The sequence below is a fragment of the Pantoea sp. SGAir0184 genome (genome assembly GCF_043544755.1).
In genome coordinates this window covers 56915-287600 of sequence record NZ_CP028051.1, presented here as the reverse complement: position 1 = coordinate 287600, position 230686 = coordinate 56915, and the positions used below count along the sequence as shown (strand labels likewise).

Genomic DNA, 230686 nt, shown 5'->3' with positions numbered 1-230686 from the left:
TTGTCGGATAAGCAGGTTGCGGATATTGCTGCCTGGCTGCGCCAGCGCTACGCGCCTGATGAACCGGTGTGGCAAGATCTGACTGAAAAGGTGGCGCAGGTACGCGCTAATCCCGGCAGCCACTGACCCAGTCAGGCGTGCTGCCGGTCAGCGGCTTGCATCGGATCGCGGCAGATCCGCGTCGCGGATCGTGCCCTGATGGGCCGGCAGAGTGATGAGAATAGCCGGGTCAAGCAGCGCGCGGGCACCGCTGTCGCCCTGCAGTTGAGCGAGCGCCGCGCCATAGTGCGCGGCAAAACCCACCGGGTGGCCCGGCTGGTTTTGCCAGCTGAGCCGCACCTGTGGCGCGCCCTGGCGCAGCGCCTGTGCCACACGCTGATGATCCTCCGCCCTCACCCATGCCATATCGCCCGGCAGTATCAGCCAGCCATGCCAGTGCGCGGTGGCCCGCACGCCAGCGGCAATGCTTTCACCGCTGCCGGCGCTGGCAATAGAGCAGCTCGCCACACCGCACTGCTGTGCCAGCTGCTGAAGGGGATGATCGTCCGGTCGGTGCACAAGCAGAAGCGGCAAACCGCTGCGCTGCGCCTGCTGCAGCGTCAGCTTCAGCAGCGGCTGAGGCACGCCATTATCATCAGGATACGGTGCCAGCAGTTTGTGCCCGGTACCGCCGGCCTGACGAAAACGGCTGCCAAGACCGGCAGCAAGGATGAGAATGCCTGGCGTCTGCATAAAAGATGGCTTCCGGAAATCGGGGCGCACAGTATCGCGCGCCCCGGTGTGGTTAGCGACGGTTTTTCCACACCGTCTGGATGTTACAGAACTCGTGAACACCGAAGCTGGAGAGTTCGCGGCCATAGCCGCTTTTCTTCACGCCACCGATAGCGACGCGCGGATCCGAGGCACCGTTGCCGTTGATAAACACCGCGCCGGTTTCCAGTTGCTCCGCCAGTTGCTGGGCCAGCGCTTCATTACCGCTCCACACGGTGGCGCTCAAGCCAAACTCGCTGTCATTTGCCAGCTGCAGCGCATGTTGCGCATCGCGAGCCACGCTGATCGCCGCAACCGGTCCAAAGATCTCCTGGCGAAAGGCCGTCATCGCTGGCGTGATGTCCGCGAGGATGGTCGGCGCATAATAGTTGCCAACTCCGTCGATCTTGTAGCCGCCCAGTACCAGACGAGCACCCTGCTGCAGTGTTTCCTGCACCTGATGATCCAGTTCATCGCGCAGGTCGTAGCGTGCCATTGGACCGATATAGGTCTCTTCCAGCAATGGATCGCCGACTTTCAGCGCCTGCACGGCTGCGCTGAAACGCGCCTCAAACGCGTCTGCGATGCTTTCTTCAATGATGAAGCGCTTGGCCGCCATACACACCTGTCCGCTGTTCTGGTAGCGTCCTGCGACCGCTGAGGCCACAGCTGCATCCAGATCGGCATCGGCCAGCACGATAAAAGGATCGGCGCCGCCCAGTTCCAGCACGGTTTTTTTCAATACCGCACCGGCCTGTGCCGCGATTGCGCCACCTGCGCGCACGCTGCCGGTAACCGCGATGGCCGCAACGCGTGGATCGTTGATAGCGGCAGAAACACCGTCGTTATCCACGTTGATCACGTTAAATGCGCGGCGCGGCAGATCGGTTGCGGCAAATAGCTCTTCCATCAGGTAAGCGCAGCCCATGACGCTCGGAGCGTGCTTCAGCAGGTAGGTGTTGCCAGCCAGCAGCATGCTGACCGCGCCGCGCAGCACCTGCCAGTAAGGAAAATTCCATGGCATCATCGCCAGGATCACACCGAGTGGACGGAAGGATTGCCATGCCTGCTGGTTTTCCACCAGCGTGGGCTGATCCGCCAGCATCGCCGGTCCGTGTTCAGCGTACCAGTCACACAGGCTGGCGCATTTCAGGACTTCGGCGCGCGCCTGGGCAATCGGCTTACCCATTTCCAGCGTAGCGAGCGTGGCCAGTTGATCCTGACGCTGGCGCAGCTGTTCACCCAGCTGACGCAGCACCTTTACGCGCTGTGCCATCTCTGTGTTACGCCACTGCGCAAAGGCGCTGGCGCTCTGCTGTAAAGCTGTTTCCAGTTCAGCGGCATTTTGCAGTGGATACGTACCAATGATTTCGCCGCTGGTGGGATTACGTGAAATAACGTGCTCAGTCATAAGATGCCTTCGTCAGATAATCGGGTTGATCAGATTGGGATCTACCTTACGCCAGCTATCAGGTGATGAAAAATGAATAGATGAGAGCAAGTTGTTCACCTGGAATGAATTGAGGGAGTGAACTGGCCTGAAGATTTTCAGTTTCTAGCGTCACATGAGGATTCGTCGACGTAAGCGAATTTTCTGCAGGTTACGCTTATCAGCGTGAGTCGTCTCAACGGGTTATTCACTTATACAGTGATTAGATCTTAAAGAAAGATCATAAAGAGATCTAAAAGAGATCCTAAGAGATCCCCGATCGCGGCAGGCCGCACCAGACAAGGGCTGAGAAGGTGATCGTGTTCACTATAATCAGTAAAGTGTCCACTATAGTCAGTACTTTATTCACTATAGACAGTAGAATGTTCACTATAAACAGTGTTAATGTTCACTGTAATCAGATACCGATCCTTTTCATCCACAGAATGAAGATCTCAGGCTATGGCAGATAAAGAGAGTGAAAACAAGGCGTTACTTGAACCTTTTCTGTCGGTGACAAAAAACAGCGGTGAAGTTATTCAGCTTCATCCCAATAAAAATAACACCGTACAACCGGTCGCGTTGATGCGCCTGGGTCTGTTTGTTCCTACCCTGAAGTCGACGGCTCGCGGCAAATCCGGCGCCATGGCTTCAACTGATGCCACCAAAGAACTCAAGAACCTGTCGCTGGTGAAAGCGGAAGGCTATGAAAAGATTACCATCACCGGCGCACGGCTGGATATGGATAATGATTTCAAAACCTGGGCCGGCATCATTCAGTCTTTCTCGCGTTATCCATCGAAGGGCGACACCGTCACGCTGCCGTTTATCGACTTCGTTAAGATGTGCGGTATTCCTTCAGCCAACTCGTCCGCAGCACTGCGTAAGCGTCTTGACGCCTCGCTGCGACGCATCGCGACCAATACCCTGTCGTTTGAAGGGAATGGTAAAGCCTACCACACGCATCTGGTGCAGTCGGCTTACTACGATCGTGAGAAAGATCTGGTGCGCATTCAGGCCGATCCTAAGCTGTTTGAGCTGTATAACTTCGACCACAAGGTGCTGTTGCAACTGCGGGCTATTTCGCGCCTCAAGCGTAAGGAGTCGGCGCAGGCGCTGTATACGTATCTGGAAAGTCTGCCGACTAACCCGGCGCCGATTTCACTGGCGCGCTTGCGGATGCGCCTCAATCTCGGTTCAAAAACCACCACGCAAAACCATGTGGTGCGACGCGCCATGGAGCAACTGAAAGAGATCGGCTACCTCGACTATTCCGAAGTGAAACGCGGCCGTTCGGTGTTTTTCATCATCCACAGTCGCACGCCGAAACTCGATGGAATCAGCAATCTCGAAAGTATCGATTCGCTGGAAGACCTCGATTTTGAAGACTGATTTCCCCCATTCACTGTAATCAGTAAGCCCTCCGCCCGCCGTGTCACTGAGCTGCAAAAGTGACACGGCAGCATTCTCCCCCGTTCACTGTAATCAGCACAGCCGCTGTTGTTCACTGTAATCGGTAACGTTCACTGCAATCAGTAAAGGCTGACGCTCTCGCTTTGCGCCCTGTATCGCTACGCTACCCGTTTTCGCAGTATATGCCGCCTGTAACGATAGTGGGTACTTACCAGGTGGGTATAAATCGTCTTTAAATCCCCGCCAGAGCCGCGGCTGGCTGTTTACAGTGAATGTTCTGTCTGCCAGGTGGTCTTGCTGACTATAGTGAATATCAGATGGCCTAACAGAGCTGATTATAGTGAACGCTGTTACCTAAGTTCATGATTAATAATATTAATAATAGTTAAACGGGTAAGTGCCCACTGTAATCAGTAATTATGCTGTGAAAACAACCAGTAAAAGTGACAGGGTTGGTCACGCCCACTGATTACAGTGAATGCCGGCCATGATTTACTGATTGTAGTGAACGCCGGCGGCCCTGTTCTTTGGCTGCGCTTACACCAATGCAACTGCTGATTACAGTGAACATCAAGAGTGCTTCTCCGCCTGCAGTGCAAAGGATGACGGAGTGATCTTTGGATGACGAATGCTGACTACAGTGAACACCATAGGTCATAAAGCGCAGCCGGTGGGTGCTGATTACAGTGAACGAGCCTGTGATGATCCGGCTTTACCAGATGGTATAGAGCGGTATCGGTTACTGATTGCAGTGAATGTTTTAATCCATCGCCCTTCCCTGCCCTGAACCTTCGATTATGATTACCCGCGCAGAAGCGAATCGCGTCTTTGCTGATTACAGTGAATGCTTTGCCGGGCAGCTCAATCACTGTGCAACCAGGTCGTTTTTAGTACTGATTACAGTGAATGTTGCTCAGTGAACAGCCGGATGTTGTTATTACCATTACCTGACAGCGATCACATTACTGATTACAGTAAACATTGACGAAAAGGGGGACGTGGTTTACTGACTACAGTGAATGGCAGGTGTGACGAGGTGCAGGCTTACTGATTACAGTGAATCTTATGCGGGCTGCTGACCGTTGGCTGGCAGGCGTTTACCGCGTTGCGGCCACTCATGACCACTGATACCACTGCTGCTATACGCATTGCTTTGTAGTGCCATACCGCAAACTATAGCAATGCTCTGCGCTAACGGTTTGTCCGACAGAACGGATGGCTGCAAAGCCCTAATCCGCCACGGCGACGTTAAGCTACGCAACGTTAACCAGAAGAACGACTACTGACTACAGTGAACGTTAGTCGTGTTGCGCTGCAAAACTCATGCGTTTACTGACTACAGTGAATCTTTCAACCGCTCCTTCCCTTCCCTGCCCTGCTCTGACGCGTTGTCTGGCTGACCCATAGGTTTACTGATTACAGTGAATCCTTGTTCAACGCTGCTGATTACAGTGAATGTTACGCTGAATACAGTGAACAGTGATCATTAACAACGTCGAATTGCTGATTACAGTGAACACCAGCAGCGCGACCTGAGGATTACTATGCGCAAACTGTGAGCGCAACCTTTCCATTTACCTGCAGGACACGACCACTGATTACAGTGAATGTCGCGCTTTCGCAGACGTAACGCCGATCACATTTTCACCAGTTGATTATCAATCAGACAATGCGACTTACTGAATGCAGTGAATCTCTGCATTAAGCCCCTCACGCAAAAGGCCTTTTTGTAACGCGAGCTGATGATGAACAGATGAGATAGATTTGCCTCATGTGCAGGATTTCGGTATAAAGTCATAAATCCTACATGTGTGGAGCAAGTATGGCTAACGATGAGAAGCAGGTTCTGAAAGTCGCTCAACGCTCAGAAAGAATGCTGATGAGCCTGACGGAGCAGATTCAGGCGCAAAAAGAAGAGTTGCACGAGAATACTTTTTACCAGGTTTATGCCAAAGCGGCGTTAGCCAAGTTGCCTAAGCTGACGCGCGCCAGTGTCGATTACGCGGTGAACGAGATGGAAGAAAACGGCTATCCGTTTGATAAGCGCGCGGCCGGTAGTTCTACCAAATACGCGATGTCGATCCAAAATATTATCGACATTTACCATCATCGCGGCGTCCCGAAATACCGCGATCGCCATCCTGAAGCGTTTACGCTGTTTGTCGGTAACCTGAAAGGCGGCGTGTCTAAAACCGTTTCCACGGTATCGCTGGCGCACGCGCTGCGCGCGCATCCGCACCTGCTGTTCGAAGATTTACGTATCCTGGTTATCGATCTCGATCCTCAGTCTTCGGCCACCATGTTCCTGAATCATGAACGTTCGGTCGGTTTGGTTGAAGCCACCGCAGCTCAGGCGATGCTGCAAAACGTCAGCCGTGAAGAGCTGAAAAGCGAATTTATTGTGCCGTCGATTATTCCAGGCGTTGACGTACTGCCTGCCTCTATCGATGACGCTTTCATTGCCTCACGCTGGGAAGAGCTGTGTGCGGAGCATCTGCCGCAGCAAAACGTGCATGCGGTGCTGTATGAAAACGTGGTGGCTAAGCTGAAAAAAGATTACGACTTCATCTTTATTGACAGCGGCCCACATCTGGATGCCTTCCTGAAAAACGCCATTGCCGCTTCCGATTTGCTGATGACGCCGGTGCCGCCGGCACAGGTTGATTTCCACTCCACGCTGAAGTATCTGACGCGCCTGCCCGAGCTTATCGACATCATCGAAGAGTCGGGAGCCACCTGCCGGTTGCAGGGTAACATTGGCTTTATGTCCAAGCTGTCGAATAAAGCGGACCACAAGATGTGTCACAGCCTGGCGAAAGAGATATTTGGCGGCGATATGCTAGATGCGGCGCTGCCTCGGCTGGATGGCTTTGAACGCTGCGGTGAATCGTTCGATACGGTTATCTCCGCTAATCCTTCCACTTATGTCGGCAGCAGCGAAGCCCTGAAAAACGCGCGTTCGGCGGCAGAAGACTTTGCCAAAGCCGTCTTTGATCGTATTGAATTTATCCGCCTGAACTGAGGTTATTATGAGCGCAAAAAGAATCACTATTGGCCGCACCTTCAGCCAGAGCCCGTTACAAAATGAACCCAGCGAGGATGGTCATTCCCAGACGTTTATCCTTTCCACCGGTAAACGCGCCCTGTTCACGCTGGAACACATCACGGCTAAAGAGATAGAAGAACGTACGTACGTGGTGATGGAAACCAACGGCCGTGACCAGTCCGGTCTCACGCCAGAGTCACTGCGCGATATCATCCGTACCATTAAACTGCAGCAGTTCTTCCCGGCCATCGGCGTGAAGCGTGGCGATCGGATTGAAATCCTCGATGGTTCGCGTCGTCGGGCGGCCGCGCTGCACTGTAAAACCGGGCTGGATGTGCTGGTTACCGACGTTGCCATCTCTGCCGAAGAAGCCCGTCGTCTGGCGCAGGATATCCAGACCGCGCGTGAGCATAATCTGCGTGAAGTCGGCATGCGTTTGATGTCACTGAAAGAAAGCGGTCTGTCGCAAAAAGAGATTGCGCAGAGTGAAGGGCTGTCTCAGGCAAAAGTGACTCGCGCGCTGCAGGCTGCCAGTGTGCCGCTGGAGCTGGTCACCCTGTTCCCGAACCATTCAGAGTTGACCTATCCTGACTACAAAACACTGCTGCAGGCCTACGAAAAACTGCAGGAAACCGGTCAGACGGTAGACGCTCTGATTGAAACCATCGGCATGGATGTGGACAGCGTCTGTGCGCGTGAAGGCCTGGCGGAAGATGAAGTCAAGAATGGCATCCTGCGGCTGGTCCGTAACGGTAGCCAGACGCTGGTGCAGGCGCCGGCAAAAGATAAAGTGGTGGCGACACCGTTGTGGACCTTCGCAGATAAAGACCGTTACGCCCGTAAGAAAATGCGCGGACGCATGTTTAGCTATGAGTTTAACCGCCAGTCCAGAGAGTTACAGGAAGAGCTGGATCGGGTTATCACCGAGACGCTGAATAAGTATCTCAATCAGTAGTAGCGCTTTACCTCCGATGACCAGCAATCTGTAGCAGCACAATCCCGTACAACCTGAACCGTGCCGCTACAGATTGTTACCTCACCCACCTGATTTCTCCCCCGTAATTTCATCCTTCGCCAGCCTGATTTCAGCGCTAAGCGCATGAAATCAAATCAACCTTAGCCGGAATTTCAGGCTGAAATCGCCAAGCCCTCAATATTATACGGTGAAACCGCGCCATCGCTGGTTGAAGCTTTGATGATGGCCAGCTTTGCTGCATGCGAAAGCAACAGTGAAAGCAGCAGGAGGAATCCTTAACCAAATCTGCCATAATCAGGCGATATTCGCCATGGCGATTTCACCTCTAACTGTTTGAAAACAGTGTTTTTATCAGCAGGATTTCAGGCTGAAATCGCCCGAATTTCACAGTAAACCCTCATGCTGCCGTGAGAAAAACGGGGATTTAGCCAGACGATATTCAATGTGTTATCCACAGAAAACGTGGATAACTTTTACTGTAGGCGCTATGCCATAAGCGCCGTCTGGCTGGGCGACTGCCACACCGCATCACGCACGCGCACCGGTTTATGAATCAAACCGAGCGCATAAAAGCGGTCAGCGATAGTTTGCTGTTCTTTGATGACGTGAAAAACCATGGCCCGGGTCTGGTGGCTGCGACGGGATAAGGCGCGTTCCACGGCTGCGAACTCCAGCCCCAGTTCCTGCGCCAGCATAGTGGCGGCCTCATGGCGATGATGATCAATAAAGGTCCCGGTTTGCTGCAGGCTCGTTACCAGCTGCTGCACGATATCGTCATGCTGCTGCACATAATCATGGCGCGCCAGATAAAACTGGTGGTTGCGCACCCGGCCTTCGCCCTTCTCCAGCACGCGCAAATCGGCGTTGCTTTCTGCGGCACTCAGCAGCGGATCCCACATCATCCAGGCATCAACGGCCAGATAATCGCTGGCTGTGAGCGGATATTTCGGCGGCGTGTACACCACTTTAATTTCATCCAGACCGATGCCGGCTTCCTCCAGCAGCTGCAACAGCAGCCAGTGAACATTCGATCCTTTATTGACCGAGATACGCTTTCCTCGCAAATCTGCCAGGCTGTGGATAGTACTGTCGCGTGGCACCACAATCCCGACGCTGCCCGGTGCCGGTGGCTCCCAGGCGATATAAGTCACGGTGTTACCGCTGGCCTGAGCGAAGATGGGCGGCACTTCACCGGTGGTACCAAAATCAATCTCATTATTCTGCAGCGCATACAACAGTTGCGGACCGGCAGGAAACTCGCTCCACACCACGCTGATACCCTGCTGATTGAAGCACTGTTCCAGCGTCTGGCGCGCTTTCAACACGCCAAGATTGCCAAATTTCTGATAGCCGATGCGCAACTCGCGTTCAGGGCGCGCGGCCCCACTAACGTGCGCGAAGGCCATGACGGCAGACTTGCGCCGCCCTTTTATAACGCCCATCTGTGCCAGATGCGTGCGCAGCGTGTGCCGGCTAATGCCCAGCAGCGTGGCGGCCTGCGTCTGATTGTTGTCCGCTATTTCCAGTGCGTTACTGATCAGACTCTGAATCACCCGATCAAACAGCTGTTGCGGTTCGCGTGTAATCTGCTGGCGCAGAAAACTATCCAGCGTCGAATCGTCTGTTTCGCTGTATCCACGTTCACTGTAACCTGCCAGCCGCAGCTGCGTCGGCGTCAATGTCTCATCGCGACTGAGCAGCACCGCATTGTGCAGCGTATTCTCCAGTTCACGAATATTGCCGGGCCAGCTGTAATCGCGCAGCGCTTCCAGCGCGTCAGGCGACAGGCGACGCGCCGGACGGCCAAGGCGGCGTGCGTACAGGGAGAGGAAATGCTGTGCCAGCAGCGGGATGTCCTCGCGACGCTGGCGCAGCGGTGGCAGGGGAACAACGGCGATGTTCAGGCGATAGAACAGATCTTCACGAAAACGCCGTTCGCGAATTGCCTGCGCCAGATCGACATGGGTTGCGGCGATAACGCGCACGTCTATTTTAATGGCCTTGCGCGAACCGACGCGCGTAATTTCACGCTCCTGAAGGACGCGTAGCAGTTTAACCTGCAGCGGCAGGCTCAGTTCGCCGATCTCATCCAGCAGCAGCGTGCCGCGCTGCGCCGCTTCAAACCAGCCAGGGTGCGCCTGAGTCGCGCCGGTGAAGGCACCTTTCTCATGTCCAAACAATTCAGCTTCTGCCAGACTTTCCGTCAGGGCGCCGCAGTTGACGGCCAGAAACGGGGCATGCCGGCGTGGACTGTGGTGATGCAGATACCGGGCGACCACTTCTTTGCCGGTGCCGGTTTCGCCCACAATCAGCACCGTGGCGTCGGTGGGTGCGAATTTATCCAGCAGCGACTGGAAAGCCAGCGATGCCGGGTCGACCAGGCGAGGTGAATCCGGTTGATTGTAAGGTGTCAGCATGAGATGGCTCCTGTAAAGGTCTGCCATCACGCTAAACCCGGCAAGTGGCAATGAACAGCAGGAAAAAAGCATAAGCAGTTGCATATGCAGCAAATGCTGTTGGCGTTGCGTTGCAATTGCAACAGATATTACGCGCTCTGATGACCTAACTGACTGAAAATGCACAATCTCTGTTTCGTTAAAAGCTGGCATGCTTTTCGCTTAAGCCTATATAACCAAATAGAAAGTTAAGAATGAACGTTTTCTCATAAAGTTATATAGGATAAGCATAATGGCCGATTCTGCGCACGAGAGCATAAATGTCTTCTGGTTCCTGCCGACGCACGGCGATGGCCGTTACCTGGGTACCACAGAAGGCGGACGCCCGGTTGATTTAGCCTATTTACAGCAGGTCGCGCTGGCCGCCGACAATCTGGGCTTTTACGGCGTCCTCATTCCGACAGGCAAAAGCTGTGAGGATTCCTGGCTGGTGGCTTCCGCGCTGGCACCCATGACGCGCCGGCTGCGCTATCTGGTCGCCGTACGGCCAGGGTTACAGCCACCCACGCTGGCAGCGCGCATGGCTACCACACTGGATCGTCTGTCGGAAGGCCGTCTGCTGATTAACGTGGTCACCGGCGGCGATCCGGTGGAGAACAAAGGCGACGGCATCTTCCTCAACCACAGTGAACGTTATGAAGTGACTCGCGAGTTTCTGGATGTGTATAGCCGGCTGATGCGTGGCGAAAAAGTGGATTATCAGGGCGAGCATATTCAGGTTGAAGGCGCTGAGGTGCTGTTTCCACCGGTGCAGGAAAACGGTCCACCGCTCTACTTTGGTGGCTCATCGGAGGCAGCGATCGACGTGGCGGCGCAGCAGATTGACACCTATCTCACCTGGGGTGAGCCACCGGCGCAGGTAGCAGAAAAACTGACGGTCGTGCGTGAGCGCGCTGAGTCACGCGGCCGGAAACTCGAGTACGGTATCCGCCTGCATGTGATTGTGCGTGAAACCGAAGAAGAAGCCAGAGCGGCGGCGGATAAACTGATTGCCCATCTGGATGACGACACTATCGCTCAGGCGCAGAAGATTTTTGCCCGCATGGATTCCGCCGGTCAGGCGCGCATGAGTGCGCTGCACAACGGTTCGCGCGATAATCTCTACATTGCGCCGAATCTGTGGGCAGGCGTCGGACTGGTGCGCGGCGGTGCCGGCACCGCGCTGGTGGGCAGCCCGCAGCAGGTCGCTGAACGCATCCGGGAATACCAGGCGCTCGGGGTGACTAACTTCATTCTTTCGGGCTATCCGCATCTGGAAGAGGCCCATCGCGTGGCTGAATTGCTGCTGCCGCTGTTACCGCTGGCCCACGGTCAGCAGCAGCGCGCCCGTACCATTAACACTGGCCCGTTTGGTGAAACCATCGGCGGCGATAAGCGCCCATCGGCGAAACAGACGAGCGCCAGCTGATGCAGGAGAAGGCGATGGCAGCAGCGCACATCATTATTGTCGGCGGGGGCTTCAGCGGCACAGCGCTGGCGATTCACCTTGCCCGCACGTCGCTCGCGCCGCTACTGATTACAGTGGTCGAACCGCGCGCCAGCCTTGGCGCCGGTGTTGCCTATTCCACGCCGGAACCGGCACACCGCATCAACGTGCCGGCTGCGCGTATGCAGCTCAGTGGAGAAGAGCAGGGCGCCTTTGATCGCTGGTATCGTCAGCAGCCGGAATGTTCACTGGACTCAGCAGCACACTGCGCCGATGGCGCGGTGTATCCGCAGCGTGCGCTGTTTGGTCGCTATCTGGCGCAGCAGTTTGCCGCCGCCGCTGAGGCGCATCCGCATGTCACTCTGCGTCACGTTCAGGCGCGTGCGCTGGCATGGGAAGGGCAACAACTGCTGTTGAGTAACGGTGAAACCCTGACTGGCGACATCCTGGCACTGGCCATCAGCCATCCACCGCCGTCGCTGCCACGCATGCTACAGCCGTTTGCCGACCATCCGGCGCTGATTGCCAACCCGTGGCAGCCAGGCGTGCTGGATAGCGTTGAGCCTGATGCATCGGTGGCGATTGTCGGCACCGGCCTGAGCATGGCTGACGTGGTGGCTTCGCTGGCGACGCGTCAGCATCAGGGGCCGCTGCTGGCGTTCTCACGGCGGGGACAACTGTCACGCGCCAATCTCAGCGGCGAATGGCCGGAGTGGACACTGGGCGCGCAACCTCAGCCCAGCGCGCGTCGCTGGCTGCGGCATATTCGTGATGAAGTCGCTCGCGCTGCCGCGCAGCAGCTGCCGTGGCAGCGTGTGCTTGATGAGGTGCGTGTGCAGGGGCAAGCCATCTGGCAGTCACTTCCGCTGCCTGAACAGCGACGCTTTGCGCGTCATCTGCGTTCATGGTGGGATGTGCATCGCTATCGCATTGCCCCGCAGGTCGCCGCCGTCATCGCCCGGCGACAGCAGCAGGGTAGCCTGCAGGTATTGGCCGCTCGCCTCGTGGCGATTCACGCTCACCCGCAGCAGCTGGAAATCACCCTGCGTCAGCGCGATGGCACCCGGCAAAACCATGTGCTGGATAAACTGATTGTCACGACCGGACCGGGACATGAAGCGCTGACGACCAGCCAGCCGCTGCTGCAATCGCTCAGTGAGCAGGGCCTGATCCGCGCCGATGCGCTCGGCTTCGGCATTGATGTGGATCACCACTCGCGCACCCTCAACCGGCACGGCCAGCCCAATGCACGCCTGTTTGTCGTGGGCCCGGCGGCGCGCGCCCGATTTGGCGAGCTGATGGGATTGCCGCAGGTGGCCGATCACGCGGCCGCCGTAGCGGATGAAATTCTTAAAGTATTGCCTGTCGCTCACGCTGAGCGATGTCCCCCTTCCGCCTCCTGAATACTCAACATCCTGAAAATTAACTGACGAACGCCGGGTCGCTGCACGATCACGGCCTCGCTATGGAGATTGCTATGCCATCGCAACGCGAAATACGCCTGAATGCCTTTGATATGAACTGTGTTGGTCACCAGTCGCCCGGACTTTGGGCCCATCCCCGTGACCGCTCATGGCAGTATAAAGATCTGGAATACTGGGTTGATTTGGCGCGCCTGCTCGAGCGCGGCAAGTTTGACGGCCTGTTCATTGCCGATGTGCTCGGCATTTACGATGTGCTGAACGGCAACGGTGACGCGGCGATACGCCAGGCCACTCAGGTGCCGGTGAACGATCCGCTGGCGTTGATTACGCCGATGGCGCTGGTCACAGAGCACCTTGGTTTCGGTTTAACCGCCTCGCTGTCGTTTGAGCATCCTTATCCGTTCGCGCGCCGTTTGTCGACGCTGGACCATCTGACCAAAGGCCGCATTGGCTGGAACATCGTTACCTCCTATCTGGAGAGCGGCGCGCGCAACATTGGTCATAAAGCGCAAACCGATCATGACAGCCGCTATGACTATGCCGATGAGTACCTGCAGGTGGTCTATAAACTGCTGGAAGGCAGTTGGGAGCAGGATGCGGTGCTGCGCGATCGTCAGCGTCGCATTTTCAGCGATCCCAGCAAAATCCATCCGATTAACCATCAGGGTACGTTCTTCAACGTACCGGGCATCCACCTGTGTGAACCCTCGCCGCAGCGCACGCCGGTGCTGTATCAGGCCGGTGCATCGAGCCGCGGCAAACAGTTTGCCGCTGAGCACGCAGAATGTGTGTTTGTCGCCGCGCCGTCCAAAGTGCTGTTGAAGAAAACCGTGGCCGACATCCGGCGTCGTGCAGCCGAAGCCGGTCGCGATCCGCGCAGTATTTTGATCTTTAACCTGCAGACGGTGATTGTCGGTGAAACCGATCGGGCGGCACAGGCGAAGTGGCAGGAGTATAAAAACTGGGTCAGCTACGAAGGCGCGCTGGCGCTGGTTTCTGGCTGGACCGGCATCGACTTTGGACAATATCAGCCGGACCAGGTGCTGAAATACCTGCACACCAACGCCATTCAGTCAGCGGTTGAAACTTTCTCTACTGCCGATCCCGATCGTCAATGGACGGTGAAAGCGCTGGCTGACTGGGTGGGTATCGGCGGTTTTGGCCCGCTGCTGGTAGGCAGTGCGGCAACGGTGGCGGATGAGCTGCAGAGCTGGGTAGAGGAGACCGACGTGGATGGTTTCAACCTGGCGTATGCGCTGACCCATGAAACCTTTGAGGATGTGGTCGAGCTGCTGATTCCGGAGCTGCAAAAACGCGGCGTTTACAAACAGGATTACGCCGCGGGCACGCTACGCGAGAAGCTGTTTGCCGCCGGGCCGCAGCTCAGTGCGCCGCATCCGGGTGCTGGCTATCGCGTACGCAGCGCGCAGCAGCAGGAGGTCATATGATCGAAATCGAGCGCCTGAGTAAACACTACCGTGCGCCGGACGGTCGCGTCACCGACGTGCTGAAAAACATCACGCTGCAGGTGCCGGAAGCCAGCATCACCGCGGTGGTCGGACCGAGCGGTGCCGGCAAATCTACCCTGGCGAAATGCATCAGCCTGCTGGAGCAGCCGAGCGGCGGCAGCATCCGGGTTAACGGCAGCGATTTATCCCGGCTGGATGGCGAAGCGCTGCGCCGCGCGCGTCGCGCTATCGGCACGGTATTTCAGTCTTCCGCGCTGCTGCAGCGTAAAAGTGCCTGGGAAAATATCGCGCTGCCGCTGCGCTATCTCGGCGTGGTCGAGCGCGATATCCGCGCCCGCGTCGGCGAGCTGCTGGAGAGTGTCGGGCTAAGCCACAAAGCCAGCGCCTTTCCCGCCCAGCTCTCCGGTGGGCAGCGGCAGCGCATTGGTATTGCCCGCGCGCTGGCGCTACGTCCCTCTGTACTGCTGGCCGACGAAGCCACCTCCGGCCTCGATCCGGAAGCGACGGTCACCATCCTTGAGCTGCTGAAAAAACTGCGTGACGACTACCGGCTGGCAATCGTGCTGATCACCCATGAGATGGATGCCGTACGTCAGGCGGCGGATGCGGTTGCCGAGATTCGCAATGGAGAGATAGTGCAGTATGGCACCGTCAGTGCGCTGCTGGCACAGCCGGACAGCGCGCTCGGCCAGCGGCTGCTGCCGCTGACGGCACAAGTCAGTGATGCCGGACTGGTGCTGCAGCTTAGCTACCGTACTGATGTCGCGGTGGCCAGCGACTGGATTTCGCGCATCAGCCAGCAGTTCGCTTTAAAAGTGGATCTGCTGGGTGCGCATGTCGAGCGGGTCAATGGCATCCAGGCCGGACGGTTGCAGGTGGGCATTCATTTTCAGCAGGAGCAGGTGCCGCTGGCACGGTTGCTGACGCAGCTGGAGCAGTATGGCCTGGCGGCCAGCGTTGCTGTCAACGTGCCGCCGTTACGGGAGGCGGTATGAGCGTATCCGTGATAAGCCAGGACACGCCCTGGCCTGAAATTCCGGCACTGATGTTGCCGGCGCTGGGTGAAACCGCGTTGATGGTCGGCATCGTGATGCTGTTTGTGGTGAGCCTCGGTGGCGTGGTTGGCGTGGTGCTGTTTAACACCTCGCCGCGCGGACTGTTTCCGCAGCGCGGTGTGCATCGGGTGCTGAGCTGGATCGTCAATATGGGGCGCTCGTTACCGTTTCTGGTGCTGATGGCGGCCATCATTCCGTTTACCTTCTGGCTCACCGGCACCACCATCGGCATTCCGGCGGCGGTGGTACCGATGATCGCCGCCGGGATTCCTTTCTTTGGCCGCCTGGTCGACAACGCATTACGCGAGCTGCCCGGAGAAGTTACCGCCGTGGGGCTGGTGTGCGGCGGTTCGCGCTGGCAGATCATCCGCTCCGCCCAGCTGAGTGAAGCGCTGCCGGCGATTGTCGCAGCCATCACGCTCAACCTGATCTCCATGATTGAGTACTCGGCCATCGCCGGCACCATTGGCGCTGGCGGCATTGGCTACCTGGCGGTGGTGTATGGCTATCAGCGGTTCGATAACCACATCATGATCGCCACCATCGTGGTGTTGATTGCACTGATTCAGACCATTCAATTTTTCGGCGACCGGCTGGTTGCGGCCTTGCGCCATCCTCAGGGGACATCGTTATGACAACACAAGAATTTGAGTTACGTAAAACACGCCGCTGGCCGTGGCTGCTGCTGATTATAGTGGTCATTTTGCTGGCCGTCGCTGGCTGGTTGTGGCGCAGCCAGCAGCCGCAGGCGGTGGTGTTTGGCACCACGCTGAAAGTGCATTATGAGCCGGCAATGGCCGGGGAACAGAAGCTGATTGACTATGTGGGTGAGCATATCGCGCCGGACTACGGCCTGAAGCTGGAGGCGGTCGGTGTGCAGGATCCGGTGCAGGCGGACCGTGCGGTAGCAGAAGGGCAGTATGCTGCGACGGTCTATCAGCATCAGTGGTGGCTGAAGCAGGTGGTCGATGCTAACGGCTTCCAGCTCACTTCCAGCCTGCCTCTGTTCCAGTGGGCCTTTGGTATTTACTCCGATCGCTACCACTCGGTGGCGGATCTGCCGCAGGGCGCAACCATTGTGGTGCCCGACGATGGGGCGAATCAGGGCCAGGCGCTCTGGCTGCTGGCGCGTCAGGGATTGATCACCCTCGATCCAACGGTAGAACCGCGCACCGCCAAACTGAAAAACATTGTCGGTAATCCGCACGGTTTCGTGTTCAAAGAGCTGGATCTGCTGACCATGCCGCGGGCGCTCAATTCGGTCGATGCGGCGATTGGTTATGTGTCGCAGTTTGACGCCGGTAAAGTCCCGCGTGACAAAGGTATTCTGTTCCCGCCCGCGCCGCGCACCTTTGCCTCGCAGCTGGTGATTGGTACGCCTTACCTGGAGCAGGAGAACATCGTCAAACTCAGGCAGGCTTTTGCCGATCCGCGCGTGCAGCAGTGGCTAAAAACCACCGATGACCCGCTGGTCAAAGGCGTACTGGTGCCGGTTTCTGCTGAATAACTTTACTGCCGAATACGCTACCCGGACCCGCATTGCGCGTCCGGGTTTTAGTGTTGGTGTCTTTGTTATCTTATTGATTATATTGTAATTAATAGCAAATATTGTTGCTTTGGTTCCCTGCATAAAGCGCTTATAACCACCTCACCTGCACAACAAAAACAGACGTGAGGCGTTATGAGTACTCTTCCTTTAGAAAACACCTTGCCGGCTTCGCAACCGGTACGTTCGGTCAGTGATGTGGCAAGGCTGATCAACACCCGCAGTAGCAAAAACAACTATGCGCGCATGATTGTGTTTCTCGCGTTGGGTGGCGTGTTCCTCGACGCCTACGACCTGACCACACTGTCGTACGGCATCGATGACGTGGTGCGCGAGTTCCAGCTATCGCCGTTCACCACCGGGCTGGTCACTTCATCCATCATGGTCGGCACCATCGTCGGCAACCTGATTGGTGGCTGGCTGACGGATAAGTACGGCCGCTATTCGGTGTTCATGGCCGACATGCTGTTTTTTGTCGTATCGGCGATTGCGGCGGGCTTAGCACCCAACGTCTGGGTGCTGATTGGCGCGCGCTTCCTGATGGGCATTGGCGTAGGCATCGATCTGCCGGTGGCGATGTCTTATCTGGCGGAATTTTCTAAATTTGCCGGCAAAGGCAACAAAGCCGCACGGCTCGCGGCCTGGTGCCCGATGTGGTATGCGGCTTCCACTGTGTGTTTCCTGCTGATTTTTGGCCTCTATTTTCTGCTGCCTAAAGATCATCTCGACTGGCTGTGGCGCGCCTCGCTGCTGTTTGGCGCGGTACCTGCGCTGTTGATCATCGCGGTGCGCAGTAAGTTCATGAATGAATCACCGTTGTGGGCCGCGAATCAGGGCGATCTGACCTCGGCGGTGCGTATCCTGCGTGATTCGTACGGTATTCATGCACACGAAGCAGAACCAGAAACGCCACCCGCGGCGGCGGCGCCGAAGGTGAGTTTTCGCGTACTGTTCCAGAAGCCGTGGCGTGAACGCACCATCGTTGCCGGCGTAATGAATATCTGTATTTCGTTTGAGTACACCGCCATCGCCTTCTTCCTGCCGTCGATACTGGCGCAATTTCTTGGTGCCGGTGTGTTCGAGACTATCTCAGCTTCGCTGGGGCTGAACGCGCTGTTTGCCTTTACCGGCGGGCTGCTGGGGATGCGCCTGGCGTGGAAATATCCGTCACGCCACGTGGCGATCGCTGGCTTTGCGCTGCAGTTTTTGGCGCTGGTAGCGCTGGCGTTGATTGGCCACCCGCAGGCGCTAGTGGGCATCGTATTCGCGGTGCTGATGCTCGGGCTGTGGCTGTTCGCTGAAGGCTTTGGCCCGGGCGCGCAGCTGATGGTCTATCCGGCGCTCTCGTATCCTACCTCGATTCGCGCGACCGGTGTCGGCTTTAGTCGTGCGCTGTCGGGCATCGGCAGTGCGCTGGCGCTGTTCATTCTGCCGATTCTGCAGGCGGCGCTCGGCACCAACATGTTCTGGGTGGTATCGCTGGCCGCCATCATTCCGATCTTTTTCCTGCTGGCGGTGCGTCACGAACCGACCCGCCACGACATCGACGATCTTTCCCCTCAGGAGTAAAACATGAGCATTCTCTCTACCGGTACTGACTATGACACGCTGGCGGCGCACTTCCGACCGCTGTTTGCCCGCATCGCGGCGGGCGCAGCGGAACGCGAGCGTACGCGTACCTTGCCTTATGAACCACTGCAGTGGCTGAAGGAGGCCGGCTTTGGCACGGTGCGTATTCCACAGCAAAAAGGTGGCTGGGGCGCCTCGCTGCCGCAGCTGTTTCAGCTGTTAATTGAGCTGGCGGAAGCGGATTCCAACCTGCCGCAGGCGCTGCGCGCGCACTTTGCGTTTGTCGAGGACCGGCTCAACCAGCCGGACAATGTGGAGCGCGATGCGTGGTTTCGCCGTTTTGTAGATGGCGAGTTGGTGGGCAGCGGCTGGACGGAGATTGGCAACGTCAGGCTGGGCGACGTGATCACCCGCGTCACGCCTGCCGCCAATGGCTGGACGCTGAATGGCGAGAAGTTTTACAGCACCGGTGCGCTGTTCGCCGACTGGATAGATGTTTACGCGCGTCGCGATGACAATCAGGGTGACGTGATCGCGCTGGTGAATACGCATCAGCCGGGCGTCACGCGTGAAGATGACTGGGACGGATTTGGCCAGCGCCTGACTGGCAGCGGCACGACGCGCTTCGAGCACGCGCATGTGGAGACGCAGCACGTATATGATTTTGCCACGCGCTTCCGTTATCAGACCGCGTATTACCAGCACGTGTTGCTGGCAACGCTGGCGGGCATTGCGCGCGCGGTGGCGCGGGACGGCGCGGCAGCCGTTGCCGCACGCAACCGCGTTTACAGTCACGGCAACGGAGCTGCCTCGCGGCAGGATGCGCAGGTGCTGCAGGTGGTAGGCGAGATCACCAGTCTGGCATTTGCCGTCGAAGCCACGGTGATTCGCGCAACCCATTCACTGCAATCAGCGTATGAAGCGCACGTCAGTGCCGATGAAGCGGCCATCGCCGCCATCAACAACCTGGCGGAAGCCGAGGCCGGACAGGCGCAGGTGATCGCCAGCGAGCTGGTGCCGCGTGCTGCCACTGAATTGTTTAATGCGCTTGGCGCGTCGGATACGCGCGTCAGCAAAGCGCTGGATCGTCACTGGCGCAATGCGCGCACCGTCTCGTCGCATAACCCGGTGATCTACAAAGCGCGCGACATCGGTGACTGGAAAGTCAACGGCACCCCGCCAACCGGCATCTGGCAAATCGGCAGGGGAGAGGGGTAACCAGCCTTGATGAGCAAACGGCGCCGTTTAATGGCGCAGAATCCGGCTGCGTCATGGAATTAGCACCTCATAAGCCGCAACCCGGCGGCTTAAGAGCGGTATTCAATAATATTGAAACCTTCATCAGCCGCTGGTGCTGAGAAATGACGGCTTATGATTTCAAACTGATCATCTGAAGCGGCAAAATCGTGGGTGCCGGCTGCGTTACGGGCACGTAATCGGCTCTTACACACCTCATCAGGGACGTTAAGGAAATGCAGGTGGTTAGCAGCACCTGATGCTTTAATGATACTCAGCATCCATTCACGACTGGCGGGTGTATTAGCCGGAAAATCCAGGACTACCGACATCCCCGCGTTAAGTAATGATACCAGATGCGGTTTCATGGCATATCTGAGCTTAGAAGAATACTGCAAGTAATCCGCGACCGAGTGCATTTCATCGGCATAGAGCGCTGCAAGCCAGCGATCTTCACTGATAATGATAGTGCGCGGTGCAGCGCCTAATTTTGCGCATAACGTAGATTTACCCGACGCAATTTTTCCACATAACAGGTGAAGCGTGGCTTTTTCAGGTGATGCGACATCGGTGGTGTTCATGGCTGACCTCACTGGTTGATTACCGGTAAGGCCCGCCTTACCGGCGGGAAAATGGCAAACGTTATCCCACCTGAACGTGCAAGGTGATAATAATGATTGCGGAAGACAGGGCTGAGCAAGTTTTCATCGTTTTAAACTAACAGGTTAAGTCTCAATAATCACCTGATGCTTTGCTTTAGCTGTGATGGCAGCGTGTTGTTGATAACGGAGTTCGCAGGGGTAGGGCCGTTTGGTGCCGGGAGCCGACACTGTGCAGGTGTCAGGCAGGTATATCAGGGACAGATTATCCCCGGATGGCTGGCTTAATATCTGTTAAAGATTTCACACCCACAGGCCGATAAAAACAGGAGCGACAGAAACGTAAGGAGATGCGCATGTATGGAAAACTGGTCATTACGGGAATAATAGTAACGTTGTTAAGTGGATGTTCGGCTGGGTTTAGGCCTTCTCTGGAAGACTATAAAGGTTCAGATTCAGCCAGGGTTCGTGCTGCATCTGAGGGCAATACAGCCCTGCAATTTTACGAAAAACAGCCGAGTGGCTGTTATAAAAAAGTTTTAGAGCGCCGGGTTACAGCTGGTCTGGCTATTCTCGGTATTCCTGTGTCAGGAAATAAAAAAATCGGAATGCCAGAATCAAGTAACAATAAGGGGGCTTTCATAAATGAATTTACGATCAAGCCGGGGCAACTGATAAGTATAATTCATTACTGGACTCAGCCGGGCTACTACCAAAATACAGAACGATCTGTCTCCACCAGATTCATTCCTCAGCCAAATCATGATTACGATATCGTCGTCACTGGCTCCGAATTTGGCGGGGATAGCGTATCGGTGAGAGATCTGGATCCAGGCGCTAAGATAGTTGGCTGGGAAGGTAATTACTGCCCCTCCGGTATATTTGATTAATTGCATGACGCTGGTCACCGTGTGTACGCTTAAGCCCACCCTGGAGTGGGCTTTTTCATGTGGTACTCAAACCAGGCAGAGGTTGAGGACAATAGCTGTTACGGGATTCAGCGCAAGGCTAAGTCAGCGTAGCGGTGTGGTGCGCCAGGGGTCTGGAAGAAGGCGGAGACAAAAGACGTTTAGCGAAACGGTGCTTACAATTCATAGAGTTACATAATATTAATACTCCCGGGTGACTTCATGCGCTGTTCTACACTTACACATTCAACCAAGCCGTTTGATTGAAAAAGCAGCATCACTGAGAGGGCGGCGACAGCAAAGCGTCACGCAGCCGCAGCCTTCATAACTGATCATGCACGTGAGGAGAACACCATGAAAGCAGTTGTCTATAACGGACCTTTTGACGTTTCAGTCAAAGAGGTTCCGGATCCCAAAATCGTTCGCCCTACCGATGTGCTTGTCCGTATTACCACCACCAATATCTGCGGTTCAGATCTGCATATGTACGAAGGACGCACCAGCTTCGAACAGGGTCGCATCTTTGGCCATGAAAATCTGGGGCAAGTCATTGAAATCGGCAGCGCGGTTGAGCGGGTCAAAGTTGGCGATTATGTCTGCCTGCCCTTTAATGTCGGCTGCGGATTCTGTGAAAATTGCGAGAAAGGGTTAACCGGCTACTGCCTGACGGCAAATCCGGGTACGGCCGGGGCCGCCTATGGCTTTGCTGAAATGGGCGAGTGGGATGGCGGCCAGGCGGAGTTACTGCGTGTGCCCTATGCTGACTTTAACTGTCTGGTGCTGCCGCCGGATGCGGTAGAAAAAGAGGAGGACTACGTTTTACTTTCCGACATCTTCCCCACCGGCTGGCATGCCACTGAACTGGCAGGATTGCGCCCCGGAGAAAATGTGGCGATTTATGGTGCAGGCCCGGTCGGCCTGATGGCGGCTCACTCGGCCATGATTAAAGGCGCATCGCAGGTGTTTGTGGTTGATACCCATCCGGACAGACTGGCGCTGGCCGAACAGCTGGGCGCAGTAGCGATCAATGGGGTGGGCGATGAGGCTGTAAACAAAATTCTCGAGTTAACCGACGGGCGCGGCACGGATTGCGGTTGTGAGTGTGTGGGGTATCAATGTTGCAATAAGCATGGCCACGAGGATAACTCTGCCACGCTTAACAGTCTTGTCGCGTCAACTAAGGCCACGGGCGGCATCGGTGCGGTCGGCGTTTTTGTTCCGCAGGATCCCGGAGGCGCGACCGACCTGGCCAAAGAGGGTAAAGTGCCATTCGATTTTGGGAATTTCTGGTTTAAAGGTCAGTCAATCAAGACCGGTCAGTGTAATGTCAAAGCGTACAACCGCCAGCTCGCAAGGCTTATCCATCAGGGCAGAGCCAATCCGGCGCAGATCATCTCGCATCGTCTCGCTCTGGCAGATGCTGCCGAAGGCTATAAGCATTTTGATGATCGTGACAATGGCTGGACGAAAGTTATTCTGAAACCCTGAAAGCCAGGTAACTCAGAAGAGCTAAGACACATTCAGGCGGTGGGAAGAGGGAGAACGAAAACTGCCTGTCTGTGGCTGGCTATCTCTTGCATGACCACATTAATGACATATCAGCGTAAATCCGGCAGAGATTTGCCCACTGCTCATCCAGTTTGATGCACATGCGCAGCATCTCTTTCGCAAGGCACGAAGCCGCACAAAGATCACCTGACACAACAGGGCGATATCAAGCTTCGAGGCATTTTGGCCATCGTCTGACAACATTCCTCCTCAGCTAAAGTTATTTATCAGGCATGAAAGAGATAACGGATTATTCAACTTTGTAATAACCAAATTTTTTTAATTATCATTTTTATAATTCGCAAATATCCGCGATGAGCGAGAAGGGAACACAACATTTAAGTAATAATCGTGCGAGGGAGCCAAACGCCTGGTATTATAGCCATATAAATGATCATGACGGAGAAAAGGCTAATGAAAATTACACTTAAAAAAGAAAATGGAACATCCGAAACACAGGATGTTGCGTCTTTGATTATCACATTAAGTAATGGTGAAACTGTTGAAATTAGTGACGAAAGCCAGCAGCGTCCGTCACATCTTTCGGAAGGAATTACGGTGTGGGGAGGAAGCATGCCGAAAGAAGGCGCCTCCATTGACGACCTCAGGGCTTCAACGCGATCATTAGGTATTTATCCCCTGGCCGCTAATTTGATTCACCTTTTCCCACTCAGTAAATAGCCGCTAAATACAGCAGTATGTGAGTTTCGTCTGGGGGCATTTGAGTCGGATAATCGTAAACATCGGCTTTTGCCATAGAACGAATTGACGAACAGACCGATGTCCGCTTTGAGCGAAAAGCGGACATCATCCGTTTGGTTTGCAAGCAATTCGGGAAACAGGTTGTTTGCGTATACATGACTTTGCCGGCGATCTCTTTTAGCCGGGCTTGCAGTCTGTGGTTAGTTGAACACACCGTTAATCACGGCGGTCACAACTGCTGTGCTCAACGCAATAAGCACTAAATCATCTCCAACCGCGCGCCACTCGTAGCCGGGTAGTAAGGCAGCGCATTTATCATGGATGCTGGCAAATTTTTCTTAGCAATACCCGGTGGCAATGCTTTCCCACGCGCCACTTTCTTAGCGATTCCCGGTGGCAGAGATTGATAGCCTACCAAACCATAGTTGACGGCGAGCGCTCGTGCCTGAGAGAAGCTGATATCAGATTGAACATGATCGGGGTGCCGGGCGTTCTTGCGATGTCCATGTTCGTTTTTCGACGATGCGTAACCCTGCTCTTTATTTCCGTGCGCGCCATTATTACCGTGATTGCCATTGCCATTGCCATTGCCATTGCCATTGCCATTGCCATTGCCATTGCCATTGCCAGGGTTTGCATAAGCCGGTGCAACAAAAACGGCGAAACCAATCAACAGAGCAAAGGTTGTTTTGAGCGTGCGTTGCGTGAGCATGACTGATGTCCTTAATAGTATGTGTTGCCTGATTGAAATATAGAACGAGGCGGCAATCTTAACCATCACCTCATTTCTGAAATATCAGTAATGTAATAAGCCGGACATGTCTGGGACTCACTCTGAACGCGGGCATTCCACTGCTTAGCCTCTGAATCCAGGGGGGTACCTGCCGGCTCGTGACTATTGAGAGAAATGTCCGCTCGTCGCGCAAAGCGGACATTGACGCTTCGAATCAACTTAGAGACGAATCAGGACAACCGTTAAGTCGCCCTGAAAAGGGGGCTAAAGCGGTAAAACGGTTTCCACGGTGTGCTGAAAAACGTATGGATCTGAAAGTAACTCAAATTGTTCGTCATCCGGATACGTCACTGCCACGTGATAGTTTTCTCCCGCGAAGGTCTTTACTGACTGCAGATCCTTCCAGTAAGTTGCCAGAAAGAAATGCTCCCAGTCACCCTGTGTTTCTCTGCGCACATAAGCGCCTATATTCCCGGCAATGCTTCGTGAATGTTCCACACCTGTCTTCTCAAGGTGTTTCGCAAAATCTTCAGCGTGTTTAAGCGGAACACAACCGTGCCAGGTTCTTACAATCATTCGCCTTTCCTCTTAATGTGGCAAGGAGGTAACCCTATCATCGCAATCCACTTAACGGTGTAATTTCTGAAGGACGAGTTGTTTAATACAAAATAAATTTATGACGACCGAAGCCTATTTACTCTTACCTGTATGTCCGTTTTTCGCTCATCGAGGCATTCGTCGGTGGGGAAGTCCGCTCCGTGCCGGCCCGTTATTTCTGTAGTCTGGCTGCGGCTTTCAGCGTCGCCTGCCGCCGCTTTTCAATAAATGGCGCAACCTGTTGCTGAGCTTTTTTCAGCTGTTCTTCAGATGCGGAGCGGGGCGAGCCACAGTCAAAGGGCGGGGCAGGGTCATATTCCATATGCAGCTGAATGTTTTGCGCGATATCCGGTCCGAACATCTCTGATACGACGCTGAGGGCAAAATCGATACCTGAAGTCACACCGGCGCCCGTTATACGGTTGCGGTCGCGTACAACACGCTCATTTACTGGCTCTGCGCCCAATAGCGCCAGCTGATCCAGCGAAGCCCAGTGCGTCGTCGCTTTATATCCCTCAAGAAGCCCGGCCGCGCCCAGCACAAGCGATCCGGTGCATACTGACGTTACCAGCTTCGCCTGTTTACTTTTAGCCCGGATAAACGACAGGACTTCTTCATCCTCCATCAGGTTTATCTGCCCCGGCCCGCCGGGAATACATATTATATCCAGCGCGGGACACGCGTCGAACGTGGTGGTTGGCTGAATCGCCATCCCCCGGTCTGACACCACAAGGTCCAGATTTTTCCAGATGAGATGCACTTTCGTGTCTGGTGCCCGCGCAAAGACTTCAAACGGACCGGTCAGGTCAAGCTGCGTAAGCGCAGGGAACAGCAGCAGACCGATGGATGTAGATGCAGAATCACGCATAAATAATGCCTTCATTGTGTGCCAGCAGCCGACATCGCTGCGGTAAGTTATGAATCACTGCAACAGACGATGCAGAGAAACCGCCATCAGCAATAGTGGCATATTTCCCCAGCATCAATGAGTTTGTTTTATTCGCGAAAAATACTCGTGTTTGAATGACGGCGACAAGCCAAATGTCCATAAGCCTGAATGGCCGCGCTGGCATCGTCGCCATCCAGTGAAAGCATAATCACCCAATCGGAATCTCATCTATGTCAGTATAAATTTTTAACCCGCGTTCTCTGCCAATCCGTATATCGTTATCGGCGCCGTGCGACGCGCCCGGCATACGTAAGATCGCGTCGCAATGTTGAATAAGCCGATGTGCAACCGGATAAAGATAAGCCTCACTGATTTCATCACCGATTGCCTTTGAACCTGCGGCGGCGGCAAGAGGTAATGCCAGCCATTCTCCAATCACCGGCGTATGCCCTCTGTGATAAACCTGCAGAGCGGCTTCATCTAATTTTTGTATATTGGCGTGAATTAAGGCCGGGTCTCCTTCGGTGCCGCTGCGCACAGGGCCGGCAATCAGGATCAGCATGGTATTGGCTCCTCAAAATGGACATTCATGGCAACGTATTGCAGTAACATGATGGTTTTCGCATCCATAATCTCCCCGCTGCGAATTGCGCTCAGGGCCTGAGTCAAAGGCCATTCCAGTACTTCAATATCCTCGCCCTCATCGGCAAGGCCACCGCCTTTGCTCTGGCGATCGTCATCAGCATATTCGGCGATAAAGAAATAGAGTTTCTCGGTAACCGAACCCGGACTCATAAAGGCTTCCATGACTTTTTCAATATGCTGCACCCGGTAACCGGTTTCTTCTTCTGCCTCCGCGACAATGCGGGTTTCCGGCGAAGCGTTATCGAGCAGCCCGGCAGCCGCTTCAATCAAAAAACCTTGGTGACCATTAATGAAAACCGGCAAGCGAAACTGGCGGGTCAGCACCACGCTGCGCTTTTGGCGATTATAGAGAAGCACGACGGCACCATTACCGCGGTCATACGCTTCACGTTGCTGCTTCTGCCACGAGCCGTCACGGCGCTGCAATTCAAAGGTGTATTTTTTCAGGGTGTACCAGTTGTCGGACAACAGCTGCTCACGGATATTGCGTATTTTCTGCTGCATAGCTTGCCTCCTGAAGATGACAAAACAGACGCTATCATGCATAATCGTGCAAATTCAAGAAAAAACGTGAGCGGGTAATTATGCTATCAAGCCAGCGAAAACAACAGATTCTGAAGATTCTGGCGGCTGAAAATCAGGTGATGTCAGGTGAGCTCAGTCAGCGTTTCGGCATATCCGAGGACTCAATACGCCGCGATTTGCGCGAGCTGGCCGCTGAAGGACTGTTACAGCGCGTGCACGGCGGCGCGCTGCCGGTGTCAGCCGCGCTGGCATCCTTCGAAAAACGCAAAAACGTGCAAATGAGTTCCAAGCAGTGTGTGGCGCAAAAGGCGGTGAAGCTGATTCAACCCGGTCAGGTAGTGATTATTGACGGCGGAACCACCACCGCAGAACTGGTGCAGTTGCTGCCAGCAGACCTGGCTTTCACGGCGATCACCCACAGCCCCGGTATTGCGGTTGCGCTGGTGGATTTTCCGCGGGTAGAAGTGATAACCCTGGGCGGGCTGCTCTATCGCCACTCGGTGGTCGCGGTGGGATCGGCTGTCCATGAGGCGGCTGCGCGTATTAATGCTGATCTGTTTTTCATGGGCGTTACCGGCGTGCATAAAACCGCCGGCCTCACGACCGGCAACTATGAAGAGGCCGGCATAAAGCGCGCGCTGGCGGGGAGAGCCGCCGAGACCGTTGTCATGGTGTCAAAAGAGAAACTCAATTCCGCCTCCGCCTTCGCGATTGGGGATCTGGATCTGGCCAGTGCGCTGATTGTCGATGGCGAACCTGATAAAGAGCTGCGCATGGCTTTAAAGCAGAAGCATGTCTCGCTGTTGTAGTGTTCTACGCTGCCTTTTTGACGCATCTGCGAAACAGATCGGTTCGTGATTGTGCATGACCTGCATGGCAAAGCTGTGAATGTCCGTGACCTGCCCCAAAAGATTGATACACCGCGTTGTCAGTAATATCCGCAGATCGCTCAAAGCTGAAACTCACCAGAGCCAACGCCGTTTTGGCTCTTGCCAGGCCCCCTGCCAAAGGTCAAAACGCTTGAGTTGTTCAAGTTTGTGTAGAACGACATCTTCACCTACGGATGAGAGAGTTCGCTCTGGAATTGAAATGCCGAAAAGGCCTTCAGCAATAGCGAATATTTCACAACCTGATGTCAGTGAGCCCAAAGATTTTTCTATCTTCTTAAGATCAGCTTTTACAATTAACTGAAGTCCCATCAGAATTTAAACTCCACAATTGCTACCTGCTCGAATGCTTCTTTAATCTGGGCCAGGACCAGGTCGGAGATCGATTGTCCTCTGATATCATAGACGACCCGACAAGTTTGAATGTGCGATGGAAGTTGCGATAGTCCATAGGATATTCTGGCAATATTATACGCAATACTGAGTTTTATTGATTCCGGAGATGCCAGGCTGTGGCTGGCTACAAGTATAAACTCTCCATGAACTTCATTAATAAAATCCGGGACGAACATTACACCTCCCTTTTATTACCTTCACCGATTTCTATCAATTGAATGTCTTTACGTCAGAATTTATCATAACAGTTATCCTTCTCAAAAATCGATGTACGTTCTTAGCTCATAGTGGACTTAACATTATGTAGTCAAAAGATGTAACCATGCATCAAGGCTGTCGTTTTAACCTTTTCCATTGCTCGAGAGTCAGAGTGAACATCAGGTTAGCCGGTGGGTCCTCAGGATTGTCTATCCTTTGGTTAAACAACAGACCTGCTTTTTCAAGAACGCGGCGAGAGGCGATATGATTTTCGCGTGTAACTCCGACAATTTCAGGAAGTTTTAGCTCGTCGAATGCATATATTAAAGCGCGACAGGCAAGCTCGGTTGCATAACCTTTCCCCCATGATTCTGGTTCAAACCGGTAGCCCAAATTATTCGTTTGTCGGCCATTGAACTGACTGACAAATACACCTCCAAAGCCAATGATCCTTTCTGGATCCGCCTTTTCAGAAACAGCCCAGTCGTCAAACCCATAACGCTCACGATCTGCGGTTCGCTGCAGGATAACATTACGACTATGCTCAATGTCCCGATGTGGACCCCTCGGGTTAAACGCGTGAGTTCTGATGTCACCGTAAATGCCAAACTGAATCGCCACGGCTTTAACAGACACCTCGGAGTCATTTAAGATGGCTTAAAGAGAGGTGCCCATGAGCGGTAAGCGTTATCCCGAAGAGTTTAAAATCGAAGCAGTCAAACAGGTTGTTGATCGCGGTCATTCTGTTTCCAGCGTTGCAACACGTCTCGATATCACCACCCACAGTCTTTACGCCTGGATAAAGAAGTACGGCCCGGACTCATCCACTAATAAAGAACAGTCAGATGCTCAGGCCGAGATCCGCCGACTCCAGAAAGAGCTGAAGCGGGTTACCGACGAGAGAGACATACTAAAAAAAGCCGCGGCGTACTTCGCAAAACTGTCCGACTGAGGTACGCCTTTATCCGCGACAACCGCCGTTGCTGGCCTGTTCGTTTGCTCTGTCGGGTTCTGGACGTCCATCCGAGTGGATTTTATGTCTGGCTTCAGCAGCCACATTCACAGCGTCACCAGGCAGACCAGATGCTGACCGGGCAGATCAAACAGTTCTGGCTTGCGTCTGGCTGCGTCTATGGTTATCGCAAGATCCATCTGGACCTGCGGGATAGCGGGCAGCAGTGCGGAGTGAACCGGGTCTGGCGGCTGATGAAGCGTGCCGGTATAAAAGCTCAGGTTGGGTACCGTAGCCCACGGGCACGTAAAGGCGAAGCCAGCATCGTGGTACCGAACAGGCTCCAGCGGCAGTTCAATCCGGACTCACCAGATGAGCGTTGGGTGACGGACATAACCTACATCCGAACTCACGAAGGCTGGCTGTATCTGGCCGTGGTGGTTGACCTGTTCTCCCGGAAAGTTGTCGGCTGGTCAATGCAACCCCGCATGACAAAAGAGATTGTCCTGAACGCATTATTAATGGCGGTGTGGAGGCGTAATCCTCAAAAACAGGTACTGGTTCATTCTGATCAGGGCAGTCAATACACGAGCCATGAGTGGCAATCGTTCCTGAAATCACACGGTCTGGAAGGCAGCATGAGTCGTCGCGGTAACTGTCACGACAACGCGGTTGCGGAAAGCTTTTTCCAGCTACTGAAACGCGAACGGATTAAGGAAAAGATCTACGGAACACGGGAAGAAGCCCGCAGTGATATTTTTGATTACATCGAAATGTTTTATAACAGTAAGCGTCGGCATGGCTCGAGCGATCAGATGCCACCAACTGAATACGAAAACAAATATTATCAACGGCTCGAAAGTGTCTAGATTATCCGTGGCGATTCAAACAGCGCATCCAGATCGGACATTACTACTGGTCTGTAAAGCAGCCTTTCTGACTCCCAGTACATTACTCTCTTCATTCCATGTAAGTGATTTGTTTAAACACATTAATATGTGAGACATAGGCTGAGAAGCATTTCTTTGAAACCTTTCAGCACTGATATCAAAAGCTGTCTACCCGGTTTCTCTGTAGGGACCGTATGATGCGGTTGCTGACGTCCGCTTTGTGCCAGAAGCGGACGTTTTCAGCCAGTCCTGCCAGCTATCTTGTGCTCATAGCAAGTTTAGCCGCGAAGCATAAAAATAAGCCCCCTGTTGCTCTGTCCATCATCTGGACAACGCGATTTTTCTTCAAAATAGCTGACGCAAAATGCGTGCTTAAAATGAGTGTGACTGACCATATAGTCCCAATCGCCACGTGGATGCTGACCAGGATAAAAGTCCATATCAAAGGAGAGTGACCGGCAGGTATGAACTGCGGCAAAAAGGAGACATAGAAAATGCCCATTTTAGGGTTTAGCACATTTCCCAACATTCCTCTGATAAACCAGTTCCCCTGAAAACCATTGTCATCATCGCCATCACTGAAAGATGATCGGGGACGTATCAGCAGTTGTAAACCCAGCCAGCTCAGGTAGACCGCGCCACAAACTTTAAGCACCGTATAAGCCATTTCTGAAACCACCAGAAGTGCACCAAGGCCTAATGCGACCAACGCCCCCCATAAAAAACAGCCAGCATCAATGCCAAGCGCAGCGTGAAAAGCCTTTTTGCCGCCCTCTGCACAAGCAGTGCGCAAAATAAGTGCCGTATCAAGGCCGGGGGTCAGGGTAAGTAACAATGCTGCGAGAGAGAATGCGAAGAGAGAATCGTTAACAGTCATTTTCTTTGTCCGAAAGAGCAGATGTTAATCATTTAGTTCCCTGTAATCAATCTAACAAATATCAGTTTTAAGTGTCCGCTTTTCGCTCATAGCGGACCATGCTCCGCGTCTGTCCGCTTTGTGCCAGAAGCGGACTTTGCAAACATCACTGTTTCAATAAGCAGATAACGGGCTATGCCATGTGGACTTCATTGACTGTGCTCCATCAACTCTAGCGTCTGACCATCAGGGCTTTGTAAATATATTACTCTGGTTCCCTTCATGGGGCCTGACAACACTGTCTGAGGTTTACCCGGCGTCTTCCAGCCATAGTCCGATGCTTTGCTCAACAGTGTATCAAGATCTTCAACTGTAAAAGCAAGGTGAGCGTAGCCTGGGATATAAGGTGCTGAAGGTTCTGCTGGCTGCTCTATATTACTATATTGTAGTAATTCAATTTTGATACCAGCCAGTTCAAGCAAAGCCATCCGTACATCAGCTCCCCTTGCACCTGTGACTTCATCGATTATGGGTCCAGACATTTTTCCTTCGCGTATTAATTCACCTCCAAGGATATGAGTCCAGAAGAACACGGAGTCTTCAATGTTTTTAACTGAAAAACCAACGTGATTAACACTTAAGATCATTCGATTACCTGCTGAGTTTCGAAAGTTGACCATTCAACTATATGATAAGCCTGCTTTATTGCTACACACTATATGCGATGGGATTTTTTCCAGGAAAAAGCATTACTGAAATCGGTTTAACTATGCATTTATGATGGATACACAGCATCAGATGGATAGAAACCAGCTCCCGTTGATAAATAAGCAACCATGCTATAAGCCTTAATGCCGTTCAGTTAAGTCCCAAATTCACTTACCGCACATTTCGTAGCGGCGCGATTAATCGCGCCTACTAATAGCAGCACCGTGCCCATCAATGCTTCGCGCAATAAATTGCGCCGCTACAAAAATGTGCCTGCTGTTTACTCTCAATTGATAAGCATTATGCTATAAGCCTGCATTTTTTGTCGATAATAGCTGATGACCGCTTCGCGCTCATAGCAGACATGGACTTGTGCTAAGTCCTCTGTAGGCTAAAAGCGGACATTATTATTGATGGCCGCCGATAAAATGCTGACCTTTTGCCTGATCTTACAGCACTTCCACCACTTCAAATTCTTCAGCAATCAACTCCATATCTTCTGAAAAATGACCTTCACGGCTAAAAAAGCGCTGGTGTTCTTTCTGCCAGAATTCAAGACTTAAATCGCCTTCACCTTCTTTGCGGGCAAACTCTTCTGTAACATCACAAAAACGCACCAGCCGCAGTGAAATCAATCTGATCACACAGACCGGGGTATTCTGACCATCAAGAATAATGTTATAGCTCCCAATCTTCGGAGCAGACTCCTCCTGCTGGTAAGCGGTAAACGATCCGCAGGAAGCTGTTTTGATGCCTTTTTTTACCAGTTCCGCCAGCTTGCTGGCCAGTTCCGCACTGTCACCCATTTGCCAGGCATCTGCGCCAGGATACTTCTTTTTTATTTCCTCAACCGCAAACATGAAAATTCCCTCAATCGTCGGTGAATGAAAAGTTTCATCGTTTATAGCATGAACTGTACCGGTATTAAGAATCAGGCTGATCGTCGCATATTGTGGTTCACTTTTTGCCCAACGCGGACACTTACGTAAATCCAGACGACAGGAGGCTAAGGACTAATCTGCAAACCTGCGCGAGCCAACGACACACAGGATCACGCCGAGCGTTATGAGAATCATCATCGGGCTTACCGTTTCAGACAGTAACGTTGCTGAAAGTCCGAGACCAAAGAATGGCTGCAGCAACTGTAATTGTCCCACAGCGGCGATGCCGCCCGCAGCCAGTCCCCTGTACCAGAAAATGAAACCAATCAGCATACTGAACAGCGATACATATCCCAGTGAAAGCCACGCCTGCAGGCTTATTTCGCCTATGTTCTCAGGCAAGGTCTCCAGGGTGGCAACAAGCATCAGCGGCAGGGAAATAATCAGTGCCCAGCAGATAACCTGCCATCCACCCAATTCACGCGAAAGCTTCGCACCTTCGGCATAGCCGAGGCCACACACAATCACGGAAGCCAGCATCAGAAGATCGCCGGTTACTGATACAGAACCTTTCTGGAGTAGGGCAAATCCCATCACCAGCAGGCTGCCGGCGACTGAAAAAATCCAGAAAGCCAGCCTGGGCCTTTCGCCTCCTCTGACAACGCCGAAAATAGCCGTCGCCATGGGTAGCAGACCGAGGAAGACAATAGAGTGAGCCGAGGTAACGTGCTGCAGCGCCATGGCTGTCAGAAGAGGAAAACCAACCACTACACCTGCAGCAACGACAACCAGAGAAATCAGCTGATGCCGCTGAGGACGAGCCTGACTAAAAAAGAGAATCAGCATAATGGCCAGTACACCGGCAATTGAAGCGCGTGAAAAAGTCAGAAAAAAGGGATCCATTTCCCGCACGGCTATGCGTGTTGCGGGCAAAGAGCCACTGAAGATGATCACGCCGGTCAGCCCGTTCAGCCAACCTGATTTCAGGCCAGAATGTGTATTTTTTACCCTGGTAACTGTCACAACAGACCTCATTAAGTTCGATAAATGATTTAACAGATAACGTTGACAGCCCCCATGCTAAGTACCAGCATCTATGACAATCAAATAATTGTCATAGATACAATTCATGAAAGCTCGATACAAAGTCATCTTGGATGAATTCGCTTCCGCGATACGAACAGGAGGGCTCCTGCCGGGCGCCCGCCTGCCTACCCACAGAGCGCTGTCGGCTGAAAAGCACGTGTCACTGGCAACGGCTACCCGCGTTTACGCTGAGCTGGAAGCCATGGGGCTGGTGAGCGGAGAAACCGGAAGAGGAACATTTGTCAGGGAAATTTCGCTGCCCGCCGGGCTGGGTCTGGATCAGTACGCAGTGGCGTCTGACGTGCTCGATCTGAACTTCAACTATCCTACGCTACCGGACCAGGCGGAACGGTTACGCCAGGCAATGCGACAGCTGGCCACATCTGGCGATCTGGCTTCACTGTTGCGTTACCAGCCGCACGCTGGCAGGCAAAGTGACAGGGAGACAATCGCGTTATGGCTCAATGCCTCCGGCATGACCGCGTCTGCTGATGAGGTTTTGATTGTAAATGGCGCGCAGCACGGTCTTAGCGTTGCTGTTATGGGGCTGCTGAAACCCGGGGATGTGGTGGCTGTAGATGCTCTGACCTATCCTGGCTTCAAAGCCCTGGCCAGCCTCTATCATCTGGAACTGGTGGCGATACCCACTGATGCCAGTGGACCGGACCTGGCGGCATTCAGGCAAATCTGCCAACGCCGGCGCCTGCGCGCGGTGTATACCATGCCAACACTGCATAACCCGCTTGGCTGGGTTATGAATGATGCCCAGCGCAGGGAGCTGGCCCGGATTGCCAGAACGTTCGATCTTCTTATCATCGAAGACGCGGCCTATGCATTTCTTGTCCGTCGTCCACCGCCGCCGCTTGCCACTTATGCGCCCGAAAGAACCGTTTATGTTACCGGTTTTGCTAAAAGTGTTGCTACTGGACTGCGCGTCGGTGCCGTGGTGTGTCCCGCTGAAATGCGAATCGCCCTGGAGCGAGCCATCAGGGCAATGACCTGGAATACTCCCTCCCTCATGGTTTCGATTGTCTGCGACTGGATTAAAGATGGCACACTTAAACGCTTTGAGGCGCTGAAAAGACGGGACGCGCGTCACCGGCAGGCGCTGGCGCGCAAAATACTTGTTAACAGTGAATGGGTAAGCCATGCCAACGCTTACTTTATCTGGTTATCACTGCCTCAGGAAGTGAGGGCTGACAGGCTTGTCCATCGATTGATGCAGCAAAATATCTCTGTTTCCACAGCAGAGCCCTTCAGCACCTCAAACTGTGTGCCGCATGCTATTCGTCTGGCTCTTGGCTCAGTCACGATGAGTCAGCTGAGCGAGGCCCTGGCGAAAATTAAAGAGGCTATTGAGTATGAGATTGATCTTTGAGCGCTGTCCGCTCCTCGCTCATAAGGAATTATAGCTGCGTGCATGTCCGAACTGCCTCTGGTGCGGAGGTGGTTTCATCGTGCCCGGGCATCTGTACAGGCAGTGCAAAACCTCTTCGCCTGCTCCCGTGACGCTGTTCACAATCCGTGCAATTTAAAAGACATCGCGGTGACTTTGCAGTCATAAAACCCGTTGCGGAGTGTTTTAAATGTATCATTATTGTTAATTAATAGATCTTTTAATGTTGTAAAATGGCAGCAGAAGCTATCATAAAGCTCAAAATCGTGCCACAATCTTCTCTAAATTAACCATTATTTAACATATATTATTATAAAATTTAACATTTTTGGGCTTTTCTCACATTTCCTTCACATCTGCGCGAAAACCTATGTACCGGTAAGTTAATCTCTGAGCGTGAATTAAATAGCAACCGCCTGTTCCCTAATATCAGAACCTCATCAGAAAGGTACCAAAATGAAATTTAACCTCGCATTAGTCAGTGCATGTGTGGTTTCAGCGTGCATGTTATTCACAACACCCTCATTCGCTGCCAAACCTTACGATATCGCCGTGGTGGCCAAAGTTACCGGTATTCCGTGGTTCACCCGCATGGAAGTCGGCGTAAAAGAAGCCGCGCAGAAACTGGATGTCAACGCCTATCAGGTTGGCGCCTCGACGCCCGATCCGGCGCAGCAGGTCAAGGTGATTGAAGATCTGATTGCCAAAAAAGTTGACGCCATCATTGTGGTGCCAAACGATGCCAAAGTACTGGAGCCGGTACTGAAAAAAGCGCGCGACCAGGGCATCGTGGTATTAACCCATGAATCGCCGGACCAGCAAATTGGTCAGTGGGATGTCGAAACCATCGACAGCCAGAAATATGCGGAAGCCAATATGGACGAGCTGGCAAAAGATATGGGTGGCAAAGGCGGTTATGCCATTTATGTCGGCTCTTTGACCGTGCCATTACATAATGCGTGGGCCAATGCGGCGATCAAATATCAGAAAGAAAAATACCCGGACATGCATGAAGTCACGTCACGCCTGCCGGTGGCAGAAAATATTGATAAATCATACTCCACCACGCTGGATTTAATGAAAACCTATCCTGATCTGAAAGGGATTATCGGCTTCGGCTCGCTCGGTCCGATCGGTGCCGGTCAGGCGGTTCAGCAGAAGCGCGCGAAAAATAAGATCGCGGTTGTCGGTATCGCTATGCCGGCTCAGGCTGCGCCATATCTGATGCGCGGTGACATCAAAAAAGTCCTGCTGTGGGATCCAAAAGATGCCGGTTACGCTCTGGTTTCGGTTGCCGATCAGCTGCTGCAGGGTAAAGAAGTCACTAAAGACCTGAGCATTGAAGGTCTGGGCAAAGCCGACGTCGATATGGATAAGAAAGTGATTCGCTTTAATAAAATTCTCGAAGTAACGCCAGAGAATGCGAAATCACTTGGCTTCTGATCAGAATGTTTAACACCTTAATTTAACGGAGATAGTTTATCTCCAGCGCCACACCAGGCAAATAGAAACAGATACGGCGTTGTATGTTGTGCTGTATCTGAACTTCTACTCAGAGATTGAAAACATATACCCTGAATAATTCGCGTCAGGCGCGGCGAAAGTCAGTGAAATTCGATGAGATATAAATAAATGATTCGGATAAGCGAGCATCGCCAACACCCGGCTGGAAATAGGATGGGCAGGCTTAAGGATCTATGATGAATACGCTCAGCACGTCCCCCGCCAATGCTGAGGCCTTTATCAGCCTCGAAAAAATCAGTAAAAAGTTCCCCGGCGTATTAGCACTGGATAATGTCAGCCTGACGCTGAATAAAGGTGAGGTGCATTGTCTGGCCGGGCAGAATGGCTGCGGCAAAAGCACCATAATTAAAGTCATTTCCGGGGTTTATCAACCGGAAAAGGGCGCGGCCATTACGCTGGACGGAAAACTTTTTCATACCCTGACGCCACAGCTGTCTTCTTATTACGGCATTCAGGTTATTTATCAGGATTTGTCGTTATTTCCCAATCTGTCAGTCGCCGAAAATATCGTTATTCACCGCTATTTACCGGGCGGTGATTTCTGGGTACATCGCGAGTCAATGCGCAAAAAAGCACTGGCGGCGATGCAACGGGTCGGCGTTGCTCTGGATCCGGATCGTAAAGTTGAAAAGCTGTCGATCGCCGACCGCCAGTTAGTGGCAATATGCCGTGCCATCGCTGCTGACGCCAGCCTGGTGATTATGGATGAACCGACGGCGTCACTGACCCGCAGCGAGGTGAATGGTTTGCTGCGGGTGGTGAATGAACTCAAAGCCGCCGGTATCTGCGTGGTGTTCGTCAGTCACCGTCTCGATGAAGTGATGGAAGTGGCCGATCGTATCAGCGTGATGCGCGACGGCAAACTGGTCGGCACCTATCCGGCCAGTGAACTCGACAGCCATGAACTGGCGTTCCTGATGACCGGGCAGCGCTTCACCTATAGCCATCTACCGCACCGGGCGCCGGCCGATGTGACGCCACTGCTGGAAATCAGCCAGCTGAGCCGCAAAGGGCAGTATCAGAATATTTCGCTGTCGCTGCGCCAGGGAGAAATTACGTCGATTATCGGCCTGCTCGGTTCGGGCCGCACGGAACTCTGTCTGAGCCTGTTTGGCATGAGCCAGCCGGACAGCGGAGAGATCCGCATTAACGGCAAGGTGGTGAAATTCCACTCTAACCGCGACGCCATTCGTCACGGCATCGCCTATGTGTCGGAAGACCGGCTGACGCAGGGGCTCATCATGGATCAATCCATTTATGACAACACGCTGGTATCAATTTTCGACAAGCTGCATACCGGCGCCGGATTGATGGATCACCGCAAAGCCGCGGCGGTGGTTAAAGATCTGATCCGTGACCTGAACATTAAAGTTCCGGACAGCAGTTTACCGGTTAAAACGCTCTCCGGCGGTAATGCACAACGTATCGCCATCGCCAAATGGGTGGCGACGCGGCCCCATATCCTGATCCTCGATTCACCAACGGTAGGGGTGGATATTGCCAATAAAGAAGGCATTTACCGCATTGCCCGCGATCTGGCGGAATCCGGCATGGCGGTGCTGATGATTTGCGATGAAATCCCGGAAGCGTATTACAACAGCCATCGCGTGCTGGTAATGCGCAAAGGCGAACTGGTAGCGGAGTTCGCGCCGCACCAGAGCAGCGAAGCGCAGATTGCGGAGGTAATTAATGGGTAACAAATTGCTATCGAAACTGTTTACCCAGCACGAATTCTGGCTGGGATTACTGGTGCTGCTGCTGGTGGTGGGTCTGAGCGCCAGCAGCAGTGAATTTATGACGCTGGGTAACCTGACTGACGTCGCCACCAGCTATGCCATTCTGGGCATTCTGGCCTGTGGTCTGTTTGTGGTGCTGATAGCCGGCGGCATCGACATCTCCTTTCCCGCCGTCACCTCCATCGGTCAGTACGTGATGGCGAGCTACATCATTCATCACGGTGGCAGCTTTCCGCTGGCGTTTGCCATGTCGATGGGGATCGGGTTGCTGCTCGGCCTGGTCAACGGTTTTCTGGTGTACTGGCTGCGCGTGCCGGCCATCATTATCACCATCGCGACGCTCAACCTGTTTTACGGTTTGCTGGTGTATCTGACTAACGGTACCTGGTTGTACGGTTTCCCCGACTGGTTTATGAACGGGATCAGCTGGTTCTCCTTCACCGCCGCCGACGGTTACGACTATGGCCTGACCCTGCCGCTGCTTTGCCTGCTGGGGGTGATCATCGTTACCGGCGTCCTGATGAATCGCACCCGCGTGGGCCGCCAGATTTACGCCATGGGCAGCAACCGTGACGCCGCATCGCGTCTCGGTCTGAACATCCTGCGACTGCATTTTTACGTTTACGGTTTTATGGGATTGCTGGCGGGTATTGCTGCCGTGGTACAGGCGCAAATTACCCAGTCGGTGGCACCTAATTCCCTGCTCGGTTATGAACTGACGGTGCTGGCGGCGGTGGTATTAGGCGGCACCAGCATGACCGGCGGGCGCGGCTCGCTAACCGGCACCATTCTGGGCGTGATGCTGCTGGCCTTCCTGCAAAATGGCATGACCCTGCTGAGCATTTCATCTTACTGGCATCAGGTGTTCAGCGGCGCGATCATTCTGGTCAGCATTAGCAGCACCGCGTGGAACGAAAAACGCAAACTGGCGAAGGGGATGTGACATGACGACGTTAAACCGATTCTTCCCCGGCGACCGCATCATCCGTTTGCAGTTGCTGATCATTGTGGCCGTTGCCGTGCTGTTCTCCTTTACGCTGGGTGGCCGTTTTTACAGCGTCGGCAATTTCCAGTCGATCTCCTCGCAGTTACCGATTCTGGGCATGCTGGCGCTGGGGATGGGCATTACCATGCTGACCGGCGGGATCAACCTTTCGATCATTGCCGGTGCCAACGCGTGTTCGCTGGTGATGGCGGCGATTCTGGTGGCGCATCCGAACCAGCCGGAATATGTCGCACTGGCGCTGCTTGCGGGTCTGGGTGTGGCGCTGGTGATTGGGGTGCTCAATGGCGCGCTGATCGCCTTTATCGGGGTTTCACCGATTCTGGCGACCCTCGGCACCATGACACTGATCGCCGGACTGAATATTCTGCTGACCAACGGCGCGGTCATTTCCGGCTTCCCGCCGGTAATTCAGTACCTCAGCAACGGCAGCCTGCTGGGTATCCCGGTCGCCCTGGTGTTATTCCTGCTGGTGGCGCTGCTGCTGTGGGTGTTTCTGGAACACACTACGCTCGGCCGCAGCTTGTATCTGATGGGGTCCAGCGAGCAGGCGACGCGGTTCAGTGGGGTCAACACGCATAAAGTCACCATCGCAGTATATGTGCTTTCTGCTCTGCTGGGGTGGGGCGCGGCACTGCTGATGATGTCCAAATTTAACTCGGCACAGGCTGGCTACGGCGACTCCTATTTGCTGGTGACCATTCTGGCCTCGGTGCTTGGCGGCATTAACCCTGACGGCGGTTTTGGCCGGGTGATCGGGCTGGTGCTGGCGCTCATCGTACTGCAAATGCTGGAAAGCGGCCTGAACCTGATGGGCGTCAGTAGTTACCTGACCATGGCGCTGTGGGGTTGTGTCCTGATCCTGTTTATCGCTCTGCAAAACAGAAAATCATAAGCGAAAGCTTTTCAAGAAAGGAAAGAACATGGCGAGTTATTTTATTGGCGTCGACGTAGGAACCGGCAGCGCCCGCGCGGGCGTCTTCGACATGACTGGCCGTATGCTCGGCCAGGCCAGCCGGGAGATCACGCTCTACCGCCCGAAAGCTGATTTTGTTGAGCAATCCTCTGATGAGATCTGGCAGTCCGTGTGTAACGCGATTAAAGACGTGGTCAGTCAGGCGGATATCAACCCGATTCAGGTGAAAGGCATCGGTTTTGACGCCACCTGTTCGCTGGTGGTGCTGGATAAAGAAGGCAAACCGCTGACCGTCAGCCCGACCGGGCGCAGCGAGCAGAACATTATTGTCTGGATGGATCACCGCGCGATCACGCAGGCAGAACGCATCAATGCCACCGGCCATCGCGTGCTGGAGTTTGTTGGCGGGATTATCTCGCCGGAAATGCAGACCCCCAAACTGCTGTGGCTGAAACAGCACATGCCGACCACCTGGAGCAACGTCGGACATCTGTTCGACCTGCCGGATTTTCTCACCTGGCGCGCCACCCAGGATACTACGCGATCGCTGTGCTCAACCGTCTGCAAATGGACCTATATCGGCCATGAAGACCGCTGGGATCCGAGCTATTTCCGCCAGATTGGCCTGGAGGATTTACTGGAAAACAACGCGGCAAAGATCGGCAGCGAAGTGAAAACCATGGGTGAGCCGCTGGGGCATGGCCTGACGCAGCGCGCTGCCGCAGAGATGGGGTTAATGGCGGGCACGGCGGTCAGCGTTTCGATTATTGATGCGCACGCCGGCAGCCTCGGTATTCTCGGTGCCAGCGGCGCATCTGGCGAATCAGCGGATTTTGACAACCGCATTGCGCTGATTGGCGGCACGTCCACGGCCCATATGGCGATGTCGCGCAGCGCGCGCTATATCGGCGGCATCTGGGGGCCGTACTATTCGGCGATTTTGCCGGATTACTGGCTGAACGAAGGCGGGCAATCTACCACCGGCGCGCTGATTGACCATGTGATTCAGTCGCATCCGTGTTATCAGGATCTGCTTAAGCAGGGTAAAGACAGCGGCAAAACCATCTATGAGGTACTCAACGGCATTCTGCGCAAGATGGCGGGTGAACCCGAGAATATTGCCTTCCTGACCAAAGACATTCATATGCTGCCGTATTTCCACGGCAACCGCTCACCGCGTGCCAATCCGACCCTGACCGGCACGCTGACTGGCCTGAAACTGTCACGCACACCGGAAGATATGGCGCTGCATTATCTCGCCACCATCCAGGCGCTGGCGCTTGGCACTCGCCACATTATTGAAACCATGAACCAGAGTGGTTACTGCATTGATACCATTATGGCCAGCGGGGGCGGCACCAAAAATCCCATCTTTGTACAGGAGCACTCCAACGCGACGGGCTGCGCGATGCTGTTGCCGGAAGAGAGTGAAGCCATGTTGCTCGGCAGCGCCATGATGGGCACCGTGGCGGCGGGCGCGTACGACTCTTTGCCCGAAGCGATGGCCGCCATGAGCCGCATCGGTAAGACCATCACGCCGCAGACCAACAAAATCAAAGAGTATTACGACCGTAAATACCGCGTATTCCATGAGATGTACCACGACAGCATGAAATACCGGCAGCTGATGCAGGGAAAAACTGAATAAATGCTGAAGAAGCAGGGCTGTAATCACAGCCCTGTTACGGAAGCGGCGGTTGCGGTTATTTTTGCCCATCCGCCTGAAGCACCCTTTTCGCCACAATCCGCATTTCCACCAGGGCGTTTTCCGGAATGAAATCTGATACGCCGATGGCAGACCATGCCGGGTAGGGGGCTTTGATATACACATCTTTGACCTTAGAAAATATCCCGATATGTTTTTTAAGATCGATATGAAAGGTGGTCATCTCCAGTATATGTTCATAGCCCAGTCCGGCAGCGTTTAAATACACACCCAGCTTATAAAACGCATCATGGAATTGTTCTTCAGGATGGGTACTTATCGGTTTGTCTTTCCGCGCTGCCGTTACCCCGGAAAGATACAGGGTGCCATCGGCTTCGATAACGGGAGAGAAGTGCCAGTCATGGTAATAGTGCTGAAATTCTTCAGGAACGATCGATTTTTTCATGGTTTTTTCTCTGGTTGATGACCTGGGCAATGGCCGCTTGTTTAAAACCCTATGCCTGGCGAACTGCCCGATCGGGTACTCTTAACATAAAACGGCGCAGAAGATCCGCAGCAGGTCGGTGTCATCGCCTTTTTTATTTTTCCGCAGGTGATACCGCTGAGGGAAAACGGGTTATTGTCATGGCTCACCCTGCTTAACATCAGGCCGGACACAGTGTGGCAGACGGTGCCGGACGACTGAAGGAGACGATGATGCACCGGGTAGGTTTACTGATTTCCGATCATTTCCAGGTTCTGGGATTATCCACGCTGAGCATTTTTGAGTTTGCCAATCAGGTAAACGGCGAACCGTTTTACCACTGCACGGTTTATTCAGAGCGCGGTGGCGCGGTGCAGTCCTCTTCAGGCTTCGGCGTGGACAGCCAGCCGATTCATGCAGAGATGGAAATGGATACCTGGCTGGTCGCAGGCGTAATGACGCCGCTGGAGCTGCCGGCCACAGCGGGCATCGTTGATTTTCTGCAGGTGCACGCACCCCGGGCCCGCCGGGTGGCCGGGATCTGTACCGGCGCATTCGTGCTGGGGCAGGCCGGTCTGTTATCGGAGCGCCGCGCCACTACGCACTGGGTACATGCCCAGAGTCTGCAACTGCTGCACCCGACGACGCGGATAGAAGAAGACCGCATCTTTATTATTGACGATCACATCTGGACCTCGGCAGGACTTACCGCCGGGCTGGATATGGCACTGGGAATGGTGGAGAAAGATCTCGGTGCCGAAGTGGCGCGCAGCGTGGCACACCTGCTGGTCATGCATCACCGCCGCTCCGGCGGACAGACGCAGCACTCTGAGATGCTGATGCTCTCTCCGCGCAGCGACCGGCTGCAGTCGGCGCTGGAATATGCGCGCAACAATCTCAGCAAAGCGCTGACCATCGAAGACCTTGCGGATGCGGTTCACCTCAGCGCGCGGCAGCTCAGCCGCCTGTTCCGTTCTGAGACGGGCAAGTCGCCGGCCAAAGCCATTGAGGGATTACGACTGGAAAACGCCCGCTTGCTGATCGAGCAGAGCAGGTTGCCGATGGAGGTGATAGCCCGTGAATCCGGCTTCCGCGACCGCCGCCACATGCGTGAGGTCTTCATTCGCGGTTACGGCATTCCGCCGCAGTCGCTGCGCACCGGTAAAGCCTGACCGACCTTTCCCCCCATTACTTCTCTTCCCGATCATGGTGTCCGGATTTCCGTCCATCATGATGTCCGAAATCACGACCTTTCTCGTCAGCCGCGCCGGTGCGCGACTGCGTACTATGAATTCACCAACCCGATAACTGACAAGGTGAATATCATGACGCAGCAAACACACACCAACCGCGGCACTGCCGTTGTCACCGGTGCCTCTACCGGTATGGGCGCACTGTACGCCGGCCGCCTGGCACGCATGGGCTATGACCTGATCATCGTGGCCCGCAATCACAACCGCCTGAACCAGCTGGCTGAACACATCACTACCGACAGCGGCCGCAGCGTGGAAGTCATCACCGCGGACCTGGCCGATGCCGCACAGCTGAACGCGCTGGAAGCGAAGCTGCGTCAGGACGCGAGCATTACGCTGCTGGTGAATAACGCCGGCATCGGCACCCATACCCCATTGCTGGACAGCGACGTGGCGCAGATGAACGCCATGATAAATCTCAACGTCATCGCGCTGACCCGCCTGACCTATGCGCTGGTGCCAGGCATGGTGGCGCGCGGACGCGGCGCCATCATCAACATCGCCTCGATCGTCAGCATTGCGCCTGAGCTGCTGAACGGTGTTTACGGCGGCAGCAAGGCTTACGTGCTGGCGTTCAGTCAGTCGCTGCACCATGAACTGGCCGGTAAGGGGATTCAGGTGCAGGCCGTACTGCCTGGCGCTACCGCGACGCCGTTCTGGGATAACGGCGGTCTGCCGGTTGACCAGCTTGACCCGAACATCGTCATGAGCGCGCAGGAGATGGTTGATGCGGCGCTCACCGGCTTCGCCCGCGGCGAGCTCATTACCATTCCGTCCCTGCAGGACGAAGCGCTCTGGACCCGCTATGAGCAGGCGCGTCAGGCCATGATGCCGCACCTCGGCAGCGACGCGCCGGCTGAACGCTATCGGCCCGTCTCTGTGCACTGAACGCCCCCTTATTCAGAATCGCAATCCTAATAACTGTCCCATTAAGGAATCAGATCATGAAACTGACCGATAACACCATCTTCATCACGGGCGGCACTTCTGGCATCGGCCGCGCAATGGCAGAAAAATTTCATCAGCTGGGCAACCAGGTGATTATCTCCGGACGCCGCGAGGCGCTGCTGCAGGAAGTCACCGCCGCCAGTCCGGGCATGGACTATGTGGTGCTGGACGTCACGCGCGCCGACAGCATTCAGGCCGCCGCACAGAGCGTGCTGGAACGCTATCCGGCCCTGAACGTGGTCATCAATAATGCTGGCATCATGCCGTTTGATAATGCGGCGGGCGAACTGGATGACGCGCAGGCGGTGACGCTGCTCAACACCAACATTCTGGGCCCGGTGCGCGTCAGTGCAGCTTTCATCGAACACCTGAAGCAGCAGCCGGACGCGGTGCTGATTAACAACAGCTCGGTGCTGGCCTTCCTGCCGCTGGCGACCAACGCACTTTACTCGGCCACCAAGGCCGCGATTCACTCCTATACCCTGTCGCAGCGCTTCCTGCTGCGTGATACCGGCGTGCAGGTCATCGAAATTTCACCGCCGTGGGTGGATACCGATCTGATTTATAAAAGCGGCGACCCGCGCGCCATGCCGCTGGACGCCTTCATCAGCGAGACGTTTGAAAAGCTGGGTACCGACACCATCGAAGCCATTGTCGACCGCGTGCTGCCGGTGCGCGATAACCCGGGCGCGAACGAGCATACGCTGGTGAATCAGTTCAACCAGTCCGTGGCGGATAACCCGATTCCTGTTCAGTAAACATTTCAGGGGCAGCGCCCCTGAAGTTTATGCCGGAGAGAAATAATGAACGCTGTCATCACCTCTTCCCAGCGCCGCGCGCTGCGTGCGCTGAGCATTGCCTACTTCGTACAGGCTACCGGCGCGCTCTCTGTGGCTGGTAGTCTGCCCGCCATATCCGCTGCCTGGCAGCTGACTGATGCGCAGAGTGCGCGCTTACTGAGTGTTTTCGGACTGACCTTCGCGCTGGCGGCTCCGCTGGTACAGGTGCTGTTTGGTCACCTGCGCCGTCGCCGGCTGGTGCTCACCGGCATTGCACTGTTTAGCCTGGGCGCCTTCGCGTTTGTGCTGTCGCCGGGCTACAGCGCACTGCTCGCCTCGCGCATCCTGATGGGCGCCGGCGCCGGGTTCATCGGTCCGGTGCTGGTTGCGCTGGGCTCTGAGCTGGTCCAGGAGCAGCAGCGCGGTCGGGCCATCGGCATGGTGCTGCTCGGGGTATCGATGGCAAGCCTTGCCGGTATTCCGCTCGCCGCCTGGGTAGCCAGCCTGTGGGGTGCGAAAGCCCTGTTTGTGCTGGTCGGATTGCTGAGTCTGCTGAGCGGGCTGAACATTTTGCTGACGGTGCCGGATGACAGTGCCGGGACGCGCATCCGCCGGCGTGAGATGGCCGGCGTGCTGGCCGATGGCAAATACCTGACGGCTTTCCTGGTGGTGTTTTTTATTACTTCCGGCGTTTACAGCTTCTACGCTTTTATCGCGCCGCTCATTCGCGACACTTACACTGGGGGCACGCATGCGGTCTCCGCAGCGCTGGCCGTGCTGGGCGTTGCCGGCGTGCTGGGCAATCTCTGGGTCACCCGCGCGGCGACACGCTTTACCGCTGAGAAGCTGCTGCTGAGCGGCATGACGCTGCTCATCGTCGATACGGCGCTTATCGCCGTGCTGCCGAAAGCGCTGGGCGTGCTGCTGGCGGCACTGGTGGTCTGGGCGTTTGCCACCGATCTGCTCTGGCCCAGCCAGCAGCGCCGGATCGTCGAGCTGGCATCAGTCCGCCATCGCGGCATTGCGCTAGCGCTGACCAGTGCCTTCATGTTTGGTGGTATCGGCTTTGGCTCGGCGGTCGCATCATGGATATATCCACTGGCTGGCTTTTACGGGCTGATCGGCATGTCGGTGGCCTTTATTCTGCTGGCGATGCTCAGTCTGCAGCTGTCAGAAAAGCGCAGGCAACCGGTAAACATCGCTGAGTGCGGTCAGCGTCAGGCCTGAATCGGTGGACGCCTCTAACCCGGTGCCGCGAAGCGAATCCTGGCCTGGCATGCTCTGCGTATTAAATACGTGACGCCAGCAGGGAAGGGGACCGGCTGGCTGCGGGCAGGCTTTTACAGAACGTCCGGTATGCGATCCTGGCAGGGCCATGACGATGATAACTCAGGGAAACAATCTCCCGTTGACACCTTAAAGTGCCCATTGTATAAAAGCCCGCTTCGTTAATGAGTTTCATTTGCATTAAAGCGGCGCGGGCTTCTCAAAACAATATCAATGGGGATAGGGGTTAATGAAAAAGGTCATCTGCACGTTATGTTTGGTGTTTGCATCGGTTAGTTCTGCGCTAGCGACCACCTATCCTCTCACGATTGAAAACTGCGGCTATAAAGAGACCTTCACCAAACCGCCTGAGCGCGTGGTGGCGCTGGGGCAAAATACCGCAGAAATTTTGCTGCTGCTCGGCCTGCAGGATAAGGTCATCGCCAGTGCGTTCTGGCCAACCAAAGTGTTGCCACAGCTGGCCGAACAGAATGCAAAAATCAAAACGCTGACGGTTGAAATCCCCACCCTTGAATCCGTGCTGGCGCAAAACCCGGACTTCGTTCCTGCCCAGACGCCGCTGCTGCTGGGACCCGAGAGCAAGGTGGCAAAACGCGAAGATTTAATCACCCTTGGCGTAAACAGTTATGTGTCGCCAGGAATGTGCGCCACCAAAAAAGCCGCAGGGGATATGTATGGCAGTCGCCAGCAGTTGTGGGATATGACGTACCTGTATCAGGAGATTCAGGACTTCGCCAAAATTTTCAACGTGGAAGATCGTGGCCAGGCGGTGATTGCCGATTTCAAAAAGCGTGAAGCGGCACTGCGTCAGGAGTTTGGTAGCAGCAAGAAAGATCTCTCGTTTGTGTTTTGGTTCTCAAGCTCGTCACCGTCTGCAGATGCCTATGTGGGCGGTAAAAACAGTCCATCCGGATTCATCGCTAACGTACTGGGCGGGCACAACGCCATCACGTCAGAAACCGAATGGCCGACGGTCAGCTGGGAGAGCATCATTGCTGCCAATCCGGATGTGATCGTGGTTTCCAGCCTGGATCGTAATCGCTGGGCGCTGGATAAAGCCGAAGAGAAAATCAAATTCCTGAAAAGCGATCCCGCTGTCAGCCAACTTGATGCGGTGAAAAAAGCCCACATCGTGGTGATGGACGGCCAGGCGATGAACCCGACCATCCGCACGATCTACGGGGCCGAACAAGTGGGTGAGCAGCTGAGAAAACTGGAACTGAACTGATGACCATCGCCGTTGTTCAGGCGCGACAGGGGCTGTTCCTGACCGCCTCGCTGGTGGCTGCCGTGGCGTTATTATTGCTGGTGATTGCGACCGGTGTCAGCGTCGGAGAGCTGTCGATCCCGCTAAAAAGCGTCTTTTATGCCATCAGTAATAAAATGGGGCTCACGCACGTTCCCCTGAGCCGCATCTACGAAAGTGTGATTTGGGACTTTCGCCTCAGCCGGGCGCTGGTGGCGGCGTGCTGTGGCGCCGGGTTAGCGATTTGCGGTGCCGTTTTGCAGAGCCTGCTGAAGAATGCGCTGGCTGAGCCTTATGTGCTCGGTGTCTCTGCCGGTGCCTCCACCGGGGCGGTTTCTGTCGTGGTGTTGGGCATCGGCAGCGGGGCCGTCTCGTTGTCGGCGGGAGCCTTCGCCGGCGCCTTCACTGCCTTTGCCTTTGTCGCTTTTCTGACGAAAGGGGCACGCGGCGGTAATGAACGCACCATCCTGGCTGGCGTTGCGGCTTCCCAGCTGTTTAATGCCATCACCGCTTACACCATCAGCACCTCTGCCAGTGCGCAGCAGGCACGCGATGTGATGTTCTGGTTGCTGGGCAGCTTCAGTGGCGTGCGCTGGCCGGAACTCCAGCTGGTTCTGGTGGTGGTGACCATCGGACTGGCCATTTGCCTCTACTATTCCCGGGCGCTGGATGCGTTCACCTTTGGTGACGATGCGGCTGCCTCGCTGGGTATTGCGGTGCCTCAGGTGCGCCTTGCGCTCTTTATCACCACCGCGCTTATCACCGCCACCATCGTCAGCATGGCCGGTTCGATTGGTTTTATTGGCCTGGTGGTGCCGCATGTCATGCGTTTCTTCTTTGGTCCGCTGCATCGCACATTGCTGATTGCCAGCGCACTGGCCGGTGCCATTCTGATGGTGCTGGCAGATATTGCTTCACGCCTGCTGATTGCCCCGCAAAGCCTGCCGGTGGGCGTGGTGACCGCGCTGGTTGGCGTACCATTCTTTGCGGTGATTATCTGGCGTTCGGGGAATAAATAATGAGTATCTCCGCTGACAACATTAGCTGGAAGGTCGGAAAAAAGGTCATCGTCGATAACGTATCGCTGCACATTTCCCGTGGTGAAACGGTAGGGCTGATCGGTCCAAACGGCTGCGGTAAATCTTCCCTCCTGCGCATCCTTGCCGGCCTGCGGCGCCCGGATGCCGGCTGTGTGATGCTGGACGGGCAAAATATCGCCCGCATCGCCCGCAAACAGCTTGGCCGCCGGGTGGCATTCGTCGAGCAGCATGGCATGACCGACGCCAATATGCGTGTGCGCGATGTGGTGAAACTGGGGCGCATTCCGCATCATTCGCCATTCTCCAACTGGAGCGCGCACGATGACGAGACCGTGACGGCTGCTCTGCAGCGCGTGGACATGCTGGAGAAAAGTGAGCAGGGATGGCTGAGTCTCTCCGGTGGCGAACGTCAGCGTGTGCACATTGCCCGCGCACTGGCGCAAACGCCGAGCGAAATTCTGCTGGACGAACCGACCAACCATCTGGATATCCATCACCAGATGCAATTAATGCAGCTGATCAGCGAGTTACCTGTTACCAGCATTGTCGCCATCCACGATCTTAACCACGCATCGATGTTCTGTGATTCGCTGATCGTGATGCAGAACGGTCAAATCATCGCAACCGGCACGCCGCAGGATATCCTGACCGAGGCGCTGCTTTGGCAGGTATTCCGGGTGGAAACCAAAATTGAGATCTCCCGCTTTCATGGCAAGAAGCACATTCATTTCATTCTTTAGGGTCAGGTAGCATGCTTCCGTTCTCGCTGCGTCCTGTCTCTACCCTGCGCCCGGGCGTTTTGCTGGGCAGCCAGTTTGTTTTCAACATTGGCTTTTACGCGGTCGTTCCCTTTCTGGCGATATTCTTACGCGATGATATGTTGCTCTCCGGCGGCGTTATCGGGCTGATTCTGGGATTACGCACGTTCTCCCAGCAAGGGATGTTTCTGCTGGGCGGTGCGCTCTCTGACCGTTACGGCGCAAAGATCATTATCCTGTGTGGCTGTCTGGTCCGGATTGCGGGTTATCTGTTGCTGGCACTGGGGCAATCGCTGTGGCCGATCATTCTGGGTGCCTGTCTGACGGGCATCGGCGGTGCGCTGTTTTCTCCGTCAATTGAAGCGCTGCTGGCCAAAGCGGGAACGCAAAGCGAGGCCAAAGGCAAGCGCGGCCGCGCGGAGTGGTTTGCGCTGTTTGCGGTGTGCGGCGAACTCGGTGCCGTACTGGGCCCGGTGGCTGGCGCACTGCTGACCGGATTCGGTTTCCGCCAGGTGGCGCTGGCAGGGGCCGCGGTCTTTGTCATCGCGCTGATGGTGCTGTACTTTTTTCTCCCTGCTACAGGTAACAGCAAACAGGCGCTGAAAATTGTCCCCTGGTGGATGACCTTCCGCCAGCCGCGTTTTGTCGCTTTCATCGTGGCTTACAGCTCGTGGCTTTTGAGCTACAACCAGCTGTATCTGGCGTTGCCAGTGGAGATTCGGCGAGCAGGCGGCAACGAGAAAGATCTCGGCCCGCTCTTTATGCTGGCCTCGGTGTTGATCATCGCTTTTCAGCTGCCGCTGGCGCGCTTTGCACGACGCGTGGGGACGGTAAAAGTTTTACCGGTGGGTTTTTTGCTGCTCTCCGCCGCGTTTGCCAGCGTGGCCCTGTTCGCGTCAACCACGCCGCCTGACGGCTGGCTGCGGTTAATCCCTGCGGTGTGTCTGGTGACGTTTCTGACATTCGGCCAGATGCTGCTGGTGCCGTCGGCCAAAGATTTGATTCCCCGCTTTGCCGACCCCGCGACGCTGGGTGCACATTATGGCGCCCTGGCCACTGCCGGCGGCTTCGCGGTGCTGGCCGGAAATTTAATGTCTGGACCGCTGCTGGATAACGCGCTTATTCCCTCAACGCAGGCTGTTTATCCCTGGCTGCTGCTGGCGCTGTTTCCCCTGTGCAGCGCCGTTGCCATGACCCTGATTTGTCGCCCGCTGCGCAGTGCGCCGATCGGGAAAACCTGAATAACGGATGCCGCTGCTCCGGTTATACCGCCGCGGTGCTGTAGCATGACATGCACAACGCGGGTAGGCAGGTTGCGCAGGCTCTCATCGACAAATGACCAGCCCGATCATGTGTAAACTCTACCTGGTTAACAACACCCAGAAAAACGTTTTCAGGAGTCAAGCCAGATGTTTACGCACATGCGCATTGCCAGACCCGTCTCCCAGCTTGAACGATCGGTGCTGATGTTTAGTCAGGGACTGGGTCTGCAAAAAATTGCCGAATTCCACGATCACGACGGTTTCAATGGCGTGATGCTGGGGCGAAAAGACCTCGACTGGCACCTCGAATTCACCTGCTGCCCGGGACATCCCGTTCAACCCGCGCCAACCGAAGACGATCTCCTCGTCCTCTATTATCCGGATGAAAATGCATGGAAGCTGGCATGTGCAACCATGATTGAAGCGGGTTTTAAACGGACGAATTCTTTTAATCCTTACTGGGATGTGAATGGGCAAACCTTCGTCGATCCCGACGGGTACCGGGTGGTGATGCAAAACAGGACGTGGGAATAACGGAGAAAGCCTCGTGCAATGGTTCAGTCAGGAAAAATTTGCGGTTCGTCTTGAGTGGGGACTGCCTGCGGTAGAGCATCTTGCCGGGGAAGTCGACTGCGCTGTCATTGTTGACGTTATGTCGTTCTCAACTTGCGTCAGTATGGCTGTCAATAATGGTGCCTGTGTCTATCCGTACCCCTGGAAAGATGCTTCTGCTATTGAATATGGTTTGAAAATGGGAGCCAGCACAGCGAGTCCGGACAGGCGATTCAGCGGTGAAGGTTACAGCCTATCGCCGGCTTCGCTAAGAAACATAAGCGAGGGTGAAAAACTGGTCCTCCCATCGCCTAACGGTTCAGCTGTTTCATTCAAAGCAAGGGATGCAGGAATAGCAGTGTTGAGCGGCTGTTTCAGAAACATATCTGCGACCGCGAATGCCTGCCGTTCCTTCAGCCGTGTTCTGGTAATTCCCTGTGGAGAACGCTGGCCCGATGGTAGCCTTCGACCCAGTATTGAGGATTATGTGGCTGCTGGCGGAATTATTGCTGCAATGGGGCGTCAAAATTGCTCACCAGAAGCAGAGGCTGCGGTGGCTGTCTGGCAGCATTACCAGAAGCAAAACCTGGTGCTTTTACGGGAGTGTTCGTCTGCAATAGAGCTGATGCAACGTGGATTCGCCGGGGATATCGATCTCTGCCTTGAAGTAGACAAGTCCAGCCTGGAATGCCGGCTTTGGGGTGATGCCTATATGTCAGCATTGCCCGGGCAAAATAGTTTCTGACCGACCAGACGGTGCGCTCTGTGCCAGGAGCCGACATCAATGAATATTGCTGTGGATTTCACTCAGCGATGTTTCTCTAATCTGATATCAGTGTCATTGATGTCAATTTTATTGCCCCAGCCGAGCTGTATATAAAATTTTGCTGCACGACTTTGTTTGTCAGTTTCAAGCCAGGCAATCTCATGATGCCTGAATAATTCATTCTCCGCGAGTTCAACAAGCCTGCGGCCTATACCCCTGCCTTCGTACTCCGGGAGAACAAAGGCAGCAAAAAGGTAGCCTTCATCAGGTAAAATCATAGAGAAACCAATAATTTTCTCGTCATCAGTCGCAACCCATGCACAGCGACTCTTTTCAATCAAATCAGCTACTACGTTTTCGGTAATCCCGATTCGCCGCATTTCCTCACGACTCAAATGATTCTCGATAACTGAGATTCTGACATGAAACATGCCATCGATATCAGCTGCCTGGGCAGTTCTTATATTTATGTTCAGAGGTATAACTCCATTCCAGGATAAGCATAAATTTTAGTATTGATGCCATTTTTATAAAGTCATCAGGGTTTGAGTCCAAAGCTGCTCGTAATGTCTTTTTTCGCTTGTACCAGATATCGAAGTGTATATGAATCCGCTTTGTATCAGAAGCGGCCATAGCCAGTGGTTCCACATTCCCGCCGTTTAACTCCTGAGCATGCTGATTATCGCTTATCCATGCCGGTGGCTTCGCTGACACACACACTTCGGTATCGGCCGAAGCAATATGGCTTCGTCTTCATTAAGCTGTCTGAAAATTAACGAAGGAGCGGACCATGATTGCAGTACTTTTTGAGGCAGAAGCCCTGCCAGCAGCTCAGGAGCGATATCTTCAACTAGCTTCTGAGCTGAAGCCTCTCTTATCCGACACGCCCGGATTTATTTCCATAGAACGCTTCCAGAGCCTGACCACGCCCGGCAAGATCCTCTCTTTGTCCTGGTGGGAAGATGAGGATGCTGTCGCCGGGTGGAAACGCAATGTGATGCATCAGGCCGCGCAGCAAGAAGGCAGGCAGTCGATTTTTTCATTCTACAGAATACGGGTAGCCAGCGTATTCCGTGAGTACTCTTCTGATAAGGGAACCAATCCGCATGCATGACATTCACGTTATTCTCAAAAATAGCCCGGGCTCACTGGGTTTACTGGGGAGTGTATTGGGGAAAAGCGGTGTGGGTCTTGAAGGGGGTGGCGTGTTTACAACGCCTGAAGGCGGGCATGCACACTTCCTCGTTGAAGACGGTTATAAAGCGCGCACGGTATTAACTGAAACCGGTTTTGACGTCTGCAACGTATGTCGTCCTCTTGTCAGAAAATTAGCGCAGGAACGTCCCGGCGAGCTGGGCGAAATAGCTGATACTCTTGCCCGGAACGGCATCAATATTCTGGTACAGTACAGCGACCACAGTAACCGGCTCATTCTTATCACGGATGATGATGTCAGGGCAGGTGAAGTAACCCAAAAATGGGCAATACCTTCTGAATGAACCTCCTTAATACAACGCGCGCAAGTGAGCCGGATAATGTGCCTGAAACATCGATGGCAATGGTGGCGTCTGCGCTGGCGGACCCGTCAAGGGTGAGTATTCTTTGCGCTCTGATGGATGGGCGCGCATGGACAGCGACCGAACTTAGCGTAGTGGCTGGCATAGCAGCGTCGACAACCAGCGGGCATCTGAACCGACTCCTTAGCAGCGGTCTGGTCATTTGCCTGATGCAGGGGCGTCATCGCTATTACAGTCTGGCCGGTCATCATATCGCCGGATTGCTCGAAAACCTGATGGGGGTTTCCATGTGGACAACTAAGGCCCCCGTTTCCAGTACGCCGGTTCATCTGCGTTACGCACGCACCTGCTATGACCATCTGGCCGGCGAGCTTGCTGTCAATATTTATGACTTTATGCTTAGGGAAAATTGGCTGGAAGCAGCGGGAACGGGACTGACATCAGCCGGCAAAATCCATTTTGAGAACATGGGCGTTATGCTGAATTCCCGCACACGGCGCAAGCCCTGTTGCCCCTGTCTGGACTGGAGTGAAAGGCGTTTCCACCTCGGCGGTGATGCGGGCTCAGCCCTGTTTACGCTTTTCCTTCAAAAAGAATGGGTCAGGCGTATACAGGGCTACCGTGAAGTCAACGTAACCGATTCAGGCCGGGTTGCAATGTATCGGCTGTTTAAACTGAAAATCAGTTGAATTAACGTCAGGCGCCAGATCGCCCGACCTTTCAGATTTAACAAAAAGCTTATTTTTTATCCAGCGACCAGGTCGCGCTGCGCACATCGACTTTCACCGGCAGCAGGCCGACGCGGGTGAAGGTGTCCGCCAGCGCCTGCTGTTCCGCAAACACCTGCGGTGACATGCGTGACGCGCCATAAGGCAGGCGTTGCAGCGTGGTCTGCCAGATGGATTTATCCAGACCGGTGGATTTCGCCAGAATCGCGGCGGCTTCATCCTGATGCTGATTGGCCCAGTCGCTCAGCTTGCTCAACTCGTCAACCACCTGCTTAGCCGTTTGCGGGTGGTTTTCGGCAAACGGGCGGCTGGCAAGGTAGAAGGTGTAGTGCGGCACCAGACCTTCGGCGTTGCGCACTTCACGCGCGCCGGCGTTGGCTTCGACCTCAGCCAGATAGGGATCCCAGATCACCCAGGCATCAATTGCGCCTTTCTGGAAGGCGGCGCGCGCATCGGCCGGCGGCAGGTAAACCGGCGTGACATCTTTATAGTTCAGCCCGGCATCTTCCAGCGCTTTCACCAAAAGATAATTGACGTCTGAACCCTTGTTCAGGCCAACGCGTTTGCCTTTGAGATCGGCCACGCTTTTGATGGGTGAGTCTTTCGGTACTACGATAGCTTCGGTTTTAGGGTTGGCGGGGGAATGTCCGAGATAAATCAGATCGGCTTTTGCCGCCTGCGCGAAGGCGGGTGGCGCATCGCCGGTGGCGGCCAGATCGATACTGCCCACGTTCAACCCCTCCAGCATTTGCGGGCCGGCGGGGAATTCCACCCAGCGCACCGCAATACCCTCTTTTTTGAAGGTCTCATCCAGCGTGCCGCGATATTTCAGCAGCGCAAAAATGTTGGCTTTCTGATAGCCGATGGTGACGGTTTCCGGGTTGGCGGCAAAGGCGTGCGTGGCGAGCAGGCCGAAGCTGAGTGCCAGTGCGCTCAGGGCAAAACGTTGTGCTTTCATGGGACGTCTCTCGTGGTTTTTCCTCCATCCTGGCAAAGTTGTTATATAACCAATAAATAACTTTTTAATATCGCTTATAACTCTAATTCCAGCCTGCAACAGCATTCACTGTAATGGGCAAGTTGCATAGAGAACCGGATAATTAGCACGGTAATAATTTGTATAACAAATCAAAATGTCAACGCCGCAGGCTTCTGTCAGGATAAGCGATAACGTTGCCTGCTATAGGTTGCTCCCGTTCTATGAAGTGGTTTTCCCGAAGCGCCGTACTATTCTCTGCCAAAACCTGTCTGGCCGCCTTTCTGGCTTTTTATCTTGCGCTGGAACTCAACCTGGACAAACCCGCCTGGTCACTGACCACCGTGTATGTTGCCTCGCAGCTGTATTCCGCTTCGACGGTGTCCAAATCGGTGTTTCGCTTTTTTGGCACCGTGCTGGGCGGGCTGTTTACTCTGTTGATCTATCCGGCTACGGTCCAGTCGCCGATGCTGTTCAGCCTGTGTATTTCACTCTGGGTTGCCATCTGCCTGTATCTCTCGCTGCACGACCGCACGCCAAAAAGTTACGTCTTTATGCTGGCCGGCTACAGCGCCGCCATTATGGGCTTTCCCGATGTGACCTCGCCCGGCGCCATTACCTATACGGTGATTTCCCGCATTGAGGAAATCACTGTGGCGATTGTCTGCAGCAGCCTGGTGCATCGGCTGATCTTCCCGGTTTCGATGCGTCATCTGCTCGAACAGAGCGTCGGGCTGTGGTATCAGAACGCGCGTAAATTGTGTAGCGAGCTGATGACGGCGATGCCCGCGGCAAAATCACTGGAGCGCGAGGATATTCTGGTGCAGATGGCCAACTATCCGCTTAACGTCGAAACGCTGATCACTCACTGCGTCTATGAAGGTGATGCCGCGCGGCGGCTGGTGCGGCTGGTCAGCGTGCAGTATCAGCATTTGTCGTACCTAATCCCGACGCTCACCGCCATTGAATCGCGGCTGAATCTGCTGGCACAGCAGCAGATCCGCTTTCCCGATTATGTCGCGACGGCCTTTCAGCAATTTTTACAATGGCTGAACGGCGACGCGCAGCAGCCGGTGCGCGATCGCCTCACCGACGCTCAGGAGCAGCTGCAGCAGGCCTGGCGCGCAGGGCGGCTTAACAGTGAAGAGAGCATTTTGCTCATCGGCCTGCTGGAACGGTTACTCAATTTTGTCCGTATTGCCGATGCTTACCACAGCGTCAGCGAGCGCGTCAGTGACTGGACGCCAGCGGTGAAACCGGGCAAGGCCTCACGCGCGCACAAGCATGTCGATAAAGGTCTGCTGCTGCTGTCGTGCTTTACTGCCTTCATCGCCACTTTTGCCACCTGCCTGTTCTGGATCGGCAGCGGCTGGCGTGATGGTTCAACCGCGCCGATGATGGCGGCGGTGCTGTGTTCGTTCTTCGCCGGGCTGGATAGCCCCATCGCGCCGATGAAGTTGTTTCTGAAGGGCGTACTGATCTCCATGGCGATCAGCCTGATTTACGTCACGCTGCTGATTCCGCAGGCGGTGACGTTTGAAGCACTGGTGATTTGCCTCGCGCCGGGATTGTTTGCTTTAGGGCTGGTGATCGCCAATCCGTCAACCAACCTGATTGGTCTCATCGTCGCCACGCAGATCCCCGGTTTGATCGGCATGAGCCACCATTTCAAACCCGATTTGCAGCTCATAGTGAATGCCATGATCTCCACGCTGGTGGGCATTGCCGTTGCGCTGGTACTGACGCTGCTGATTCGCAACAAACGCCCGGCGTGGACGGCCACGCGTGCGCTGCGCAAAGGCATTCGCGATCTGCTGCAGTTTATTACCGCGCTGCGCATGAACACCGCCACGCTGACGGCGCGGCAGCAATTTGTCGCACGCACGCTGGACAGGGTAAACGTGATTCTGCCGCGTAAACGCGTCGATCCGGCACCGGAACTGGTGGCGGGCGGTAACCTGATTGCGGAAGCCTGGCTCGGGGCTAACTGCTATGACTATTACACCCGTCATCGGCACCTGCTGCTGGCGAACCAGATAGAAAGCGCAGCCATGTTTCACGAGCTGAGCCAGTTTCTTAAGCAGCGGCTGAAAACGCTGGACAGCACGCCATCGCCGGCGCTTTTGCATGAGCTTGATGTGTTGCTGCTACGGCTGGAGGCGGCGGCGCAGCAGGAAAATGCGCTGTTTGCGCCGCTGTTTCATCTGTTCAATATCCGTCTGTCGCTCTTTCCTGGCGCGCGCTGGCCGCAGCCGCTGGCAGAGCAAAACCGCACATAGTGTGATTAAGATCGCACTTTTTGTTAGGTCGGTAATAATAACAGTGGTTACTATAACTCCCATGCAGAGCATTCAGCTCTGACCCAAACATTGAAGGAATATGACCATGAAAAACGTAAAAACTCTGACCATCGCTGCTGTTGCTGCTCTTTCTATGATCTCTTTCGGTAGCTTCGCCGCTGAAAGCATCTCCGTCCACGGCAGCACCCTGGATAGCGCTGAAGCCCAGGTTGCCGCTCAGGCTAAAGCGAGTGGTGCAGACAGCTACAAAATCACCAGCGCCCGCGCAGACAACGGCGTGGACATGACTGCTGAGCTGTACAAATAATAACAATCCCTTTCTCCGTTAACGTGCTTAGCCCGGGTTATCCCGGGCTTTTTTGTGCCTGCGATGCGGTTCAGCGCCGCGACGCTTTCATGCCTTCATTGAATACCGTACAGTGCCAGACGAGCTAATTTCCGTGGGGAACGGTAACTGATGAAAATGATTGGCCTGATTGGCGGCATGAGCTGGGAATCCACCGCGCTCTATTACCGCATCATCAATGAACAGGTAAAGCAGCAGCTGGGCGGACTGCACTCGGCGCGCAGCCTGATGTACAGCGTCGATTTTCAGCAGATTGAGAAATTGCAGGTCGCCGGTGAATGGCAGCAGGCCGGTGAAATTTTGGCCGAAGCCGCCCGTAGCCTGGAGAAGGGCGGGGCGGATTTCATTGTGCTGTGCACCAACACCATGCACAAAGTCGCCGATCAGATCACCATGGCCACCCGCATTCCGCTGCTGCATATCGCTGACGCCACGGCACAACGCATTCGTCAGGCCGGCGTGAAACGCGTCGGTCTGCTGGCGACCGCGTTCACCATGGAGCAGGAATTCTATAAAGGGCGCCTTGAGCAGCAATATGACATCGAGGTGCTGGTACCGGACGCTACCGGACGTAAAACGGTGCACAACATTATTTATCAGGAGCTGTGCCTTGGCGTGATCCGTGAAGAATCACGCGCGCAGTACCGTGACATCATTGCTCAGCTGGTGGCACAAGGGGCTGAAGCCATTATCCTTGGCTGTACCGAAATCACGCTGCTGGTTAAAGCGGAGGATGCGGCGGTGCCGCTGTTCGATACCACATTAATCCATGCGCAGGACGCGGTGAAGCTGGCGCTGGCAACAAATAACTAGTCTGCTAATTATAAGCTGTGTTATTATGTGTTCATTGAAGGCACAACGCCGACCCGCATGGTCGCACAGGGATGTGCCAGAACTGGCTGCCAGCACTGGCAGCCTTTTTTGTGGCTGAAAAAGCGTCAGAACGCTGTTTCCAGTGAATCGGCGACGCAATAGTCATCATCCACCAACGGTAAATAGCGCCACTTATCAAATGCGGTACAGGGATGGGAAATGCCGCAGCCAATCCAGTCGCCCGGTTGCAGCGGATCGTCCGCCGGTAACTGCAAATAAGCGTGCTGATCGTTGACGTCGGTGATGCGCAAATGCGTGGCCGCGCGCGGTGCGCTGCCGTCCGCCTGACGGATCCACAGCGGATTGGGCAGATCCTGATCGAACGGCACATCGCGCCGGCCGAAATCGACAAAGGCCAGCCCCGGCTCCGGACGCGATAACACGCGGCCCCAGATCTCCAGTGCGGCGCTGAAATGGTGCGTTGCACCCGGCTGCGCAAAGGGGGCAATGCGTGCATACAAGCCGCTGTCATGTGCCATGTACGCACCGGATCGAATCAGCGGCGTGACCGGCAGCGGCAACTGTGCCGCGCTGAAGCAGGCCGCGACCACATCGAACCACGCGCCACCGCCGGCGCTGAGAATCATTTCCCCGCTGGCAAACAGCTGGTGTTCAGCCAGCAGCGCGGCGGTCGCGATCATCATCTCGCAGTAATCTTTCACGCGCTGCACGCCTGCGGCATCGCGTCCGGCACCCAGCGCACCTTCATAACCGGCCACCCCCACCAGCTGCAGCGAGCGGCTGTCATGGATTGCCTGGGCGATTTCCAGCGCGGCCTGCGGCGAGCGACAGCCGGTGCGGCCGCCGCTGACCGACATCTCCAGCAGCACGGCGATCTGCGCGCCGCCGAGATGCTGCTCAAGCAGTTTTACGCCCTGCAGCGAATCCACATAACAGAGAAAGCCGTGGTCGGGATGCTGCTGTTGCCACTGGCCAATCCAGCGGATCCCGGCGGGATCGACCAGTTCATTGGCGAGAAACACGTTGCGGATGCCAAACTGGCGCAGCGCGCGCACCTGGGCCGGCGTCGCTGCGCTCAGGCCCCAGGCGCCGCCTTCACTGACGGCACGGCGCAGAATTGCCGGCGACATCGAGGTTTTGCCGTGCGCGGCCAGCATCACGCCGTTTTCCTGGCAGAACGCCGCCAGTTGCCGCAGGTTATTCTCCAGCGCCGATTGTTTCATCAGCATCAGCGGTGAAAAAACTTCAGGGCTGTTAAACACCGGCGTGCCGTTAGCCAGCGGCTGATTGCCCGTTCCGGCCACCGATTTAAACCGCGGCGCAGGCTGCAGCGCATCCAGCGCGCCGTCGGCCTGCAAAGGGAAGTGAATCGACATCCTGCCTCCTGTTAGTGCTCAAGCACGCGCGACAAAAACTGCTGGGTGCGCGGATTCTGCGGATTAACAAAAATCTGCTCCGGCGAACCCTGTTCGGCGATCACCCCCTGGTCCATAAACACCACGCGATCGGCGGTTTTACGCGCAAAGCCCATTTCATGCGTCACCACCACCATGGTCATGCCTTCCCGTGCCAGACTGCGCATCACTTCCATCACTTCACCAACCAGTTCGGGATCGAGCGCGGAGGTGGCTTCATCGAAGAACATGATTTTCGGCTCGACCGCCAGCGCGCGGGCAATCGCCACCCGCTGTTGCTGCCCGCCGGACAGCTGAGCCGGATAGTGATGCGCGCGCTCCGCCAGGCCAACGCGCGTCAGCGCCGCCATGCCGCGTTTGTTCGCTTCCGCTTCGGACAACTTCTGCGCTTTGATCAGCGCCAGCGTCACGTTGCCGAGTGCGGTTTTATGCGGGAACAGGTTGAACTGCTGAAACACCATACCGACGTGGCCGCAAATTTCACTGCTGCGTTTACGGTCATGCAGCGGTACTTCATTGACCCAGATTTCGCCACCGTCGGCGGTTTCCAGACCACTCATAATGCGCAGCACGGTACTTTTTCCCGAGCCGGAGGCGCCAATCAGCACCAGCACTTCGCCCGGCGACACGTCCAGGCTGATCTCTTTTAGTACCTGGGTTGCGCCAAAGGATTTGGTAATACGGCTCAGCGTAATGGCGGATTTGCTCATGATAACTGGCTCCTGGTTTGATGATGTTGAACCCAACGGGAAAGCGGAAAGCAGACAGCGAAGTAGAGCAGGGCGACCAGGCCGTAAACCACCACCGGCTGGCCAATGCGATCAACAATCGCCTGCCCCTGGTGCATCAGCTCCGACATGCCGATCATGCTGACAATCGACGTATCTTTGATTAGCGAAAGATACTGGCCCACCAGCGGCGGCAGTACGATGCCGCGCGTTTGTGGCAGCACTACGCTGAGAAACGTCTGGCGTTTTGATAATCCGAGGATCCACGACACTTCCCACTGCCCTTTCGGCACGGCTTCAATGCCGGCACGGAACACTTCCGCGATGTAAGCGCCCTGATAAATGCTCAGGCCCAGAATGCCGGCGGCGAACAGATTGATTTCATAGCCAAAATAGGCCACGCCGAAGTAAACGAACATCAGGGTGATCAGCACCGGCGTGCCGCGAAACAGCTCGGTGTACAGCACGGCAATCTCTCTGGCGATCGGCAGACGGCTGGTGCGAAGCACCGCGGCGAGTAAACCGAGCAGGGTGCTGCCGGCGATAGCGGCGATGGACAGCAGTAAGGTGATGACCAGCCCTTTCAGCAGGATTGGCAGCGAGCTAATGATAAGTTCGCTCATAACGCATTCTCCCGTTTCACTGGATTAATCAGCCATTTTTTTGCCCACCGCCAGCCGGACTTTTTTACCGGCGTCACCAGCGGCGGGTGGAACAGCCGGCGTCCGGCCACGGTGCCAAGCCATGAAAACAGGTTACTCAGCACCAGATACACCAGGGCAACGACGCTGAAAGTCTGGATATAAAGCAGGGTGCGCGCGTTAATTACCGTGGCGGTACCGGTCAGCTCCGGCAGGGCGATCGCCGAGAGCAGCGACGTACCGAGCAGCAGCTGAATTAGGTTATTGATGATCGCTGGCCAAACGGCGCGAGCAGCCTGGGGCAGCACCACGCTGAGGAAAATCTGGTGGCGCGGAATGCCGAGGATATATGCCGCCTCCAGCTGGCCCTTCGCCACGGACTGAATACCGGCGCGAAAGGTTTCCGACAAATAGGCACCCACGTTAATCCCCAGTGCCAGCACCCCGGCGGTAAAGGCGCTCATGGTGATCCCGAGCGACGGCAGGCCAAAAAAGATGATGAAAATTTGCAGCAGCACCGGCGTATTGCGGATGAACTCAACATAACAGTGGCTGATCCAGCGCAGCGGCGCCAGCGGTGAAGATTTCGCCAGCGCGGCCAGCAGACCGAGCGCTACCGCCAGCGCGAACGCCAGCAGGGTAACCTGCAGCGTGAGCCACGCGGCCTCCAGAAAGGTGTCGGCGTAACGCCACAGGGTTAGCCATTGATAACTCATGGTATGACTCCTTCAGGCGGCGCAGCCTGTGCGACTGCGCCGTGGGCGGACAATCAGTATTGCGGATTCAGCGGATAACGCGGTTTGCTGCCGAACCATTTCTCATACAGCTGGGCGTTCTCACCGGATGCGTTGATTTCAAACAGGAATTCGTTGAGGTAATTGGTCCATACCTGGTCGCCCTGTTTCACCCCAAAGGCGTTGTACTCCAGTGGTACCAGCGCTTCGTTAGTTACGGCCAGTGACGGATCGAGCTTCGCCTGGTAAGCGAGGAAGTTGTTATCCTCGATCATCGCATCGGCCTGGCCCTGTTTGACGGCCAGAATCGCCGCCTGTGATGAGTCGTACTCCTGAATTTTCACGTCGATGCCGAGGTTGCGCACTTCGTCGCCATTGGTCGAGCCTTTCACCGTGGCAATGGTTTTGCCGGCCATGTCATGCGCAGACTGAATGCCGCTGTTTTTGCGCACCAGCATTGCCTCACTGGCCACTACGTACGGATGGGTGAAGCCAATCTCTTTGGCGCGTTCCAGATTGCGGGTGAAGTTACAAAACACCACATCGACTTTGTTGGTTTGCAGATTAGGGATGCGGTTGGCGCTGGTGGTGTTGACCATTTCCAGCTTCACGCCCATCTCTTTGGCCAGCGCTTTCGCCAGGTCAACGTCGTAACCATCCGGGTTGCCGTCTTTGTCATAAAAACCGAACGGTGCGAAGCTCAGGCAGTCACCGACGCGCAATGTGCCGCGCTGCAGCACGGTTTGCAGCGCCGACTGTGGCGCGGCGCCAGCCTCTTTTTTCTCTTCGGTCGGCGTACAGCCTGCTATCGCCAGCAAGACCAGCGCACCGGCCACGGTTTTGGCACTTAATTTCAGCGATGTTGCATTCATCTTTATGCTCTCTTTAAATGTTTGACGAGACGGCGTTATTCCGCATCACCCGTTTAATAGACGATCGCCAGCGCAGCGGCCGCACCGCGTATTTCGGGTTATTTTATTGAAAAAGCAAATGTACTAATTAATATCAGGCTGGCCTGGTGTTGGCGAAGAAAATGAACATCGCAGCCTGGTTGAACGGTATTACTTATTTACGGTCGGCGCGGAAACATTTCATGTCCACTTCGACTTTGCAGTCGACCACTAGATCCTGCACGCTACAAATACGCGCCGGTGGATGACCACTGAATATCTCACTGAATACTTTGTTGAAAGAACTGAAATAACGCGCGTCGGTCAACACTGCCGTCACATGGACCACATCCTCCACGCGATAACCCGCTTCGCGCATGATGGTGAGGCAGTTGTCGAACGCTAACTGTGTCTGTTCGATGATGCCGCCCTCTACTACTTCGCCGTCGCGCATCGGCGTCTGGCCTGAGATATACAGCCAGCCATCGGCCTCAACGGCGCGGGCGAACGGCAATTTTTGCCCGCCGGTACCGGTACCGCCCTCAATGCCATAACGTTTGATCGTCATGTCTTTCTGCTCCTTTGCACACTTCTGTTTCTGTCTGATATACCAGACTGCTATCTGCAATACCGGATAGGACGAGATTTGCACAGCTGTTGCTTTTTTGCAATATGCCAATCGGCAATTAATTTTTTGCCGTGCTGGTGCGATCGCAAAATAAAATCCAGTGCCTGATTTTTTTGAATGGAAATGTGACCGCTATCGAAATTAACAGTGAGGCTCATCCTTTTTATGCGCCACAATGGGGCCCGAAAATAGCGCATGATAAATAAATTCGCCGGAAAGATTTTTATTATTGTGGGGATGGGTAATTCCGTTTGCCGGGTGTATCATGCAGCTCTTTTTAAACGCAGATGAGTAGCACCATAACGACAGGGGAGTGAGCGTATGCCGGATGAAAAAACGTCCCGGGCACGCGGTGTTGACCGGGTTATTGATATTTTTCGCCAGCTGCATATCGCGCGTCAGCCTATGGCGATGCGGGATTTAATCGAAGCGACCGGTGCACCGCGCTCCAGTATTTATGAACTGGTCAGTTTGCTGAGTGAAGCGGGTCTGGTTGAGCTTGATGCGGAAGGTGCCGTATTTTTCGGTCGTGAAATGCACTATTACGGTGCGGACTACATGGCCCACAACGATCTAATCCGTCGTGCACATCAGCTTATGGTTGAGATCGTGGCGCGTCATGGCGAAACCGTCCAGCTGTGTATGCTGGAAGGTAATAAATACACCGTGGTGCTGTCGGAGAGCAACGCCCATCCGTTTAAAATCACCTCTGATATCGGTGTGCGCGTGCCGATCACCTGGACGGCGACCGGTCGTTTGCTGCTGAGTAACTGGTCGGACAGCGCCATCCTCGACCTGATTCCGGAGGAGGATTATCGGCTGGCCAGCGGTCAGATTCTCGATAAGCAGACCTTCCTTGAAGAGATTCACCGAGCCGGCCAGCTGGGCTACTGCATGACCGAAGGTCTGTCCGAAAGCTTTACCTGCTGTATGGCTGCACCGATTCGCTCGCGCAGCGGCCAGGCGGTCGCGGCGATCTGCTTTATGGTCAGTCGTGATACCCCGGCGGAACGCCGACAGATGCTGTTGCAGGAGCTGATCGCGTCCGGGCAAAAATTGTCTGATTTCACCTGAGCCGTTGCTTCGCTACAGCGTAATGCGGCGGGCAACGGGCGCCGTATTATTCGCTTACAACCGCGTGCCGTCGGGTTTATTTTGCCGTGATTAAGGTTGTGTTAAGGTAATTGATAATAATAACTATTTCTTTTACCACGGAGTTTTGGCATGAAAACGCGCCTGTTACTGGCAATGGGGATTCTGGTCTCAACCGCAGCCTGCGCGACTGACTATCCGCTCACCGTCACCGACATGGATGGTCACACGCAAACAATCAGCAAAGAACCGCAGCACATCATTCTGCAGGATGGGCGCGATGTGTTGACGCTGGCGCTGCTCGATCGCGACAATCCGTTTAAACGTGTCGTGGCCTGGAACAATCTGCCGAAAAAGCAGGATACGCAAACCTGGGATATGCTAAAGCGCCGCTGGCCTGAAGCGACAAAAATTGTCGATATGGGCTTCAGCGATCAGGGCCAGGTTAATCTGGAAAGCGTGCTGGCGCAGAAACCAGATCTGATGATTGCGCAGCTGCGCGCTAAGCCGGCGCTGGAACAATCCGGCGTGCTGAGCACGCTGAACAACCTGCACATCCCGGTGCTGTTCGTCGATTATGAACTGCATCCGGCACAAAACACCGCCCCGAGCGTCACGCTGCTGGGCAAAGTGCTGAACCGCGAAAGCGAAGCCAAAGCCTACACCGATTTTTACCAGCAGCGCTTCGACCGCATCACGCAAGCCGTTGCGAAGGTCAAAAACAAACCCACGGTATTTATCGAACCCATTGCCGGTAACAGCGATAACTGCTGCTTTACCCACAGCCATAATGGCTGGGGTGGCCTGGTAGAAGCGGTTGGCGGCAAAAATATTGGTTCGGCACTGCTGCCAGATAATGCCGGCTTTGTCGCGCTGGAAAAAATCATCGCCATGAAACCGGATGTTTACATCATGACCGGTTCAAAGCGGCCAAACAGCAATGTGATGCCGTTTGGTTACGGCGTGCAGCCGCAGGAAGTACGTGCCACGTTTCAGACGTTATTGCAGCGTACCGGCCTGGCGCAAATCGCGCCGGTGAAGCAGGGGCGCGTGTATGGGGTATATCATCACTTCTACAATCACCCGTACAACATTATCGGCATGGAAATCCTGGCGAAGGATCTCTATCCGCAGCAGTTTGCCGATCTCAAACCGGTGGCGGATTTCCATACCCTCGTGAAGACCTTCACTCAACTGCCGGACGATGCCATCGAACTGAGCTATCCGGACAACCAGTAATTGCCCGCAGCGGGCGCCCGGCCCGCTGTTCCCATCCTGCCCAAAGCAAAACCCCACAAAAAGTGCACGACGATCATGACACTGCATATTGTTATGTTATAACATATCAATATCAGCACCCTTTCAGGTGCGCGTGATGTCATTATTCAGGAGTGATTATGTCAGCTTTATCCACAAACGGCGGCTTCAGGCGGCTGCCGGTCACCGTACTCTCTGGCTTTCTCGGCGCCGGAAAAACCACTTTGCTTAACCATATTCTCAACAACCGCGAAGGCCGCCGCGTGGCGGTGATCGTCAACGATATGTCGGAAGTGAATATTGATGCCGCGCTGGTGCGCGAGGGCGGGGCGGCGTTGTCACGTACCGACGAGAAGCTGGTGGAAATGAGCAACGGCTGCATCTGCTGCACGCTGCGCGAAGATCTGCTGCTGGAGGTCAACCGGCTGGCAAAAGAGGGGCGTTTTGATCATCTGGTGATTGAATCGACCGGCATCTCTGAGCCGCTGCCGGTGGCGGAAACCTTTACGTTTGCCGATGAAGAGGGGCAAAGCCTGTCCGCCGTCGCGGCGCTGGATACGATGGTGACCGTGGTGGATGGCTACAATTTCCTGCGTGACTATGATTCCAGTGAAAGCGTCCGCTCGCGCGGCGAATCGCTTGGCGAGGAGGATGAGCGCACGGTGGTCGATTTGCTGATCGATCAGATTGAATTCTGCGATGTGCTGATTCTCAACAAAACCGACCTGATTGATGCGGCGGAACAGGCACGGTTGACCGCGATTCTGCACTCGCTCAATCCCCGTGCGCGGATTATTCGCGCGCAGTTTGGTCAGGTGGCGCTTGATCAGGTGCTGAATACCGGCCTGTTTGACTTCGATGCTGCGGCACAGGCCCCCGGCTGGCTGAAAGAGTTGCGCGGCGAGCACACGCCTGAAACTGAAGAGTACGGCATCCGCAGCTTTGTTTTCCGCGCGCGTCGTCCCTTCCATCCGCAGCGTTTTTATCAGGTGATTACGCAGCACATGCAGGGCGTGGTGCGGTCGAAAGGGTATTTCTGGCTGGCAACCCGCCCGCGTCACGCCGGATCCTGGTCGCAGGCCGGCGGCGTCACGCGGCAGGGGCTGGCCGGGATGTGGTGGGCCTGCGTGCCTGAAGATCGCTGGCCGCAGGACGCAGACACGCTGCATTACATCCGCGAAAACTGGCATGAGGGCACGGGGGATGCGCGGCAGGAGATGGTGATCATCGGGATTGATATGGATGAAACCGTGCTGCGTCAGCAGCTGCACCATGCGTTACTGACCGATGAGGAGATGGCGCTGGGACCAGACGGCTGGGCACAGTTGCCGGATCCGTTTCAGCCATGGTTTGACTGATGCGTCGCCGCGCAGCGGGCTGTGCGGCGACGAACCTATCATCATAATCCGGTATTCATCAGCCGCATCTGGGTGCAGAACGGACACTGACAGCCGCTCACCGCCGCCGCCAGGCGCGCATGCGCTTCGGCAATCGCCAGCGGCTGCGCCTGATCGGTGCTGGCAAGTGCGTTAGCCGGTTTCAGCGCCAGCTTTAACGGATCGATTTTCGCCTGAAATGCCCCCGCTTTCGCCGAAGCAAAAGCAATCACTAACAGTGGAACGGTAAACTTCATCGCAGCAACCTCAATCAGAGCACGGGATTGTAACGATATAACATAAACGTGACGCTGTTAAGCGCCTTTATGTGGCGATCCCAGCCACATTGAAACTTCGACGCCATCAGCAAACGGCAGCGAGGTATAGAGGCGGCTGCCGTGGACCATTTCCAGATATTCCGGGCTGAAATCGGCATCATCGGCCACAATCAGGGCACCCGGACGCAACCAGGGCTGCACCAGCTGCAAAATCTCCGGATAGATCGCCTTCGCGCCATCCAGCACCAGCATATCAACGCTGGCTGGCAGGTCCTGACTGAGCGTGTCCAGCGCATCGCCCACGCGAATTTCAATCAGATCACTGACGCCAGCATCGGCAAAATGATTGCGCGCCAGCGCCACTTTGCCCGGTTCAAACTCGCTGGTGATGATGCGACCGCCGCCGTTATCGCGCACCGCCGCCGCCAGGTGCAGGGTGGAGAGACCAAACGAAGTGCCAAACTCAACGATATGCTGGGCCCGGCTGCTACGCGCCAGCATATACAGCAATTTGCCGGTTTCCCGCGAGACCGCCAGCGGCACATCTTTTAAATGACCGTAAAGTTCGCGGTAATCGGTTTTGCTCTGCAACAGACGCGTTTGCTCCTCATCGGACATCACGCGAAACGCTTCATTGGTGGGATGCGCCATGTTATCCGCCAGCTCAAATAAATAGTTAAGCAGCGGCGCCAGCGGCGCGGAAGTCAGGGTGTTCATCATCGGGGTTCCTGCATCAGAAGGTGGATTTTGCGTCAGGAACAGAATACGATGAATTACTCGCATTTCACTATTCGCGTTCAGGAGCAGACGATGGCCGCACAACGTAACGCTAAGATTTCTGAAAGAAAAAAGCCGCAGCAGGCGCGATCCAGTGAGCTGGTGGCAGCCATTTTGCAGGCGGCGACTCAGGTTCTGGAGCAGGAAGGTGCCACGCGCTTTACCACTGCCCGCGTGGCCGAACGGGCGGGCGTCAGTATTGGATCGCTGTACCAGTATTTTCCCAACAAGGCCGCTATCCTTTTCCGTCTGCAGAGCGAAGAGTGGCAGCGAACCGGCGATCTGCTGGGTTCGATTCTGCGCGACAGCGAATCTACGCCGCGTCAGCGCTTGCATCAGCTGACCTGGGCGTTCCTCAACTCGGAGTGTGAAGAGGCGGCGATGCGCACCGCACTGAATGATGCCGCGCCGCTTTACCGGGATGCGCCGGAAGTGCAGGCCGCGCGCGCCAATGGCGAGAATGTGATGTGCGAATTTCTGCAACAGCTGCTGCCGCAGCGGGACGCGGCTGAGGTGGCGCGGGCGGCGGATTTAATCAACAGTACGCTGGGGGACGTCGGCAAGCATTTTTCCGAATCGCCGCGCAGCGCAGCAGAAATTCAGGCTTACGCACGCGATATGGCAGACATGTTCTGTGCCTGGATCAGAGAAAAAGGGGCCGAATTGCAGTAAAAAATGGGCTGGAAATCTCTGAAAGCGGTTAACAAACTCATTATTCACATTCTCATTAATCCACACCGCGAGTAAGCTTGATAAAACCTTGGTAAAGCCGGATGGATTGACGGCACACAGAGACGGGAGAGCATGATGGCAGTAAAAATGATTGCGGTGGATATGGATGGGACATTTCTCGATGACAATAAGCAGTACAACGCGCAGCGTTTTGCGCGCCAGTACGCGCTGCTGAAGGAGAAAGGCATCCGTTTCGTGGTCGCCAGCGGCAATCAGTATTATCAGTTGCAGCACTATTTTCCCGCTATCAAAGATGAGATCGCCTTCGTGGCTGAAAACGGTGCCTGGGTGTCCGACAGCAACGAAGAAATTTTCTGCGGTGAACTGGCGCCGGAACGTGTTCATCAGGTGCTGGATATCCTCGCCAAAGAGCCGGAGATCAGCACCGTGGTGTGCGGTCGCAACGGCGCTTATGTGCACAAGTCAATGCCGGATAAGGTGGTCGCCATGCTGGCCAATCACTATCGCCGGCTGGAGAAGCGCGACAGCCTGTACGATATCGACGATACCATTTTCAAGTTTTCGCTGAATCTGGCACACGAAGGTGTTGAGGCGCTGCTGGCGCGTCTGCATAGCGAACTGAACGCGATTGAAAACATCATGCATCCGGTCTCCAGCGGATTTGGATTTGTCGATTTAATCATTCCCGGCTGTCATAAGGCGCACGGCATCGCGCTGCTGCAGGAGAAGTGGGGCATTGATGATTGTGAAGTGCTGGCGATTGGCGACAGCGCCAACGATATCGAAATGCTGCGCCAGGCCTGTTACAGCTTTGCCATGGCCAACGCCGCTGCACCGGTGGCAGCCGTCGCGCGTTATCGGACGGAAAGTAATAACGACGAGGGCGCTCTCAACGTCATCGCCCGTCTGCTGGCACGCGAAACGCCGTTTGGTTAACGGTCACTGGATCGATCCACGAACTGCGGCGCTATTTAATGTGTGATAAATCGCGCCGCGACGAACAGTATGCGACCCGCGCGTGGTTATTCACTGGCGGATGACGCTGCAGGGCGGGCGTTTTCCGCCGGCGTGCCGCCTGCTGCGCGAAGGTTAGCTTCCATCTCATCCAGTGCCGCCTGGTTTTCTAATCCCCACTGATACATCTGCTCAATCGGCCGGGCGAAGGTCATCCCCAGCGCGGTCAGCCGGTAATCCACTTTCGGTGGAATCACTTCGTAAACCTGACGCGCAATTAAGCCGCGCTGCTCCAGCTCTTTCAGTGTCTGAAACAGCATTTTTTTCGAAATCCCCTGCAGGCTACGCTGCAGTTCACCGGTTCGGGCGCGCTGTCCCGGCCAGTGATACAACGCGTGCAGCACCATCGTGCTCCATTTCACCGAAAACAGATCCATCAGACGGCGCGGTGGCGAATCCGCATAGAAAACCAGTTTGCCATCAACCCAGGCTGGCATCGCACTCTCCTTTATGGTCACCAAATGGTGACTACTATCAATTCTGCACCGCGTTGATTATAGTCAGCCGCCTTCATTCAGCCCACATCAGAATTTGAGGAAGGCATCATGAAAATTAACGCACTGGTGGCGCAGGATGCAGCGCAACCGCTGGCTACCGGCCAGATTACCTTGCGTCCGCTGCAGCAGCAGGACGTAAAAATTGAAATTCTTTACTGCGGCGTATGCCATTCCGATTTGCACATGGCACGCAATGAGTGGGCGGTCAGTCGTTATCCGCTGGTGCCGGGCCACGAGATCGTTGGACGCGTGCTGGAGACCGGAACTCAGGTTACGCGTTTCAAAGCCGGTGATGTGGTTGGCGTGGGCGTGATGGTGGATTCCTGCCGTGCCTGCCACTTCTGCCAGCAGCAGGAAGAGCAGTACTGCGAAGCGGGCTTCACCGCCACTTACAACGGCATCGATAAATACACCGGCGACAGCACCTGGGGCGGCTACGCGCAGAATGTGGTGGTCGATCAGCATTTTGTCGTGTCGATCCCGCAAAATCTGGCGCTGGCGGGCGTGGCACCGCTGCTGTGTGCGGGCGTGACGGTGTGGTCACCGCTGCGCCATTTTGGCGTCAAAGCCGGCGATAACGTCGGGGTAGTGGGGCTGGGTGGTTTGGGCCACATGGCGGTAAAACTGGCCAGCGCGCTGGGCGCTGAGGTTACCCTGTTTACTACCTCGCCGGAAAAAGGTGCTGACGCACGTCGTCTTGGTGCGACGCGCGTGGTGGTGTCGCGTGATGCCGCGCAGATGGCGGCATGCCAGACCTCGCTTGATTTCATCATTGACTGCGTGGCGGCACCGCACGATCTCGATCCTTACCTCGCGACGCTGAAGACCAATGGCCGTCTGGTGCTGGTCGGCATTCCTGACCAACCGCATCAGTCGCCGAACGTCACGCCGCTGGTGTTTCGCCGTCTGAGCATCAGCGGTTCATCCATCGGTAGCATTGAAGAGACTCAGGAGATGCTGGATTTCTGCGGCGAGCATAACATCACGGCAGATATTGAGCTGATCGCCGGTGAAGAGATCGAAACGGCCTTCGCGCGTATGCTGAAGGGCGAGGTGAAGTACCGTTTCGTCATTGATATGCTGGCAACTCGCTGGTAATTGCCCGGCTATGGCCGGCGATTTCAGGCTGAAATCGCCGGCTTTTCTATCAACAGATTACTCAGGCAATCTGTATTCCGTATCCGCATAGACCTGACTGCCTTCGCGTTTACCCACACCTAATACCATGACAGTTATGGTTTCATCCTGCACCAGGTACACCAGGCGATAGCCTGAAGCACGTAGTTTTATTTTGTACTGATCTTTTCGTCCGTGAAGTTGTGCTGAGGGGACACGGGGATTTTCCAGCCGTTGTACCAGCTTTTTCTTAAACTGCTCACGCACCGGATGACCCAGTTTCTTCCACTCCTTTTCAGCGGAAGGAACGAACTTTAATTTATAAGTCATCCAGCGAAATCTCTTTCGCATCCGCTAATTCAGAAATGCGTTCATCAGCGATACGACCCAATTCTGCATCTTCTGCTAATTCCATCAGATATTGGTAAACAGCCGGTGGAACGCAGTAAAAAGCGGGCTCGTTGCGGTTTAAGATAGCAATGGTTTCCCCTTCCGCTGAACGCACTGTTCCCATGGGATCACGCTTTAAATCGGTGATGCTGGCAGCGGTGTTTGACAGGATCTGAAATGGCATGGTGAGGTATCCGGACTTAGATAATGAAAACAGGTGAAGTATATTAACACTTTATGGTGCTGATATTAGCGCTTTAAGAAGTGCTTTAAAAGAGTATTTTGGCTAAATACTATACCGCTTTTATGACACAGCACATTTTCGCCCCGCGACAGTAAACAATTCCCGTTACGGTCCGATAACTCCTTCTGCAAACTCAACAAAAACAACAATGACAGGAGCGAGACATGGGACTGGTCTCCCGATTACGGAATGTGCGCATTACGTGCAAGCTGGCGGCGGGCTTCGGCATCGTCCTGCTGCTGGTGGCGCTGGCCACAGCGCTCAGCGTGCAACGATTCAATCAGATTCACGACATCTATCAGAAAACCAATCTGATTTATGACATCAACATTGAAGTCTTTCAGGCCAAAATCAATCGTCTTAAATATCTGTATGGCGAGGACAAAGCGGGTGACACCATGACGGATTACGTCACGCACGCTCAGCAACTGACGCAGCAGGCCCAGCAGCTGCCGTGGACGGCGGACGCCAGAGGGTTGCTCAACGATGTCGCCAGCCATCTTGCCCGTTTTCAGCACAGCATCACCGCCATGACCCAGGCAACCCGACAGCTCAACGAGCTGCGCAGCCAGCTGGATGCGCTGAGCCAGCAGGACATGACGTCGCGCTATACCGGGCTAATCCGGACCCCCGTCAGCACACCCGAAGTCACCAACCAGATATATCAGCTGCTGTTTGCCATCAGTAATGTGCGCGAAGAGGCCTGGGCGCTGCGCTTCAACGTCAGCGAGGCACTGCGCAATAAACTGGAACATGATTTTCAGCGCGCCGGGCAGGACATGAACACGCTATTGACTCAGCTGCCAGCGGAGCAGCAGGGCGGATTTAACGCGCTATGGCAGGATACCGAACGTTTTAAAGATCTGAGCCTGCAGGCGGCAGCGATTTACGGCCAGCTGCGTGTCGCGGAAAACACCGTCAAAGTGGCGGGCGATAACAGCAGCGCGGCGATCAAACAGATCATCGCCCTGGTTAAGGCGCGTAACGATGAACTGGCTAACGGGTCAGCGGCGCTCTCGCTGCTGATGGGCAGCCTGGCAATAGTGCTGGGTGTGCTGGTGGCCTGGACCATCATCCGGCAGATTACGCGCCCGGTGTTCCACAACCTCGCGCTGGCGGAACGCATTGCCAGCGGCGACCTCAGCTCGCAGTTTGTCACTAATCGCCAGGACGAGCTCGGCCAGCTCACCTCTGCCATGGGACGCATGAATGCGCGGCTGCGCGGCATGATTGGCGAGGTGCTGCACAGCGTCAGCAATGTGTCGCAGGCAGCAAGCACCATACATCAGGGCAACCTCGAGTTGTCGTCGCGCACCGCCCAGCAATCGGCTGCGGTGGTGGAAACCGCCGCCAGCATGGAGCAGCTCACCGCCACGGTGAAAAATAATGCCAGCAATGCGCGTCTCGCCAGCCAGATCGCGGCGGAAGCGACGCATAACGCCAGTCAGGGCGGTATCGCGGTGCATGACGTCGTCAGCACCATGGGCGAGATTTCTGATAGTTCAAAGAAAATTGCCGAGATTACTGCGGTGATCAACAGCATCGCCTTCCAGACCAATATCCTGGCGCTCAACGCGGCGGTTGAAGCCGCCCGCGCCGGCGAGCAGGGGCGAGGCTTTGCCGTGGTCGCCAGCGAAGTGCGTAATCTGGCACAGCGCAGTGCCGGAGCCGCGAAAGATATTGAGCGACTGATTGGCGAATCGGTAGGGCGTATCAGTAACGGCCATCAGCAGGTAGCGCGCGCGGGTGAAACGATGGAGCAGATTGTCAGTAGCATCGCACGCGTGAATGAAATCATGGCGGAGATCGCGGCTGCTTCTGATGAGCAGAGCCGCGGCATTGAGCAAATCGCGCGCGCGGTAGGTGAGCTGGACGGTACCACCCAGCAAAATGCGTCGCTGGTCAGCGCGTCATCCCATTCAGCACAGGCGCTGGAAGAGCAGGCATTCATGCTGCAGCGGCTGGTCAGCCAGTTTCGTTTGCAGGGAGCTGCAAGCTAACTATACGCACAGCGGCAGCGAACTTCACCCGCTGGCCGCTGCTGCTATTGGCGGCTAAGCGCTTCCTACTTACGTGTCGCCAATGTGCAAGGCGAAAATTCTTAAAAAAAGTCGCCGCAGGTCGACTTTTTCCCGATACACTGCCATTTTTGTCGACCTGAATTTTCCGTGAATGAATTACTACTCGCCTGATGAAAACCATTTGAAGCGCCGGTCAAAACGCTTCGTTCGTCGTATGTTCATCATGCGTCAGCTCGGCACGATCCTCTGTTTCTTTCCGATTCTCTCGGTGTTGCTGGAAATGCAGCGCGGACTGGCATTCAGTGCACTGCTGTTTGTGAACGCCTTTTTCTGGCCATGGCTGGCGTATCAGCGTGCGCTTCGTGCCGAAGACTCAACCGGTACCGAACGCCAGAATCTGACGCTGGATGCCGCCTTTGGCGGAATCTGGGTAGCGCTGATGGCGTTAAGCCCGATGCCCTCTTTTGTCATCATGGCGGTGCTGGCATCGGATCGCTATGCCGCTGGCGGCGGCGCGCAGCTGATTGCCGCCATACAGGCATTTTTGTGCGGGTTTATTATGGTGTGGCTGCTGGATGGCACCAGCGTACATCTGGCGTTCAGCACGCAAACCGTCTGGCTGACGCTGCCGCTGGCCACCTGTTACATGCTGGTACTCAGCGTGGCTTCCTACAATCTCACCTGGCATTTACGCACCCGCAACCGTGAACTGGAGCGCATCGCGCTGATGGATCCCGGCCTGAAAATTCCTAACCGTCGCCTGTTTGAGCGGCGGCTGGAGAGTGAATTTCTTAGCACGCGGCGCGGCGATAGCAGCGGCTATCTGCTGTTGCTGGATGTCGATCACTTCAAAGTGGTCAATGATAGCTGGGGTCATGAGGCGGGCGATTTTCTGCTGGCCGAGATCTCGGCGCTGCTGCGCAACTATGTCGGGCTGCAGGACATTCCGGCGCGCTTTGGCGGCGATGAGCTGGGCGTTATCGTGCATCAGGCCAGCGATGAATCGGTAGTGGAGCTGGCCGAAAGGCTAAAAGAGAATATTGCCCAACTGCGCTTACCGGCCTCGGCAGAGTTTCGCTGCTCGGTCAGTATCGGTATTGCGCCTGCGGTCAGTGCCGAATCGTTAAGCGACTGGCTGCGCCATGCGGATGAAGCGCTGTATGAAGTGAAGCGCGCCGGGCGCAACGGCGTGCGGCTGTGGCAAACGCCGCTGGCCCGCGCATCATAATCAGAAAAACTCAGGATCGCAGTTTACCGGAAAATTCAGCGAGTTGGCGATGAAGCAGGCTTCGTGTGCCTGATGATGCAATGCCCGCGCGCGATCGGCATCCGCTGGGTCGCGCAGTTTGATGCGCGGCTTCAGCGTGATATCGGTGAAGTGGCCACGCGCCCCCTCGACCATGTTCCCTTCGGCAGCATCTTCATACTCCTCCACCACAATGCCGGCATCGGCGCACAGGTGTAAATACCACAGCTTATGGCAGGCCGCCGCAGACGCCAGCAGCAATTCCTCAGGATTCCAGCGCGTTTTATCCCCACGAAATGCCGGATCGGCACTCAGCAAAATGGGCGGTTTACCGGGTGCCTGTAATTCGCTGTCACGATCGTAAGCGGTATAAGACGCTGTGCCATCGCCGCGATTGCCGCTCCAGCGAAGGTGAATCTGGTAATGGTGCTGCCGTGCTGCCATGGGAAATGTCCTGTTCAGTGAGGTCATCTCAGCGGTTGTTATTCACAACGTTCGCTGCGTTTTGGTGCAAATTAATCAGGTGCGCGTCGATGCGTATCTGAAACACCTTACAGTAAAACGTCTACATAATCAGCGTATCTCATTGACATACATGAAATGTTCAGTGCTGAAACGGTGATGCGCAAGAATCACCGGCGTAGCGCTTTGATCAAATGAGACCTCATCGATCACCATCACCGCGTGCGGCAGAGTAAGTTCCAGCAGGCTGGCATCTTCTTCCGTAGCGAGCGTGGCGCTGATCTGCTCGCGCACTGCCGCAACACGCACATCGTACTGCTCAAACAGGTAACGATACAGCAACTGCGGTAGCTGTTCCGCCGGTGGAAAGTCGGGCAGACGCGCGGCGGGCAGCACCAGCGTTTCATGCATGGCCGCAATGCCCTTCACCCGGCGCAGGCGTTTCAGGCGAATCACTGCGTCACCTGCTGCGATCTGCAGCTTATCGGCCTCGTCGGCGCTGGCGCGACTGTGCTGATACTCCAGCAGTCGCGTTTCCGACTGCAGCAAACCGCCCGATTTGTCATGCAGACGAAAATAGTGAAAGAAATGGCTGAGGTTATGCAGCGGCGCCCAGCCGGTCACCACCGTGCCGGTTTTGCGCCGGCGCATCAGCATCCCTTCCGTCGTGAGCGCCGCCAGCGCCTTGCGCACCGTACCGACCGAGACACCGAACTTCGCCGCCAGACTGTTTTCGCTGGGCAGAATGGTGCCCGCCGGCAGTTCGCCCTGCAGGATGGATTCACTGATATAGCGCTTCACTACTTCGTACAGCGGAGCGCCTTCGCCTTCGTTCAGGCGACTGAATTGAGGAACGTCGTGCGCGTCATAGTTTTTTTGCATGTTTCCGATTACCGATTGACCCCAGCTGTTCATTTGCATTATCTATAAACTATATAGAAATACAATAAGTGAACAGTTTATGCAGGAAAATTCATCACTACAGCGCGCTCTGACCTATATCGCCGACGATCAGGCGCAGATTCTTGACGATCTGCAACGCATGCTGGCGGTGGATACCTGCTTCCCGCCCGGACTGGGTTACGCAGCATTCGCCGACCTGCTGAGCACGATGCTGCAGCCGATGCATTTTGATTTGCAGCGCGTTTCGGTGCCCGACGCGCTGTGGCAGACGCCGGACGGCAGCGCGCAGGGCGAGCGGGTGAATCTGCTGGCCGCGCTGGATGCCGGCGCGGCTGAAAACTGCAATCTCTACTTTCACACCGATACGGTTCCGGCCGGCGATGGCTGGCGCTTTCCGCCGCTGGCGCTCAGCGTGGCGGAAAACAAGCTGTTTGGACGCGGCACCGCGGATATGAAAGGCACCATCGTGGCCGCGCTGGCTGCGGTACGGGCCGCGCAGCGCTATCAGCTCAGCCTGCGCTATAACCCGGTGTTTTTACTCTGTACCGATGAAGAGGGCGGCCTTTATCCCGGTATTCGTTATCTGGCGGAGCAGCAGTTATTTCACGGTCACCTGCTCAGCTTCAACGGCGGCGCGGTGCCGCGCATCTGGGCCGGCTGCTTTGGCAGTGTCGATATCAAAATTATCGTCAGCGGCCGCTCGGCGCACTCCGGCGATCCGCTGCAGGGTATTAACGCCATTGAGGCCGCGCTTCCGCTGATGAATGCGCTGTATCAGCTGAAAGGCGAGGTGGAACAGCGGGTTTCGGCAATGCCCGCGCCGCCGCACTATCAGGGCCAGCCGCTCACCGCCTTACTGACGCTGGCCGCCGCGCACGGTGGCAGTAAAGGCTCCACCATTCCGGAACGTTTCGAGCTGCTGGTTAATCGCCGTTATGCACCGGAAGAGCCGTTTGCCGACGTGTGGCAGGAGCTGACGCAGTGCGTGGATAAGGCGATGCAGGGCAGCGCCGCCAGCGACGTCACGCTGCAACTGATTGGCCATCTGGCGCCAGTCGCCGATCCCACCGGTCCGCACTGGCCGCGCTGGCAGGCGGCGCTCAGCCAGGGCTTCGGCTTCCCGCCAGCAGAATTCAAAGCCTGGGGATCCGCCACCAGCTCGGATATGGGCTGGGTACAGCAGGCCGGCATTCAGGAAATTCTGCTGGGCGGACTTGCCCGTCCTGATAACCGCATTCATGCCGCCGATGAATACACCACGATGGCAGATGTTATTGCACTTTCGCAGTCGATTCTGGCGTATCTCGCCAATGATTTTCAGCCAACCCAGGGTAATTAATAAACCAACGAGGAACAGAAGATGTGCGCCATGAAAGGGTTAAACCGCAGACAGTTTATCGCCAGTTCAACCGCCCTGACCGGAGCGGCGCTGCTGCCCTGGTCATTCAGTGCCTCGGCTGCCGCCGTTGCCAGCGCGACCCCGGGCGGCACGCCGCGTAAAGGTGGCGTATTGCGCATCAGCGTTGACCAGGCGGTCAGCGTGCTCAATCCCCATCAGGTGCGGGTTAATCCGGAATATCTGGTGGCAGAGCTGTTGTATAGCGGCTTAACCCGCCTGACGCAGGCGATGAAAGCGGAAGGCGATCTGGCGCAGTCCTGGCAGCCGAACGACGACTTAACCCAGTGGACCTTCACGCTGCGGCCCGATCTGCGCTTCAGCGACGGTTCGCCGCTCACCGCAGCGGACGTGGTCGCCAGCCTGCAGGCACTGCTGGACCCGAAAAACGCCTCACCGGCGCTGCACAACATCGGCCCGATTAAAACGGTAAGCGCCAAAGACAACAACACCATCCTGATTGAGACCGAGGCGCCTTATGCCGATCTGCCGGTGATGCTGGCCTATCCGGATGCCAAAATCATCCCGGCACACATCGCGCAGGGGCAATACGACAAGCTGAGCAGCGCCTCGCTGGGGGCCGGGCCGTTTCAGCTGGTGTCTTACGATCCGGAACGCAAAATCGTGGTGAAACGTAACCCGCACTATTACGACGCCACGCGGCCATATCTGGATGGCGTGGAAGTGGTGGTGTATCCCGACGCTATCGCTGAAAGCTCCGCGCTGATTGCCGGCGATACCGATCTGATGCTGAGTGCGCAGTCGAGCGAGTTTGCCCGCTTAGCCAAATCGGCGGGCGTGCTGCCGCTGCGCGTGGCGTCCGGCCAGTTTCTTAACGTCAACATGGGCTGCGATCAAAAGCCGTTTAATGATGTGCGCGTCCGCCAGGCGCTGGCGTTATGCGTGGACCGCCAGGCATCAGTGGATTTTGTCGCAGACGGTCTGGGGTCGCCGGGTAACGACACGCCGATCAACGCCGCTTATCCGTATTACGCGCAGCTGACGCAAAAAGCGCTGGACTACAGCAAGGCCAAAGCGCTGCTGGCGGAGGCCGGTTATCCCAATGGGCTGGATTTAACGCTTATCGCCTCAGACAAGCCGTCAACCCGCACCCAGCTGGGGATTGCCCTGCGGGAGATGGCGAAACCGGGCGGTTTCCGTATCAATGTGCAGACCATGGCGCACAGCACCTATCTCGATCAGGTGTGGAAGAAGGGCAATTTCTACGTCGGCTTTTACAACATGCAGCCGACGCCGGATGCGGTGTTTTCTCTGCTCTATACCTCAACGGCGGCGTGGAACGAAACGCGCTGGAACAATGCGGCTTTCGACGGTGCGGTGATGGCGGCGCGCGAAACCAATGACGAAACGCTGCGCACCCAGCTGTACGGCAAAGCCCAGCAGCTGATGCACGACGAGGTGCCCTCGTTGATCCCGACCTTCTTTGATTTGCTGGCTGCCAGCCGTGAGCACGTGGCGGGCTATCATCTGCATCCGCGCGGTGCGGTGTTCCGCCTCGATCATGTCTGGCTGACCGCTAACGCGCCAAAGCGCAGCCTGTAAGGAGCGACCGTGACAGCAAGTTACCTGCTTAAACGCCTGCTGCTGATGATTTACACGCTGCTGGTGGTGTCGCTGCTGGTGTTTGGCATCACTCAGCTGCTGCCCGCCGATGCCGCGGTTACGCTGCTGGGACAAAACGCCACGCCGGAAGCGCTGGCGGCGGTGCGGGCGCGGCTTGGGCTGGATGCGCCCGCCTGGCTGCAATACTGGCACTGGCTGACACAGGCGTTGCAGGGCAACTTTGGCGTGTCGATGCGCAATGGCCTGGCCGTCGGGCCAACGCTGCTGACGGCGCTGTCGCGCTCGCTGCTGCTGGCGCTGTGCGCCCTGTTACTGATGCTGGTAATCGCCATTCCGCTCGGCATCTGGGCGGCCGTGCGGCGCGGTAAGACCGCCGATGTGCTGGTCAGCGTGATCTCGTACATGGGCATCTCGTTTCCGGAATTCGTCACCGCCACGCTGGTGCTGCTGCTGTTTGCCGATGTCTGGCAGATTCTGCCCGCCACCGGCTATGTGCCGCTCAGCGAAAATTTTATCAGCGGTATTCAGCACCTGATTCTGCCGTCGATCACCGTTGCGCTGATTCTGGTGGCACACGTTTCGCGCATGGTGCGCTCAGAAATGGTTGACGTGCTGCACACCGACTACGTTCGCGCCGCGTGGCTGAAAGGCCTGTCGCGCCGGCGCATCCTGTGGCGCCATGCGCTGCGTAATGGCCTGCTGCCCACCATCACCATTGTGGCGCTTGACGTCGGCTATCTGCTGGGCGGGATTGTGGTAGTGGAGGAGATTTTTGCTATTCCCGGTATTGGCCGGGAGCTGATCGTCGCGGTGCAGGCGCGCGATTTGCCCACCATTCAGGCCGGCGTGATGATCCTCGCGGCAACCTATGCCGTGGTGAATTTCCTCGCGGATTTGGCCTACGTCATGCTCGATAAGCGGATTTCCTATGCCTGAAATACTGAAACGATTACTGCGCTCGCCGCAGGGTGCGGCGGGTGTGCTGATTCTGCTGCTGGCGCTGCTGATGGTGGCGGGCGGCGCGCACGTGGCACCGTTTGATCCGGAAGCGATCTCCATCCTGACGCGTTACCTCCCGCCCAGCGCAGAACACTGGTTCGGCACCGATCAGCTGGGGCGCGACATTTTCAGCCGGGTGCTGGTCGGCGCGCGATCCACCATTTTGCTGTCGCTGCTGGCGACCGTGCTGGCGATGGTTATTGGCTCGGTGCTGGGCACCGCCAGCGCCTACCTTGGCGGCAAAGTGGATGAATTCCTGATGCGCACCATGGATGCGGTGATGGCGATTCCCAGCCTGCTGTTTGCGCTGCTGATTGTCAGCACCCTGGGGCAGAGCAGCATGAACGCCGTGCTGGCTATCACTATCGCCTTCGTGCCGGGCATGGTGCGCATTGCGCGCAGCGTGGCGCTGGCGGCGCGTCAGCAGGACTACATCAGCGCTGCCATCGCGCGCGGCGAAGCGGGTTACTACATCATTCTGCGCGAAATGCTGCCGAACATTCTCGCGCCGATCATCGTGGAAGCCACCATTCGCGTGGCATTCGCCATCATGCTATTTGCCACGCTGAGCTTTCTCGGTCTCGGCGCGCAGCCGCCCGAGCCGGAGTGGGGGCTGATGGTGTCCGAGGCGCGCAGCTATTTCTTTAAAGCACCGTGGATGATGATGATCCCCGGTCTGGCTATCGCGCTGGTGGCGATTGGCTTCAACCTGCTGGGCGATGGCCTGCGTGATGTGTTAAATCCAGGGAGCCACAAATGAAGAGTCCGCACAACCCGGTGCTGTCGGTGGACAATTACAGCCTCGATTATGCGTTAGCGCGCGGCCATTCGCTGCCGGTACTGCGCGATATCACCCTGCAGGTGATGCCGGGCGAAGTGCTGGGGCTGGTAGGGGAGTCCGGCTCCGGCAAGACCACCCTCGGCTGGGCGATCATGCGCTGGCTGGCCAGTAACGCACGCGAGCAGGCGGGTGATATCCGGCTGAACGGCGAGAGCCTGCTGCAGTTGCCAGCGCACCAACTGATGGCGCTGCGCGGTAAAAAGCTTGGCATGATTTTTCAGGATCCCAGCGCGTCGCTGAACCCGACACTGACGCTGGGTGAACAGGTCACCGAAGTGCTGCGCCGTCATCGTGGGCTGTCAGCGCGCGAAGCGCAGCAGCTGGGGGAATCTCTGCTGCGCGATGTCGAGCTGAAGCACCCGGCACGCATGATGCAGCGCTATCCGCATCAGGTTTCCGGCGGTGAGAAGCAGCGCATCCTGATCGCTACCGCCTTCGCCTGCCAGCCGGACTGCCTGATTTTTGATGAGCCGACCACGGCGCTGGACGTCATCAGCTCGGCGCAAATCCTCGATCTTTACGAGCGACTGCGCGCCGAGACCGGCGTCGCATCGCTGTATATCTCACACGATCTGGCGCTGGTGGCGAAAGTGGCCGACCGCGTGTGCGTGCTGGAGCAGGGCCGCATCGTCGAGCAGGCCGCGACGCGCACGCTGTTCAGCGCGCCCGCGCATCCGTATACGCGCAAACTGATTGCCGCGGTGCCGGATCCGCAGCATCGGCTGGTCGCGGATGCGGCCGGCAGTCAGCCGCTGCTCAGCCTGCAGGCGATAACGATTGATTATGGCCAGCACGGCGTGCTCGATCGGCTGTTGAAACGGGAGGCGAACACGACGCGGGCCGCCAATGCGGTTTCGCTGACGGTGCATCAGGGCGAAATTCTCGGCGTGGTCGGCGAGTCCGGTTCGGGTAAATCTTCACTCGGCAAGGCGATAACGGGTCTGGTGCCGTTCACTGGCAGCATCGACTTCTGCGGCGCGACGTTATATGGCCGCGCGCAAATGGACCCGGCGTATCGCCGCCGCGTGCAGATGATTTTTCAGCATCCGGATGCGTCACTCAATCCGCGCATGACCGTCGGCGAAATTATCGCCCGTCCGCTGCGGCTGTATGGACTGCCACCGGGAGAAAGCGAGGCGCAGGCGGTGGCGCGTCTGCTGCAGGAAGTGCGGCTGCCCGCGGAATTTGCCAGCCGCTATCCGCACGCGCTGTCGGGGGGGCAAAAGCAGCGCGTGGCGATTGCGCGCGCCTTCGCTAACCCGCCGGACCTGGTGATTTGCGATGAAATCACGGCGGCGCTCGATGTGTCGGTGCAGGCCACCATTATCGAGCTGCTGCTGGAGCTGCGCCGTCGCTACGGCACGGCGTATCTGTTCATCACCCACGATCTCAATCTCATCCGCCAGATCGCGCATCGCGTGGCGGTGATGTATCGCGGTGATGTGGTGGAAGTGCTGCCCGGCGAGAATATGCGGGCGCAGGCACAGCATCCTTACACCCGTGCACTGCTTGATGCCGTGCACATCCCTGATCTGACCCAATCCGTGGCATAACGAGAAACGCATGAACCCTGAACAGTTAATTCATCACATCGATCGTGAATACTGCCTCGCTTTCCTGGCAAAAATGGTGCAGCACAAAAGTTACAGTGCCACCGAGGGCGAACGCGAATTAGCCCGCTATATGGCAGAACAGATGGCGCAGCTCGGGCTGGAGACGGAACTGCAGCCGGTGGCCGGCGATCGGCTGAACGCTATTGGGCGGCTGGCCGGCAGCGGAGGCGGCCACAGCCTGCTGTTCAACGGTCATCTTGATACTAACCCGGTCACCGAAGGCTGGACCGTCGATCCGTGGGCGGGGAAAATCGACGATCAGTTTATTTACGGCATCGGCGTTTCTAACATGAAAGCGGGCGATGCCGCCTATTTCTGCGCGCTAAAGACGTTGATTGATGCCGGCGTGAAGCTCAGGGGTGACGTGATCCTCACTTATGTGGTCGGCGAGTTACAGGGCGGCATCGGTACGCTGGCCGCCATTGAGCAGGGTGTACGCGCCGACTATTTCATCAATGCCGAACCCACGGATTTACAGGCGCTGACCATGCATGCCGGCTCGCTGATGTTCACCATTGAACTGACCGGCGATACGCGCCATCTGTCAAAGCGTGAGGAGGCGGTAGACGCGATTGCGGCGGCGGTCGAACTGATTCCGCAGATCAATAACATCACCTTCAGCGGAGCGAAAAGCGCAGAACACCGCAAAATTAACCGTGGCCATATTGGCACCGTACACGGTGCGCTGGGGCGTGATTTGCAGGAGTGGCGGCCGCCGCAGGTCGCGGATTTTGTCCGCCTGAAAGGCTCCGCCCGCTTTGCGCCGGGGCAAACGGTGGACGGCGTGCTGGCCGATCTGCAGGCCCTGCTGGATGCACTGTGCCAGCGCTATCCGGGCCTGCAGGCACAGCTGTTCGATGACGGCCTGCGCGATAAACCCACCATGCTGCCGTTTGAGGTGTCGCCGGAATCACCAATCGTTAAAGCGGTCAATCGCGGCTGGCAGACTGTGCGCGGTACGCCGCAGCCCACCGGGGTGATCACGCCGCCCGCCTTCTACGGTACCGATGCGGCGCACCTGTATCAGCATGCGGGTATGGAGGGCATCGTGTGCGGGCCCGGCGGCAAGTACAACACCATGCCGGACGAGCGCGTTGAGATCAGTGAATTTCTCGATATGGTGCGTATCTATTTGCTGGCGATCCTCGACATCTGCCAGCCGGTTGAACCGGCGTCATGATCGCCGACGCGCTGTCACGGCTGCGCAGCGCCATGCTCGCCGCCGACATTGAGGTGATGCTGATCGATCATGGCGAACTGCTGGCATGGTTAACCGGTTATACCGTGTCGGAAACGCGTTATCGTGCCTGTCTGGTGCCGTTGCAGGACGAACCGTGGATGGTGCTGCGCCAGCTGGATGCCGCGCCGTGCCGCGCGCAGTCACCGCAGCTGGCGATTGACGCGTACCGTGATGAAGACGATCCGTGGCTGGCGGTGGCGCAGAGCCTGACGCGGCGCGGCTATCAGCGGGCGCGGCTGGGCGCGGATTATGCATCCTACGGCATGACGGTACACAGCTGGCAGCAGCTGGCGCGCCATCTGCCCGGGGTGCGCTGGTGTGATGTCAGCGGCATCAGCGACCGGTTGCGCAGCGTTAAATTTCAGGCTGAAATCGCCAGCTTACGCCAGGCCGCCAGCATTGCCGATGCCACGCTGGCCCAGCTGAGTGCGCAGGTGCAGGGCGGCTGGCGTGTGCGAGATGTCGCCGCGCTGGCGGCGGCACAATTTCTGCGGCTCGGTGCTGACAGCGGTGAAACCGGACCGATTGTTATCGCCAGCGGCGACAACGGATTTTTGCATGCCAGCGGCCATGAGCAGCGTCTGCAAGCGGGCGATGTGCTGCACGTTGAGCTGATCCCAAAAGTGCGGCACTACAGCGCGCGGCTGATGCGTCCGCTGATTGTCGGTGAAAGCTCTGCGGCGCGCGCGGCGCTGGCACAACAGCTGATCGCCATTCAGGATCGCCAGCTACGGGCGATGAAGCCGGGCGTTGCGGCCTGCACGGTGGATGCCGTCGCGCGCGAGGCGGTGCTTAGCGCCGGGCTGCGTGAGGATTACAGCAACATCACTGGTTATGCGCTGGGTCTGTATACGCGCACCCCGCGTCCGAGCGATTTCAGCTGCTGTTTTCATCCTCAGGCGCCGTGGTTACTGGAGGAAAACATGGTATTTCACATGTATATTTCAGCGCAGGGCCTCGCCTTCAGTGAAACCGTGCGCGTCACGGCACAGGGCGCAGAGCGACTCACCACGCTGCCGCGCCAGCCGTTTACGCTGCCGGCTAACAATAAACAGGATGATGTACAGTGCAGGACGTTGAATTAATCGATTTGGCTGCCACCTTGCCGGGCCTGATGTTTGATCTAAAATACGCCACCGCCGATAACATCGCCGGGTATGCCATTTATCGCGACGCGCAGGCGCTGCTGCATCCGGATGCCGCCGCCGCGCTGCGCCGCAGCTGCGATATCGCCCAGCTGGCGGAATTTCGCCTGCTGGTGCTGGACGCGTATCGTCCGCAGCAGGCGCAGTGGCACTTGTGGGATGCCTGTCCCGACGCGGATTATGTGGTGCCACCGACGCGGGGCTCGAATCACAGCCGTGGCGTGGCGATCGATGTGACGCTGGTGGATGAGTCGGGCAACATTCTGGAGATGGGGACCGGGTTTGACGACATGTCTGCTGAGTCGCACCCGTTCCATCCCAACGTGCCGCAGCAGGCGCAGCGCCATCGCCTGTTGCTGAACGCCATCATGCTCGGCGGCGGTTTTGTCGGCATGCCCACCGAATGGTGGCACTTTGAACTGCCGGATGCGCAAAACTATCCGCTGCTCAGCGATCGCTTTGCCTGCGTCAGCCGGGCTGATCGCGTTCCTGTGAGTGATATTGCGCGTTAATAATCGCGTTGCTGAAGCGGGGGGTTCTGCGCCTTCCCGCCTTGACACGCCCTCCGTTCCGACCCCAGAATGCAGCTTGTTCCAAGGGGTGCCCTGTTAGAGGGCTGAGATTCTACCCGCGCGGCTGTCACGGCCGGCAACGTAGTGACCCTCTGAACCTGATCCGGCTAATACCGGCGTAGGGATGTGGAACCAGGGTCACTGCACGCCCTCATTCCCTCTTTGCGCCTTTCTGCGAATCCTGCGCATTTCTCAGGCCCTGGCTGGCCGTTATGCCGCAGTCCAAAGAGGGCACCTTCATGACCGAAGCGTCAATCATCGCCGCGCTGCTGGCGTTTATGCAGCGCGAAGAAACCACGGAAGCGGATTTCAACCAGCTGGCGCTGCAGCTGTTCGCGTGGCAATTCGAACACAATCTTCCTTACGCCCGCTTCGCCCGCCAGCGCGGCCGCACGCCGCTGACGGTCAAACAGTGGCGGCAGATTCCGGCGGTGCCGATTACGGCGTTTAAAGATCTGACGCTGAGCTGCCGTCCGGTGGCGGAGATTCCCCACATCTTTATGACCAGCGGCACCACGGGGACCGGCCGGGGGCGCAGCTATCACCCGACGCTGGCGGTTTACGATCGCTCGATGCTGATCAATTTCCGCCAGCGCTTTATGGCCGGATATCCGCGCCTGCCGATGGCGATCCTGTTTCCGCACAGCAGCGAGCTGCCCAACTCTTCGCTGGCCCATTATCTGACGCTGGCGATGCAAGAATGTGGCACGCAAGACAGCGAAGTGATGGTGGATGCGCAGGGGCTGAAACTGCCTCGTCTGATCGCCGCGCTGGAGCAGGCGCAGGCCAGCGGCCAACCCTATGCCCTGCTGGGTGCCAGCTACAGTTTTGTCCACCTGCTGGACGAACTGGCGCGTCAGCAGCGGCGTTTCAGGCTGCCGCCGGGCAGCCGCATCCTCGACACCGGGGGTTTTAAGGGCCAGTCGCGTGAAGTGGCGGCGGAGGCGTTTTATAGCGTGCTGCAGCAGACGCTCGGCGTTCCGCGTTCGCACTGCATCAATATGTACGGCATGACTGAACTCAGCACGCAGTTTTACGATTCCGGCAATGAAATCTGCCCGCCGGTGAAATCCGGACCGCACTGGATCCGCACGCGCGTGGTCAACCCGCTGACCGGTGCGGAGGTGCCGGAAGGTGAGACAGGCGTACTGGTGCATCACGATCTCGCCCATTTCAATTCTGTTTCCGCCATTCTGACCGAAGATGCCGGCGTGATGGTGCCCGGCGGGTTTCAGCTGCTGGGGCGCGTCGCGGGCGCGGATGCCAAAGGCTGCTCGCTGGCGATGGAATCGTTTCTCGCTGCCGCGCAGGCACGGGCATGAAAGTGTATGCCGGACATCTGCCGGGCATCCGCCACAGCGAGGTGGCGTGGCACAGCCTGCACTTTGGCCAGCAGGGCAGCGCGCTGGAAGTGTGTGTGCCGGTGCTGTCCGAGGCGCAGATTGCCACGCTGGCGGCCAGCGTACGCGATAACGCGCGCCGCTACCTGCACACCCTGAGCGTAGCGCGCATCACCGCGTTGATTGATGAAGCCATCGCGCGCCTGCTTGACCGTTCGCACCCGGTGCGCCAGCAGGCGGAGCGGTTGCTGCCGCTGGTTACCGGCTATGACGCCGACATGCTGCGGCTCGGTTTAACCGGCTATCTCAAAACCTTTCGTGAACCGCAGCTGCGGCGTTTTCTGGCGGAGGAATTCGGCAACGTGCAGATGCTGGACGATTTTCAGCCGCGGCCAAAAGGCGGCTTTGTCCGCGCGTTTGGTCCGCAGCTGTTGCTGCAGATCTGGGCCGGCAATGTGCCGGGTTTGCCGCTGTGGAGCCTGATTGCCGGCCTGCTGGTGAAGGCGGGAAGCGTGGGCAAGGTGGCGAGCGCTGAGCCGCTGATGGCGGGCTGGTTCGCCCAGCTGCTGGCGGAGATCGATCCGCAGCTGGGCGACTGTCTGGCCGTCGTATGGTGGCAGGGCGGTGATGAACGCACTGAGCAGCAGTGGTTCCGCCAGGCAGACGTGGTGATGGCTTATGGCGGAGAAGCCGCGCTGACGGCGATGCAGCGGCGTCTGCCGCCAGCCACGCGCTTTCTGCCGCATGGCCACAAAATCAGTTTTGGCATGGTGGCGCGCTCGGCGCTGGACGTGCGGCGCGGTCCGGCGCTGGCGCGTCAGGTGGCTTACGATGTGATGCGCTATGACCAGGCCGGCTGTTACTCGCCGCAGGCGCTGTTTATTGAGCGCGGTGGCCGGGTGTCGCCGCAGGAGTTTGCTGCTTACCTCGCCCATGAACTTGCCGCGCTGGCACAGCGCTATCCGCGCGCGACGCTGACGCTGGGTGAAAGTCAGGCTGTGGCCGCGTGGCGCAACGTGGAGGAAATGCGTGCGCTGAGCGGTGACCGCACGCTGTACGGTGATGAGCACGATGCCTGGGCGGTGGTGTACGTCGATAAGCCGGAGCCGTTACAACCGGGCGCGCTCGGGCGCACGCTGAAGGTGATTGCCGTGGATACGCTGGAGGAGACGGTAAGCTGGGTAGCCGCGCAGCGCGCGTATCTGCAAAGCGTTGGCCTCGCGGCCGCGCCCGAGGTGCTGTTTCGGCTGGCGGCGCAACTCGGGGCGGCGGGCGTCACGCGCATCACGGCGCTGGGTAACATGACTTCACCGGAGGCGGGCTGGCATCACGATGGCCGCTTTAGCCTGCTGGATCTGGTTACCCTGTGCGAAATCGAACAGGCGGCGGAAACCGCCGCTGAACACTATGCGCCCTATCTTGACTGAGCGGGCGTGGAGAAACGCAATGAAATTCAGCAATCACACCGTGCTGGTGACCGGCGCCAGTCGCGGTATTGGCGCCGCCATTGCCCAGGCCTTTGCCGCCGAAGGCGCGTTTGTCGTGGTCAACTATTTACGTAATCACGACGCCGCTGCGCAGGTAGTCGCGGCCTGTGAAGCACAGGGCGGGGGGGCACTGGCGATTGCCGCCGATGTAACCTGCGCCGCACAGGTAGCCGATATGATGCAGCAGATCGAGGCCGCTACCGGGCGACTGGATGTGGTGGTGAACAATGCCTTCGCACCTTATCGCTTCGATCCCGACCGGCGCCAGCGCTTCTGGGAAACGTCCTGGTCTGCTTACCAGACGCAGTTTGATGGCGCAGTGAACGCCTGCTACAACGTGTGTCAGGCGGCCTTGCCGCTGATGCGCCGCCGCGCGCGCGGCAGCATCATCAATCTGGTGAGTGATTTGATCGCCCGGCCAGCGGTGGCTTATCACGACTATATCACCGCAAAAGCCGCGCTGACGGGCTTTAGCCGGACGCTGGCGGCCGAACTGGGGGCGCTGGGCATTCGGGTGAACTGCGTGGCGCCGGGACTGGTGTATCCCACCGATGCCAGTCAGCATACGCCAGAAGCGGTCCGCCACGCGCTGACGGCGCAAACGCCGCTCGGACGACTGGCGCGCGCCGCGGATGTCGCCGGGCCAGTGCTGTTTCTGGCATCAGCGTGGAGCGAATTTGTCACCGGCCAGACGCTGTATGTCGATGGCGGTTTGGTGATGCAGGATCATTAAGCCAGGTCGCCAGTCGCCGCACTGGCGACCTGCCACCGCCCGCCCGGTACCTCAATCCGTTATTCCGCCATGCCCACCGTCATGCAGCTATCTGCGCACTGCAGGCAAATTTCAGCACAGGTCTGACAGTGCGGATGCTGGTGCTTCTGGCACTCCCAACCAGCCAGCTGACAGGCCATCGACGTGATGGTACAGAGCTGCTCGCTCAGTTCACTCTGGGCAGCCAGCAGTTGGGCGGTTACGCAACACAGCGCCGCGCACTGCTGATTCAGGCTAATGCAGACGCTCATCTCACTGGCGTCAGCGTCCAGCAGACAAGCCGCCGCACAGTGGTCGCAGGCGGTCGCGCAGCGATAGCACAGCGCGATACAGTCATTGAGTTCAGCGTTCATGAGTTTCCTTAGCGTCAGGGTAAACAACGCGTATGTGAGCCTGAAGGGAGAATTTAGCTAAAACAGAGGTGATATCAAGTGGATAGCGGAGGATTAACCCCGGTAAGGTGCATCGCAGATGCAATTATCCCTTTAATAATGCGGAGTTAGCTAATTGTAAGCTTGTGTATATATCAGCGCCGATAATAAAAACCGCTTAAATAAAAGTGTACAAGTCTGTGTGGCTTGTACAAATATAGCCGCTGCGGATTTGTTAGTTAAATAAGCAATGGTTTAAATTCGTGGTAAATAAACGATGCAATTGAGGCATTATAAGCGAAGCGGTAAATGCTGCCGGATCGCTGAAGATTTGATCGATTAATTGTTTTCCAGCGAGAAAATTACTCTCCTGACAAGGTTTATCACGCATTTAAGCGAAGCGTAAACACAATGTCAGGAGAGTGTGGTGCCAAAGGTTATCGAGGTTAAATCAGTATTAAGAGGGGAAAGTCTTATTTACGACGACTGATCTTTCCTCCCTTCCTGCCGGCTTCAATGGCACGCTGTGGATCGTTCTTAAAGTTACCGCCACTGACCTGACCACCCTTGCGGCCTGCTTCAGCCGCGCGCTCCTTATCGGCTGCGAAGTTGCCTGAACCCCCACGACGTTGCGTCACTTTTTCTTCCTCTTCAGGTTTCTTCTTTGGATCCTTCATTTTTTTCCTCTCAGTTCATACCCGCATGAAGCAAAAATAAATGTAGCGATGTTTTTACCATAATCAAGCCAGGAATAATCTTAACTTTTAATTTACAGCACGTTGGTTGTTTAACTATGAGTCAATTCCAGCTGATTTATTCCGGCAAAACATCCGGGGTGGAATTGTTAACATTTTACTTTCATAAAGGGAAGCATTCTTTTAGCGCCGCTAATGTGATTCGATGAGGTTATGACAATTATCCGCTGTCGCAATTCTTAAAAACCTTTCTTGCACAGCTGCGCTTACTTGCTACGTTTAATTAAGTTGTTCGCCTGGACTTAATTAGCGCTTCGCTTATTTTCAGATAAACAGCCTGAAAGCGATGAGGTAAGAGCGTGCTGCCGGCTCAGTGACGAGCATCCAACGCGGCTGATGTGCCTGGCCGGTGTCACTTTACTTTGGAGCGAAACATGACGAAGGAATCTGTGTATCTGGACTGGCTGCGCGATGCGCATGCTATGGAAAAACACGCGGAAAGCTTGTTGAAAGCGGCGGTGTTACGCCTGACGGAGCATCCCGCATTGCAGACGCGCCTTGAGCAGTATCTTGAGCAAAGTCGTGAACAGCAGCAGCAGGTGAAAACGCTGCTGCGCCAGTATGACAGCAGCTGGTCGGTGCTGAAGGAGTCGTTAGGCCGGATGTCGGCGGTCGGTCAGGCCGCCAGCGACATGCTGCAGGATGAAGAGGGCATCCGTGTGGCCGTCAGCAGCTACGTGTTCTGTAACTATAAAATCGCCACCTACTCAACGTTGCTGGTGGCCGCAGAGCAGGCGGAAGAGGGGGAGGATGTCAGGATCGTGCGGACCATCCTGCAGCAGGAAAGCCAGATGGCCAGCAGGCTGCTGCAGCTGTTGCCACAGGCGGCAGAAGAAGCCATTGTGCTGCGCACGGAACCTGAGCTTTCCGGCACGGATTAAGTCATCCTGCGGCGCGCCCTAGAGATCAATCACCAGTTCCGCCGATTTGCTGCGCGAGCAGCACAAGGCGATGTACTGCTCCGGGGCGCTTTTTTCGCTGTCAGACTGCACGGTATCGCGGTGATCGATCTCTCCGGCGGTGACCCGGGTCAGGCAGGCGCCGCACATGCCCATCTCGCAGGAGAGCGGAACGTCGACGCCATGCTCCAGCAGCACCGTGGCAATGGTTTTGTCAGGCGGAATGGTACATTGCTGCCCACTGCGTGCCAGCGTCACGGTAAAGCCCTCTTCCGCGCCAGCCGTGCGGGCGACAGGTTTGAACGCTTCAGCGTGAATATTGGCGCTATCCCAGCCGCGCGCCAGCGCCTGCTGCTGCATGTGCGTCATAAACCCTTCCGGCCCGCACAGGTACAGATGCGTGTCGGCGGCAGCATCAAGCAGTTCCGCCGGTGGATAATCACGGGCGCTGCGGCCTTCGCTGCTGTACCAGATTTCACAAAATCCATGCTGAAAACGCTGCGCCAGTTCGGCGGCAAAAGCTTCATCACCGCGCTGGCGCACAAAATAATGCAGCACAAAAGGCACGGCAGCGGCCTCCAGCGCCAGCGCCATGGCGTACAGCGGCGTAATGCCAATTCCGGCCGCCAGCAAAATGACTTTAGTGGCCGGTTGCAGAGGAAACAGGTTGCGCGGTGGCGAAATCGCAATCGTCTGGCCGGGGCGCAGCGTGTCGTGCACGTAGCGTGATCCCCCGCGTGATTGCCCGTCGCGGGCAATACAGATTTGATAGCCGCGCGCGTCATCGCAGCGTCCGGTCAGTGAGTACTGACGTATCAGACCATCACGCAGATGGACATCAATGTGCGCACCCGGTTGCCAGTCCGGCAGCGGCTGGCCATTTTCCGCCACCAGCGTGACGCTGAGATTGTGACGTCCCTGACGGTACAGGCCATCCACCACCACATTCAGCAGATCACTCATCGTTGCCTCCTTACACCAGGAAAAATTCGCCGAAGCCCATGCGCTTCAGGCCGCGGCGATAAGCAATGGAGCTGCGATCGGCCGGAATATGCGCTTCCAGAGCCAGGTCGAGCGGCAAACGCTCCGGCTGCTGGGTTTCCACCATCAGGCGATCTTCTTCGAACACGCGCTGATTGAAGGCGTGCACCTCTTCGACCGGGATGTGCAGGTCAAAATTACGCGCGATGGGCGCAAACATGCGCGTTTTGCGCGCCGATACTGGCGACGCGGCATTCATGATCACCAGGCGCGATTCGCCGGGGAAATGAATGGTCAGCGTGGCGGTAAACGGCAGATGCATCTCGAAATGACGCAGCCAGCTAAATCCTTCCGGCGCCTGCTGCGGACTGTCAGCGGCAAAGTTACTCACTGAGCTCCAGTAATCCACGGCAAAACCGGTCTCGGTTTCGACCGGGTTATAGGCAGGTACTACCTGGTTGTTGGGATCGGCGAAGGTTTCCGTGTGCACCCAGGCGAAGTGCGCCACATCCAGAAAACCTTCCACCTGGCGTCCGGCAAAGCCGTTGACGTCAAAACCGGGGCAGTTGATCTGTTGAAAACCGGCATCATCCCAGTGCGGCATGGAGGGCAGCGGCGCGGGCTGGTCAGCGTCCGGCGCGAGGCACACCCAAATCAGACCAAAGCGCTCTTCCACCGCGTAACTGATCAGATTGAGCTTGGCCGGAATCGGCTGATCGGGGCTGGACGGGATGCGATTGCAGCGTCCACCGGCACCGAAGCGCAAGCCGTGATAAGGGCAGACGATACCCTCTTCATCATGAAAACCGAGCGTCAGCGGGACGCCACGATGCGGGCAAACGTCGCGTGCCGCTACCACCTGACCCTGCAGACGATACAGCACCAGCTGCTCGTCAAGCAGCACCGCTTTGGTCGGTGCGCCGGCGATATCACAGGAACGGGCAACCGGATGCCACTGTCGCGCCAGACGCAGCCAGTCATCAGGTTCAAACGTGCAGTGTGCGGGAGGCGTAATGTTATTCATGCTGTTGTCCTGTCAGGTGCTCACACAAGGCGTAATAGAAGGCTTCATTTTTGTCAGGACATTGTTAATATGCTTGCCTGTGCAAATCCATCAGCAAGAATGCAGCCAGGTGTTGCAAAAAACCGTACAGGTGAGCAATGAGCCCGTTTTCCCGCTTTGCCGTCTATTTTGCCGAAGTGGCGCGCAGCGGCAGTTTGCGCAAAGCCGCTGAGCAACTGCACGTTTCCGCTTCTGCCATTAACCGGCAGATTCTGCAGGCGGAAGAGAGTTTTGGTACGCCGTTGTTCGAACGTTTGCCGGAAGGGCTGCGCATGACGACCGCCGGAGAATTGCTGTATGACGATGTGATGCGCTGGCAGCGTGAGTTTCGCGTCACGCGGCAGCGTTTCGATGATATACAGGGACTGAAGCGCGGTAACGTCACGGCCGGGCTGGTGCAGTCGCTGACCAAAGGCAGCGTGGCAGACGCCATCGCCGATATCGCACGCCAGCATCAGTGGCTGCGGCTGGAGCTGACGGTGGACAACAGCCACCGCATCAGCCAGATGATTCGCCAGTCGGAAATCGATTTTGGCCTGATTCTCGATCCCGCCGGGCAGAGCGGACTGGAAGTGCTGGCGTTTGCCGAACTGGAGATGGGCGTGGTGATGGCCGCTGACCATCCGCTTAGCACGAGGCCGCTACTGTCGCTCAGTGAGCTCAGTCATGAGCGACATATTGTGCCTGGCGCCGCGCTGGTAGTCCACGAACGTGTCGATGCGCTGTACCGCAAGCAGGGCCTGGCGCCGGAAAACATTATCGCCTGTAACGACATCCGCCTGATTCGCAGCCTGATCGCGCAGGGCACCGGCATCAGCGTGCTGAGCCTGCTGGACGTAATGACCGAGGTGCAGGAGAACCAGCTCTGCTTTGTACCGCTCAGGCACAGCGTGATGCGACCGCTGACCCTGGCGCTGTGTACTGCGCCGTCGCGCCAGCTATCGCGGGCGGCGCAGATGGTGATTCAGCGCATGACTGAGGTGATAGAGGCGATGGCCAGTGTCAGGCCCGCAGGCGGGCCGTAATCACGTTCAGTGCCCGGTTTCGGCATGCGGTGCGCGGGTTTTGCTGGCACCGGCACCGCCCGATGGACGGGCGATAATAATACCGAGAATACCGCCGGCAATCAGCGCCATCGCCACAATCAGCAATCCTGAGTGATAACTTTGCGTCGCATCTTTCATTTTTCCCAGCAGCGGCGGTAAACCCAGTCCGACAAAGTTTGCCACCGTATTGATAAAGGCAATCGATGCCGCAGCGGCTACGCCAGCTAATTTTTCTGTGGTCACGGCCCAGAATATTGGCGTCAGGGCAAAGTTAAGCCCGACGGTCAAGACCAGCAAAATATAGGCGAGCAGCAGGCTGCCCGAATAAATCGCGCCGGTTAATGCCAGGCCCGATAAAATTAATGGCAAACCCATATGCCAGGCGCGTTCACCGCTACGATCGGAATGGCGTCCGTTTAAATACATAAATACGCAGGCCATCACAAAGGGCAGGGCGGATAACAGGCTGATAATAAAATTGCTCTGCTCTGCGGCCATGCTTTTAATAATCAACGGCATGAACAGCGTAATGCCGATGGAACCGAACGCCTGTAAAAACCACACCAGACTGAGCAATAACACCGTACGATCTTTTAATGCCTGCAGCCAGGAGTGGTTCTTATTCAGGGTAACACCCAGATTGTCCTGTTCGAGGCGCTGACGCAGCCAGTGTTTTTGCGGTGTAGTTAACCAGACAGCATCGTCGGGCTTATCGGGTAAGCGCCACAGCACCAGACAACCAAGCACCACTGCGGGAATGCCTTCCAGCGCGAAAAGCCAGCGCCAGCCTGCGATATCGGCAATGCCATGCATATTGAGAATGGCACCGGAAATGGGCAGACCAATAATCGACGCGCCCACCGATCCCATATAAAAGAAAGACATTGCACGTGCGCGGTTACTTTTAGGGAACCAGCAGGAAATATAATAGATAATACCCGGCGCAAAACCGGCTTCGGCCATACCGAGTAAAAAACGCATTACATATAACTGATTGGCGCTATGAACCAGCGCCATGCCGGTACTGACAATGCCCCAGGTAATCATAATGCGCGCTATCCAGCGCCGGGCGCCGACTTTGGTCATAATGACATTACTGGGAATTTCGAAAAGAATGTAGGAAATATAGAACATGCCGACACCGAGGCCGTACATGCTGGTGGTAAGCCCGAGATCGGCATTCATTTGCAGCGCAGCGATAGAGATATTGGTTTTATCGAGATTAGCGACAAAATAACAGATTACGATAAACGGGATGATGCGCTTATTTAATTGACTCAACGTAGAACCAGAAACATCGGAACTTATCATATCCACCTCGTCACGCAGCATTACGCCACTCCGCGCCGGCAGACAGGCGCAAGGGTAGCGATGTCATGAATGATCTGTTTCGCTTGCTAAGCAATAAATGAAGTACAGCCGAAAATAAAAATCATTTTATTTCGGCCACGCGGCAGCATTAACTATGCCGATAGTGATATTGCACATGAGCGATATAAATCGTCATGAGTTAGCAGTGTAGTACAATCTATTTTGATTGTACTACAATAGAGATCACAGATTGGACGATTGGCAGGCGTTAAACGATCGCGGCGTAATCACCGGTACCCTCCGGCCAGGGCGTGAGCAGGTCGAAGCCGGTATCCGTGACGGCGACAGTGTGCTCCCACTGCGCGGACAGGGAGCGATCTTTGGTCACCACCGTCCAGCCATCAGACAGCACGCTGGTGCCCGCTTTGCCGGCGTTAATCATGGGCTCAATGGTAAAAATCATGCCAGCCTGCAGCGCCAGCCCCTGGCCCGGCGTGCCGTAATGCAAAATTTGCGGATCGCCGTGGTAGATCTCGCCGACGCCGTGACCGCAATACTCGCGTACCACGGAAAAACCGGCCTTTTCAGCGACCTGCTGAATAGCCGCACCGATATCGCCCAGCGTTGCACCGGGTTTCACCACCCGAATGCCTGCCACCATTGATTCATACGTCACGTCAACCAGGCGCTTAGCGCGTACCGAAGGCTGACCGACGAAATACATGCGGCTGGTGTCGCCGTACCAGCCGTCTTTGATGACCGCCACGTCGATATTGACGATGTCGCCGTCTTTGAGCTTTTTCTCGCCCGGAATCCCGTGGCACACCACGTGATTAACCGAGGTGCAAACGGTACGGGTATAACCCTGATAGCCAATGTTAGCCGGAATGACCTTTAGCTCATTGACAATATAGTCGTGACAGCGGCGATCCAGTTCATCGGTGGTGACGCCGGGTTTCACCCAGGGCGCGATCATCTCCAGGACTTTGGCGGCGGCGTGACCGGCGACACGCGCCCGTTCAATCTCTTCAGCGGTATGCAGTTTGATACTCATTGCGCGATTCCCTGCCGAATAAAGGAAGGTTGGTCAAGCAGCTGCGCCAGTTCAGCGCCGCCATCACGTTCGACCCGCATCAGCAGACGCGTCAGTTCCTGATGGCTGAGCTGCGGATAAAGTTCGGCCAGCATGCCGATTTTCATCCAGTGCTCCGCCTGCGCGTTGATCGAACGACTGAGCGCCGTGCTGGCGATGCGCAGATTCTCATGCATTAAATCCGAAATTTTGACGATACCCATGGCTGGCCTTTATATGAAACGTATATGCTATGTATATAGCATATCCACAACGGCATGATTTGCAAGGTCAGATTTTCAGCTGTGCGAAAATTTGCGGAATTTGTCAGAAAATCAAATACATTGTTTAGACCACTACGTTCTCGTCTCCACGCGGACCGTGATACTTTTTGGTCATAGAAAGATTTTTATGACCGGGCAGCCGCTGCGATTCTCGTGAAGAGAAATGAGGTGATACGAAAACGGCACGGCTTTTGCTTGACTAATTTTTTGGCATCAAAGGGTGGGGGAGCAATGGATGACGCACTGAGTTGGTTACAGGCCTCAAGGCAAAGCGATATTGCCAGCCTGCAACGCCTTCGCCAGACCGGCAAACTCATTACCACCGTCAGCGAACTGGTGCATCAGCTTCAGCGCGAGCGGGGGGCGAGCAATCTGTGGTTATGTTCTGAAGGCAGGCTTTACAGCGAGCAGCGGCTCGCCAGTGAGCAGGATGTGACGCGCTGCCAACGGGATTTTTGCCAGGCCTTACCCAGGGTTGAAGCCCAGCCGGGATACAGCCGCTTCTGCAACCTGATCGCCGCCGCGCTGCAGGCCCTGGCCGGATTACCGGCGTTGCGCCAGCAGATTACGCAACAGCAGATCGCGCACGCGCAGGCCGTTGCGGCGTTCAGTACCATTATCCGTAGCTTACTGAACCTGGTTTTTGAGGCCGCCGACACCGCCAGCCATCCTGACATTACCCGCGCGCTCATTGCGCTGTTCAGCTTTATGCAGGGCAAAGAGCTGACGGGACAGGAACGCGCCCTGGGAGCGGCCGGCTTTGCTGCCGAACAATTCAGCGCGGAGCAGCGCAGCGCCATGGTGGCCTTAATTGAAGCACAGGAACAAAGCTTTTCGACCTTCCAGCAGTTTGCCGATGAGGCAGTTTTACACCACTGGCAGCCGCTGGCGCAGGCCAGTCGTGAAATTGAACGACTGCGACGCATTGCCTGTACCGACGGTCGGCGGGACGACAGTGGCGCGCTGCACTGGTTTTCGCTGCTGTCACAGCGCATTGACCAAATGAAATTGCTGGAGGATCGGCTGTCAGCCACGCTGATGTTGCGCTGCCGCGAGGCGATCGCACTGGCACAGCATCAGGCGACTGAACCCCTGAATGTGGCGCAGTCGGGCTGCGATTTTACTTTATATGTCTCCGGTGTGGACTGGCTGCCCACCGAGTCCGGTGCGCTGAACAGCGACGGGCTGGCACCCCAGCTGGGTCGTTCACTGCTGTCGTTGATCACGGAGCAGTCTCAGCGTTTACAGCATCAGGCCAATGAGCTGGCCACCCTGCGCGCCACGCTGGAAGAGCGGAAACTGCTCGACCAGGCCAAAACCTGGCTGATGCAGCAGCATGGGCTGAGTGAAGAGCACGCCTGGCAACGGCTGCGTAAAAGCGCGATGGATCAGAATAAACGGCTACCGGAAATCGCCCAGGCGATCGTCACGGTGGCAGCCACAATGAAGAGATAACTCTAAAGCGTTAGCTGCACAATGCTTGTGCGTGGTCTGCGTCACAAACGTGCAAAATCGGTTAAAAAACCAGCCCGGCGAAAGCCCTGATCGCCACGCGCAGGGCCGTTTCAAAGCTGGCATGCAGTTTGCTTTACCCTATTAAGTGTATGCATTTGCTTTGCCAACGGCGGTAAAGCGAGTGCTTTTGGATAAAGGCGTCCATCTCCCTGTGAAAGCAGTGGAGAGGACGCCTTTTTTTATTTCCTGAGGGTGGCAAAAAATGAGCAAATCGCCAGTTTCACTGTCTCGACGTCAACTGCTGTTATCCAGCGCCGCCGCTGGCGGGCTGTGGCTGTTGCCGGGATTGCGCAACGCCGTATGGGCGGCGGGTTCCGATGCGCCAGAAAAAGCCACCGTGCGGGTGGGATTTATTCCACTGACCGACTGTGCGCCGGTCGTCATGGCCTCGGTGAAAGGCTTCGACAAAAAATATGGTCTGACGCTACAGCCCAGTAAAGAAGCCAGTTGGGCAGCCGTCCGCGACAAACTGATCTCCGGTGAGCTCGATGCGGCACACGTCCTGTACAGCATGATCTATGGCCTGCAACTGGGCGTTGCCGGCCCTCAGCATGCGATGGCGAACCTGATGACGCTCAATAACAATGGCCAGGCAATCTCCCTGTCGAACCAGCTTAAAGCGCAAAAGGTCACCGATGCCGCCAGCCTGAAAAAGACCATCGACAGCAAGGCCAAAGGCAGTCTCACCTTTGCGCATACCTTTCCGACCAGTACCCACGCGATGTGGCTCTACTACTGGCTGGCGAATGCCGGTATCAATCCATTTGATGACGTGCGCACTGTCGTCGTGCCGCCGCCGCAGATGGTGATGAATATGAAGATTGGCAATATGAGCGGCTTCTGTGTGGGCGAGCCGTGGAATCAGCGCGCTATCAGTGATGATATTGGTTTTACCGTCGCTACCAGTCAGCAGATTTGGCCCGATCACCCCGAAAAAATTCTTGGCACCCGCGCCGCGTGGGTGAAAGAGAACCCCAATACGGCGCGCGCGCTGACGGCGGCTGTCCTGGAGGCGGCACGCTGGATCGATGCCTCCGATGATAACCGCCGCGAAACGGCGCAGGTGCTGGCCGGACGCGCCTGGATCAACACCAAACCTGAGATTCTGCAGGGTCGCATGCTCGGCCAGTACGAAAACGGGCTGGGACAGAAATGGCAGGACCCGCATGCGATGCGCTTCTTCCATGACGGCAGCGTCAGTTTCCCGTATCTGTCCGATGGCATGTGGTTCCTCACCCAGCTTAAGCGCTGGGGAATGCTGACCGAGGATCCGGACTATCTGGGCGTCGCAAAGCAGATCAACCGAATTGATATCTACAAACAGGCAGCGAGCGCCGTCGGCAACATCACGTTGCCCGGCAGTGAGATGCGCAGCAGCACCCTGATCGACGGCAAGGTGTGGGATGGCACGAATCCTGCCGTTTACGCCGCCAGCTTTGCCATTAACCACAAAGAGAGGTCGTGATGAAAAGCCAGACTCGCTCCCTGACGCAGCCTGAGACGCTGCCCACCCGGGCCACGGTGGTGCCCCTTCAGGTCACGCCAAAAAAGATGCGCTCGCCTGCGCGCCTGCGTCCGTTTTTGCAGCGTGCCATTCCCGCGCTGTGCGGTGTGATGCTTCTGCTTCTGATCTGGCAGATCGCGGCCCTTTCCAGCAAAGGCTTTCCCGGCCCGTACGCCACCTGGGAAGCGGCGAAAATCCTGTTCGCCGATCCGTTCTATAACAACGGCCCTAACGATCAGGGCATCGGCTGGAATGTGCTGGCCTCGCTGCAGCGCGTCGCTATCGGCTTTGGCCTGGCCGCGCTGGTGGGGATTCCCGCAGGCTTTCTGCTGGGGCGTTTTGCCTTTGTGGCACGCATGTTCAATCCGGTTATCGCGCTACTGCGTCCGGTCAGCCCGCTGGCCTGGCTGCCTATCGGCCTGCTGCTGTTCCAGCGCGCCGAACCGGCCTCCAGCTGGACCATTTTTATCTGTTCTATCTGGCCGATGATTATTAATACCGCCGAAGGTGTACAGCGCATTCCACAGGATTACCTCAATGTGGCGCGCGTGCTGCAACTGTCGGAATGGACCATCCTGCGCCGCATCCTGTTTCCCGCCGTTCTGCCTGCGGTGCTGACCGGGGTCCGCCTGTCGATTGGTATCGCCTGGCTGGTGATCGTGGCTGCCGAAATGCTGACGGGAGGCCTGGGGATCGGCTTCTGGATCTGGAACGAGTGGAACAACCTCAATGTTGAAAACATCCTGATTGCCATTTTGCTGATTGGCGTCGTCGGCCTGCTACTGGAGCAGGGACTGATGCTGCTGGCGCGTCGCTTTAGCTGGGATAAATAAGGGGAACACTATGCAACCTATCATTCGTGTACAGCAGGTCAGCCAGCGTTTTACCACTTCCGGCGGCGATTTTCTGGCGCTCGATAATGTCAGCTTTGATATTCATCAGGGGGAAACCCTGAGCCTGATCGGCCACTCCGGCTGTGGTAAATCCACGCTGCTCAACCTGATCGCCGGTTTAACCCGACCTACCAGCGGCGTCCTGTTATGCGATAACCGCGAAGTCACCGGCCCCGGCCCTGAGCGCGCCGTTGTGTTTCAAAACCACTCGCTGTTGCCCTGGCTGACGGCGTATCAGAACGTTGAGCTGGCGGTAGAGCAGGTGTTTAAAGGCAAGATGAACAAGGCGGAAATGCGTGACTGGATCGAGCACAACCTGAACCAGGTGCAAATGAGTCATGCCATGCATAAACGCCCCGGCGAGATCTCCGGCGGCATGAAGCAGCGTGTCGGTATCGCCCGCGCGCTGGCAATGAAACCTCGCGTGCTGCTGCTCGACGAACCCTTCGGTGCGCTGGATGCCTTAACGCGCGCGCATCTGCAGGACAGCGTCATGCGCATCCAGCAGGCGCTGAACACCACCATCGTCCTGATTACCCATGATGTGGATGAAGCCGTGTTGCTGTCCGATCGGGTACTGATGATGACCAACGGTCCGGCGGCGCAGGTGGGCGATATCCTGACGATCGACCTGGTCCGGCCGCGTTCACGCGTGGCGCTGGCGGATGACGTGCGTTATCACCAGCTGCGCCAGAAAGTGCTGCATTTTCTCTACGAAAAACAGACTTCGGCGGCATAAGGACGACACCATGAGACAACGGCTGCTGGTTGCGGGTAACGGGATGGCGGGTATGCACATGGTAGAAACTCTGTTGCAGCTGGCGCCGATGCGTTACGACATCACTGTGATTGGCCGTGAGCCGCACGGCAACTATAACCGTGTGCTGTTGTCGCCGCTGCTGGCCGGAGAAACCACCGTTGAGCAAACGCTGATCCACGACCCTGACTGGTATCACCGTCACGGCATAACCTTGCTGGCGGGAGAGACGGTGAAACAGGTGAATATCGCTGAGCGGACCTTACGCACCGACCAGCGCGTGCTGCACTGGGACCGCCTGGTACTGGCGACCGGATCGCAGCCCTGCAGGCCGTCTGTTCCAGGCAGCGACCTGCCGCATGTCAGCACGTTTCGCACGCTGCAGGATGTGAACACTTTGCTGGCCGGGCACGGTCCGGTAGTGGTGGTCGGTGGGGGCTATCTGGGTATTGAAGCCGCCGCCGGACTTCAGGCGCAGGGACGTCAGGTCACGCTGATTCATCGTCAGTCACGTTTGCTGGACAGACAGCTGGATATCAGGGCAGGGGAATTACTGCTGGCTCAGCTCCGGGCGCGCGGCATTCGCTGTGAACTGAATGCCAGCCTTGCGGCGATCCGCACGGATAGCGTGATCCTCCACGATGGCCGTGTGCTGGCGGCGCAGCAGGTGGTGATGGCCATTGGTGTCCAGCCGGCGATCGCCCTGGCGCAGGCCGCCGGTATTCCCTGTCAGCGCGGCATTCTGGTGGATCGCCAGTTGCGCACTGCGCACGCCGGAATTTATGCCGCAGGCGAATGTTGTGAAATCAGCGGCGAGACCTTCGGTCTGGTCGCGCCCTGTCTGGCCCAGGCAAAGATTCTGGCGGCGCAACTGGCCGATCGGCCTCAGGGAGATTTCTACAGTGCGGCCACGGGCACCCGTCTCAAAGTCAGCGGCATTTCCCTGTTTAGCGCTGGTGACGTTCGCGAAGCCCCGTCTGTCACCAGTTTTGACCCGATCGCCGGGCACTATCGCCGCCTGTTCCTCAAAGACGGCCGACTGAACGGCGTGCTGCTGTATGGCGACTGCCAGCAAAGTGGCGCGCTGCTGAACCAACTCCATAATGCCGGACCGGTTTCTGTGAATACGCTGTTCGGCCTTGATGAACCTGAAACGCAGCCGCTGGCTGCAGGAAACCCTGTGATGAGCCAAACGAAACCTGTATTAGCCGTGGTGGGTCACGGCATGGTCAGCCACCATTTTCTGGAGCAGCTGGTCGCCCGTAACCTGCATCAGCATTATCACATTGTGGTCTACGGCGAAGAGCGCTATCAGGCTTACGATCGGGTTCACCTTTCTGAGTATTTCACCGGTAAAACGGCAACAGAGTTGTCGCTGGTGAGCGAGGATTTTTTTGCACGGAACGCAATTGAACTGCGCAGCGGTTGCCGGGTAGAGGCGATCGATCGCCAGCAGCGCAGCCTGCGTGACAGCGCGGGACGTGAGCTGGCCTGGGATAAGCTGGTGTTGGCCACCGGCTCCCGCGCCTTTGTACCACCGGTACCCGGCCATGACGCCGGGCGCTGCTTTGTCTACCGCACGCTGGACGATCTGGATGCCATCGCAGCCTGTGCCCGCCAGAGTCAGCGCGGCGTGGTGATCGGCGGCGGGCTGCTGGGGCTGGAAGCCGCCAATGCGCTGAAGCAGCTGGGGCTGGAGACGCACGTGGTTGAGTTTGCGCCGCGCCTGATGGCCGTGCAACTGGATGACGGCGGGGCGCTGATGCTGCGGCAAAAGATCGACTCGCTGGGCGTGACGGTGCATACCTCGAAGCAGACCGAACAGATTGCCACCCAGCCTGACGGCAGTCTGGTGCTGCACTTTGCCGATGGCGGCGAGCTGGCCACCGATCTGGTGCTGTTCTCTGCCGGTATCCGCCCGCGTGATGAGCTGGCCCGGAGCGCCGACATCAGCGTGGGGCCGCGCGGCGGCATTACCATCAATGATCAATGCCAGACGAGTGACAGCGACATTTATGCTATAGGCGAATGCGCGTTGTGGAACGGGCAGATTTTTGGCCTGGTAGCGCCTGGCTACCAGATGGCGCGTGTGCTGGCCGGGCATCTGGCGGCCGAACCGGCGCAGTTCACCGGTGCCGACATGAGCACTAAACTGAAGCTGCTGGGCGTAGAAGTCGCCTCCTTTGGCGATGCGCACGGCAAAACGCCGGGCAGCTTGAGCTACCACTGGGCCAACGGGCCAAAAGGCATTTACAAGAAGATCGTGGTTAGCGCCGACAATGCACGACTGCTGGGCGGCGTGCTGGTGGGAGACAGCAGCGACTATGCCACGCTCCTGCAAATGATGTTAAACGCCATGCCGCTGCCGACGGCAGCGGAAGCGCTGATTTTGCCTGCGTTGAATGGCGCGCCGGCCAAAGGGTTGGGCGTCGCTGCGCTGCCGGACAGTGCCCAGGTGTGTTCCTGCCATAACGTCAGTAAAGGCGATATCTGCCATGCGGTGCAGAGTGGCTGTGGCGACATGGCCAGTATAAAAAGCTGCACTAAAGCCGCAACAGGCTGTGGCGGCTGCGCCGCGCTGGTAAAACAGGTGATGGAGCTTCAGCTGGAAAACCTGGGCGTCGCTGTTAAAAAAGACATCTGTGAGCACTTCGCCTATTCCCGTCAGGAGCTGTATCACCTGATCCGTATTAATGGCATCAAAACCTTTGACGATCTGCTGGCCAGCCACGGACGGGGTTGTGGTTGCGAGGTATGCAAACCGCTGGTGGGGTCGCTACTGGCCTCGTGCTGGAACGATTACCTGCTGAAAACGGCACATTTACCGTTACAGGACACGAATGACCGTTACTTTGCCAATATCCAGAAAGATGGCACCTATTCGGTCGTACCGCGCGTGCCGGGGGGCGAGATCACGCCACAGGGCCTGATTGCCATCGGCGAAGTGGCCGTGCGTTACGATCTCTATACCAAAATTACCGGCGGCCAGCGTATCGATCTGTTTGGTGCGCGGCTGGACCAGCTGCCTGCTATCTGGGAAACCCTGCTGGAAGCCGGTTTTGAAACCGGTCATGCCTACGGAAAATCCCTGCGTACGGTGAAATCCTGCGTCGGCTCGACCTGGTGCCGCTATGGCGTGCAGGATTCTACCGCCTTCGCCATCGCGCTGGAGAACCGGTATAAGGGTCTGCGCGCACCGCATAAGATCAAGATGGCGGTGTCCGGCTGCACCCGCGAATGTGCGGAAGCACAAAGTAAAGATATCGGGGTCATCGCCACGGAAAACGGCTGGAACCTGTACGTCTGCGGCAATGGCGGCATGAAGCCGCGCCATGCGGAACTGTTTGCCAGCGATCTGGACGATGACACGCTAATCCAGTACGTCGACCGGATTCTGATGTTCTACGTGCGCACGGCGGATCGCCTGCAGCGTACCAGCGTCTGGATGGATAACATGGAGGGCGGGCTGGACTACCTGCGTGAGGTGGTGATTCATGACAGCCTGGGGATCGCCGCCACGCTGGAACAGGAAATGCAACAGGTGGTGGACACCTGGCAATGCGAATGGCAGACCACGCTGGCCGATCCCTCGCGACGTGCGCTGTTTACCGCCACAGTGAACAGCGATCAGCCGGATGAAACGCTGCACTATGCACGCGTGCGCGGACAGCGCCAGCCACACAAGGCCAGTGGTATTCCCCTGATGCATCTGCCCGCCGAACCCTGGAGCGAAATCTGCCCACTGGAGGCCATTCCGCCAGAGGCCGGCATCGGAGCCCGTCTTGGCAGCGTCCGTATTGCCTTATTCCGCATGGGTGATGACTGTTATGCGCTGGAGGATCGTGAGCCGGGCAGCGAAGCCAGCGTACTGTCACGCGGTATCCTTGGTGATGTTGCGGGGGAGCCGGTGGTGATCTCGCCGCTTTACAAACAGCGTGTACGCCTGCGTGACGGACAGAGCCTTGATAATCCCCAGCATCAGCTGCGTTGCTGGCCGGTTAAACTGGAGGACGGCCAGGTCTGGGTCGCAAACCGTCCGCTTAACCTGATGGCGCAGGCATCATGAAAACTACCTGCGCTTATTGCGGGGTGGGCTGCGGCGTCGAGGTCACGCAGCCGCAGAGCGCGTCGCCTCAGGTCAGTGGCGATACCCGTCATCCGGCGAATGCCGGGCGGCTATGCGTAAAGGGCGCGGCACTGGGCGAAACCCTGACACAGGCCGGACGGTTGCTGCATCCTCAGCTTCATCACCAGCGGGTCAGCATGGAGACGGCACTGGATGCCGCGGCTGATGGTTTGCGCAGGATTATCGATGCGCATGGCCCGGAGGCAGTGGCTTTCTACGGTTCCGGCCAGTTGCTCACGGAAGATTACTATGTGGCTAACAAGCTGATGAAAGGCTTTCTCGGCGTCGCCAACATCGATACCAATTCACGCCTGTGTATGGCCTCCGCGGTGACAGGCTATAAACGGGCATTTGGGGCGGATGCCGTACCGTGCTGTTACGAGGATCTGGATGAGGCCGAGGTAGTCATTCTTGTCGGCTCGAACGCCGCCTGGGCCCATCCGGTGCTGTTTCAGCGCCTGAAACAGGCAAAAGCGCAGCGCCCTGAGATGCAGGTTGTGGTTATCGATCCGCGCCGCACCGCCAGTTGTGAATTCGCCGATCTGCATTTACCGCTCCGGCCGGGCAGCGATCCGGCCCTGTTCTCGGGCCTGCTGCACTGGCTGGAACAGCATGACGGCATTGACGCCACGATGCTGCCGCATCTGGACGGTGTAGACACAACCTTACGGGCCGCGCGGCAGTGGGATGGTGCGGCGGTGGCAGCCCATTGTGATATCAGCCAGGAAGTGATCGCTGCGTTCTACCAGTTGTTCGCCCGGCATGAGCGCGTACTGACCTTATGGTGCATGGGCATTAATCAGTCACAAAGCGGCAGTGACAACAACAATGCTATTCTCAATGCGCACCTGCTGAGCGGCAAGATTGGCCGACCCGGCTGCGGCCCGTTTTCGCTGACCGGACAGCCGAATGCGATGGGCGGGCGGGAAGTAGGGGGGCTGGCCAACCAACTGGCGGCGCATATGAGTTTCACCGCAGAAGATTGCGACCGTTTACAGCGTTTCTGGCGCAGTCCGCGTATGGCGCGTGAGCCCGGCCTGACGGCGGTTGATCTGTTTGACGCCATTGACCGTGGAGCAATCAAAGCTGTGTGGATTATGGGCACCAATCCGGCGGTTTCGATGCCAGAAGGCAATCGCATTGCCCGGGCGCTGGCTGCCTGTCCGCTGGTAATTGTGTCAGACGTGCTGGCGCAAACGGATACCACCGCCTTTGCGCATATTTTGCTACCCGCGCAGGGCTGGGGGGAAAAGAACGGCACCGTGACCAATTCTGAACGCCGGATTTCCCGTCAGCGCGCGTTTATGCCTCCGGCCGGAGAAGCTAAACCGGACTGGTGGTTACTCGCGCAGGTCGCCCAGCGTCTGGGCTTTCATGAAGGCTTTACCTGGACGCATCCGGCAGCCATCTTCCGCGAACATGCGGCGTTGTCGGGGTTTGAGAACAACGGCCAGCGCGCCTTTGATATCAGCGGTCTGGCCGGTATGAGCGACGCACAGTGGGATGCGATGAAGCCGGTACAGTGGCCAATCAACGCTCGTTATCCCGAGGGCTGCGCCCGGCTGTTTAGCGACCGGCACTTTTACCATCCTGATGGTAAAGCCCGCCTGTTGCCACCGGCCACGCCGCAGCCAGTGGTGTGCGAAACGGCTTACCCGTTATTAATGAACAGCGGACGGATCCGCGATCAGTGGCACACCATGACGCGTACCGGCCTGGTTCCCCGGCTCATGCAGCATTGTGATGAGCCATTTGCAGCCCTGCATCCGCAGGACGCACAACGCTATGGCCTGTGCGCGGGCGCACTGGCACGGGTGCAGTCCGACGCGGGCTGGGTGACGGTGCGTGTGACGCTGGACAGCGGTCTGCGGCGCGGTGAGATCTTTGTCCCTATGCACTGGAACCGACAGTTCAGCCTGCAGGGCACGGTTGGCGGACTGGTGGCTTCAACCCGCTGTCCAGTCTCGGCACAGCCCGCATTTAAACAAACCGCTGTGCGTATCCACCCGCTCAACGTCAGCTGGCAGGGCTGGCTCTGGCAGCGCGACGCAAGCCCGCCTGATGCGCTGCGCTACTGGGCGCGAACACCCTATGAGGGCGTGCAACGCTTTAGCGTGGCTGGAGACGGTTCGCCAGAACAGTGGCTCATGGCAACGATCCCGCTGGCCGGGCTGCAACTGCAAACCGCTCATGCGGCGGAACCGCATTACCGCCTGCTGGCCTGGCGTAACGGTGAGCTGCACCTGGTCTTTTATGCAGGCGCGTCTTTACCCGAGATCAACCATGACTGGGTTGCTCAGGCTTTTCGCCAGGCACCTGTGAATGCGGCGGACCGGCATGCTCTGCTGGCGGGACAATCGGCACAACGTGCCGTGGCTGGCCGGACGATCTGTAGCTGCTTTGGCGTTGGGGAAAACACCATCTTACAGGCGATTAAACAGGGCTGTCACAGCACTCAGGCACTGGGTAACGCACTCAACTGTGGTACCAACTGCGGCTCCTGCCTGCCGGAGCTAAAACACCTTTTGCTTTCCGTTGCTGTACCGGAGGAAGAATGATGATTGCGATCAACCCTTTAGATAAACTGCTGGCGCCGGACAACGCGTCCAGCCCTGGCAAAGTCTGGCTGGTAGGGGCCGGACCGGGGGATGTGGATCTACTGACAGTCAAGGCGCTGCGCCTGCTGCAACGTGCGGATGTCGTGGTCTATGATCGCCTGGTCAGCGAAGCGGTGATGGCGGAAGTCGCCAGCAGCGCACTCTGTATCGACGTAGGTAAACAGCTGGGTCATCACGGCCTGAAGCAGGCACAAATTAATCAACTGCTGGTGGACCTGGCTGCCAGCGGGCGCAATGTCGTACGTTTAAAAGGCGGCGATCCCTTTATCTTTGGCCGTGGCGGTGAAGAGATGGTCAGCCTGCAGCAGGCGAATATTGTCTGCGAAGTGGTGCCCGGTATTACCGCCGCAGTGGGCTGTGCGGCTGCCAGCGGCATTCCGCTGACGCACCGTGACTGTGCCCAGTCATTGCGCTTTATCACCGGACACGGGCGCAGCGGCGAACCGCAGCTGGATGCGGCGGCGCTGACCGCGACCAATCAGACGCTGGTGTTTTACATGGGATTAAGCTGGAGCAGCGTGATTAGCGCCCGGTTACGGGAATATGGCCGCAGCGAGGCGACGCCGGTGGCGATCATTGAAAACGGTACGCGTCAGAACCAGCGGGTGCTGATCACCACGCTGGCCGGGTTGCCTGAAACTGTTGAACAGCAAAAACCGGTGTCGCCGTCGTTACTGATTGTGGGCGATGTGGTGCGCTATTACCGGGCTGATCGAGTCGCAGCGCATGGGGAGGAGTTGGCGTTAAGTGATAGTGCAGTGCAGTGATGCTTAACGTGCCGAAGGAAGGGACACGGTTTTTACGGCTGGGGGATGAGACGGTCGCAAAAGCATTATCGGCGAATATGTTAGTGAGAGCCCTATCTTAAGCGCCTTTCACATGAAACTGATGCCTGACAGTTACCTCACTCAGACATTTTTCTTAAGATTTTACCCTAAATAAACGCTATCGCTGCATTACACAACCGGCAATCTGTTGGACACTGAGGCCCGTTTGCATGGTATCCAGAACGCTTCACCACAACCTGATATTTACCACTGCCAGTCGCGCCATGCTTTTTCTTCTCAGTCCAGGTAAACTTTATTCTGACTGGTAAGGGCGGGCCGAAATCCCTAAGAAAAAGACCTAAGAAAAATCTAACTGTTTGATTATAAAGTTATGAATTAGTAAGTATTGCTACCATTTATATGCAGGCAGCGTGCCCATATCTCGTTGAATTTTCCGAATTAATTATGATTTTTCTAACAAATATGATACGTATATAGCATATCCATAACAGCTTGATTTGCAAGGTCAGATTTTCGCCTGTACGAAAATGTCCGAAATTTGTCCGAAATTGCCTATACCTCATACCAGTACGTACTCATCACCACGGAGGTCGGGATACTTCTGTGTCATGGAAAGATTCTTATGACCCAGCAACCGCTGTGTAAACACCTCACCCTAATGCGCTTCAAATAACCTTCCCGATAAACTGCGGATCTCATGAAATGTGGGCGGGTTTTCCGCCTCTCCAAAGCGCAGCGGATTCGCGCCTGGGTAAATGCCTGCGTCAGATTTTCCGGGCGCGGCGGCAGGTCTGGTTACGGTGGAGGTTAGCATCATAAGTTTCAGGCCTTTTGATCATATTTTACTTTTTCCATCAGCAAATTACCCCCGACAACACTATGCGAATGAACGTTTGGATTCCTGGCGTGTTTATGGGAATTGAGATAAATCGCTTCCGGATGAAGCCGGCACTCTTTGCCGTGTAGCTCCGGGCATGGGTAGATTCGCCCTTCGCGTGCCCAGCGGCGCATAGCGGACAGGGAAGGCGGCTGAGAATAGGTTTCGCTCGCCCACTCGGTCAGGGTGAGCAGCTTAGCCATGATTAACTTCCAGATTTCGGTCCATTAAAAAACCCCGCAAAAACGGGGTTTCATTGTTTATCTCTGTCACGTTTATCCTGCTCAGGCTTCCATTCAAGCCCGCACATATCGCAGGAAAACTTCCCGTCAGGGCGCTTTCGTGGTCCCACAGCGGCTTAAAATGCGCCCTGACGCAGCGGTTTCACCGCGGGCGTTAATGAATGGCGCCTTATCTCATCACTCCAGACCTTAGCCCCCAATAGACCGGATCTAACACCAGATTCCAGGTGAAATGGAGCGGCAGCAGCCTGAAGAAATGCATAATTACTTCCGTGAACGCCTGGCGTAAAGTTAATGCGTGTTTTTCGTTTCATGGCAACGCCCCCTGATGAAGATAGCGTTGCATCGACCCGTTGAACTCACAGCGTAGAGCGGCCTGAGATTATATCGATTGCTCTGCTGACATGCGGACGTCAGCAGATAGCGGCGGGGACATAAATTGCCAGCTTGAGTGCAGGGGAGTCATTTGACGTAAACGTTGAATAGCAGTATGTCCGAGTTATCCCGTCTTTTCCTGTGAGTTTTTTCTCTCCGGACACCGGCGCCGTTATCACATGCTCGCTCCACCATGTATCAAACTCCGGGCATTCACGGCTTAAGCGTTCTACCAGCGCAGTGAAGGTCTCATCGTCTGCATTTCGTGAATAACTGGAATGAAACAGGCCAAGCATTCTCTGTGCCTCTGCAGGCCAGGTGTCGCCAAAAAGGTATCTGGCCTGCTCTGTAGTGAACATGAAAACCATGATATTTCGCTCATCTGCAGCCAACAGGCTGAAGTCCGTGACGACCTGTTCTGCTGCAGAATTCCACACCAATACATCCCATCTGTCATTGGTGACGTAGGCAGGCTCACTCAGCGCCCTGACCAGATGCGATAAGCTAGCCGGAACTTCATGTTCGATATCTGCACTTTTTTTCCGGCCTGTCAGTGTTTTCAGGTGCAGAAATTCTGCCTCGTTCAGCTGCAGAGCTTTACCCAGGGCGTTAACTATCCGTTCGGAAAGCGTGCTGACCCGTCCCTGTTCGATTTTGGTATACCATTCCGTACTTATTCCCAGCATCGCCGCAACTTCCTCACGCCTTAGCCCGGGCGTTCGCCGTCTTTCTGGCCCGGCAGAGGGGGGACGCTCAGGATTAACCCTTGCACGTCGTGAACGTAAAAACTGACTGAGCTCAGTATTCTTAGCCATTTTTTGAACCTGGTAGTAAATTATACCTGTATAAAACTAGTGTATTTTACCCCGTTTTGGGTCGCCCTATGATGGTTTCATATTGTTCTATGCCCTCAGGAGAATATGACCATGAAAGCTGCTGTGCTTACTGCCTTTGGCCGTCCGCTAGACGTTAAGAATGTGCCTGCACCGGTGATGGGAACCGGGGAAGTCATTGTCGATGTGGTTGCGGCGCCCGTTCTTTCCTACACGAATGAAGTACTGAGTGGGGAAAGAAAATATCTTTTACCTGTGCCGGTCATCCCGGGCTGTGGTGCCATCGGAAAGGTTCGCCAGACCGGCCCTGACTCAGCCTGGCTGAAACCAGGAGACTGGGTATTTTGCGATCCCACGGTGCGTTCCCGTGACAACGCGCTGTCGCCAGAAATTGTCCTTCAGGGCTGGAGTGCCCGTGGTGAAGGAGGACAAAAAATCCAGCAATATCACCTGAATGGCAGTCTTGCTGAACAAATACGCATTCCGACTGAAAACGCAGTGCCCATTGGCGACATATCGCCTGCAGAAGCGGGGCGGTGGTGTGCCATCAATACTCTGCTTATAGCCTATGGCGGATTGTTATCTATGGATTTGAAAGCGGGAGAGCGCCTGCTGGTCAGTGGTGCAACCGGTAATTTCGGCAGCTCCGCTGTGCTTGCTGCCCTGGCCATGGGAGCCCAAAAAGTCATCGCACCGGGCCGTAGTGAACGGGTGCTGAACGATTTGAAAAAACGTTTTGGATCGCGTGTGGAAACAGTAAAGCTCACAGGCACAGCAGAGATCGATATTGCTGCCATGAAGCACATGGCCGGGGGACCCATTGATGCGGTCCTTGATTTCCTTCCGCCGTCTGCGCAGGCCTCTGTCGCCCGGAATGCGATTATGTCAGTCAGACCTTATGGTCGTGCAGTCCTTATGGGCGGTGTTGGCATGCTGGGTGGGGACGATCTTTCACTACCTTATCCCTGGATAATGCGTAACCTCATTACCGTAAAAGGGCAGTGGATGTATGAACCTTCGGCAGTCCCTACGCTCTGCGGACTTATACGCGCGGGACTGCTTGATCTGAGCCACTATGACGTAACCGAGTTTCCGCTTGAGAGAGTGAATGATTCAGTCGCGCATGCTGCGAAAAACAGCGGGCCGTTTAAACTCACCGTCGTGCGTCCCTGACCAAAGGCGCCGCGTTGGGCCGGATTGCTCTCCTACGACGGCCCTGCGTATGGGTTCAATCACAAAATTCTGGCACAAAAAAGCCCGCTGCGCGGGCTTGATAAGAACCGATTAATGCGGAATCTCAGAGACCTCTTTGACATCCGCTTTGTTGATCTGCTGTTTGACACCATTGGCATCAACGTAGCCCAGCAGTCCGCTTTCCGCTTCCTGCGGTTTACCATCGCTGACAATGGTACGGCCATCATTGGTATGAATGGCGTAGCTGGTACGGGTACAGCCGGTCAGGGCGCTCAGTGCCACAATGGCTGCCAGTGGTAACAAAATCACTTTTTTCATGTCGCTCTCCCTATCGAGTAGATCAGTTGTTCAGTTCACTCATATTGGTGATCTGATCACGGTTAATCTGTTCTGTTTTACCGGTTTGCGCATCTTTATAAGAGACCAGGCCAGTATCACTATCCACCTGTGGCTTACCATCGGTGACGATAGTGCGTCCGTCGGTGGTTTTAATCGCCTGATTCGATGAACAGCCGGCGATGGCAAAAATCGATGTCAATAACACAGCCGCTACAGTCAGTTTCTTCATAGTAATTTCCCTGATTGGTCTGAAGTCCAGCTATAAGCGTAGAACAAAATCCGGATTCTGGTCTGACCTGACCCGCTTTCTTTGCACAATTAATGCGGTTTAACGTGCAATTGATGAGGAGGAAATTACCAGGCGCGGCTAATGTGTTTCGCCGCGTATATTGGGAAGGCAGGATAGCGTTGCGATATTACTCAGCGGCCAGGCGACCAAGCAGCAGAGAAAAAATAGCCTCGTAATGCGTTTTCAATATCACATCGTCGCACTGGTCGAGACGTGCTATTAGCGCGACAAACAGGGTTTTTCGGTTCAGCAACTTGCCGCTGCACAAAATTTCCTGCACCAGCGTGCCAAGTAACTCATGCTGCTTTGCCTGCAGCGATCCACCAGTCCATGGTAATGCATCTTCAGAATTATTATGAAAAGGATCGTATCGCATCATCATTACCCTGATAGCAGTGCGTTAATTCAGCTTTTTGGCCAGCAGCCTGATCGCATTATCGCAGGCCTGCTGGATGGCCGGATTCTCCGAGCGCAAGCCCGTGCGATACAGCGCGCCAATTATTTGCTGAACAGATAAGGTTTCACCCGGTTGTACAATCTGTGTGACGACTTTGCCCAATAAAAGATAGATCTCATCGGCATCTTCTAATTCATCGTGCTTCACTCAACCCCCGGAACAAATAAACATAAATCTAAGTAATATGTTACTGACTGATAAATATTATTAAGCGCGCGATTCCAGGGTTTAAAAAGTTATCGCGGCGAATATTAATTAGAAAACGCCTATTTCCTAATAGGCCAGACGAATCAGTCCAGAATGCTGAGCACCATATTAATGGTTTCTTTGCCATTAGTCACATCCTGAATTTTGCCTACCACGCGCATACCAAATGCCACGCAAAGCAGCAATCCGGCAGCGGTGTCGGCATCCAGTCGTGGCGAAATCGATCCGTCCTCTTGCCCCTGCTCAACCAGCGAAGTCAGGAAGTTGCGGTTGCGTAATACCGCTTCACGCACCAACTGGGATAACTCTTCGTCCAGCGTTTGCAGTTCCACGGTACTGCCAACCACCAGGCAGCCGCGTCTGCCCTCGATCTCGCTGGCTGAGTCGAGATAAAACTGCAACAGCTCAGCAATGCGCGCCCGGCCGGTCGGGTACTGTTGCAAACGGGTGCGCAGGTCCACATTGCGCAGCAGGATGTAGCGCTCAAACACCCGCAGAAATAGGGAACGTTTATCCTGAAACGCTTTATAAATACTGCCCGCCGTCAGGTTCATCGCTTCACCTAAATCGGCAATCGAGGCCGCATGAAAACCCTTCTGGCGAAACACGATCATGGCGCTGTCGAGCGCTTCGTCGATATCAAAATTGCGCGGTCTGCCGCGCTCTCTGGCAGCCGGCGCCGGATTGGGTTTACTGGTCATAATGCGGGCTATTTAGAATGAATCGTTTCCAAATTATCCGGCTTATCGGTGACAGGGTCAAATCCTGCCCAAACGGCTGGCCCGGCGTGCGCTGATCGACAGCGAACCGCGTTAATGTTCAGCCCTGCTAGTTGAGAATTTTTGACTGCCGGAGGATGATAAACCTTTTGCCGGGCCGGGACCTTTTCATGCTGATCTCCACTGAGGATACGCGCACTTTCAACACCGACATCCGCCTGGCGGCGACGCTGGCCGCCGTGGCGGGCGCACTGAACACTGCAGCGTTCGAAACGGTTGGTTTCTTCTCCGCCAACATGACCGGAAACGTCTCGTCACTGTCCGATCATCTGGCGAAAGCCAATCTGCATATCGGGCTGTTCTTCCTGCTGATTGTGCTGTTATTCATCGCCGGTTCGTCGGTCTCCACGCTGATCATCAATTCCGGCCGCAGGCGGCAGATACGCGGCATCTACGCAATCAATATTCTGCTGGAGGGCATTGCATTGCTGGTGCTGGGGATTGTCGAAAGCGGCTTTCATTTCAGCGAGGGCGGCGTGTTGCTGATTCTCAGCCTGAGCTTTCTGATGGGCCTGCAAAATGCGGTGGTAACGCGCATCTCCAATGCCCGCGTGCGCACGACGCACGTTTCCGGCACGTCAACCGATATTGGCATTGAGCTGGCGATGCTGTTCGACGTGCTGCGTCGCAAAGAGTCACCGAAAGACGCGCCGCTGTACATTAAGCGGCTAAAACTGCATTGCTACACCGTGCTGGCATTTCTCGCTGGCGGCGTGCTGGGCATTCTGCTGCTGCAGTTGCTAAGCTACGCGCTGCTGATCGTCATTGGGTTACTGCTCAGCGCGCTGGCGCTGTCGGCGCTGAAACGTGCTGGCAGCAACCCGCTTCACGCCCGCTAAGGAAGGGAATCATGATCTCGCTCGACGACCGCCTGCAAGCCATCTGGCAGCTGCTTAGCACAGCCACCACATCGCGTTCGGCTTTCACCCTGATGCAGCTGGCAACGGTGACCGCTGACGGCCAGCCCAGCCTGCGCACCGTGGTGATACGGCAGTTTTTGCCCGCGCTGCCGGCCCTGCGTTTTACCGCCGATCGGCGCAGCGCCAAAATGCAGGATATTGCAGCCCAGCCGCAGGTGGCGTTACTGGCTTATGATGCCGCCAGTCGCGTTCAGCTCAGGCTGGCAGGCACGGCTCAGCGCGTTGACGATGCACAAGAACGTGCCGCAGCCTGGCATGCATTGCGCCCACATTCGCACGCGTTGTTTCAGTCACCGGTCAGGCCGGGCAGCGTGATTGCCCATCCTGATGACGCACTGCCTGCCAGCGCGCAAAAAGCGGGCTCCGGGCCTGACGAGCACTTCGCGCTGGTGCAGATCACCTTGCATAGCGTGGAGTGGCTGGATGTCAGCCGCGAGCCCCATCAGCGCGCGCGATTTGAGGCCACTGCGGATGGCTGGCAGGGCAGCTGGCGCGTGCCCTGAGATTTATTGTTCCGCCGGTGTTTTTGCCTGACGCGGGCGGCCAGCCGCACCGGCGCACACCAGCGCCAGCAGTACCATGATCAGTACCGGCAGCATCGCCATGCGCAATCCGGCATGTTCGCCGATAAAGCCCAGTCCGGGCGGGCCGACCAGAAACGCCAGATAGCCCAGCGTGGCGGCAATCGTGACGCGCACCGCGCTGTTATGGCCATCGCCCGCCGCCGAGACCGTTAGCGGGAAGCCGAGCGACGCGCCGACGCCCCAGAACAGCACGGCCGCCGCCGCCAGCCATGGGTTATCGGAGAAAATCACCAGCGTCAGTCCCAGCGCGGCGGAGAATGCGCTGGCGCGCAGTACCCAGACACGGCCCAGACGATCAACCACCAGCCCGCCGAGAAAGCGCCCCAGCGTCATGCCAGCGGTGAAGCCCGCGTATACCAGCGTGCTTTGGGTATGATTGAGGTTATGGCCGTCGATCATCAGTAACGGCAGCCAGTCGTTAGCCGAGCCTTCCGCCAGCGCCATCGCCAGAATCACCACGCCGAGCACCAGCAGCTGGCGGTCACGCAATTCACATCCTACCTGGGCCAGAAAGCCGCCGTGATGCGGCTGTTCACTGCGTTCGCTGTCGCTGGTGGCGGGCAGATGGCGCAGCGCCAGGGCGGCAATCAGCAGGTTAACCAGCAGCACCACGCTAAAGTGCCAGTGGGTGCTGATATCGGCTGCGGTCATGGCCAGCCCCGCCAGTGCGCCGATCAGCGTGCCGAAACTGAAGAAGCCGTGAATGATGGTCATGATTGACTTGCCGATGCGCCGCTCAAACGCCGCCCCTTCGACATTAACCACCACATCCATCAGCGCGGTTCCGCCGCCCAGCAACACCAGACTGGTAAACACCAGCCCGCTACTGGCGAGCGTTAACGCAACGGTCATCAGCACCAGGCCACCGAGCAGGATCAGGTAACCCGTGCGCATCACCCGGCTGGTGCCAAAGTGCGCGACCAGCTTACCGGCAAGCAGCACGCCCAGCATGGAGCCACAGGAGAAGCCAAACAGAATCAGGCCCATCATTTCCGTCGAGGCGTGCAGCACATCGCGCATAAAGGGCGTGCGGCTAACCCAGGAAGCCCAGGTAAAGCCAGGAATAAACATCAGGCCAAAGATGGCCCATTTACCGCGTGTCTGTTGCTGAGGGTGCATAAGGTTCCTTTAGGGAGCGGTGGGCAAGCGGGGGTGAAACGCTTTCGTTGCTGATGGCCGTTAGCATGGTTCACAGAATAGCAGTTTTGCTGGCGCTCGTTGAGGCGATGTCGCTTGCACCAGCGCGCCGGGGGGAATTCGTCAGTGGGAGAAAGCCCCTCCGCGCGACGACGCGGAGGAGGAGGGAATTAGAAACTCTGCCAGTCGGCATCGCTGGCCACTGCCAGGCGCGCAGGCTGTGGCGCTTTGTGGCTGACTGCCGCAGGCCTGATCGCCGGCGTTGCGCCGGATTCCGCCAGCACGAATCTGGCGACCAGCTGGTTGAGGGTTTCGGCCTGCTCCTGCAGCGATTGCGACGCGGCTGAGGCCTGTTCCACCAGCGCGGCGTTCTGCTGCGTCACATCATCCATCTGATTCACCGCCTGCTGCACCTGGCTGATGCCCTGACTCTGCTCAACCGCGGCCGCGGCGATTTCGCTCATCAGTTCGCTGACCTGATGGATAGCGTCATTCATCACCTGCATATTGCTGCTGACGTCGCTGGCCTGGGCGGCCCCGGCTTCAGTCAGGCGGTGTGACTCTTCGATCAAACCTTTGATTTCGCGTGCGGCCGAGGTTGAGCGCTGCGACAGGCTGCGTACTTCACCCGCCACCACCGCAAAGCCCTTGCCGTGCTCACCGGCGCGTGCCGCTTCGACTGCCGCGTTGAGCGCCAGAATATTGGTCTGGAAAGCGATACCTTCGATCATCGAAACAATGTCCGTGACCTTGCGCGAGCTGCCACGAATATCATCCATGGTCGAGAGCATGGTGCTGAGCGAGGTACCACTTTTTTCCGACAGTGAACTGGCGTTAGCCGCCAGCTGGCTGGCCTGACGCGTGTTATCGGCGGTCTGACGTACGGTTTCACTCAGTTCAGTCATGCTGGCCGCGGTCTGCTCCAGCGAAGCAGCCTGCTGCTCGGTACGCGCAGAGAGGTCTTCGTTACCGGCGGCGATCTCCACTGACGCGCTGCCCACCGAATGTGAGGCGCTGCGCACGGCGCTTAACGAACTGGCGACGCTGCGCATCAGCTGATTGAAAGAGTGCGCCATGGTGCCCACCTCATCGCGACGGCTTTCGTCGGCGCTCAGCGTCAGGTCGAGATTTTCGCTGGCGCGCATCATGACTTTGCCGACATCGGACAGACTGCGACGAATGCGCAGCACGGTGAACAGGGCGAACAGGCCAAAAATAATCACTGTGGCTATCACGCCGGTAATGGTGGTCCACAGCACTTCATGGAAGGTGCTGAGGTTGGTGGCGCGTAACTCATCGCCGATAGAAATATTCAGCATCAGCTGCTGCTGGTAATTGGTGACCAGCTGGCGAATGGCGGCACCAATACCGTTCTGCCCCTCGATCAGATCAAGGCTGATGGCGTTCTGATGCGCGCGCGAGGCAGTGAGAAACGCCGGCAGCCGCTCGCTCACGCGCTGAATATTGGCAAAGGCCAGCTCGGTCAGGCGCTTATCTTCGTCACTGGAGAGGTTGTGAGTCAGGTAGTAATCGGTGAGCGATTTCAGGCCGCCGATCTGTTTATCAATGTCCGCTTCAACCGCAGGCATGTTGCTGTCCTGCAGCTGGGTCTGATGTTTGTAGAGCGTCAGCGCCAGCTGATTGCTGCGATCAATTAACGTGTTGAGGTCTTTAATCGAGGGGATGGCGTTGGTTTGCACATATTCAAAGCGCTCCTGGAAGCCGGAAAGCAGTGAGATGGCGAGCACGGCTTGCAGAATGATGGCGCCAAACAGCATGGAAAAGGTCAGTAACAATCGTTGGGAGATGTTCATCTTATTATCCTTAATCTAAACGCACCCCGACGCCTGACGCGGCGGGTACAAGGGCAGATTAAAGAACATCGGCAGATTGTGGTTTTTAGTTAATGAAATTTTAGCGCCGGGTAGCGGAAGAGGCTGGTGGGTTAACAGTGGAGCCGGTCGCCGTGAACGGCGACCCTACGGTGCATGTCCCGTTATTTCCGTAGGGTTCGCATTCATGCGCACCTGGAAACCGGCACCCCGCGTTCCACTCACGGCCGGCGGAATAGCGCCAGGCTGCGGCCCTCCAGCTCAAAATCCTTCTCTTTAGTAATCACCAATCCCTTACTGGCGCTGTCGGAGGTGGTCAGCTCCAGCACCCAGCCGCCTTCACCAAACTGCGGGATGCGGAACGGCACATTGCCTTCAAACGGATTGAACAGCATCAGCACATCGTGCCAGATACCCTCTTCGGTTTGCAGGTCCGGACGCCCGATGTACACGCCGAGCGTCGAGCCCTCGTCCCACTGTTCCGCCTGCTGAAAACCGCCGCCGGCGTTAAACCATTTGATCTCCATGCCGTCGCGCCAGCTTTCACGTCGCAGCAGCGGCTGCTGCGCGCGCAGTGCGATGATTTGACGGGTGAAATCGCGTAACGCATCAGCGGAAGCCGGCAGATCTTCCCAGTGCAGCCAGGAAATCTCGCTGTCCTGGCAATAGCCGTTGTTGTTGCCCATCTGGCTGCGGCCAAACTCATCGCCCGCCAGCAGCATCGGTGTGCCGTGAGAGAAAAACAGCGTGGCGAGGAAGTTACGCTTCTGCCGCTCGCGCACCGCGTTGATGCCTTCGTCGTCGGTGGGGCCTTCGGCACCGTAGTTGTATGAACGGTTATCATTATGGCCGTCGTTGTTATCTTCCCCGTTGGCATCGTTGTGTTTGTCGTTGTACGAGACCAGATCGTTCAGCGTAAAGCCATCGTGCGCGGTGATAAAATTGACGCTGGCCCACGGGCGGCGGCCGCGTTGATCGTACAGATCGCCGGAACCAAGCAGGCGCGCGGCAAAGTCGGTTGAGACGTTGTCGCCTTTCCAGTACTCACGCACCGTGTCGCGATATTTGTCGTTCCACTCAGCCCAGCCGGGCGGGAAACCACCCACCTGATAGCCACCAGGGCCGATGTCCCAGGGTTCGCCGATCAGCTTCAGCTTTGACAACACCGGATCCTGCGTCATGGCATCAAAGAAGCCGCCGCGCTGATCGAACCCTTCCGGCTCGCGGCCGAGAATAGTGCCGAGGTCGAAGCGAAAACCGTCGATATGCATCGATTCTGCCCAGTAGCGCAGCGAATCCGTCACCAGCTGCAGCACGCGCGGATGGGAGGTATTCACCGTGTTGCCAGTGCCGGTATCGTTGATGTAATAACGGTGCTGATCCGGCAGCGTGCGGTAGTAGGAGAAGTTATCAATCCCTTTAAACGACAGCGTCGGCCCCAGTTCGTTGCCTTCCGCGGTGTGGTTATACACCACGTCGAGAATCACTTCGATGCCGGCATCGTGGAAAGCGCGCACCATGTCGCGAAAGCCCTGAATACCGCGCGGGCCAAAATAGCGGCTGGCAGGCGCGAAAAAGGCCAGCGAGTTGTAGCCCCAGAAGTTTTTCAGTCCGCGATCCAGCAGATGCTGATCGTCCGGGAACCAGTGCACCGGCAGCAATTCCACTGAGGTCACGCCAAGGCTTTTGATGTAATCGACGGTAGATTTGTGGCTCATGCCGTCATAGGTGCCGCGCATCTCTGCCGGAATCGCCGGATTAAGCTGGGTGAAACCTTTGACGTGGGTTTCATAAATCACCGTGCTGGACCACGGAATGCTGGGCCGGTTGTGGTCCTGCCAGTCAAACTCATTGGTATCAATTACCCGGCACTTGGGGGTAAACGGCGCGCTGTCACGGGTATCCAGCGTCAGATCTTTATCTTCGTGCAGTAAATCGTAAGCGAAGTGCGCTTCATTCCAGTCGATGTTGCCCTGCAGCTCGCGGGCGTAGGGATCAATCAGTAATTTGCTCGGGTTAAAACGGTGACCGTTTTCCGGATCGAACGGTCCGTGAACGCGATAACCATACAGCGCGCCGGGTTTCAGCCCGGGCACGTAGCCGTGCCAGATTTCGTGGGTATATTCCGGCAGATCGAAGCGGGCGATTTCATGCTGACCGCTCTCATCGTACAGACAGAGTTCGACCCGTTCCGCGTGTGCTGAGAACAGCGCAAAGTTGACGCCTGCGCCATCATAATTGGCGCCAAGCTGGTGCCCCGATCCGGCGGTGATTTCCATAGGTTTACCGTTAGACATTCAATCCTCTCCATCCAGTGAATAGATAGTCATGTAAAACAACAGGTTTATCGGGGACGCTACTGGCTAATCAGCACCAGCGGCGCGCTATAGCTCACATTGTCCAGCGTAATATCGTCATTAATCACTGCGGTTTCACCTGTCAGCACATTGCGATAGTGGCGATGCGCCAGCGATTCCGGCAGTGCCAGTCGGGTATGACTCCACTGTGCACCATTGAAAATCAGTCGTGGCGTAATCACCAGCAGCGCGTAGTCGCTGTCCTGACGGGCAAAGGCGATCACTTTTTCCGCATGTTCGCCCGATGCACTGAGCGGTTGATAATCACCGAAGCGGAACAGCTGCGCATGGTCGCGGCGCAGATGCAGCAGGCGCGCAACCATCTGCTGCTTCAGCCGGCCGCTCAGCCAGTCCTGCTGGCTGGCGAAATCCGGCGCGGCGTGGACATCCAGCTGCGCTGTCAGCTGAGCAAAATCCGGCTCGCGCCGGTTGTCCGGATCGACCAGACTGAAATCCAGCGCTTCGCAGCCCTGATAGATATCCGGCACGCCCGGCGCGGTCAGTTTGATCACCGTCTGGCTCAGGCTGTTAACCAGTCCGGCACGGATAAACGGCTGTAGTGCGTGGCTGAAGTCCTGCAGGAACGCCGGATTGGTGGGTGACAGCAGCTGGCGGGCATACTCCAGCACGGCATTTTCATAAGCTTCGTTGCTGTCCGCCCAGTCGGTGCGTAACTTCGCTTCGCGCAGGGCTTTTTCCACAAACGGCAAAAAGCGATCGCGCAGCGCGTCCAGTGCCGCCGTGTCCTCCGGCTGCAGCGTGGTGGGCCAGACGCCGGCCAGCGCCTGGTACAACATCCACTCAACCGGCGGTTCGGGCGCCGGTCCGTCCGCCAGCGCAACCTCGTGCGGCTGATTCATCTGGCGCCAGCGCGTCACGTTCTCCGCCCACAGCGCCGGCGCTTCACTCAGGGTATACAGCCGCGCGCGTGCATCCTCGCCGCGTTTGGTATCGTGCGTGGAGGTGCCCGACAGCCCATCCGGCTGGTGCTGCAGTCGGATTTGCATTTCGCGATGAAAGCGTTCAAGCGAAAACGCATGCGGCAGCGGTTCGGCACCCACTTCGTTGATCGCCAGCGCCACGTGATTGCGGAAAAACAGCGTGTCTTCGACCGATTTCGCCATCAGCGGCCCGGTCAGCTGCTGGAAGCGGGCGCGGAATTCCGCCGCATCCTGCTCGCCCTGTTCAGTGATCGCCCCCAGCAGTAATGCCTGCAAAAAGCTCAGCGCCGCAGGCGAGGCGCTGTGTTTTACCTGCTCCAGCACCTGTAATAGCAACGCTTCGCCTTCCAGCGGCATCCCGGCTTTCCGGCCGTAAGTGCGATACACCGGGAAGGCGATCAGCAGTTCGCGCAGCGCCACGTGCAGCTCAGCCTCGCTGAAATTGCGATGCACCAGATCGGCTGCCTCGGTAGCCAGCGCCAGCAGACGGCTGAATTCCCCGGCAAAGTTGCGATCGACCATCAGTTCACGTGCCGCACGCAGGCCAGCCGCTACGTCATTACGTTCGGCGGATACCGCTTCATAGGCCAGATGCAGCATATCGATCTGATTATCATCAATCAGCGCATGCGACAGCGCGGCGATAAACTCGTAACCGGTGGTGCCGGACACCGGCCAGTCGGCGGGCAGCTGCTCACCTTCAGCGAGAATCTTCTCCACCGTGATATAGCACGCTTCGCCCGCGGCCTGACGCAGCTGTTGCAGATAGCCGAGCGGATCGGCCAGCCCGTCAACGTGATCGACGCGCAGCCCGCTCACCACACCGCTGTGTACCAGTTCGAGAATCAGGCGATGCGAAGCCGCGAACACCTCTTCATCTTCGACGCGCACGCCGACCAGCCCGGTAATTTCAAAGAAGCGGCGGTAGGAGAGCGCGCTGCGCGCCTCACGCCAGTTCATTAGCTGCCACGGCTGTTGCGCATGCAGTTCCGCGATGGCCGCGCGATCGCGCAACGCCAGCACCTCGTCTTTACGCTGCTGCCAGCTGGCGGGCGTCAGCGGATAGTAACTATCGTAATAGACCAGCGCCGGATTGCCGCTGTGCGGATCGGCCTTGATGCTGAGTTCATCATTGGCCAGCACGCGGTCAAAATCATCGCCGAGGAACGGCAGCGTCAGCCTGCGCGACCAGTCGATATCAAAGTAGCGCGCGTAGCGGCTGGCTTCCCCGTGTTCAATCACATCGCGCCACCAGGCATTTTCCAGCGACGCTGCCATGTGGTTAGGCACAATATCGAGAATCAGGCCAATCCCGGCCTGCTGCAGCGCCGCGCTGAGGCGGTCAAAACCGGCGCGTCCGCCAATCGCCGGGTCAATCTCATTGGCATCGGTAACGTCATAGCCGTGCGTCGAGTCGCGCGTGGCGGTAAAAATCGGCGAGGCATAAAGATGGCTGATGCCCAGCTGCTGCAGATAGGGCACCAGCTGCGCTGCGCGGTCAAAGGTCATGCCGTTGCGGAACTGAATGCGGTAAGTCGCGGTTGGAATGCTCATTGCGCTGCTCCTTTTGCCAGACGCACGATGAGGGAGTGCTGCGGCAGCTCGCTGCTTTCCTGTGGCCACGCAAAGAGCGTCTCGCCGGGCATAGCGGGCAGCGGCTGGCTCTGCTGTCCAATATTCAGCGCCAGCGACAGCTGGCCCTGCGGGAACTGCCAGCTGACGGCGACAAAGCCTGGTGCGGTGCGCAGCACCTGGCCGTTATGCCTGCGGGCATCCGCCAGCAGCGGCACGATGTGCTGCTGGCGCAACGCCAGTAGCTGGCGCGTAAGCGTCAGCCACGCCTGGCCTGCGGGATTTTCCACTTTGCTCCAGTCCAGTTTCGAACGCGTGAAGGTCTCTTCAGCATTGGGATCCGGTACCGTATCGTCATGACCGGCGTGACCGGTAAATTCGCGCGCCCGTCCTTCACGCACCGCTTTCGCCAGATCGCCGTGGAAATCGGTAAAGAACAGGAACGGGTTGGTTTCACCGTACTCTTCGCCCATAAACAGCAGCGGAATATGCGGTGACAGTAGCAGGGTGGCGAGCAGCACTTTGGTGCGATCGACACCGGCCAGGCTAATCAGGCGTTCGCCCTGGGCGCGATTGCCCACCTGATCGTGGTTCTGGATGAAATCGACAAACGCCACCGGCGGCTGGCCTGCGCTGGGTACGCCGCGCCGCTGGCCACTCTGTGGCGACAGCTCGCCCTGATAAGCAAAGCCCTCGGTGAGAATGCGCGCGATTAATTTCTCCGGTACGTCGGCGAAATCCTGGTAATACGCGTGCGTCTCGCCGGTGGCAAAGACGTGAATGGCATTATGAAAATCGTCGTTCCATTCACCGCTGAACAGTGGCGCGTCACCGTCCGCATCGCGCGGATGAAGGAAGATCACGTTGCGGCTGTCTTCGGTGGTGAGATGGATCGGGCGAGAGTGGATTTCGCTGCGAATGCGTTCAGCAATCTCAATCAGCACATGCTTGCTGGACGTATCCTCAATCTGGTCGATGGCATCGAAGCGCAGGCCGTCGAGGTTAAACTCTTTCAGCCAGTAGAGCGGCGCTTCGACGATATAACGCCGCGCGGCGTCCACATCGTACGCAATCCCGGCGCCCCACGGCGTCATACGCTCCTCATGGAAAAAGGCCGGTGCCAGCAGCGGCAGGTAATTGCCTTCCGGGCCAAAGTGGTTGAGCACAATATCCAGCACCACCGACAGTCCCAATGTGTGCGCGGCATCGACGAAGGCTTTGAAATCATCCGGTGAGCCATACGCCGAGTGCGGCGCATACAGCAGAACGCCGTCATAGCCCCAGCCGCGCGTGCCACCAAACTGCGATACCGGCAGTACTTCGATCATGGTGATACCGAGGTCGGCCAGCGCAGGGAGTTTTGCGATAGCCGCGCGGAAGGTGCCTTCGGCGGTAAAGGTGCCGATGTGCAACTCGTAGACCACCGTTTCATGCCAGGGCCGTCCCTGCCAGTCACGCTGCTGCCAGTCGTAATGGTGAGGGTCGATAACCAGAGAAGGGCCGTTGACATCGGCGCGTTGTGCCCGCGCGGCCGGATCGGGCACCGTGCTGCCATCGGCCAGCTCGTAGTGATATTCGCTGCCGTGACCAGGCCCGCGCAGCGTCAGGCTGAACCAGCCATCCTGCTGCCGCTGCATGGCATGCTGCTGGCCATCGGCGTGAAGGGTAATTTTCTGCTGACCGGGTGCCCAAAGGCGAAACCGCACGCTGCCGTCAGCAAGGATTTCAGCACCCCAGGATTTTTCCAACGTTGTGGATTCCATTCTATTGCCTCGTTAAGCCCCGCACGGGGAATGGACGACATCAAGCGATTCGCGTTCCTTAAAACCATTTACTCTCTGAATACAAAAGACTAAATGCCCTGGTAGCAAACGGGTACGCAGATAAATCACTGAGTACCCTGAAAAATCATAGCCTATATTTTCAGATTTAATTCCCGCTGCGCTTTAAACAGTACCGTTACGTAAATTTTCCGTTTTGTTCGCTTAAGCACCTTTTAATCTCAGTCATAGGCTACGCTTATCTCTGCGCAGTTAACCGATGCGCGAAATAATGCCAGGCGGCACTGTCACCTAAATGAGGAGAACACTGATGAACGAAGATCGTATCAGCGGAAACTGGAAGCAGTTCAAAGGAAAAGTGAAAGAGAAATGGGGCCAGCTTACAGATGACGATTTAGACGTAGCCGAAGGGAAACGCGATCAATTAGTCGGCCGCATTCAGGAGCGCTACGGCTACGGTAAAGATCAAGCAGAGAAAGAAGTCAAAGAGTGGGAAGATAGTAATAAATTTAACTGGTAGTGTTGGTTATCCCCGGTACACTGATGTGCCGGGGTTTTGTTATTGCAGACTGCTGAGGTTTTTTGCCGGATAATTTTAAAATCCAGCTTGCGTTTATTTAATGCCATTTATTACTTAACCCGAAATTCATATTCAAACCTGTTTTTCCGCATTAATCCGGCTATTTCTCTGGCCTGACGCGGTGGTGAAACGGCAGTGCATCAGCCGTTGATAATCTTTCCCGGCCATCATCGCGTGAAGTGCTGTTCAGTCATGATTTTGCCCCACTGATCGCCCTGCCACTCGCGCGTCAGGGTGAAGCCTGCCTGCTCGTAGAGTCGTCTGGCCGCATCCAGCCCACTGAAGGTCCACAGTTGCGTTGCGCTAAAGCGCTGACGATCGCAGAACGCCACAGCCTCATGAAGCAAGCGTCGCCCGATGCCGCTACCGCGACACGTCTCGTCAAGAATAAACCAGCGCAGATGGGCCTGATTATTGCCAAGATCCTCTCCGTCAATCGCCACTGAACCGACAATATTATCGTTATGCACTGCCAGCCAGATTTGATTGCGCTCACTTCCCAGCCGTCCGGCAAACTCTGCCAGCCCGCTGGCGACTTTGCCTTCAAAATAGTGACCAAACTGATGATGCCGGGCATAGTAACGGCCGTGCATTTCGGCGATGCGGCCGATCATCCCGGGCCGGTAACCGCTGACGATGTCGATGGCACCTGAGGGAAGGGGCTGCGTGCCGGTCCGACAGCGGCGCAGGGAGTCAGCATAAGCGCTCAGTCCCTGCGCTACCGTGCGCTGCTGTGCCGGTTCAAGCCCGGCCAGCGCGGCCAGCACCCGTTGTGCCGCGTACTGATTGACTCTGGCAACGGTAGCCATCCCCTGCGCAGTCAGTTTCAGCCTTTTAATCCTGGCATCACTGCCGTCAGCGATTTCCTGCACTTCACCAGCCGCCACCAGTCTGGCCAGCATGCGGCTGACGCTCGATTTTTCCAGACCGAGCAAGTCCACTAACTGTGCAGCCGTCACTGTGCCCTGGGTTTCCATCTCCAGCAGCGTGTGGACAGCAGAAGGCGAATAGTCCGTTGCCGCCAGCGTCGGGCGCATAAACCCGAGTTCACGTACCATCAGTCGGGAGGCGGAACGTATCTGATTAACTAACGATTCAGTGGTCATGGTACAAACGCCCAGTGGTTATAAGGTTGTATAATACAACTATTAATCGGGCTGATTGTCAACAGACTAACCGGCGGCGCCAATACGGGTGAGGGCGAGCGCTCACCCTGGCAAGGCTGCATCGCATGAGGGGCAGGAATGAAGCAGCATGATGTTAAAGGGGCCTGCGGTGATCGTCCTTATTGAGCGAAAGCAGCGCGACAAAACTCACTACAGCGGTGGCCATCACATACCAGGCGGGAATGTCGGCGTTGCCGGTTTGCTTCATCAGGCCGGTAATGATCAGACCTGCGCAGCCGGAAAACAGCGCGTTGGAGAGCGAATAGGCCAGCCCCAGCCCGGTGTAACGCACGCGGGTCGGGAACATCTCGGCCAGCATCGCCGGTCCCGGTCCGGCCAGCATGCCCACCAGCGCACCGGCGATAAACACCACCAGCGCTTTGATCGCCATACCGCTCTCCGGATGCTGCAACACTTTCAGCAGCGGGAAAGCCAGCACCAGCAGCAAAAACGTCGCCAGCAGCATTAATGTGCGGCGGCCATAGCGATCGCTGAGTATGCCGGCCGGCAGGATGGTGGCGGCAAAGCCGAGGTTAGAGATCACCGCAATCAGCAGCGCCTGGTTAAAGCCGGTATGCAGCGCGGCCTGCAGATAGGTAGGCATGATCACCAGGTAGGTATAACCGGCGGCCGACCACACCATTAACCGGCCAATGCCCAGCCCGATAGCGCGCAGCGTGACACCCAGCGACGCCTGCTGTTGTGGTGCCGCCGGTGTCTGGCGGAACTGCGGTGATTCATCGAGGCCGGTGCGCAGCCACAGCGCCACTGCGCCGAGCGGCAGCGCCAGCAGGAAGGGAATGCGCCAGCCCCAGGCGTTCATGGCGGCATCGCCCAGCAGCAGCGGCAGTACTGCCACCACGCCCGCGCCCGCCAGCAGTCCGAGCGCCACCGTCAGCGACTGCCACGCGCCATAAAATCCGCGCTTGCCGGGCGGCGCCGATTCGGTCATCAGCGAGACCGCGCCGCCGTATTCTCCGCCGGCAAACAGTCCCTGCAAAATGCGTAGCAGTGTAATCAGCAGCGGCGCAGCCACGCCAATGCTGGCATAAACCGGGACCAGACCGATGGCGACGGTGGCCAGCGTCATCAATACCAGCACCGCGATTAGCACCGGTTTACGGCCATAGCGATCGCCCAGGCGGCCAAACAGTACTGCCCCTAACGGGCGAAAAAAGAACGCCACCGCAAAGGCCGCATAGGTGAGGATCAGGCTGGTGAGGGCGCTTTCTCCTTCGAGCTGGAAGAAATGTTTAGCGATCAGCGTGGCCATGAAACCGTACACGGCGAATTCATACCACTCGATAAAATTGCCGACGGATCCGGCAATCAGTACGCGCTTTTGATTAACGGCGGGAGACACGGCAGATGACATCATTAACCCTTAATGAGTAAAAAACAGTCAGAGAGGGGCAGTCTACCGCAGCCCGGGGAGATTATCTGAGCTATAAGTCTGACGCAGGGCACAAAAAAAGGTGCGCATTGAGCGCACCTGATGTGAATATCAGCGAAGACTATGCTGGCTGCTGTTTTTTACGGCTGCGCTGTTTACGCAGTTTATCAATCAGTTTATGCGCCTCGGCTTTAGTCGCCACCGCAGGGGATGAACCTTTCAGGGGCTTACGTGCTGTCTCACTCAACGTCAATACCGTTAACAAACCAATCACGCCGGCACCCATCATGTAATACGCCGGCATCATGGTATTGTGCGTGGTGTCGACCAGCCATGCGGTAATTAACGGCGTGGTGCCACCAAACAGCGAGACTGACAAATTAAAGCCTATAGCCAGCGCGCTGTAACGAATATCCGTGACAAACAGTGCCGGTAATGTCGCTGGCATGGTGCCGCTAAAGCAGGTATGTAATAAGCCCAGCACGGCCAGACCGGCAAATACCCATAGCATGTTGCCAGAACCAATCAGCATGAACGCCGGGATCGCCAGCACTAATAATCCCAGCGCGCCGAAACCAATCACCGGTTTACGGCCGATGCGGTCGGTGAAATGGCCCCACATTAAGGTCAGCGGCATCATGATAAACATCACCACCATCACCAGCAGCAGACCGGATATTTCGCTGAGCCCCAGAATGCCGGTTAAATAACTTGGCATATAGGCGGTCAGCATATAATTAGACACGTTAAACAGCAGCACCAGACCAATACACTTCAATAGCGGCTTACTCTGCGTGCGCAGCATTTGCCACAGCGTGAGCTGCGGCTTGTTATGTTCGGCCTCTTCACGCTTATCCATATGCTCTTTAAACGCGGGGGTCTCTTCCAGCTTCAGGCGGATATACAGGCCAAACAGCCCCAGCGGCGCGGCCAGGAAGAACGGAATGCGCCAGCCCCAGTCCATCATCGCCTGATGCGGCAGCAGCGCAATCATACCTGTCACCAGGCTGGCGCCCAGCAGATAGCCGGCCAGCGTACCAAACTCCAGGAAGCTGCCCATAAAACCGCGGCGTTTGTCGGTGGAGTATTCCGCAATAAAGGTGGCGGCACCGCCATATTCACCGCCGGTGGAAAAGCCCTGCACCAGACGCGCCAGCAACAGCAGGATCGGCGCGGCAATACCGATACTGGCATAGCTGGGAATCAGGCCAATACAGAAGGTACCAATCGACATCATAATCATGGTAAAGGCCAGCACTTTCTGCCGGCCAAAGCGATCGCCGAGTGGACCAAATACCATGCCGCCAATCGGGCGCACTAAAAACGCGGCCGCAAAAGTACCAAACGACGCAATAAGCTGCGCGGTATTACTGGCGTCCGGGAAAAATACCTGGCCGATAATCACGGCAAGGTAACTATAAACGCCGAAATCAAACCACTCCATGGTATTACCCAGCGCTGCGGCGCTGACGGCGCGTTTCAATAATTTGTTGTCAATGACGGTAATATCGTCAACGGTCAAATCAGGTTTATTGGTCATCGTTCCGGTGCTCATAAACTCCCCATGAGTAAAATTGGAGCGATCTTATAGCTTTCGCAGCCGGCACTTCACAAAGGGAAATGAAAGCTATAAGAGGCTGAAAGGCGGTCACCTTAGGAAATATTTTATCTTTACGCAAGTTTGCGACATATATCCTTGCAATTAAGCGTAGCGTTAGAGTATGGGACTGTCAAAAGGCGCAGCGGCTGAAATAACCCATTATGCTGATGTTTAAGGCTGATAGCATTCTGCACATGATATTCTTTGGTGAGGCGATGATTTATAGGGGAATATGCTGCATTGCTACAGGATAAGAATGTCGGCTTTGATAAATTTCATACGTTACAGGCAAGTACATCATCAAAGAATTTGGCTGAAAGGAATAGCCAGACTGTTGCCATGCTGGACACCAACCTGCGCCGCCAGTCTCGTAGCGGATTATCATTGATGACGTCGCTGCATAGCGTGGTCTGGCTCAATGACTGTCTTGTCGCGTTAATTATCGTGATTGCCGGCTGAATACATCTTTGAGACCCTGGGAAAGCAATGCGCGTGATAAACCGCTACCGTCCACAGGAATCAACGTCCTGCGATGAATTTTCCATTGGCCCGCAATGCGTTTTAACTCCCAGCGATTCACTACAACACGGTGTATGCGATAGCCAGGAGAGCTGCCGTGATTGGCCAGCATGCGTGATTCGCCTTTATCATCCAGATAAATTAACTGTAAATAAGAGGTGACTACCGCGCTGTCTCCGCGCAGATCAATCAAGGGTAATCCGGTAAAATGCGCTAATCCGCTAGCCAGTGCTTCCTCATGCTCAGGCCGCAAAATAAAGGCGGCTATCGCCTCTGCACCCTCCGCGCCATCAAGATGAGGGCCGCGATTGAATTCACTCTTTTCCAGATAAACCGATAATGTATATTCCGCCATTGCAGTATCTGCGCTGGGAGGATGTGACGCAATCAATTCATAAATAGCCAGTTTGTCTTCGATAATTTGTAATCTCTGCGCTAATTCAAGGTTTTCCTGCAGCATAAAGTGCTCCTGATATTATTTATTAATTATGATTTGAGTGATTATAACGGGATACTTACAGGCGTGAAGTTCCTGTATCTTAATGGTGTGTTAAGTGGCAATTAATAAAGGATATCAATAATGATTAACAGCGCGGAGTATCTGGCTTTAAGGGCTTTTGTCGTGGTTGCTCAGCAACTGAATTTCAGAGCCGCTGCCGAAATACTAGGGGTATCTGCGTCAGCCGTCAGTCAGCAAATTACCGCGCTGGAAGCACAACTCGGGCAACGTTTGCTGAACCGGACCACCCGGGCGGTATATCTTACCGATGATGGCAAGTCCCTGTTTCTTCAGACTGCACCCATTATGACTAATCTGCATGAGACCCTGCAGCAGGCACACGCCAGAAGCCAGGATATTAAGGGGCTGATTCGCGTTCATGCTTTTCGATCGGGGGCTGAAATGTTTCTTGATCACAATATTGCCGGGTTTCTTACTGATTATCCCAACGTGCAGCTGGATATCACAACCAGCGATGCGCCGGTCGATCTGAGCCGCGGCGGCTATGATTTATCACTGCGCTTAGGCGAGGTGCTGGAACCGGGATTTGTTGCTATTCCATTAGGCAAGCCGCTCCATCAGATTGTGGTCGCTGCGCCAGCATATCTGGCAAAGCATGGTGCGGTTGAAGTCCCGGAAGATCTGCTCAATCACAATTGCATCGGCTGGCGCTGGCCAGGAAGTAGCAGGGTAGAGCCCTGGCAGTTTTTAAATGAGGGGAAAATTTTTGATGTTCCCGTGCATGGAAATCTGGTGGTAGACGATCGCGAAAGGCAGCGGCAGGCCGCTATTGCTGGCGCAGGGATTGCCCAGTTAACGGCGGAACGGGTCAGTGCATCGCTGGCCGCCGGCAAGCTTTGTCGCCTTCTGCAACCCTGGGAGATGGAATTCCAGGGTTATTCACTTTGCTGGATAGCGGGTAAAGCCATGTCACCTGCCATGCGCGCGTTTATACAATGGCTGCGCATAAAATAACCCTGCCCGGAGTGTGCCAGCGCACTCTGTTCACTTCGAATAATCACCACGTTTTTAATTCATCTTCGCCCGGCTCAATCCTCTTATAAACGTTCATCAGCGGCTTCTCGCTGAAACGTTTCATATCTCATTTCCGTACTCAGCCCATTGAAGAGTGGTCAGCGGATGTATACAACAGAACTTGTATACAAGTGCATTTTTTATCCATGTCACCAACACCGGGAAAGACCATGCAAAGTACAGATACTGAAATTGAAAAGCGGGTGATCCGTAAACTGTCGTGGCGACTGATTCCGCTCCTGATTGGCTGCTACGTGATTGCGGTGATCGATCGCGCCAATATCGGCGTGGCCGCCCTCACCATGAATGCCGATCTCGGCATCAGCGCCGCCAGTTTTGGCCTCGCCGCCGGTCTGTTTTTCCTGCCTTACGCCATCCTCGAACTGCCCTCGAATCTGCTGATGGAAAGGGTGGGAGCGCGCTGGTGGATCGCCCGCATTATGGTGACCTGGGGCATCATCTCCGGTGCGCATATGTTTGTGTGGAGTGAAAACAGCCTCTATGTGATGCGCGCGCTGCTGGGTGCCGCTGAAGCCGGTTTCTTTCCCGGCATCGTGTTTTATCTCACCCTGTGGTTTCCGGTGGCGTGGCGCGGACGCATCATCGCCTCGTTTATGACCGGCATTCCGATTGCGCTGATTATCGGCACACCGGTTTCCAGCCTGTTGTTAGAGCTGCACGGATGGCTGGGGCTGCGCGGCTGGCAGCTGATGTTTCTGCTGGAGGCCATTCCGGCGATTGTGCTGGGATTGATCGTCCCCTTTGCGTTGCCCGATCGGCCGGAAGATGCCCGCTTCCTCAGCGCAGATGAGCAGCACTGGCTGGTGACAACACTGGCTGCTGAGCGGCAAAAACTGCCGTCGCGCGGCCACGGCGGTCTGCTGAAAGCGCTGTTCAGCCCGCTGGTGTTGTTGTTCAGCCTCACCTATTACGGACTGGCGAACCTCAACGGTGCGGTGAGCACCTTCCTGCCGCTGATCATCAGCGAAACCGGCTTAAGTCATGTTCAGACCGGGTTCATCACCATCATCCCTTACGTATTTGGTCTGGCCGGCATGCTGGTGCTGGGACGCATAGCCGATCGCCCCGGGTCGCGACTGCTGGCCAACTATCTGGCGCTGATCTTCTCCTTTGTCGGGCTGTTATGCGTCGCGTGGTTCGATAACTCGCTGGTAAAAATGATGTTTTTGTGCTGTTCGGCATTTGGCTTTTTCGGCGCGATGCCGGTGTTTTGGGGATTGCCCGCGCAGTTTATCCCGGCGTCCGTGGTGGCGGGTGGCCTCGCCCTGATCAATGCGCTGGGCAGTATTGCCAGTGTGGTGAATCCGTGGGTCATCGGCGTGATACGCGACCGCAGCGGCAGTTATAACGGCGGATTTTACTGGCTGGCGGCGATGGCGATGCTCTCGATCATTACCCTGAGCATCATCTTCCGTCGTCAGCGTTTACCGGCTTACCAGGCCAGCAATGAACAACGTGAGGGGCAGTAGTATGAAGATTATTGATGTCCGGTTACTTCAGGTGAAAGGCGTGATGCCGGGAGAGGGCGATTTCTGGGAGGAGCGTCTCGCGCGTCCCACCGATGTCTATGCGCAGTTTCGTACTGTGAATAATCATGACGGTGGCGTTCAGCTGGAAGATGGTTTTGCCATTACCACCGTGTTTCTTGAGATCGTTTCTGATGAGGGCGTGGACGGGCTGGCAGGGCCGGTACCGCATGCCGTTGCGTCAATCATTCATGGCCAGCTGCGGCCGTTGTTGCTGGGTCAGGACCCGCGCGACACCGAGCGTTTGTGGGATCAGATGTACCGGGCGCAGATTCATGGGCGTCAGGGCGATGGCATGCTGGCGATCAGCGCGGTGGATTGTGCCTTGTGGGATTTGCGTGCCAAATGGATGCAGCAACCGGTGTTTCGCCTGCTGGGCGGGTCGTTACGGGAAGAAATTCCGGCGTACGCATCGATGCTGGGCTTTGCGGTGCAGGATATGGCGCGGGTGCACGAGCGGGCGCTGGAGTATAAGGCGCTGGGATATCGCGGACAAAAATGGTTTTTCCGCCACGGCCCGATGAGCGGCAGAGAAGGGCTGAAGAAAAACATCGAACTGGCAAAAACGCTGCGCGAAGCCGTGGGGGATGATTACGATCTGATGTTTGATTGCTGGCAGTCGATGGATGTGACGTATCTGCTTGAACTGGCAAAGGGCATCGAGCCGTATCGCCCGCGCTGGCTGGAAGAGTGCGTAATGGCTGACAGAATCGGCAGTATGCAACGACTCAAAGATAAACTGTCCATCCCGATGGCGGGAGGCGAACATGAGTACACGCGCTGGGGCTTCAAACGCTTCTTTGAATCCGGGGCGCTGGATGTAATTCAGCCCGATATCTACTGGTGCGGTGGGCTTTCAGAAACGCTAAAAATTGCCGCTATCGCCACCCTGTACGATTTGCAGGTAATCCCGCACGGTCATTCCAGCATCGCAACGGCCCATTTCAGCACCACGCAATCGCCGATCCACACGCCTTATCAGGAGTATCTGGTGAAATGGAACGATATTCATCAGTACTTCCTGCGCGATCCGCTGGTGCCGCAAAACGGGTTAATCCCGGTACCGCAGGGACCCGGCATGGGCATGGCACTTAATCCAGCGCATATTCAGCAGCAGACATACTTGTTCACCTCATAACCCAACGCTCCCTCAAACAGGCCCGTTATTGTTTGGGGGATCTGTCTCTTGTATACTACAAAACACAGTGCCCACCGTCATTCTGACCCCCTAAATGCTCGCTGTTTAAAGGACGCTCGCCACGCTATGCCCGCCGATAAACTCATCATTGACTGGTCATCGAAAAACATCCTCCGCCCGCAGTCACTGAGCAGCATTCTGGCCGATCATATTCGGGACCTGATCGTGAATTGCCAGATTGCACCCGGTGCATTAATTTCCGAGAACGACATTGCCACCCAGCTTAACGTGAGCCGGACGCCAGTAAGAGCGGCGCTGCAAAAGCTGGAGATGGAGCGTCTGGTGCAAATTATCCCGCAGCGCGGCACTTTTGTGTTTTCGTTTAATGAGCGGGAGATGCGCGAAACCTGTGAGATGCGGCAGATTCTGGAATCAGGCGCATTGAAGCTGGCGCTGCAGCACGATCGTCAGGCGCTGATCGCGCGCCTGAACGAACAGCTGGCGCGTGGACGCGATGCATTACAAAACGCGCCGGAGACCTACCGCGAAACCGATGCGGCGTTTCATATGGCACTGATTGAAGCCAGCCAGAATAGCGAGCTGGTCGGTTTTTACAAAACCAGCATCAACCGCATTCGTGCCTTTCTCAATCACCTGACGCGCACGCCGGATGAATTTCAGGGCTCGCAAAACGATCATGAGGCGATCGTGGCGCGGTTAACTAATTACGAGGATGAACAGGCGCTGGAACTTCTGCACTGGCATCTTGGCGGCATTATGCGCATGTTCCAGCGGTCGGTGGCGGACACTGATGTAAACCCGCGTGGTTAAGGCATTCGGAGCAGTGGAAGCCAGATATCATCAATGATTTCCAGCACAACGTCTTCTGAAACGGGCTGCATGGTCATAAACACTTCATGGCGATAGAGATCAAGCGGCAGGTTAATAACCCGGGTTGACCATTGCTTATCCGTTAACTCACTGCGTGCCACAGCGCGCGCGACAATCACTTCACACGGGCCTGGCTCATTGACATCCCCTAGCCGTTTCCGTAACTGGCTAAAGTTGATGCCGGTCTCGCGAAAAAAGTCCGTTATCTGCAGGTTCATCAGGGTCAACATGCGCACGCGACCGACATCCGCATGCCGCAGCAGGGCCAGAGCATCACCACGCAGGCTGCCCGTGTCAGGGACCTCGATGAGTTGTGCTTGCCAGGCTTTTTGTGTCGCGGCAAGCAGCAAATCGTTGCGCTGTGGCCAGCGCCTGTGGAGCACCGGCCTGCTGGTTTTAGCGCGTGCCGCCACGGCTTCGTAAGTAAAGCCGTTATAGCCTTGTTCCAGTAAAAGGTCCCAGGCCGCATTCAGGATGGCGTCTTCCAGCTGAGCTCCACGCCGTCGTGTGGCGATGGTTTTTTTTCCCTGATTCATGAGTGTCATAATTGTTCAATCAATGAAAGGTGGCTGATCCCAGGGCTGACCTCGATCAACGATGGGTCGTACCCTGGTTATCACACAACTGACTGTGGCCCGCAATTCGGCTGCCTTGTGCGCACCATGTTTCAGCAGGATATTCTGACGAATTCTCTCCAGCTTCTCGCCCTTATCGTGTATTTCTGTCACCTGCGCATGAATCCTGGCTCCGCAGTAGTCTCGTGCCCTTTCACCCGTCTCCCAGGCGATGAACACAACGGATCTATTCTGGTGGATGTTCCGGAGTGTGACCGACGCCTCGTCACTTATCTCAAACTCAATGGTTCCATCGGGCAACTGACGGGGTGTTCCCATGAAAGCGACATTAGGTTGACCGTCAGCACTTGCCGTACAAAGTAATTTATCATGATGATTGTTAAAGAAATGGCGCAGCGTATTTAACTTCTCATTACCGGATGCGGCCTGTATTAGTGTCATCTCTGCGCTTCACTTTTCATTCGCCCTGATGTCACGCCATTAATATTGGAAAAAAGAAATAAGATACACGATTAAATCTTATTCTTTCAGACTAGCGCAGCCAGTTAAGATACACAAGTGAATCTTATTGGCGCCTGTCAATGGCGCGTTTGCCGGGAGAAAGAGGGTTCATTCTGCTTCTGTTGGAAGCAACTCATTGCTGCAGCGCTGCAGCCACCGCCAAACCTGCCAGCTGCGCGCTGGCCAGCAGTTGCTCAACGCTGTGACCCTGACGCGCTCTGGCAGAAAGTCCGGACATCACGGTACTGACAAAGTCGGTCAGGCGCTGCGCGTCCTGTGGGTAGCGGGCCGCGATATAGCACCGGATGGTGTCCTCAGCGGCGCGATGAAACACTCTGGCCGCCTCGCGCGCCTGCTGATCCTGACAGCGAATTCCTTCCAGCACCAGACAACCCGCACACACCTCATCCCGGGCATAATGCAGCGCCGCCGCTTTCAGTAATGCATCGAGGGCTTCGGCCACCGGGCGGTCGTCGCGCAGTATCTCAGCCATAGGAATCGAGCCGGTGGCGGCGTAGCGATCGAGAACGCGGGCATACAATCCGGCCTTGTTACCGAACGCGCTGTAAAAGCTCGGCGGATTGATGCCCAGCGCGTCAGTGACATCGGCGACGCTGACGGCGTCATAACCTTTGGCATGGAATAACCCCTGCGCAACCGCTACGGCGTGTTCGGGGTCAAAGTTACGGGGACGACCAGGTGATTTCATATTTTATAGTGCTCGCTACAAAATTACATTGACATTAAATCGGGCTCATTTTGTAATGCATACTAAGAAATCACACGTGGAGATGCAAATGAGTGGCTTTAACGATAAGCAGGTTCTGGTTCTGGGCGGCAGTCGCGGTATTGGTGCGGCAATCGTGCGTCGCTTTGCTGATGAGGGTGCCAGCGTGACCTTTACCTTCTCAGGTTCGCCGGAGGCCGCCGAAAAACTGGCGCACGAAACCGGTTCGGCTGCCGTTCATACCGACAGCTCAGAGCGCGATGCGGTGATTGCCACCGTGCGCGACAGCGGACCGCTGGATGTGCTGGTGGTCAATGCCGGTATCGCCCTGTTTGGCGATGCGCTGGAACAGGATCCGGACGCGGTCGATCGCCTGTTCCGCATTAACATTCACGCGCCGTATCATGCTGCGGTTGAAGCCGCCCGACAGATGCCAGCCGGCGGCCGCATCATCATTATCGGTTCGGTCAATGGCGACCGTATGCCGATTCCCGGTATGGCGTCTTATGCGCTAAGTAAATCCGCTTTGCAGGGGCTGGCGCGCGGCCTGGCGCGGGATTTCGGCCCACGCGGCATCACCATTAACGTGGTGCAACCGGGCCCGATTGATACCGATGCCAATCCAGAAAATGGTCCGATGAAAGATCTGATGCACAGCTTCATGGCCATCAAACGCCATGGCCGTTCTGAAGAGGTGGCGGGCATGGTGGCCTGGCTGGCAGGACCCGAAGCCGGTTTCGTCACCGGCGCCATGCACACCATTGATGGGGCGTTTGGCGCATAACGTCAGTGTCTGAACAGGGCGCTGACCACCGCGCTGAATACCGAACCGGTGGCAAAAGCGTGTTCGGTCATGTGCTCTTCATGGCGAATATCAGCCAGCCGCCGCAGCGCCGTCTGCGCGCTGGCTGCATTAATTTCTTCATCCATCTTGCTGTAACCGTCCGCCATCAGCAGCCGGGCTCGTTCCGCATCCGATCGTTCCAGCGAGGCGATAACCTGTTGTTTGCGATAAAAAACGTAATCTGTCATAAGTGCGTCCTGTTGCCGTTATCATGATTATGCCGCGGAGGCGATGGTTTAAATCAGCTGAACATCGCACCCTCTTGGTAGCGGCGCAATCAAAACCTGGCCGTTGTATAAACAATTCGCAGCATAGCTGTTTCTCCCCGCGCGTCCGGCAACCTATTTTATCAGCCCGGCCCTTCGCTGCCCGCTGCCAGCAGCGGCACCACGACATCACTGATCGGCGTAGCAATAGCATGCTGACGCCCATAGCGCTGTACCACACCATTGCGGGTATCCCACTCCAGCGGGCGGTTGGCCTGACGATCGGCGAGGATCGAGGTGCTCAGATCGGGCGGCGCGCGGTGAAAGCCATCGATAATTTCCTGCGGCACGCTGTCGTCCAGCACCGCACCGGCCGCGCGCGCCACCGTCAGGCACTCCTGTAAATAGGCTAATCCCAGCTGCGTGATATCGCCGCGGCTAAACATGCCGGCGCGACGGTTGGCCAGCACCATCAAACCGGCGGCGGCATTTTGTAACAGTTTGCGCCAGGCGATGGAGAGAAAGTCGGCGGCCAGTGCCACCTCACAGCGCGTATCGCGCAGCGCATCCACTACGCGCGCGGCCTGCGGCACATCCGGCAGGGTCAGGCGAGGCTGGGCGCGCAGCCAGACTGACGCATCCGGCTCGCGCTGCGCCGGGAACCACACCACCGAAGGTAATACCGTGGCGCCGTTGACGTAAGGCGCCAGCTGGCTCTGCTGCTCGACGCCATTTTGCAGCGCGCACACCACGGTTTTTTCATCACACAGGGTGGCCAGCCACGCGGCGCTGTCCGCGACCTGGGTGGTTTTAACCGCCACGAACAGCAAATCGCAGCGTTGAGTAACCTGCGAGGCATCATGCAATACCGGACCAGGCACGCTGATTTCGCCCGCATCGTGGCGCAGCGTTAACTGGGCATGGGCCGTGCGGCCGCACAGCAGCGGGGTGCGCCCGGCTTCATGCAGTACCGCCGCGACGGTGGTACCAATTGCACCGGGGCCCAGCAGGGCGATTTTACAACGTTCAGACATGCTGCCATCTCCTCATCGCTTAACCGATCATCAGCGTGCCGAGTGCAATCACCGCACACGCCAGCATTTTTCTTACCGTTAATGCTTCACCGAGAAACAGCGCGCCCAGCACGGCGGCAAACAGCACGCTGGTTTCACGCAGCGCCGACACCGCGCCCATCGGCGCTGCCGTCATGGCGTAAATGATAATGCCGTAGGCCAGCAGCGAAACCATGCCACCCGCCGCGGCGCTCAGCACGCCCGGTCGCCACTGCAGCAGGCTTTTGCTGTCGCGCAGCGCGATATAGACCGCCGGCATTAATATGCCCCACAAGCTGCACATCCACGCGGTATACGCAAACGCATTGCCGGCAACGCGCACGCCCATGCCGTCCACCACGCTGTACGCGGCGATAAAGGCACCGGTCGCCAGCGTGTAGCGCAGGCCCGGCAGCGCCAGTTTGCCGCCGCGCAGCGCCAGCGACACAATGCCAGCGGACACCAGCACAATGCCGCACAGCGTAGTAAAGGCGATGTGCTCGCCGGCAAACAGCGCGGCGGCGCAGGTCACCAGCAGCGGCGACGATCCGCGCGCAATCGGATAGGTCTGGCCGAGATCGCCGCTCTGGTAGCTGCGCACCAGGCACAGGTTATAGCCGACGTGCAGCAGCGCCGAAAGCAGCGCATATTTCCAGCTGGCGCGCGCCGGCAGCGGCAGAAACAGCGTACTGAGCGCACACACCAGCGCGATCGCCACGCACATAATGGTCATTGACCACAGGCGATCGGACCCGCCGCGCAGTAAGGTGTTCCAGCTGGCGTGCAGCAGCGCGGCGCACAGCGTTAAGACAATAATGTAATCAGGCATAGGCTGATGCTATGCAGCCGCAAATGGATTGGAAAGCGAAGATTTATCATTGCGCTATGAGTAAAAGCTCATGCTTTACTGATAATCCTGCTGCGCCTGACGTGATTCAGCGAGCAGCCAGCGACGAAAATCAACGATGTGCGGCTGGCTTTCAATGCCCTGCGGACAGACGAAATAGTAGGCGGCGGGCGAGGAAAACGCGACGCTGAACAGCCGCACCAGGCTGCCGTCGCGCAGCTCTTTTTCAACGTGACCGCTGCGCGCCAGCGCCACGCCTTGCCCCAGCAGCGCGGCTTCCAGCGTCATATTGGTGTCGGCAAAACGTACGCTCTCCTGTAAGGCATCCAGCGTCAGGCCGACCTGTTTAAACCAGATCTCCCACTTTGGCACCAGATCGGCGCCATCACGCATCAGCAGCGGGTAGCGCAGCAATTCTGCCGGTTCCTGTGGCGTGCCAAAGCGCTGCAGCAGCGCCGGGCTGGCGACCGGAAACAGCTGTTCACGAAACATAAATTCGCTGTGCAGCGCCGGATAATTGCCATGGCCAAAGCGGATCGCCACGTCAGAATCCTGGCGCGAGAAGGTAATCGCATCATCGGTGCTTTCCAGCGTCACCAGGATTTCCGGGTGCTGGCGCGTCAGGCCCGGCAGGCGCGGCAACAGCCACTTCAGCGCAAACGAGTAGGTGGTATTCACGCGCAGCCGCACCCGGCCTTTCTGCTCGCGTAAGTCGGCTAAGGTGGTTTCCAGATTACTGAAAAACTCGCGCACGATCGGTGCCAGCGCCGCACCGGCCGGCGTCAGACTCAGCGTTTTGCCGCGCTGAAACAGCTGTACGCCCCAGATCTCTTCCAGGTTTTTGAGCTGATGGCTGACGGCGCTTTGGGTGATAAACAGCTCTTCAGCGGCGGCGGTAAAGGTCGGATGGCGCGTCGCCACTTCAAACGCGCGCAGCATGGCGGTAGGCGGTAACTCTCTCATCAGTGCAGCCTTGTTTTATGAGCGTTCACTCATGATAGCGGAATCGTCTGTTCACTCACGAAACTTATTCACCAATCCTCCAGCTTCGCCTCTCAGCCTGTCACTTTGCTAACAGTGGCCGATACATTTATCACTGAATCGGCGGGCAGTTGAGCGGCCTGATATTTACCGCGTGGCGGTTTTAATTCGCCGCCGGATAGTGCTCCCGCTGCGCTCGCGTCCTGACGCTGATTAACTATGTTTATCACTCAATATAAGAATGGGGTGATGAAATGCGAAACCGTGTATTTAGCGCGCTGGCGTTATTGTTATTATCCGGCTGTGGCGCGAATAACAGCGCCTCACCGGTTACGGCACCTGGTGCGCCGGTAGCGGGGAAAACCGCGCTGCTGGAGAGCGGGGCGGCGGCGTTGCAGTCGCGGCCGCCGATTGAGGCGATCAATACGTATCTGGATGGTTTTCATTATTACTGCGGAAATCAGCAGGGGCAGATGGAAGCCCATCACTACGTCACCATTCTTAATGATGACGTGATGCAGGCGGTTATTTTTGACGGTAACAAAAAAGACGCCAAATTAATGGGCGTGGAATATATCATCAGCGAACGTTTATTTAAGCAACTGCCGGCGCAGGAAAAGCAGTACTGGCACAGCCATCGCTATGAAGTGAAATCCGGTACGCTGATTGCCCCTGGCCTGCCGCCGGCCGCGGAGCACGCGCTGATGAGCAAAATCGTCAACACCTACGGAAAAACCTGGCACACCTGGCATACCGACCGCGATAAAACGCTGCCGCTGGGCGCGCCGACGCTGATGATGGGCTTTACCGCCGACGGTCAGCTGAATCCGGCGCTGCTGGCTGACCGCGACAAGCGCTTTGACGTCAATACCGCGACAATCCGCGCCGACCGCGCTGATATCGCCGCCCATCCGGTGGCGGCAGGTGCCGATCATTGCCGGCGCGTGCATCCGTAACCGGTGCTTCCTGTTTACTCGTGATACATCTGGCTGCGGCCGCCGTCGATCAGGATATCGGTGGCATTGATAAAGCGCGCCTCGTCGCTGGCGAGAAACAGCGCGGTGTAGGCCACTTCATCCGGCTCGCCGATGCGTTTACACGGCAGCAGCGCCGCCTGACGCGCGCGCTCGGCCTGCGGATCCGGACAGCTCGCCAGCCAGGCTTCAGCGGCTGGCGTCATGATCAAACCGGGCGAAATACTGTTTACGCGGATGCCCTGCGCGGCGTACTCCACGCCCAGCGAACGCGTCAGGCCGATCAGCCCGTGTTTGGCCACCGGATAAGGGAACGCGCCGGGAATGATTTTGTGCCCGTGCACCGAGGCAACGTTAACGATGTTGCCATACTGACGGGCCAGCATCGCCGGCAGGACGCTGCGTATCAGGTTGTACGGCCCTTTCAGATTGGTGTTCATGCAGCGCTGCCAGTCATCCTCGTCCAGCGTCAGCGGATCGCGAAAAACGTTTACGCCAGCGCAGTTGATCAGGATATCAATATCTCCCAGCGCCTGCTGCGCCTGCTGTACCGCGCGGCTAACCTGCTGCGGCTGCGTGACATCGGCTGCGCAGGCCAGACAGCGCTGGCCGGACTGCTGCTGTAGCTGCGCCGCCAGCGCTTCGCTGCTGTGTGCGTCGCGATCAAACAGCGCCAGGCGGGCGCCTTCGCGCGCAAACAGGGTGGCGATGGCGCTGCCGATGCCGCTGCCGGCACCGGTAATGATGGCGGTTTTATTGGCTAAACGTGGGGACATAGTCGCTTCCTTATGAGGATGTCGGGAGAATCAGCCAGTCGGCCAGCTCAAGAGTATTATCATCGCGCTGCAGGCGAATCAGCGGCCAGCTGTCGCTGCGCGTGAGCGGCACCAGCCCGCTGCGGCTGAGCAAAAAAGTGTCTTCGCTTTTCACGCCGCTCAGCGTCGGGTTCCACGCCACGGCGATGTCGGGCTGCACCTCGCCGCGACTCTCCGGGGTGATAATCCAGTCGCGACAGCCGTAACCGGCCGGACCGCCCTGATGATGATCGCGCCACGCCTCAGCGTGACCGTGGCGTTGATAAGCCTGAGTGATGCCGGCAAAAACCGCTGACCAGCTGCGCTGCGCCTGAGTGGCGTACAGCATATCGGCGTGGATCTCCGCCAGCGTCACAATGCGCTGGCGCAGCGCCGCGTCGGGGTCACCGAGATGCACCAGGCGCGTCAGGCTGACATGCAAACCGTGCCGTTCAGCACCGAGGGTGATCAGCATCATGCGCTGCAGCGTTTTGCGTGTCGGCACCGGATGTTTAAATGCGGCGATGCGCTCATCGGCGGCCACCAGCGTGCACATCGGACGAATGCCGCGCGCCAGACAGCCGGCGGCAATCTCGGCTTCGACCTGCCATTCGCTCACGCCCGCGCGCAACTGGCGCGCCACCGTTTCGACAATCTGCGCCGTCTCCTGTCCCAGCGTGCGAAAGCGCTGCTGTTCCGGTGCGCTCAGCCCCTGGCGCAGCGTAATCATCTGCGGCTGGATATCGCTCAATCCTGCCATGGGCGTATCGCTGCCGATATTGCCCGCCGGCAGCACGCTGCTCAGCGACTGGTACCATGGATAGTGCCGGGTCGCACAGCTGAACGGCAGCGGCTCTTCGGCCAGAATGCGCGGTAATTCATTGTCCGGTGCCAGCAGCAGCACGCTGTCGCGGCCGATCAGCAGACTGGCAACGCCGGTCTCGGCACGCTCCACCACATAATAGCTGGCCCCGTCGGTCAGCCAGGCGATGTTATCGCGACGCGTCAGCAATACCGCATCCAGCTGCCAGTGTGCCAGCGCCTGTTGCAGGCGCGCCAGTTTGTCACTCATACACGGCCTCCTTGTGCTCAACGATCTGCGACTGCAGAACCAGCTCCGCAGCGCGATGCGCCACGGCCATCACCACCGCATTGGTGTTGCCACTGATAATATTCGGCATCATCGAGGCATCCACCACGCGCAGCCGCTGTACGCCGCGCACGCGCAGGTCGTCGTGCAACACCGCCAGCGGATCGTCATCGTTGCCCATGCGGCAGGTGCCAACCGGGTGATAGCCGGTCTTTACCATGCGCCGGCAGTGGGCGCCAATCGCTTCATCACTGGTGACTTCTGCACCAGGGAAAATCTCTTCATCGACCATCTCACGGATGGGCGCGGCGGCCAGCACCTGACGCGCAAAGCGAAAGCCGGCGAGGGTGCGGGCTAAATCGTCCGGATGGCCGAAAATCTGCGTATCGATCACCGGCAGGCTGCTGGCGTTGTTATCGCGTAGCGTCACTTCACCGGTGGCCTTCGGGCGCAGCAGCAGGGAGTTCACCGTGACACCGTCACCGGGATCGGCCCCCATTACATCGCGATCGAGATAAACCGTTGGCACGCAGAACATCTGAATGGTGGGCGTTGCCGTGAAATCGAGCGGATCGAAAAAGGCGCAGGTTTCCACGCCGGTGGTGGTCACCGGGCCGCTTTTGAACAGCAGATATTGCAGTCCGGCTTTGACCATCGGCCAGCCGCGATCCTGACCGTAGTAGCCAAACGCACCGCGCGTGCTGGCAACCACCGGCACTTCGTAATGGTCCTGCAGGTTTTTACCCACGCCCGGCAAGGCATGGCGCACGGCTATGCCATGCTGTTTCAGCTGCTCCTGCGGACCGATGCCGGAGAGCATCAGCAGTTTTGGCGTCTGGTAGGCACCGGCGGCCAGAATCACTTCGCGGCTGGCGCGCGCCTGTTGCGGCTGGCCATCCTGACGATAGCGCACGCCGCTGGCGCAGGTGCCGTCAAACAGCACCTCTTCAACCTGTGCACCAGTAACCAGCGTCAGCCGTGCGTCATGGCGCAGCGGGTTGATAAACGCATCGACCACGCTGCAGCGCTGCCGTTTCTGACCGTCAATGGTGTGCTGCATGAAGCCGACGCCAGACGGATTGCCGCTGTTAAAATCCGCCGTGTAGGGAATACCCAGCCCCTGCAGGGTTTTGACATAGGCGCGGCTCAGCGGACTGAAGTGGCCGAGATGCGACACCTTCATCGGGCCGCCAACGCCGTGATTGGGTGCGCCGAGGTGATCATTATCTTCGATGGCGGTAAAGTGCGGCAGCAGCGCCTCCCATGACCAGTCGATGCCCTGATGGCCCAGCGCCTGGTTCCAGTCGGCGTAATCCTGTTTATGGCCGCGCATGTAGACCATGGCGTTGACGGTCGAACCGCCGCCCAGCACTTTGGCCTGCGGCACGATCACGCCGCGTCCGTTGAGCTGCGGCTGCGCTTCGGTTTGATGCATCGTCAGAAACCGGTCGCTGGCGAGAAACTTCATATAGCCGGCGGGCATTTTCAGCACCGGATGGTATTCGTCGCGCCCGGCCTCCAGCAGCAGCACGCGTGCATTTCCTTCGCTGACCAGGCGCGCGGCAACGATACAGCCCGCGCTCCCGCCGCCCACCACAATGTAATCGTACTCTTTCATAACGCTCTGTTTACTCCGATGCGATGGAATCTAACCGGCGCAGGCGCTGCGCCGCCGGGTTGTGCTGCTCGCCCGGATCGAGCGGACTGAGCAGATAACGCCACGAGATAAACGCACTCACCAGATACAGGAAGGCGTAGCCCCAAATCACCCCGAGCGTGCCGAGCAGCGCATTGATCGCCCCGTACAGCGCCGGACCGAAGAAGGTGGACAAACCGGCGGCGAAGCAGTAAATCGCCATGGCGTTACCTTTGTCCTTCGGCTGGCACAACGATGAGAACAGCGCGGCGGCGGGCACGTAGCCGCACAGCGTGATGCCGTACAGGCAGGCGCAGATCACGCTGAGCACAAAGCTGCCGTGGCTCCACTGCGGCACAAAGTACATCAGCAGCATCGAGACGCCGGAACCCAGGCCGCCGAACACCGTCAGCACTTTGCGCCAGCCGATGCGGTCGCTCAGCTTGCCAACGATCGGATTAAAGCTCATGCCCACCAGTCCCATGATGGTGATCAGGCTGAGGTATTCGGTCTGGGAAAAGCCAATCTGTTCGGTGAAAAAGCCCGGCAGAAAAATAAAGAAGCCGAAGTAGGGCGTGGTGTTGATGATGCGCACCACTGCCGCGGCAGCGATGCGCGGCTCACGCCACAGAATATCGATGCCGCCCATCAGCGTGCGCAGCGTGCCCTGCTGACGATGTTCGGCATCCAGCAGCGACTGATAACCGCTGCGCTCTTTCAGCGCCAGCAGCATCACCAGCAGACCGATCGCCACCAGACCCAGCGACAGCCAGAAGGTGGCGTATTCGCCCACCAGGCGGATAGAGAAGATCGCTACCAGCGAACCGAGCGTCGGCAGCCCGCCGGTAAACGCCAGCCAGAACCAGCCGGTGGCGGAGCCGCGCATCTCCGCCGGGGCCGCCGACTGAATCCACACCAGAAAGGCGTAGGCAAACATCGGATAAGCCACGCCGCGCAGGCCATAAGTTAGCGCCAGCAGCAGCACGCTGTGCGATGGCAGCGCCACGGCCAGGAACAGCACTTCAAACACAATCCAGATCAGGCCGCCCGCCAGCATCACTTTACGCGGTCCGATTAGCGTTGACAGCGAACCGGCCAGCCATGAGCCCAGCGTGACGGTGACGCCGTAAAAGGCGATTACCCAGGCAGCGATATTCAGGGAGAAGCCGTTTTCGTGCAGATAGGGCGCGAGATAGTTGGACTCGACGCCGTCGCCAATCATAAACAGCAGGACCGCCAGATAGCCCCAGGCCAGCGCGGGCGGAATGCCGAGGCGGATCAGCCACGGATGGGTTGCAGGTGATGTTGTCATTATGTTTTCTCTGTAGGGTTGGTGTCAGCACAGCCAGATAAAGCGTTCGCCCGGCATTATCAGAACGTTTTTTACCGGGATAGCGCGAACGGGTTGTTATGAGCAGGGACTCTAAAGCACGGCAGGCGCGCAGGATGGCGCAACCATCACAGAAGTCAGTAAACACTGTTTAGTAAGATGAGCGCGGATGAAGCGAAAGGAGGCCGCGTGAAAACCGTCGGACTGAATAATTTTCAGGTGCGTAAGCACAACAAAGCGCTGTTTATGCAGCTGATGTGGCGTCATAAACGTCTGAGCAAATCGCAGCTGGCGCAGCTCAGCGGCCTGACTATTCCGGCGGCCAGCAAGATTTTGCAGGAGCTGCTGGAGCAGGGCCACGTGCAGCACTCCAGCGCCACGCTGAGCACGCGCGGCAACAGCAACGGCAGTTTTCAGCTGCCGGCCGAGGGCGCGTGGACGCTGTGCCTGTGCGTCAAGCCGACCAGCATTGAACTGCAGCTGGCGGATGCGCAGCTGGTGGCGCAGGGCGACTATCAGCAAATCAGCATCAATGCGCAGACGCCAGAGCAGCTGCTGGCGGAGATTGAAACGGTGTGGCGCGCGACCTGTAAACGCTGGCCGAAGCGGCAGATTAATCTGGCGCTGGCGGTGCACGGGCAGGTCGATCCGGTAACCGGCGTCTCGCAGCATATGCCGCAGGCGGCGTGGCGCAGCCCGCTACAGCTGAAGTTTCTGCTGGAGGAGAAGCTGGCGGTTGACGTCCGCGTCGATAACGACTGCGTGATGCTGGCGCTGGCGGAAAAGTGGCTGAACCGCAATGTGCTGGCCGAATTCTGCGTCATCAATGTCGATTACGGCATCGGCTCATCATTTGTCATCAACGGCGAGATCTTTCGCGGCAACCTGTACGGCAGCGGGCAGATTGGCCACACCATTATTGATCCGCACGGGGAGCGCTGTAACTGCGGACGGCAGGGCTGCCTGGAGACGGTCGCCTCGCTCAGCACGCTTAAGCGGCTGGCGCATCAGCGCGCGCCGCAGGCGGTGCAGCCTACCAGCCGTCAGCTGCTGGCCGCCTGGCAGGCCGGCGAGCCGTGGATCGTCGAGTGGGCGCAGCGCAGCGCGGAAGCCATCGGCATGAGTCTGTACAATTTCCTTAATACGCTGAATATCAATCAAATCTGGCTGTACGGTCGCAGCTGTACTTTTGGTGACAGCTGGCTGCAGACCATTGTGCACCAGATTGATTTCAATCCCTTCGATCCGCGCGATGCGCTGAAAAGCAAAGCCACCAACGTGCATTTTGGTCAGCTTGACCGCGCGCGTCAGGTCCTCGGCATCGGTTATCTCTATGTCGAGGCCGATCCCGGTACAGCGTAGTTTACTAAACTCCTGTTACTAAAATCTGTGAGGGCCTGAACTTTCACCCTGCGGTATCGGTGGTGAGATAGCCGCACTTTAACCCTGGTGCGGAGAGTGGCCGTGAACAATCATCAACATCTGAATATGCGTTATGTGTGGAGCATCTGTCTGGTGGCAGCCTGCGGCGGTTTGCTGTTTGGCTATGACTGGGTGGTGATTGGCGGGGCCAAACCCTTCTATGAGGCCTGGTTCAACGTCACCGATCCGGCGGCATCCGGCTGGGCGATGAGCTCGGCGCTGGTGGGCTGCGTGTTTGGTGCGCTGGTGTCCGGCTGGTCAGCGGACAAGCTGGGGCGGCGGCTGCCGCTGATTGTCGCTGCACTGCTGTTTGTGGTGTCGGCGATCGGCACCGCGCTGGCCAGCAGCTTTACGCTGTTTGTCTGGTGGCGCATTCTCGGCGGCGTCGGCATTGGTATCGCCTCGGCGCTCAGCCCGATGTACATCGCGGAGATCAGCCCGGCAGACAAGCGCGGCAAGTTTGTCGCGGTTAACCAGCTGACAATCGTTATTGGCGTGCTGGCGGCGCAGCTGATCAACCTGATGATTGCCGATCCGGTCGTCGGCGCATCAACCCATGCGGCGCTGCGTGAAACCTGGAACGGTCAGGTTGGCTGGCGCTGGATGTTCGCCTCGGCCGCCGTGCCGTCGCTGGCGTTTCTGCTGCTGATGATGTGGGTGCCGGAATCACCGCGCTGGCTGATGCTGGCGGGTCAGCCGCAGCGCGCGCTGGCGATGCTGAATAAAATTGGTTCGCCTGCTTATGCGCAGCAGACGCAGCGCGAGATTGCCCGCGCGCTGGAACAGGATCGCCAGCAAACGCGCGCCCGCGCCGGCTCGCTACTGGCACCGCGCACGCTGCCAATTGTCATCACCGGCATCGTGCTGGCGATTTTCCAGCAGTGGTGCGGTATCAACGTGATTTTCAACTATGCGCAGGAGATTTTTGCTTCGGCTGGTTTCGATATCAACGGTACGCTGAAGTCGATCGTGGCCACCGGCCTGATCAATTTGCTGGCAACAGTGCTGGCACTGCCGCTGGTGGACCGACTCGGCCGCCGCAAACTGATGCTGATCGGCGCCGGAGGACTGACGCTGTGTTATGCACTGATCGCCGGTGCCTACACGCTGGGCATCACCGGCTGGCCGGTGCTGATTCTGGTACTGGCGGCGATTGCGGTTTATGCGCTGACGCTGGCACCGGTCACCTGGGTGCTGCTGGCGGAAATTTTCCCCAACCGGATTCGCGGTCTGGCGATGTCCGTCGCCACGCTGGCGCTGTGGATTGCCTGTTTTGTGCTGACTTATACCTTTCCCATCCTCAATGCCGGACTTGGTGCAGCGGGCAGCTTTATGCTGTATGGCGTGATTTGTGCGGCGGGCTTTGTCTTTGTGCTGCGTCGCGTGCCGGAGACCAAAGGCATATCGCTGGAGCAGCTGGAGCAGCAGCTCACCGCTGGCGAGCCGGCAGCGGTGGCAGGTGAGCATTCGCTGCGTTAACCGCAGCCATGCTTCAGGCAGAAAGCCGGTGCGCCGGGCGGCGCACCGGTACAATACCCGCTTACACCTGCGCCATACCGCCATCGACAAACAGTTCGGCTGCATTAATAAAGCTGGCGGCGTCGGAGGCGAGAAACGCCACCACCTTGCCAATCTCTCCCGGCTCACCCAGACGACCGAGCGGTACCTGCGCGGCTAGCGCATCGAACAGCCCCTGGCGCTGATCTTCCGGCACCAGGCCGCCTAAGCCTGGCGTCTGTACCGGGCCAGGGCTCACCACGTTAATGCGGATGCCGCGATCTTTCACGTCCAGCGCCCACGAGCGGGCAAAGTTACGCACCGCCGCTTTACTGGCGCTGTAAACGCTGAAGCCCGGCGTACCCTGAATTGCGGCGGTGGAGCCGGTGAGAATCACCGATGCCTTATCGCTCAGCAGCGGCAGCGCTTTCTGCACGGTGAACATCACGCCGCGGACGTTGGTGCTGAAGATACGATCAAAATGTTCTTCTGTGATGGCCCCCAGCGGCAGCATGTCGCCGCCACCGGCGTTGGCAAACAGAATATCCAGCCGGCCGGCCTGGCGCGCAATCTGCGCATAGACGGCGTCGAGATCGCTTAACTGTGCCGCATCGGCGCGAATGCCGGTGGCGGTGGCGCCGATGCTGGCGACGGCTGCATCCAGCTCAGCCTGACGACGACCGGTGATAAACACGCGTGCGCCCTGTGCCGCCAGTTCCTGAGCAGTGGCGAGGCCAATACCGGAGGTGCCGCCGGTCACTAAAGCAATTTTGTCTTGCAGAATCAGGTTCATAGTATGTACTCCACAGTTGATCAGGTTAAGTGGTGACGGCCTTGCCGTCGCTGAAGTGCACTGTAGCGCTGCCGCTTTTACGGATAAATGGTGTAAAATCGAAAGGACTATTTCTCTGGGTGGATAATCAGGTTAGGGGTAACAATGGATCAATTGCTGGCAATCCGGGCGTTTGCCCGCGTGGTCGAGGCAGGTAACTTTACCCGGGCGGCCAATTCACTGGATATGCCTAACGCCACCCTGAGTAAGCTGGTGCAGGAGCTGGAAGCGCATCTCGGCGTGCGTCTGTTGCAGCGCACCACGCGCCGGGTCACGGTGACGGCAGAAGGGCGCGATTACTACGAGCGGGCGCTGCGCATCGTGCGCGATCTGGAAGATATCGATTGTGCGTTCAATAGCGTCACGGCAAAGCCGCGCGGTCAGCTGCGTATGGATATCGGCGGTTCAACGGCGCGTGATGTACTGCTGCCGGCGCTGCCCGATTTTGTCGCCCGGTTTCCCGATATCACCCTGGACCTTGGCGTGTCCGATCGCACCGTGGATCTCATCAGTGATAACGTGGACTGCGTAGTGCGCGGCGGTCCGCTGAGCGATTCGTCACTGGTGGCACGGCACTTAGGCAATGCGCAAATGATCACCTGTGCCACGCCCGGCTATCTGCGGACCTACGGCATTCCGGCGTATCCGCAGGAGCTGAACAATGGCCACCGCATCATCAGCTATCTGTCGCCGCAGAGCGGGCGCGCCTTTCCGCTGCGCTTTCGCCATGGTGAAGAGCGAATCGAGATCAAGACCGCGCACCGCGTTGGCGTCAATGAGAGCAACGCGCACCTTGCCGCGGCGGTGGCGGGTCTGGGCATCATTCAGACGTTCCGTTACGCTGCGGCCGCGGATTTGCAGGCCGGACGGCTGGTGGAGATCCTCGCCGACTGGCGTCCGTCCGACTATCCGTTCCACGTGGTCTATCCGCAGAGCCGCCATCTCACCCAGCGCCTGCGGGTGCTGATCGACTGGCTGCGTGAGGTGTTTCCGCAACGGCTGAATGGATGACAGGGTGTAAACAATCTGTTAACGTTTGGCCTCAACCCCATGCTACAGGCGCGTTTATGACACTCTCTGCTGATTCCGCATCGTCATCTGACTTTCGCCTGTATGCGCCTTGCTGCCCGCCACCTCCGGCACGCGTTGTGATTCGCTAAGTATCGAACTTTCTGCGCCTCGCTTAGCGAGCGCGCTAACAACGTTTGTTTCAGGAGCAATGCTATGCGTTCTTCTTCTTCGCTGACTTCGCAGGCAGCGACGTCAGGCTTTGTGCTGCTGTGGGGCAGCGCAGCCATTTTCTCGCGTCTCGGGCTGGATAATGCCTCACCGCTGGCACTGCTGGTGGTGCGTTTTAGCATCGCGCTGGTCGCACTGTTGCTGGTGGGACTGTTTCGCCGCCGCTGGCTGCCGCAGCCCGGTACGCGCCCGCGCGTGATGCTGACCGGCCTGGTGTTGATCGGCGCTTATTCGCTGTGTTATTTCCAGGCGATGGCGGAGGGCGTGACGCCAGGGCTGATCGCCACCATCATGGGCATCCAGCCTATTCTGACGCTGTGCCTGGTGGAGCGGCGTTTGCCGGGCAGGCGCTTGCTGGGCTTAACGGTCGCGCTGGCGGGGCTGATACTGCTGGTGTGGCGCAGTCTGGCGGCGTCGCAGCTGCCGCTCAGCGGCGTGCTGTTTGCGCTGGCCGCGCTGCTGTGCATGACCTTCGGTGCCATCATGCAGCAGCGGGTGACGCAGCATCCGGCGCAGGTGCTGCCGCTGCAGTACGGCGTGAGTTTACTGCTGTGCCTGCTGTTGCTGCCGGTTAAACCTTTTCATGTCAGCTTCACGCTACATTTCTGGCTGGCCGCGCTGTTCCTCGGCGTGATGATCTCCGTGGTGGCCCAGCTGCTGCTGTATCGCTTACTGAGCGCGGGCAGTATCGTTAACGTCACCAGCCTGTTTTATCTGGTGCCGGTGATTACCGCGCTGCTCGACTATCTGCTGCTGGGTAACCGACTGCCGTGGCTGAGCCTGCTGGGCATGGCGGCGATTCTGGCGGGTATCCTGCTGGTGTTTCGTGCGCCACAGCCTTCACGTTAACATCATGCCCCGCCAGCCGGCGGGGCATTTCAGCCATGATCGGTCAGCGCCTGTGCGGCGCAAATTAATGCCAGATGGCTGAGGCCCTGCGGCATATTGCCGCGCCATTCGTCACTGCGCACATCAAACATTTCGTTGAAAGTTTCCACGTTGCCGCGCTGGCACAGTTTGCCGAGAATCTGCTGCATGGCGTTCTCGGCGCGCGTGCATTCTCCCAGCGCCGCCCAGGCTTCCACCAGCCAGAACGAGCAGGCGATAAAAGTGCTCTCTTCCTGTTCCGTGCCGCTGTAGCGATACAGCATGGCGCTACCGTGCCCCAGTTCCTGCTCAATGGCACGGTAGGTGGCCTGCATACGTGCCGGGTTGACGCGGCTGCCATAGGGATGCACCAGCGCCAGCGCAGCGTCCAGCCTGCCGTTGCTGTCGGGATAAAACACATACGCCTGTTTCTCTTCGTTCCAGCAGTGCGCTTCAATCCAGCTGCTGATGCGGTCGCGCTCGCGCTGCCAGCGTTTCAGCCAGGTCGGTTCAATGTGGCGCGCTTCGGCCAGCGCCACGGCACGGTCGAGGGCCAGCCAGCAGGCCATCTTTGAATGGGTATAGTGCTGCTGTTCCGGCAGTTCCCAGATACCGCTGTCTTTCAGCCGCCATAAATCGGCACAGTGGTTAGCCAGCGCACCCAGCATGCGCGAGGTGGCTAAATCCAGCACGTGCCCGGCGCGTATAAACAACTCGGCGGTGGCAAGCATATCGCCGTACATGCTCAGCTGCAGCTGGTCGCGGGCGTTGTTGCCCACGCGTACCGGCTGGGAATGATGATAGCCACGCAGCGGCACGAAGCGTTCGGCAGGCACTTCGTCGCCTTCCAGCGTGTAGCAGGTGCGCAGCGCGGTACCATGGCGAATGATGGTTTTCGACAGCCAGGAGAACGCCGCTTTACAATCTTCCAGCGCACCGAGAAAAACAAAGGCTTTGATGATCAGACAGGCATCGCGTACCCATGCATAGCGGTAGTCATAATTCTTCTCTCCGCCAATGCCTTCCGGCAGCGAGGTAGTGGCTGCCGCCGCCAGCGCGCCGGTGGGGGAATACCATAAAAATTTCAGCGACAGCGCCGAGCGGCGCACGTGCTCAGCAAAGCGCCCCTGATAGCTCAGGCTGCGGGTCCAGTCGCACCAGGCGGTATGGCTGGTTTCGATGCGGGTATCGATCGCCTCCAGCGGCGGCACCGCCAGCGGTTCGCGTTCGGTGACCAGCAACGCCACCAGCGATCGACTGCCCTCTGCGGTGCGTAGCGTGGCGCAGATTTGCTCATCGTCACGCTGTTCGATCTGCCAGTCCTCGCTGGTGCGCAGCATTGCCAGCAGATCGCCAACGTGGTAGACGTCGCCCTGTTCGGTGCTGTCCTGCCACGGCGAGCGGGTTTCGGCAACGGTGCCAAAGCGCAGCGTCAGGCGCAGTGTCACTTTGCCTTCAACGCCTTCTACGCGCCGCGCCAGCTCACTCCACGGCAGACGGCCTGCCAGCGTGCTGTTCAGCGATTCGGTCAGCAGCACGCTGCCGTCATCGGTAAAAAAGCGGGTTTCCAGCACGTTGCTGTCAGCACGGTAGGCGCGTTCGGTACGGTAAGGAGCGTCAGGTTCGATCTGGAAAAAACCGCCGATCACGGGATCGAGCAGGCGGTCAAACAACGGGGCGGAGTCAAGGTTGGGCGCGCACCACCAGTCAATGGCGCCGTCGGGCGCGATCAGCGCCACCGACCGGCCTTCACCGATGGCCGCGTAGTCGCCGAGACGGGCAAAGCCCTGATCGCGCATCGGCGACTGCAGCGTTTGATTATTCATGGATCTTCCCTGTCAGCAGAAACGGCAACGTGGCCGCCCACGGCAGCCACGTAATCCGGATGAGCACCCGTATGTCAGAGGGTACCGGTACCGCCATCGGAGCACCACACCTGACCTGAGGTGAAGCTGTTGGTGGTTTCAGCGAAGGTCACGTACAACGGCGCGATTTCAGCCGGCTGACCCGGACGCCCCAGTGGCGCGCTGGCACCAAACTTCTCGATTTTTTCCTGCGGCTGACCGCCGCACACCTGCAGCGCGGTCCAGTACGGTCCTGGTGCTACAGCATTGACGCGAATTTGCTGTTCGCCCAGCTGTTTCGCCAGCGCTTTGGTAAAGGCAGCGATAGCGGCTTTGGTTTGCGCGTAATCCAGCAGAATGGCGCTCGGTTCATACGCCTGAACCGACGAGGTATTAATAATGGATGATCCGGCAGGCAGATATTCCAGTGCCGCTTTGGTGATCCAGAACATCGCATAAACATTGGTCTTAAAGGTGGCGTCAAAATCTTCCGTTGAGAGCGTGCGAATTGACTCATTAAATTGCTGGCGACCGGCGTTATTCACCAGAATATCCAGGCCGTCGAGTTTTTCTGCTGCCTCTTTTACCAGCTGCTGGCAAAAAGATTCTGAGCGAATATCACCCGGAATAGCCACCGCTTTACGGCCTTCCGCTTCGATTAATTGCACCACTTCAGCGGCGTCCTGCTCCTCTTCCGGCAGGTAGTTGATTGCCACGTCAGCCCCTTCACGGGCATACGCAATGGCGACTGCGCGGCCAATGCCGGAGTCACCACCGGTAATCAGCGCTTTGCGCCCGGTTAAACGGCCAGTGCCGCGATAGCTGGTTTCACCGTGATCGGGACGGGGTTCCATTTTACTGGCTAATCCCGGAATGGGCTGATGCTGCTTTTTGAATGGCGGCTTTGGATATTCCTGGGTAATCAGCGTTTTGTTAGTAAATGAAGTCATACCTATCTCCTTGTACAGTGGAACGAGTAAATTAAGCCTGGCAGAGATGTGATATTTGTCACGTCAAAAAATAAGCAGTCGCGCTTTATTAAAGCGTGGCGGCAGTGGCTGAAATGATATTTTTAGTTACAAAATCACTAACGCAATGATTATTTTAGCGCTGCGTAAGCTGTGCGCATTATTAAGCGAATCGGCCTGCTTGCGGGATAAAAATTTGTTCCTAAGCTCTATGCATAACTTTACATAATAACCGGCGCTGGCCGGCCCGAATAATTATGAGCGATGGCTTAAACGAGGCGTTAAATGAGCGAAGCACAATGTACCATTATATTTAATGGTGAGCGCTTAAGCGGAACCGCAAATCAACCGTTAATTGATTTTCTGCAGGAGCAGGGAAAAAAACTGCCTCACGTCTGTTATCACCCGGCGCTGCCGCCGCTGCAAACCTGTGATGTCTGCTGGGTGGAGGTGGATGGCGAAGCCGTGCGCGGTTGCACGTTACGCAGCGCCGAGGGCTTGCGCGTGGTCAGCCAGAGTGCGGTACTGCAGGCGGCACAGCAGGAGGGCATGGACCGCATTCTCAATCGCCACGAACTCTACTGCACGGTGTGTGAACACAACACCGGCGACTGCACGTTACATAACACCGTCGCGGACATGCACATTCCGATTCAGTATTACCCCTACCAGCGCAAACCGGACAGCAAAGACCACAGTAATCCGTTTTATACCTACGATCCGGATCAGTGCATTCTGTGCGGACGCTGCGTGGAGGCCTGCCAGAATGTCGAGGTGAATGAGACGCTGTCGATTGATTACAGCGCCGATCACCCGCGCGTGCTGTGGGATGGCGGGACGCAGATTGCCGGTTCCAGCTGCGTCAGCTGCGGGCACTGCGTGACCGTCTGTCCGTGCAACGCGCTACTGGAAAAAACCATGCAGCCCGACGCCGGTCCCTTCACCGCGATGGATGAAGACCTGAAGCGGCCGCTGATTGATTTCGTCAAATCACTGGAAAACAGCATCGGCATGGATCCGATCACCGGAATTTCGCTGATCGATGATGCGCTGCGCAAAGTCGAAATCAAAAAAACCAAAACCGTCTGCACCTATTGCGGCGTCGGCTGCAGTTTTGAAGTCTGGACGCGCGATCGCCACATCCTCAAAATCCAGCCGGTGGCCGATGCGCCGGTTAACGGCATCTCAACCTGTGTCAAAGGCAAATTTGGCTGGGATTTTGTGAACAGCCCAAACCGGCTGACCACGCCGCTGATTCGTGAAAACGGCCAGTTCCGCCCGGCCAGCTGGGAAGAGGCGCTACAGCGTGTGGCCGATGGCCTGCGCGCGGTGGCACGCCAGCACGGCGGTAACGCGATTGGTTTTATTGGTTCCAGTAAAGCCAGCAATGAGGAAGCCTACCTGACGCAGAAGATCGCCCGTCTGATTTTCGGCACCAACAACGTGGACAACTCCTCGCGCTATTGCCAGAACCCGGCGACGGAAGGGCTGTTTCGCACCGTGGGCTACGGCGGCGATGCCGGTACGCTGCGCGATCTGCAGCAGACCGACCTGATCATCACCGTTGGCAGCAACCTGGCGGAAAATCATCCGGTTTTCGCTTCACATATCAAACAGAGCCACAAACATCGCGGACAGAAGCTGCTGGTGGTCGATCCGCGCCGTCACGAAATGGCCGAGCGCGCCGATTGTTATCTGCGCATCCGCCCCGGCACCGACATGGTGTGGGCGTCGGCGATGGCGCGCTACATGTTTGACCACGGTTATGCTGATGAAGCATTCCTGCGCGAGCGCGTAAATCAGGTGGCGGAATACCGCGCCTCGCTGGCGCCTTTCACCCTTGAGATGGCCAGTGAAGTCACCGGCCTGAGCGTGGCGCAGCTGACTGAGGCCGCCGAGATGATCGGCAACGCGGGCAGCGCCTGCCTGCTGTGGGCGATGGGCATTACGCAGCACAGCCACGGTGCGGATACCAGCACTGCGCTCTCCAATCTGCTGCTGGTGACCGGCAACTACGGCCGGCCCGGCACCGGCGGCTATCCGATGCGCGGTCACAATAATGTGCAGGGTGCCAGCGATTTTGGCTGCTTAAGCAATGTCTATCCCGGCTACGAAAAAGTGACCGATGCGCAGGTACGGGAAAAGTGGGCGCGCGCCTGGGGCGTGGCGCCGGAAGCGCTTTCCTCAGAGGCCGGGCTGGATAACTTCATGATGGTGGAAGACGCGCATAAACAGCGGGTGCGCGCCATGTACATCATCGGCGAAGAGACCGCCTTTTCTGATGCGGACTCGACCAAAGTGCACGAAGCCTTCAGCCGGCTGGATTTCATGGTGGTGCAGGACATCTTCATGAGTCGCACCGCGCAGTTCGCGGATGTGGTGCTGCCTGGCTGTCCGAGCCTGGAGAAAGAGGGCACCTTCGTGAATACCGAACGGCGCATTCAGCACTTCTCGCCTGCGTTTGCGCCGCTCGGCGACAGCCGGCCTGACTGGCAGATACTGACGGAGGTCGCGGCGCGTCTCGGCCATCACTGGCACTACCCGAATCCCGGCGCCATTATGGCAGAAGCTGCGGGTATCGCCACGCTGTTTGCCGGGGTCAGCTATGAGAACCTCGTCGGCTGGCAGTCACAGCTGTGGCCGGTAAACGCCGACGGCAGCAGCACGCCGCTGCTGTATACCGAGGCGTTCGCCTTTCCTGATGGCAAAGCGCGTCTGTATCCACTGACGTGGCAGCCACCGATGGAAGCGCCCGATGCGCAGTACGACCTGCTGCTGAACAATGGCCGCATGCTGGAGCATTTCCAGTCGACTAATCAGACCGGGCAGGGCGGGCGCATCAAATCGCTGTCGCCCAACTGGTTTGTTGAGATTTCGCCGCAGCTGGCGCAGGAGCGGCAACTACAGCAGGGCGACTGGGTGGAGCTGCGTTCGCGCCGGGGAAGCGTAGAGGTGCCAGTGGTGGTGACCGAACGGATGGCCGGCAATGTGCTGTTCATTCCTATCCACCATGGCAAACCGGGGGTGAACGGGCTGACCGGTGAACACCACGATCCCGACGTCAACACCCCGGCCTATAAAGAGATTGCGGTAACGATGCGTAAACTGGCGCATGCGCCACAGCCGCACCCGATTCCGCTGCACAACTTCCGCCACGGCCAGCGCACGCCGCTGGATCATCTGCCCGTTGAACAAAAATGGCAGCAGCCTGAATACCGGTTGCCGCCTGAACACGTTTCGCATCCGGAGAAAAGCTAATGGCCGAACCGCTGCACTATCAACCCACTCCGACGCGCACCGAACCCAGCGCGCAGGAGGCGCTGAACGAACTGCTGGAGAATCTGCATCAGCACGGTTTCCTGCGCCTGGCTAATGACATGGTAAAAGCCAACAATGACATCGGCAAAATCGTCGCCGCCGGGCTTAACCGGCCCGGCACGCAGAATGCGGTTCAGAACCTGTCGCTGCTGTTTATGACGCTCAGCACCGTACCGCCGGAGCGTTTCAACCATTTACTGCTGGCGCTGCGCGATGCCCTGCTGGCGATGAAGCCGGCCAGCGACACGGCGCAGCAGGAGAAAAGCGCGCCGGGCGTCAGTGGCGTGCTCAAACTGCTGAATGATGAGGCGCTGTGGCAGGGCATCCGGCCACTGCTGGCGGCGCTGGAAACCTTCGCGCGCGCCATGCAGGGTGACGAAGAGAAGCCGATCACCCGCTACAGCGGTAAGCCGAGCCGTGAGTAGCCAGGAGTGGGTGCTGCTGATCGCGCGCGGTCAGTTTGCCCTGACGATGGGCATGCACATTACTCTGGCGGCGCTGACGCTGGGGCTGGCTCCGTTTCTGGTGTGGTTTGAAGCGCGCTGGCTATGGGGCAGGCGGCCGGAAGCGCATCAGGCGCTGCACTTCTGGATCAAGGTATTCGCGCTCACCGTGGCGATTGGCACCGTCTCCGGCGTGATCATGGAGTTTCAGTTCGGCACCCACTGGTCGGTGTTTGCCAGCAAAGCGGGCGGCATTATCGGTCCGCTGATGCTGTATGAAGTGCTGATCGCTTTTTTCCTCGAGTCGGCGCTGACCGGCGTGATGCTGTTTGGCATCGATCGGGTGAAACCCGGCGTGCATTTCGCCATTACCTGTCTGGTGGCGCTCGGCGCGATTTTTAGCGCTTTCTGGATCCTCGCCGCTAACTCCTGGATGCAAACGCCGCGCGGTTTTACGCTCAATGACGCCGGTCAGTTTATGCCTGACAGCGCCTGGAGTTTGATTTCCGCGCCCTCATTTGGCTGGCGGCTGGCGCACATGCTGCTGGCCTCGTGGATCAGCGTGGCGTTTTTGCTGGGTGGCGTCGCGGCGTGGCGCCTGCTGCGTAATGCTGGCGAGGCCGCCAGCCGGCTGATGCTGCGCAGCGCGCTGACGGTGTCGCTGTGCATCCTGCCGCTGCAGATGGTGGTGGGCGATCTGCATGGCGAAAACACCCGTGACTATCAGCCCGCTAAACTGGCGGCGATCGAGGGCGGCTGGCAGCCGCCTGCACCAGGGGAGGGCGAGCCGCTGCGGCTATTTGCGCTGCCCGATCAGGCGCAGCAGCGGAATCACGCCGAGCTGGCGATCCCGGCTATCGGTTCGCTCTACCTGCGCCATAACCTCAGCGGCCACATCAAAAGCCTGCGTGAATTTCCGCGCGACAGCCTGCCGCCGGTGCTGCCGGTGTTTTTTGCCTTTCGCCTGATGGTGGGACTGGCGCTGCTAATGCTGCTGAGCAGCCTGGCGGGCAATGTGCAGCGCTGGCGCGGTCGTCTTGATCAGTCGCGGCGCGTGCTGCGTCTGCTGGCGCTGATGTCACCGGCTGGCTTTGTTGCGCTGCTGGCGGGCTGGGTGGTGACGGAGGTTGGCCGGCAGCCGTGGACGGTATACGGCATGCTGCGTACCGCCGACAGCCTGGCGCCAATGTCCCTCGGCAGCAGCGTCGCCATTTTCGTGTCGGTGGTGGTGATTTACGCACTGAGTTTTGCCTTTGGTCTGGGTTATCTGCTGCGCCACCTGGCGGCACCGCTGCCGGATCCGCAGGCGACGGCGGTAGCGGAAACCATACAGACGCCAGCCTGAGGAGGGTGAGAATGTTGGTCGAACTTTCTGCTGTGCTCCTGCTGTTTGCCCTGCTGATGTATCTGGCGCTGGATGGCACGGATAGCGGCGTGGGGATGCTGCTGTACAGTTTCGACCAGCCACAAGAGCGGCAGTGGATGGTGCACAGCCTGCTGCCGCTGTGGGATGCCAATGAAACCTGGCTGGTGTTGCTGGCGGGCGGCATGCTGGCGCTGTTTCCGCCGCTGTACAGTCTGCTGTTACAAACGCTGAAGGTGCCGCTGTTTCTATTCCTGCTGGCGCTGTTTTTGCGCGGGCTGGCGCTGGCGTATCGCGGTCAGCCTGGCGAGACCGGGCGACGCTGGCTGGACCGGCTGCTGATGGTCAGCTCGCTGCTGGCAGCGTTTCTGCCAGGCTGGATGAGCGGGTTGATGCTGGTGTCGCGTCCGCCCAGCGGGATTGTGATTGATTTTTCGCTGGTGCCGCTGCTGTGCGGCCTCGGGCTGGTGGCGGTTGATCTGCTGCTGGGCTGCTGCTGGCTGTGCTGGCGCATTGGCGAGCCGGTGGTGGAGCGGGCGCGGGCGCTGGCCATGCTGTGGTGGGTGGTGACGCTGGCCTGCTTTATTGCCGTGCTGCTGCTGGAGCCGGCGCTGTGGCAGCAGAGCTGGCAGCGCTGGCCGGGAAAAGTGTTGCTGAGCCTGTTGCCTGCGCTGTGGCTGCTGCAGCTGCTCACGCTGTGGCGGGAAGCAATGGTGGCGTTGCTGATGATTACGCTGGTGCAGACGGGCGTGGTGGTCGCGGCGCTGGCGTGCGGGCTTTATCCGTGGTTGCTGCCGTGGCAGCTGGAGATGCACCAGCAGGCCTCCTCGCCGGTGACGCAGGGGTTTGTGGTGACGGGTTTATTGATTGTGTTGCCGCTGACGCTGCTGTACCACAGCTGGGCGTTCTGGGTGTTTAAGCGCCAGCCGCAGGCAGCGCAGCGGTCGCCATAAATGGCAACCCTACAGGACATAGCTCAATTGCGCAGCAGTTTCAGGTATTTCACGGATCCGCCGGTCGCCATAAATGGCGACCCTACAGGGACCATTCCCGGGGGCGCATCAATGCATAACGGCATCGGGCCTGAGGTCATCTGTAGGGTGCGCATTCATGCGCACCGGAATGGCCGCACAGAAATATCAGGATGAACAGCACGGTTAATCCACCGCCGGAATCCGCATAAACAGCGTGCCGCGATAGGGGATCGGCAGGAAATCACGGAACAGGGTTTCCAGCGTCTGCTGCGGATCGATGTCGGCGAACAGCTGCGGATATAGCGTTTTTGCCATAAACTCGGTCACCGCAATGTGCCACGGGCTGAGGTAAAAATTCATCCAGATTGCCGCTGCATGGCCGTTGCGAATCGCCTTCAGCTCACGCAGGCCGTTCTGCTGCGCGGTGAGCTGGCGGAAACTGCTCAGCACCGCGTCGGGCGCGACGTCCGGCCCGAGGCGCAGCAGGCCTGCGCTGGCGTTATCGCCAAAGCCGGTGGCAAAGTAATACTCAGGCTGGGCTGCGATCACCTGCTCCTCACTCAAACGGCCAAACACGCCGTGCTGAGTTTTGCCAGCAATATTGTCGCCGCCGGCGGCGTTGAGCAGCTCGCCCAGACTGCCGTTAATCGCCGTCACGCAGCACTCGTTGCGCCGTCCCAGATGCAACTGCAACAGCACCGTGGGTTTCGGCCCGTGATAGCGCGCCAGCCGTTCCTCAATCACCTGCAGATGCGCACTGTAAAAGCGGTTGAATGCCGCCGCGCGCGCCTGCTGATTCAGCACCTCACCAAAAATCTCTACGCTGCGCCGCGTGTTCTTTAACAGATGTACGCGCAGATCGATCTTCACTACCGGAATATGCGCAGCATTCAGGATGCTGACCAGCCTCAGATCGGCATCATCGTAGCGCGCCAGGCTGGGCAGAATGACCACGTCCGGCCGCAGGGCGAGAATCTGCTCCGGATTGATCGCCTGAGGGCCGCCCGATCCGAGCGTCGGGATGTTCAGCATCTGCGGAAACCGCTGCGCAAAACTGTTCCACGTCTGGCTGTCATACTTTTGCAGATCGCGCGGCCAGCCGACGATGTGGCGGAACGGGTCATCCGGCGCCAGCAGTGCCAGGGTATACAGCATGCGGCTTTCACCCAGCACGATGCGCTGCGGATTATCGGGAATCTCCACCCGATTGCCGTCAATATCGGTGATCACCCTGGCCAGCGCGCTGGTGCTGAACGCCAGCAGCAGGAGGGCTGCCAGCCAGGCACGCCACGTCAGCGGCTTTTTCGCTCGATCAGAATTCAACGCTGGCCTCGACCATCATGTTACGGGTTTCCCCTTCGCGCACGCGCAGGTTGCCGCCGCTGGAGGTGTAATAGTGCTTATTGAACAGGTTATTCAGGTTAAGCTTCAGCTGGGTTTTCTCGCCAAACAGCTGATTATTCCAGGCGATAAAGCTGTCGGCGACCACATAATCCGGCAGCGTAAAGCTGTTCTCCGGATCACCGGCGCGTGAGCCAACGTAGCGCGCACCGCCGCCGACGCGGAAGTCACCGGGAATGCCGTTCAGCGTCAGGTTATGGCTCAGGTAAAGCGCCCCGGCGTGACGAGGTGCATTCTGCAGGCGGTTGCCATTGTTCGCCGGATTGACGCCATCGTCGACGATTTCAGCCTTATCGTAGCTGTAGTTGGCGCTCAGATCCCAGCCCGGCAGCACTTCCCCATTGAGCTCAAATTCAGCGCCGCTCGAACGCGCTTTATTGATGGCGCGCGTGGTGCCGTTAATGTTGAGCGACATATCGCGTTCGTCGATGCGGTACAGCGCTACGCTGGCAAACAGCCGGGGCGAAATCTGCCACTTGCTGCCCACTTCCCATGTGGTGCCCTGTTCCGGCTTGCCGACGTTGCCGTCATCGTCGACGTCAGTCGACGGCGTAAAGGATTTGCTCACGCTGCTGTACAGTGAGACATCCGGCGTCAGTTTGTAAATCAGCCCGGCCTGCGGCAGGAACTTGTTGCCCTCGCTATCCAGCGTTTGCACCACCGGATCGAAGCCCTTTGACGCGCGCTGTTCATAGTGCTGATAGCGTCCGCCCAGCACCGCAATCCAGTCGTCGGTGAGCGAAATGCTGTCTTTGGCGTATACCGAGCGACTGTGCAAGCGGTTAAGCAGGTTAGCGTTGGCGCTGTTTTCACTGCTGCTGTTGGTGAGCGGTGCCAGCATATCGTATTGCGGATCGTACAGGTTGAAGGCGGTGTTCGCTTTGCCCTGATACTGGTGCGCACGGTAAGTCTGGTTCATTTCATAATCGGTGCCGAACACCACATCGTGCGTCATGCCAAACAGCTGCGGTGAACCGATCACATCCCACGCCACGTATTTGGTTTTATGGTTGAAGCCACGGTTGGCGTCGGCGCGGCGCGTCACCACGCCGGTGGTGGGGTTGATCGCCGTAACCCGCACTTCGTTGTTGTCGTACTGACGCTGGTTCCAGCCAAAAGTCAGGCGCGTGCTCCACGCCTCATTGAACTGCCAGTCGTAGTGCGCGTTCAGGGTTTTATTGTGGCCCCACGCATGGTTAGCTTTATCGTCCAGGCGATCTTTATAGCCAATCGCTACCGGCTTACCGTTAACAAACGCCGTGCCGCGATCGTAGGGAATATCGTATTGATAATCTTCGTAGCTGATGAGGAAGCTGGCCTGCTCGCCATACCACTGTAGCGAGGGGGCGATTAAGGTGTGTTTATCGCTGCCGAAATTGCGCCAGTAATCCTGATTCTGCTTTTCGGCAATCAGGCGGAAAGCAAAACCGTTGCCGAGCGGGCCGGTGACGTCCAGCGTGCCGGCGGCGCCGCCCTCGCTGGCTGCGCGACCGCTGACTTTGGTGTGCCAGGTGTATTGCGGCTTTTTGCTCACAATATTGATCACGCCACCGGGATTCTGGATACCGTACAGCAGCGAAGCCGAGCCCTTCAGCACCTCGACACGTTCGGTGGTGGCATCAAAATTCAACCCCTGGCTGCTGCGCACGCCATCACGATAGATGGAACCATCCGAGTTGCTGCCAAAGCCGCGGCGTACAAAGCCATCTTCGGTACCTGCCAGCGTATTGCCTTCGCTTACGCCGCTGACAAAGCGCAGCGCGTCGGCGAGGCTGGCGGCCTGATAATCCTCCAGCTGCTGTTGCGTCACCACGCTCACCGATTGGGCTTCATTGAGGCGCGACACCGGCGTTTTACTGGCGACCGAACTGCTGGTGGCGCTATAGCCGTCGTCACTGTTTTGCTGCTGTGCCGTTACGGTGAGGGTGCTGTTTTGTTCAGCGGCAAGGCTGTCAGTACTGCTGAGTGCCGTTACGCCGTAAATAGCGGCAAGGATAGCCGGATGGCACATTAATTTAACCGCCCGCGGTGAGTTGTTCTGCATCGAATATAAACCTGGTGTAATTGCGGGATTATTTATTCCGCGCAACGAAGCTATCAGTAAAATGCTGCCGGTGACGAACAGGACATTCGCGGCCCGGCATTGTTATGCCATCAGTCAGCGGAAAAAGGCGGCTGAGATGTAATTGAGAATCATTCAAACATGAAAAAATGTAGTAGTAAACGTAAATGATGGTGTGGATACTACAGCAGAACGCGGCAGAAACTTTTGAACCGGGATTGTCAGAAAACTTATTTTAAATCAGCTTATTATTTATTTTATAGCGTTTGAAGTTGGCCGGGTTAAGCCAGGCGCGAAGGGAGTGGGCAGCGGTAGCGGCGCAAATTTTTACTACAAGCCGGCCTGCCGACGCGGTTCACAACGATGCGATATTACTAACAGGCAACATAATGGCGGCAAATAACATTAAAAATCGGGTGGATGTATTCGGTGAACGCTACCGTGCGCGCGTCACGACATTATCGGCCAGCCTGCAAACGGTGGCGCGATATATCCACGAACATCGTGAGGCTATATTAGACGCGACTGCATTGGATATCGCCCAGGCCACCCAAACCTCTGACGCCACCGTGGTGCGCACCGTGCAGGCGCTGGGCTTTGCCGGTTTGCGCGATCTGAAAACCACGCTGGCCGCATGGTTTGGTCCGGCGCAAAACTCGGAAGAGAAGATGAGCGCGACCATCAGCGAACTGTCGTGTGACATCAACTCCGGCATCGATTTTGTGCTGGGCGGCCATCAGCGCGCCTGCGAAGTACTGGCAGAACCGGTCAACCGTCAGGCGGTGGCGGCTGCGGTGACACTGCTGCTGGAAGCGCGTCAGGTGGCGCTGTTTGGCATCAACGCTTCCGGCATTCTGGCGGAGTACAGCGCGCGACTGTTCCGGCGCATCGGCCTGCCGGCGGTGACGCTTAACCGTGCCGGGATTGCGCTGGCAGAACAGCTGATAACGCTACAGCGCGGCGATGTACTGATCATGATGGCGCAGAAATCGGCGCACCGTGAGGGCATGACGACGCTGAAAGAGGCGCAGCGGCTGGGTATGCCGGTGATTCTGCTGACCCACGCGCTGGATTCGGCGTTTGCGCAGCAGGCGGATGTGGTGATTAACGTGCCGCGCGGCGGTGAAAATGGTCGCATGCCGCTGCACGGCACGGTGCTGGTGTGCCTCGAAATGCTGATTCTGGCGGTGGCCTCCGCCAGTTCGGCACGCACGGTTAAAACCATGAAACGCATTCAGGATCTCAATCGATCGCTGAAACCCACGTCGAAGAAGGCGGGATAACCGCATATCACTCAGGCGCGGCGGCGGGGCGATTCACTCCGCCGTTCGCTTCCGGATCTATTTCACAGACTCGCTTGCAAGGCGCGCGTGGCTGTCGTTAATATTAAGGAAATAAACATTTCCTTAATCAGTACGCGGTAACGGCGCGGTAGCGCAGAATCGCATCCAATAAGGAAACACTCTTTACCAAAATAGCCGGAGAACGCTTATGTCACTGCCTGCCCTGGACGCCGCGCCGCGCTGGTCACAGCCCGTCGATCACCTGCCGCAATTTAACCATGCTTACGCCACGGTCGCGGGCGTGCGGCTGCACTACGTCAGCGGTGGCAAGGTGCAGGGACCAGTGCTGGTACTGCTGGCGGGCTTTCCGCAGAGCTGGTTTGCCTGGCGTAAGGTGATGGCGCAGCTGGCGGCAGACTATTTCATCATTGCGCCGGATCTGCCCGGCCAGGGCGACTCCGACAAGCCTGCCAGCGGTTATGACACCACCTCGCTGGCGCACAGCGTGCAGGGATTGTTGCAGCAGTTAGGTGTTAAGCGTTACTTCCTGGCCGCGCATGACGTGGGTGCCTGGGTTGCCTGGCCGCTGGCGATGCTGCACGGTGATGCCATCAGCAAACTGGCGCTGCTGGATGCCGGCATTCCCGGCGTGACGCTGCCGGATGCGCTGCCTGCGACGCCGGACAAAGCCTGGAAAACCTGGCATTTTGCTTTTCACCTGTTGCCGGATCTGCCGGAAGCGCTGATCGCCGGTCGTGAAGCGCTCTATCTGCAGTGGTTTTTACAGCGCAAAGCAGCCAGCCCGATGGTGTTTGGTGACGAAGAGATGGCGGAATATGTGCGGCTGCTGCAGCAAAACGGCGCGCTGCGCGCCGGCATGGCGGCGTACCGTGAAGTCAGCACCTCTGCGGAGCAGAATCGTCAGTTGTTGCAAACCCGGGGCAAACTGGCGATCCCGCTGCTGGCGGTGAGCGCCGATCAGGGTTCGATTGCCGATATGGCCCAGCCGCTGCGCACTTTTGCGGCCGACGTCAGCGGTATTCGCCTCGCGCACTGTGGTCATTTTATCCCGGATGAGCAACCGCAGGCGCTGGCCGACGCGTTACGTCAGTTTTTTGTATGACGCATCACTTAACCCTGATTATCCATGTATAAGCGGCCGTGTCGTGAAGTGGCTGCGACTGACTTGCAATAGCCACTGCATTGCAGCTAAGATAGGAACCAGTTGGTTTATAATTACAGGGGAGGGCAGTGATGAAGAACCTGACCGTCATCGGTCGCCCGCGCGAGTTTGAGCTGGAAGAGGCCGCCCGCAGCGCCATGCACGTTTTCTGGGATCGCGGCTATGAAGCGGCGTCGCTACCGGATTTGATCGCCGGGACCGGTTTATCGCGCGGCAGTCTCTACAAGGCGTTCGGCGATAAAAAAGGGCTGCTGCTGGCCGCGCTGGATATCTACATGACCGAAGGTCTGAAAGCCACCTCGGATATTCTGGCGCAGCCCGGCGCGGTTAAAGCGGCGATTCGTGCCTCGCTGCTGCGTTATGCCGCGCTCTCCAGCGGCGAGAAAGGGCGGCGCGGTTGTCTGGTGGTGTCGCTCACCACCGAGATGGCCGCGCATGATGACCAGGTTGCCGAACGCACGGGACGCATGTTCCGGCGTTTGCAGCAGCTGTATGCGGCAACGCTGGTACGCGGTCAGCTGAGCGGAGAGCTGCCCGAGCGTGATGAGCAGGTGCTGGCACGCTTACTGGTTTGCCAGATTGAAGGGATGCGCATCCTCGGTAAAACCGGGGCAACGGAAGCTGAGATGAACGCCGTGGTGGACTGCACAATGCGTCTGCTCGACTAAATTTTTTTATCTATATTGGAACCGATTGGTTCCTTAGTGAGGTGTTATGATGTCCGAATCGCACGCGTTAACTCCCGATCCGCGCCGCTGGGCGATGTTCATCGTCCTGCTGACAGGCGCGTTTTTACCGCCGCTGGATTTCTTTATTGTGAATGTGGCGCTGCCGTCGATTCAGAGCGATTTGGCCACGTCCGGCTCGGCGGAGCAATTTGTCATCTCGTCCTATGCCGGGTTTTATGCCGTCACGCTGATCACCGGCGGTCGCCTCGGCGATCTGTTTGGTCGCGGGCGCATGTTCTTCATTGGGCTGACCGGGTTTGCGGCGGCTTCTGCACTCTGTGGCTTTGCCTGGTCGCCGGGCGCGCTGATTGCCGGCCGGGTGCTGCAGGGCATCACTGCAGCGATTATGGCCCCGCAGGCGCTGGCTTCGATTCAGGCGATTTTCCCGGAAGCGGAGAAATCGCGTGCGCTGAGCCTGTACGGCGCGGTATTTGGTCTGGCTTCGGTGATCGGCCAGGCGCTGGGCGGCATCCTGATCTCACTCAACCTGTTCAATAGCGGCTGGCGCGCCATTTTCCTGGTCAATCTGCCGGTAGCGCTGCTGGTGGTGCTGTTTGGCATCCCGTTGATTAAAGAGACGCGTGCTCAGCACGCGCGCAAGCTGGATTTTGGCGGAATGGGACTGTCGATGGTTACGCTGGGTCTGCTGATCGTGCCGCTGATTGAAGGGCGGGAAGCGGGCTGGCCGCTGTGGGCGTGGCTATCGCTGCTGCTGGTGCCGGTGCTGGGCACTCTGTTCTGGCGCTATGAAAGCCGGCTGGCAAAGCAGGGCGGCGATCCGCTGATCGATCCGGCGATTTTCAGCGTGCCGGGTCTGGGGCTGTCCCTGCTGCTGGCGCTGCTGTTCTACTCAATTGGCGTATTCTTCCTGCTGTTCTCGATCTATTTACAGGGCGCGCTGCATCAGGGCGTACTGAGCGCCGGGCTGATCTTTCTGCCCTTTGGTGCGGGTTTTCTGCTGGGGCCGTTATCCACTCCCTCTGCGCGACGGCTGATTGGGCCTTACGTTAACGCCACTGGGATGGTGCTGGAAGTGGTCGGCCTGCTGGGCCTGGTGTGGCTGATGGCCAGCACGCCGGTTGGGATGTCACCAGCGGCGCTGCCGCTGGCTCTGGGACTGTTTGTGGTGGGGTTTGGCCAGGGGCTGGCGCTGCCGACGCTGATGCACATCGTCACCGGACGCGTGGCACCCGCCTGGGCCGGGATGATTGCCGGTATCGCCAGCTCCACGTTGCAACTGAGCACGGCGCTGAGCGTGGCCATTATCGGCGGGATCTTTTATGCCGTGCTGGGCACGGGCAAGGGGCCGGGAGAGATTACCCATGCCTTCATCGTGGCGATAGTGTGTATGTCGATCTGTCTGGCGGCCGGCGCGCTGTTGAGCATCCGGCTGGCGCGCAGGCCAGCCACACAGGCGGCGGTGCTTAAACCCCTCAGCTAAGTTCGCTCGCTCTAACCAATCGCGTCCATTCCTCAGAACGACATCGTGACACCGGCGTACCAGGCGCGGCCCGGTTCGTTATAGGTCGATGCCCCGGCATTTTCGCGATAAACGCGCTTATCAAACAGGTTATTGATACCGGCGTTGGCGCTCAGGTTTTTAGTGATGTCATAGTTGAGGTTCAGTCCGACAATGGAATACGGGCTGATTTCACGCTGCGACAGACCACGGCTGGCCTCGAGGCTGGTTTCCGCATACTGACGTGGCTTCTGCCGGCCGTATTGCGTCCAGTTGATGTTGGCGCTGAGCGCCTCAGTCGCCTGCCATTCCAGCTGCGAGTTGATGGTGAATTCCGGAATCACCGTCAGCGGGTTACCGGTTTTTTTGCTCTCCGAGCGGAACATATAGGTGGCATTGGTGCGCCACTCCAGCGTGTCGGCGATCAGCGGGATGCTCAAATTGCCTTCCAGCCCTTCGACGATCGCCTTGCCGCCATTTTCCCAGCGCAGCAGGTTATACGAGCCGGTTGAAGCCACCGGCGTGGTGCCGGAGATGATTTTGTTTTTGTAATCATTGCGGAACCAGGTGATGCCCGCGACATAGCCCTGATTACTGAACTCAATGCCCACTTCTTTATTCACGCTGATCTCGGGATCGAGGTCTTTGCTGCCCAGCAGGTAGCAGCGTGACAGGCCAATCGGACAACCGTTGCCGCGCGTCGACAGGATATAGCCCTCGGTGGACTGATACAGGTTGGGCGCTTTAAAGGCGCGCGCAATACCGGCTTTCAGCGTGAAGTAATCACCGAGGCCCTGCGACAGGTTGAGGCTCGGGCTCCAGTTAGCGCCAAACTGATCGTGATAGTCGAAGCGCAGGCCGGGAATCACTTCGGTGGAGTCGGTGGCGGCGATGTTGTCTTCGAAATAGAGCGAGCTGATGGTGGCGCTGTTTTTACTGTCACGCTGCGAACCATCGCTGGAAACGCCGCCGAAATCGACGCCCGGTGCGCTGGTGGCCTGTACCGATGCCGGATCGTTAAGTTCATCGCGATTCCACTCAGCACCCAGCGTAACGGTTTGATCGACCAGCAGCTGCAGCGGGAAATTGATCTCCCCGCCGGCGCGATAGCTCTCCAGCCGGCTGGTAGCGTACGTATCGCTGTTGATCATCCCTTCGGTGCTGCCGCCGGAGCCTTCTTTCAGGCGGGTGTTATTGGTTTTCTCATAGCTAAAGTTGAGCTTAGAGGTGCCCCAGTCCCAGATGCCGTTGTGCACCACTCCGTAGTTCTGGCGATACAGGCGGTTGGTTTCGCTGCCGTACAGCGCTTCAACCAGTCCGTTAGCGCTGGCATTGCTGTTGCTGTTTTGCGTGTCGCCGGCATAAATATTGCCCTGGCGACTGTAGCCATAGCTGAAATCGACAATCTGCGTCGGGGTGATTTTCCACGACAGCACGCCGTTGATGTCTTTATTACGCACCCCTTCGCGTCCGGCGGCGTAAGCGCCATTTTGCGCGGTATTGATGTCGAAGGCGTCGGCATCCGTTTTGTTCAGGTTGCCGTACAGCCGCATGGTGAGTGCCTCACCGGCCAGCGGACCGCTGAGGTTGAAGTTTGCGCGGCGGGTGGCGCCTTCCTTGTCATCTTCTGGCTGGTTAGTGAACAGCGACAGCGAACCGTGCCAGTCATTGGTCGGGCGTTTGGTAATAATGTTGACCACACCGCCGGCGGCACCGGAGCCATAACGGGCAGCGGCCGGACCGCGTATCACCTCAATGCGTTCCACCATTTCCGGCGGTACCCAGTTGGTATCCCCGCGTGAGTCGCGCTCACCGCGCCAGCTGTAGCGCACCGAGTTACGGGAGGTGACCGGCACGCCATCGATCAGCACTAAGGTGTTTTCCGGGCCCATGCCGCGAATGTCGATCTGACGGTTGTTACCGCGGCTGCCGCTGGCGCCGTTACCGGTGAGGTTAACGCCGGGCATTTTGCGGATGATGTCCGCGAGGTCGTTAACGGGCGGACTTTTTTTGATGTCTTCAGCGGTAATGGTGGAAACCCCCGGCTGCTGCTTCAACTCCTGCTCTGCCGTCACAATCATCGACTCATCGTCAGCCAGCTTCTCCGTGGGTTCAGCGGCAAACACCGGTGAGGTTAACAGGCCCGCCAGGCACAGTGCGACCGGACGCTTTTTGCCACATACAGTTACATTCACTTATATCATCTCCCTGATGCGTTAACATTTGTAAGCAAATGCGCATGATAATGAGAATGGTTTGCATTGTATATTGATGTGCGACTTCTTTACATTCCTGCGCAAATCGCCTCGACGGGCCGCTTTTTTGTCAGTTTTTGTCAGCAGGGCGATACGCTGGCTTAGACAGGAACGTTATGGCTAATAAGCAAATCATTCAGCATGGCAGCATAAGCAGGTGCCTGATTTGCGGTAACAATCTGATTTTTGCGCGATGACAGGGCCGCATTCAGGCCAGCAAAGAACCCTATTGCCGGATTTCGGCAATAGATATCTGTTTTTCGCATTTGTGATCGCTGCCTATCTTCCAGAGAATGGCTGCGGGACGTTCAGAGGATGACAATCCTTTGCGCCGCGCGGCTTTACGCGACATGGGCAAAGGGAAAAATACATCGCTACCTCGACGCCTTTTCCCTGCCGGGAAACATTTTAAATATCAGGAGAAAGGTTCCAGTGAAATTCGCAAAAGGTATCACCCTTTTCGCACTCGCTCTCAGTGCGCACACCGCGTTTGCCGCCGAACAATCCGTCCCAACCGACAGCTCACTGCATGTACAGGCTGATGCCGCGCTGAAAAGCCTGGTGCCCGCCGACGTGGCGAAGCGTGGCTATATTGTGGCAGGAACCAACCCCAACACGCCGCCCACCACCTTCTATAAAGAAGACAACAAAACGCTGGCCGGTCGTGAAATTGACATCATGAACGCGGTCGGTGAGCGTCTCGGCATTCAGGTGCAGTGGCGTGATACCGGCGGCTTCGACAACATCATTCCGGGACTGAAAACCGGTCGCTACGATGTGGCCTTGTCCAACATCAACGCCACGCCGGCGCGCGCCAAAATTATCGACTTCGTGAGTTACTACGACGCCAGCCGTCTCGGCATTATTTCGCGGAAAGACGCCAACGTCGCGCCGTTCAAAACCCTCGACGAGGTGTGCGGTAAAGAAGTCGGCGCCGGTTCCGGCACCACTCAGGTGACCCGTCTGGAAGAGGCCAGCAAAGCTTGTGAAGCGGCCGGGAAAAAACCGATTAAAGTGTCAGTGTTCCCGGATCGCCCGGCGGGTGTTCAGGCGGTGGTGAGCGGGCGTGTGCCGATGTTCCTCGGCCCGTACGAAGGCCTGCTGTGGCAGGTGAAAGTGATCAAACCGCTGACCATGAGCGGCGAAATCACCGTGCATGATGCGCCGGTATCGGTCGCCTTCCCGAAAGATTCCGCGCTTGAACCTGCGGTACAGGCAGCGCTGAACTCGCTGATTAAAGATGGCAGCTACCAGAAGATCCTGGATAACTGGGGCATCGGCTTTGGCGCGGTTAAAGAGTCAAAACGTAATCAGGATATCTTTCAATGAGTGACTTTCACGACCACACCGACGATCTGAAAATCGTCGGTAAACGCTACTACGGACGCTGGCTCAGTGCGCTGGTGGTGCTGTTGTGCGTGGTGGCGATGGCGCATTCGATGATCAACAATCCGCGCTTCGAATGGGGCGTGATTGCGGAAAACTTCACTGGCGAGTCAATCCTGCAGGGCGTGCTGATGACGCTGCAGCTGACAGCGATTTCGGTGGTGCTGGGCTTCGCCTTTGGCACGGTGCTGGCGCTGATGCGCCTGTCATCCAACCCGGTGCTGGTCGGCGTCAGCTGGTTCTATACCTGGTTTTTCCGCGGCGTGCCGATGCTGGTACAGCTGTTCCTGTGGTACAACATCGCGGCGCTGTACCCGACCATTTCGCTGTCGCTGCCGGGTCTGGGTGAAATCTGGAGTACTCAGTCCAATGCGCTGGTCAGCCCGTTCAGCGCGGCGGTGATCGCGCTGGTAATGCATCAGTCTGCCTATGCGGCTGAGATCGTGCGCGCCGGGATTCAGAGCGTTGGCAATGGCCAGCTGGAAGCCGCACGTGCGCTGGGTTACCGTCCGGCGCAGATTTTCCGTCATACCGTACTGCCGCAGGCGATGCGCGCCATCATGCCGCCGGCCGGTAACGAAATCATCGGCCAGCTGAAAACCACGGCGGTGGTATCGGTGATCTCCCTGCAGGATGTGCTGTTTTCGGCGCAGATCATCTATCAGCGCACCTATGAAGTGATCCCGCTGCTGCTGGTGGCGACGCTGTGGTATCTGCTGATGACCTCGGTACTGTCGGTTGGTCAGTTCTACGTCGAGCGCTACTTTGGCCGGGGCGTCACGCGCCGTGAAAAGCGCAGTTTACTCAAGTCGCTGCCCGGTTTTTCCGCGCCTAAAGCCGAAAGGAGCGTCAGCAATGGCTGAAGCAATCGCCTTACGTAAGGTGACCAAACGTTTTTCCGGCGTCACTATTCTGGATGAAGTTAATCTTGATATCCCGGCCGGCTCGGTGACGGTGATCCTCGGACCGTCCGGCTCAGGCAAATCGACGCTGTTGCGCTGCATCAATCATCTGGAAAAACTGGATGGTGGCACGATTCGTATCGGTGGCGAGATCATCGGTTACAAACAGAAAGGCCAGGCGCTGCACGAGCTGAGCAGCAGCGAGATTGCGCGTCAGCGTGCCGAAATCGGCATGGTGTTTCAGCAGTTCAACCTGTTCCCGCACCGCACCGTACTGCAAAACATTGTCGATGCGCCGATGCGGGTGAAAAAACAGAGCCGCCAGCAGGCGACCAGCAAAGCGCTGTCGCTGCTTAAGCAGGTGGGGCTGGCCGGGCGCGAAGAAGAGTGGCCGCAGAATCTTTCCGGTGGTCAGCAGCAGCGCGTGGCGATCGCCCGTGCACTGGCGATGGATCCCGGCGTGATGCTGTTTGATGAGCCCACGTCTGCGCTCGATCCGGAACTGGTGGGTGAAGTGCTGCAGGTGATTAAACAGCTGGCGCACTCCGGCATCACCATGGTGATCGTGACACACGAGATCGGTTTTGCGCGCGAGGTGGCCGATAACATCGTGTTTATGGAAGGCGGACGGATTGTGGCGGCGGGGCCGACGCAGCAGGTGCTCGACGATCCGGAAAACGGACGGGTAAGAAACTTTATTGCAACGGTGCTGTAAGCACCGTTTTTCATTTTTGACTCCAGGAAGCATGATGACGCAAAAACCGGTGATGCACAGCGCCCACTGGGGTGCTTTTACTGCCCGCCAGCAGGGCGATCGACTGACCATCGAACCGTTTCACGGCGATCCCGATCCCAGCCCGCTGCTGCAAAACTTTCACAATGTCCTGCATCATCCGGCGCGCGTGGCGCAACCGATGGTGCGCCGTGGCTGGCTGGAAAACGGGCCCGGCGCGGATCCGCGTCGCGGCAATGATGACTATGTGGCGGTGAGCTGGGAGCAGGCTTACACGCTGGTGGCGCGCGAATTGCAGCGCGTCGGGGACGCGTATGGGCCGGAAGGTATTTTTGGTGGCTCATATGGCTGGTCAAGTGCCGGCCGTTTTCATCACGCGCAGAGCCAGGTGCACCGCTTTCTTAACACGGTGATGGGTGGCTACGTGCGCTCGGTGAACAGTTACAGTTCCGGCTCGGCTTCAGTGCTGTTACCGCATATCGTTGGCGACATGAATGAGATCGCCCGCCGCGGCGTCAGCTGGGAAGAGATCGCCCGGCATAGCGAGATCGTGCTGGCGTTCGGCGGCCTGGCGCTAAAAAATTCGCAGGTGGCAAGCGGAGGTCTGAGCGAACACACCGAACGCGGCTTTATGCAGCAGGCGGCAGAACGCGGCGCACGCTTTATTTCGGTGAGCCCGTTGCAGAGCGATCTGCCCGATGAGGCGCAGGGAGAGTGGCTGGCGCTGCGTCCCGGTACCGATGCGGCCTTCATTCTCGGTCTGCTGTCGGTGCTGATTGACGAGCAGCGCACCGATGAGGCTTTCCTCGCGCGTTACACCGTCGGCTGGCCGCAAATGGTCGCCTATATTCGCGGCGAAGAGGACGGTACGCGGCGCGACGCACAGTGGGCGGCTGAGATTTGTGGCGTCAGCGCGGCAACAATCACCGATTTTGCCCGTCAGCTGCACGGCAAGCGCGTGCTGGTTACCGTGGCGCACGCGTTGCAGCGCGCGGAACACGGTGAGCAACCGGTATGGCTGGGGCTGGTGCTGGCGGCCGCGCTGGGACAGCCGGGGCTGCCGGGCGGTGGATATACCTATGCACTCGGCGCACTCGGCCACTACGGTAAGCATCATAATCTGGTGAGTTTCCCGGCGCTGCCGCAGGGTAAGAACGGTATTGACCGGCTGATTCCGGTGGCGCGCATCGCCGATATGCTGCTGCATCCCGGCACGCAGTTTGATTACAACGGCCGGCGTCTGACCTATCCGCACATCCGGCTGGCCTACTGGGCGGGCGGCAATCCGTTCCATCATCATCAGGATCTGGCGCGGCTGCGGCAGGCGTTTTGCCAGCTGGATACGCTGATTGTGCACGAGACCGCGTGGACTGCCAGCGCGCGCCATGCGGATATCGTGCTGCCTGCCACCATGACGCTGGAGCGTGAAGATATCGGCGGTGCGCCGACCGATCGTCATCTGTTTGCCATGCAGCCGGTGGCGCAACCTTACGCGCAGGCGCAGGATGACTACACCATTTTTGCTGAACTGGCGCGTCGTTTAGGCCGTGAAGAGGCGTTCACCGAAGGACGCGACGCCCGCGGCTGGCTGCGCCATCACTATGCGCAGCTGCAGGAAAAACTGGCCGCGCATCAGGTGACGATTCCTGACTTCGACCAGTTCTGGCTGCAGGGCGTGATTGAGCTGCCGCAGCTGAAAGATGGCGGGCGGATGATCAATGCGTTTCGGGCCGATCCGGCGGCGGCACCGCTACCGACACCGAGCGGCAAAATCGAAATCTTTTCCGCCACCATCGCCAGCTTTGGCTATGAAAATTGCCCCGGCCATCCGGTGTGGCGCGCGCCGCAGCAGCAGCCGGATGCGGAACATCCGCTGTGGTTGATCGCGAATCAGCCGGCCACGCGCCTGCACAGCCAGCTGGATTTTGGTGACTACAGCCTGAGCGGCAAATGCGAAGGACGTGAGGTGTGCAGCCTGCATCCGCACGATGCCGCCGCGCGCGGCATTACCGACGGCGACATTATCGAGTTGTACAATCAGCGCGGTCACGTGCTGGCCAGCGCTCGCGTCACCGAAAGCATTATGCCGGGTGTGGTGCAGTTGCCGACCGGCGCCTGGTACGATCCGGTCGATCCCACCGCGCTGCGACCGCTGTGCCGCCACGGCAATCCGAATGTGCTGACGCTGGATATCGGCACTTCATCGCTGGCGCAGGGCTGTAGCGGACAAATCACCGTGGTGCAACTGCGCAAATACCGCGGCGAACTGACGCCGGTGCAGGCATTTATTCCGCCGCAGCCGGTCAGCTACAGCACTGAGATTATCTGAGGCCGTGCAGGGCTTCGCCTACCGCATCAAACAGCCGGTCCAGTTCGGCCGGCTGGGTATCAAACATCGGGCCGAACTGCAGCGTATCACCGCCAAAGCGGACGTAAAAGCCGGCTTTCCACAGCGCCATGCCCGCTTCAAACGGCCGCACGGTCGCGTCACCTTCACGGGGTGCCAGCTGAATGGCACCGACCAGCCCGCAGTTGCGGATATCCACCACCTGCGGACAATCGCGCAGCCCGTGCAGCGCACGTTCAAAATGCGGTGCCAGTTCGGCCGACTGGCTAATCAGCGCCTCGTTTTCCAGCACGTCCAGCGTCGCCAGCGCGGCCGCGCAGGCCACCGGATGCGCCGAATAGGTGTAGCCGTGCGCAAACTCAACCGCGTGCTGCGGCAGCGGCTGAGACATAAAGGTGTGATAGATTTCGCTGCTGGCCACCACGCCGCCCAGCGGAATGGCACCGTTGGTAATCTGTTTGGCGAAGTTGAGCAGATCCGGTGTGACGCCAAAATACTCCGCGCCGCTCCAGCGTCCCATGCGGCCAAAGCCGGTGATTACCTCGTCAAAAATCAGCAAAATATCGTGCTGCGTACAGATCTCACGCAGGCGCTGCAGGTAGCCGTGCGGCGGAATAATCGCGCCGGCGGATCCGGACAGCGGTTCGACAATCAGCGCGGCAATAGTCGAAGCATCATGCAGTTCAATCAGCTTCAGCATCTCATCCGCCAGCGCCTCGCCCCCAGTGGCAGGCTGGCCGGAGGTAAACGCCAGCTCTGGCTGCAGCGTATGCGGCAGGTGATCAACCTCCAGCAGCTGACCAAAGGCCTTACGGTTGCCGCCGATTCCACCAAGGCTGGTACCGCCAATGTTTACGCCGTGATAGCCGCGCGCGCGACCAATCAGCCGGGTTTTATTGGGCTGGCCTTTGGCCCGCCACCAGGCGCGCGCCATTTTCACCGCAGTATCCGCCGACTCCGACCCCGAACCGGTAAAGAACACGTGGTTGAGATGGCCGGGCATCAGGCTGGCGATGCGCTCGGCCAGCTGAAACGACAGCGGATGGCCGTACTGAAAGCCCGGCGAGTAATCCAGCGTACCGAGTTGCTGCACGACTGCCTGCTGGATTTCACGGCGCGTGTGGCCCGCGCCGCAGGTCCATAAACCGGACAGACTATCGAAAATCTGGCGGCCGTCGCCATCGGTCAGCCAGTGGCCGTGCGCGGCGACAATAAAACGGGGATCCTGCTGAAAATAGCGGTTAGCAGTGAACGGCATCCAGTGCGCCTGTAAATTCAGGTCGGCGGTATTGATCGGCTGTGACATCGGGTTTTCTCCGGCATGTGTTAAGCAGAGTTTGCAATCCGCCGCCGGTTAAGTTAAATGCTAATTAACTTGTCTTCACTTATGGATTTACTCACCTGAATGAAAAAGAAAACGCTGGCCCAGGTGACCGACTTCGACCTCAGACTGCTGCGCGTTTTCAAAACCGTCAGCGAGTGCGGCAGCTTTTCCGCCGCCGAAAGCCTGCTCGGTATTACGCGCTCGGCCATCAGCCTGCATATGAGCGATCTGGAAAAACGGCTGGGCATGCGCCTGTGCCAGCGCGGTCGCGCCGGGTTTGCGCTCACCGAGGAAGGGCGTGAAATTTTACGACACAGCGAGACCATGATGGCGGCGGTGGAAGATTTTCGCCAGCAGGTGAACCAGATGCATCAGCAGCTGCGCGGGGAGTTCAACATCGGCATCATCAATAATCTGGTGACGCAGCCGCGCATGCGTCTCACCCATGCGCTGGCGGCGCTGCGGGAGAGCGGGGCAGGGATCCGGATCAACATCAGTATGTTAACCGCGGCGGATATCGAGCGAGGCCTGCTGGAAGGACGCCTGCACGTGGGCGCGCTGCCGATGGCGGCGCCGGTCTCCGGGCTGGCGTACGCACAGCTGTATGATGAACATGCGCAGCTCTATTGCAGCCACGCGCACCCGCTATTTAACCAGGCGGAGCGGCCGGAACACCACGCGCTGGCGGCCTGCGATGCGATAGCGCCGCTGTTTCGCATGCCGGCGGAGGCGATTGCGCTGCATCAGCAGCTGAACTGCAGCGCCACCGCTTCCGATCGCGAAGGGATCGCATTTCTCATTCTCACCGGGCGCTATATCGGTTTCCTGCCGGACCACTACGCCGCGCAGTGGGTGGAGAAAAAGCAGATGCGCGCCCTCGCGCCGCAGCAGTTCCATTACCACAGTCAAATCGCGCTCGTCACCCGCCAGGGCCCGCGTCACAACGCCATCCTGCAACGCTTTTTGCAGGCGCTGGCGCTGGACGAGCACGGTGCTTAGCGGAGGTGCTAAGGCTATCTAGTTACAACATACTGTTAGTTTGCTACATCAACCCGGGTGCCAGCACCGTGCGGCGCAAAGTCTGACAGACCTTAGTGGCAGGCAGGGTGGCGAGAGAGAAGAGGGCGAAAAAAAGGGGAGAACCGTACGTTCTCCCCTGAGATATTACTGCTTTATGCGCGCAGCGGCTCGCCGCGCACCGGGCGATCGCCCGCCACGAAGTAGTCCGCTTCGCTGCGCGGCAGCGGCTGGCGACCACGAATGTTGTCGGCGATCTTCTCGCCAATCATGATGGTGGTGGCATTCAGGTTACCGGTGATGATCAACGGCATAATTGAGGCGTCGACCACGCGCAGCCCCTGCAGGCCGTGCACGCGACCTTCGCCATCCACGACCGCCATCTCATCGCTGCCCATTTTACAGGTGCCGCACGGATGGTAAGCGGTCTCAGCATGGTTGCGCACAAACTCATCCAGCTGCTCGTCGCTCTGGCACTCCAGCCCCGGACTGATCTCTTTGCCGCGATACTTATCCAGCGCCGGCTGGTTGATGATTTGCCGCGTGATGCGGATGGCATCGCGGAACTCATGCCAGTCCTGCTCGTGCGCCATGTAGTTGAACAGAATCGCCGGATGACGGCGCGGATCGCGCGACTTAATGCGCACGTGACCGCGGCTTGGTGAACGCATCGAACCGACGTGACACTGGAAGCCATGCGCTTCTACAGCATTCGAGCCGTTGTAGTTAATCGCCACCGGCAGGAAGTGGTACTGAATGTTGGGCCAGGCAAACTCTTCCCGGCTGCGGATAAAGCCACCGCCTTCAAACTGGTTGCTGGCGCCGATACCGGTGCCTTTGAATAGCCACTCGGCACCAATTTTCGGTTGGTTCCACCACTTCAGGGCCGGATAAAGCGACACCGGCTCTTTGCACTCGTACTGCAGGTACATCTCCAGATGATCCTGCAGGTTTTCACCGACGCCCGGCAGATCATGCACCAGCGGGATGTCGTGCTGCTTCAGCAATGCCGCCGCGCCTACGCCGGAACGCTGCAGAATCTGCGGCGAGGCGATAGCACCGGCGCACAGCAGCACTTCACGCCGCGCATGCACGGTGTGCGACGTATCGCTGGCGCCGTGCAGATACTGCACGCCGACCGCGCGTTTGCCCTCGAACAGAATGCGATCGGTGGTGGCGTGGGTGATGATTTTCAGGTTCGGACGCTGTTTTGCCGTATCCAGATAACCGCGCGCGGTGCTGGAGCGGCGGCCCTGCGGCGTCACGAAACGGTCCATCGGACCAAATCCTTCCTGCTGATAACCGTTGAGATCGTCGGTGCGCGGATAGCCCGCCTGCACGCCGGCTTCAATCATCGCGGCGAACAGCGGGTTGTTGCCAGGCTTACAGGTGGTGATGCTCACCGGGCCTTCGCCACCGTGATAATCATTAGCACCGATATCGCGCGTTTCCGACTTGCGGTAGTAGGGCAGGCAGTCGCGGTAAGTCCAGTTTTCCAGTCCCGGCTGCTGCGCCCAGTTGTCGAGATCCATGGCGTTACCGCGGATGTAGCACATGCCATTGATCAGCGACGAACCGCCCAGCCCTTTACCGCGTCCGCACTCCATGCGGCGGTTATTCATGTGCGGCTCAGGCTCGGTTTCGTACGCCCAGTTGTAGCGTTTGCCCTGTAACGGCCAGGCCAGCGCCGCCGGCATTTGCGTGCGAAAATCAAAGCGGTAATCGGGACCGCCGGCCTCCAGCAGCAGGACGTTCACGCTGCTGTCTTCGGTCAGTCTTGTTGCCAAAACGTTCCCTGCGGATCCGGCTCCGATAATGATGTAATCAAATTCCATTAGTCGCTCCTCAGGTTAAGCTTGATTAAAATACCGACTGAAAACGGGTCAGTTCGACCTGCACAGACTTCACCTGGGTGTAGCTCTGCAGCGTCATCAGGCCATTCTCGCGGCCGATACCGGAGTGCTTGTAACCGCCCACCGGCATTTCAGCGGCGGATTCACCCCAGGTGTTGATCCAGCAAATGCCCGCTTCAATCTGGTGAATGACGCGGTGCGCGCGATTCAGATCCCGGGTGACCAGACCCGCCGCCAGGCCGTATTCGGTGGCATTGGCGCGGCGCACCACTTCTTCCTCGCTGTCGTAGGTCAGGATCGACATCACCGGTCCGAAAATCTCTTCGCGTACGATGGTCATCTCATCACTGCAATCGGTGAACACGGTCGGTTCTACCCAGGCACCGTTATCAAACGCTGCGCCGCTCAGACGTTTACCGCCGCACAGCAGGCGCGCGCCTTCGCTGATGCCGGATTCGATATAGCGCAACACATTGTCACGGTGCGGGAAGCTGACCAGCGGGCCAAAGTTGGTGGCCGGATCGTTGACATCGCCAGCTTTGATGCGCGCCACGCGTTCAGCGATTTTGGCCTCAAACGCCTGCTGCAATGCCGTCGGCACAAACACGCGCGTGCCGTTGGTGCACACCTGGCCGGAGCTGTAGAAGTTCGCCATCATGGCGATGTCGGCGGCGAGATCGAGGTCGGCGTCGTCAAACACGATCAGCGGCGATTTGCCGCCCAGCTCCATGGTCACCTCTTTCAGCGTGGAGCCGGCCGCGTTGGCCATCACTTTTTTGCCGCTGGCCACGCCACCGGTGAAAGAGATTTTGTCGATGCCCGGATGGTCGGTCAGCAGCTGACCGGTCACCGCGCCGCGCCCGTTCAGCACATTGAACACGCCATCCGGTACGCCGGCTTCGCTGTAGATTTCTGCCAGCTTCAGCGCGCTCAGCGGCGTCACTTCGCTGGGTTTAAAGATCATCGCGTTACCAGCCGCCAGCGCCGGCGCAGATTTCCACAGCGCGATCTGGATCGGATAGTTCCATGCGCCAATACCGGCGACCACGCCAAGCGGTTCGCGGCGCGTATAGACGAAGGAGGTATCACGCAGCGGGATCTGCTGGCCTTCCAGCGCCGGGATCAGGCCAGCGTAGTACTCCAGCACATCGGCACCAGTAACAATATCCACCGCCTGGGTTTCACTCAGCGGTTTACCGGTGTCGAGGGTTTCCAGCGCCGCCAGCTCATCGTTACGCTCGCGCAGGATATCCACCGCACGGCGCAGGATGCGTGACCGCTCCATCGCCGTCATGGCCGCCCAGATTTTCTGGCCTTTTTGCGCGGCGGCGACCGCGCAATCGACATCCGCCTGCGCGGCTTCATGGACCTCGGCCAGCACTTCGCCATTGGCCGGGTTGATGGTCTGGAATGTGTCGCCCGCTGCTGCGGCAACGTATTGACCATCAATGTATAAATGCTGCTCGGTGAATCGGGACATGGTTGCTCCTTCCTCAGTGATTCGCGGCGCCAGCCAGCTGCTGGCGAATGAATTGGGTGGTGAGCGTTCTGGCAATCGCCAGATCAAACGGTTTGCCGCTCAGCGCGGCGCGCAGCCACAGGCCATCAATCAGCGAGGCCAGACCGTGCGCGGCCAGCCGCGCCTGCTCACGCGGTAGCTCGCGGCGAAACTCGGCAGCGAGGGTGGAAAACAGGCGACGGCTGCTGACGCGTTCCAGGCGACCCAGCTGCGGCTGATGCATGCTGCTGGCCCAGAAGTCCAGCCACGCTTTCATCGCTGCGCTGTGCACCTGGGTGTCGTCGAAGTTACCTTCGACAATCGCCAGCAGGCGCGCTTCGGTGCCGGCTCCCGCCAGCGGTTTCAGTCGTGCCGCCACCGCATCACGCAGCTGACGCGTCACGTCGCGCATGGTGGCTTCCAGCAAACCGTTTTTGTCTTTGAAGTAGTGGCTGATGATGCCGGTCGAGACGCCGGCGCGCCGCGCAATCTGCGCAATGGTCGCGTCATTGATCCCGACTTCGTTAATGGTACTCAGGGTCGCATCAATCAGTTGCCGACGACGTATCGGCTGCATTCCCACCTTTGGCATGACTCCAGCTCCACCGCAATGTAAGGCCCCTATTAAAACTTTTTTTGATTGCACGTTCAATATAAAAAAGAAACTTGTTAGGATACTGTGCTTCGGTTGTTATAAAAGCGCAACGGGATGGTGAATGCTGAACCGTGCCGGACAATCAGGAGGGAAAACAGGAGAACGATACCGATAAGGCCGATCGCTACGGCCCTGCTACTTCATTGAATAATTACAGGAAATTAACCAGAGGTAACCGATGATTAATCCACCTGCCAGTGAAAAAGACAGAATCAATCCCGTGGTGTTTTACACCTCTGCCGGACTGATTCTGACATTTTCACTTGTCACCATTTTGTACAGCGATCTCGCTGCCGGCTGGATCCAGAGCGCCGTCAACTGGGTATCGTCCACCTTTGGCTGGTACTACATGCTGGCCGCTACGCTGTATATCGTCTTCGTCATCTATATGGCCTGTTCACGCTACGGCGCCATCAAGCTGGGCCCGGAGCAGTCCAAACCCGAATTCAGTCTGCTGAGCTGGTCGGCGATGCTGTTTGCCGCCGGCATCGGCATCGATTTGATGTTCTTCTCGGTGGCGGAACCGGTCACGCAGTATATGCAGCCGCCGGAAGGCGCCGGGCAGACCCTGGAAGCGGCGCGTCAGGCGATGGTGTGGACGCTGTTCCACTACGGTCTGACCGGCTGGTCGATGTACGCGCTGATGGGCATCGCGCTCGGCTACTTCAGCTACCGCTATAATCTGCCGCTCACCATTCGCTCAGCGCTCTATCCGATCTTCGGCAAACGCATTAACGGCCCGATTGGCCACACGGTGGATATCGCGGCGGTGATCGGCACCATTTTTGGTATCGCCACCACGCTGGGTATCGGCGTGGTACAGCTCAACTACGGGCTGAAAGTGTTATTTGATGTGCCGGAAGGGCTGACGGCGCAGATGGCGCTGATTGTACTGTCGGTGGTGATTGCCACCATTTCGGTGACCTCGGGCGTGGATAAAGGCATCCGCATTCTGTCGGAGCTGAATGTCGCGCTGGCGCTCGGTCTGATTCTGTTTGTGCTGTTTATGGGCAAGACGGATTTCCTGCTCAACGCGCTGGTGCTGAACGTCGGTGATTACATCAACCGCTTTATGGGCATGACGCTCAACACCTTTGCGTTTGATCGTCCGACGCAGTGGATGAACAGCTGGACGCTGTTTTTCTGGGCGTGGTGGGTGGCGTGGTCGCCGTTTGTCGGCCTGTTCCTCGCCCGTATTTCCCGTGGCCGCACCATCCGTGAGTTTGTGCTCGGCACGCTGATTATCCCGTTCACCTTCACGCTGCTGTGGCTGTCGGTGTTCGGAAACGCGGCGCTGTACGAGATCATCCACGGCGATGCCGGTTTTGCCCAGGAAGTGATGGCGCATGCCGAGCGCGGGTTCTACAGCCTGCTGGCGCAGTATCCGGCGTTTAAGTTCAGCGCCTCGGTCGCCACCATTACCGGCATGCTGTTTTATGTTACCTCGGCGGATTCCGGCTCGCTGGTGCTGGGGAACTTCACCTCGAAGCTGAAGGATATCAACAGCGATGCGCCAAACTGGCTGCGCATTTTCTGGTCGGTGGCGATTGGCGTGCTGACCATGGGCATGCTGATGACCAACGGCATCTCTGCGCTGCAAAACACCACGGTGATCATGGGCCTGCCGTTCAGCTTCGTGATTTTCTTTGTGATGGCCGGGCTGTATAAATCACTCAAAGTGGAAGATCACCGCCGCGCCAGCGCCAGCCGTGATACCGCGCCCTATATTCCGGCGAGCAATGACCGTCTGAGCTGGAAAAAGCGGCTGTCGCGCCTGATGAACTATCCTGGCACGCGCTATACCCAGCAGATGATGGAAACGGTGATCTATCCGGCGATGCAGGATGTCGCTAAAGAGCTGGAGCTGCGCGGCGGTCGCGTATCGCTGGAGAGCGTTGCGCCGGAAGAGGGCCAGCCGCTGGGCTACCTTGATCTGCGCGTGCACCTCGGCGAGGAGCAGGATTTCGTCTATCAGGTGTGGCCGCAGCAGTACTCGGTGCCGGGCTTTACCTATCGCGCCCGCAGCGGTAAGTCGCACTATTACCGGCTGGAAACCTTCCTGCTGGAGGGCAGCCAGGGCAACGATCTGATGGACTACAACAAGGAGCAGGTGATCATCGACATTCTCGATCAGTACGAGCGTCACCTGAACTTTATCCATCTGCACCGTGAAGCGCCGGGCAGCAATATCACTTACCCGAGCGTGTAACAGTGCGGGCAGCCGTGCAAGGCGGCTGCCCGTTTTATCACGCGGCGTTCCTCGCATAATTGCCAGCGGCAGCTAGACTCACTAGCTGACCTGAAGGGGAACATAATGAAATTGGGTTTTGCGTGTAAGTACTTTGATTCTGAGGCTAAACAGCCATTTCCATTTAAAACCACCACCCGCACACGCTTTCTCGCTATGGAGCGTAACGCGGCGGCCACGCTGCTGCTGGCACTGGCACAAAATAACCTGCAGAACCTCTCTCTGACGCTGGAACAGCTGGCGCAGCAGCCGGATGCATTACGCATGATGCGTATCGGCAGCGATCTGCTGCCGCTGTACACTGTGCCGCTGGCCACAGAACTGTATGGCGATATTCTGCCCGAGCTGCAGCCGCTGTTTAGCCGCTGCGGCGAATTGGCCCGCGCGCACAACATTCGCCTGTCGTTCCATCCCGGCCAGTATACGGTGCTGGCTTCGGATAATGATGACGTGGTGGATCGGGCGCTGGAGGATGTCGAGTACCACACGCTGTGCGCGGCGCTGATGGGCTACGGCAGGCAGTTTCAGGATTTCAAAATCAACATCCACATGAACGGCAAGCGCGGTATTGAGGGTTTTCGCGCGGCGTTTATGCGCCTTAGCCCGGAAGCCCGCAATATGCTGACGGTGGAAAATGACGAAATTTCCTGCTCGCTGGATGACGTTTTGCAGGCGCGTGCGCTGTGTCCGGTGGTACTGGATATTCACCATCACTGGGTGAAAGAGAATCAGTTTATTCAGGCCAGCGATGCGCGCGTGGCGCTGATTCTGGAGTCGTGGCGCGGCGTGCGGCCGGTGCTGCACTATTCGATCGCCCAGGAAGGGCTGATCCCGGAGAGCGGCTTTCCCGATCAGGAGCAACTCGCCGCCTCAAAGCCGAAGCTGCGCGCCCATTCTGACTACTATTTCAACCAGACGCTGAATGACTGGGCGCTGTCGTTTGATCGCTTCGACATCATGTGCGAAGTCAAAATGAAGAACCTCGCGCGCGATCGGCTGTATGACTATGCGCAGACGCGCTGATTACCCGCTTACGGCGCCGTGATCACAATGGCAACGCGGCGATTTTGCGCCCGGCCCTGTGCAGTGTTGTTGCTGGCGACCGGCGCGCTCATGCCCAGCCCACGCGTCACGATGTTTTGCCGTGGAATCGCCGCGCCGGTGGCCCACTGATCGGCCACCGCGTTGGCGCGTTTCAGCGACAGCTGCTGGTTGTAATCTGCTTTGCCGTAGTTATCGGTGTGGCCGTCAACGCGCAGATGTTCGATGCCGGTCGCGGCCAGGTTTTTCGCCATCTGCGCAATGCTGGCTTTGCTGGCGGGCGTCAGGTCAGATTCATTGATGCCAAACAGGATTTTATCGGACAGGCCCAGTCCCCAGCCTTCGGTGTTTTCGCTGAAGCCGGCGTCGCGCATCGCTTTAATCTGCGCGTCGCTAAAACGCCCGGTTGACTGACAGCCGACACAGGCCAGCACCATAACCAGCAAACATGATTTCAGTTTCATACGCGTACCTTACTCATTCCTTTGTTTTTATACATATGCATATCGGCGCGCTCCAGAATCGACGCCACCGAATCGCCATGCTGCGACCAGGCGTAGCCGATGGTCACCGATGTGGTGATCTGCGTGCCTTCCGAAATCACAATCGATTGCGCGATTGCGGTACGAATATCTTCCGTCAGCTGCTGCAGATCGGCTTCTGAGGTGCGGCTGGTAATCAGCATGGCAAACTCATCACCGCCCAGCCGCGCCACCAGATCGTCCTGATACGCCAGCGCGCTGAGGCGCGCCGCGATGGCCTTCAATACTTCATCACCGGCGGCATGGCCCCAGTTGTCGTTAATGCTCTTGAAGCGATCGCCGTCGAGAAACAGCAGCACAAAATTCTCATGCGCCAGCTGCTGATCCAGCAGCTGCGACAGGCGGCCAACAAACGCCGAGCGGTTGGCCAGTCCGGTTAACGGATCCTCCAGCGCTTTGGCCGCCAGTGAACGGTTATCACGCAGCAGCGAGGCTTTTAGCGTCTGCATTTCACTCAGCAGCGAGTTGAGATCTTCGGAAAACAGCTGAAACTCTTTGGTCGGATTTTGCGGTACGCGCGTCGAGAAATCGCCAGAGCGAATCACGTAATGGATGGCGCTGGTGATATTGCGCAGCGAGCGCAGAATACCGCGATGCAGAAATTCACTCAGCAGGCAGGAAATCACCAGCACGCACAGCATACCGATGGATAAAATCATCACCGAATAGCGAATAAAATCGGCCGCACCGCTGACGGTGCCGGCCAGCATTAAATGGCCAACCTGGGTTTCGGCGTGATTAATTTCCACCGCCAGCGGCTGCTGATAGATCCAGCGACGCAGTAGCGTTTCATACCAGCCGCTCTCTTGCTGGCGATCGTGCCAGTCCACCAGTACGGTATTGCCCGCCGTGACCAGCTTCGCGGAGGCAAACATCCCTTCATTGCCGAGCAGGGCTATTTTGTTGCGGGCATCATAGCTGTCTTCAAATACCGTCGCGGCGGTCAGGCTGGTGCTGAGTGTGGCGGCAATGAGTTCGAGGTTTCTTTTCTCATAGCGTTTAATAAACAGTAAAGACGTCGATGTCAGCAGCAGCCAGCACAGCAGTAATATCACGGCGGCATTGACGGTGCTGATACGACGCAACTTATTGCGAATCGATGATTTATCTTTTTTTATGCTATCAAACTTCATCTTATTTGCTTCCTTTGCGGGACAGCAACAACACGTCCGGGCTCACTCTGACACCGCTGCGCGCCAGCGAGTCAAGGTTGACGGAAAAGGCGGTGTGATCGCGGTTAAAGATCAGACAAAAGGCCGCGCCAACCGCACAGTCCGGGTTGTTTTCCGCGATGGACAGAACGGCTTTACCCTGTAGCATCGCCAGCAGTTCAGTTTGCTGCTGCGGCGTCTGATCGCCGAAGTAAATGGCATCGCAGCGCTGGCGGCTGAGTTCGCTGGTCTGGTTAATCCACACCACGCTGAACGGCGTCGGGCCCTGAGGCTGCGCAAGGTGCTGTGCTGAAGCGAATACGCACAGCTGTGGCGGCTGTGTTAACTGTGGCCAGTGGCTAAAACTGATGATGCCGCTGACGATGCGGTTAGCCTGATCGTCACGCTGAACCGCACTGTTTGCCGCCTGAGCAGCAGGAAAACAGAGGAGATAAATGAGAGAAAATACGGGAAGAAATGCGCGTAAGCCCTGCAATAAATAGAGCAGCTGGCTGTCGCCCTTCACCTTTAATTGTAGTTGTAACATAGCGCTATCTCTGAACAGCAACCGGGAAATAGTACCATCGCGCTGTACAAAAGAGTACCGCCGTACAGGCGCTGATACCGCAATCAGGCAGGGTAGAATAAATTCGTCAGGACCGGATTTAAATAGAGAGTTAAAAGAGTAACGAATGAAAACTCAGCAGAATAAGCGTATTAAGGCTGACTTCTGCCGGATATTCCCGCAGCAAAATTAGCGCAGCGGCGCGATTTTTCGCAAAATGATTTGCCCGGCGACGCCGGATATTCCCTTTGTGGCGCAATGGCCCTGAATTGAATAATCATTCAGCGCCATTCACCGCATTTTTTTAATTAAAATCCAAATCCCGTCCGTTGCTGGCAATGACCCGCTGATACCACCAGAAGGATTTTTTGCGCAGCCGGTTGAGCGTGCCGTTGCCGCGGTCGTCGCGATCGACATAGACAAATCCGTAGCGTTTACTCATTTCACCGGTCGACGCCGCGACCAGATCGATGCAGCCCCAGGTGGTGTAGCCCATCACCGGCACGCCGTCAGCAATCGCTTCACCCATAGCGCGAATGTGCTGTTGCAGGTAGCTGATGCGGTAATCGTCTGCAATTTCCCCGCTGGCATTGATTTCATCGTGCGCGCCGAGACCGTTTTCCACCAGAAAAAGCGGTTTCTGATAGCGGTCGTACATCATATTCATGGTGATGCGCAGGCCAAGGGGATCAATGCCCCAGCCCCAGGCGCTGCGCGCCAGATGCGGATTGGTCAGCGACTTCACCACGTTGGCGGCGCTGCTGTTCTGTTCATTCATCTCTGCCGACGCGCAGCGCGAGGCGTAATAGCTGAAGGAGATGAAATCGACGGTGTGGCGCAGCAGTTCGTCATCGCCTTCCGCCATGACAATCTCCACGCCTTTCTCGCGAAATACCCGGGCGGCATAAGCGGGATAAGCGCCGCGCGCCTGAACGTCGATAAAGAATAAGTTCTCGCGATCTTTCTGTAACGCGGCCCACACATCTTCCGGCTTGCAGGACCACGGATAGAAGTTGCCGCCGGCCAGCATGCAGCCAATCTGATTCTGCGGATTGATCTCATGGGCGATTTTGGTTACCAGCGCGCTGGCGACCAGCTCATGATGCGCTGCCTGATATTTCACCTGTTCGTGATGTTCATCCGGCGCGAACACCAGACCGGCACCGGAGAACGGGCTGTGCAACAGGATATTGATCTCATTGAAGGTCAGCCAGTACTTCACCAGACCATCAAACGCTTCGAAGCAGGTGCGGGCGTAGCGCGCGAAGAAATCGATCATTTTACGGTTGCGCCACGAGCCGTATTCGGTGACCAGATGCATCGGCACATCGAAGTGACACAACGTGACCAGCGGTTCGATGCCGTACTTGCGGCACTCTTCAAATACGCTGCGATAGAAGGCAATGCCTGCCGCGTTCGGCGTCAGCTCATCGCCGTTGGGATAAATGCGACTCCAGGCGATGGAGGTGCGAAACACCGTGAAGCCCATCTCCGCCATCAGGGCGATATCTTCTTTATAGCGGTGATAAAAATCGATGGCGTCGTGGCTCGGATAGAACTCATCGTCGCGCAGCGTATAGCGCGGCTCCAGCCCCAGTTTAACCGCCATGCGGTGCTCGCCGTGTGGAATCATGTCCACTGTGGTTAAGCCTTTACCGCCGGCGCGATAACTCCCCTCTGACTGGTTGGCGGCTAACGCGCCGCCCCATAAAAATCCCGCAGGAAATGTCACTTCAGACATCACTCACCTCAATCACAGTCCATTATTAATTCGCGCTGAGCGGCTTTGCGGCTTCTGACTTACTGCTGCGCGGTGCGCTGTCCGTCACCGGAATATCTTCAAAGCCAAGAATTAGCGTCAGAATGAACGACAGCACCACTGACAGCACCATCACGCCAGCCACCCAGACGATGCTCATCGGGTTGGTGGGATCGAAAAACTGGACGCTGGTAAACAGGCCCGGTGAGGCCATCGAGTGGCTGGCGAGGCCGCCAATGCCGGCCACCGCGCCACAGATAAAGCCGCTGATCAGGCTGGCAATCAGCGGACGCTTCAGGCGCACCGCCACGCCGTACAGCGCCGGTTCGGAAATGCCGGCGACGATGGCGGAAGCTGCCGCCGCGAACGCCGTCTGCCGCAGTTCCGGATTTTTGGTTTTGAATGCCACCGCCAGCGATGAGCCGCCCAGTGACAGGTTGGCGCCAATTTCCGACGGCATCACCATGCCTTCTTTGCCGGTCTCAGCGATGGTCTGAATGATGGTTGGGGTAAACACGCGATGCATGCCGGTCATTACCAGCAGCGGCCACAGCCCGCCCATGATTGCCACCGACAGCCAGCCGAGATAACCGTGAATGGTATACACCAGCGCCGAAATGCCGCTACCGATCCAGATACCGAGCGGGCCAATAAAGACGATGGCGATGGGGGCTGCAATCAGCACAATCAACATCGGTTTAAGGAAGTTTTTGGTCACAGCCGGGGTAAAGCGATCGACCCAGTATTCGATGTGCGACAGAATCCACGTCATCACCAGCGCGGGGATCACCGTGTAGGTGTATTTCACCGCGGTAACCGGCACTGAGGCGAATTCCACCACCTGACCCTGCGCCGCTTTGGCCATCAGGTCGATAAAATTGGGATGCACCAGCACGCCGGCAATGGCAATCGCCAGCGACATGTTGGTTTTGAATTTCAGCGCTGCCGAAGCCGCCACCATCACCGGCAGGAAGAAGAAGGCGCCATCACCAATCACATTCAGGATGATTAACGTCGACGAGCCTTTGGTCAGCACGCCGCTCATCTCCAGCATCATCGCCAGCAGTTTTACCATCGATCCGCCAATGATCGCCGGGATCAGCGGTGACATGGTGCCGACCAGCGCATCGAGAATGCCCGCGCCGATACTGCGCAGCGTGATTTTCCGTTTCACCGGCGCGCTGCCGCTGTTGCCCGGCGTGCCAAGTTTCATCACTTCCTGAAAGGCGAGATTGACGTTGTTGCCGATGATCACCTGACACTGGCTGTCGGTGTGCACCACGCCCATTACGCCGGGAATGGTTTTCAGCGTGGCGTTGTCGACGCGCGCGCTGTCTTTCACCACGAAGCGCAGGCGTGTCATGCAGTGGGTAACGGCTTCAATATTCTCTAATCCGCCGAGCGAGGCCACAATGGCTCGTGCGGCGTCAGCGTAGTTGGTCGCCATGAATGTTTGTCTCTGATTGTAGGGTAGAGGAAACGTCGGTTTCGTCTGGCTATTATGTGTTCATGAGAAACCGGTTTCACAAAATCATGAACAGGTGCATTCATTCAGACAAGAAAAATCGCTATCTTCGTTTTAATTTTGTGATGTTGATCGGCTGACGTGCGGCGGGATCTTCACCCGCAGGCGCAGGGCGAAAAGAAAATTCCCCGTCTTATTCATCGCTTAGGTACACTGAGGCGATGAGCAGCGAAGCAGAGTGAAGCATGGCAACCATACTTGAGGTGGCAAAAAATGCCGGCGTGTCAAAAGCGACGGTGTCGCGCGTGTTGTCCGGCAACGGCTATGTCAGCCAGGAGAAGCGCGATCGGGTGTACCAGGCGATTGCCGAGACCGGCTTCCGGCCGAATTTGCTGGCGCGCAATCTGGCGACTAAATCCAGCCAGACCATCGGCCTGGTGATCACCAACACGCTGTATACCGGCAGCTATTTCAGCGAAATGATGCAGCATTCGGCGCGTATTCTTGAGCAGCAGGGTCGTCAGCTACTGCTGGTGGACGGCAAACACAGCGCCGAAGAGGAGCGTGCGGCGATTCAGTTTCTGCTCGATCTGCGCTGCGATGGCGTGATCATCTATCCGCGTTTTCTCACCATTGATGAGATGGACAGCATCATTGCCCAGCACCGCCATCCGATTCTGGTGATCAACCGGCGGCTGCGTCAGCACGACAGTTACTGCATCTACTCCGATCAACAGCGCACCAGCGCCGAGGCGGTGGCGCAGTTGATTGCACTCGGCCATCGCGATATTGCTTTTATCACCGGATCGCTTGACTCGCCGACCGGGCGCGAGCGCCTGGCCGGTTATCACGCGGCACTGGCGCAGCATCAGCTGGTGGCGGATGACTCGCTGGTAGTGGAAGGCAAATGGCAGGCGCAGCACGGGGCAGCGGCAGTGGAAACGCTGCTGGCGCGTGGTAAACCGTTCAGCGCGCTGGTCGCCAGTAACGATGAGATGGCGGTAGGCGCGCTGAAAGCGCTGGCGGCGCATAACATCCGCGTGCCGCAGCAGGTGGCGGTGCTGGGTTTCGACGATATTCCGCTGGCGCCTTATACCATTCCGGCGCTGGCCAGCGTGCGCATGCCGGTGACCGGCATGATCGAGGAGACCATTGAACGCCTGGTATCGATGCTCGACGGCGGCGAAATGCGTAACCGCAAAACCTTTGCCGGCGAGCTGATTATGCGCGAATCCGTCGGTCCCGGCCCGTTTTACCCTGGCTGAATTCAGGCGTTCAGCAGCGCCTGCTTGAACGAATAGATGTGCACGCGCGCGGCCTCTTCTGCCCGTGCCACGTCACCCTGCGCCAGCGCCGCAATGATCGCGTCGTGCTCGGCAATCACCTCCTGCATGTGCTGCGCGCTCGACAGGGTGGTTGCCCAGAAGCGCTGCGCCTGGGCGTGGATGATGCTGAGAATATCTGACAGACGACCGTTGCCGGCGATGTCAGCCAGCACCTGATGAAATTCGCGGTCCAGCAGCATCATTTGCTCGCGGTCACGCGCCACGCTGGCGGCGGCGATGCGCTGATTCAGCGCCTGTAGCTGGGCGATCTGCGCCGGATTGACGCGCTGCGTCGCCAGCCGCAGGCACAGCGCTTCATTCACCAGCCGCACTTCAATCAGCTCCAGCGCATCGTCAATCGACAGCGGTGCCACCATCACGCCCTTACGCGGAATAATCTGCAGCAAGCCTTCGGTTGCCAGCCGGTGTACCGCCTGATTAACCGGCGTGCGGCCCATTGCCAGATCCTCCATCACCTGCGCGGTATTGAGATATTCACCCGGCTTATAGCGCAGCGTAATCAGGCGATGCCTGAACGCCAGATAGGCCTGTTCATTCAATGAAACGCTTTTTTGTCCGGCCTGTGACTTCACATTTTCAGCAACTGAATCACTCATCACGCAGATCCTTATTGGGGTACTGAGACATCTTACACAAAAACCTGGCATGAAAATGGCTATCTTGAAATTGCAGTGAAATTTCACACGCATTTTTCATCAGGAGATCATCTCATGCATTTACGGTTTACAACCGACGCAACAGCCGCCTCCGTGCTGGATGTCGACATCAACCAGCTGGTGATTGCCGGTTGGGTAGGACGCGACCAGGCGGCGGTGCTGCACCATATCAGGGAGCTGGAGGCGCTGGGCGTGCCCGCACCTGGTGCAGTCCCGCTGTTTTATCGTGTGGCCACTCAGCAGCTGGCGCAGCACAGCCCGCTGGAAGTGGTGGGCGAACACACCTCCGGCGAGGCCGAGCCGTTTGTGTTCTTCCATCGCGGCGAATACTGGGTGTCGCTGATTTCCGATCACACCGACCGCCATCTCGAAACCTTCAGCGTGGCGCTGTCGAAGCAGGCCTGCATAAAGCCGGTCGCCGGTCATGCGTGGCGCATGGCGGAGGTTGAGGCGCACTGGGATCGGCTGGAGCTGCGCGCGTGGATCAAAGTCAACGGCGACTGGTTGACTTATCAGCAGGGCACGCTGGCGTCTCTGCTCACGCCGATGGATCTGCTGGCGCGCTATTTCGGCGATCGCCCGGTCAGCGAAGGGTTTGCGATGTCATGCGGCACGTTAAGCGCGATTGGCGGCATCCGTCCGGCCAGTGAGTTTCGTATGGCGCTGCACGATCCGCTGCTGAATCGCACGCTGGAACATCACTATGTCACCGGTACGCTGCCGGTGATTGCCTGAGGAGACGCGCATGATCACCTTATGGCAGGCGAGCCAGCAACTGCGCACCGGAGAGCTCAGCGCCAGCGCCGCGACGCAGCAGGCAATACGCGCCACGGAGCAGCCGTCGGGCGAAGGCGCACGCGTGTTTACGCGAACCTATGCCGCCAGCGCCGTGCAGCAGGCGCTGGAAGCCGATGCGCGCTGGCAACAGCAGCAGCCGCGCAGCCCGATTGACGGGCTGCCAATCAGCATCAAAGACCTGTTTGATGTGGCGGACGAAACCACCGGCGCTGGCTCGCGCGTGCTGGCGGAAGCACTGCCCGCCGCGCGTGACGCGCATATCGTCCAGCAGCTGAAACAGGCCGGCGCCGCGATCGTCGGCAAAACCAACATGACCGAATTCGCTTTTTCCGGGCTCGGCATTAATCCGCATTACGGCACGCCGGCTAATCCGTGGCGGCGCGGCGAAAAACGCATTCCCGGCGGCTCTTCATCCGGCGCGGCGGTGGCGGTGGCTGATGGCATGTGCCTCGCGGCGGTCGGCACGGATACCGGCGGCTCGGTGCGCATCCCGGCGGCGCTGTGCGGGCTGACCGGATTCAAACCCAGCGCCAGCCGCATCAATCAGGCCGGCACGCTGCCGTTATCCGCGGCCCTCGACAGCATCGGCGTGATTGCCCACGACGTGCGCAGCTGCTGGCTGCTCGACAGCGTCATCGCCGATCGGCCGTTGCAGCTGGCAGAGCGAGATATCACCCAGGCGCACTTTGCGATTCCGCAGACCCGGGTTCTGGACGGGCTGGACCGCGAAGTCAGCCAGGCGTGGCATCACGCGCTGGCACAGCTGCGCGCGCAGGGTGCCACGCTCACCGAACTGCCGCTGCAGGAACTGGCGGAACTGGAAACCTTCAACGCCCGTGGCGGTATTACCGCCTGGGAAGCCTGGCAGTGGCATCAGTCGCTGCTGCAGAAACACGCGGACGGTTATGACCCGCAGGTGCGGATGCGCATTGAGCGCGGTGCGCTGCTGAGTGAGGCCGACGCGCAGCTGCTGTACCAGCAGCGCGCCGACTGGCGGCAGCGGGTGGAGCAGGCGGTGGCACCGTTTGACGGTCTGCTGCTGCCCACCGTGCCGCTGATTGCGCCGACCATCGCCGAACTCGACGACCCGGAGCGCTATCGCCAGGTCAACCTGCTGATGCTGCGCAACACCAGCGTGATCAACATGCTGGACGGCTGCGCCATCTCCCTGCCTTGTCATCAGCCCGGCACTGCGCCGGTAGGTCTGATGCTGGCCGCCACTCATGGCCACGATGCCGCGCTGCTCAGCTGGGCGCTGGCGCTTGAATCCATCCTGCAACGGAGTCTCTGAAAATGACACATCCCCACGGCATGCTGTTTGTCGCCACCAACGTCGCCGCTGAAGACGAAGCCGATTTTAATCAATGGTATGACCATGAACATGTCGCCGAGCGCGTCGCCATTAACGGCTTTCTCAGCGGCACGCGCTATCAGGCGCTGGATGCTGAGCGCAAATATCTCGGCCTGTATGAAACCCGCTCGCTGGATACCTTCAGCAGCGCCGATTACTACGCTGCCTTCACGCGCCAGACGCCGTGGTCGGTAAAGAACCTTGAGCGGATGATCAAACCGATGCGCCGCGTGTGCGCAATTACCCAGCAGCACGGCCAGGGCGTTGGCAGCCACCTTGCGGTGCTGACGCTGAAGGCTGGCATTGAAACTGCAACCCTCAACGCCAGGCAACAGCAGGTTGCCACGGTGCCGGGCTATATCGCCTCGCGCTTACTGACGCCGGACATCACGCTGAGCACGCCGCTGCCGCAGGAAGATCGGGCGCAGCGCGCCATGCAGCCGATGCTGCTGCTCAGCTGTTCGAGCGCCGATGCCTGCCAGACGCTGGCGGCCGCCGCGGCACAGGCGCTCGATGCCCAGGCTGAATGTTACTCGCTCAGCTGGCAGCTCACTCAACAGGAGATGGCTCATGGCTAATACCGATTCTACCTTACCGCACGCCACGCGCGCCGCAGCAGGGAAAACCACCACCGGCCGTCTTGCTGCGGCCAGTTCTATCGGCACCGCGCTGGAGTGGTATGACTTTACCGTTTACAACATTCTGGCGGCGCTGGTGTTCAACCATGTGTTCTTCCCCAGCTTCGATCCGCTGGTCGGCACCATTCTGGCGTTTTCAACCTACGCGGTAGGTTATGTGTCGCGTCCGGTGGGCGGTTTTGTCTTTGGCCATCTCGGGGATGTCGCCGGGCGCAAGGCCGTGTTGATCACTACGCTGGTGATCATGGGCGTAACCACGGCGCTGATGGGCATGCTGCCCGGATATGCGCTGTGGGGCATCTGGAGCCCGATTCTGCTGGTGGCGCTGCGCTTTGTGCAGGGCATCGCGCTGGGCGGCGAATGGGCCGGCGCGGTGTTGCTCTCCATGGAGCACGGCGAAGCCAGTAAGCGCGGGCGTAACGCCTCGTTCGCCCAGGTCGGGCCTTCCTGCGGTACGCTGATTGGCACCGGCTTTATCACTTTAGTGACGTTGTCACTCAGCGGCGAGCAGTTTCAGGAGTGGGGCTGGCGCATCCCGTTCCTGCTCAGTCTGCTGCTGGTGATGTTTGGCCTGTGGCTGCGGCGCGGCGTGGAAGAAACCCCGACTTTCGTGGCGATGCAGCAGGCGGAGAAAACCAGCCACACGCCGCTGAAAGAGGTGTTCCTGCGCTATCCACGTGAACTGCTGATCGCCGGCGGCTCGCGCATCGGCTCTGATGTGCTGTACGCGCTGGTGGTGGTGTTCACCCTGACATACGTCACCACCGTGTTACAGCTGCCGCGTCCGCTGGCGCTGATGGCGACGATGGTCGGCGCGATTGGCAACGCGTTGACGGTGCCGCTGTTTGGCGCGCTGTCCGACCGCCTGGGCCGCCGTCCGGTGTACATTGCCGGCGCGCTGCTGGCTATTGTCTGGTCGTTTGTGTTTTTTGTCCTGCTCGACAGCACCCAGCCGTGGCTGATTGTGCTGGCAGTGGTGATCGGCCTGCTGATTCACGCCATGATGTACGGTCCGCAGGCGGCGTTTGTCACCGAGCAGTTCCCGAGCCACGTGCGCTATGCCGGTTCGTCACTGGCCTATACGCTGGCTGGCATTATCGGCGGCGGTTTTGCTCCGCTGATCATTACCTCGCTGTACAAAGAACTGGGCAGCACGCTGTGGGTGTCGCTTTATGTGACGCTGGCGCTGGCGATCACGCTGTTTGCCTTATGGAAAGCCAAAGAAACCGCGCACCAGTCGCTGTAATCACCTCTGGCGAGGGATCGCCACCTTTTATTAAATATTCATGTGCAGCGCCGGTTCACTCTGCGGCGGCTCGGTCGAGATTTGCAGCAGCGGCAGCGGTCGTCCGATGTAGTAACCCTGAATGGCATCGCACGCCAGCTCCTGCAGTTGCGACATCTGCACCGGCGTTTCCACGCCTTCCGCGGTTACCGACAGGGAATAGGCTTTGCCGAGTCCAATCATGTTTTCCACCACCTGGCGCGCCTGAGGTGAATCGGCCAGCGGAAAAATAAAGGATTTATCGATTTTGATGCCGTCGAACGGGAAGGCGCGCAGGTAGCACAGCGACGCGTAGCCGGTGCCAAAATCATCAATCAGAAATCTCACCCCCAGCGCTTTCACCGCCTGCATCACCGCCAGGGTTTTGTCCGGATCGCTCAGCAGCGCGTTTTCCGTAACTTCAATTTCCAGCCGCTGGCTCGGCAGACCGCTGAGCTGCAGCACCCGGGTGATGCGTTCGGCTAAGGCGCTATCCTGCAACTCGCTGGCGGAAATATTCACTGAAACCGCCATTTCCGGCCGGTAGCGGGCGATGTCCTCGCAGGCATTGAGCAGCACCCAGTCGCTCAGCGCGCTGATCAGGCCGGTCTCTTCGGCCAGCGGAATAAACTGATCGGGCATCAGTAAGCCCAGCCGCGGATGCTGCCAGCGTACCAGCGCCTCGACCGCGCTGATGCGCTGCGCGATCAGGTCATAGCGCGTCTGATAGACCAGCCGCAGCTGGTTCTCCTGCAGCGCTGCGCGCAGCTCATGCTCCATTTCGCGCCGCTGCACAATTTTCTCTTCCATGTCACGGTCGAAAAATATCCACTGGTTGCGGCCGCTGTTTTTCGCTTTATACAGGGCGATGTCGGCGAAGCGCAGCAGATCGCTGGCGTTGTCGGCATCCTGTGGTGCCAGCGCGATGCCGAGACTGCCGCCGATGTGGATGTCGTTGTCGTACACCGGGAACGGCAGATTGAGCTGGGCGATGAGCTGCTGACATAGCGCGTCGACCTGCTCGCGGCTGCCCGCCTCCGGCAGAATCACCACAAACTCATCGCCGCCGAGCCGCGCCACCAGGCCGTTGCCGTTGAGCGTGCGCCGGATACGATCTGATACCGCATGCAGCACCTGATCGCCCGCCGCATGGCCGTAGAGATCATTGACCGGTTTGAATTTATCCAGGTCGATCATAATCATCGCCAGCAGCGGCTGCGCCGGCAGCGGCAGGCTCAGCTGCCCCGTGAGGAATTCGCGCATCTGCACGCGGTTGGCCAGTCCGGTCAGTTCATCGAAGTGCGACAGATAGTGCGCGCGCGCCTGCGCTTCAACTTCCAGCGTTACGTCGCTGGCGCTGCCGCGAAAGCCGCTGACGCCGTTCGCCAGGCTGACGCGCTTGAGGGTCAGATTGCAGTAGCGCGGCTGATGCTGAGCGGAGAGATAGCGGCAGCCGTTCAGCGTAAGCTGACCGCCAGAGTCTGCCAGCTGCAAAAGCCGGGCGCGCTGGTGTTCATCGCACAGCAGGAAATCCAGTAGCGTGCGCTGCAGCCACTCCTCGCTGGTAAACCCGGTAACTACCGGGAAACGGCCGGAAACCCAGCTGAAGCGCAGCTGTTCGTCCATCTCCCAAATCCAGTCGGTGGTAATTTCGGCGATATCACGGAAGCGGCGTTCGCTGGCGCTGAGCGCCCGCTGGCTTTGCGCCAGCAGCAGCGTATTTTCATCATTGAGCTGCGCTTTACGCAGCGCGTTGCGCATCAGCATGATGGCGCCATACAGCGTGATTAGCATGGCGATCACCAGCAGCGGCAGCAGGGCGGTCAGCAATTTACCGCCGGGGTTGCTGCTGGTCCAGCGCAGCGTGGCGTCATGGCCGTCGGCGGCGAGGCGCAGGCTTTCCGCCACTGGCGCGCGGGGTGCAGCGAATTCCACCCGCAGCGCGTTGATGCCGTATTCATGCCCCAGCTGCAGCAGCTTGTCCGGCGTCAGGCGATCGGCAAAGATCATCAGCGATGGCGGGCCGGGCTCCTGCGGCACGCTGTTATCGCCACCGGTGGTGATCCAGGCGGCGCACAGCAGCACCAGTTGCTGGTTTACCACCACAAAGCGCGACAGCGCCTTACCGTCATTGTGCTGTAACTGCTGACGCAGCGCGGACAGTTGCTGGCGACCGAGCCAGTCGGTGAAATCGCGTTGCTGCAGCTGACCGTCGATCACGCTGTAAACCGTATCGCCGCGCGGCGCGATGACAAACACGCCCTCGTAGGCAAAGGTCTGGAACAGCGACTCACCCAGATTCTGCCGCGTCCACGCCCAGTCAGTATTCAGCGTGCGGTGCAGGTTTTGGTAGGCTTCGCCCCATTCTGCATTATCGGAGAGGTGAAACTGCATCACTTCCTGACGCGTCTGCAACGCCTTCTCCAGCAGCAGGCGGTTTTGCCGCGCCTCCTGCTGGTTGAGATCGCTGGCGATAAAGCACAGCGTCACCAGCGCCACCATAAAGGAAAGAAAAATCAGCAGCACCATCAGCAGCATCGGCTGGCGCATCAGTCCGCGCATCCGACCATCGGTCGGGAAATCCATCAGTGAACGTTTCGCCATCATAGACTTATCACAAACCAGTAAAATGATATTTCATAAGTACGTTATGAGTATCGGCATGACTGCGCCGAACCTGGGCGAAAAAGTAAAAAAAGCGTGAGCGGAGCGGCAAAAACAGATCGCATATTCGGCCAGAAGCCCGACGATGCCGTGGCGCAATCAGATCTGCATAAGGTCTGTTAATAAAAGGCCCTGCCGCTGCGTTTGCACCAGGGCAATTCGGCGAATGCCGGTAAATTTTTCCCGTTGCGCTAATAGCTTAGTGTTTATTTCATGCTGATGACGATAAATATATTACAGCCATAATTTATCAGAGCGTGATTTAACGTTCAGGACTTAAAGAATTTCCTGGTTAAATGATGGTGCGTTATCCAGGACTATTCTTGTTGAGTGTAAATCTTTGTCAGTGCTAATTTGCTGAAACCCATCTGCTCCTCTTTCCAGAGACCACTTATGCAACCACGTATCACGCATCTTGATGGCATGCGCGGATTAGCGATCCTGCTGGTGATTGCTTATCACGCCTATGCCCGCTGGCCCGAACTGTTGCCGTATGCCGCCACTACCCAGCATATTCCGCTGCTGGCATTTGGTTGGGTTGGCGTGCAGTTGTTTTTTATGATCTCCGGCTTTGTCATATTTATGACGCTGGATAAATCGTCCGGCTACCTCAGTTTTCTCAAAAAACGCTGGCTGCGCCTGTTTCCGGCAATGCTGATAGCCAGTCTGCTGCTGTACGTTGCCGGCGGCTTTTTTCCGGAGTGGTCGCTGATGACACCGGAAAGCCGCAACCTGCTGCCCGGTCTGATATTTATTAATCCTGAGACGCTGACGCAGCTCACCGGCATTGAATTCCGCTCCATGGCCGGATCGTTCTGGTCTCTCTATGTTGAAGCGCTGTTTTATCTGATTATTGGCGCGGTTTATTTTACCTTTGGACGTAAATATTGTCTGCCGGCGCTGATTGTGCCGATGTTATTACTTTCCGCCTCATCGGTATTGAAATCACTCGGCCATCCATTATTAATCGATGTAATTTCAAAATTCGGTTTTATTCACTATGCCTGGTTTATGGTCGGCTGTCTGGTTTATGAACGTCTGCATGGGCGCGATAAACGTTATCACTACGCGCTGACCGCGCTGGCCTTGCTGATTAATTTCAGCTACTACGTTAAAAACAGCGGCGTGGTCGCCGTGGTGCCGCTGTTACTGGTAATGCTGTTTTTTATCGCCAGCTTTTATTCCAGACAGATTGAGCGCTGGCTTTCCCTGCGCTTTTTCACCGCCATCGGATTTGTCAGTTACGCCCTGTATCTGATTCATGAAAATTTAATGATCGCGATATTGATAAAGCTTAATGGCTATATCAAAAATGAAGCGGTGATGACGATGCTGCCGGTGGTGGTGGCCAGCGTACTGTATTATGTTGCCTGGCTGATCAGTAAATATGCGGAACCGGCGCTGCGTAATGCGCTGAAGTGGAAGCGGCAGCCCGCGCCGCAGGCGGGCAGCGGGCTGTAATCGCGCGGGAGCCAGCGCTCCCGCGTACGCTGTCACACATCCAGCCGGTGAATGACGTTCACAAACTCGTGTACGCCACTGTTGATTTCCCGCAGGCTGCGCGACAGCACGCTGATTTTCTCCTGTTCGGTCACCACAAATTGCCTGACCTCATCCAGTTGCTGATACATTTGCTGGATCAGGTCGGCATTTTGTTCCACGACCACGGATATCTGTTTGGTGGCGCTGGCGGTCGAGGCCGCCAGGCGGCGCACTTCACCTGCCACCACGCTGAAGCCACGTCCGGCCTCGCCAGCGCGTGCGGATTCAATCGCGGCATTCAGTGCCAGAATGTTGGTCTGTGAAGCAATCAGGTTGATGGTTTCCACCACGTCGCTGATGCTCCTGGCCGAGGCGGTGAGTTGCGCGCCAATTTCGGCGGCGGCATTCACCTGCTGCGCCACCAGTCCGGAGTTACGCACCGTTTCATCCAGCACTTCATTAGCGTTATCGGTAATTTGTGAGGTCTGCTCAGAGGTGGTCAGCGCGATATCTGCCACGCGCTTCGCCGCCTCGACGCGCGCGGTGATATCCGAGGCGATCTTAATCACTTTGTAGACCTTACCATCGCCGTCAAACACCGGGTTGTAGCTCGCCTCCAGCCAGATGCGCTCGCCGCTGGCGGTCTTACGCTCAAAACGACCGACAAAATGCTGACCATTGCCAATTTTGCGCCAGAAGTCCGGGTTCTCGCGGTAAAAATTGTCGAAGCAGAACAGGCGATGATGCTGGCCGGCGATGGCTGGCAGGGTATAGCCCATGTGGGTGAGGAAGTTGGCGTTGGCGGTAATGATGTGACCGTCCGGCGTGAATTCAATCACCGCCATCGAACGGTCCAGCGCCGTTATCACCGCCTCTTTATGCTCCAGCTCCTGATGGCGCGCGGTGATGTCGCTCGCGACCTTGATCACTTTGTACACTTTGCCGCGCTCATCGCTCACCGGAAAATAGGTCGCGCTGAGCCAGAAGCGCTGATGCTGCTTGTTGAAACGCTCAAAAATGCCGTTCACCGATTCGCCGGCGGCCAGCGTTTGCCAGAAGGCGTAATAGTCGGATGACTGGCTGTAAGCAGGGCTGCAGAAAATCCGGTGATGCTGTCCCTGAATTTCATGCAGCTGATAGCCGGTGACCTGTAAAAATTGTGCATTGGCGCTGAGGATTTCACCGGCCGGTGAAAACTCAATCCACGCAACATGCTGCTTTATCGCTTCAATATCCTTAGCAATGTCGCCACTTTTGGCAAATGGCAGAGAAAGGCTCGATTTTTTCACCCCGAACATGAGAGACCTCAGGCGCTTGGTATGCTGTTGAACGAAATGCAGGCGCAGATGCGCGCGTGCTAACGCATTCGGCGCCTCCAGTGGAGGGCACCGCATGATTACCCCGGTTGTCCATTACAGCCGTGCCACAGGCACCGGCTGCTGTCTCGCTACGCACCGATGTGCGCAGGTGGGGTGTGTAATAGTGTTACCTGCCTGATGTTGTTACAGCGCAAGCTGAAAGCTGTTTTTGCTATGCAACTTTGATTATCGACCGTGGCGTTAAAAATGTGAGAAAAAAGTGATCAACGCCGCGCGTGCGGGTAAGAAAAGTGTCCAGCGGACTTGTTAAAAGATGCATGTTAAATGTATGTTAATGCCCGAGACGTGACGCAATCAACGCCCGATGACGGGTTGGAGAAAAACCACCATGACGACCGCGCTGTGCCAGCTGTTAAAACTGCAGTATCCGCTGATTCAGGCACCGATGGCCGGTGTCGCCACGCCGCAGCTGGCCGCAGCGGTATCCAATGCCGGGGCGCTGGGATCGATTAGCGTCGGCGCGGTGACGCCGCAGCAGGCGGCAGACATGATTGCCCACACCCAGGCACTGACGAGCGAGCCGATCAACGTCAACGTATTTTGTCACGCGCCGGCAAGGCGGGATGCCGCGCGCGAGGCGGCGTGGATCAGCCGATTCAGCCCGCAGTTTGCGCAGTACCAGACGGCGCTGCCGCCAGCGCTAACGGAGATCTATCAGAGCTTTTTGCACAATGAGGCGATGCTGGCGGTACTGGAGCAGGCGCGGCCGGCGGCGGTCAGTTTCCATTTCGGCCTTCCCGATGCCACGGCCATCGCCCGGCTAAAGCAACGTGACATTGTCACGCTAGCGACCGCCACCAGTCCGCAGGAAGCGCGGGCAATTGCACGCAGCGGTATCGATATCATTGTGGCGCAGGGTTATGAAGCCGGTGGCCATCGCGGCCATTTTGATCCGGGCGCGCCAGACCAGCAGCTTTCGACCGTTGCGCTGGTGCAGGCGATTCGGCAGCACACCACGCTGCCGGTGGTGGCAGCGGGCGGCGTGATGGACGGTGCCGGCATCGCGACGATGATGAAACTCGGTGCCAGCGGTGTACAGCTCGGTACGGCGTTTGTGCTGTGTCCGGAGTCGGCGGCCAGTGCGGCCTATCGTCGCGCGCTGCTGGCAGCTGGCGAGCGTGGCACGGTAATGACGGCGGCGATCTCCGGGCGTCAGGCGCGCTGCGTGCGCAACGCATTTTGTGAATTGTGCCATGACGTAACGCCGGAGGAGATTCCCGACTATCCGCTGACTTATGCGCTGGGAAAAGCCCTGGCGGCTGCTGCTGCGGCGCACGGCGAGGACGGCTTTGGTGCCCAATGGGCCGGTCAGGGCGTGGCGCGGGTGCGCGCGCTGCCGGCGGCACAGCTGGTGGAGACGCTGGTTGCTGAGTGGCAGCAGGCATAAAGCAGGCTGCTGCCACATAGTGCGTAACGTTACAGGCCGAGCGCGCGCGTTACCGCTTCCGGCATTGACGGACGCCCATTGGCGAGACAGGTGGCAACAAACGTGGCCTCGGCATACACCACGCCGTCGACCTTGATTTGCTGCACGAAGTTCACGCGATTGCGCTTCTCGTTCTGTTCCAGCGCGCAGGTGACTTCCACCTTGTCGCCTTTCACCAGGCTCTTGCGGAAGCGCAGCGTGTACTCCAGCACCATGTAAATCTTGCCCTGACTGAACTCTTCTTCAATGTCGATACCCAGCGCCTCGCGCATGTAAGCGTGGCGCGTCCACTCCATGTAAAACGGGTAGTACAGCCCGTCGACCACGCCTTGAAAATCGATATGGCTTTCATCTACGTCATAGTGCTTTACGAACATTTTTGCATCCTGATAAGCGCGTTACGCGGTGAGGCAATGGGTATACCTCAGAATGACGCCGCGGGTAAACGGCAAGATGTTGCAAAGTAATTCCACTGTCGCCTGGCAGAATGAATGCTGGTATTTTCCCGTGCTGCAGCAGAAACTGACAGCTGCATCACATATCCATAATCAACTGGCTACCTTTTTGTGACAAATCACGCAGCCCGGACACATTTTTCTGCGCAGGGTCGCGCGGCCAAACATAATGGTTTTACTATGTACACGCATGTTGTACAGAGTAAAACAACAACACTGGCCGATTTGCGTTAAGCCATGACTCTGTGAGGAACTCTATGTCTGACAAGATAACCCGCGCGGCCGCTGTGCCCGATATTGAGCAGCAGACCGTAAAACGCGTCATCTGGCGCATTCTGCCGTTCCTGATCGTCTGCTATCTGATCGCCATTATCGATCGCGGCAACATCGGCATGGCGTCCCTGCAAATGAATGAAGATCTCGGGCTGAGCAAAGCGGTGTTTGGCCTGGCAAGCAGCCTGTTTTTTGTTGGCTATTTTCTGTTTGAGGTGCCAAGCAACCTCGCGATGCAGAAGATTGGCGCCAAAATCTGGATTTCGCGCATCATGGTGACGTGGGGCATTGTCTCGGTGTGCACCGCGTTCGTCAGCAGTGCGGAAATGCTCTACGTGCTTCGCTTTCTGCTGGGCGCTGCCGAAGCCGGCTTCTTTCCCGGCGTGATCCTTTATCTGACTTACTGGATTCCGGCGAAATATCGCGCGCGCGTAATTGCGACCTTTATGGTGGCGATCCCGGCAGCCAACTTTATTGGCTCGCCGATCTCGGGCGCAATCCTGACGATGGACGGCTGGTTCGGCCTGCGCGGCTGGCACTGGCTGTTTATCATCGAAGGATTCCCGGCGATTGTGCTGGGGGTGCTGGCTTTCTTCCTGCTCAGCAACCGTCCGGAAAATGCCCACTGGCTGACCAGCGAACAGCGCAACTGGCTGAGCGGCAAACTGGCTGAAGAGAATGCACAGCGTAAAGCGATTGGTCATATCACGCTGTGGCAGCTGCTGCGCCACAAGCATATCTGGGTGATGGCGCTGATTTACGCCGGCGCGTCGGCAGCGGGTTCGACGCTGAGCGTCTGGTCACCGCAGCTGCTGAAATCATTTGGCCTGGATAACTTCACCACCGGTTTGATGAATGCGATCCCGTATGGTCTGGCATCGATTCTGATGATTGTCTGGGGCCGTAGTTCGGACCGCAGCGGTGAGCGTCGCTGGCACACCGCGCTGACGCTGTTCCTGATTGCCGGTGGACTGCTGGCGGCGTTCCTGACCGATACGCTGGCGGGCAGCGTGGTGATTCTGTCACTGGTGCTGATTGGTGCTTACTCGATGAAAGGGCCGTTCTGGGCGCTGGCCTCGGGCTGGATGTCCTCAACCACCGCAGCGGCCGGTCTGGCTGCTATCGGCGCGATGGCCAACCTGATTGGTGGCGGGCTGATGGTGAACGTTTACGGCATCATCAATGAGAAAACCGGCAGCCATGCGATGGCGATGATTCCTCTGGCGCTGCTGTGTGCGGCGGGCGGCATTGCGGTATTGCTGATGGGACGCAGCAAAAAGCTGCACGTTGAAGCGGAACAGCCGGTGGCCAGCACCGGGAAATAATCTCATGAGCCTGTGCCAGGGAGGGCACGTATCTGGCTCATCACGTCTGCCGTTATCCTGCTTTCATCCTGTAAAACATCCGTTTCCCGATGCGCCACAGGCACACCGGGAAACGCGGCGTTATTATCTCTGCTCAGCGCTGCGCTGGCGCCACGGATCTTTCACCATGGCGACCGCCAGTGCGCCAATCATCAGGACTGCCGCCACCGCCAGCAGCGCCCACATAAAGCCGCCGGTAGACTGACGCACATAGCCGATCAGCGACGGGCCGAAGAAGCCGCCGAGATTACCAATCGAGACAATCATAGCTAAGCCGCCTGCCGCGGCATTGCCGGTCAAAAAGCCGGAAGGCAGCGCCCAGAACGAGGCCTGAAACGCCAGAATACCGCTGACGGTGCAGCACAGTGCCAGCATTTTGATCACCGGCGCATCGCTCAGCGCGCTGCACATCAGGGCTAAGGCGGCGATCACCAGCGCGCCGCTGATCCAGCGAATACGGTGCGCTGATGCATTAGCGCGGCGCGCCCACAACAGCATGCTCACGGCACCGCAGACATAGGGCAGCGCGGCAAGAAAGCCGGTTGCCGTATGGCTCACGCCGAGCTGTTTGATGATCTGCGGCATCCACAGTCCCACGCCGATCGAACCCACAATGCCGCAAAAGTTAATAAACGCCAGCAGATACAGCAGCGGATTGCGCAGCGCGTCGCGCATCTGGGAACCGTGCGTTGCCGCGATTTGCTGCTGCTCATCGGCCAGCCGCCTGCTCAGCAACTGCTGTTCACGCGGCGCCAGCCAGCGCGCTTTCTCCGGCCGGTCGCTCAGCACAAACAGGCACATGACGCCGAGGATCACCGCCGGTAAGCCTTCAATCAACAGCAGCCACTGCCAGTTACGGATATGCTCATGGTCGGTGATCTGCATCAGCGCGCCGGAAATCGGTGAGCCGATGATATTGGCCACCGGAATGCCGACCAGGAACGCGGCGGTGATTTTGGCGCGCCAGCTGCCGGGGAACCAGTAGGTAAAGAACAGATAGATGCCGGGGGTAAAGCCGGCCTCTGCTACGCCGAGACAGAAGCGCGCAATGGCAAAGCTGACGGGGCCGCTGATGAACGCGGTCGCCATCGAAATCAACCCCCACGAAATCATGATGCGCGCGATCCAGATGCGCGCGCCCACTTTTTGCATGATCAGGTTGCTGGGAATTTCAAACAGGAAATAGCCGATAAAAAACATGCCCGCGCCAAAGCCAAACTGTTCGGCGGTGATGCCGAGATCGGCGTTCATGCCCAGCGCGGCAAAGCTGACATTGGTGCGGTCAAGGTAGCTGACCACATAACAGATAAAGATAAACGGCAGAATGCGACGAAAGGCTTTGGCGGCCGCCTGCTCACTGTCCTGGAAATCCTGTTCGCTGAGCGTTTCATGGCGGGGTGGCACCGCAGCCGGCTGAGCCGGCGCAGGGCTGGATGTTGAGTGCAGGGTCATAGTAATCTCCGGTGCGTTCGGATGACGCAGAGTTGTAGTCAGAGAAACGAGGTATCGATGGCCGGTAACGCGCGGCCTGGTGTGTTCTGGGTGCAGGTCAGGATGCTGCCGCTGACCGATTCGGTGATAAACAGCTGATTAAGGTTGGCCCCGCCGAAGCACAGGTTGGTGGTGGAACGACCCAGCGGACTGAGCAGAATCTCTTCCGGTTCAGCCAGATCGTTAAGACGCCAGACGCGCCCGAGGCCGGGATTGGCAATCAGCAGTTCGCCGCGCTGATTGATGGTCAGCCCGTCCGGCCCGCTGGGTCCGTGTGAGGTAAAGAACAGTCCAACTTTGCTCACCGAACCATCCGCCAGCAACGGCACGCGCCACACGCAGTTGCCGCGCGTCATCGCCACGTAGAGGATTTTCTCATCCGGCGACAGTACCAGGCCGTTCGGGCTCGGGCAGTTATCCAGCAGCAGATCCAGCCGGCCATCCGGGCTGAGCCGATAGACGCGTCCGCTGGCATCGTGCAGCCCGGTCTGGCCCTGATCGGTGAAATAGAGATTGCCGCGGCTGTCGGGGGTTAAGTCGTTGACGCCGCGAAAGCTTTCGCTGTTACGCCGCGTCAGCCACGGCGTGATAGTGGCGCTGCTGATTGACAGCTTCATCAGGCCGTTACGGTAATCGGTGATGATCAGCGTGTCCGGATCGGTCAGCTTCATGCCGTTGGGCTCACCGTCATACTGCACCACCAGCTCCCAGTTGCCGCTCATATCGACGCGAAAGATGCGGCCATAGGGAATATCGGTGACATACAGACAGCCGGAGGGATGCCACACCGGGCCTTCGAGAAAGGAGTCGGTAAGCTGGCCGCCGCGATTGGCGGCAGCCCAGACATTGCCGGCGTCCGGCCGGCGAAACGCTTCAGGCAGGCGCGAAAACAGCGTTAACTCGCGCACCTCCGGTACGGTGAGCACGGTCATGATACCGCCTCCTGCTCCTGCAGAACCTGCAACGCGTTGCGCGCGGCACCGGTGCCCATGCGCACGTAGGCATTGTCGCTCACGCCGCCAATGTGCGGCGTAATAATCACGTTGTTAAGCGACTGCCACAGATGCGGTGCAGTCAGCGGCTCGCTGGTGAAGCTGTCCAGTCCGGCGGCACGCAGCGTGCCGTTTTGCAGCGCGGTCGCCACCGCCTGATCGTCAATCAGTCCGCCGCGCGCGGTGTTGACCAGAATCGCGCCAGGCTTAAAACGGGCGAGGGCGGCCGCGTTGATCATCTGGTGATTGCTGTCCGTCAGCGGACAGTGCAGCGACACCACATCGGCACGGCTGTACAGTTCATCCAGTGATTCAACCGCTTCACAGCCAGCCGGCAAGGTTTGCGCATAAGGATCGTAGGCCAGCACCTGCATACCGAAGGCCTGGCCGATGCGCGCCACGCGGCTGCCGATGGCACCCAGACCGACCAGGCCGAGCGTGCGTCCTTCCAGCTCCAGCGATTTATGCTGCGCTTTATCCCAGTGTCCGTCGCGCATCCGGCGGTCCAGCTGCGGCACGGATTTAGCACAGGCGAGGATCAGCGCCCAGGCATGCTCCGACACGGCGGCGGCATTGGCGCCCACTGCCGCGCGGACCGCAATCTGGCGTTCCGCCGCTGCCTGCTGATCGATAACGTCAATACCGCTGCCGTGCTTGGAGATCACGCGCAGCGCCGGCGCGGCGTCCATGATGCGCCCGTTGATTTTGCCATAGCGCACAATGATCGCCTGAGGATTATGGCGCTCGCACAGCGCGATCAAATCGGCTTCCTGCGGCTGGCGTCCGGCATAAATCAGCTGATAGTCCTGCAGCAGCTCGACGGCTTCAGCAGCCAGGTCGCTGCCGGTGATGAGGATAGTTTTTACGTTGCTCATTACAGCGATTCTCCTTCTGCTAACATACCCGCCGCGCGCAGAGCACCTTCCAGCCAGCCCGGACGTAAATCGCCCTGCTTAATACCCGCGATGCGGCGCGTTTCGGCGTCCAGCTTCTTCGCCGCCAGGGCAATGATGCGTTCCACATCCTGTTTAGCGATCACCACCACGCCATCGGCATCGCCGACCACCAGGTCGCCCGGCTCAATCGACGCACCGGCTACCGACACCGGATGGTTCACACGTCCGGGAATACTTTTGGTGGGGCCGCTTGGGTTGAGGCCGGCAGCAAACACCGGATAGCTGCCCTGCGCGAGGGCGTCAGCATCACGCACCGCGCCATCAATGATGATGCCGGCGATGCCGGACGCTTCGGCCTGGGTTGCCATGATTTCACCCAGCAGCGCGCAACTGATGTCGCCTTTGCCGTCTACTACCAGCACATCACCCGGCTGGGCGATAGCCAGCGCCGCGTGAATCGCCAGGTTATCGCCCGGACGCACTTCCACCGTGATGGCCGGCCCGGCGACTTTCATCTGCGGCGACAGCGGCTTAACGCGGCCATGCAGGGTGCCGCGACGACCGGCGACATCGGCCAGAATCGCCGCCTGGAATGCGGCGGCCTGGCTGACGGACAGGGCGCTGACGCGCTCGATGTTGCGGTTGATCAGGTTATTTGCAGACACAGACATAATTCACCTCGTGGTTTGTTTTACCTGGTACAACAATGTTGTACAATATAAAACAACTATATCGACGATCTGACGCCGCATGCCAGTGTTACGAAGGTGTTTGTGATGTAAACACGATGTGACTCACAGTTTTCAGGTACACTCAGGACGGCACAAATCAGGAGGAAAAAATGGGAAATGAAGGCGTTAATGCGGTGGAGAAGGCGTTGTCGCTGCTGGATTGTTTTAAGCCGGGCGAAGAGAGCCTGTCGCTGACTGCGCTGTCGCAGCTTTCCGGCTATCACAAAACCACTGTCTATCGTCTGATGAACTCGCTGGAAAGGATGGGCTATGTGGTGCGCAGTGACAGCGGTGTCTACACGCTCGGCCCGCGTCTGTTATACCTCGGCAAGCTTTATGAGCAATCATTCCATCTGGCCAGCGTGGTGCAGCCGGAATTGCAGGCGCTGGCAACGGCGACCAACGAGAGCGCCAGCTGGTACGTACTGGATAACGGCCAGCGTCTGTGCCTGTTTCGTGCTGAATCGTCTGATGGCCTGCGTCATACGCGCCTGCCGGGGACAATTTTTCCGCTCGATAACTCAGCCATCAGTAAGGTGCTGCGTTTCTGGGGCATGAATGAAAATCTCTTCGATGCGCTGCCGTCGCTGCCAATATTCAGCTCGGGCGCGCGCGATCCGCACATCGCGGCCTTTGCCGTACCGGTATTCGCCGAAAATGACCGGCTGACCGCTGCGCTGGCGCTGACCGGCCCGGTTTCGCGTCTGACGCTGAATCGCAAAGATGAAGAGTTAGGCGTGTTGATGCGCGAAGCGGCTGCACGCCTGTCAGCCAAACTGGGCGCGCGCAAAGCATTTTGTGATGCGGTTTATGCGGCTAAATAAGGCTGCGCATTACTCACTCACCGGCGGGCCAGCAGGCCTGCCGCACTCCTTCGGATTTTTTAAAGCAACACCTCAGTTAATGCTGTTTTCCCTGCTGCGCTAAGCCCGGTATACCTTGCGGAAACCAATTAAACGCTGGCAGGCATCATGAGCACCCATACCCGCATCCGCAAATTCAACACCAAAGATACCTATCCTAATCAGTCGCTGGACAACGACCTGTGTCAGGCCGTGCGCGCCGGCAACACCGTTTACGTGCGTGGACAGATTGGCACCGACTTCGAAGGCAACCTGGTGGGGCTGGGCGATCCGGCAGCGCAGGCCGAGCAGGCGATGAAAAACGTGAAGCAACTGCTCGAAGAAGCGGGCAGCGACCTGTCGCACATCGTGAAAACCACCACCTATATCATCGACCCGCGCTATCGTGAGCCGGTGTATCAGGTGGTCGGCAAGTGGCTGAAAGGCGTGTTTCCCATCTCCACCGGTCTGGTGATCTCGGGACTGGGCCAGCCGCAGTGGCTGATGGAGATCGACGTGATTGCGGTGATCCCCGACGACTGGCAGCCGCAATAAGGAGCGCCGCATCATGACGTTATCGATTGTTGGACGCTGTGCGCAAACCGGCCAGCTGGGCATTGCGGTCAGCTCGTCGAGTATTGCGGTCGGCGCACGCTGTCCGTGGCTGCGCGCCGGCGTCGGCGCGGTCTCCACGCAGAACATCACGCTGCCGGCGCTGGGGCCGCGCATCCTTGATCGGCTGAGTCAGGGCGAGACGGCGCAGCAGGCGCTGCAGAGCGGCCTTGCCAGCGATGACTTTTTTGATTATCGCCAGCTTACGGTGCTGGCGGCCGACGGCAGCAGTGCCTGCTTCAGTGGAACGCACACGCTGGGGGTGAATCACGCGCTGTGCGGCAGCGACTGCGTAGCGGCCGGTAATTTGCTGGCGAATCCCGAGGTGATTACGGCGATGGTCAGCGCGTTTACGCAGCAGCCGGGCGAACTGGCCGCACGGTTAATCGCGGCCATGCAGGCCGGGATGGCCGCCGGAGGCGAAGCCGGGCCGGTTCACTCGGCGGCGCTGGCAGTGGTGGGCGAACCGTCGTGGCCGCTGGTTGATCTGCGCGTTGACTGGACGGAGGGCGATCCCATCGCGGAACTTCATCAGCTGTGGCTGGCCTATCAGCCGCAGATGCAGGATTACCTGACGCGCGCGCTCAATCCCACGCTGGCACCCCGTTACGGCGTGCCGGGCGATGAATAAGCGAGAGGAGACGCGATGCTGACCAGCCGTAACCTGCTCGAACATCTGGTGGCTTTCGACACCACCAGCCGCGAATCCAATCTCGCGCTGATCGATTTCTGCTGGCGCTATCTCAGCGGGCTGGGCGTGACCTGTGAACTGATGCACAACTCAGAACGCAGCAAGGCCAATCTCTATGCGCGGCTCGGGCCAGCCGGCAGCGGCGGGGTGATGCTATCGGGCCACAGCGACGTGGTACCGGTTGATGGCCAGACGTGGACGGTGCCGCCGTTTGCGCTCACCGAACGCGACGGCAAGCTGTACGGACGCGGCACGGCAGACATGAAAGGCTTCCTCGCCTGCATGCTGGCTGCCGTGCCGCATTTTCTCGCCCAGCCGCTGCGTCAGCCGCTGCATCTGGCTATCTCCTATGACGAAGAGGTGGGTTGCCTCGGCGTGCGCTCGCTGGTGGAGGCGCTGGCGCAGCGCAGCGATCGACCGGCGATCTGCCTGATTGGCGAGCCGACAGAGCTGCGTCCGGTGCTGGGCCACAAAGGCAAGCTGGCGATGCGCTGCGAAGTGCATGGCGCGGCCTGCCACTCGGCGTACGCGCCGCAGGGCGTTAATGCGATTGAATACGCCGCGAAGCTGATCCAGCGCTTGACCGTCATCGGTGAACGTCTGGCGACGCCGGAACGACAGGATGCGCGCTTCGATCCGCCGTTTACCACCGTGCAAACCGGGGTGATCCACGGCGGACGCGCGCTGAATATCGTGCCTGACGCCTGCAGTTTTGATTTCGAAGTACGCACGCTGCCGCAGGAGGATGCGCAGCAGGTGGCAGACGAGCTGGTGACGTATGCACAGCAGACGCTGGAGCCGCAGATGCGCGCGGTGCAGCCCGCCAGCGCTATCCGCTTCTCGCCGCTCAGCGCCTATCCCGGGCTGGATACCGCCGCGCACAGTGCCGCGGCACAGCTGATTGCCCGGTTGAGCGGCAGCGACAGCTTCGGCACCGTGGCGTTTGGCACTGAAGGCGGACTGTTTGCCGCCGCCGGCATCCCCTGTGTGGTGTGCGGTCCCGGCAGTATGGAGCAGGGCCATAAGCCCGACGAATTTATCACCCTCGCACAGCTGGACGCCTGTGACAGCCTGTTACGCCGGCTGGCGACCTGGATGTGCGAATGAACCCGCGACGAGCCACCCCGTCCGAATCCGGAGATTGTATGGTCAGTGCAGAAGTAACCCCGTTTCCGCAACCGCTGTCATCGGCGCCGCATAAGGCCAACGTGGCGGTGCAGCTGGATGGCGTCCTGAAGCGCTTTGGTGATGCCATCGCGCTGCATAAAATTTCTCTCACCATCCATGAAGGTGAGTTCATTACGCTGCTCGGCCCGTCCGGCTGCGGCAAAACCACGCTGCTGAACCTGATGGCCGGCTTTGCCGAAGCCGACGGCGGTGAGATTTTTATCGATGGCGACCTGGTAACGGAAATCCCGCCTTATCAGCGCGAGATCGGCATCGTGTTTCAGAACTACGCGCTGTTTCCGCACATGACGGTGGAGAAAAACGTCGGCTACGGCCTGCGTATGCGCGGCGTGCCGAAAGCGGAAATCGCCGAGCGGGTCGGGCAGGCGCTGGCGCTGGTGAAGCTGGCGGGTTATGGCCAGCGCAAGCCGCGTGAACTGTCTGGCGGGCAGCAGCAGCGCGTGGCGCTGGCACGCGCGCTGGTGATTCGCCCGAAAGTGTTGCTGCTCGATGAGCCGTTCTCAGCACTGGACAAAAATTTGCGTTTATCCATGCAGGTCGAGCTGAAAGCGATTCAGCGCAAACTCGGCGTGACCACGGTCTTTGTTACCCACGATCAGGGTGAAGCGCTGAGCATGAGCGACCGCGTGGTAGTGATGTCGGCCGGTCACGTGCGCCAGATTGGGCCGCCGGATGAGATCTATCGCCGCCCGCAGGATCCGTTTGTCGCCGGCTTCGTCGGTGACGTCAACATACTGCCGGGCCGCTACGCCGGCCGTGACACCAGCGCGCTGCTGGAGCTGGGCGGCAACACGCTGCGCCTGCCGGCCAAACGGGTGCAGGCCAGCGTCGGCGACCGGCTGGATGTGTATGTGCGTCCGGAAAATGTGCAGCTGGCGCCGCTCGGTCCGCAGGCGCTGCTCAGCGCCACGGTGCTGACGCACGTGTTTCAGGGCGATCACGTTGACGTGCATCTTGATATTCCGGCGCTCGGCAGTGCGTCGCTGTTTGCCCGTCAGTCCGGACTGGAGGCGCTGACGCGCTGGCCGGTCGGCAGCGTGGTGGGGCTGACGTTTGATGACGAGGGCGTTTGCGCCTTCGCCAGTGACGCACAGGGATAACGCATGGCAACGGAAACCATGACGGCGATCATCGCCGCGCAGCCGGGTGACGCAGACGTACTGACTGCGGTGCAGCGCCCGGTGCCGCAGCCGGGACCGGGCGAAGTGCTGCTGCGCGTCGTCAGTGCAGGGGTTAACCGGCCCGATATTCTGCAGCGCAACGGCATGCCACCGCCGCCAGGCTGCAGCGATATTCTCGGGCTGGAAGCGGCGGGCGTCATCGTTGCGCTCGGCGCAGGCGTCAGCGAACTGCAGCCGGGCATGGCGGTGATGGCGCTGCTGAGCGGCGGCGGTTATGCACAATACTGCGTGGCGCGCGCCGACCTGTGCCTGCCGGTGCCGGACACGCTGCCGCTCAGCCACGCGGCGGGGTTTCCCGAAGCCGCGTTTACCGTCTGGCACAACCTGTTTGAGCTGGGGCGTCTGATGCCGGGCGACAGCGTGCTGATTCACGGCGCGGCCAGCGGCGTGGGCACGCTGGCGATCCAGTGCGCCCAGGCTTGTGGCGCGCGGGTGATTGCCACCGCCGGCGGTGCGGAAAAAATTGCCGCGCTGCAGCAGCTGGGCGTGTGGCGCGCCATCGATCGCCATAGCGAAGATTTTGTGGCGGTGATTCGAACGCTGACCCGGGAACGCGGTGTGGATGTGGTGCTGGATAACGTCGGCGGTGACTACATTGCGCGCAACCTCAGCGTGCTGGCAGCGGGCGGGCGGCACGTCAGCCTCGCCTTTATGCAGCGGGCCACGGTGGAGATCGATTTACAGTTGATCATGCGCAAAGGCTTAAGCCTGACCTCTTCCACGTTGCGACCGAAAAGCGCGGCGGAAAAAGCGCGTCTGGCGCAGTGCGTGCGCGCCCATCTGCTGCCTTTACTGGCTGCCGGGCGCATCACGCCGCGCGTGCATCAGCGATTGCCGCTGATGACCGCCGCGCAGGCGCACCGCATCCTTGAAGCCAATGCCAATATCGGCAAAGTGCTGCTGCTGCCAGATGCGGAGGCTATGCCATGATGGAACTCTATTACGCCTCTACCTCGCCTTACGTGCGAAAAGTAATGGTGTGCGCCCAGCTGCTGGGTCTGGCGCCGGAGATCACCCTGCTGGCGTCGGCGGCGCACCCCATCGAGCGCGATGCGCGCATTGCCGCGTTTAATCCGCTGGCTAAAGTGCCGGCGCTGCGCACCGAACAGGGACTATGTTTATACGACAGCCGGGTGATCTGCGAATACCTTAACCAGCGCGCCGCGGGCCAGTTGCTGCCGGCAGACGGCGAGGCGCGCTGGCTGTGCCTTACGCGCCAGGCGCTGGGTGATGGGCTGCTGGACGCCGCGCTGCTGGCGCGCTACGAAACCAGCGCCCGCCCGCTGGAAAAGCAGTGGTCAGCGTGGCGCGATGCGCAGCTGACCAAAGTGGCGGCTGCGCTGGCGGCCATTGAGCAGCAGGCGGAGGCGTTCAGCCGCACGCCTGACGATCTCGGGCTGATCGCCATCGGCTGCGGATTGGGCTACCTCGACTTCCGTTTTGCTGAACTCAACTGGCGCGCCACGCATCCGCAGAGCGCCGCCTGGTTTGCCCTTTTTGACGCGCACCCGGCAATGGCCGCGACGCGCCCGCACCTGTAACGGAGCCGCAATGTCTCAGATTTTCTTTCTCAATGGGCCGAATGCCAATCTGTATGGCATGGATCGCCACGGTACCTACGGCAGCGACAGTTTCGCCAGCATCGGCGAGCGCTGTCAGCGGCGCGCCGACGCACACGGCCTCAGGCTGCAGTTTCGTCAGAGCAACCATGAAGGCGTGCTGGTGGACTGGATTCAGGAAGCGCGCCAGCAGGCGGACGGGCTGATCATCAATGCCGCCGGGTTGTCGTATCGCTCGGTACCGATTCTGGATGCGCTGCTGATGTTCGATGGCCCGATCATCGAAGCGCACATGAGCAATATCTGGCAGCGCGAGCCGTTTCGTCATCAGTCGCTGGTGTCGAAAGCCGCCACTGGCGTGATCGCCGGGCTGGGCGCGCTGGGTTATGAACTGGCTATCGATGCGCTGGCGACGCTGCTACAGGAGCCCAGCGCATGACGACGCTGGTGTTTTATAGCGAGTTCGACAGCTTCGAGGCGTGGTCGGCGCTGCTGGCACCACAATTACCGGATGTCACTATCTGCCGTGCCGATCAGGTTGCGGATGCCGATAGCGTGCAGTTTGCGCTGGCGTGGAAGCCGCCGCGCGGCTTTTTTGCCCCGTATCGCCAGCTGAAATTGCTGGTGAATCTGGGCGCGGGCGTCGACTCGCTGGTGGGGCGCGACGACCTGCCTGACATCCCGATCGTCCGGCTATCGGACCCGGATATGGCGCGCATGATGGCCGGTTACGTGCTGTTTGCCGTGCTGCGTTACGCGCGTGACATACCGGCATTTGAGCGCGCGCAGCGTGAACATCGCTGGCACTATCTGCATCCGCGCGAGCCGGCGTCGATTCGCGTGGGCGTGCTGGGGCTGGGCGAACTGGGTGCGTATGCGGCGCGCGAACTGGCGCGTCAGGGCTTTGACGTACGCGGCTGGTCGCGGTCGCCCAAAGCGCTGGACGGCATTCACTGCGTCAGCGGTGCGCAGGCGCTGGATGCGTTTCTGGCCAGCAGCGACATTCTGGTGGTGATGCTGCCGCTCACGCTGGAAACCCACGGATTGCTGGATGCGCAGCGCCTGGCGCGATTGCCGCCGGGCTGCGCGCTGATCAACGTGTCGCGCGGCGCGATTGTCGATCAGCCCGCGCTGACCGCGGCGCTGCAGAGCGGACAGATCGGGCACGCCACATTAGACGTGTTTGATCGCGAGCCGCTGCCGCCCGACGATGCGCTGTGGGGCATGGAAAATGTGCTGATCACCCCGCATCTGGCGTCGGTAGCGATCCCGGCCAGCGCCGCGCGTCAGGTGGCTGATAACATCCAGCGGGTGATGCGCGGCGAGCCGGTGCGCAACCAGGTGTTTCCCGCGCGGGGTTACTGAGCGCGTCAGGCGACGCGCACCACCTGCGGGTCGAAGTAGCTTGGCGCGGCCATGCCGGGAATGTATTGATCGGAGATGAACATGCGGCAGCGTTCGGCGAAGGCGTTGACCACCATCGATTGCTGCACATGGGCCACCGTGGCGTATCCCAGCAACATCGGCCGGTTCACGCCGGCAAGGCGCACGCGGATCACCCGTTTGCCATCCTGCGACAGATTGGCTTTGGGCCGCACATTGGCGATGCCAAATCCCACGCCGTTGGCCACCATCGCGCGTACCACTTCCATATTGCCGGAGCGCATCACAATGTTGGGCGTGACGCCCGCTTCGCTAAACAGGCTGAGAAAATATTCGCGACTCCACGGCATATCCAGCAGCACCATCGGCACCGTAGCGAGATCCTGAATGGTCACCGCAGACTGACTGGCAAACGGGTGATGTTCGCCGACCATCACATACGGCGGCAGCTGCGCCAGCGACTGAAACGCGATGTCGCTGGCCGGCACCAGATCGTAGGTCAGCGCGATATCGATATCGGCGGCGCGCAGCTGTTTCAGCAGCTGTTCATGATTGCCCTCCACCAGCGTGATGCGCACGCCGGGGAAGGCACGACCAAAGCCAAACACCAGCTCCGGCGTCAGCATCGGCGCCAGCGTGTCGAGACAGCCGACGCGCAGCGGGCCGCGCACGTTGTTCAGCGACTCTGAGGCGATGGTATACAGATTCGACATCTGTTCCAGAATCAGCTTCGCCTCTTTTAATACCTGATGGCCAATGGCGGTGAGCGACACGCCCTGCGCGTGGTGGCGCACAAACAGCTGCACCCCCAGCTCGGATTCGATGTGGGTAATGGCGGCCGAGATCGACGGTGACGACACGTGAATACGTTCGGATGCGCCAATAATGCTGCCGGCTTCGCCGGACGCGACGAAGTATTCCAGCTGGCGCTGGGTGATGCGACTGAGCATGCAGATTCTCCTGGTGTCGCCAGCGCGATCTTGTCGCGCCGGCTTTTCTATTTACCCCTGTTTCCATGCATTTATCATGCCGGACAGCGAATAGCAGCATAATCCCCTGCCTGACCCTTCACGCCCATTCGCTTCTGCCTCACTAAGGCTTAAGAAAATCCGTTGCAAAGCAGCGACTTTTTTAGCGTCAGAAATTCCGATGCAACGGCGAGGAAAAGGCTGTTTTACCGCAGCAGCGGCCAGCGGCAGAATCGCTGTGACACCTGCTTTTCACTTTCGCACTGTTTTGGCGCAGCGCGCCGTGGCGAATCAACGGTGGTTCAGAGCAGCGATAACAGCCTTTTCATTCACTGGGGACAAAAATATGTTGCGTAAGATGTGTGCCTTAACGTTGTTAACCACGGGAATTCTGAGCGCAGGGAATGCCATGGCCGCCGACAAGCTGATTGTCAGCACCTGGGGCGGCAGCTTTAAAGATCTGATCGATCAAACCATCGCCAAAGAGTTCACCAAAGAGACCGGCGTCGAAGTGCAGTTCGTCACCGGCGGCACCATCGATCGCCTCAACAAAGCCAAACTGGCGGGCGGTTCGCCGGAAACTGACGTGACCTTTACCACCGCGCACGTCGGCTATCTGTATGCCAACAGCGGCCTGTTCGAGAAGCTCGACATGAGCAAAATTCCTAACGCGGTCAATCTGGTGCAGCAGGCGAAAGTCAGCCCGTATCATCTTGGCGTGTGGGGCTACGTCTACACCATTGGCTACCGTCCGGATTTGGTGCCGAAAGGGGAAACCTTTACCAGCTGGAACGACCTGTGGAAGCCGGAGCTGAAAGGCACGCTGGCGCTGCCCGACTGGGATCCGAGCCACATCATCGCCGTGGCCGCCAAACTCTCCGGCAGCGATGCCGCGCACTGGCAGCAGGGCCAGGCGAAGCTGAAAGCGCTGATTCCTAACATCAAATCGTTCTACACCGATGATGCCAACAGCCAGCAGCTGATCTCTACCGGAGAAACGCCGGTGCAGGTGATGCTGTCAATGAACGCCTACAGCATGATTGCGGAAGGGGTCAACATCAAGCTGGCGATACCGAAAGAGGGCGCGATCCTCGGCGTGGATACCGTCGGCATCAATAAAGGCAGCAAACATGCCGATCTGGCGTACAAGTTCATCAACATCGCACTGAAACCGGAAATTCAGCAGCAGGTGGCGAAGATCTATCGCGGTAGCCCGACGGTGACCAACGCGCATATCGATCCGGAGCTGGCGAAGCTGCCAGGCATGCTGACCACGCCGGCGCAGTGGAATGCCACCATCAATACCGATCCCCAACTGCGTGCGGAGAAAACTGCCGAGTGGCGTCAGTGGTTCTCTGAAAACATCATGTCTCACTGATTGTCCTGGTGCTGCGGCGGGGCGGGTGCCTCGCCGTAGCCGGTACCACCTATGCAGGCAGTAACGTCCATGACGAAAAAACCGACATTTTTACCCTGGTTCATTCTTCCCGCCACGCTGACCGCGATGGGGCTGGTCGTCGCGATGTTTGCGGTGATGCAGTTCAGCGTGCGTGCGTACATCCCCGGCTCGCTGGATGTCGGCGGCTTTACGCTGGCCAATTTCAGTGGCCTGTTCAAACGCATCTACGGCGACGCGTTTCTCAATACCGTGCTGCTCAGCGCCAAAACGGCTTTATTTGGTTTGCTGATGAGTTACCCACTGGCCTATGCGCTGGTGCGCACCCGCACTGCGTGGATCAAATCCACCATTCTGATCATCGCGATTACTCCGCTGTTTCTGGGGGAAGTGGTGCGCACCTATTCGTGGATTATCGTGCTGGGTAACAGCGGCTTTCTTAATAGCCTGCTGCTGGCGCTGGGCATCATCAGCCAGCCGATCCAGTTTATGTTTACCCAGACCGGCGTGGTGGTCGCGCTGGTGCATGTCACCATGCCGATCATGGTGCTGATGCTGGCGACGGCGCTGTCACACATCAATCCGGACTACGAAAAAGCCGCCACCAGCCTTGGTGCCGGGCCGGTCCGCGCGCTGCTGACGGTGACCATTCCGCTGTCGATTCCCGGCATCATCGCCAGCCTGACCACCGCGTTTGCCTGGACCTTCAGCGCTTTCGCGACGCCCCAACTGATTGGCGGCGGACGCGTCAGTACCGTGGCTACGCTGGTGTATCAGCTGGGCTTCTCCTCGATGAACTTCCCGTTTGCCGCAGCGCTGAGCATTGCTGGCCTGCTGCTGACCATTCTGCTGCTGCTGGCGCTGAAGCGCATGACGCGCTTCCTGCACGCCATGGGAGGGCACTGATATGACCCGTTCTCACAACGACAAACTGATCGCTCTGCTGGGTAAACTGCTGGTGATCGCTATTCTGACGTTTGTCATGTTGCCCACCGTCGTGGTGTTTATCTCGTCGTTCAGCAGCACCTCCGTGCTGTTCTTCCCGCCGAAAGGCTGGTCGCTGCGCTGGTTTGAGCGGGCGCTGAGCTACGACGATTTTCGTCACGGCTTCTGGTCCGGACTGATTGTCACAGCATGGGCGTCAACGCTGGCGGTGATCATCGGTGCCACGCTGGCGATTGCCATTGAGCGCTATCGCTTTCCCTGCAAACAGGTGCTGGAGAGCATTCTGCTGTCGCCGCTGTTTATTCCGCATTTCACCATTGGCCTCGGCCTGCTGATGCTGGTGTCGCAGCTCAATCTGGGACGCGGCTATGCGCTGGTGATTTTCTGCCACGTGGTATTAGTACTGCCGTTCGTGCTGCGCAGCGTCTATGTATCGCTGAAAAATCTCGAGCAGCGGATAGAACTGGCGGCGGCCAGCCTCGGCGCATCGCCGCTGCGCGTGGTATGGACCATTACCGTGCCGCTGATTCTGCCGGGCCTGTTTGGTGGCTGGCTGTTCGCCGCGATTCTCTCTTTCAATGAATTTACCGCCTCGCTGTTTATTACCACCCAGGTGACGCAGACGCTGCCGGTGGCGATGTACAACTACGTGCGTGAATTTGCCGACCCGACGCTGGCGGCGCTGTCGGTTATTTATATTGTGGTGACCGCCGCGATGTTAATTATCGCCAATAAGTTTTTCGGGCTGGGAAAAATATTAAACGTTGAGGCCGGGCATTAATTTCGCTGTGCCATTAAGCCGCCGTTAAACATGACAACCTGGTGTTAATCGCCAGCGGCGCAATATTTGCGCCGCGCTGGTGGCATGCCAACTATTCGGGGATGACCTATGTCAGTAGAAAAAATCAATACCGTGATCGTCGGAGCGGGCCAGGCGGGTATCGCCATGAGCGAACATCTGGCGCAGATGCAGATCCCGCACGTGGTGCTGGAGCGCAGCCGCATTGCCGAGCGCTGGCGCTCCGAACGCTGGGACTCGCTGGTTGCCAACGGCCCGGCGTGGCACGACCGCTTTCCTTCGCTGAAGTTTGATAACATTTCGCCGGAGGCGTTTCCGCCGAAAGAGCGCATGGCGCAGTATTTCGAGGATTACGCAAAGATGCTCAACGCGCCGGTGCGCACCGGGGTTGAAGTACAGCAGGTGACGCGGCTGCCCGGACGCAGCGGCTTCCGGGTGGTGACGTCGGTGGGAGAATTCGACGCGGACAATGTGGTTGCTGCCACCGGGCCGTTTCAGAAGCCCGCGTTCCCGGCCATCGTGCCTGAAGGCGCGGTGCCGCAGCAGATCCACTCATCGGCGTACAAGAATCCACAGCAGCTGGCGCCCGGTGCGGTGCTGGTGGTCGGTGCGGGTGCGTCCGGCACCCAGATTGCCGAGGAGCTGCGTCAGGCCGGCCGCGAGGTGTTTCTGTCGGTCGGTGAGCACTACCGCCCGCCACGCGCCTATCGCGACCGTGATTACTGCTGGTGGCTTGGCGCGCTGGGACTGTGGGACGAAGTGAAAATCAAGCCGAAGAAACAGCACGTGGCCTTTGCCGTCAGCGGCTATGAAGGCGGTAAAACCGTGGATTTTCGCCGGCTGGCCCATATGGGCATTACGCTGGTCGGCATCACCGAGCGCTGGGATAACGGCGTGCTGCGCTTTGCGCCGGGGCTGGCAGAGAATATCGCCGAAGGTGACAGAGCTTATTTCGAGGTGCTGCGCGATGCGGATGCGTACATAGAACGCAACGGGCTGGATTTACCGGCCGAGCCGCAGGCGTGGGAGCTGTTGCCGGATCCGGACTGCCTGTTAAATCCGCTGATGCAGCTGGACGTGCAGGCGGCGGGCATCAGCACCATTATCTGGGCCACCGGGTTTAAATTTGATTTCAGCTGGCTGCAGGTGGATGCGTTTGATGAACAGGGCCTGCCATTCCACAAGCGCGGTATTTCTGCCGAGCGCGGTATTTATTTCCTTGGCCTGCCCAATCTGGTCAACCGGGCTTCGTCGTTTATTTACGGCGTGTGGCACGATGCGAAATATATTGCCGACCACATCGCGCTGCAAAATGCCTATTCGGATTACGTGAAGTCGTAATTATTTTCCAGGTGCGCATGAATGCGCACCCTACGGAAGATTCACAATGCCCGCACCTACCGCTGCCTTGCAACGATTGAATGAGCACGATGAATCGTGCCGCTACACCAGGTGCGGCTGGAAGGTGCAGTAATCACAGCGCGCACAAACCGTAGCGGCGCAATTTATTGCGCATTGGGCAGCAGCGCAGCGGACAACCAGCACGATAAATCGTGCCGCTACACCAGGTGCGGCTGGAAGGTGCAGTAATCACAACGCGCATAAACCGTAGCGGCGCAATTTATTGCGCATCGGTCAGCAGCGCGGCGGACAAATAGCACGATAAATCGTGCCGCTACATAAGGTGCGGCTGGATGGTGCAGTAATCACAACGCGCACAAACCGTAGCGGCGCAATTCATTGCGCATTGAGCAGCAGCGCGGCGAACAAATAGCACGATAAATCGTGCCGCTACATAAGGTGCGGCTGGATGGTGCAGTAATCACAACGCGCACAAACCGTAGCGGCGCAATTCATTGCGCATTGGGCAGCAGCGCAGCGGACAACCAGCACGATAAATCGTGCCGCTACACAAGGTGCGGCTGGAAGGTGCAGAAATCACAGCGCGCACAAACCGTAGCGGCGCAATTTATTGCGCAACCTGACATAGCAATCATCAGATTCCAGATAAAAAAATGCCGGTGGGCGATTGCTCGCGCACCGGCATCGGTTCGATGGACTCAGCGATGGCGTATTACAGCGCCATATCCTGCTTCGCGGACTCTTCGCGCGGTTTGGCCTGCGCAGGTGCCGACTGCTGATCGTCCATGTTAATCACTGGCGGTTTGGTCAGCTGCAGCACGGATGCGGTGTTATCCCATACCTGCTGGGTCAGCGCGGTGTTGCCGTTCAGCTTCTGGCCGAAGCTTGGCACGATAGCGCGGATCTTCTGCTGCCACTCTGGTGACGCGAACTGCTGCGGGAACAGCTTCTGCATCACGTTCAGGGTGATCGGTGCCGCGGTAGATGCACCCGGTGAAGCACCCAGCAGGGCCGCCACGGTTTTCTGCTGATCGGTCACGATTTCGGTACCCAGCTTCAGCACGCCGCCTTTCTCAGCATCTTTCTTGATGATCTGCACACGCTGGCCGGCCTGAATCAGTTTCCAGTCCTCTTTACGCGCGTTCGGGTAGTACTCTTTCAGCGCGGCAAAACGGTCGTCATCGTTCAGCATCACCTGACCAATCAGGTATTTCACCAGGTCAAAGTTATCGATGCCCACGTGCGTCATCGGCATGAAGTTGCTGGTGGTGGTGGCGCTCAGCAGATCGAACAGCGAACCGTTCTTCAGGTATTTGGTCGAGAACGTGGCAAACGGCCCAAACAGCACCACTTTCTTACCGTCGAGGTTACGGGCATCGATGTGCGGTACCGACATTGGCGGTGCGCCTACGGAAGCCTGACCATACACTTTCTGCAGGTGACGGCTGGTGATTTCCGGGTTTTCGGTCATCAGGAACGAACCGCCCACCGGGAAACCGCCGTAGTTATCGGCTTCAGGAATACCGGTTTTCTGCAGCAGCTTGATCGCCGCACCGCCCGCGCCGATGAATACGTATTTCGCATCCACTTCACGGTTTGCGCCGCTCTTCACGTCTTTGATGGTGACGTGCCAGGAGTTGTCGCTGTTGCGTTTGAAATCGGTGACTTCAGAGGAGGTTTCCAGCTTGAAGTTCTGATCTTTCTGCAGGCTGCCGATCAGCTGACGGGTAATTTCCCCGTAGTTCACATCGGTACCCACCGGCGTCCAGGTGGCGGCCACTTTCTGATTTGGATCGCGACCTTCCATCACCAGCGGTGCCCACTGCTCGATCTGCTTGTGATCGGTAGAGAACTTCATGCCCTGGAACAGGGTCGTTTTCTGCAGCGCCGCATAGCGTTTGGTCAGGTATTCGACATTTTTGTCGCCCCAGACAAAGCTCATGTGCGGGGTGGAGTTGATGAACGAACGCGGATCGTGCAGCACGCCACGCTGTACCTGGCTGGTCAGGAACTGGCGGGTAATCATGAACGATTCATTGATTTCCAGCGCCTTGCTCACATCGATGGAACCGTCTGCACGCTCTGGCGTGTAGTTCAGCTCCATGTTGGCAGAGTGGCCAGTACCGGCGTTATTCCAGCCGTTGGAGGATTCCAGCGCGACGCCGTCGAGACGCTCAACCATCAGTTGTTTCCAGCCCGGTTGCAGCTCCTGCAGCCAGGTACCGAGCGAGGCGCTCATGATACCGCCGCCAATCAGCAGCACGTCGGTTTTTTCTGGTGCGTTCTCAGCGTGAACCGCTGAAGAGACAAGCAGTGCCGTCAGCGAAAGCGCGGACACAAGTTTTTTGGTCTGAGTCATGCCAGTCCTGTTTATTCTTTGCAGATGAACGTTAAAAATTCGGTTGGCAAATTAAAAGATTGTTACGAAAAGATTAACTTGTTTTTAGTTAATTAACTATTGATGGCAATTAATTAACTTTCATAAAAGCGGGATGGCGAAATAAGCGGCAGGAATACAGCAGCAATGCGGGAAAAAGCAACAATATATCCGCTAACGGAGCGCGGTTATTATTTATAACGACGGGCACGACTTAGGTCAAATTAAATCCGCTGCAGCGATGACAAATCATGCACTATCACTGCACGGAGCGTGTTGATGATCTGACGCCGAATGGGTTTACCCTAAGGTCTCTGATGACTTGTTTAACTTTCGCGTGGACATGAGCATGGCGGGCAAAACCCTGTATGAAAAGCTGATCGAACAGCATGTGGTACGTCACCTGGACGATGAGGGGCACGTGCTGCTCTATATCGACCGGTCAATCCTCAATGAATACACCAGCCCGCAGGCGTTTAGCGGTCTGCGCGACCGGTCGCGTCGCGTGCGTCATCCGGCCACTATTCTACTCAACGTCGACCACGTGAACCCGACGCGGCCAGTGCGCGATGCGGCGATGACCGACGCTGGCGGTCAGCTGCAGGTCGATTACTTCCGCAAAAATGCGGAGCACTTTGGCATCGAGCTGTTTGACGTGCTCGATCCGCGACAGGGCATTGAACATGTGGTGGCGCACGAGCAGGGGCTGGTGATGCCAGGCATGGTGATTGCCGCCGGCGACAGCCATACCACCACTTACGGGGCGTTTGGCGCGCTGGGGTTTGGCATCGGCACCTCGGAAATCGAGCACCTGCTGGCGACACAGACATTGATTTATCGCACGCTGAAAACCATGCGCGTTGAAGTTACCGGCGAGCTGCCGTTTGGCTGCGCCGCCAAAGACATCGTGCTGGCGTTGATCGAACAGATTGGCGCATCCGGCGCTACGGGATATGCGATTGAGTTTACCGGCAGCGCGATCGATGCGCTGAGCATGGAAGGGCGTATGACGCTGTGTAACATGGCAGTGGAAGCCGGTGCGCGCGGGGCGATTATCGCGCCGGATGACAAGGTCTACGCTTACATTGCCGGCAAACCGCAAATGCCGGTGGGCGAACTGTGGCAGCAGGCGCTGGCCGAGTGGCGCACGTTGCGCAGCGATGATGATGCGGTATTTGACCGGCAACTGACCATTGATTGCAGCGATCTGGAACCGAAAGTCACCTGGGGCATCAGCCCGGATCAGGCCTGCGCCATCAGCGGCCACGTGCCTAATCCGGCTGACGAACCCGATCTGGTGAAACAGCAGGCGATGAAAAATGCACTGCACTACATGGGGCTGCAAGCCGGCACGCCGCTGGCCGACATTGCCATCACCCACGCGTTTATCGGCTCCTGCACCAACGGGCGCATTGAAGATTTGCGCGCTGCGGCAGCGGTGATTGGT

General features: G+C 57.6%; 208 protein-coding genes, 1 pseudogene and 1 riboswitch (2 of these 210 cut by a window edge). Of the genes and pseudogenes, 119 read left to right on the top strand and 90 right to left on the bottom strand.

The annotated features are described in order from the left end of the window. Nucleotides 1–126, top strand: partial view of a molybdopterin cofactor-binding domain-containing protein gene (locus C1N60_RS21355; protein WP_394521995.1) — the 3' portion only. 3444 nt of this gene lie to the left of the window's left edge; the window shows 126 of its 3570 coding nt (coding positions 3445–3570); its start codon lies off the left edge, out of view; it ends in the stop codon at nucleotides 124–126. A gap of 21 nt (nucleotides 127–147) precedes the next feature. Here C1N60_RS21355 and C1N60_RS21350 read toward each other — a convergent pair whose 3' ends face one another. Together C1N60_RS21350 and C1N60_RS21345 are read right to left on the bottom strand one after the other, a co-directional pair. After that, nucleotides 148–732, bottom strand: a complete 585-nt coding sequence (locus tag C1N60_RS21350; RefSeq protein ID WP_278707105.1) for a nucleotidyltransferase family protein — start codon at nucleotides 730–732, stop codon at nucleotides 148–150. A 52-nt stretch (nucleotides 733–784) separates the two neighbouring features. Next, nucleotides 785–2161: an aldehyde dehydrogenase family protein gene (locus C1N60_RS21345; RefSeq protein WP_394521976.1), complete on the bottom strand. Its 1377-nt coding sequence runs from the start codon at nucleotides 2159–2161 to the stop codon at nucleotides 785–787. A gap of 480 nt (nucleotides 2162–2641) precedes the next feature. Between C1N60_RS21345 and C1N60_RS21340 the strand changes: the two genes are divergently transcribed. The 3 genes from C1N60_RS21340 (at nucleotide 2642) to C1N60_RS21330 (ending at nucleotide 7593) form a co-directional block, all read left to right on the top strand. Then, nucleotides 2642–3571: a RepB family plasmid replication initiator protein gene (locus C1N60_RS21340; protein ID WP_021508802.1), complete on the top strand. Its 930-nt coding sequence runs from the start codon at nucleotides 2642–2644 to the stop codon at nucleotides 3569–3571. 1843 nt (nucleotides 3572–5414) lie between these two features. Next, nucleotides 5415–6614 (top strand): AAA family ATPase, encoded by a 1200-nt coding sequence (locus tag C1N60_RS21335; protein ID WP_058776156.1) that lies wholly within the window; start codon nucleotides 5415–5417, stop codon nucleotides 6612–6614. Between the two features lie 7 nt (nucleotides 6615–6621). Next, nucleotides 6622–7593 carry a ParB family protein gene (locus tag C1N60_RS21330; RefSeq protein ID WP_394521975.1) on the top strand — a complete coding sequence of 324 codons (972 nt, stop codon included), beginning with the start codon at nucleotides 6622–6624 and terminating at the stop codon, nucleotides 7591–7593. A gap of 506 nt (nucleotides 7594–8099) precedes the next feature. On the opposite strand, the gene C1N60_RS21325 is transcribed toward C1N60_RS21330, so the two are convergent. Then, nucleotides 8100–10031, bottom strand: coding sequence for an aliphatic sulfonate ABC transporter substrate-binding protein (locus tag C1N60_RS21325; RefSeq protein WP_394521974.1), 1932 nt, complete (start codon nucleotides 10029–10031; stop codon nucleotides 8100–8102). Nucleotides 10032–10302: 271 nt separating this feature from the next. Between C1N60_RS21325 and ssuD the strand changes: the two genes are divergently transcribed. The 8 genes from ssuD (at nucleotide 10303) to C1N60_RS21285 (ending at nucleotide 19777) form a co-directional block, all read left to right on the top strand. Next, nucleotides 10303–11478, top strand: a complete 1176-nt coding sequence (gene ssuD / locus C1N60_RS21320; protein WP_260641056.1) for an FMNH2-dependent alkanesulfonate monooxygenase — start codon at nucleotides 10303–10305, stop codon at nucleotides 11476–11478. 14 nt (nucleotides 11479–11492) lie between these two features. Continuing rightward, complete coding sequence (locus tag C1N60_RS21315) at nucleotides 11493–12899, top strand: FAD/NAD(P)-binding protein (protein ID WP_394521973.1); 1407 nt, start codon at nucleotides 11493–11495, stop codon at nucleotides 12897–12899. Between the two features lie 74 nt (nucleotides 12900–12973). Next, nucleotides 12974–14368 carry an LLM class flavin-dependent oxidoreductase gene (locus C1N60_RS21310; RefSeq protein ID WP_058780980.1) on the top strand — a complete coding sequence of 465 codons (1395 nt, stop codon included), beginning with the start codon at nucleotides 12974–12976 and terminating at the stop codon, nucleotides 14366–14368. Further along, nucleotides 14365–15384: a methionine ABC transporter ATP-binding protein gene (locus C1N60_RS21305; protein WP_262264142.1), complete on the top strand. Its 1020-nt coding sequence runs from the start codon at nucleotides 14365–14367 to the stop codon at nucleotides 15382–15384. The genes C1N60_RS21310 and C1N60_RS21305 overlap by 4 nt, the downstream gene beginning before the upstream one ends. Beyond that, nucleotides 15381–16079 (top strand): methionine ABC transporter permease, encoded by a 699-nt coding sequence (locus C1N60_RS21300; protein ID WP_104093475.1) that lies wholly within the window; start codon nucleotides 15381–15383, stop codon nucleotides 16077–16079. The genes C1N60_RS21305 and C1N60_RS21300 overlap by 4 nt, the downstream gene beginning before the upstream one ends. Beyond that, entirely contained in the window at nucleotides 16076–16951 is an 876-nt protein-coding gene (locus C1N60_RS21295; protein WP_058770426.1) for a MetQ/NlpA family ABC transporter substrate-binding protein, read from the top strand. The genes C1N60_RS21300 and C1N60_RS21295 overlap by 4 nt, the downstream gene beginning before the upstream one ends. Before the next feature lie 174 nt (nucleotides 16952–17125). Next, nucleotides 17126–18559 carry an MFS transporter gene (locus tag C1N60_RS21290; protein ID WP_152390888.1) on the top strand — a complete coding sequence of 478 codons (1434 nt, stop codon included), beginning with the start codon at nucleotides 17126–17128 and terminating at the stop codon, nucleotides 18557–18559. 3 nt (nucleotides 18560–18562) lie between these two features. Then, nucleotides 18563–19777 (top strand): acyl-CoA dehydrogenase family protein, encoded by a 1215-nt coding sequence (locus C1N60_RS21285; RefSeq protein WP_125311067.1) that lies wholly within the window; start codon nucleotides 18563–18565, stop codon nucleotides 19775–19777. Nucleotides 19778–19866: 89 nt separating this feature from the next. Here C1N60_RS21285 and C1N60_RS21280 read toward each other — a convergent pair whose 3' ends face one another. Further along, nucleotides 19867–20376, bottom strand: coding sequence for an AAA family ATPase (locus C1N60_RS21280; RefSeq protein WP_394521972.1), 510 nt, complete (start codon nucleotides 20374–20376; stop codon nucleotides 19867–19869). Between the two features lie 374 nt (nucleotides 20377–20750). Here C1N60_RS21280 and C1N60_RS21275 point away from each other — a divergent pair, with 374 nt between their 5' ends. The 3 genes from C1N60_RS21275 (at nucleotide 20751) to C1N60_RS21265 (ending at nucleotide 23531) form a co-directional block, all read left to right on the top strand. After that, the gene (locus C1N60_RS21275) at nucleotides 20751–21284 is read left to right on the top strand and encodes a hypothetical protein (protein ID WP_394521971.1); all 534 of its coding nucleotides are present in this window, start codon (nucleotides 20751–20753) and stop codon (nucleotides 21282–21284) included. A gap of 372 nt (nucleotides 21285–21656) precedes the next feature. Next, nucleotides 21657–22790 carry a glutathione-independent formaldehyde dehydrogenase gene (locus tag C1N60_RS21270; RefSeq protein ID WP_159377564.1) on the top strand — a complete coding sequence of 378 codons (1134 nt, stop codon included), beginning with the start codon at nucleotides 21657–21659 and terminating at the stop codon, nucleotides 22788–22790. Nucleotides 22791–23264: 474 nt separating this feature from the next. After that, a complete protein-coding gene (locus C1N60_RS21265) occupies nucleotides 23265–23531 on the top strand; it encodes a hypothetical protein (protein WP_072208583.1) in 267 nt (88 codons plus the stop codon). Between the two features lie 221 nt (nucleotides 23532–23752). On the opposite strand, the pseudogene C1N60_RS21260 reads toward C1N60_RS21265, so the two are convergent. The 5 genes and pseudogenes from C1N60_RS21260 to C1N60_RS21240 all read right to left on the bottom strand — a co-directional run bounded on the left by C1N60_RS21260 (nucleotide 23753) and on the right by C1N60_RS21240 (nucleotide 26920). Continuing rightward, nucleotides 23753–24264 (bottom strand): annotated as a pseudogene (locus C1N60_RS21260) (anti-virulence regulator CigR family protein). 285 nt (nucleotides 24265–24549) lie between these two features. Continuing rightward, complete coding sequence (locus tag C1N60_RS21255) at nucleotides 24550–24861, bottom strand: hypothetical protein (protein ID WP_088517478.1); 312 nt, start codon at nucleotides 24859–24861, stop codon at nucleotides 24550–24552. Nucleotides 24862–25054: 193 nt separating this feature from the next. Beyond that, entirely contained in the window at nucleotides 25055–25750 is a 696-nt protein-coding gene (locus C1N60_RS21250) for a DJ-1/PfpI family protein (protein WP_104093482.1), read from the bottom strand. A 229-nt stretch (nucleotides 25751–25979) separates the two neighbouring features. Next, nucleotides 25980–26333 (bottom strand): NUDIX hydrolase, encoded by a 354-nt coding sequence (locus tag C1N60_RS21245; protein WP_104093483.1) that lies wholly within the window; start codon nucleotides 26331–26333, stop codon nucleotides 25980–25982. Next, entirely contained in the window at nucleotides 26327–26920 is a 594-nt protein-coding gene (locus C1N60_RS21240; RefSeq protein WP_021508782.1) for an NUDIX domain-containing protein, read from the bottom strand. The genes C1N60_RS21245 and C1N60_RS21240 overlap by 7 nt, the downstream gene beginning before the upstream one ends. An 80-nt stretch (nucleotides 26921–27000) precedes the next feature. Between C1N60_RS21240 and C1N60_RS21235 the strand changes: the two genes are divergently transcribed. After that, nucleotides 27001–27750, top strand: a complete 750-nt coding sequence (locus C1N60_RS21235; RefSeq protein ID WP_104093484.1) for a DeoR/GlpR family DNA-binding transcription regulator — start codon at nucleotides 27001–27003, stop codon at nucleotides 27748–27750. Between the two features lie 153 nt (nucleotides 27751–27903). Here C1N60_RS21235 and C1N60_RS21230 read toward each other — a convergent pair whose 3' ends face one another. Continuing rightward, entirely contained in the window at nucleotides 27904–28140 is a 237-nt protein-coding gene (locus tag C1N60_RS21230; RefSeq protein WP_072208584.1) for a hypothetical protein, read from the bottom strand. Between the two features lie 411 nt (nucleotides 28141–28551). Then, a complete protein-coding gene (locus tag C1N60_RS21225) occupies nucleotides 28552–29058 on the bottom strand; it encodes a GNAT family N-acetyltransferase (RefSeq protein WP_394521970.1) in 507 nt (168 codons plus the stop codon). Nucleotides 29059–29095: 37 nt separating this feature from the next. Here C1N60_RS21225 and C1N60_RS21220 point away from each other — a divergent pair. Continuing rightward, nucleotides 29096–30243, top strand: a protein-coding gene (locus tag C1N60_RS21220; protein WP_394520889.1) for an IS3 family transposase whose coding sequence is annotated in 2 segments (ribosomal slippage) — nucleotides 29096–29333 and nucleotides 29333–30243 — 1149 coding nt in all. Because the reading frame shifts where the segments join, the coding sequence is not laid out codon by codon here. A gap of 277 nt (nucleotides 30244–30520) precedes the next feature. On the opposite strand, the gene C1N60_RS21215 is transcribed toward C1N60_RS21220, so the two are convergent. The 4 genes from C1N60_RS21215 to C1N60_RS21200 all read right to left on the bottom strand — a co-directional run bounded on the left by C1N60_RS21215 (nucleotide 30521) and on the right by C1N60_RS21200 (nucleotide 33744). Continuing rightward, on the bottom strand, nucleotides 30521–31141 hold the full coding sequence (locus C1N60_RS21215; RefSeq protein WP_104093487.1) for a LysE family translocator: 621 nt from the start codon (nucleotides 31139–31141) through the stop codon (nucleotides 30521–30523). A 188-nt stretch (nucleotides 31142–31329) separates the two neighbouring features. After that, nucleotides 31330–31767, bottom strand: a complete 438-nt coding sequence (locus C1N60_RS21210; RefSeq protein WP_104093488.1) for a VOC family protein — start codon at nucleotides 31765–31767, stop codon at nucleotides 31330–31332. Nucleotides 31768–32277: 510 nt separating this feature from the next. Next, a complete protein-coding gene (locus C1N60_RS21205) occupies nucleotides 32278–32688 on the bottom strand; it encodes an ASCH domain-containing protein (RefSeq protein ID WP_058776179.1) in 411 nt (136 codons plus the stop codon). A 153-nt stretch (nucleotides 32689–32841) separates the two neighbouring features. Next, nucleotides 32842–33744, bottom strand: coding sequence for a DMT family transporter (locus tag C1N60_RS21200; protein ID WP_394521969.1), 903 nt, complete (start codon nucleotides 33742–33744; stop codon nucleotides 32842–32844). 94 nt (nucleotides 33745–33838) lie between these two features. Between C1N60_RS21200 and C1N60_RS21195 the strand changes: the two genes are divergently transcribed. The 6 genes from C1N60_RS21195 to C1N60_RS21170 all read left to right on the top strand — a co-directional run bounded on the left by C1N60_RS21195 (nucleotide 33839) and on the right by C1N60_RS21170 (nucleotide 42018). Continuing rightward, nucleotides 33839–35173 carry an aminotransferase-like domain-containing protein gene (locus tag C1N60_RS21195; protein ID WP_394521968.1) on the top strand — a complete coding sequence of 445 codons (1335 nt, stop codon included), beginning with the start codon at nucleotides 33839–33841 and terminating at the stop codon, nucleotides 35171–35173. Between the two features lie 474 nt (nucleotides 35174–35647). Then, nucleotides 35648–36634 (top strand): autoinducer 2 ABC transporter substrate-binding protein, encoded by a 987-nt coding sequence (locus C1N60_RS21190; RefSeq protein ID WP_031279943.1) that lies wholly within the window; start codon nucleotides 35648–35650, stop codon nucleotides 36632–36634. Between the two features lie 257 nt (nucleotides 36635–36891). Beyond that, nucleotides 36892–38412, top strand: a complete 1521-nt coding sequence (locus tag C1N60_RS21185) for a sugar ABC transporter ATP-binding protein (RefSeq protein ID WP_394521994.1) — start codon at nucleotides 36892–36894, stop codon at nucleotides 38410–38412. Continuing rightward, nucleotides 38405–39394, top strand: coding sequence for an ABC transporter permease (locus C1N60_RS21180; protein ID WP_394521967.1), 990 nt, complete (start codon nucleotides 38405–38407; stop codon nucleotides 39392–39394). Before C1N60_RS21185 ends, C1N60_RS21180 begins: the two co-directional genes overlap by 8 nt. A 1-nt stretch (nucleotide 39395) precedes the next feature. Next, on the top strand, nucleotides 39396–40349 hold the full coding sequence (locus C1N60_RS21175; RefSeq protein ID WP_394521966.1) for an ABC transporter permease: 954 nt from the start codon (nucleotides 39396–39398) through the stop codon (nucleotides 40347–40349). 28 nt (nucleotides 40350–40377) lie between these two features. Further along, on the top strand, nucleotides 40378–42018 hold the full coding sequence (locus C1N60_RS21170) for an FGGY-family carbohydrate kinase (RefSeq protein WP_058776185.1): 1641 nt from the start codon (nucleotides 40378–40380) through the stop codon (nucleotides 42016–42018). Nucleotides 42019–42073: 55 nt separating this feature from the next. Here C1N60_RS21170 and C1N60_RS21165 read toward each other — a convergent pair whose 3' ends face one another. Next, complete coding sequence (locus C1N60_RS21165) at nucleotides 42074–42481, bottom strand: Rid family hydrolase (protein ID WP_104093494.1); 408 nt, start codon at nucleotides 42479–42481, stop codon at nucleotides 42074–42076. Nucleotides 42482–42732: 251 nt separating this feature from the next. Between C1N60_RS21165 and C1N60_RS21160 the strand changes: the two genes are divergently transcribed. The 10 genes from C1N60_RS21160 (at nucleotide 42733) to C1N60_RS21115 (ending at nucleotide 52369) form a co-directional block, all read left to right on the top strand. Continuing rightward, nucleotides 42733–43671, top strand: coding sequence for a GlxA family transcriptional regulator (locus C1N60_RS21160; protein ID WP_058758700.1), 939 nt, complete (start codon nucleotides 42733–42735; stop codon nucleotides 43669–43671). Nucleotides 43672–43824: 153 nt separating this feature from the next. Beyond that, nucleotides 43825–44640, top strand: a complete 816-nt coding sequence (locus C1N60_RS21155) for an SDR family NAD(P)-dependent oxidoreductase (RefSeq protein WP_394521965.1) — start codon at nucleotides 43825–43827, stop codon at nucleotides 44638–44640. A 56-nt stretch (nucleotides 44641–44696) separates the two neighbouring features. Further along, nucleotides 44697–45458, top strand: coding sequence for an SDR family oxidoreductase (locus tag C1N60_RS21150; protein WP_021508768.1), 762 nt, complete (start codon nucleotides 44697–44699; stop codon nucleotides 45456–45458). A 45-nt stretch (nucleotides 45459–45503) separates the two neighbouring features. Then, a complete protein-coding gene (locus C1N60_RS21145; RefSeq protein ID WP_394521964.1) occupies nucleotides 45504–46706 on the top strand; it encodes an MFS transporter in 1203 nt (400 codons plus the stop codon). 289 nt (nucleotides 46707–46995) lie between these two features. After that, the gene (locus C1N60_RS21140) at nucleotides 46996–47994 is read left to right on the top strand and encodes a siderophore ABC transporter substrate-binding protein EitA (protein ID WP_394521963.1); all 999 of its coding nucleotides are present in this window, start codon (nucleotides 46996–46998) and stop codon (nucleotides 47992–47994) included. Next, entirely contained in the window at nucleotides 47994–49031 is a 1038-nt protein-coding gene (locus tag C1N60_RS21135; RefSeq protein ID WP_021508765.1) for a FecCD family ABC transporter permease, read from the top strand. Before C1N60_RS21140 ends, C1N60_RS21135 begins: the two co-directional genes overlap by 1 nt. Continuing rightward, nucleotides 49031–49792: a siderophore ABC transporter ATP-binding protein EitC gene (locus C1N60_RS21130; protein WP_394521962.1), complete on the top strand. Its 762-nt coding sequence runs from the start codon at nucleotides 49031–49033 to the stop codon at nucleotides 49790–49792. Before C1N60_RS21135 ends, C1N60_RS21130 begins: the two co-directional genes overlap by 1 nt. 11 nt (nucleotides 49793–49803) lie before the next feature. Beyond that, a complete protein-coding gene (locus C1N60_RS21125; RefSeq protein ID WP_127835072.1) occupies nucleotides 49804–51051 on the top strand; it encodes an MDR family MFS transporter in 1248 nt (415 codons plus the stop codon). A 168-nt stretch (nucleotides 51052–51219) separates the two neighbouring features. Then, the gene (locus tag C1N60_RS21120; RefSeq protein ID WP_104187702.1) at nucleotides 51220–51606 is read left to right on the top strand and encodes a VOC family protein; all 387 of its coding nucleotides are present in this window, start codon (nucleotides 51220–51222) and stop codon (nucleotides 51604–51606) included. A gap of 13 nt (nucleotides 51607–51619) precedes the next feature. Next, the gene (locus C1N60_RS21115) at nucleotides 51620–52369 is read left to right on the top strand and encodes a 2-phosphosulfolactate phosphatase (protein WP_394521961.1); all 750 of its coding nucleotides are present in this window, start codon (nucleotides 51620–51622) and stop codon (nucleotides 52367–52369) included. 62 nt (nucleotides 52370–52431) lie between these two features. On the opposite strand, the gene C1N60_RS21110 is transcribed toward C1N60_RS21115, so the two are convergent. Beyond that, the gene (locus tag C1N60_RS21110; RefSeq protein WP_394521993.1) at nucleotides 52432–52866 is read right to left on the bottom strand and encodes a GNAT family N-acetyltransferase; all 435 of its coding nucleotides are present in this window, start codon (nucleotides 52864–52866) and stop codon (nucleotides 52432–52434) included. Nucleotides 52867–53180: 314 nt separating this feature from the next. Between C1N60_RS21110 and C1N60_RS21105 the strand changes: the two genes are divergently transcribed. Genes C1N60_RS21105 through C1N60_RS21095 form a run of 3 tightly spaced genes read left to right on the top strand, consistent with a single transcriptional unit; the run spans nucleotide 53181 to nucleotide 54596 of the window. Then, nucleotides 53181–53504 (top strand): antibiotic biosynthesis monooxygenase family protein, encoded by a 324-nt coding sequence (locus C1N60_RS21105; protein WP_394521960.1) that lies wholly within the window; start codon nucleotides 53181–53183, stop codon nucleotides 53502–53504. Continuing rightward, on the top strand, nucleotides 53497–53889 hold the full coding sequence (locus C1N60_RS21100; RefSeq protein ID WP_136545956.1) for an amino acid-binding protein: 393 nt from the start codon (nucleotides 53497–53499) through the stop codon (nucleotides 53887–53889). The genes C1N60_RS21105 and C1N60_RS21100 overlap by 8 nt, the downstream gene beginning before the upstream one ends. Continuing rightward, entirely contained in the window at nucleotides 53886–54596 is a 711-nt protein-coding gene (locus C1N60_RS21095) for an ArsR/SmtB family transcription factor (protein WP_282954502.1), read from the top strand. The genes C1N60_RS21100 and C1N60_RS21095 overlap by 4 nt, the downstream gene beginning before the upstream one ends. 49 nt (nucleotides 54597–54645) lie before the next feature. Here the strand turns inward: C1N60_RS21095 and C1N60_RS21090 are convergent, their stop codons facing one another. Further along, nucleotides 54646–55593 (bottom strand): sulfonate ABC transporter substrate-binding protein, encoded by a 948-nt coding sequence (locus C1N60_RS21090; protein WP_058770463.1) that lies wholly within the window; start codon nucleotides 55591–55593, stop codon nucleotides 54646–54648. Between the two features lie 242 nt (nucleotides 55594–55835). Between C1N60_RS21090 and C1N60_RS21085 the strand changes: the two genes are divergently transcribed. The 3 genes from C1N60_RS21085 (at nucleotide 55836) to C1N60_RS21075 (ending at nucleotide 59070) form a co-directional block, all read left to right on the top strand. Then, entirely contained in the window at nucleotides 55836–57890 is a 2055-nt protein-coding gene (locus tag C1N60_RS21085) for an FUSC family protein (RefSeq protein WP_394521959.1), read from the top strand. Between the two features lie 106 nt (nucleotides 57891–57996). Next, a complete protein-coding gene (locus C1N60_RS21080) occupies nucleotides 57997–58218 on the top strand; it encodes a YdgH/BhsA/McbA-like domain containing protein (protein ID WP_010615756.1) in 222 nt (73 codons plus the stop codon). A 150-nt stretch (nucleotides 58219–58368) separates the two neighbouring features. Further along, the gene (locus C1N60_RS21075; RefSeq protein WP_058775545.1) at nucleotides 58369–59070 is read left to right on the top strand and encodes an aspartate/glutamate racemase family protein; all 702 of its coding nucleotides are present in this window, start codon (nucleotides 58369–58371) and stop codon (nucleotides 59068–59070) included. Between the two features lie 125 nt (nucleotides 59071–59195). Here C1N60_RS21075 and C1N60_RS21070 read toward each other — a convergent pair whose 3' ends face one another. The 6 genes from C1N60_RS21070 to C1N60_RS21045 form a co-directional block, all read right to left on the bottom strand. After that, nucleotides 59196–60467, bottom strand: coding sequence for an alanine racemase (locus C1N60_RS21070; protein WP_058775546.1), 1272 nt, complete (start codon nucleotides 60465–60467; stop codon nucleotides 59196–59198). 11 nt (nucleotides 60468–60478) lie between these two features. Next, nucleotides 60479–61216, bottom strand: a complete 738-nt coding sequence (locus tag C1N60_RS21065; protein WP_021508752.1) for an amino acid ABC transporter ATP-binding protein — start codon at nucleotides 61214–61216, stop codon at nucleotides 60479–60481. Next, the gene (locus C1N60_RS21060) at nucleotides 61213–61857 is read right to left on the bottom strand and encodes an amino acid ABC transporter permease (RefSeq protein ID WP_394521958.1); all 645 of its coding nucleotides are present in this window, start codon (nucleotides 61855–61857) and stop codon (nucleotides 61213–61215) included. The genes C1N60_RS21065 and C1N60_RS21060 overlap by 4 nt, the downstream gene beginning before the upstream one ends. Continuing rightward, nucleotides 61854–62591, bottom strand: a complete 738-nt coding sequence (locus C1N60_RS21055; RefSeq protein WP_021508750.1) for an amino acid ABC transporter permease — start codon at nucleotides 62589–62591, stop codon at nucleotides 61854–61856. The genes C1N60_RS21060 and C1N60_RS21055 overlap by 4 nt, the downstream gene beginning before the upstream one ends. Nucleotides 62592–62644: 53 nt before the next feature. Beyond that, complete coding sequence (locus C1N60_RS21050) at nucleotides 62645–63481, bottom strand: ABC transporter substrate-binding protein (RefSeq protein ID WP_021508749.1); 837 nt, start codon at nucleotides 63479–63481, stop codon at nucleotides 62645–62647. Between the two features lie 193 nt (nucleotides 63482–63674). Then, nucleotides 63675–64067: a RidA family protein gene (locus tag C1N60_RS21045; protein ID WP_021508748.1), complete on the bottom strand. Its 393-nt coding sequence runs from the start codon at nucleotides 64065–64067 to the stop codon at nucleotides 63675–63677. A gap of 381 nt (nucleotides 64068–64448) precedes the next feature. On the opposite strand from C1N60_RS21045, the gene C1N60_RS21040 reads away from it, so the two are divergent. The 3 genes from C1N60_RS21040 (at nucleotide 64449) to zigA (ending at nucleotide 67834) form a co-directional block, all read left to right on the top strand. Beyond that, nucleotides 64449–65201: an IclR family transcriptional regulator gene (locus tag C1N60_RS21040; RefSeq protein WP_010615761.1), complete on the top strand. Its 753-nt coding sequence runs from the start codon at nucleotides 64449–64451 to the stop codon at nucleotides 65199–65201. A 150-nt stretch (nucleotides 65202–65351) separates the two neighbouring features. Then, complete coding sequence (locus tag C1N60_RS21035) at nucleotides 65352–66458, top strand: ABC transporter substrate-binding protein (protein ID WP_394521957.1); 1107 nt, start codon at nucleotides 65352–65354, stop codon at nucleotides 66456–66458. Nucleotides 66459–66616: 158 nt separating this feature from the next. Next, entirely contained in the window at nucleotides 66617–67834 is a 1218-nt protein-coding gene (gene zigA, locus C1N60_RS21030) for a zinc metallochaperone GTPase ZigA (protein WP_166710667.1), read from the top strand. Nucleotides 67835–67875: 41 nt separating this feature from the next. On the opposite strand, the gene C1N60_RS21025 is transcribed toward zigA, so the two are convergent. Together C1N60_RS21025 and C1N60_RS21020 are read right to left on the bottom strand one after the other, a co-directional pair. Next, nucleotides 67876–68109: a hypothetical protein gene (locus C1N60_RS21025; RefSeq protein WP_394521956.1), complete on the bottom strand. Its 234-nt coding sequence runs from the start codon at nucleotides 68107–68109 to the stop codon at nucleotides 67876–67878. 57 nt (nucleotides 68110–68166) lie between these two features. Further along, nucleotides 68167–68847, bottom strand: coding sequence for an O-methyltransferase (locus C1N60_RS21020; RefSeq protein WP_031279936.1), 681 nt, complete (start codon nucleotides 68845–68847; stop codon nucleotides 68167–68169). Nucleotides 68848–68940: 93 nt separating this feature from the next. Here C1N60_RS21020 and C1N60_RS21015 point away from each other — a divergent pair, with 93 nt between their 5' ends. After that, complete coding sequence (locus C1N60_RS21015) at nucleotides 68941–69579, top strand: TetR family transcriptional regulator (RefSeq protein WP_264444758.1); 639 nt, start codon at nucleotides 68941–68943, stop codon at nucleotides 69577–69579. Between the two features lie 135 nt (nucleotides 69580–69714). Further along, entirely contained in the window at nucleotides 69715–70536 is an 822-nt protein-coding gene (locus C1N60_RS21010) for a Cof-type HAD-IIB family hydrolase (protein ID WP_058781353.1), read from the top strand. A gap of 86 nt (nucleotides 70537–70622) precedes the next feature. On the opposite strand, the gene C1N60_RS21005 is transcribed toward C1N60_RS21010, so the two are convergent. After that, complete coding sequence (locus tag C1N60_RS21005) at nucleotides 70623–71051, bottom strand: winged helix-turn-helix transcriptional regulator (RefSeq protein WP_058770471.1); 429 nt, start codon at nucleotides 71049–71051, stop codon at nucleotides 70623–70625. Nucleotides 71052–71159: 108 nt separating this feature from the next. Between C1N60_RS21005 and C1N60_RS21000 the strand changes: the two genes are divergently transcribed. After that, nucleotides 71160–72209 (top strand): NAD(P)-dependent alcohol dehydrogenase, encoded by a 1050-nt coding sequence (locus C1N60_RS21000; RefSeq protein ID WP_394521955.1) that lies wholly within the window; start codon nucleotides 71160–71162, stop codon nucleotides 72207–72209. Nucleotides 72210–72266: 57 nt separating this feature from the next. Here the strand turns inward: C1N60_RS21000 and C1N60_RS20995 are convergent, their stop codons facing one another. Together C1N60_RS20995 and C1N60_RS20990 are read right to left on the bottom strand one after the other, a co-directional pair. Next, nucleotides 72267–72557: a type II toxin-antitoxin system RelE family toxin gene (locus tag C1N60_RS20995; RefSeq protein WP_058758676.1), complete on the bottom strand. Its 291-nt coding sequence runs from the start codon at nucleotides 72555–72557 to the stop codon at nucleotides 72267–72269. Further along, nucleotides 72547–72801: a type II toxin-antitoxin system Phd/YefM family antitoxin gene (locus tag C1N60_RS20990; RefSeq protein ID WP_058758675.1), complete on the bottom strand. Its 255-nt coding sequence runs from the start codon at nucleotides 72799–72801 to the stop codon at nucleotides 72547–72549. The genes C1N60_RS20995 and C1N60_RS20990 overlap by 11 nt, the downstream gene beginning before the upstream one ends. 224 nt (nucleotides 72802–73025) lie before the next feature. Between C1N60_RS20990 and C1N60_RS20985 the strand changes: the two genes are divergently transcribed. After that, on the top strand, nucleotides 73026–74861 hold the full coding sequence (locus C1N60_RS20985; RefSeq protein WP_394521954.1) for a methyl-accepting chemotaxis protein: 1836 nt from the start codon (nucleotides 73026–73028) through the stop codon (nucleotides 74859–74861). A 172-nt stretch (nucleotides 74862–75033) separates the two neighbouring features. After that, on the top strand, nucleotides 75034–76110 hold the full coding sequence (locus tag C1N60_RS20980; protein ID WP_394521953.1) for a diguanylate cyclase: 1077 nt from the start codon (nucleotides 75034–75036) through the stop codon (nucleotides 76108–76110). On the opposite strand, the gene C1N60_RS20975 is transcribed toward C1N60_RS20980, so the two are convergent. Further along, the gene (locus C1N60_RS20975) at nucleotides 76111–76572 is read right to left on the bottom strand and encodes an OsmC family protein (RefSeq protein WP_394521952.1); all 462 of its coding nucleotides are present in this window, start codon (nucleotides 76570–76572) and stop codon (nucleotides 76111–76113) included. A gap of 129 nt (nucleotides 76573–76701) precedes the next feature. Beyond that, entirely contained in the window at nucleotides 76702–77472 is a 771-nt protein-coding gene (locus tag C1N60_RS20970) for a GntR family transcriptional regulator (RefSeq protein WP_394521951.1), read from the bottom strand. Between the two features lie 79 nt (nucleotides 77473–77551). Between C1N60_RS20970 and C1N60_RS20965 the strand changes: the two genes are divergently transcribed. The 11 genes from C1N60_RS20965 to C1N60_RS20915 all read left to right on the top strand — a co-directional run bounded on the left by C1N60_RS20965 (nucleotide 77552) and on the right by C1N60_RS20915 (nucleotide 90443). Next, complete coding sequence (locus C1N60_RS20965) at nucleotides 77552–78832, top strand: M20 family metallopeptidase (RefSeq protein WP_394521950.1); 1281 nt, start codon at nucleotides 77552–77554, stop codon at nucleotides 78830–78832. Between the two features lie 21 nt (nucleotides 78833–78853). After that, complete coding sequence (locus tag C1N60_RS20960) at nucleotides 78854–80452, top strand: ABC transporter substrate-binding protein (RefSeq protein WP_288422310.1); 1599 nt, start codon at nucleotides 78854–78856, stop codon at nucleotides 80450–80452. A gap of 9 nt (nucleotides 80453–80461) precedes the next feature. After that, nucleotides 80462–81409: an ABC transporter permease gene (locus tag C1N60_RS20955; protein WP_021508731.1), complete on the top strand. Its 948-nt coding sequence runs from the start codon at nucleotides 80462–80464 to the stop codon at nucleotides 81407–81409. Then, nucleotides 81402–82232 (top strand): ABC transporter permease, encoded by an 831-nt coding sequence (locus C1N60_RS20950; protein WP_394521949.1) that lies wholly within the window; start codon nucleotides 81402–81404, stop codon nucleotides 82230–82232. Before C1N60_RS20955 ends, C1N60_RS20950 begins: the two co-directional genes overlap by 8 nt. Beyond that, entirely contained in the window at nucleotides 82229–83866 is a 1638-nt protein-coding gene (locus C1N60_RS20945) for a dipeptide ABC transporter ATP-binding protein (protein WP_394521948.1), read from the top strand. The genes C1N60_RS20950 and C1N60_RS20945 overlap by 4 nt, the downstream gene beginning before the upstream one ends. Before the next feature lie 10 nt (nucleotides 83867–83876). Continuing rightward, complete coding sequence (locus C1N60_RS20940; protein WP_058770482.1) at nucleotides 83877–85106, top strand: M20 family metallopeptidase; 1230 nt, start codon at nucleotides 83877–83879, stop codon at nucleotides 85104–85106. Further along, nucleotides 85103–86251: a M24 family metallopeptidase gene (locus C1N60_RS20935; RefSeq protein ID WP_394521947.1), complete on the top strand. Its 1149-nt coding sequence runs from the start codon at nucleotides 85103–85105 to the stop codon at nucleotides 86249–86251. Before C1N60_RS20940 ends, C1N60_RS20935 begins: the two co-directional genes overlap by 4 nt. A 29-nt stretch (nucleotides 86252–86280) precedes the next feature. Further along, nucleotides 86281–86823, top strand: coding sequence for a D-alanyl-D-alanine dipeptidase (ddpX, locus tag C1N60_RS20930; protein WP_394521992.1), 543 nt, complete (start codon nucleotides 86281–86283; stop codon nucleotides 86821–86823). A gap of 74 nt (nucleotides 86824–86897) precedes the next feature. Continuing rightward, nucleotides 86898–87027, top strand: a riboswitch (TPP riboswitch). Between the two features lie 68 nt (nucleotides 87028–87095). Continuing rightward, the gene (locus C1N60_RS20925; RefSeq protein WP_394521946.1) at nucleotides 87096–88205 is read left to right on the top strand and encodes a LuxE/PaaK family acyltransferase; all 1110 of its coding nucleotides are present in this window, start codon (nucleotides 87096–87098) and stop codon (nucleotides 88203–88205) included. Then, nucleotides 88202–89650 (top strand): acyl-CoA reductase, encoded by a 1449-nt coding sequence (locus C1N60_RS20920; RefSeq protein WP_394521945.1) that lies wholly within the window; start codon nucleotides 88202–88204, stop codon nucleotides 89648–89650. Before C1N60_RS20925 ends, C1N60_RS20920 begins: the two co-directional genes overlap by 4 nt. Nucleotides 89651–89669: 19 nt before the next feature. Further along, nucleotides 89670–90443 carry an SDR family oxidoreductase gene (locus C1N60_RS20915; RefSeq protein WP_394521944.1) on the top strand — a complete coding sequence of 258 codons (774 nt, stop codon included), beginning with the start codon at nucleotides 89670–89672 and terminating at the stop codon, nucleotides 90441–90443. Between the two features lie 59 nt (nucleotides 90444–90502). On the opposite strand, the gene C1N60_RS20910 is transcribed toward C1N60_RS20915, so the two are convergent. Beyond that, a complete protein-coding gene (locus C1N60_RS20910) occupies nucleotides 90503–90835 on the bottom strand; it encodes a four-helix bundle copper-binding protein (RefSeq protein ID WP_394521943.1) in 333 nt (110 codons plus the stop codon). Between the two features lie 491 nt (nucleotides 90836–91326). After that, nucleotides 91327–91491, bottom strand: a complete 165-nt coding sequence (locus tag C1N60_RS20905) for a con-10 family general stress protein (protein ID WP_010615780.1) — start codon at nucleotides 91489–91491, stop codon at nucleotides 91327–91329. A gap of 491 nt (nucleotides 91492–91982) precedes the next feature. On the opposite strand from C1N60_RS20905, the gene C1N60_RS20900 reads away from it, so the two are divergent. Continuing rightward, nucleotides 91983–92489, top strand: coding sequence for a YciE/YciF ferroxidase family protein (locus C1N60_RS20900; RefSeq protein WP_282955317.1), 507 nt, complete (start codon nucleotides 91983–91985; stop codon nucleotides 92487–92489). An 18-nt stretch (nucleotides 92490–92507) separates the two neighbouring features. Here C1N60_RS20900 and C1N60_RS20895 read toward each other — a convergent pair whose 3' ends face one another. Together C1N60_RS20895 and hpxD are read right to left on the bottom strand one after the other, a co-directional pair. After that, nucleotides 92508–93470: a PDR/VanB family oxidoreductase gene (locus tag C1N60_RS20895; protein WP_150360171.1), complete on the bottom strand. Its 963-nt coding sequence runs from the start codon at nucleotides 93468–93470 to the stop codon at nucleotides 92508–92510. A 10-nt stretch (nucleotides 93471–93480) separates the two neighbouring features. Continuing rightward, nucleotides 93481–94512, bottom strand: a complete 1032-nt coding sequence (gene hpxD / locus C1N60_RS20890; protein ID WP_150059738.1) for a molybdenum cofactor-independent xanthine hydroxylase subunit HpxD — start codon at nucleotides 94510–94512, stop codon at nucleotides 93481–93483. Nucleotides 94513–94649: 137 nt separating this feature from the next. Between hpxD and C1N60_RS20885 the strand changes: the two genes are divergently transcribed. Next, nucleotides 94650–95576: a LysR family transcriptional regulator gene (locus C1N60_RS20885; protein WP_021508717.1), complete on the top strand. Its 927-nt coding sequence runs from the start codon at nucleotides 94650–94652 to the stop codon at nucleotides 95574–95576. A gap of 6 nt (nucleotides 95577–95582) precedes the next feature. Here C1N60_RS20885 and C1N60_RS20880 read toward each other — a convergent pair whose 3' ends face one another. The 3 genes from C1N60_RS20880 to C1N60_RS20870 form a co-directional block, all read right to left on the bottom strand. Continuing rightward, nucleotides 95583–96908 (bottom strand): MFS transporter, encoded by a 1326-nt coding sequence (locus C1N60_RS20880; RefSeq protein ID WP_220496546.1) that lies wholly within the window; start codon nucleotides 96906–96908, stop codon nucleotides 95583–95585. A gap of 268 nt (nucleotides 96909–97176) precedes the next feature. Next, complete coding sequence (gene map, locus C1N60_RS20875) at nucleotides 97177–97962, bottom strand: type I methionyl aminopeptidase (protein ID WP_394521942.1); 786 nt, start codon at nucleotides 97960–97962, stop codon at nucleotides 97177–97179. After that, nucleotides 97959–98204, bottom strand: a complete 246-nt coding sequence (locus C1N60_RS20870) for a ParD-like family protein (RefSeq protein ID WP_394521941.1) — start codon at nucleotides 98202–98204, stop codon at nucleotides 97959–97961. Before C1N60_RS20870 ends, map begins: the two co-directional genes overlap by 4 nt. Nucleotides 98205–98495: 291 nt before the next feature. On the opposite strand from C1N60_RS20870, the gene C1N60_RS20865 reads away from it, so the two are divergent. The 7 genes from C1N60_RS20865 (at nucleotide 98496) to cobA (ending at nucleotide 110444) form a co-directional block, all read left to right on the top strand. Then, the gene (locus tag C1N60_RS20865; RefSeq protein ID WP_394521940.1) at nucleotides 98496–99719 is read left to right on the top strand and encodes a nitrate- and nitrite sensing domain-containing protein; all 1224 of its coding nucleotides are present in this window, start codon (nucleotides 98496–98498) and stop codon (nucleotides 99717–99719) included. A gap of 262 nt (nucleotides 99720–99981) precedes the next feature. After that, nucleotides 99982–101244 (top strand): CmpA/NrtA family ABC transporter substrate-binding protein, encoded by a 1263-nt coding sequence (locus C1N60_RS20860; protein WP_166710686.1) that lies wholly within the window; start codon nucleotides 99982–99984, stop codon nucleotides 101242–101244. Beyond that, complete coding sequence (gene ntrB, locus C1N60_RS20855) at nucleotides 101244–102116, top strand: nitrate ABC transporter permease (RefSeq protein ID WP_021508712.1); 873 nt, start codon at nucleotides 101244–101246, stop codon at nucleotides 102114–102116. The genes C1N60_RS20860 and ntrB overlap by 1 nt, the downstream gene beginning before the upstream one ends. Nucleotides 102117–102126: 10 nt before the next feature. Continuing rightward, a complete protein-coding gene (locus C1N60_RS20850; protein ID WP_021508711.1) occupies nucleotides 102127–102915 on the top strand; it encodes an ABC transporter ATP-binding protein in 789 nt (262 codons plus the stop codon). A gap of 10 nt (nucleotides 102916–102925) precedes the next feature. Next, nucleotides 102926–106999 carry a nitrite reductase large subunit NirB gene (gene nirB / locus C1N60_RS20845; protein ID WP_394521939.1) on the top strand — a complete coding sequence of 1358 codons (4074 nt, stop codon included), beginning with the start codon at nucleotides 102926–102928 and terminating at the stop codon, nucleotides 106997–106999. Next, on the top strand, nucleotides 106996–109617 hold the full coding sequence (locus tag C1N60_RS20840; protein ID WP_159377528.1) for a nitrate reductase: 2622 nt from the start codon (nucleotides 106996–106998) through the stop codon (nucleotides 109615–109617). The genes nirB and C1N60_RS20840 overlap by 4 nt, the downstream gene beginning before the upstream one ends. Next, complete coding sequence (gene cobA, locus C1N60_RS20835; protein ID WP_394521938.1) at nucleotides 109614–110444, top strand: uroporphyrinogen-III C-methyltransferase; 831 nt, start codon at nucleotides 109614–109616, stop codon at nucleotides 110442–110444. The genes C1N60_RS20840 and cobA overlap by 4 nt, the downstream gene beginning before the upstream one ends. 843 nt (nucleotides 110445–111287) lie before the next feature. On the opposite strand, the gene C1N60_RS20830 is transcribed toward cobA, so the two are convergent. Beyond that, nucleotides 111288–111545, bottom strand: coding sequence for an excisionase (locus tag C1N60_RS20830; RefSeq protein ID WP_058785627.1), 258 nt, complete (start codon nucleotides 111543–111545; stop codon nucleotides 111288–111290). A 452-nt stretch (nucleotides 111546–111997) separates the two neighbouring features. Continuing rightward, the gene (locus C1N60_RS20825; RefSeq protein WP_211725358.1) at nucleotides 111998–112774 is read right to left on the bottom strand and encodes a helix-turn-helix transcriptional regulator; all 777 of its coding nucleotides are present in this window, start codon (nucleotides 112772–112774) and stop codon (nucleotides 111998–112000) included. Nucleotides 112775–112885: 111 nt separating this feature from the next. Here C1N60_RS20825 and C1N60_RS20820 point away from each other — a divergent pair, with 111 nt between their 5' ends. Further along, nucleotides 112886–113965, top strand: coding sequence for a zinc-binding dehydrogenase (locus C1N60_RS20820; protein WP_394521937.1), 1080 nt, complete (start codon nucleotides 112886–112888; stop codon nucleotides 113963–113965). A 111-nt stretch (nucleotides 113966–114076) separates the two neighbouring features. On the opposite strand, the gene C1N60_RS20815 is transcribed toward C1N60_RS20820, so the two are convergent. From C1N60_RS20815 to C1N60_RS20795, 5 genes are all read right to left on the bottom strand, one after another. Beyond that, nucleotides 114077–114304 carry a YgdI/YgdR family lipoprotein gene (locus tag C1N60_RS20815; RefSeq protein ID WP_021508704.1) on the bottom strand — a complete coding sequence of 76 codons (228 nt, stop codon included), beginning with the start codon at nucleotides 114302–114304 and terminating at the stop codon, nucleotides 114077–114079. A gap of 22 nt (nucleotides 114305–114326) precedes the next feature. Beyond that, complete coding sequence (locus C1N60_RS20810) at nucleotides 114327–114554, bottom strand: YgdI/YgdR family lipoprotein (RefSeq protein ID WP_021508703.1); 228 nt, start codon at nucleotides 114552–114554, stop codon at nucleotides 114327–114329. A 187-nt stretch (nucleotides 114555–114741) separates the two neighbouring features. After that, nucleotides 114742–114996, bottom strand: coding sequence for a biofilm development regulator YmgB/AriR family protein (locus tag C1N60_RS20805; protein ID WP_125310694.1), 255 nt, complete (start codon nucleotides 114994–114996; stop codon nucleotides 114742–114744). A gap of 18 nt (nucleotides 114997–115014) precedes the next feature. Further along, nucleotides 115015–115218, bottom strand: a complete 204-nt coding sequence (locus tag C1N60_RS20800) for a hypothetical protein (RefSeq protein WP_021508701.1) — start codon at nucleotides 115216–115218, stop codon at nucleotides 115015–115017. Between the two features lie 143 nt (nucleotides 115219–115361). Then, the gene (locus C1N60_RS20795; RefSeq protein WP_058775115.1) at nucleotides 115362–115979 is read right to left on the bottom strand and encodes a TetR/AcrR family transcriptional regulator; all 618 of its coding nucleotides are present in this window, start codon (nucleotides 115977–115979) and stop codon (nucleotides 115362–115364) included. A gap of 188 nt (nucleotides 115980–116167) precedes the next feature. On the opposite strand from C1N60_RS20795, the gene C1N60_RS20790 reads away from it, so the two are divergent. Then, the gene (locus C1N60_RS20790) at nucleotides 116168–116896 is read left to right on the top strand and encodes a YoaK family protein (RefSeq protein WP_394521936.1); all 729 of its coding nucleotides are present in this window, start codon (nucleotides 116168–116170) and stop codon (nucleotides 116894–116896) included. A gap of 11 nt (nucleotides 116897–116907) precedes the next feature. Next, a complete protein-coding gene (locus C1N60_RS20785; RefSeq protein WP_394521935.1) occupies nucleotides 116908–117480 on the top strand; it encodes a pyridoxamine 5'-phosphate oxidase family protein in 573 nt (190 codons plus the stop codon). Nucleotides 117481–117483: 3 nt separating this feature from the next. Here the strand turns inward: C1N60_RS20785 and C1N60_RS20780 are convergent, their stop codons facing one another. The 5 genes from C1N60_RS20780 to treZ all read right to left on the bottom strand — a co-directional run bounded on the left by C1N60_RS20780 (nucleotide 117484) and on the right by treZ (nucleotide 127163). Further along, nucleotides 117484–118680: an MFS transporter gene (locus C1N60_RS20780; RefSeq protein WP_394521934.1), complete on the bottom strand. Its 1197-nt coding sequence runs from the start codon at nucleotides 118678–118680 to the stop codon at nucleotides 117484–117486. A 188-nt stretch (nucleotides 118681–118868) separates the two neighbouring features. After that, complete coding sequence (locus C1N60_RS20775) at nucleotides 118869–120512, bottom strand: methyl-accepting chemotaxis protein (RefSeq protein ID WP_394521933.1); 1644 nt, start codon at nucleotides 120510–120512, stop codon at nucleotides 118869–118871. A 239-nt stretch (nucleotides 120513–120751) separates the two neighbouring features. Then, complete coding sequence (glgX, locus tag C1N60_RS20770; protein ID WP_021509574.1) at nucleotides 120752–122827, bottom strand: glycogen debranching protein GlgX; 2076 nt, start codon at nucleotides 122825–122827, stop codon at nucleotides 120752–120754. Between the two features lie 59 nt (nucleotides 122828–122886). Beyond that, a complete protein-coding gene (gene treY, locus C1N60_RS20765) occupies nucleotides 122887–125382 on the bottom strand; it encodes a malto-oligosyltrehalose synthase (RefSeq protein ID WP_394521932.1) in 2496 nt (831 codons plus the stop codon). Further along, nucleotides 125379–127163 (bottom strand): malto-oligosyltrehalose trehalohydrolase, encoded by a 1785-nt coding sequence (gene treZ, locus C1N60_RS20760; RefSeq protein WP_394521931.1) that lies wholly within the window; start codon nucleotides 127161–127163, stop codon nucleotides 125379–125381. The genes treY and treZ overlap by 4 nt, the downstream gene beginning before the upstream one ends. 328 nt (nucleotides 127164–127491) lie before the next feature. On the opposite strand from treZ, the gene C1N60_RS20755 reads away from it, so the two are divergent. Then, entirely contained in the window at nucleotides 127492–127701 is a 210-nt protein-coding gene (locus C1N60_RS20755; RefSeq protein WP_021509571.1) for a CsbD family protein, read from the top strand. Between the two features lie 227 nt (nucleotides 127702–127928). On the opposite strand, the gene C1N60_RS20750 is transcribed toward C1N60_RS20755, so the two are convergent. From C1N60_RS20750 to proP, 3 genes are all read right to left on the bottom strand, one after another. Further along, nucleotides 127929–128867 carry a bifunctional helix-turn-helix transcriptional regulator/GNAT family N-acetyltransferase gene (locus C1N60_RS20750; protein ID WP_104187170.1) on the bottom strand — a complete coding sequence of 313 codons (939 nt, stop codon included), beginning with the start codon at nucleotides 128865–128867 and terminating at the stop codon, nucleotides 127929–127931. A 154-nt stretch (nucleotides 128868–129021) separates the two neighbouring features. Then, nucleotides 129022–130302 carry an MFS transporter gene (locus C1N60_RS20745; protein WP_394522015.1) on the bottom strand — a complete coding sequence of 427 codons (1281 nt, stop codon included), beginning with the start codon at nucleotides 130300–130302 and terminating at the stop codon, nucleotides 129022–129024. Nucleotides 130303–130441: 139 nt separating this feature from the next. Further along, nucleotides 130442–131875 (bottom strand): glycine betaine/L-proline transporter ProP, encoded by a 1434-nt coding sequence (proP, locus tag C1N60_RS20740; RefSeq protein WP_031280122.1) that lies wholly within the window; start codon nucleotides 131873–131875, stop codon nucleotides 130442–130444. Nucleotides 131876–132160: 285 nt separating this feature from the next. On the opposite strand from proP, the gene C1N60_RS20735 reads away from it, so the two are divergent. Further along, nucleotides 132161–132379, top strand: a complete 219-nt coding sequence (locus tag C1N60_RS20735) for a hypothetical protein (protein ID WP_152999226.1) — start codon at nucleotides 132161–132163, stop codon at nucleotides 132377–132379. Here C1N60_RS20735 and C1N60_RS20730 read toward each other — a convergent pair. Next, nucleotides 132360–132899, bottom strand: a complete 540-nt coding sequence (locus C1N60_RS20730; protein ID WP_021509568.1) for a nuclear transport factor 2 family protein — start codon at nucleotides 132897–132899, stop codon at nucleotides 132360–132362. The genes C1N60_RS20735 and C1N60_RS20730 overlap by 20 nt on opposite strands. A gap of 120 nt (nucleotides 132900–133019) precedes the next feature. Between C1N60_RS20730 and C1N60_RS20725 the strand changes: the two genes are divergently transcribed. The 4 genes from C1N60_RS20725 to C1N60_RS20710 all read left to right on the top strand — a co-directional run bounded on the left by C1N60_RS20725 (nucleotide 133020) and on the right by C1N60_RS20710 (nucleotide 137489). Beyond that, a complete protein-coding gene (locus C1N60_RS20725; RefSeq protein WP_394521930.1) occupies nucleotides 133020–133913 on the top strand; it encodes a LysR family transcriptional regulator in 894 nt (297 codons plus the stop codon). 230 nt (nucleotides 133914–134143) lie between these two features. After that, the gene (locus C1N60_RS20720; RefSeq protein WP_021509566.1) at nucleotides 134144–135463 is read left to right on the top strand and encodes an MFS transporter; all 1320 of its coding nucleotides are present in this window, start codon (nucleotides 134144–134146) and stop codon (nucleotides 135461–135463) included. A 1-nt stretch (nucleotide 135464) separates the two neighbouring features. Beyond that, entirely contained in the window at nucleotides 135465–136658 is a 1194-nt protein-coding gene (locus C1N60_RS20715; RefSeq protein WP_058770506.1) for an enolase C-terminal domain-like protein, read from the top strand. A 126-nt stretch (nucleotides 136659–136784) separates the two neighbouring features. Beyond that, the gene (locus tag C1N60_RS20710) at nucleotides 136785–137489 is read left to right on the top strand and encodes a GntR family transcriptional regulator (RefSeq protein ID WP_132463625.1); all 705 of its coding nucleotides are present in this window, start codon (nucleotides 136785–136787) and stop codon (nucleotides 137487–137489) included. Here C1N60_RS20710 and C1N60_RS20705 read toward each other — a convergent pair. The 3 genes from C1N60_RS20705 to C1N60_RS20695 form a co-directional block, all read right to left on the bottom strand. Beyond that, nucleotides 137486–138094, bottom strand: a complete 609-nt coding sequence (locus C1N60_RS20705; RefSeq protein ID WP_394521929.1) for a TetR/AcrR family transcriptional regulator — start codon at nucleotides 138092–138094, stop codon at nucleotides 137486–137488. The genes C1N60_RS20710 and C1N60_RS20705 overlap by 4 nt on opposite strands. Nucleotides 138095–138100: 6 nt before the next feature. Then, the gene (locus C1N60_RS20700) at nucleotides 138101–138565 is read right to left on the bottom strand and encodes a pyridoxamine 5'-phosphate oxidase family protein (RefSeq protein WP_058770508.1); all 465 of its coding nucleotides are present in this window, start codon (nucleotides 138563–138565) and stop codon (nucleotides 138101–138103) included. A gap of 193 nt (nucleotides 138566–138758) precedes the next feature. After that, a complete protein-coding gene (locus tag C1N60_RS20695) occupies nucleotides 138759–139334 on the bottom strand; it encodes a TetR/AcrR family transcriptional regulator (RefSeq protein ID WP_394521928.1) in 576 nt (191 codons plus the stop codon). Nucleotides 139335–139422: 88 nt separating this feature from the next. On the opposite strand from C1N60_RS20695, the gene bdcA reads away from it, so the two are divergent. Further along, entirely contained in the window at nucleotides 139423–140136 is a 714-nt protein-coding gene (gene bdcA / locus C1N60_RS20690; protein WP_132463630.1) for an SDR family oxidoreductase, read from the top strand. 2 nt (nucleotides 140137–140138) lie between these two features. Here bdcA and C1N60_RS20685 read toward each other — a convergent pair whose 3' ends face one another. The 4 genes from C1N60_RS20685 to gcvA all read right to left on the bottom strand — a co-directional run bounded on the left by C1N60_RS20685 (nucleotide 140139) and on the right by gcvA (nucleotide 143264). After that, nucleotides 140139–140384: a hypothetical protein gene (locus C1N60_RS20685; protein ID WP_394521927.1), complete on the bottom strand. Its 246-nt coding sequence runs from the start codon at nucleotides 140382–140384 to the stop codon at nucleotides 140139–140141. Nucleotides 140385–140545: 161 nt separating this feature from the next. Continuing rightward, complete coding sequence (locus C1N60_RS20680; protein WP_150059088.1) at nucleotides 140546–141436, bottom strand: oxidoreductase; 891 nt, start codon at nucleotides 141434–141436, stop codon at nucleotides 140546–140548. Between the two features lie 19 nt (nucleotides 141437–141455). Beyond that, nucleotides 141456–142283 (bottom strand): EamA family transporter, encoded by an 828-nt coding sequence (locus C1N60_RS20675; RefSeq protein ID WP_394521926.1) that lies wholly within the window; start codon nucleotides 142281–142283, stop codon nucleotides 141456–141458. Between the two features lie 75 nt (nucleotides 142284–142358). Further along, nucleotides 142359–143264, bottom strand: coding sequence for a transcriptional regulator GcvA (gcvA, locus tag C1N60_RS20670; protein ID WP_141496073.1), 906 nt, complete (start codon nucleotides 143262–143264; stop codon nucleotides 142359–142361). 272 nt (nucleotides 143265–143536) lie between these two features. Between gcvA and C1N60_RS20665 the strand changes: the two genes are divergently transcribed. Further along, the gene (locus C1N60_RS20665) at nucleotides 143537–144238 is read left to right on the top strand and encodes an OBAP family protein (protein WP_058775097.1); all 702 of its coding nucleotides are present in this window, start codon (nucleotides 143537–143539) and stop codon (nucleotides 144236–144238) included. 14 nt (nucleotides 144239–144252) lie between these two features. Here C1N60_RS20665 and C1N60_RS20660 read toward each other — a convergent pair whose 3' ends face one another. From C1N60_RS20660 to C1N60_RS20645, 4 genes are read right to left on the bottom strand one after another with little or no spacing between them, the layout of a single operon-like run. After that, a complete protein-coding gene (locus C1N60_RS20660) occupies nucleotides 144253–145032 on the bottom strand; it encodes an SDR family oxidoreductase (RefSeq protein ID WP_104187187.1) in 780 nt (259 codons plus the stop codon). A 10-nt stretch (nucleotides 145033–145042) separates the two neighbouring features. Then, a complete protein-coding gene (locus C1N60_RS20655; protein ID WP_394521925.1) occupies nucleotides 145043–146122 on the bottom strand; it encodes a M24 family metallopeptidase in 1080 nt (359 codons plus the stop codon). Then, complete coding sequence (locus tag C1N60_RS20650; RefSeq protein WP_394521924.1) at nucleotides 146115–147758, bottom strand: GMC family oxidoreductase; 1644 nt, start codon at nucleotides 147756–147758, stop codon at nucleotides 146115–146117. Before C1N60_RS20650 ends, C1N60_RS20655 begins: the two co-directional genes overlap by 8 nt. 10 nt (nucleotides 147759–147768) lie before the next feature. Then, complete coding sequence (locus tag C1N60_RS20645; protein ID WP_059011891.1) at nucleotides 147769–149088, bottom strand: MFS transporter; 1320 nt, start codon at nucleotides 149086–149088, stop codon at nucleotides 147769–147771. Between the two features lie 207 nt (nucleotides 149089–149295). Here C1N60_RS20645 and C1N60_RS20640 point away from each other — a divergent pair, with 207 nt between their 5' ends. Together C1N60_RS20640 and C1N60_RS20635 are read left to right on the top strand one after the other, a co-directional pair. After that, nucleotides 149296–150468: an ROK family protein gene (locus C1N60_RS20640; RefSeq protein ID WP_394521923.1), complete on the top strand. Its 1173-nt coding sequence runs from the start codon at nucleotides 149296–149298 to the stop codon at nucleotides 150466–150468. Between the two features lie 102 nt (nucleotides 150469–150570). Continuing rightward, nucleotides 150571–152007, top strand: a complete 1437-nt coding sequence (locus tag C1N60_RS20635) for a sugar porter family MFS transporter (RefSeq protein WP_159377504.1) — start codon at nucleotides 150571–150573, stop codon at nucleotides 152005–152007. 61 nt (nucleotides 152008–152068) lie between these two features. On the opposite strand, the gene C1N60_RS20630 is transcribed toward C1N60_RS20635, so the two are convergent. Further along, the gene (locus C1N60_RS20630) at nucleotides 152069–152818 is read right to left on the bottom strand and encodes an SDR family oxidoreductase (protein ID WP_150360204.1); all 750 of its coding nucleotides are present in this window, start codon (nucleotides 152816–152818) and stop codon (nucleotides 152069–152071) included. 144 nt (nucleotides 152819–152962) lie between these two features. Here C1N60_RS20630 and C1N60_RS20625 point away from each other — a divergent pair, with 144 nt between their 5' ends. Beyond that, nucleotides 152963–153868, top strand: a complete 906-nt coding sequence (locus C1N60_RS20625) for a LysR family transcriptional regulator (protein ID WP_278426862.1) — start codon at nucleotides 152963–152965, stop codon at nucleotides 153866–153868. Nucleotides 153869–154081: 213 nt separating this feature from the next. Beyond that, the gene (locus tag C1N60_RS20620) at nucleotides 154082–154945 is read left to right on the top strand and encodes a DMT family transporter (protein WP_021509548.1); all 864 of its coding nucleotides are present in this window, start codon (nucleotides 154082–154084) and stop codon (nucleotides 154943–154945) included. 29 nt (nucleotides 154946–154974) lie between these two features. On the opposite strand, the gene C1N60_RS20615 is transcribed toward C1N60_RS20620, so the two are convergent. After that, the gene (locus C1N60_RS20615; RefSeq protein ID WP_394521922.1) at nucleotides 154975–156789 is read right to left on the bottom strand and encodes a glycoside hydrolase family 15 protein; all 1815 of its coding nucleotides are present in this window, start codon (nucleotides 156787–156789) and stop codon (nucleotides 154975–154977) included. 74 nt (nucleotides 156790–156863) lie between these two features. Beyond that, nucleotides 156864–157757 carry an SDR family oxidoreductase gene (locus tag C1N60_RS20610; protein ID WP_394521921.1) on the bottom strand — a complete coding sequence of 298 codons (894 nt, stop codon included), beginning with the start codon at nucleotides 157755–157757 and terminating at the stop codon, nucleotides 156864–156866. A gap of 303 nt (nucleotides 157758–158060) precedes the next feature. Here C1N60_RS20610 and fdhF point away from each other — a divergent pair, with 303 nt between their 5' ends. Genes fdhF through C1N60_RS20590 form a run of 4 tightly spaced genes read left to right on the top strand, consistent with a single transcriptional unit; the run spans nucleotide 158061 to nucleotide 163852 of the window. Next, on the top strand, nucleotides 158061–161033 hold the full coding sequence (gene fdhF / locus C1N60_RS20605; protein WP_394521920.1) for a formate dehydrogenase subunit alpha: 2973 nt from the start codon (nucleotides 158061–158063) through the stop codon (nucleotides 161031–161033). Then, complete coding sequence (locus C1N60_RS20600; protein WP_021509544.1) at nucleotides 161033–161518, top strand: hypothetical protein; 486 nt, start codon at nucleotides 161033–161035, stop codon at nucleotides 161516–161518. Before fdhF ends, C1N60_RS20600 begins: the two co-directional genes overlap by 1 nt. After that, nucleotides 161511–162881 (top strand): cytochrome ubiquinol oxidase subunit I, encoded by a 1371-nt coding sequence (locus tag C1N60_RS20595; protein WP_394521919.1) that lies wholly within the window; start codon nucleotides 161511–161513, stop codon nucleotides 162879–162881. The genes C1N60_RS20600 and C1N60_RS20595 overlap by 8 nt, the downstream gene beginning before the upstream one ends. A gap of 11 nt (nucleotides 162882–162892) precedes the next feature. Then, nucleotides 162893–163852 (top strand): cytochrome d ubiquinol oxidase subunit II, encoded by a 960-nt coding sequence (locus C1N60_RS20590; RefSeq protein ID WP_141496062.1) that lies wholly within the window; start codon nucleotides 162893–162895, stop codon nucleotides 163850–163852. A gap of 204 nt (nucleotides 163853–164056) precedes the next feature. Here the strand turns inward: C1N60_RS20590 and C1N60_RS20585 are convergent, their stop codons facing one another. Continuing rightward, nucleotides 164057–165196, bottom strand: a complete 1140-nt coding sequence (locus C1N60_RS20585) for an ABC transporter substrate-binding protein (protein ID WP_081317669.1) — start codon at nucleotides 165194–165196, stop codon at nucleotides 164057–164059. After that, complete coding sequence (locus C1N60_RS20580) at nucleotides 165186–167285, bottom strand: TonB-dependent siderophore receptor (RefSeq protein WP_394522014.1); 2100 nt, start codon at nucleotides 167283–167285, stop codon at nucleotides 165186–165188. Before C1N60_RS20580 ends, C1N60_RS20585 begins: the two co-directional genes overlap by 11 nt. 440 nt (nucleotides 167286–167725) lie before the next feature. Here C1N60_RS20580 and C1N60_RS20575 point away from each other — a divergent pair, with 440 nt between their 5' ends. The 4 genes from C1N60_RS20575 to C1N60_RS20560 all read left to right on the top strand — a co-directional run bounded on the left by C1N60_RS20575 (nucleotide 167726) and on the right by C1N60_RS20560 (nucleotide 171971). Then, complete coding sequence (locus tag C1N60_RS20575; RefSeq protein ID WP_058770525.1) at nucleotides 167726–168619, top strand: MurR/RpiR family transcriptional regulator; 894 nt, start codon at nucleotides 167726–167728, stop codon at nucleotides 168617–168619. A gap of 208 nt (nucleotides 168620–168827) precedes the next feature. Beyond that, nucleotides 168828–169742 (top strand): alpha/beta fold hydrolase, encoded by a 915-nt coding sequence (locus tag C1N60_RS20570; RefSeq protein ID WP_394521918.1) that lies wholly within the window; start codon nucleotides 168828–168830, stop codon nucleotides 169740–169742. A gap of 131 nt (nucleotides 169743–169873) precedes the next feature. Next, nucleotides 169874–170470: a TetR/AcrR family transcriptional regulator gene (locus tag C1N60_RS20565; RefSeq protein ID WP_394521917.1), complete on the top strand. Its 597-nt coding sequence runs from the start codon at nucleotides 169874–169876 to the stop codon at nucleotides 170468–170470. Between the two features lie 49 nt (nucleotides 170471–170519). After that, nucleotides 170520–171971 carry an MFS transporter gene (locus tag C1N60_RS20560; protein WP_394522013.1) on the top strand — a complete coding sequence of 484 codons (1452 nt, stop codon included), beginning with the start codon at nucleotides 170520–170522 and terminating at the stop codon, nucleotides 171969–171971. Between the two features lie 32 nt (nucleotides 171972–172003). Here C1N60_RS20560 and C1N60_RS20555 read toward each other — a convergent pair whose 3' ends face one another. After that, nucleotides 172004–174184, bottom strand: coding sequence for a TonB-dependent siderophore receptor (locus C1N60_RS20555; RefSeq protein WP_058781407.1), 2181 nt, complete (start codon nucleotides 174182–174184; stop codon nucleotides 172004–172006). A gap of 492 nt (nucleotides 174185–174676) precedes the next feature. Between C1N60_RS20555 and C1N60_RS20550 the strand changes: the two genes are divergently transcribed. The 4 genes from C1N60_RS20550 to C1N60_RS20535 are packed head-to-tail and all read left to right on the top strand — an operon-like array spanning nucleotide 174677 to nucleotide 179594. Continuing rightward, nucleotides 174677–175573 (top strand): ABC transporter substrate-binding protein, encoded by an 897-nt coding sequence (locus C1N60_RS20550; RefSeq protein ID WP_021509534.1) that lies wholly within the window; start codon nucleotides 174677–174679, stop codon nucleotides 175571–175573. Continuing rightward, nucleotides 175570–176493, top strand: coding sequence for an amino acid ABC transporter permease (locus C1N60_RS20545; RefSeq protein WP_021509533.1), 924 nt, complete (start codon nucleotides 175570–175572; stop codon nucleotides 176491–176493). The genes C1N60_RS20550 and C1N60_RS20545 overlap by 4 nt, the downstream gene beginning before the upstream one ends. Next, nucleotides 176486–177247, top strand: coding sequence for an amino acid ABC transporter ATP-binding protein (locus tag C1N60_RS20540; RefSeq protein ID WP_058758829.1), 762 nt, complete (start codon nucleotides 176486–176488; stop codon nucleotides 177245–177247). Before C1N60_RS20545 ends, C1N60_RS20540 begins: the two co-directional genes overlap by 8 nt. Before the next feature lie 34 nt (nucleotides 177248–177281). After that, nucleotides 177282–179594 (top strand): molybdopterin-dependent oxidoreductase, encoded by a 2313-nt coding sequence (locus C1N60_RS20535; protein WP_394522012.1) that lies wholly within the window; start codon nucleotides 177282–177284, stop codon nucleotides 179592–179594. Here the strand turns inward: C1N60_RS20535 and C1N60_RS20530 are convergent. Next, the gene (locus tag C1N60_RS20530; RefSeq protein ID WP_264444533.1) at nucleotides 179587–180918 is read right to left on the bottom strand and encodes an aspartate aminotransferase family protein; all 1332 of its coding nucleotides are present in this window, start codon (nucleotides 180916–180918) and stop codon (nucleotides 179587–179589) included. The genes C1N60_RS20535 and C1N60_RS20530 overlap by 8 nt on opposite strands. 99 nt (nucleotides 180919–181017) lie before the next feature. Here C1N60_RS20530 and C1N60_RS20525 point away from each other — a divergent pair, with 99 nt between their 5' ends. Beyond that, nucleotides 181018–181935, top strand: coding sequence for a LysR family transcriptional regulator (locus C1N60_RS20525; RefSeq protein WP_104187211.1), 918 nt, complete (start codon nucleotides 181018–181020; stop codon nucleotides 181933–181935). Between the two features lie 173 nt (nucleotides 181936–182108). On the opposite strand, the gene betA is transcribed toward C1N60_RS20525, so the two are convergent. The 3 genes from betA to betI are packed head-to-tail and all read right to left on the bottom strand — an operon-like array spanning nucleotide 182109 to nucleotide 185896. Further along, nucleotides 182109–183788, bottom strand: coding sequence for a choline dehydrogenase (gene betA, locus C1N60_RS20520; protein WP_021509528.1), 1680 nt, complete (start codon nucleotides 183786–183788; stop codon nucleotides 182109–182111). A gap of 25 nt (nucleotides 183789–183813) precedes the next feature. Continuing rightward, on the bottom strand, nucleotides 183814–185286 hold the full coding sequence (gene betB, locus C1N60_RS20515; protein WP_394521916.1) for a betaine-aldehyde dehydrogenase: 1473 nt from the start codon (nucleotides 185284–185286) through the stop codon (nucleotides 183814–183816). Nucleotides 185287–185299: 13 nt separating this feature from the next. Further along, nucleotides 185300–185896 (bottom strand): transcriptional regulator BetI, encoded by a 597-nt coding sequence (gene betI / locus C1N60_RS20510; protein ID WP_058758824.1) that lies wholly within the window; start codon nucleotides 185894–185896, stop codon nucleotides 185300–185302. Between the two features lie 241 nt (nucleotides 185897–186137). Between betI and C1N60_RS20505 the strand changes: the two genes are divergently transcribed. Together C1N60_RS20505 and C1N60_RS20500 are read left to right on the top strand one after the other, a co-directional pair. After that, a complete protein-coding gene (locus tag C1N60_RS20505) occupies nucleotides 186138–188168 on the top strand; it encodes a choline transporter (protein WP_021509525.1) in 2031 nt (676 codons plus the stop codon). Between the two features lie 105 nt (nucleotides 188169–188273). Continuing rightward, entirely contained in the window at nucleotides 188274–189230 is a 957-nt protein-coding gene (locus C1N60_RS20500; protein ID WP_159377768.1) for an apurinic/apyrimidinic endonuclease family protein, read from the top strand. Between the two features lie 8 nt (nucleotides 189231–189238). On the opposite strand, the gene C1N60_RS20495 is transcribed toward C1N60_RS20500, so the two are convergent. The 5 genes from C1N60_RS20495 to ascF form a co-directional block, all read right to left on the bottom strand. After that, entirely contained in the window at nucleotides 189239–189712 is a 474-nt protein-coding gene (locus tag C1N60_RS20495) for an OmpA family protein (protein ID WP_021509523.1), read from the bottom strand. After that, nucleotides 189709–190923 (bottom strand): diguanylate cyclase domain-containing protein, encoded by a 1215-nt coding sequence (locus C1N60_RS20490; protein ID WP_058770539.1) that lies wholly within the window; start codon nucleotides 190921–190923, stop codon nucleotides 189709–189711. Before C1N60_RS20490 ends, C1N60_RS20495 begins: the two co-directional genes overlap by 4 nt. Before the next feature lies 1 nt (nucleotide 190924). Beyond that, nucleotides 190925–191488, bottom strand: a complete 564-nt coding sequence (locus C1N60_RS20485; protein WP_058775074.1) for a YfiR family protein — start codon at nucleotides 191486–191488, stop codon at nucleotides 190925–190927. Nucleotides 191489–191810: 322 nt separating this feature from the next. Then, on the bottom strand, nucleotides 191811–193247 hold the full coding sequence (locus tag C1N60_RS20480) for a 6-phospho-beta-glucosidase (RefSeq protein WP_058781415.1): 1437 nt from the start codon (nucleotides 193245–193247) through the stop codon (nucleotides 191811–191813). Between the two features lie 25 nt (nucleotides 193248–193272). After that, nucleotides 193273–194712, bottom strand: coding sequence for a PTS cellobiose/arbutin/salicin transporter subunit IIBC (ascF, locus tag C1N60_RS20475; RefSeq protein ID WP_394521915.1), 1440 nt, complete (start codon nucleotides 194710–194712; stop codon nucleotides 193273–193275). Nucleotides 194713–194975: 263 nt separating this feature from the next. Here ascF and C1N60_RS20470 point away from each other — a divergent pair, with 263 nt between their 5' ends. Next, nucleotides 194976–195995, top strand: coding sequence for a LacI family DNA-binding transcriptional regulator (locus C1N60_RS20470; protein WP_394521914.1), 1020 nt, complete (start codon nucleotides 194976–194978; stop codon nucleotides 195993–195995). A gap of 2 nt (nucleotides 195996–195997) precedes the next feature. On the opposite strand, the gene C1N60_RS20465 is transcribed toward C1N60_RS20470, so the two are convergent. Beyond that, entirely contained in the window at nucleotides 195998–196672 is a 675-nt protein-coding gene (locus C1N60_RS20465) for a GntR family transcriptional regulator (RefSeq protein ID WP_394521913.1), read from the bottom strand. A 114-nt stretch (nucleotides 196673–196786) separates the two neighbouring features. Between C1N60_RS20465 and C1N60_RS20460 the strand changes: the two genes are divergently transcribed. Genes C1N60_RS20460 through C1N60_RS20445 form a run of 4 tightly spaced genes read left to right on the top strand, consistent with a single transcriptional unit; the run spans nucleotide 196787 to nucleotide 200765 of the window. Then, on the top strand, nucleotides 196787–197467 hold the full coding sequence (locus C1N60_RS20460; RefSeq protein ID WP_394521912.1) for a DUF2848 domain-containing protein: 681 nt from the start codon (nucleotides 196787–196789) through the stop codon (nucleotides 197465–197467). 10 nt (nucleotides 197468–197477) lie between these two features. Beyond that, on the top strand, nucleotides 197478–198821 hold the full coding sequence (locus C1N60_RS20455) for an amidase (protein WP_275029892.1): 1344 nt from the start codon (nucleotides 197478–197480) through the stop codon (nucleotides 198819–198821). Between the two features lie 2 nt (nucleotides 198822–198823). Continuing rightward, nucleotides 198824–199459, top strand: a complete 636-nt coding sequence (locus C1N60_RS20450) for a hypothetical protein (protein ID WP_394521911.1) — start codon at nucleotides 198824–198826, stop codon at nucleotides 199457–199459. After that, the gene (locus tag C1N60_RS20445; RefSeq protein WP_394521910.1) at nucleotides 199452–200765 is read left to right on the top strand and encodes an MFS transporter; all 1314 of its coding nucleotides are present in this window, start codon (nucleotides 199452–199454) and stop codon (nucleotides 200763–200765) included. The genes C1N60_RS20450 and C1N60_RS20445 overlap by 8 nt, the downstream gene beginning before the upstream one ends. A gap of 30 nt (nucleotides 200766–200795) precedes the next feature. Here the strand turns inward: C1N60_RS20445 and C1N60_RS20440 are convergent, their stop codons facing one another. Continuing rightward, nucleotides 200796–203390, bottom strand: coding sequence for a bifunctional diguanylate cyclase/phosphodiesterase (locus C1N60_RS20440; RefSeq protein ID WP_394521909.1), 2595 nt, complete (start codon nucleotides 203388–203390; stop codon nucleotides 200796–200798). A gap of 450 nt (nucleotides 203391–203840) precedes the next feature. Here C1N60_RS20440 and C1N60_RS20435 point away from each other — a divergent pair, with 450 nt between their 5' ends. After that, on the top strand, nucleotides 203841–204908 hold the full coding sequence (locus C1N60_RS20435; protein ID WP_104093578.1) for an acyltransferase family protein: 1068 nt from the start codon (nucleotides 203841–203843) through the stop codon (nucleotides 204906–204908). A 32-nt stretch (nucleotides 204909–204940) separates the two neighbouring features. On the opposite strand, the gene C1N60_RS20430 is transcribed toward C1N60_RS20435, so the two are convergent. Beyond that, on the bottom strand, nucleotides 204941–206227 hold the full coding sequence (locus tag C1N60_RS20430; RefSeq protein WP_021509510.1) for a methyl-accepting chemotaxis protein: 1287 nt from the start codon (nucleotides 206225–206227) through the stop codon (nucleotides 204941–204943). A 409-nt stretch (nucleotides 206228–206636) separates the two neighbouring features. On the opposite strand from C1N60_RS20430, the gene C1N60_RS20425 reads away from it, so the two are divergent. Then, on the top strand, nucleotides 206637–207695 hold the full coding sequence (locus C1N60_RS20425) for an NAD(P)H-dependent flavin oxidoreductase (protein WP_021509509.1): 1059 nt from the start codon (nucleotides 206637–206639) through the stop codon (nucleotides 207693–207695). 29 nt (nucleotides 207696–207724) lie between these two features. On the opposite strand, the gene C1N60_RS20420 is transcribed toward C1N60_RS20425, so the two are convergent. Further along, nucleotides 207725–208111, bottom strand: coding sequence for an acyl-CoA thioesterase (locus tag C1N60_RS20420; RefSeq protein ID WP_021509508.1), 387 nt, complete (start codon nucleotides 208109–208111; stop codon nucleotides 207725–207727). A 335-nt stretch (nucleotides 208112–208446) separates the two neighbouring features. Here C1N60_RS20420 and C1N60_RS20415 point away from each other — a divergent pair, with 335 nt between their 5' ends. Beyond that, the gene (locus C1N60_RS20415; protein WP_021509507.1) at nucleotides 208447–209787 is read left to right on the top strand and encodes an MFS transporter; all 1341 of its coding nucleotides are present in this window, start codon (nucleotides 208447–208449) and stop codon (nucleotides 209785–209787) included. Between the two features lie 123 nt (nucleotides 209788–209910). Here the strand turns inward: C1N60_RS20415 and C1N60_RS20410 are convergent, their stop codons facing one another. Genes C1N60_RS20410 through C1N60_RS20395 form a run of 4 tightly spaced genes read right to left on the bottom strand, consistent with a single transcriptional unit; the run spans nucleotide 209911 to nucleotide 213876 of the window. After that, on the bottom strand, nucleotides 209911–211278 hold the full coding sequence (locus C1N60_RS20410; protein WP_394521908.1) for an MFS transporter: 1368 nt from the start codon (nucleotides 211276–211278) through the stop codon (nucleotides 209911–209913). A gap of 38 nt (nucleotides 211279–211316) precedes the next feature. After that, entirely contained in the window at nucleotides 211317–212249 is a 933-nt protein-coding gene (locus C1N60_RS20405) for an SMP-30/gluconolactonase/LRE family protein (protein ID WP_136547839.1), read from the bottom strand. Beyond that, complete coding sequence (locus C1N60_RS20400; RefSeq protein ID WP_104187238.1) at nucleotides 212246–213184, bottom strand: hydroxyacid dehydrogenase; 939 nt, start codon at nucleotides 213182–213184, stop codon at nucleotides 212246–212248. The genes C1N60_RS20405 and C1N60_RS20400 overlap by 4 nt, the downstream gene beginning before the upstream one ends. Further along, entirely contained in the window at nucleotides 213184–213876 is a 693-nt protein-coding gene (locus C1N60_RS20395; RefSeq protein WP_021509503.1) for an RraA family protein, read from the bottom strand. The genes C1N60_RS20400 and C1N60_RS20395 overlap by 1 nt, the downstream gene beginning before the upstream one ends. Before the next feature lie 170 nt (nucleotides 213877–214046). On the opposite strand from C1N60_RS20395, the gene C1N60_RS20390 reads away from it, so the two are divergent. The 9 genes from C1N60_RS20390 to C1N60_RS20350 all read left to right on the top strand — a co-directional run bounded on the left by C1N60_RS20390 (nucleotide 214047) and on the right by C1N60_RS20350 (nucleotide 221374). Then, nucleotides 214047–214760: an IclR family transcriptional regulator gene (locus C1N60_RS20390; RefSeq protein ID WP_021509502.1), complete on the top strand. Its 714-nt coding sequence runs from the start codon at nucleotides 214047–214049 to the stop codon at nucleotides 214758–214760. 147 nt (nucleotides 214761–214907) lie between these two features. After that, on the top strand, nucleotides 214908–215333 hold the full coding sequence (locus C1N60_RS20385) for a RidA family protein (RefSeq protein ID WP_021509501.1): 426 nt from the start codon (nucleotides 214908–214910) through the stop codon (nucleotides 215331–215333). 13 nt (nucleotides 215334–215346) lie between these two features. After that, complete coding sequence (locus C1N60_RS20380; protein WP_394521907.1) at nucleotides 215347–216021, top strand: DUF1028 domain-containing protein; 675 nt, start codon at nucleotides 215347–215349, stop codon at nucleotides 216019–216021. 15 nt (nucleotides 216022–216036) lie between these two features. Then, nucleotides 216037–217188 (top strand): acetylornithine deacetylase, encoded by a 1152-nt coding sequence (gene argE / locus C1N60_RS20375; protein WP_394521906.1) that lies wholly within the window; start codon nucleotides 216037–216039, stop codon nucleotides 217186–217188. A 38-nt stretch (nucleotides 217189–217226) separates the two neighbouring features. After that, complete coding sequence (locus C1N60_RS20370) at nucleotides 217227–218369, top strand: ABC transporter ATP-binding protein (protein ID WP_394521905.1); 1143 nt, start codon at nucleotides 217227–217229, stop codon at nucleotides 218367–218369. A gap of 3 nt (nucleotides 218370–218372) precedes the next feature. Further along, the gene (locus C1N60_RS20365) at nucleotides 218373–219380 is read left to right on the top strand and encodes an NAD(P)H-quinone oxidoreductase (RefSeq protein ID WP_058775059.1); all 1008 of its coding nucleotides are present in this window, start codon (nucleotides 218373–218375) and stop codon (nucleotides 219378–219380) included. Then, nucleotides 219377–219991, top strand: coding sequence for a glutathione S-transferase (locus C1N60_RS20360; RefSeq protein ID WP_058775058.1), 615 nt, complete (start codon nucleotides 219377–219379; stop codon nucleotides 219989–219991). Before C1N60_RS20365 ends, C1N60_RS20360 begins: the two co-directional genes overlap by 4 nt. A 10-nt stretch (nucleotides 219992–220001) precedes the next feature. Continuing rightward, nucleotides 220002–220448: a type II 3-dehydroquinate dehydratase gene (locus C1N60_RS20355; protein ID WP_058758800.1), complete on the top strand. Its 447-nt coding sequence runs from the start codon at nucleotides 220002–220004 to the stop codon at nucleotides 220446–220448. Then, the gene (locus C1N60_RS20350; RefSeq protein WP_394521904.1) at nucleotides 220445–221374 is read left to right on the top strand and encodes a 2-hydroxyacid dehydrogenase; all 930 of its coding nucleotides are present in this window, start codon (nucleotides 220445–220447) and stop codon (nucleotides 221372–221374) included. The genes C1N60_RS20355 and C1N60_RS20350 overlap by 4 nt, the downstream gene beginning before the upstream one ends. Nucleotides 221375–221379: 5 nt before the next feature. On the opposite strand, the gene C1N60_RS20345 is transcribed toward C1N60_RS20350, so the two are convergent. Then, nucleotides 221380–222342 (bottom strand): LysR family transcriptional regulator, encoded by a 963-nt coding sequence (locus tag C1N60_RS20345; RefSeq protein WP_021509493.1) that lies wholly within the window; start codon nucleotides 222340–222342, stop codon nucleotides 221380–221382. Nucleotides 222343–222706: 364 nt separating this feature from the next. Here C1N60_RS20345 and C1N60_RS20340 point away from each other — a divergent pair, with 364 nt between their 5' ends. The 4 genes from C1N60_RS20340 to C1N60_RS20325 all read left to right on the top strand — a co-directional run bounded on the left by C1N60_RS20340 (nucleotide 222707) and on the right by C1N60_RS20325 (nucleotide 226841). Further along, a complete protein-coding gene (locus tag C1N60_RS20340; protein ID WP_058758799.1) occupies nucleotides 222707–223738 on the top strand; it encodes a polyamine ABC transporter substrate-binding protein in 1032 nt (343 codons plus the stop codon). A 69-nt stretch (nucleotides 223739–223807) separates the two neighbouring features. Beyond that, complete coding sequence (locus tag C1N60_RS20335; protein WP_021509491.1) at nucleotides 223808–224662, top strand: ABC transporter permease; 855 nt, start codon at nucleotides 223808–223810, stop codon at nucleotides 224660–224662. A gap of 1 nt (nucleotide 224663) precedes the next feature. Continuing rightward, nucleotides 224664–225482 carry an ABC transporter permease gene (locus C1N60_RS20330; RefSeq protein ID WP_394521903.1) on the top strand — a complete coding sequence of 273 codons (819 nt, stop codon included), beginning with the start codon at nucleotides 224664–224666 and terminating at the stop codon, nucleotides 225480–225482. Between the two features lie 108 nt (nucleotides 225483–225590). After that, nucleotides 225591–226841, top strand: a complete 1251-nt coding sequence (locus C1N60_RS20325; protein ID WP_058775056.1) for a flavin-containing monooxygenase — start codon at nucleotides 225591–225593, stop codon at nucleotides 226839–226841. Nucleotides 226842–227574: 733 nt separating this feature from the next. Here the strand turns inward: C1N60_RS20325 and mqo are convergent. After that, a complete protein-coding gene (mqo, locus tag C1N60_RS20320) occupies nucleotides 227575–229221 on the bottom strand; it encodes a malate dehydrogenase (quinone) (RefSeq protein WP_021509488.1) in 1647 nt (548 codons plus the stop codon). Between the two features lie 367 nt (nucleotides 229222–229588). Here mqo and leuC point away from each other — a divergent pair, with 367 nt between their 5' ends. Next, nucleotides 229589–230686, top strand: partial view of a 3-isopropylmalate dehydratase large subunit gene (gene leuC / locus C1N60_RS20315; protein ID WP_058770123.1) — the 5' portion only. It continues 324 nt past the right edge of the window; the window shows 1098 of its 1422 coding nt (coding positions 1–1098); it begins with the start codon at nucleotides 229589–229591; its stop codon lies off the right edge, out of view.

Bases quoted from the DNA above. Each gene is read 5' to 3' on its own strand.
- C1N60_RS21145 (WP_394521964.1), top strand. From the start codon at position 45,504: ATGAACGCTGTCATCACCTCTTCCCAGCGCCGCGCGCTGCGTGCGCTG.
- treZ (WP_394521931.1), bottom strand. From the start codon at position 127,163: ATGGAATCCACAACGTTGGAAAAATCCTGGGGTGCTGAAATCCTTGCT.
- cobA (WP_394521938.1), top strand. From the start codon at position 109,614: ATGATGATTGCGATCAACCCTTTAGATAAACTGCTGGCGCCGGACAAC.
- C1N60_RS20600 (WP_021509544.1), top strand. From the start codon at position 161,033: ATGGCCGAACCGCTGCACTATCAACCCACTCCGACGCGCACCGAACCC.
- C1N60_RS21190 (WP_031279943.1), top strand. From the start codon at position 35,648: ATGAAATTTAACCTCGCATTAGTCAGTGCATGTGTGGTTTCAGCGTGC.
- C1N60_RS20805 (WP_125310694.1), bottom strand. From the start codon at position 114,996: ATGATGATGCGATACGATCCTTTTCATAATAATTCTGAAGATGCATTA.
- C1N60_RS20820 (WP_394521937.1), top strand. From the start codon at position 112,886: ATGAAAGCTGCTGTGCTTACTGCCTTTGGCCGTCCGCTAGACGTTAAG.
- C1N60_RS21095 (WP_282954502.1), top strand. From the start codon at position 53,886: ATGAACCTCCTTAATACAACGCGCGCAAGTGAGCCGGATAATGTGCCT.
- C1N60_RS20470 (WP_394521914.1), top strand. From the start codon at position 194,976: ATGGCAACCATACTTGAGGTGGCAAAAAATGCCGGCGTGTCAAAAGCG.
- C1N60_RS21070 (WP_058775546.1), bottom strand. From the start codon at position 60,467: ATGTCGATTCACTTCCCTTTGCAGGCCGACGGCGCGCTGGATGCGCTG.
- C1N60_RS21235 (WP_104093484.1), top strand. From the start codon at position 27,001: ATGCTATCAAGCCAGCGAAAACAACAGATTCTGAAGATTCTGGCGGCT.
- C1N60_RS21105 (WP_394521960.1), top strand. From the start codon at position 53,181: ATGATTGCAGTACTTTTTGAGGCAGAAGCCCTGCCAGCAGCTCAGGAG.
- C1N60_RS20980 (WP_394521953.1), top strand. From the start codon at position 75,034: ATGAATTACTACTCGCCTGATGAAAACCATTTGAAGCGCCGGTCAAAA.
- C1N60_RS20525 (WP_104187211.1), top strand. From the start codon at position 181,018: ATGAAAAAGAAAACGCTGGCCCAGGTGACCGACTTCGACCTCAGACTG.
- C1N60_RS20725 (WP_394521930.1), top strand. From the start codon at position 133,020: ATGATTAACAGCGCGGAGTATCTGGCTTTAAGGGCTTTTGTCGTGGTT.
- C1N60_RS20540 (WP_058758829.1), top strand. From the start codon at position 176,486: ATGGCTGAAGCAATCGCCTTACGTAAGGTGACCAAACGTTTTTCCGGC.
- C1N60_RS20345 (WP_021509493.1), bottom strand. From the start codon at position 222,342: ATGCTCAGTCGCATCACCCAGCGCCAGCTGGAATACTTCGTCGCGTCC.
- C1N60_RS20780 (WP_394521934.1), bottom strand. From the start codon at position 118,680: ATGCACCCTCAGCAACAGACACGCGGTAAATGGGCCATCTTTGGCCTG.
- C1N60_RS21140 (WP_394521963.1), top strand. From the start codon at position 46,996: ATGAAAAAGGTCATCTGCACGTTATGTTTGGTGTTTGCATCGGTTAGT.
- C1N60_RS21120 (WP_104187702.1), top strand. From the start codon at position 51,220: ATGTTTACGCACATGCGCATTGCCAGACCCGTCTCCCAGCTTGAACGA.
- C1N60_RS21275 (WP_394521971.1), top strand. From the start codon at position 20,751: ATGTATGGAAAACTGGTCATTACGGGAATAATAGTAACGTTGTTAAGT.
- C1N60_RS20570 (WP_394521918.1), top strand. From the start codon at position 168,828: ATGTCACTGCCTGCCCTGGACGCCGCGCCGCGCTGGTCACAGCCCGTC.
- C1N60_RS20730 (WP_021509568.1), bottom strand. From the start codon at position 132,899: ATGCTGCAGGAAAACCTTGAATTAGCGCAGAGATTACAAATTATCGAA.
- C1N60_RS20680 (WP_150059088.1), bottom strand. From the start codon at position 141,436: ATGTCTGAACGTTGTAAAATCGCCCTGCTGGGCCCCGGTGCAATTGGT.
- C1N60_RS20645 (WP_059011891.1), bottom strand. From the start codon at position 149,088: ATGACAACATCACCTGCAACCCATCCGTGGCTGATCCGCCTCGGCATT.
- C1N60_RS21125 (WP_127835072.1), top strand. From the start codon at position 49,804: ATGCTTCCGTTCTCGCTGCGTCCTGTCTCTACCCTGCGCCCGGGCGTT.
- C1N60_RS20655 (WP_394521925.1), bottom strand. From the start codon at position 146,122: ATGAGTGACAAACTGGCGCGCCTGCAACAGGCGCTGGCACACTGGCAG.
- C1N60_RS21305 (WP_262264142.1), top strand. From the start codon at position 14,365: ATGATCGAAATCGAGCGCCTGAGTAAACACTACCGTGCGCCGGACGGT.
- C1N60_RS21160 (WP_058758700.1), top strand. From the start codon at position 42,733: ATGCACCGGGTAGGTTTACTGATTTCCGATCATTTCCAGGTTCTGGGA.
- C1N60_RS21315 (WP_394521973.1), top strand. From the start codon at position 11,493: ATGGCAGCAGCGCACATCATTATTGTCGGCGGGGGCTTCAGCGGCACA.
- C1N60_RS20610 (WP_394521921.1), bottom strand. From the start codon at position 157,757: ATGACTTCATTTACTAACAAAACGCTGATTACCCAGGAATATCCAAAG.
- C1N60_RS20665 (WP_058775097.1), top strand. From the start codon at position 143,537: ATGCGAAACCGTGTATTTAGCGCGCTGGCGTTATTGTTATTATCCGGC.
- C1N60_RS21090 (WP_058770463.1), bottom strand. From the start codon at position 55,593: ATGAAAGCACAACGTTTTGCCCTGAGCGCACTGGCACTCAGCTTCGGC.
- C1N60_RS20910 (WP_394521943.1), bottom strand. From the start codon at position 90,835: ATGAACGCTGAACTCAATGACTGTATCGCGCTGTGCTATCGCTGCGCG.
- C1N60_RS21250 (WP_104093482.1), bottom strand. From the start codon at position 25,750: ATGCGTGATTCTGCATCTACATCCATCGGTCTGCTGCTGTTCCCTGCG.
- ntrB (WP_021508712.1), top strand. From the start codon at position 101,244: ATGAAAAGCCAGACTCGCTCCCTGACGCAGCCTGAGACGCTGCCCACC.
- ddpX (WP_394521992.1), top strand. From the start codon at position 86,281: ATGTTTGATCTAAAATACGCCACCGCCGATAACATCGCCGGGTATGCC.
- C1N60_RS21290 (WP_152390888.1), top strand. From the start codon at position 17,126: ATGAGTACTCTTCCTTTAGAAAACACCTTGCCGGCTTCGCAACCGGTA.
- betA (WP_021509528.1), bottom strand. From the start codon at position 183,788: ATGGAATTTGATTACATCATTATCGGAGCCGGATCCGCAGGGAACGTT.
- C1N60_RS20405 (WP_136547839.1), bottom strand. From the start codon at position 212,249: ATGACCGTGCTCACCGTACCGGAGGTGCGCGAGTTAACGCTGTTTTCG.
- C1N60_RS21245 (WP_104093483.1), bottom strand. From the start codon at position 26,333: ATGCTGATCCTGATTGCCGGCCCTGTGCGCAGCGGCACCGAAGGAGAC.
- C1N60_RS20785 (WP_394521935.1), top strand. From the start codon at position 116,908: ATGATCTCGCTCGACGACCGCCTGCAAGCCATCTGGCAGCTGCTTAGC.
- C1N60_RS21170 (WP_058776185.1), top strand. From the start codon at position 40,378: ATGGCGAGTTATTTTATTGGCGTCGACGTAGGAACCGGCAGCGCCCGC.
- C1N60_RS20420 (WP_021509508.1), bottom strand. From the start codon at position 208,111: ATGTTCGTAAAGCACTATGACGTAGATGAAAGCCATATCGATTTTCAA.
- C1N60_RS20695 (WP_394521928.1), bottom strand. From the start codon at position 139,334: ATGAAATCACCTGGTCGTCCCCGTAACTTTGACCCCGAACACGCCGTA.
- C1N60_RS20445 (WP_394521910.1), top strand. From the start codon at position 199,452: ATGGCTAATACCGATTCTACCTTACCGCACGCCACGCGCGCCGCAGCA.
- C1N60_RS20975 (WP_394521952.1), bottom strand. From the start codon at position 76,572: ATGGCAGCACGGCAGCACCATTACCAGATTCACCTTCGCTGGAGCGGC.
- C1N60_RS20450 (WP_394521911.1), top strand. From the start codon at position 198,824: ATGACACATCCCCACGGCATGCTGTTTGTCGCCACCAACGTCGCCGCT.
- C1N60_RS21180 (WP_394521967.1), top strand. From the start codon at position 38,405: ATGGGTAACAAATTGCTATCGAAACTGTTTACCCAGCACGAATTCTGG.
- C1N60_RS20385 (WP_021509501.1), top strand. From the start codon at position 214,908: ATGAGCACCCATACCCGCATCCGCAAATTCAACACCAAAGATACCTAT.
- C1N60_RS21335 (WP_058776156.1), top strand. From the start codon at position 5,415: ATGGCTAACGATGAGAAGCAGGTTCTGAAAGTCGCTCAACGCTCAGAA.
- C1N60_RS21080 (WP_010615756.1), top strand. From the start codon at position 57,997: ATGAAAAACGTAAAAACTCTGACCATCGCTGCTGTTGCTGCTCTTTCT.
- C1N60_RS20795 (WP_058775115.1), bottom strand. From the start codon at position 115,979: ATGACCAGTAAACCCAATCCGGCGCCGGCTGCCAGAGAGCGCGGCAGA.
- C1N60_RS20710 (WP_132463625.1), top strand. From the start codon at position 136,785: ATGCCCGCCGATAAACTCATCATTGACTGGTCATCGAAAAACATCCTC.
- ssuD (WP_260641056.1), top strand. From the start codon at position 10,303: ATGGCCGATTCTGCGCACGAGAGCATAAATGTCTTCTGGTTCCTGCCG.
- C1N60_RS21015 (WP_264444758.1), top strand. From the start codon at position 68,941: ATGGCCGCACAACGTAACGCTAAGATTTCTGAAAGAAAAAAGCCGCAG.
- C1N60_RS21025 (WP_394521956.1), bottom strand. From the start codon at position 68,109: ATGAAGTTTACCGTTCCACTGTTAGTGATTGCTTTTGCTTCGGCGAAA.
- C1N60_RS21010 (WP_058781353.1), top strand. From the start codon at position 69,715: ATGGCAGTAAAAATGATTGCGGTGGATATGGATGGGACATTTCTCGAT.
- C1N60_RS20815 (WP_021508704.1), bottom strand. From the start codon at position 114,304: ATGAAAAAAGTGATTTTGTTACCACTGGCAGCCATTGTGGCACTGAGC.
- C1N60_RS21100 (WP_136545956.1), top strand. From the start codon at position 53,497: ATGCATGACATTCACGTTATTCTCAAAAATAGCCCGGGCTCACTGGGT.
- C1N60_RS20810 (WP_021508703.1), bottom strand. From the start codon at position 114,554: ATGAAGAAACTGACTGTAGCGGCTGTGTTATTGACATCGATTTTTGCC.
- C1N60_RS20950 (WP_394521949.1), top strand. From the start codon at position 81,402: ATGCCTGAAATACTGAAACGATTACTGCGCTCGCCGCAGGGTGCGGCG.
- C1N60_RS20460 (WP_394521912.1), top strand. From the start codon at position 196,787: ATGCATTTACGGTTTACAACCGACGCAACAGCCGCCTCCGTGCTGGAT.
- C1N60_RS20900 (WP_282955317.1), top strand. From the start codon at position 91,983: ATGACGAAGGAATCTGTGTATCTGGACTGGCTGCGCGATGCGCATGCT.
- C1N60_RS20790 (WP_394521936.1), top strand. From the start codon at position 116,168: ATGCTGATCTCCACTGAGGATACGCGCACTTTCAACACCGACATCCGC.
- C1N60_RS20885 (WP_021508717.1), top strand. From the start codon at position 94,650: ATGAGCCCGTTTTCCCGCTTTGCCGTCTATTTTGCCGAAGTGGCGCGC.
- C1N60_RS20480 (WP_058781415.1), bottom strand. From the start codon at position 193,247: ATGTCTGAAGTGACATTTCCTGCGGGATTTTTATGGGGCGGCGCGTTA.
- C1N60_RS21300 (WP_104093475.1), top strand. From the start codon at position 15,381: ATGAGCGTATCCGTGATAAGCCAGGACACGCCCTGGCCTGAAATTCCG.
- C1N60_RS21045 (WP_021508748.1), bottom strand. From the start codon at position 64,067: ATGACGATCAAACGTTATGGCATTGAGGGCGGTACCGGTACCGGCGGG.
- C1N60_RS20370 (WP_394521905.1), top strand. From the start codon at position 217,227: ATGGTCAGTGCAGAAGTAACCCCGTTTCCGCAACCGCTGTCATCGGCG.
- C1N60_RS20580 (WP_394522014.1), bottom strand. From the start codon at position 167,285: ATGTGCCATCCGGCTATCCTTGCCGCTATTTACGGCGTAACGGCACTC.
- C1N60_RS20870 (WP_394521941.1), bottom strand. From the start codon at position 98,204: ATGGGTATCGTCAAAATTTCGGATTTAATGCATGAGAATCTGCGCATC.
- C1N60_RS20880 (WP_220496546.1), bottom strand. From the start codon at position 96,908: ATGATAAGTTCCGATGTTTCTGGTTCTACGTTGAGTCAATTAAATAAG.
- C1N60_RS20365 (WP_058775059.1), top strand. From the start codon at position 218,373: ATGGCAACGGAAACCATGACGGCGATCATCGCCGCGCAGCCGGGTGAC.
- C1N60_RS20340 (WP_058758799.1), top strand. From the start codon at position 222,707: ATGTTGCGTAAGATGTGTGCCTTAACGTTGTTAACCACGGGAATTCTG.
- C1N60_RS21215 (WP_104093487.1), bottom strand. From the start codon at position 31,141: ATGACTGTTAACGATTCTCTCTTCGCATTCTCTCTCGCAGCATTGTTA.
- argE (WP_394521906.1), top strand. From the start codon at position 216,037: ATGCTGACCAGCCGTAACCTGCTCGAACATCTGGTGGCTTTCGACACC.
- C1N60_RS20700 (WP_058770508.1), bottom strand. From the start codon at position 138,565: ATGACACTAATACAGGCCGCATCCGGTAATGAGAAGTTAAATACGCTG.
- C1N60_RS20465 (WP_394521913.1), bottom strand. From the start codon at position 196,672: ATGAGTGATTCAGTTGCTGAAAATGTGAAGTCACAGGCCGGACAAAAA.
- C1N60_RS20850 (WP_021508711.1), top strand. From the start codon at position 102,127: ATGCAACCTATCATTCGTGTACAGCAGGTCAGCCAGCGTTTTACCACT.
- C1N60_RS21150 (WP_021508768.1), top strand. From the start codon at position 44,697: ATGAAACTGACCGATAACACCATCTTCATCACGGGCGGCACTTCTGGC.
- C1N60_RS21000 (WP_394521955.1), top strand. From the start codon at position 71,160: ATGAAAATTAACGCACTGGTGGCGCAGGATGCAGCGCAACCGCTGGCT.
- hpxD (WP_150059738.1), bottom strand. From the start codon at position 94,512: ATGAATAACATTACGCCTCCCGCACACTGCACGTTTGAACCTGATGAC.
- nirB (WP_394521939.1), top strand. From the start codon at position 102,926: ATGAGACAACGGCTGCTGGTTGCGGGTAACGGGATGGCGGGTATGCAC.
- C1N60_RS20415 (WP_021509507.1), top strand. From the start codon at position 208,447: ATGTCTGACAAGATAACCCGCGCGGCCGCTGTGCCCGATATTGAGCAG.
- betI (WP_058758824.1), bottom strand. From the start codon at position 185,896: ATGCCAAAGGTGGGAATGCAGCCGATACGTCGTCGGCAACTGATTGAT.
- C1N60_RS20425 (WP_021509509.1), top strand. From the start codon at position 206,637: ATGACGACCGCGCTGTGCCAGCTGTTAAAACTGCAGTATCCGCTGATT.
- C1N60_RS21205 (WP_058776179.1), bottom strand. From the start codon at position 32,688: ATGTTTGCGGTTGAGGAAATAAAAAAGAAGTATCCTGGCGCAGATGCC.
- betB (WP_394521916.1), bottom strand. From the start codon at position 185,286: ATGTCCCGATTCACCGAGCAGCATTTATACATTGATGGTCAATACGTT.
- C1N60_RS20560 (WP_394522013.1), top strand. From the start codon at position 170,520: ATGTCCGAATCGCACGCGTTAACTCCCGATCCGCGCCGCTGGGCGATG.
- C1N60_RS20330 (WP_394521903.1), top strand. From the start codon at position 224,664: ATGACCCGTTCTCACAACGACAAACTGATCGCTCTGCTGGGTAAACTG.
- C1N60_RS21310 (WP_058780980.1), top strand. From the start codon at position 12,974: ATGCCATCGCAACGCGAAATACGCCTGAATGCCTTTGATATGAACTGT.
- C1N60_RS20485 (WP_058775074.1), bottom strand. From the start codon at position 191,488: ATGTTACAACTACAATTAAAGGTGAAGGGCGACAGCCAGCTGCTCTAT.
- C1N60_RS21270 (WP_159377564.1), top strand. From the start codon at position 21,657: ATGAAAGCAGTTGTCTATAACGGACCTTTTGACGTTTCAGTCAAAGAG.
- C1N60_RS20830 (WP_058785627.1), bottom strand. From the start codon at position 111,545: ATGGCTAAGCTGCTCACCCTGACCGAGTGGGCGAGCGAAACCTATTCT.
- fdhF (WP_394521920.1), top strand. From the start codon at position 158,061: ATGAGCGAAGCACAATGTACCATTATATTTAATGGTGAGCGCTTAAGC.
- C1N60_RS21135 (WP_021508765.1), top strand. From the start codon at position 47,994: ATGACCATCGCCGTTGTTCAGGCGCGACAGGGGCTGTTCCTGACCGCC.
- C1N60_RS21350 (WP_278707105.1), bottom strand. From the start codon at position 732: ATGCAGACGCCAGGCATTCTCATCCTTGCTGCCGGTCTTGGCAGCCGT.
- C1N60_RS20455 (WP_275029892.1), top strand. From the start codon at position 197,478: ATGATCACCTTATGGCAGGCGAGCCAGCAACTGCGCACCGGAGAGCTC.
- C1N60_RS20440 (WP_394521909.1), bottom strand. From the start codon at position 203,390: ATGATGGCGAAACGTTCACTGATGGATTTCCCGACCGATGGTCGGATG.
- C1N60_RS21200 (WP_394521969.1), bottom strand. From the start codon at position 33,744: ATGAGGTCTGTTGTGACAGTTACCAGGGTAAAAAATACACATTCTGGC.
- C1N60_RS20685 (WP_394521927.1), bottom strand. From the start codon at position 140,384: ATGACAGATTACGTTTTTTATCGCAAACAACAGGTTATCGCCTCGCTG.
- gcvA (WP_141496073.1), bottom strand. From the start codon at position 143,264: ATGAGAGAGTTACCGCCTACCGCCATGCTGCGCGCGTTTGAAGTGGCG.
- C1N60_RS20630 (WP_150360204.1), bottom strand. From the start codon at position 152,818: ATGAACCTGATTCTGCAAGACAAAATTGCTTTAGTGACCGGCGGCACC.
- C1N60_RS21040 (WP_010615761.1), top strand. From the start codon at position 64,449: ATGCCGGATGAAAAAACGTCCCGGGCACGCGGTGTTGACCGGGTTATT.
- C1N60_RS20490 (WP_058770539.1), bottom strand. From the start codon at position 190,923: ATGAAGTTTGATAGCATAAAAAAAGATAAATCATCGATTCGCAATAAG.
- C1N60_RS21285 (WP_125311067.1), top strand. From the start codon at position 18,563: ATGAGCATTCTCTCTACCGGTACTGACTATGACACGCTGGCGGCGCAC.
- C1N60_RS20625 (WP_278426862.1), top strand. From the start codon at position 152,963: ATGGATCAATTGCTGGCAATCCGGGCGTTTGCCCGCGTGGTCGAGGCA.
- C1N60_RS20925 (WP_394521946.1), top strand. From the start codon at position 87,096: ATGCCGCAGTCCAAAGAGGGCACCTTCATGACCGAAGCGTCAATCATC.
- C1N60_RS21155 (WP_394521965.1), top strand. From the start codon at position 43,825: ATGACGCAGCAAACACACACCAACCGCGGCACTGCCGTTGTCACCGGT.
- C1N60_RS20965 (WP_394521950.1), top strand. From the start codon at position 77,552: ATGCAGGAAAATTCATCACTACAGCGCGCTCTGACCTATATCGCCGAC.
- C1N60_RS20745 (WP_394522015.1), bottom strand. From the start codon at position 130,302: ATGTCATCTGCCGTGTCTCCCGCCGTTAATCAAAAGCGCGTACTGATT.
- C1N60_RS20895 (WP_150360171.1), bottom strand. From the start codon at position 93,470: ATGAGTGATCTGCTGAATGTGGTGGTGGATGGCCTGTACCGTCAGGGA.
- C1N60_RS21165 (WP_104093494.1), bottom strand. From the start codon at position 42,481: ATGAAAAAATCGATCGTTCCTGAAGAATTTCAGCACTATTACCATGAC.
- C1N60_RS20755 (WP_021509571.1), top strand. From the start codon at position 127,492: ATGAACGAAGATCGTATCAGCGGAAACTGGAAGCAGTTCAAAGGAAAA.
- C1N60_RS21075 (WP_058775545.1), top strand. From the start codon at position 58,369: ATGAAAATGATTGGCCTGATTGGCGGCATGAGCTGGGAATCCACCGCG.
- C1N60_RS20355 (WP_058758800.1), top strand. From the start codon at position 220,002: ATGTCTCAGATTTTCTTTCTCAATGGGCCGAATGCCAATCTGTATGGC.
- C1N60_RS20395 (WP_021509503.1), bottom strand. From the start codon at position 213,876: ATGTCTGTGTCTGCAAATAACCTGATCAACCGCAACATCGAGCGCGTC.
- C1N60_RS21060 (WP_394521958.1), bottom strand. From the start codon at position 61,857: ATGAGCGAACTTATCATTAGCTCGCTGCCAATCCTGCTGAAAGGGCTG.
- C1N60_RS21055 (WP_021508750.1), bottom strand. From the start codon at position 62,591: ATGAGTTATCAATGGCTAACCCTGTGGCGTTACGCCGACACCTTTCTG.
- C1N60_RS20325 (WP_058775056.1), top strand. From the start codon at position 225,591: ATGTCAGTAGAAAAAATCAATACCGTGATCGTCGGAGCGGGCCAGGCG.
- zigA (WP_166710667.1), top strand. From the start codon at position 66,617: ATGTCAGCTTTATCCACAAACGGCGGCTTCAGGCGGCTGCCGGTCACC.
- bdcA (WP_132463630.1), top strand. From the start codon at position 139,423: ATGAGTGGCTTTAACGATAAGCAGGTTCTGGTTCTGGGCGGCAGTCGC.
- C1N60_RS20575 (WP_058770525.1), top strand. From the start codon at position 167,726: ATGGCGGCAAATAACATTAAAAATCGGGTGGATGTATTCGGTGAACGC.
- C1N60_RS21005 (WP_058770471.1), bottom strand. From the start codon at position 71,051: ATGCCAGCCTGGGTTGATGGCAAACTGGTTTTCTATGCGGATTCGCCA.
- C1N60_RS21330 (WP_394521975.1), top strand. From the start codon at position 6,622: ATGAGCGCAAAAAGAATCACTATTGGCCGCACCTTCAGCCAGAGCCCG.
- C1N60_RS20840 (WP_159377528.1), top strand. From the start codon at position 106,996: ATGAAAACTACCTGCGCTTATTGCGGGGTGGGCTGCGGCGTCGAGGTC.
- C1N60_RS21085 (WP_394521959.1), top strand. From the start codon at position 55,836: ATGAAGTGGTTTTCCCGAAGCGCCGTACTATTCTCTGCCAAAACCTGT.
- C1N60_RS20620 (WP_021509548.1), top strand. From the start codon at position 154,082: ATGCGTTCTTCTTCTTCGCTGACTTCGCAGGCAGCGACGTCAGGCTTT.
- C1N60_RS20360 (WP_058775058.1), top strand. From the start codon at position 219,377: ATGATGGAACTCTATTACGCCTCTACCTCGCCTTACGTGCGAAAAGTA.
- glgX (WP_021509574.1), bottom strand. From the start codon at position 122,827: ATGTCTAACGGTAAACCTATGGAAATCACCGCCGGATCGGGGCACCAG.
- C1N60_RS20545 (WP_021509533.1), top strand. From the start codon at position 175,570: ATGAGTGACTTTCACGACCACACCGACGATCTGAAAATCGTCGGTAAA.
- C1N60_RS20720 (WP_021509566.1), top strand. From the start codon at position 134,144: ATGCAAAGTACAGATACTGAAATTGAAAAGCGGGTGATCCGTAAACTG.
- C1N60_RS21210 (WP_104093488.1), bottom strand. From the start codon at position 31,767: ATGATCTTAAGTGTTAATCACGTTGGTTTTTCAGTTAAAAACATTGAA.
- C1N60_RS21230 (WP_072208584.1), bottom strand. From the start codon at position 28,140: ATGGGACTTCAGTTAATTGTAAAAGCTGATCTTAAGAAGATAGAAAAA.
- C1N60_RS20660 (WP_104187187.1), bottom strand. From the start codon at position 145,032: ATGTCCCCACGTTTAGCCAATAAAACCGCCATCATTACCGGTGCCGGC.
- C1N60_RS20535 (WP_394522012.1), top strand. From the start codon at position 177,282: ATGACGCAAAAACCGGTGATGCACAGCGCCCACTGGGGTGCTTTTACT.
- C1N60_RS20715 (WP_058770506.1), top strand. From the start codon at position 135,465: ATGAAGATTATTGATGTCCGGTTACTTCAGGTGAAAGGCGTGATGCCG.
- C1N60_RS20615 (WP_394521922.1), bottom strand. From the start codon at position 156,789: ATGAATAATCAAACGCTGCAGTCGCCGATGCGCGATCAGGGCTTTGCC.
- ascF (WP_394521915.1), bottom strand. From the start codon at position 194,712: ATGGCGACCAACTACGCTGACGCCGCACGAGCCATTGTGGCCTCGCTC.
- C1N60_RS20565 (WP_394521917.1), top strand. From the start codon at position 169,874: ATGAAGAACCTGACCGTCATCGGTCGCCCGCGCGAGTTTGAGCTGGAA.
- mqo (WP_021509488.1), bottom strand. From the start codon at position 229,221: ATGACTCAGACCAAAAAACTTGTGTCCGCGCTTTCGCTGACGGCACTG.
- C1N60_RS20935 (WP_394521947.1), top strand. From the start codon at position 85,103: ATGATCGCCGACGCGCTGTCACGGCTGCGCAGCGCCATGCTCGCCGCC.
- C1N60_RS21340 (WP_021508802.1), top strand. From the start codon at position 2,642: ATGGCAGATAAAGAGAGTGAAAACAAGGCGTTACTTGAACCTTTTCTG.
- C1N60_RS21345 (WP_394521976.1), bottom strand. From the start codon at position 2,161: ATGACTGAGCACGTTATTTCACGTAATCCCACCAGCGGCGAAATCATT.
- C1N60_RS20985 (WP_394521954.1), top strand. From the start codon at position 73,026: ATGGGACTGGTCTCCCGATTACGGAATGTGCGCATTACGTGCAAGCTG.
- C1N60_RS20335 (WP_021509491.1), top strand. From the start codon at position 223,808: ATGACGAAAAAACCGACATTTTTACCCTGGTTCATTCTTCCCGCCACG.
- C1N60_RS20825 (WP_211725358.1), bottom strand. From the start codon at position 112,774: ATGGCTAAGAATACTGAGCTCAGTCAGTTTTTACGTTCACGACGTGCA.
- C1N60_RS21035 (WP_394521957.1), top strand. From the start codon at position 65,352: ATGAAAACGCGCCTGTTACTGGCAATGGGGATTCTGGTCTCAACCGCA.
- C1N60_RS20775 (WP_394521933.1), bottom strand. From the start codon at position 120,512: ATGAACATCTCCCAACGATTGTTACTGACCTTTTCCATGCTGTTTGGC.
- C1N60_RS20505 (WP_021509525.1), top strand. From the start codon at position 186,138: ATGATTAATCCACCTGCCAGTGAAAAAGACAGAATCAATCCCGTGGTG.
- C1N60_RS20675 (WP_394521926.1), bottom strand. From the start codon at position 142,283: ATGCCTGATTACATTATTGTCTTAACGCTGTGCGCCGCGCTGCTGCAC.
- C1N60_RS21020 (WP_031279936.1), bottom strand. From the start codon at position 68,847: ATGAACACCCTGACTTCCGCGCCGCTGGCGCCGCTGCTTAACTATTTA.
- map (WP_394521942.1), bottom strand. From the start codon at position 97,962: ATGAGTATCAAACTGCATACCGCTGAAGAGATTGAACGGGCGCGTGTC.
- C1N60_RS20430 (WP_021509510.1), bottom strand. From the start codon at position 206,227: ATGTTCGGGGTGAAAAAATCGAGCCTTTCTCTGCCATTTGCCAAAAGT.
- proP (WP_031280122.1), bottom strand. From the start codon at position 131,875: ATGAGCACCGGAACGATGACCAATAAACCTGATTTGACCGTTGACGAT.
- C1N60_RS20350 (WP_394521904.1), top strand. From the start codon at position 220,445: ATGACGACGCTGGTGTTTTATAGCGAGTTCGACAGCTTCGAGGCGTGG.
- C1N60_RS21130 (WP_394521962.1), top strand. From the start codon at position 49,031: ATGAGTATCTCCGCTGACAACATTAGCTGGAAGGTCGGAAAAAAGGTC.
- C1N60_RS20860 (WP_166710686.1), top strand. From the start codon at position 99,982: ATGAGCAAATCGCCAGTTTCACTGTCTCGACGTCAACTGCTGTTATCC.
- C1N60_RS21175 (WP_394521966.1), top strand. From the start codon at position 39,396: ATGACGACGTTAAACCGATTCTTCCCCGGCGACCGCATCATCCGTTTG.
- C1N60_RS20960 (WP_288422310.1), top strand. From the start codon at position 78,854: ATGTGCGCCATGAAAGGGTTAAACCGCAGACAGTTTATCGCCAGTTCA.
- C1N60_RS20945 (WP_394521948.1), top strand. From the start codon at position 82,229: ATGAAGAGTCCGCACAACCCGGTGCTGTCGGTGGACAATTACAGCCTC.
- C1N60_RS20940 (WP_058770482.1), top strand. From the start codon at position 83,877: ATGAACCCTGAACAGTTAATTCATCACATCGATCGTGAATACTGCCTC.
- C1N60_RS20915 (WP_394521944.1), top strand. From the start codon at position 89,670: ATGAAATTCAGCAATCACACCGTGCTGGTGACCGGCGCCAGTCGCGGT.
- C1N60_RS20410 (WP_394521908.1), bottom strand. From the start codon at position 211,278: ATGACCCTGCACTCAACATCCAGCCCTGCGCCGGCTCAGCCGGCTGCG.
- C1N60_RS20495 (WP_021509523.1), bottom strand. From the start codon at position 189,712: ATGAAACTGAAATCATGTTTGCTGGTTATGGTGCTGGCCTGTGTCGGC.
- C1N60_RS20990 (WP_058758675.1), bottom strand. From the start codon at position 72,801: ATGCCATTTCAGATCCTGTCAAACACCGCTGCCAGCATCACCGATTTA.
- C1N60_RS21325 (WP_394521974.1), bottom strand. From the start codon at position 10,031: ATGCTGACACCTTACAATCAACCGGATTCACCTCGCCTGGTCGACCCG.
- C1N60_RS21280 (WP_394521972.1), bottom strand. From the start codon at position 20,376: ATGAACACCACCGATGTCGCATCACCTGAAAAAGCCACGCTTCACCTG.
- C1N60_RS21065 (WP_021508752.1), bottom strand. From the start codon at position 61,216: ATGAGCAAATCCGCCATTACGCTGAGCCGTATTACCAAATCCTTTGGC.
- C1N60_RS20390 (WP_021509502.1), top strand. From the start codon at position 214,047: ATGGGAAATGAAGGCGTTAATGCGGTGGAGAAGGCGTTGTCGCTGCTG.
- C1N60_RS20995 (WP_058758676.1), bottom strand. From the start codon at position 72,557: ATGACTTATAAATTAAAGTTCGTTCCTTCCGCTGAAAAGGAGTGGAAG.
- treY (WP_394521932.1), bottom strand. From the start codon at position 125,382: ATGAGCATTCCAACCGCGACTTACCGCATTCAGTTCCGCAACGGCATG.
- C1N60_RS21050 (WP_021508749.1), bottom strand. From the start codon at position 63,481: ATGAATGCAACATCGCTGAAATTAAGTGCCAAAACCGTGGCCGGTGCG.
- C1N60_RS21195 (WP_394521968.1), top strand. From the start codon at position 33,839: ATGAAAGCTCGATACAAAGTCATCTTGGATGAATTCGCTTCCGCGATA.
- C1N60_RS20970 (WP_394521951.1), bottom strand. From the start codon at position 77,472: ATGCAAAAAAACTATGACGCGCACGACGTTCCTCAATTCAGTCGCCTG.
- C1N60_RS21265 (WP_072208583.1), top strand. From the start codon at position 23,265: ATGAAAATTACACTTAAAAAAGAAAATGGAACATCCGAAACACAGGAT.
- C1N60_RS20590 (WP_141496062.1), top strand. From the start codon at position 162,893: ATGTTGGTCGAACTTTCTGCTGTGCTCCTGCTGTTTGCCCTGCTGATG.
- C1N60_RS21240 (WP_021508782.1), bottom strand. From the start codon at position 26,920: ATGCAGCAGAAAATACGCAATATCCGTGAGCAGCTGTTGTCCGACAAC.
- C1N60_RS20920 (WP_394521945.1), top strand. From the start codon at position 88,202: ATGAAAGTGTATGCCGGACATCTGCCGGGCATCCGCCACAGCGAGGTG.
- C1N60_RS21185 (WP_394521994.1), top strand. From the start codon at position 36,892: ATGAATACGCTCAGCACGTCCCCCGCCAATGCTGAGGCCTTTATCAGC.
- C1N60_RS21255 (WP_088517478.1), bottom strand. From the start codon at position 24,861: ATGATTGTAAGAACCTGGCACGGTTGTGTTCCGCTTAAACACGCTGAA.
- C1N60_RS20865 (WP_394521940.1), top strand. From the start codon at position 98,496: ATGGATGACGCACTGAGTTGGTTACAGGCCTCAAGGCAAAGCGATATT.
- C1N60_RS20500 (WP_159377768.1), top strand. From the start codon at position 188,274: ATGAAATTGGGTTTTGCGTGTAAGTACTTTGATTCTGAGGCTAAACAG.
- C1N60_RS20650 (WP_394521924.1), bottom strand. From the start codon at position 147,758: ATGAAAGAGTACGATTACATTGTGGTGGGCGGCGGGAGCGCGGGCTGT.
- C1N60_RS20530 (WP_264444533.1), bottom strand. From the start codon at position 180,918: ATGTCACAGCCGATCAATACCGCCGACCTGAATTTACAGGCGCACTGG.
- C1N60_RS20750 (WP_104187170.1), bottom strand. From the start codon at position 128,867: ATGACCACTGAATCGTTAGTTAATCAGATACGTTCCGCCTCCCGACTG.
- C1N60_RS20705 (WP_394521929.1), bottom strand. From the start codon at position 138,094: ATGACACTCATGAATCAGGGAAAAAAAACCATCGCCACACGACGGCGT.
- C1N60_RS20400 (WP_104187238.1), bottom strand. From the start codon at position 213,184: ATGAGCAACGTAAAAACTATCCTCATCACCGGCAGCGACCTGGCTGCT.
- C1N60_RS20380 (WP_394521907.1), top strand. From the start codon at position 215,347: ATGACGTTATCGATTGTTGGACGCTGTGCGCAAACCGGCCAGCTGGGC.
- C1N60_RS20435 (WP_104093578.1), top strand. From the start codon at position 203,841: ATGCAACCACGTATCACGCATCTTGATGGCATGCGCGGATTAGCGATC.
- C1N60_RS21295 (WP_058770426.1), top strand. From the start codon at position 16,076: ATGACAACACAAGAATTTGAGTTACGTAAAACACGCCGCTGGCCGTGG.